The 230686-nt window shown below is 67.7% G+C and carries 209 protein-coding genes, 1 pseudogene and 1 riboswitch (1 of these 211 cut by a window edge); of the genes and pseudogenes, 92 read left to right on the forward strand and 118 right to left on the reverse strand.

Annotated features, from left to right (window positions below; genetic code table 11):
- Positions 1-144: 144 nt before the first annotated feature.
- From ACFWPH_RS00995 to ACFWPH_RS01020, 6 genes are all read right to left on the reverse strand, one after another.
- Positions 145-879 carry a hypothetical protein gene (locus ACFWPH_RS00995; RefSeq protein ID WP_378747379.1) on the reverse strand — a complete coding sequence of 245 codons (735 nt, stop codon included), beginning with the start codon at positions 877-879 and terminating at the stop codon, positions 145-147.
- A gap of 72 nt (positions 880-951) precedes the next feature.
- Positions 952-2205, reverse strand: a complete 1254-nt coding sequence (locus ACFWPH_RS01000) for an ABC transporter substrate-binding protein (RefSeq protein ID WP_378747381.1) — start codon at positions 2203-2205, stop codon at positions 952-954.
- Complete coding sequence (locus ACFWPH_RS01005; protein WP_378747382.1) at positions 2195-3253, reverse strand: branched-chain amino acid ABC transporter permease; 1059 nt, start codon at positions 3251-3253, stop codon at positions 2195-2197. The genes ACFWPH_RS01000 and ACFWPH_RS01005 overlap by 11 nt, the downstream gene beginning before the upstream one ends.
- A complete protein-coding gene (locus ACFWPH_RS01010) occupies positions 3250-4137 on the reverse strand; it encodes a branched-chain amino acid ABC transporter permease (protein ID WP_378747383.1) in 888 nt (295 codons plus the stop codon). The genes ACFWPH_RS01005 and ACFWPH_RS01010 overlap by 4 nt, the downstream gene beginning before the upstream one ends.
- The gene (locus ACFWPH_RS01015) at positions 4134-4943 is read right to left on the reverse strand and encodes an ABC transporter ATP-binding protein (RefSeq protein WP_378747384.1); all 810 of its coding nucleotides are present in this window, start codon (positions 4941-4943) and stop codon (positions 4134-4136) included. The genes ACFWPH_RS01010 and ACFWPH_RS01015 overlap by 4 nt, the downstream gene beginning before the upstream one ends.
- Before the next feature lie 65 nt (positions 4944-5008).
- Positions 5009-5767, reverse strand: coding sequence for an ABC transporter ATP-binding protein (locus tag ACFWPH_RS01020; RefSeq protein WP_378747385.1), 759 nt, complete (start codon positions 5765-5767; stop codon positions 5009-5011).
- 857 nt (positions 5768-6624) lie between these two features.
- Here ACFWPH_RS01020 and ACFWPH_RS01025 point away from each other — a divergent pair.
- From ACFWPH_RS01025 to erm, 6 genes are all read left to right on the forward strand, one after another.
- The gene (locus tag ACFWPH_RS01025) at positions 6625-7296 is read left to right on the forward strand and encodes a PucR family transcriptional regulator (RefSeq protein WP_378748201.1); all 672 of its coding nucleotides are present in this window, start codon (positions 6625-6627) and stop codon (positions 7294-7296) included.
- 180 nt (positions 7297-7476) lie between these two features.
- Positions 7477-8727 (forward strand): cytochrome P450, encoded by a 1251-nt coding sequence (locus ACFWPH_RS01030; RefSeq protein WP_378747386.1) that lies wholly within the window; start codon positions 7477-7479, stop codon positions 8725-8727.
- Between the two features lie 386 nt (positions 8728-9113).
- Positions 9114-11564, forward strand: a complete 2451-nt coding sequence (locus tag ACFWPH_RS01035; RefSeq protein ID WP_378747388.1) for a serine/threonine-protein kinase — start codon at positions 9114-9116, stop codon at positions 11562-11564.
- A gap of 54 nt (positions 11565-11618) precedes the next feature.
- Positions 11619-14105, forward strand: a complete 2487-nt coding sequence (locus ACFWPH_RS01040) for a hypothetical protein (protein WP_378747389.1) — start codon at positions 11619-11621, stop codon at positions 14103-14105.
- A 398-nt stretch (positions 14106-14503) separates the two neighbouring features.
- Positions 14504-16057, forward strand: a complete 1554-nt coding sequence (locus tag ACFWPH_RS01045) for an MFS transporter (RefSeq protein ID WP_378747390.1) — start codon at positions 14504-14506, stop codon at positions 16055-16057.
- Positions 16058-16602: 545 nt separating this feature from the next.
- A complete protein-coding gene (erm, locus tag ACFWPH_RS01050; protein ID WP_378747391.1) occupies positions 16603-17445 on the forward strand; it encodes a 23S ribosomal RNA methyltransferase Erm in 843 nt (280 codons plus the stop codon).
- 67 nt (positions 17446-17512) lie between these two features.
- Here erm and thpD read toward each other — a convergent pair whose 3' ends face one another.
- From thpD to ACFWPH_RS01105, 11 genes are all read right to left on the reverse strand, one after another.
- Positions 17513-18382, reverse strand: coding sequence for an ectoine hydroxylase (thpD, locus tag ACFWPH_RS01055; RefSeq protein WP_378747392.1), 870 nt, complete (start codon positions 18380-18382; stop codon positions 17513-17515).
- A gap of 18 nt (positions 18383-18400) precedes the next feature.
- Entirely contained in the window at positions 18401-18796 is a 396-nt protein-coding gene (locus tag ACFWPH_RS01060; RefSeq protein WP_068036500.1) for an ectoine synthase, read from the reverse strand.
- Between the two features lie 14 nt (positions 18797-18810).
- A complete protein-coding gene (ectB, locus tag ACFWPH_RS01065; RefSeq protein ID WP_378747394.1) occupies positions 18811-20070 on the reverse strand; it encodes a diaminobutyrate--2-oxoglutarate transaminase in 1260 nt (419 codons plus the stop codon).
- Positions 20070-20705, reverse strand: coding sequence for a diaminobutyrate acetyltransferase (ectA, locus tag ACFWPH_RS01070; protein WP_378747395.1), 636 nt, complete (start codon positions 20703-20705; stop codon positions 20070-20072). The genes ectB and ectA overlap by 1 nt, the downstream gene beginning before the upstream one ends.
- A gap of 72 nt (positions 20706-20777) precedes the next feature.
- The gene (locus ACFWPH_RS01075) at positions 20778-21872 is read right to left on the reverse strand and encodes a sensor histidine kinase (RefSeq protein ID WP_378747396.1); all 1095 of its coding nucleotides are present in this window, start codon (positions 21870-21872) and stop codon (positions 20778-20780) included.
- Positions 21873-21875: 3 nt separating this feature from the next.
- Positions 21876-22589, reverse strand: a complete 714-nt coding sequence (locus ACFWPH_RS01080; RefSeq protein WP_378747397.1) for a response regulator transcription factor — start codon at positions 22587-22589, stop codon at positions 21876-21878.
- A 160-nt stretch (positions 22590-22749) separates the two neighbouring features.
- Positions 22750-23055 carry a hypothetical protein gene (locus ACFWPH_RS01085; protein WP_378747398.1) on the reverse strand — a complete coding sequence of 102 codons (306 nt, stop codon included), beginning with the start codon at positions 23053-23055 and terminating at the stop codon, positions 22750-22752.
- A 212-nt stretch (positions 23056-23267) separates the two neighbouring features.
- Positions 23268-24377 carry a PP2C family protein-serine/threonine phosphatase gene (locus tag ACFWPH_RS01090; RefSeq protein WP_378747399.1) on the reverse strand — a complete coding sequence of 370 codons (1110 nt, stop codon included), beginning with the start codon at positions 24375-24377 and terminating at the stop codon, positions 23268-23270.
- Between the two features lie 133 nt (positions 24378-24510).
- On the reverse strand, positions 24511-25884 hold the full coding sequence (locus ACFWPH_RS01095; protein WP_378747400.1) for an FAD-dependent oxidoreductase: 1374 nt from the start codon (positions 25882-25884) through the stop codon (positions 24511-24513).
- A gap of 108 nt (positions 25885-25992) precedes the next feature.
- On the reverse strand, positions 25993-27528 hold the full coding sequence (locus tag ACFWPH_RS01100; RefSeq protein WP_378747401.1) for a flavin-containing monooxygenase: 1536 nt from the start codon (positions 27526-27528) through the stop codon (positions 25993-25995).
- A gap of 227 nt (positions 27529-27755) precedes the next feature.
- Positions 27756-28637 (reverse strand): TIGR03621 family F420-dependent LLM class oxidoreductase, encoded by an 882-nt coding sequence (locus ACFWPH_RS01105; protein ID WP_378747402.1) that lies wholly within the window; start codon positions 28635-28637, stop codon positions 27756-27758.
- 122 nt (positions 28638-28759) lie between these two features.
- Between ACFWPH_RS01105 and ACFWPH_RS01110 the strand changes: the two genes are divergently transcribed.
- The 6 genes from ACFWPH_RS01110 to ACFWPH_RS01135 all read left to right on the forward strand — a co-directional run bounded on the left by ACFWPH_RS01110 (position 28760) and on the right by ACFWPH_RS01135 (position 33720).
- Positions 28760-29068: a hypothetical protein gene (locus tag ACFWPH_RS01110; protein WP_378747403.1), complete on the forward strand. Its 309-nt coding sequence runs from the start codon at positions 28760-28762 to the stop codon at positions 29066-29068.
- Between the two features lie 309 nt (positions 29069-29377).
- Complete coding sequence (locus tag ACFWPH_RS01115; RefSeq protein WP_378747404.1) at positions 29378-29770, forward strand: DUF779 domain-containing protein; 393 nt, start codon at positions 29378-29380, stop codon at positions 29768-29770.
- A gap of 192 nt (positions 29771-29962) precedes the next feature.
- Positions 29963-32308 carry a nitrate- and nitrite sensing domain-containing protein gene (locus tag ACFWPH_RS01120; RefSeq protein WP_378747405.1) on the forward strand — a complete coding sequence of 782 codons (2346 nt, stop codon included), beginning with the start codon at positions 29963-29965 and terminating at the stop codon, positions 32306-32308.
- Positions 32309-32728, forward strand: a complete 420-nt coding sequence (locus ACFWPH_RS01125; protein ID WP_033241832.1) for a roadblock/LC7 domain-containing protein — start codon at positions 32309-32311, stop codon at positions 32726-32728. It begins immediately after the preceding gene.
- Positions 32729-32744: 16 nt separating this feature from the next.
- Positions 32745-33119 carry a DUF742 domain-containing protein gene (locus ACFWPH_RS01130; RefSeq protein WP_033241831.1) on the forward strand — a complete coding sequence of 125 codons (375 nt, stop codon included), beginning with the start codon at positions 32745-32747 and terminating at the stop codon, positions 33117-33119.
- Positions 33100-33720: an ATP/GTP-binding protein gene (locus ACFWPH_RS01135; RefSeq protein WP_051157594.1), complete on the forward strand. Its 621-nt coding sequence runs from the start codon at positions 33100-33102 to the stop codon at positions 33718-33720. The genes ACFWPH_RS01130 and ACFWPH_RS01135 overlap by 20 nt, the downstream gene beginning before the upstream one ends.
- A 110-nt stretch (positions 33721-33830) precedes the next feature.
- Here ACFWPH_RS01135 and ACFWPH_RS01140 read toward each other — a convergent pair whose 3' ends face one another.
- A complete protein-coding gene (locus ACFWPH_RS01140) occupies positions 33831-34235 on the reverse strand; it encodes an NUDIX domain-containing protein (RefSeq protein ID WP_378747406.1) in 405 nt (134 codons plus the stop codon).
- A 159-nt stretch (positions 34236-34394) separates the two neighbouring features.
- On the opposite strand from ACFWPH_RS01140, the gene ACFWPH_RS01145 reads away from it, so the two are divergent.
- From ACFWPH_RS01145 to ACFWPH_RS01220, 16 genes are all read left to right on the forward strand, one after another.
- Positions 34395-34730 (forward strand): hypothetical protein, encoded by a 336-nt coding sequence (locus tag ACFWPH_RS01145; protein ID WP_378748202.1) that lies wholly within the window; start codon positions 34395-34397, stop codon positions 34728-34730.
- A gap of 355 nt (positions 34731-35085) precedes the next feature.
- Complete coding sequence (locus ACFWPH_RS01150) at positions 35086-35466, forward strand: NADH-quinone oxidoreductase subunit A (protein WP_378747407.1); 381 nt, start codon at positions 35086-35088, stop codon at positions 35464-35466.
- Positions 35467-35536: 70 nt separating this feature from the next.
- A complete protein-coding gene (locus tag ACFWPH_RS01155) occupies positions 35537-36091 on the forward strand; it encodes an NADH-quinone oxidoreductase subunit B family protein (RefSeq protein ID WP_062978395.1) in 555 nt (184 codons plus the stop codon).
- Positions 36088-36813, forward strand: coding sequence for an NADH-quinone oxidoreductase subunit C (locus ACFWPH_RS01160; RefSeq protein WP_378747408.1), 726 nt, complete (start codon positions 36088-36090; stop codon positions 36811-36813). The genes ACFWPH_RS01155 and ACFWPH_RS01160 overlap by 4 nt, the downstream gene beginning before the upstream one ends.
- Positions 36813-38195, forward strand: coding sequence for an NADH-quinone oxidoreductase subunit D (locus ACFWPH_RS01165; RefSeq protein WP_378747409.1), 1383 nt, complete (start codon positions 36813-36815; stop codon positions 38193-38195). Before ACFWPH_RS01160 ends, ACFWPH_RS01165 begins: the two co-directional genes overlap by 1 nt.
- Positions 38192-38911, forward strand: coding sequence for an NADH-quinone oxidoreductase subunit NuoE (nuoE, locus tag ACFWPH_RS01170; RefSeq protein WP_378747411.1), 720 nt, complete (start codon positions 38192-38194; stop codon positions 38909-38911). The genes ACFWPH_RS01165 and nuoE overlap by 4 nt, the downstream gene beginning before the upstream one ends.
- Positions 38908-40236 carry an NADH-quinone oxidoreductase subunit NuoF gene (nuoF, locus tag ACFWPH_RS01175; protein ID WP_378747412.1) on the forward strand — a complete coding sequence of 443 codons (1329 nt, stop codon included), beginning with the start codon at positions 38908-38910 and terminating at the stop codon, positions 40234-40236. The genes nuoE and nuoF overlap by 4 nt, the downstream gene beginning before the upstream one ends.
- The gene (locus ACFWPH_RS01180) at positions 40233-42707 is read left to right on the forward strand and encodes an NADH-quinone oxidoreductase subunit G (protein WP_378747413.1); all 2475 of its coding nucleotides are present in this window, start codon (positions 40233-40235) and stop codon (positions 42705-42707) included. Before nuoF ends, ACFWPH_RS01180 begins: the two co-directional genes overlap by 4 nt.
- Complete coding sequence (nuoH, locus tag ACFWPH_RS01185; protein WP_378747415.1) at positions 42700-44511, forward strand: NADH-quinone oxidoreductase subunit NuoH; 1812 nt, start codon at positions 42700-42702, stop codon at positions 44509-44511. The genes ACFWPH_RS01180 and nuoH overlap by 8 nt, the downstream gene beginning before the upstream one ends.
- The gene (locus tag ACFWPH_RS01190) at positions 44508-45404 is read left to right on the forward strand and encodes an NADH-quinone oxidoreductase subunit J (protein ID WP_378747417.1); all 897 of its coding nucleotides are present in this window, start codon (positions 44508-44510) and stop codon (positions 45402-45404) included. Before nuoH ends, ACFWPH_RS01190 begins: the two co-directional genes overlap by 4 nt.
- Positions 45401-45700: an NADH-quinone oxidoreductase subunit NuoK gene (nuoK, locus tag ACFWPH_RS01195; RefSeq protein ID WP_033241823.1), complete on the forward strand. Its 300-nt coding sequence runs from the start codon at positions 45401-45403 to the stop codon at positions 45698-45700. Before ACFWPH_RS01190 ends, nuoK begins: the two co-directional genes overlap by 4 nt.
- Position 45701: 1 nt before the next feature.
- Positions 45702-47588: an NADH-quinone oxidoreductase subunit L gene (gene nuoL / locus ACFWPH_RS01200; protein ID WP_378747418.1), complete on the forward strand. Its 1887-nt coding sequence runs from the start codon at positions 45702-45704 to the stop codon at positions 47586-47588.
- Entirely contained in the window at positions 47585-49207 is a 1623-nt protein-coding gene (locus ACFWPH_RS01205) for an NADH-quinone oxidoreductase subunit M (RefSeq protein ID WP_378747419.1), read from the forward strand. Before nuoL ends, ACFWPH_RS01205 begins: the two co-directional genes overlap by 4 nt.
- The gene (gene nuoN, locus ACFWPH_RS01210; protein ID WP_378747420.1) at positions 49197-50819 is read left to right on the forward strand and encodes an NADH-quinone oxidoreductase subunit NuoN; all 1623 of its coding nucleotides are present in this window, start codon (positions 49197-49199) and stop codon (positions 50817-50819) included. Before ACFWPH_RS01205 ends, nuoN begins: the two co-directional genes overlap by 11 nt.
- A gap of 137 nt (positions 50820-50956) precedes the next feature.
- On the forward strand, positions 50957-51307 hold the full coding sequence (locus ACFWPH_RS01215) for a hypothetical protein (protein WP_378747422.1): 351 nt from the start codon (positions 50957-50959) through the stop codon (positions 51305-51307).
- Between the two features lie 78 nt (positions 51308-51385).
- Positions 51386-52465, forward strand: a complete 1080-nt coding sequence (locus tag ACFWPH_RS01220; protein ID WP_378747423.1) for a phosphotransferase — start codon at positions 51386-51388, stop codon at positions 52463-52465.
- A 28-nt stretch (positions 52466-52493) separates the two neighbouring features.
- Here ACFWPH_RS01220 and ACFWPH_RS01225 read toward each other — a convergent pair whose 3' ends face one another.
- On the reverse strand, positions 52494-53699 hold the full coding sequence (locus tag ACFWPH_RS01225; protein ID WP_378747424.1) for a PucR family transcriptional regulator: 1206 nt from the start codon (positions 53697-53699) through the stop codon (positions 52494-52496).
- A gap of 167 nt (positions 53700-53866) precedes the next feature.
- Between ACFWPH_RS01225 and ACFWPH_RS01230 the strand changes: the two genes are divergently transcribed.
- Together ACFWPH_RS01230 and ACFWPH_RS01235 are read left to right on the forward strand one after the other, a co-directional pair.
- Positions 53867-55582: an aldehyde dehydrogenase family protein gene (locus tag ACFWPH_RS01230; RefSeq protein WP_378747425.1), complete on the forward strand. Its 1716-nt coding sequence runs from the start codon at positions 53867-53869 to the stop codon at positions 55580-55582.
- Positions 55583-55602: 20 nt separating this feature from the next.
- The gene (locus ACFWPH_RS01235; protein WP_378747427.1) at positions 55603-57201 is read left to right on the forward strand and encodes a GMC family oxidoreductase; all 1599 of its coding nucleotides are present in this window, start codon (positions 55603-55605) and stop codon (positions 57199-57201) included.
- A 9-nt stretch (positions 57202-57210) separates the two neighbouring features.
- Here the strand turns inward: ACFWPH_RS01235 and ACFWPH_RS01240 are convergent, their stop codons facing one another.
- Together ACFWPH_RS01240 and ACFWPH_RS01245 are read right to left on the reverse strand one after the other, a co-directional pair.
- Positions 57211-58308, reverse strand: a complete 1098-nt coding sequence (locus ACFWPH_RS01240; protein ID WP_378747428.1) for a DUF4185 domain-containing protein — start codon at positions 58306-58308, stop codon at positions 57211-57213.
- A 700-nt stretch (positions 58309-59008) separates the two neighbouring features.
- Positions 59009-59710: a class I SAM-dependent methyltransferase gene (locus tag ACFWPH_RS01245; RefSeq protein ID WP_378747429.1), complete on the reverse strand. Its 702-nt coding sequence runs from the start codon at positions 59708-59710 to the stop codon at positions 59009-59011.
- 470 nt (positions 59711-60180) lie between these two features.
- On the opposite strand from ACFWPH_RS01245, the gene ACFWPH_RS01250 reads away from it, so the two are divergent.
- Positions 60181-60930 carry an MHYT domain-containing protein gene (locus ACFWPH_RS01250; RefSeq protein ID WP_378747431.1) on the forward strand — a complete coding sequence of 250 codons (750 nt, stop codon included), beginning with the start codon at positions 60181-60183 and terminating at the stop codon, positions 60928-60930.
- A gap of 16 nt (positions 60931-60946) precedes the next feature.
- On the opposite strand, the gene ACFWPH_RS01255 is transcribed toward ACFWPH_RS01250, so the two are convergent.
- From ACFWPH_RS01255 to ACFWPH_RS01280, 6 genes and pseudogenes are all read right to left on the reverse strand, one after another.
- Positions 60947-61435: a DUF1269 domain-containing protein gene (locus ACFWPH_RS01255; protein WP_378747432.1), complete on the reverse strand. Its 489-nt coding sequence runs from the start codon at positions 61433-61435 to the stop codon at positions 60947-60949.
- Between the two features lie 33 nt (positions 61436-61468).
- A complete protein-coding gene (locus ACFWPH_RS01260; protein ID WP_378747433.1) occupies positions 61469-61807 on the reverse strand; it encodes an SHOCT domain-containing protein in 339 nt (112 codons plus the stop codon).
- A gap of 10 nt (positions 61808-61817) precedes the next feature.
- Positions 61818-62246 carry a DUF6325 family protein gene (locus ACFWPH_RS01265; RefSeq protein ID WP_378747435.1) on the reverse strand — a complete coding sequence of 143 codons (429 nt, stop codon included), beginning with the start codon at positions 62244-62246 and terminating at the stop codon, positions 61818-61820.
- 104 nt (positions 62247-62350) lie between these two features.
- A complete protein-coding gene (locus ACFWPH_RS01270) occupies positions 62351-62764 on the reverse strand; it encodes a hypothetical protein (RefSeq protein ID WP_378747436.1) in 414 nt (137 codons plus the stop codon).
- A gap of 88 nt (positions 62765-62852) precedes the next feature.
- Positions 62853-63723, reverse strand: a pseudogene (locus ACFWPH_RS01275) (DUF389 domain-containing protein).
- A gap of 201 nt (positions 63724-63924) precedes the next feature.
- Positions 63925-65601 carry a SulP family inorganic anion transporter gene (locus ACFWPH_RS01280; RefSeq protein WP_378747437.1) on the reverse strand — a complete coding sequence of 559 codons (1677 nt, stop codon included), beginning with the start codon at positions 65599-65601 and terminating at the stop codon, positions 63925-63927.
- A gap of 531 nt (positions 65602-66132) precedes the next feature.
- Here ACFWPH_RS01280 and ACFWPH_RS01285 point away from each other — a divergent pair.
- Positions 66133-66366, forward strand: a complete 234-nt coding sequence (locus ACFWPH_RS01285) for a hypothetical protein (RefSeq protein WP_280416170.1) — start codon at positions 66133-66135, stop codon at positions 66364-66366.
- A gap of 41 nt (positions 66367-66407) precedes the next feature.
- Here ACFWPH_RS01285 and ACFWPH_RS01290 read toward each other — a convergent pair whose 3' ends face one another.
- Entirely contained in the window at positions 66408-67259 is an 852-nt protein-coding gene (locus ACFWPH_RS01290; RefSeq protein ID WP_378747438.1) for a hypothetical protein, read from the reverse strand.
- A 112-nt stretch (positions 67260-67371) separates the two neighbouring features.
- Between ACFWPH_RS01290 and ACFWPH_RS01295 the strand changes: the two genes are divergently transcribed.
- Positions 67372-68331 carry a phosphatase PAP2 family protein gene (locus ACFWPH_RS01295; protein ID WP_280463123.1) on the forward strand — a complete coding sequence of 320 codons (960 nt, stop codon included), beginning with the start codon at positions 67372-67374 and terminating at the stop codon, positions 68329-68331.
- A gap of 13 nt (positions 68332-68344) precedes the next feature.
- Here ACFWPH_RS01295 and ACFWPH_RS01300 read toward each other — a convergent pair whose 3' ends face one another.
- Both ACFWPH_RS01300 and ACFWPH_RS01305 read right to left on the reverse strand, forming a co-directional pair.
- Positions 68345-68938 carry a TetR family transcriptional regulator gene (locus ACFWPH_RS01300; RefSeq protein ID WP_378747440.1) on the reverse strand — a complete coding sequence of 198 codons (594 nt, stop codon included), beginning with the start codon at positions 68936-68938 and terminating at the stop codon, positions 68345-68347.
- 101 nt (positions 68939-69039) lie between these two features.
- Positions 69040-70587, reverse strand: coding sequence for an acyl-CoA carboxylase subunit beta (locus tag ACFWPH_RS01305; RefSeq protein WP_378747441.1), 1548 nt, complete (start codon positions 70585-70587; stop codon positions 69040-69042).
- Positions 70588-70697: 110 nt separating this feature from the next.
- Here ACFWPH_RS01305 and ACFWPH_RS01310 point away from each other — a divergent pair, with 110 nt between their 5' ends.
- Positions 70698-72371, forward strand: coding sequence for a hypothetical protein (locus tag ACFWPH_RS01310; RefSeq protein ID WP_378747443.1), 1674 nt, complete (start codon positions 70698-70700; stop codon positions 72369-72371).
- Positions 72372-72454: 83 nt separating this feature from the next.
- On the opposite strand, the gene ACFWPH_RS01315 is transcribed toward ACFWPH_RS01310, so the two are convergent.
- The 4 genes from ACFWPH_RS01315 to ACFWPH_RS01330 all read right to left on the reverse strand — a co-directional run bounded on the left by ACFWPH_RS01315 (position 72455) and on the right by ACFWPH_RS01330 (position 77419).
- A complete protein-coding gene (locus ACFWPH_RS01315) occupies positions 72455-73954 on the reverse strand; it encodes an ABC transporter ATP-binding protein (RefSeq protein ID WP_378747444.1) in 1500 nt (499 codons plus the stop codon).
- The gene (locus ACFWPH_RS01320) at positions 73947-74822 is read right to left on the reverse strand and encodes an ABC transporter permease (protein ID WP_378747445.1); all 876 of its coding nucleotides are present in this window, start codon (positions 74820-74822) and stop codon (positions 73947-73949) included. The genes ACFWPH_RS01315 and ACFWPH_RS01320 overlap by 8 nt, the downstream gene beginning before the upstream one ends.
- Positions 74819-75790, reverse strand: a complete 972-nt coding sequence (locus tag ACFWPH_RS01325; protein WP_378747446.1) for an ABC transporter permease — start codon at positions 75788-75790, stop codon at positions 74819-74821. Before ACFWPH_RS01325 ends, ACFWPH_RS01320 begins: the two co-directional genes overlap by 4 nt.
- 102 nt (positions 75791-75892) lie before the next feature.
- Positions 75893-77419, reverse strand: coding sequence for an ABC transporter substrate-binding protein (locus tag ACFWPH_RS01330; protein WP_378747448.1), 1527 nt, complete (start codon positions 77417-77419; stop codon positions 75893-75895).
- A 105-nt stretch (positions 77420-77524) separates the two neighbouring features.
- Positions 77525-77663: riboswitch (cobalamin riboswitch) on the reverse strand.
- Positions 77664-77898: 235 nt separating this feature from the next.
- Between ACFWPH_RS01330 and ACFWPH_RS01335 the strand changes: the two genes are divergently transcribed.
- The gene (locus tag ACFWPH_RS01335; protein ID WP_378747449.1) at positions 77899-78876 is read left to right on the forward strand and encodes a glycosyltransferase family 9 protein; all 978 of its coding nucleotides are present in this window, start codon (positions 77899-77901) and stop codon (positions 78874-78876) included.
- Between the two features lie 27 nt (positions 78877-78903).
- On the opposite strand, the gene ACFWPH_RS01340 is transcribed toward ACFWPH_RS01335, so the two are convergent.
- Positions 78904-79221, reverse strand: a complete 318-nt coding sequence (locus ACFWPH_RS01340; protein WP_033241799.1) for a helix-turn-helix transcriptional regulator — start codon at positions 79219-79221, stop codon at positions 78904-78906.
- A gap of 187 nt (positions 79222-79408) precedes the next feature.
- Between ACFWPH_RS01340 and ACFWPH_RS01345 the strand changes: the two genes are divergently transcribed.
- Complete coding sequence (locus tag ACFWPH_RS01345) at positions 79409-80122, forward strand: M23 family metallopeptidase (RefSeq protein ID WP_378747450.1); 714 nt, start codon at positions 79409-79411, stop codon at positions 80120-80122.
- A gap of 231 nt (positions 80123-80353) precedes the next feature.
- On the opposite strand, the gene ACFWPH_RS01350 is transcribed toward ACFWPH_RS01345, so the two are convergent.
- Positions 80354-80677 (reverse strand): hypothetical protein, encoded by a 324-nt coding sequence (locus tag ACFWPH_RS01350; RefSeq protein ID WP_062978423.1) that lies wholly within the window; start codon positions 80675-80677, stop codon positions 80354-80356.
- Positions 80678-81103: 426 nt separating this feature from the next.
- Between ACFWPH_RS01350 and ACFWPH_RS01355 the strand changes: the two genes are divergently transcribed.
- The gene (locus ACFWPH_RS01355) at positions 81104-81439 is read left to right on the forward strand and encodes an RNA polymerase-binding protein RbpA (protein ID WP_033241797.1); all 336 of its coding nucleotides are present in this window, start codon (positions 81104-81106) and stop codon (positions 81437-81439) included.
- A 123-nt stretch (positions 81440-81562) separates the two neighbouring features.
- Here the strand turns inward: ACFWPH_RS01355 and ACFWPH_RS01360 are convergent, their stop codons facing one another.
- The 5 genes from ACFWPH_RS01360 to ACFWPH_RS01380 all read right to left on the reverse strand — a co-directional run bounded on the left by ACFWPH_RS01360 (position 81563) and on the right by ACFWPH_RS01380 (position 101589).
- Entirely contained in the window at positions 81563-82345 is a 783-nt protein-coding gene (locus ACFWPH_RS01360; RefSeq protein ID WP_378748203.1) for an ABC transporter permease, read from the reverse strand.
- A gap of 122 nt (positions 82346-82467) precedes the next feature.
- Positions 82468-83457, reverse strand: coding sequence for an ATP-binding cassette domain-containing protein (locus ACFWPH_RS01365; protein ID WP_280415657.1), 990 nt, complete (start codon positions 83455-83457; stop codon positions 82468-82470).
- A 57-nt stretch (positions 83458-83514) separates the two neighbouring features.
- Positions 83515-97014 (reverse strand): amino acid adenylation domain-containing protein, encoded by a 13500-nt coding sequence (locus tag ACFWPH_RS01370; protein ID WP_378747452.1) that lies wholly within the window; start codon positions 97012-97014, stop codon positions 83515-83517.
- Positions 97015-97388: 374 nt separating this feature from the next.
- Positions 97389-98966 (reverse strand): apolipoprotein N-acyltransferase, encoded by a 1578-nt coding sequence (gene lnt / locus ACFWPH_RS01375; RefSeq protein WP_378748205.1) that lies wholly within the window; start codon positions 98964-98966, stop codon positions 97389-97391.
- Positions 98967-99990: 1024 nt separating this feature from the next.
- Entirely contained in the window at positions 99991-101589 is a 1599-nt protein-coding gene (locus tag ACFWPH_RS01380) for an amidohydrolase (RefSeq protein WP_378747453.1), read from the reverse strand.
- 85 nt (positions 101590-101674) lie between these two features.
- Here ACFWPH_RS01380 and ACFWPH_RS01385 point away from each other — a divergent pair, with 85 nt between their 5' ends.
- The gene (locus ACFWPH_RS01385; RefSeq protein WP_378747454.1) at positions 101675-102073 is read left to right on the forward strand and encodes a PPOX class F420-dependent oxidoreductase; all 399 of its coding nucleotides are present in this window, start codon (positions 101675-101677) and stop codon (positions 102071-102073) included.
- A 235-nt stretch (positions 102074-102308) separates the two neighbouring features.
- Here the strand turns inward: ACFWPH_RS01385 and ACFWPH_RS01390 are convergent, their stop codons facing one another.
- A complete protein-coding gene (locus ACFWPH_RS01390; protein WP_378747455.1) occupies positions 102309-103058 on the reverse strand; it encodes a glyoxalase in 750 nt (249 codons plus the stop codon).
- A 100-nt stretch (positions 103059-103158) separates the two neighbouring features.
- On the opposite strand from ACFWPH_RS01390, the gene ACFWPH_RS01395 reads away from it, so the two are divergent.
- Complete coding sequence (locus ACFWPH_RS01395) at positions 103159-103731, forward strand: PadR family transcriptional regulator (RefSeq protein ID WP_378747456.1); 573 nt, start codon at positions 103159-103161, stop codon at positions 103729-103731.
- A 216-nt stretch (positions 103732-103947) separates the two neighbouring features.
- Here the strand turns inward: ACFWPH_RS01395 and ACFWPH_RS01400 are convergent, their stop codons facing one another.
- The 3 genes from ACFWPH_RS01400 to ACFWPH_RS01410 form a co-directional block, all read right to left on the reverse strand.
- Positions 103948-104469, reverse strand: coding sequence for an FxsA family protein (locus ACFWPH_RS01400; protein WP_378748206.1), 522 nt, complete (start codon positions 104467-104469; stop codon positions 103948-103950).
- 140 nt (positions 104470-104609) lie between these two features.
- On the reverse strand, positions 104610-105269 hold the full coding sequence (locus ACFWPH_RS01405; RefSeq protein ID WP_378747457.1) for a response regulator: 660 nt from the start codon (positions 105267-105269) through the stop codon (positions 104610-104612).
- A 27-nt stretch (positions 105270-105296) separates the two neighbouring features.
- Positions 105297-106466, reverse strand: coding sequence for a sensor histidine kinase (locus ACFWPH_RS01410; protein WP_378747459.1), 1170 nt, complete (start codon positions 106464-106466; stop codon positions 105297-105299).
- A 141-nt stretch (positions 106467-106607) separates the two neighbouring features.
- On the opposite strand from ACFWPH_RS01410, the gene ACFWPH_RS01415 reads away from it, so the two are divergent.
- Positions 106608-107378 carry a TSUP family transporter gene (locus ACFWPH_RS01415; RefSeq protein WP_378747460.1) on the forward strand — a complete coding sequence of 257 codons (771 nt, stop codon included), beginning with the start codon at positions 106608-106610 and terminating at the stop codon, positions 107376-107378.
- 19 nt (positions 107379-107397) lie between these two features.
- Here ACFWPH_RS01415 and ACFWPH_RS01420 read toward each other — a convergent pair whose 3' ends face one another.
- Entirely contained in the window at positions 107398-108264 is an 867-nt protein-coding gene (locus ACFWPH_RS01420; RefSeq protein WP_378747461.1) for an SDR family NAD(P)-dependent oxidoreductase, read from the reverse strand.
- 108 nt (positions 108265-108372) lie between these two features.
- Here ACFWPH_RS01420 and ACFWPH_RS01425 point away from each other — a divergent pair, with 108 nt between their 5' ends.
- The 4 genes from ACFWPH_RS01425 (at position 108373) to ACFWPH_RS01440 (ending at position 112276) form a co-directional block, all read left to right on the forward strand.
- Positions 108373-108969 carry a TetR/AcrR family transcriptional regulator gene (locus ACFWPH_RS01425; RefSeq protein ID WP_378747462.1) on the forward strand — a complete coding sequence of 199 codons (597 nt, stop codon included), beginning with the start codon at positions 108373-108375 and terminating at the stop codon, positions 108967-108969.
- 211 nt (positions 108970-109180) lie between these two features.
- On the forward strand, positions 109181-109273 hold the full coding sequence (locus ACFWPH_RS01430; RefSeq protein ID WP_378747463.1) for a sigma factor: 93 nt from the start codon (positions 109181-109183) through the stop codon (positions 109271-109273).
- Between the two features lie 55 nt (positions 109274-109328).
- On the forward strand, positions 109329-110879 hold the full coding sequence (locus ACFWPH_RS01435; RefSeq protein ID WP_378748207.1) for a TldD/PmbA family protein: 1551 nt from the start codon (positions 109329-109331) through the stop codon (positions 110877-110879).
- Entirely contained in the window at positions 110876-112276 is a 1401-nt protein-coding gene (locus ACFWPH_RS01440) for a metallopeptidase TldD-related protein (RefSeq protein ID WP_378747464.1), read from the forward strand. The genes ACFWPH_RS01435 and ACFWPH_RS01440 overlap by 4 nt, the downstream gene beginning before the upstream one ends.
- A 312-nt stretch (positions 112277-112588) precedes the next feature.
- Here the strand turns inward: ACFWPH_RS01440 and map are convergent, their stop codons facing one another.
- On the reverse strand, positions 112589-113356 hold the full coding sequence (gene map / locus ACFWPH_RS01445) for a type I methionyl aminopeptidase (RefSeq protein ID WP_378747465.1): 768 nt from the start codon (positions 113354-113356) through the stop codon (positions 112589-112591).
- Between the two features lie 75 nt (positions 113357-113431).
- Here map and ACFWPH_RS01450 point away from each other — a divergent pair, with 75 nt between their 5' ends.
- The gene (locus tag ACFWPH_RS01450; RefSeq protein ID WP_378747466.1) at positions 113432-113695 is read left to right on the forward strand and encodes a helix-turn-helix transcriptional regulator; all 264 of its coding nucleotides are present in this window, start codon (positions 113432-113434) and stop codon (positions 113693-113695) included.
- A 70-nt stretch (positions 113696-113765) separates the two neighbouring features.
- Here the strand turns inward: ACFWPH_RS01450 and ACFWPH_RS01455 are convergent, their stop codons facing one another.
- Positions 113766-114701: a helix-turn-helix domain-containing protein gene (locus ACFWPH_RS01455; RefSeq protein WP_378747467.1), complete on the reverse strand. Its 936-nt coding sequence runs from the start codon at positions 114699-114701 to the stop codon at positions 113766-113768.
- Between the two features lie 71 nt (positions 114702-114772).
- Between ACFWPH_RS01455 and ACFWPH_RS01460 the strand changes: the two genes are divergently transcribed.
- Positions 114773-115108 carry a cupin domain-containing protein gene (locus ACFWPH_RS01460; protein ID WP_378747469.1) on the forward strand — a complete coding sequence of 112 codons (336 nt, stop codon included), beginning with the start codon at positions 114773-114775 and terminating at the stop codon, positions 115106-115108.
- A 69-nt stretch (positions 115109-115177) separates the two neighbouring features.
- Here ACFWPH_RS01460 and ACFWPH_RS01465 read toward each other — a convergent pair whose 3' ends face one another.
- From ACFWPH_RS01465 to ACFWPH_RS01475, 3 genes are all read right to left on the reverse strand, one after another.
- Positions 115178-115975, reverse strand: a complete 798-nt coding sequence (locus ACFWPH_RS01465) for a polysaccharide deacetylase family protein (protein WP_378747470.1) — start codon at positions 115973-115975, stop codon at positions 115178-115180.
- Between the two features lie 155 nt (positions 115976-116130).
- Positions 116131-117090, reverse strand: a complete 960-nt coding sequence (locus ACFWPH_RS01470; RefSeq protein WP_378747472.1) for an endonuclease/exonuclease/phosphatase family protein — start codon at positions 117088-117090, stop codon at positions 116131-116133.
- A gap of 173 nt (positions 117091-117263) precedes the next feature.
- Positions 117264-117824, reverse strand: a complete 561-nt coding sequence (locus ACFWPH_RS01475) for a TetR/AcrR family transcriptional regulator (RefSeq protein ID WP_378747473.1) — start codon at positions 117822-117824, stop codon at positions 117264-117266.
- A gap of 81 nt (positions 117825-117905) precedes the next feature.
- Between ACFWPH_RS01475 and ACFWPH_RS01480 the strand changes: the two genes are divergently transcribed.
- Positions 117906-118736, forward strand: coding sequence for an SDR family NAD(P)-dependent oxidoreductase (locus tag ACFWPH_RS01480; RefSeq protein ID WP_378747474.1), 831 nt, complete (start codon positions 117906-117908; stop codon positions 118734-118736).
- Positions 118737-118840: 104 nt separating this feature from the next.
- On the opposite strand, the gene ACFWPH_RS01485 is transcribed toward ACFWPH_RS01480, so the two are convergent.
- Positions 118841-120298 (reverse strand): MFS transporter, encoded by a 1458-nt coding sequence (locus ACFWPH_RS01485; protein WP_378747476.1) that lies wholly within the window; start codon positions 120296-120298, stop codon positions 118841-118843.
- A 54-nt stretch (positions 120299-120352) separates the two neighbouring features.
- On the opposite strand from ACFWPH_RS01485, the gene ACFWPH_RS01490 reads away from it, so the two are divergent.
- The 4 genes from ACFWPH_RS01490 to ACFWPH_RS01505 all read left to right on the forward strand — a co-directional run bounded on the left by ACFWPH_RS01490 (position 120353) and on the right by ACFWPH_RS01505 (position 123254).
- The gene (locus ACFWPH_RS01490; RefSeq protein WP_378747477.1) at positions 120353-121105 is read left to right on the forward strand and encodes a TetR/AcrR family transcriptional regulator; all 753 of its coding nucleotides are present in this window, start codon (positions 120353-120355) and stop codon (positions 121103-121105) included.
- Between the two features lie 34 nt (positions 121106-121139).
- The gene (locus ACFWPH_RS01495; RefSeq protein ID WP_378747479.1) at positions 121140-121892 is read left to right on the forward strand and encodes a nucleotidyltransferase domain-containing protein; all 753 of its coding nucleotides are present in this window, start codon (positions 121140-121142) and stop codon (positions 121890-121892) included.
- A gap of 123 nt (positions 121893-122015) precedes the next feature.
- Complete coding sequence (locus tag ACFWPH_RS01500) at positions 122016-122504, forward strand: hypothetical protein (RefSeq protein WP_378747480.1); 489 nt, start codon at positions 122016-122018, stop codon at positions 122502-122504.
- Positions 122505-122762: 258 nt separating this feature from the next.
- Positions 122763-123254 (forward strand): hypothetical protein, encoded by a 492-nt coding sequence (locus ACFWPH_RS01505; RefSeq protein ID WP_378747481.1) that lies wholly within the window; start codon positions 122763-122765, stop codon positions 123252-123254.
- A gap of 46 nt (positions 123255-123300) precedes the next feature.
- Here the strand turns inward: ACFWPH_RS01505 and cobN are convergent, their stop codons facing one another.
- Complete coding sequence (cobN, locus tag ACFWPH_RS01510) at positions 123301-126930, reverse strand: cobaltochelatase subunit CobN (RefSeq protein WP_378747482.1); 3630 nt, start codon at positions 126928-126930, stop codon at positions 123301-123303.
- 832 nt (positions 126931-127762) lie between these two features.
- On the opposite strand from cobN, the gene ACFWPH_RS01515 reads away from it, so the two are divergent.
- Positions 127763-128788, forward strand: coding sequence for an alpha/beta hydrolase (locus ACFWPH_RS01515; RefSeq protein WP_378747484.1), 1026 nt, complete (start codon positions 127763-127765; stop codon positions 128786-128788).
- Here the strand turns inward: ACFWPH_RS01515 and ACFWPH_RS01520 are convergent.
- The gene (locus ACFWPH_RS01520; RefSeq protein WP_378747485.1) at positions 128716-130269 is read right to left on the reverse strand and encodes a wax ester/triacylglycerol synthase family O-acyltransferase; all 1554 of its coding nucleotides are present in this window, start codon (positions 130267-130269) and stop codon (positions 128716-128718) included. The two genes, ACFWPH_RS01515 and ACFWPH_RS01520, sit on opposite strands and share 73 nt — an antisense overlap.
- Before the next feature lie 528 nt (positions 130270-130797).
- Between ACFWPH_RS01520 and cobG the strand changes: the two genes are divergently transcribed.
- Positions 130798-131979, forward strand: a complete 1182-nt coding sequence (cobG, locus tag ACFWPH_RS01525) for a precorrin-3B synthase (RefSeq protein ID WP_378747486.1) — start codon at positions 130798-130800, stop codon at positions 131977-131979.
- 204 nt (positions 131980-132183) lie between these two features.
- Here the strand turns inward: cobG and ACFWPH_RS01530 are convergent, their stop codons facing one another.
- Positions 132184-133035, reverse strand: a complete 852-nt coding sequence (locus ACFWPH_RS01530; protein WP_378747487.1) for an oxygenase MpaB family protein — start codon at positions 133033-133035, stop codon at positions 132184-132186.
- A 233-nt stretch (positions 133036-133268) separates the two neighbouring features.
- Between ACFWPH_RS01530 and ACFWPH_RS01535 the strand changes: the two genes are divergently transcribed.
- The gene (locus ACFWPH_RS01535; protein WP_378747488.1) at positions 133269-134396 is read left to right on the forward strand and encodes an NDMA-dependent alcohol dehydrogenase; all 1128 of its coding nucleotides are present in this window, start codon (positions 133269-133271) and stop codon (positions 134394-134396) included.
- Between the two features lie 19 nt (positions 134397-134415).
- Here ACFWPH_RS01535 and ACFWPH_RS01540 read toward each other — a convergent pair whose 3' ends face one another.
- The 3 genes from ACFWPH_RS01540 to ACFWPH_RS01550 form a co-directional block, all read right to left on the reverse strand.
- Positions 134416-134841 (reverse strand): nitroreductase family deazaflavin-dependent oxidoreductase, encoded by a 426-nt coding sequence (locus tag ACFWPH_RS01540; RefSeq protein ID WP_378747489.1) that lies wholly within the window; start codon positions 134839-134841, stop codon positions 134416-134418.
- A gap of 85 nt (positions 134842-134926) precedes the next feature.
- On the reverse strand, positions 134927-135538 hold the full coding sequence (locus ACFWPH_RS01545; protein WP_378747490.1) for a lipocalin family protein: 612 nt from the start codon (positions 135536-135538) through the stop codon (positions 134927-134929).
- A gap of 113 nt (positions 135539-135651) precedes the next feature.
- Positions 135652-136308 (reverse strand): CatB-related O-acetyltransferase, encoded by a 657-nt coding sequence (locus tag ACFWPH_RS01550; protein WP_378747491.1) that lies wholly within the window; start codon positions 136306-136308, stop codon positions 135652-135654.
- 252 nt (positions 136309-136560) lie between these two features.
- Between ACFWPH_RS01550 and ACFWPH_RS01555 the strand changes: the two genes are divergently transcribed.
- The 3 genes from ACFWPH_RS01555 to ACFWPH_RS01565 are packed head-to-tail and all read left to right on the forward strand — an operon-like array spanning position 136561 to position 139536.
- The gene (locus ACFWPH_RS01555) at positions 136561-137196 is read left to right on the forward strand and encodes a precorrin-8X methylmutase (protein ID WP_378747492.1); all 636 of its coding nucleotides are present in this window, start codon (positions 136561-136563) and stop codon (positions 137194-137196) included.
- On the forward strand, positions 137193-138950 hold the full coding sequence (locus ACFWPH_RS01560) for a precorrin-2 C(20)-methyltransferase (protein WP_378747493.1): 1758 nt from the start codon (positions 137193-137195) through the stop codon (positions 138948-138950). The genes ACFWPH_RS01555 and ACFWPH_RS01560 overlap by 4 nt, the downstream gene beginning before the upstream one ends.
- A gap of 55 nt (positions 138951-139005) precedes the next feature.
- The gene (locus ACFWPH_RS01565) at positions 139006-139536 is read left to right on the forward strand and encodes a PadR family transcriptional regulator (RefSeq protein WP_378747494.1); all 531 of its coding nucleotides are present in this window, start codon (positions 139006-139008) and stop codon (positions 139534-139536) included.
- 62 nt (positions 139537-139598) lie between these two features.
- Here the strand turns inward: ACFWPH_RS01565 and ACFWPH_RS01570 are convergent, their stop codons facing one another.
- The 4 genes from ACFWPH_RS01570 to ACFWPH_RS01585 all read right to left on the reverse strand — a co-directional run bounded on the left by ACFWPH_RS01570 (position 139599) and on the right by ACFWPH_RS01585 (position 143247).
- Positions 139599-140369 carry a cobalt-precorrin-6A reductase gene (locus ACFWPH_RS01570; RefSeq protein ID WP_378748209.1) on the reverse strand — a complete coding sequence of 257 codons (771 nt, stop codon included), beginning with the start codon at positions 140367-140369 and terminating at the stop codon, positions 139599-139601.
- Positions 140366-140989, reverse strand: a complete 624-nt coding sequence (locus tag ACFWPH_RS01575) for a hypothetical protein (RefSeq protein WP_378747495.1) — start codon at positions 140987-140989, stop codon at positions 140366-140368. The genes ACFWPH_RS01570 and ACFWPH_RS01575 overlap by 4 nt, the downstream gene beginning before the upstream one ends.
- Positions 140990-141101: 112 nt before the next feature.
- Positions 141102-142349 carry a precorrin-6y C5,15-methyltransferase (decarboxylating) subunit CbiE gene (gene cbiE / locus ACFWPH_RS01580; RefSeq protein ID WP_378747496.1) on the reverse strand — a complete coding sequence of 416 codons (1248 nt, stop codon included), beginning with the start codon at positions 142347-142349 and terminating at the stop codon, positions 141102-141104.
- A 133-nt stretch (positions 142350-142482) separates the two neighbouring features.
- Positions 142483-143247 (reverse strand): SDR family NAD(P)-dependent oxidoreductase, encoded by a 765-nt coding sequence (locus ACFWPH_RS01585; RefSeq protein WP_378747497.1) that lies wholly within the window; start codon positions 143245-143247, stop codon positions 142483-142485.
- A gap of 83 nt (positions 143248-143330) precedes the next feature.
- On the opposite strand from ACFWPH_RS01585, the gene ACFWPH_RS01590 reads away from it, so the two are divergent.
- On the forward strand, positions 143331-143735 hold the full coding sequence (locus ACFWPH_RS01590; protein WP_280462677.1) for a PPOX class F420-dependent oxidoreductase: 405 nt from the start codon (positions 143331-143333) through the stop codon (positions 143733-143735).
- A 223-nt stretch (positions 143736-143958) separates the two neighbouring features.
- Here ACFWPH_RS01590 and ACFWPH_RS01595 read toward each other — a convergent pair whose 3' ends face one another.
- Positions 143959-145092: a M24 family metallopeptidase gene (locus tag ACFWPH_RS01595; protein WP_378747498.1), complete on the reverse strand. Its 1134-nt coding sequence runs from the start codon at positions 145090-145092 to the stop codon at positions 143959-143961.
- Between the two features lie 71 nt (positions 145093-145163).
- On the opposite strand from ACFWPH_RS01595, the gene ACFWPH_RS01600 reads away from it, so the two are divergent.
- On the forward strand, positions 145164-146132 hold the full coding sequence (locus tag ACFWPH_RS01600) for a 5'-3' exonuclease H3TH domain-containing protein (protein ID WP_378747499.1): 969 nt from the start codon (positions 145164-145166) through the stop codon (positions 146130-146132).
- Between the two features lie 530 nt (positions 146133-146662).
- Here ACFWPH_RS01600 and ACFWPH_RS01605 read toward each other — a convergent pair.
- From ACFWPH_RS01605 to dop, 11 genes are all read right to left on the reverse strand, one after another.
- Positions 146663-147535 (reverse strand): DUF4333 domain-containing protein, encoded by an 873-nt coding sequence (locus tag ACFWPH_RS01605; protein ID WP_378747500.1) that lies wholly within the window; start codon positions 147533-147535, stop codon positions 146663-146665.
- A 190-nt stretch (positions 147536-147725) separates the two neighbouring features.
- Positions 147726-150425: a DEAD/DEAH box helicase gene (locus tag ACFWPH_RS01610; protein WP_378747501.1), complete on the reverse strand. Its 2700-nt coding sequence runs from the start codon at positions 150423-150425 to the stop codon at positions 147726-147728.
- 78 nt (positions 150426-150503) lie between these two features.
- Complete coding sequence (tatC, locus tag ACFWPH_RS01615) at positions 150504-151472, reverse strand: twin-arginine translocase subunit TatC (RefSeq protein WP_378747502.1); 969 nt, start codon at positions 151470-151472, stop codon at positions 150504-150506.
- 168 nt (positions 151473-151640) lie between these two features.
- Positions 151641-151895, reverse strand: a complete 255-nt coding sequence (gene tatA / locus ACFWPH_RS01620; protein ID WP_280416142.1) for a Sec-independent protein translocase subunit TatA — start codon at positions 151893-151895, stop codon at positions 151641-151643.
- Positions 151896-152061: 166 nt separating this feature from the next.
- Entirely contained in the window at positions 152062-153030 is a 969-nt protein-coding gene (locus tag ACFWPH_RS01625; RefSeq protein ID WP_280460621.1) for a YafY family protein, read from the reverse strand.
- Positions 153027-154022 carry a helix-turn-helix transcriptional regulator gene (locus tag ACFWPH_RS01630; RefSeq protein WP_378747503.1) on the reverse strand — a complete coding sequence of 332 codons (996 nt, stop codon included), beginning with the start codon at positions 154020-154022 and terminating at the stop codon, positions 153027-153029. The genes ACFWPH_RS01625 and ACFWPH_RS01630 overlap by 4 nt, the downstream gene beginning before the upstream one ends.
- A 53-nt stretch (positions 154023-154075) precedes the next feature.
- Complete coding sequence (gene pafA / locus ACFWPH_RS01635) at positions 154076-155434, reverse strand: Pup--protein ligase (RefSeq protein WP_033241763.1); 1359 nt, start codon at positions 155432-155434, stop codon at positions 154076-154078.
- A gap of 410 nt (positions 155435-155844) precedes the next feature.
- A complete protein-coding gene (prcA, locus tag ACFWPH_RS01640) occupies positions 155845-156582 on the reverse strand; it encodes a proteasome subunit alpha (protein ID WP_378747504.1) in 738 nt (245 codons plus the stop codon).
- Positions 156579-157451, reverse strand: coding sequence for a proteasome subunit beta (prcB, locus tag ACFWPH_RS01645; RefSeq protein ID WP_378747505.1), 873 nt, complete (start codon positions 157449-157451; stop codon positions 156579-156581). Before prcB ends, prcA begins: the two co-directional genes overlap by 4 nt.
- Entirely contained in the window at positions 157448-157642 is a 195-nt protein-coding gene (locus ACFWPH_RS01650; RefSeq protein ID WP_030521323.1) for a ubiquitin-like protein Pup, read from the reverse strand. Before ACFWPH_RS01650 ends, prcB begins: the two co-directional genes overlap by 4 nt.
- A 166-nt stretch (positions 157643-157808) precedes the next feature.
- A complete protein-coding gene (gene dop, locus ACFWPH_RS01655) occupies positions 157809-159308 on the reverse strand; it encodes a depupylase/deamidase Dop (protein WP_280413756.1) in 1500 nt (499 codons plus the stop codon).
- Positions 159309-159434: 126 nt separating this feature from the next.
- On the opposite strand from dop, the gene ACFWPH_RS01660 reads away from it, so the two are divergent.
- From ACFWPH_RS01660 to ACFWPH_RS01685, 6 genes are all read left to right on the forward strand, one after another.
- Positions 159435-160619 carry a DUF418 domain-containing protein gene (locus ACFWPH_RS01660; protein WP_378747506.1) on the forward strand — a complete coding sequence of 395 codons (1185 nt, stop codon included), beginning with the start codon at positions 159435-159437 and terminating at the stop codon, positions 160617-160619.
- A gap of 65 nt (positions 160620-160684) precedes the next feature.
- Entirely contained in the window at positions 160685-161293 is a 609-nt protein-coding gene (locus tag ACFWPH_RS01665; protein WP_378747507.1) for a TetR family transcriptional regulator, read from the forward strand.
- Between the two features lie 233 nt (positions 161294-161526).
- Entirely contained in the window at positions 161527-163116 is a 1590-nt protein-coding gene (locus ACFWPH_RS01670) for an FAD-dependent monooxygenase (RefSeq protein ID WP_378747508.1), read from the forward strand.
- Between the two features lie 470 nt (positions 163117-163586).
- Positions 163587-164918 (forward strand): DUF3533 domain-containing protein, encoded by a 1332-nt coding sequence (locus ACFWPH_RS01675; RefSeq protein WP_378747509.1) that lies wholly within the window; start codon positions 163587-163589, stop codon positions 164916-164918.
- A gap of 117 nt (positions 164919-165035) precedes the next feature.
- Positions 165036-165959 carry a helix-turn-helix domain-containing protein gene (locus tag ACFWPH_RS01680; protein ID WP_378747510.1) on the forward strand — a complete coding sequence of 308 codons (924 nt, stop codon included), beginning with the start codon at positions 165036-165038 and terminating at the stop codon, positions 165957-165959.
- A 1-nt stretch (position 165960) separates the two neighbouring features.
- Complete coding sequence (locus tag ACFWPH_RS01685) at positions 165961-166566, forward strand: dihydrofolate reductase family protein (RefSeq protein WP_378747511.1); 606 nt, start codon at positions 165961-165963, stop codon at positions 166564-166566.
- A gap of 24 nt (positions 166567-166590) precedes the next feature.
- Here ACFWPH_RS01685 and ACFWPH_RS01690 read toward each other — a convergent pair whose 3' ends face one another.
- The 5 genes from ACFWPH_RS01690 to arc all read right to left on the reverse strand — a co-directional run bounded on the left by ACFWPH_RS01690 (position 166591) and on the right by arc (position 171771).
- Positions 166591-167268: a TIGR00266 family protein gene (locus ACFWPH_RS01690; RefSeq protein ID WP_033241754.1), complete on the reverse strand. Its 678-nt coding sequence runs from the start codon at positions 167266-167268 to the stop codon at positions 166591-166593.
- Positions 167269-167376: 108 nt separating this feature from the next.
- On the reverse strand, positions 167377-167688 hold the full coding sequence (locus ACFWPH_RS01695) for a hypothetical protein (protein WP_378747512.1): 312 nt from the start codon (positions 167686-167688) through the stop codon (positions 167377-167379).
- A gap of 132 nt (positions 167689-167820) precedes the next feature.
- Positions 167821-168189 carry an arsenate reductase family protein gene (locus ACFWPH_RS01700; RefSeq protein WP_378747513.1) on the reverse strand — a complete coding sequence of 123 codons (369 nt, stop codon included), beginning with the start codon at positions 168187-168189 and terminating at the stop codon, positions 167821-167823.
- Positions 168190-168268: 79 nt separating this feature from the next.
- Positions 168269-169807, reverse strand: a complete 1539-nt coding sequence (locus tag ACFWPH_RS01705; protein ID WP_378747514.1) for an ArnT family glycosyltransferase — start codon at positions 169805-169807, stop codon at positions 168269-168271.
- A gap of 203 nt (positions 169808-170010) precedes the next feature.
- A complete protein-coding gene (gene arc / locus ACFWPH_RS01710; RefSeq protein ID WP_378747515.1) occupies positions 170011-171771 on the reverse strand; it encodes a proteasome ATPase in 1761 nt (586 codons plus the stop codon).
- A gap of 180 nt (positions 171772-171951) precedes the next feature.
- Here arc and ACFWPH_RS01715 point away from each other — a divergent pair, with 180 nt between their 5' ends.
- Complete coding sequence (locus ACFWPH_RS01715) at positions 171952-172494, forward strand: nuclear transport factor 2 family protein (RefSeq protein ID WP_378747516.1); 543 nt, start codon at positions 171952-171954, stop codon at positions 172492-172494.
- Between the two features lie 68 nt (positions 172495-172562).
- Here the strand turns inward: ACFWPH_RS01715 and ACFWPH_RS01720 are convergent, their stop codons facing one another.
- Positions 172563-173396, reverse strand: a complete 834-nt coding sequence (locus ACFWPH_RS01720) for a tRNA (adenine-N1)-methyltransferase (RefSeq protein ID WP_280413743.1) — start codon at positions 173394-173396, stop codon at positions 172563-172565.
- Positions 173397-173467: 71 nt separating this feature from the next.
- Between ACFWPH_RS01720 and ACFWPH_RS01725 the strand changes: the two genes are divergently transcribed.
- Positions 173468-174364, forward strand: coding sequence for a RecB family exonuclease (locus ACFWPH_RS01725; RefSeq protein ID WP_378747517.1), 897 nt, complete (start codon positions 173468-173470; stop codon positions 174362-174364).
- A gap of 355 nt (positions 174365-174719) precedes the next feature.
- Here the strand turns inward: ACFWPH_RS01725 and hisG are convergent, their stop codons facing one another.
- On the reverse strand, positions 174720-175571 hold the full coding sequence (gene hisG / locus ACFWPH_RS01730) for an ATP phosphoribosyltransferase (RefSeq protein WP_378747518.1): 852 nt from the start codon (positions 175569-175571) through the stop codon (positions 174720-174722).
- 40 nt (positions 175572-175611) lie between these two features.
- The gene (locus tag ACFWPH_RS01735; RefSeq protein ID WP_280413708.1) at positions 175612-175875 is read right to left on the reverse strand and encodes a phosphoribosyl-ATP diphosphatase; all 264 of its coding nucleotides are present in this window, start codon (positions 175873-175875) and stop codon (positions 175612-175614) included.
- A 172-nt stretch (positions 175876-176047) separates the two neighbouring features.
- Between ACFWPH_RS01735 and ACFWPH_RS01740 the strand changes: the two genes are divergently transcribed.
- A complete protein-coding gene (locus tag ACFWPH_RS01740) occupies positions 176048-176698 on the forward strand; it encodes a TetR/AcrR family transcriptional regulator (protein WP_378747519.1) in 651 nt (216 codons plus the stop codon).
- A 384-nt stretch (positions 176699-177082) separates the two neighbouring features.
- Here ACFWPH_RS01740 and ACFWPH_RS01745 read toward each other — a convergent pair whose 3' ends face one another.
- The 7 genes from ACFWPH_RS01745 to metH all read right to left on the reverse strand — a co-directional run bounded on the left by ACFWPH_RS01745 (position 177083) and on the right by metH (position 187793).
- Entirely contained in the window at positions 177083-177328 is a 246-nt protein-coding gene (locus ACFWPH_RS01745) for a hypothetical protein (RefSeq protein WP_378747520.1), read from the reverse strand.
- Between the two features lie 269 nt (positions 177329-177597).
- Complete coding sequence (locus ACFWPH_RS01750; RefSeq protein ID WP_378747521.1) at positions 177598-179412, reverse strand: choline/carnitine O-acyltransferase; 1815 nt, start codon at positions 179410-179412, stop codon at positions 177598-177600.
- A gap of 71 nt (positions 179413-179483) precedes the next feature.
- The gene (locus tag ACFWPH_RS01755) at positions 179484-180287 is read right to left on the reverse strand and encodes a class I SAM-dependent methyltransferase (protein WP_378747522.1); all 804 of its coding nucleotides are present in this window, start codon (positions 180285-180287) and stop codon (positions 179484-179486) included.
- Positions 180288-180334: 47 nt separating this feature from the next.
- A complete protein-coding gene (locus ACFWPH_RS01760) occupies positions 180335-181195 on the reverse strand; it encodes an arpA protein (RefSeq protein ID WP_378747523.1) in 861 nt (286 codons plus the stop codon).
- Positions 181196-181464: 269 nt separating this feature from the next.
- A complete protein-coding gene (locus ACFWPH_RS01765) occupies positions 181465-182157 on the reverse strand; it encodes an HAD family hydrolase (RefSeq protein WP_378747524.1) in 693 nt (230 codons plus the stop codon).
- A gap of 118 nt (positions 182158-182275) precedes the next feature.
- Positions 182276-183877, reverse strand: coding sequence for a serine/threonine-protein kinase (locus ACFWPH_RS01770; RefSeq protein ID WP_378747525.1), 1602 nt, complete (start codon positions 183875-183877; stop codon positions 182276-182278).
- A gap of 319 nt (positions 183878-184196) precedes the next feature.
- On the reverse strand, positions 184197-187793 hold the full coding sequence (gene metH / locus ACFWPH_RS01775; RefSeq protein ID WP_378747526.1) for a methionine synthase: 3597 nt from the start codon (positions 187791-187793) through the stop codon (positions 184197-184199).
- Positions 187794-188049: 256 nt separating this feature from the next.
- Here metH and ACFWPH_RS01780 point away from each other — a divergent pair, with 256 nt between their 5' ends.
- The gene (locus ACFWPH_RS01780; RefSeq protein ID WP_280415331.1) at positions 188050-188937 is read left to right on the forward strand and encodes a PAC2 family protein; all 888 of its coding nucleotides are present in this window, start codon (positions 188050-188052) and stop codon (positions 188935-188937) included.
- 30 nt (positions 188938-188967) lie between these two features.
- Here ACFWPH_RS01780 and ACFWPH_RS01785 read toward each other — a convergent pair whose 3' ends face one another.
- Complete coding sequence (locus tag ACFWPH_RS01785) at positions 188968-189273, reverse strand: hypothetical protein (RefSeq protein WP_033242355.1); 306 nt, start codon at positions 189271-189273, stop codon at positions 188968-188970.
- A 212-nt stretch (positions 189274-189485) separates the two neighbouring features.
- Here ACFWPH_RS01785 and ACFWPH_RS01790 point away from each other — a divergent pair, with 212 nt between their 5' ends.
- A complete protein-coding gene (locus ACFWPH_RS01790) occupies positions 189486-190718 on the forward strand; it encodes an XRE family transcriptional regulator (RefSeq protein ID WP_378747527.1) in 1233 nt (410 codons plus the stop codon).
- 38 nt (positions 190719-190756) lie between these two features.
- On the opposite strand, the gene ACFWPH_RS01795 is transcribed toward ACFWPH_RS01790, so the two are convergent.
- Together ACFWPH_RS01795 and ACFWPH_RS01800 are read right to left on the reverse strand one after the other, a co-directional pair.
- Positions 190757-191278 (reverse strand): M15 family metallopeptidase, encoded by a 522-nt coding sequence (locus ACFWPH_RS01795; RefSeq protein ID WP_378747528.1) that lies wholly within the window; start codon positions 191276-191278, stop codon positions 190757-190759.
- Between the two features lie 204 nt (positions 191279-191482).
- Entirely contained in the window at positions 191483-191818 is a 336-nt protein-coding gene (locus ACFWPH_RS01800) for a hypothetical protein (RefSeq protein ID WP_378747529.1), read from the reverse strand.
- A 503-nt stretch (positions 191819-192321) separates the two neighbouring features.
- Here ACFWPH_RS01800 and ACFWPH_RS01805 point away from each other — a divergent pair.
- The 3 genes from ACFWPH_RS01805 (at position 192322) to ACFWPH_RS01815 (ending at position 194093) form a co-directional block, all read left to right on the forward strand.
- On the forward strand, positions 192322-193212 hold the full coding sequence (locus ACFWPH_RS01805) for a helix-turn-helix domain-containing protein (RefSeq protein ID WP_378747530.1): 891 nt from the start codon (positions 192322-192324) through the stop codon (positions 193210-193212).
- A complete protein-coding gene (locus ACFWPH_RS01810) occupies positions 193199-193408 on the forward strand; it encodes a DUF397 domain-containing protein (protein WP_378747531.1) in 210 nt (69 codons plus the stop codon). The genes ACFWPH_RS01805 and ACFWPH_RS01810 overlap by 14 nt, the downstream gene beginning before the upstream one ends.
- Positions 193409-193472: 64 nt before the next feature.
- Positions 193473-194093, forward strand: a complete 621-nt coding sequence (locus ACFWPH_RS01815) for a nucleotidyltransferase domain-containing protein (RefSeq protein ID WP_378747532.1) — start codon at positions 193473-193475, stop codon at positions 194091-194093.
- 43 nt (positions 194094-194136) lie between these two features.
- Here ACFWPH_RS01815 and ACFWPH_RS01820 read toward each other — a convergent pair whose 3' ends face one another.
- Positions 194137-194478 carry an SDR family oxidoreductase gene (locus tag ACFWPH_RS01820; RefSeq protein WP_378747533.1) on the reverse strand — a complete coding sequence of 114 codons (342 nt, stop codon included), beginning with the start codon at positions 194476-194478 and terminating at the stop codon, positions 194137-194139.
- 88 nt (positions 194479-194566) lie between these two features.
- Here ACFWPH_RS01820 and ACFWPH_RS01825 point away from each other — a divergent pair, with 88 nt between their 5' ends.
- Both ACFWPH_RS01825 and ACFWPH_RS01830 read left to right on the forward strand, forming a co-directional pair.
- A complete protein-coding gene (locus ACFWPH_RS01825) occupies positions 194567-195217 on the forward strand; it encodes a TetR/AcrR family transcriptional regulator (protein ID WP_378747534.1) in 651 nt (216 codons plus the stop codon).
- Positions 195214-196491 carry a DUF418 domain-containing protein gene (locus tag ACFWPH_RS01830; RefSeq protein ID WP_378747535.1) on the forward strand — a complete coding sequence of 426 codons (1278 nt, stop codon included), beginning with the start codon at positions 195214-195216 and terminating at the stop codon, positions 196489-196491. Before ACFWPH_RS01825 ends, ACFWPH_RS01830 begins: the two co-directional genes overlap by 4 nt.
- 49 nt (positions 196492-196540) lie before the next feature.
- Here ACFWPH_RS01830 and ACFWPH_RS01835 read toward each other — a convergent pair whose 3' ends face one another.
- Together ACFWPH_RS01835 and ACFWPH_RS01840 are read right to left on the reverse strand one after the other, a co-directional pair.
- Entirely contained in the window at positions 196541-197113 is a 573-nt protein-coding gene (locus tag ACFWPH_RS01835; protein WP_378747536.1) for a TetR/AcrR family transcriptional regulator, read from the reverse strand.
- Entirely contained in the window at positions 197113-197532 is a 420-nt protein-coding gene (locus ACFWPH_RS01840) for a VOC family protein (protein ID WP_378747537.1), read from the reverse strand. Before ACFWPH_RS01840 ends, ACFWPH_RS01835 begins: the two co-directional genes overlap by 1 nt.
- Positions 197533-197661: 129 nt before the next feature.
- Between ACFWPH_RS01840 and ACFWPH_RS01845 the strand changes: the two genes are divergently transcribed.
- The 4 genes from ACFWPH_RS01845 (at position 197662) to ACFWPH_RS01860 (ending at position 200671) form a co-directional block, all read left to right on the forward strand.
- Positions 197662-198606, forward strand: a complete 945-nt coding sequence (locus ACFWPH_RS01845) for a hypothetical protein (protein WP_378747539.1) — start codon at positions 197662-197664, stop codon at positions 198604-198606.
- Between the two features lie 87 nt (positions 198607-198693).
- Complete coding sequence (locus ACFWPH_RS01850; protein ID WP_378747540.1) at positions 198694-199605, forward strand: NAD-dependent epimerase/dehydratase family protein; 912 nt, start codon at positions 198694-198696, stop codon at positions 199603-199605.
- A gap of 59 nt (positions 199606-199664) precedes the next feature.
- Positions 199665-200174, forward strand: a complete 510-nt coding sequence (locus ACFWPH_RS01855; protein WP_378747541.1) for an NUDIX hydrolase — start codon at positions 199665-199667, stop codon at positions 200172-200174.
- Between the two features lie 38 nt (positions 200175-200212).
- A complete protein-coding gene (locus ACFWPH_RS01860; RefSeq protein ID WP_378747543.1) occupies positions 200213-200671 on the forward strand; it encodes a dihydrofolate reductase in 459 nt (152 codons plus the stop codon).
- Here the strand turns inward: ACFWPH_RS01860 and ACFWPH_RS01865 are convergent.
- On the reverse strand, positions 200649-201251 hold the full coding sequence (locus ACFWPH_RS01865; protein WP_378747544.1) for a GNAT family N-acetyltransferase: 603 nt from the start codon (positions 201249-201251) through the stop codon (positions 200649-200651). The two genes, ACFWPH_RS01860 and ACFWPH_RS01865, sit on opposite strands and share 23 nt — an antisense overlap.
- 161 nt (positions 201252-201412) lie before the next feature.
- Between ACFWPH_RS01865 and ACFWPH_RS01870 the strand changes: the two genes are divergently transcribed.
- Entirely contained in the window at positions 201413-201790 is a 378-nt protein-coding gene (locus tag ACFWPH_RS01870; protein ID WP_378747546.1) for a VOC family protein, read from the forward strand.
- Positions 201791-201847: 57 nt separating this feature from the next.
- Here ACFWPH_RS01870 and ACFWPH_RS01875 read toward each other — a convergent pair whose 3' ends face one another.
- The 10 genes from ACFWPH_RS01875 to ACFWPH_RS01920 all read right to left on the reverse strand — a co-directional run bounded on the left by ACFWPH_RS01875 (position 201848) and on the right by ACFWPH_RS01920 (position 210748).
- A complete protein-coding gene (locus ACFWPH_RS01875; RefSeq protein WP_378747547.1) occupies positions 201848-202705 on the reverse strand; it encodes an endonuclease/exonuclease/phosphatase family protein in 858 nt (285 codons plus the stop codon).
- A 185-nt stretch (positions 202706-202890) separates the two neighbouring features.
- Positions 202891-203289 carry a hypothetical protein gene (locus ACFWPH_RS01880; RefSeq protein ID WP_378747548.1) on the reverse strand — a complete coding sequence of 133 codons (399 nt, stop codon included), beginning with the start codon at positions 203287-203289 and terminating at the stop codon, positions 202891-202893.
- Complete coding sequence (locus ACFWPH_RS01885; protein WP_378747549.1) at positions 203286-204065, reverse strand: SDR family oxidoreductase; 780 nt, start codon at positions 204063-204065, stop codon at positions 203286-203288. The genes ACFWPH_RS01880 and ACFWPH_RS01885 overlap by 4 nt, the downstream gene beginning before the upstream one ends.
- Positions 204066-204106: 41 nt before the next feature.
- Entirely contained in the window at positions 204107-205042 is a 936-nt protein-coding gene (sigJ, locus tag ACFWPH_RS01890; RefSeq protein ID WP_378747550.1) for an RNA polymerase sigma factor SigJ, read from the reverse strand.
- Between the two features lie 42 nt (positions 205043-205084).
- A complete protein-coding gene (locus ACFWPH_RS01895) occupies positions 205085-206518 on the reverse strand; it encodes an FAD-binding protein (protein WP_378747551.1) in 1434 nt (477 codons plus the stop codon).
- A 92-nt stretch (positions 206519-206610) separates the two neighbouring features.
- Positions 206611-207870: a KasA/KasB family beta-ketoacyl-ACP synthase gene (locus ACFWPH_RS01900; protein ID WP_378747553.1), complete on the reverse strand. Its 1260-nt coding sequence runs from the start codon at positions 207868-207870 to the stop codon at positions 206611-206613.
- A 122-nt stretch (positions 207871-207992) separates the two neighbouring features.
- Positions 207993-208799: a MerR family transcriptional regulator gene (locus ACFWPH_RS01905; protein WP_378747554.1), complete on the reverse strand. Its 807-nt coding sequence runs from the start codon at positions 208797-208799 to the stop codon at positions 207993-207995.
- Between the two features lie 11 nt (positions 208800-208810).
- Entirely contained in the window at positions 208811-209809 is a 999-nt protein-coding gene (locus ACFWPH_RS01910; protein ID WP_378747556.1) for a M56 family metallopeptidase, read from the reverse strand.
- Complete coding sequence (locus ACFWPH_RS01915; protein ID WP_280415357.1) at positions 209806-210192, reverse strand: BlaI/MecI/CopY family transcriptional regulator; 387 nt, start codon at positions 210190-210192, stop codon at positions 209806-209808. The genes ACFWPH_RS01910 and ACFWPH_RS01915 overlap by 4 nt, the downstream gene beginning before the upstream one ends.
- 10 nt (positions 210193-210202) lie before the next feature.
- A complete protein-coding gene (locus ACFWPH_RS01920; RefSeq protein ID WP_378747557.1) occupies positions 210203-210748 on the reverse strand; it encodes a hypothetical protein in 546 nt (181 codons plus the stop codon).
- A 236-nt stretch (positions 210749-210984) separates the two neighbouring features.
- Between ACFWPH_RS01920 and ACFWPH_RS01925 the strand changes: the two genes are divergently transcribed.
- The 5 genes from ACFWPH_RS01925 (at position 210985) to ACFWPH_RS01945 (ending at position 215469) form a co-directional block, all read left to right on the forward strand.
- Complete coding sequence (locus ACFWPH_RS01925; RefSeq protein ID WP_378747558.1) at positions 210985-211596, forward strand: DsbA family protein; 612 nt, start codon at positions 210985-210987, stop codon at positions 211594-211596.
- Positions 211596-212423, forward strand: coding sequence for a cytochrome c biogenesis CcdA family protein (locus ACFWPH_RS01930; RefSeq protein WP_378747559.1), 828 nt, complete (start codon positions 211596-211598; stop codon positions 212421-212423). Before ACFWPH_RS01925 ends, ACFWPH_RS01930 begins: the two co-directional genes overlap by 1 nt.
- Before the next feature lie 72 nt (positions 212424-212495).
- Positions 212496-213089 carry a TetR/AcrR family transcriptional regulator gene (locus ACFWPH_RS01935; protein WP_378747561.1) on the forward strand — a complete coding sequence of 198 codons (594 nt, stop codon included), beginning with the start codon at positions 212496-212498 and terminating at the stop codon, positions 213087-213089.
- Between the two features lie 37 nt (positions 213090-213126).
- Positions 213127-214803: a 3-oxosteroid 1-dehydrogenase gene (gene kstD, locus ACFWPH_RS01940; RefSeq protein ID WP_378747562.1), complete on the forward strand. Its 1677-nt coding sequence runs from the start codon at positions 213127-213129 to the stop codon at positions 214801-214803.
- Between the two features lie 126 nt (positions 214804-214929).
- Positions 214930-215469 carry a DUF402 domain-containing protein gene (locus ACFWPH_RS01945; RefSeq protein WP_378747563.1) on the forward strand — a complete coding sequence of 180 codons (540 nt, stop codon included), beginning with the start codon at positions 214930-214932 and terminating at the stop codon, positions 215467-215469.
- 6 nt (positions 215470-215475) lie between these two features.
- Here the strand turns inward: ACFWPH_RS01945 and ACFWPH_RS01950 are convergent, their stop codons facing one another.
- The 4 genes from ACFWPH_RS01950 to ACFWPH_RS01965 all read right to left on the reverse strand — a co-directional run bounded on the left by ACFWPH_RS01950 (position 215476) and on the right by ACFWPH_RS01965 (position 219248).
- A complete protein-coding gene (locus tag ACFWPH_RS01950; RefSeq protein WP_378747565.1) occupies positions 215476-215811 on the reverse strand; it encodes a YnfA family protein in 336 nt (111 codons plus the stop codon).
- A 108-nt stretch (positions 215812-215919) separates the two neighbouring features.
- Positions 215920-217128 carry an aminoglycoside phosphotransferase family protein gene (locus ACFWPH_RS01955; protein ID WP_378747566.1) on the reverse strand — a complete coding sequence of 403 codons (1209 nt, stop codon included), beginning with the start codon at positions 217126-217128 and terminating at the stop codon, positions 215920-215922.
- Between the two features lie 383 nt (positions 217129-217511).
- Positions 217512-218387, reverse strand: a complete 876-nt coding sequence (locus tag ACFWPH_RS01960) for a hypothetical protein (RefSeq protein ID WP_378747568.1) — start codon at positions 218385-218387, stop codon at positions 217512-217514.
- A gap of 102 nt (positions 218388-218489) precedes the next feature.
- Entirely contained in the window at positions 218490-219248 is a 759-nt protein-coding gene (locus ACFWPH_RS01965; protein WP_378747569.1) for a hypothetical protein, read from the reverse strand.
- A gap of 398 nt (positions 219249-219646) precedes the next feature.
- Between ACFWPH_RS01965 and ACFWPH_RS01970 the strand changes: the two genes are divergently transcribed.
- On the forward strand, positions 219647-220504 hold the full coding sequence (locus tag ACFWPH_RS01970; protein WP_378747570.1) for an SAM-dependent methyltransferase: 858 nt from the start codon (positions 219647-219649) through the stop codon (positions 220502-220504).
- A gap of 39 nt (positions 220505-220543) precedes the next feature.
- Here ACFWPH_RS01970 and ACFWPH_RS01975 read toward each other — a convergent pair whose 3' ends face one another.
- Positions 220544-221050, reverse strand: a complete 507-nt coding sequence (locus ACFWPH_RS01975; RefSeq protein ID WP_378747571.1) for a nitroreductase/quinone reductase family protein — start codon at positions 221048-221050, stop codon at positions 220544-220546.
- Positions 221051-221217: 167 nt separating this feature from the next.
- Here ACFWPH_RS01975 and ACFWPH_RS01980 point away from each other — a divergent pair, with 167 nt between their 5' ends.
- The gene (locus ACFWPH_RS01980) at positions 221218-221487 is read left to right on the forward strand and encodes a metal-sensitive transcriptional regulator (protein WP_378747573.1); all 270 of its coding nucleotides are present in this window, start codon (positions 221218-221220) and stop codon (positions 221485-221487) included.
- 53 nt (positions 221488-221540) lie between these two features.
- A complete protein-coding gene (locus ACFWPH_RS01985; protein WP_062980158.1) occupies positions 221541-221942 on the forward strand; it encodes a DUF302 domain-containing protein in 402 nt (133 codons plus the stop codon).
- Positions 221943-221951: 9 nt separating this feature from the next.
- Here the strand turns inward: ACFWPH_RS01985 and ACFWPH_RS01990 are convergent, their stop codons facing one another.
- Positions 221952-222254, reverse strand: a complete 303-nt coding sequence (locus ACFWPH_RS01990; RefSeq protein WP_378747574.1) for a hypothetical protein — start codon at positions 222252-222254, stop codon at positions 221952-221954.
- 293 nt (positions 222255-222547) lie between these two features.
- Between ACFWPH_RS01990 and ACFWPH_RS01995 the strand changes: the two genes are divergently transcribed.
- The gene (locus ACFWPH_RS01995) at positions 222548-222748 is read left to right on the forward strand and encodes a hypothetical protein (RefSeq protein ID WP_378747575.1); all 201 of its coding nucleotides are present in this window, start codon (positions 222548-222550) and stop codon (positions 222746-222748) included.
- Here ACFWPH_RS01995 and ACFWPH_RS02000 read toward each other — a convergent pair.
- The 3 genes from ACFWPH_RS02000 to ACFWPH_RS02010 form a co-directional block, all read right to left on the reverse strand.
- Positions 222731-223744, reverse strand: coding sequence for a MerR family transcriptional regulator (locus ACFWPH_RS02000; RefSeq protein WP_378747577.1), 1014 nt, complete (start codon positions 223742-223744; stop codon positions 222731-222733). The two genes, ACFWPH_RS01995 and ACFWPH_RS02000, sit on opposite strands and share 18 nt — an antisense overlap.
- Positions 223738-224421: a HEAT repeat domain-containing protein gene (locus ACFWPH_RS02005; RefSeq protein WP_378747578.1), complete on the reverse strand. Its 684-nt coding sequence runs from the start codon at positions 224419-224421 to the stop codon at positions 223738-223740. The genes ACFWPH_RS02000 and ACFWPH_RS02005 overlap by 7 nt, the downstream gene beginning before the upstream one ends.
- 394 nt (positions 224422-224815) lie before the next feature.
- Positions 224816-225697, reverse strand: a complete 882-nt coding sequence (locus ACFWPH_RS02010; RefSeq protein ID WP_378747579.1) for an alpha/beta fold hydrolase — start codon at positions 225695-225697, stop codon at positions 224816-224818.
- A gap of 256 nt (positions 225698-225953) precedes the next feature.
- On the opposite strand from ACFWPH_RS02010, the gene ACFWPH_RS02015 reads away from it, so the two are divergent.
- The 3 genes from ACFWPH_RS02015 to ACFWPH_RS02025 are packed head-to-tail and all read left to right on the forward strand — an operon-like array spanning position 225954 to position 228146.
- Entirely contained in the window at positions 225954-226853 is a 900-nt protein-coding gene (locus ACFWPH_RS02015; protein ID WP_378747580.1) for an alpha/beta hydrolase, read from the forward strand.
- A gap of 4 nt (positions 226854-226857) precedes the next feature.
- Positions 226858-227490 carry a DUF1028 domain-containing protein gene (locus ACFWPH_RS02020; RefSeq protein ID WP_378747582.1) on the forward strand — a complete coding sequence of 211 codons (633 nt, stop codon included), beginning with the start codon at positions 226858-226860 and terminating at the stop codon, positions 227488-227490.
- Positions 227487-228146, forward strand: coding sequence for a hypothetical protein (locus ACFWPH_RS02025; RefSeq protein ID WP_378747583.1), 660 nt, complete (start codon positions 227487-227489; stop codon positions 228144-228146). The genes ACFWPH_RS02020 and ACFWPH_RS02025 overlap by 4 nt, the downstream gene beginning before the upstream one ends.
- A 96-nt stretch (positions 228147-228242) precedes the next feature.
- Here ACFWPH_RS02025 and ACFWPH_RS02030 read toward each other — a convergent pair whose 3' ends face one another.
- The 3 genes in view from ACFWPH_RS02030 to ACFWPH_RS02040 are tightly spaced (each overlapping or abutting the next) and all read right to left on the reverse strand, a layout consistent with a single transcriptional unit that may run on beyond the window.
- Positions 228243-229679: an ABC transporter ATP-binding protein gene (locus ACFWPH_RS02030; RefSeq protein WP_378747584.1), complete on the reverse strand. Its 1437-nt coding sequence runs from the start codon at positions 229677-229679 to the stop codon at positions 228243-228245.
- Positions 229676-230509 (reverse strand): ABC transporter permease subunit, encoded by an 834-nt coding sequence (locus tag ACFWPH_RS02035; protein ID WP_378747585.1) that lies wholly within the window; start codon positions 230507-230509, stop codon positions 229676-229678. The genes ACFWPH_RS02030 and ACFWPH_RS02035 overlap by 4 nt, the downstream gene beginning before the upstream one ends.
- Positions 230506-230686, reverse strand: the 3' end of a protein-coding gene (locus ACFWPH_RS02040) for an ABC transporter permease (RefSeq protein WP_378747586.1). Its footprint extends 761 nt past the window's final position; the window shows 181 of its 942 coding nt (coding positions 762-942); its start codon lies off the right edge, out of view; its stop codon occupies positions 230506-230508. The genes ACFWPH_RS02035 and ACFWPH_RS02040 overlap by 4 nt, the downstream gene beginning before the upstream one ends.

The raw sequence follows: 230686 nt of genomic DNA on the forward strand, positions 1-230686 counted from the left end.
AGGGGGGGGGGGGGGGGTTTTTTGGGGAGGAAGGAGGTAGTGGGGGGAGGGGGGGGGGGTGGGGGGGGGGGGGGAGGGGGGGGGGGGGGGGGGAGAGGGGGGGGGGGGGGGGGTGGACGGGGCCGGGCAGCGCGCACGGTTCGTTTACGGTGTCGTCGGCCGGCACGCCGGATGCTCCGGCGGGCACGGGGACAGGATGGTCGAGAAGTACTGGAAGGCCGCGAAAACAGCGACCGGGCCGCCGATCAGGAACGCGCCGATGATGCCTCCGGCGGCACCCAGCGTCGCGGCACCGGCGACGCAGCCGCCGATGGTGGCGCCGACGAACGGGACCAGCAGCAGGGCGATGGGGCTGGATACCAGTGCACCGGTCGCGGCGCCGAGCACACAGCCCAGGCCGCCGCCGATCACCGCGCCGACCGCGCCGGCGATCGCCGCGCTCATCGTCGCCCGCTGGGCGAATACACCCAGGGCCTGCATATCGCGGGGCGTGAACTGTTCGGCCACTTCCTGGGCCGCCTGCTCGGGGGTGACCACGGGTGCGCTCACCGGCGCGACCGGCACTCCGCCCGCGCGCTGCGGGGTGAGTACCGCGGTGCCACCGTCGATCTTCGCGGTGATGGGGTAGGCGATATTGTCCTTGCGATAGGTGAGCGGCACCGTGGTGAGCAGCGTGTCGTCGATGGCCTGCAGGATGAGCTGGTCACCCGCCACCTGCCATTTTCCGTTCGTTTCGACCACGGCGCTGTCGCCGGAGTGCGTGATCTCGTAGGTGAGTTCGCGCGGTGCGGGCGCGGGTTGCGCGGAGGCCGGGGCGGCGGTGGCGCCGAGAGCCGCTACCGCGAGAGCCGCGGTGGCGACGCTGGTTCGGAGTTTCATGGTTGTGTCCTCATCGGTTGATATCGAGGCGGCCGTCGGCGCCGGAATGCGCCGCGGACGTTTTCGGTGCGGTTACCGGCCGGAAGTGTCGACCAGGTCGCCGGCGAGCACCCAGCGGTCTCCCTGGAAACGCTGGATCTGCATGGCTTCCATCGGATAGCCGTCACCTGCGCCGGTCTGCAAGGTGATACCGGGCAGCAGCAGATCGATTTCGACACCGTCGAGCGAGCGCATCGCATCGCGCAGGCCTTCACGGGTTTTGCAGTCCGCCGCGTCGAAGGTTTTGTGGAAGCTCTGCGCCATCGCCCAGCCGACCAGGGTGTATCCGTCGGACGGATCGGCGCCGGGAACGTACTGGGCGAGTTTGTCGCGGTAGAGCTGCATCCCGGGGTCGTCGGTCCACTGCGGATCGGCCGGGTCCTTCACGAAGACCGAGGTGACGACGTTCTGCACATTCTCGAACCCGACCGGCTCGAGCACGCTCATCGTGCTGGAAACCTGGGTGAGGATGTGCAGCGGATTCCATTCGGCATTGCGTGCGTCCGCCGCCAGCGTTTGCGCGGCGAATTTCGGGGTGGCGAAGTTCAGCAGCACATCGGCTTTCGAGTTGGCCAGGTTGCGCAACTGGGGGTCGACCGTAGGGTCGGTGACCTCGTAACTCTGTTCGGCGATCACCCGTACCCCGCTGCCCGCGGTGGCCTCGGTGAAACTGGCCAGCAGGTCCTTGCCGAAATCGTCGTTCTGGTACAGGACCGCGACGGTGGCATCCGGTTTCTGCTCGGTGACGTACCGGGCGAACACCTGGCCTTCGGCGTGGTAGCTGGGCTGCCAGCCGATGGTCCACGGATGTCCGTCGCCGACACCCCACTGGGTCGCCCCACCGGCGACGAAGATCTGCGGTACCTCGCGCTGGTTCAGGTAGTCCCAGACCGCCGCCGATGTGGGGGTGCCGAGCGTGGACAGGACGGCGAACACCTGATCCTGTTCGACCAGCCGCCGTGTCTCCTCCACGGTTTTCGGGGGCTGATAGCCGTCGTCGCGCAGCAGGTATTCGACCTTGCGGCCGCCGATACCGCCCTGTTCGTTGTTCACGTATTCGAAGTAGGCCTGCATCCCCTTCGGAAGTTCGGCGTAGGCGGAGGCCGGGCCCGACAGCGGGAATACGCCGCCGAGTTTCATCGTGCTGTCGGTGAGTCCGGTCGTCTGCTGACCTTGGCAGTCGCCGGAGGCCGTATTGCCCGTGGCGTCGTCGCGACCCCCGCAGCCGGCGACGGCGACGACGACCGCGGTGGCGGCGAGCGCCGCCTGTATCGCTCTAGTGCGCATCGGTTCTTCCTTTCCGGGCCCGGTGTCCGAGCCAGTGCGCCGCCCGGCCGACGAGTCCGGCCAATCCATTCGGCGCGAGGTACATGACCGCGATGATGAGGAGCCCGAACACGACCCCCGGCGCGGCTTGGTTGAGGTCCTGGGCGACGGTCGGCACGTACATGACGAACAGGCCGCCCAGCAGCGGGCCCCACTGTCCGCCGAGTCCGCCGACGACGAGTCCGGCCAGCAGGGTTATGGAGAAGGTGAGCGTGAAGGAGTCCGGGGACACGTATCCGATCACCCAGATGTAGACGCAACCGGCAGCCCCGGCGAACATGGCGCCCCAGGCGAATGCCAGGGTTTTGTAGAACGCCGGCCGCACGCCGGTGACCTCGGCGGCGATCTCGTTGTCCCGCACCGCGTGCAGTGCCCGCCCGACCCGCGACCGCAGCAGCCCGGCGACCAGCAGATAGCTCACCGCCGTAACCGCGAGAACCAGGAAATACAACCACTGGTCCTCGGCCAGCCCGGCCCATGCCGGTGGCTGTGGTTTGTCCAGGGTCAGGCCCATGGAGCCGCCGGTCACCGATTCGAAACGTTTCAGCAGCGGTACCAGGAATATCGCGATGGCCAGGGTGACCAGTGCGAGATAGAGCCCCCGTAACCGCAGTGCCGGGATACCCAGGCCGATTCCGAGGACGAACGTGACCGCCGCCGCGACCGGCAGGGTCACCGGGTAGGGCGCTTCCCAGCGGTCCATCATGACCGCCGTGGTGTAGGCGCCCACCGCGAAGAACGCGCCGTGCCCGAGCGATATCTGCCCGGTATGTCCCACCAGCAGGTTCAGCCCGAGCAGGGCGACCGCGTAGATCATCGCCAGCGACAGCTGGAAGGTGTGGAAGGGCGCCAGTTCGAACGGCGCCCAGCAGGCCACGACCAGTAATACAGCCACCGCCGCCCACGACCGGTCGATCCGCCGGAAGCAGGGTCGCGGCCGGACCGGTTCGGCTGCGGGAGGGCGTTTTTCCGGGGCCATCGTGGTGTCCGGGATTCCCATATCGCTCATACCCTTTCCACCGCCGGCGTGCCGAACAGGCCCTGCGGCCGGAGCAGCAGTACCCCGAGGATGATCACCAGTGGCACACCGATCTTCAGTTCGGTGCCGATGACGTCGAGATAGGCCCCGGCCAGGGTTTCCGCGACCCCGACGATCAGCCCCCCGGCCACCGCACCACCGGGACTGTCGAAACCGCCCAGGGTGGCCGCCGCGAAGGCGTAGATGAGAACCCCGCCCATCATGTTGGGTTCGAGGAACAGCAGCGGCGCCGACAGCACACCGGAGACCGCGCCGACGGCGGCGGCCAGTCCCCAGCCGAGCGCGAGCACGGTGCCGACACCGATACCCACCAGCCGCGCCGACTGCGGGTTGGCGGCCACCGCGCGCATCGCCAACCCTGTCCGGGTGTAGCGGAACAGTGCGTACAGCAGCGCCATCACCACCGCGACCACGGCGAGAATGCCCAGATTGCCGTACCCGGCGGTGACCCCACCCGCCCGTAACGCGCCTTCCGGGAAGGGGTTCGGGAAACTCTTCAGCCGATACGACCAGATCCAGCCTGCGGCCGCGTTCACGAAGAAGAACAATCCGACGGTGACGATGACCAGCGTGAGTTCCGGAGCCCCCTCGACCGGCCGGATCACGATCCGTTCGATCAGCATGCCGCCGGCGAACGAGATCGCGAGGGTTACCGGGAGTGCCAGCCAGAAAGGTGTCCCGCTCTGCACCAGCTGCCAGGCCAGGAACGCCGAGAACATGGCCAGCTCGCCCTGGGCGAAGTTGACGATTCCGGTGAACCGGTAGATGAGAACCAGGGCGAGGGCCATACCGGCGTAGAGGGCCCCGGCGCTGAGGCCTTCGATGATCTGCTGCGCGAATCCGGTCACGGTCACACCCGGTATCCGAGGTAGGAACGGGCGACCTGTTCGTCGGCGGCGATATCGGCCGCCGAACCGGACAGGACGATCCGCCCGCTTTCCAGCAGATATGCCCGGTGCGCGGTGCGCAGCGCCAGCTGAGCGTTCTGCTCGACGACGATCACGGTGGTGTGTTCCTCCGAGTTGATGGATTGCACGATGCGGAAGAGTTCCCGGGTGACCATCGGCGCGAGGCCCAGTGAAGGTTCGTCCAGGAGCAGCAGCCGCGGTCGGGACATGAGTGCCCGGCCGAGTGCCAGCATCTGCTGTTCACCACCGGAGAGCCGGCCTGCCTTTTCGTGCAGTTTGTCGCGCAGGACCGGGAAGTAGTCGTAGACGCGGCGCAGGTCGTTATCGAGACCGGCTCGGGCGCGACGGGGTCCCGCGCTACCGTCACCTGTTCCGCGACCACGGCCGAATCCGCTACTTCCGCTTCCGCGGCGAAGTCGGGCACTGCCGCGGGAGTAGGCGCCCAGGCGGAGGTTCTCTTCGACGGTCAGCGGCGCGAAGGTGCCGCGCCCCTCTGGAACATGTGCAACCCCCGTCCGGGCGATCTTCTCCGGCGCGCGCCCGCCGATTTCGGATCCCGCCAGGGTTACCGTTCCGCGCACCCGGACCAGACCGCTCAGCGCCCGCAGCAGAGTGGTCTTACCGGCGCCGTTGGGACCGAGCACCGCGCATATCTCGCCGGCGGCTACGGAGATATCGATCCCGTGCAGCACCTCGCCGGTGCCGTACCCCGCCGTGAGTCCGGTTACGGCGAGCAGGGGCTCACTGCTCATGACACGTCCTTTCGAAACATTCACCGGCCCATGGCCTCCCGCGCCGACGGTCGCAGGCGCGGCGATCATGCCGCCGTTCCCAGGTAGGCCTCGATCACGGCAGGGTCGCGCTGGACCTCGGCGGGCGTCCCCTCGGCGATGACCCGGCCGAATTCGAGGCAGACCACGCGATCGCACAGGCCCATGACGAAGCCCATATGGTGTTCGACCACCACCACGGTCAGATCGAAATCCACTCGCAGGCCGGCGAGCAGCTCCGCGAATTCGCCGACTTCCCCGTGACTGAGCCCGTTGACCGGTTCGTCGAGCAGCAGCAGGCGGGGTCCGGCGGCCAGGGCGCGCGCCAGTTCGATCCGTTTCAACGTGCCGAACGGCAGACCGGTGGCCGGGTGGTCGGCAATATCGGCCAGGTCGAGGCGTTCGAGCAAGCCATCGACCTGGGTGCGCAGCCGGCGTTCCTCGGCGCGCACCGGCGGTAGGAACAGGCTTGCCGCGAGGAATCCGGCGCGCGCCCGGTGGTGGGCGCCGGCGAGTACGTTGTCCCGGACGGACATACGGGTGAACAGGCCAAGGTTCTGGAAGGTCCGCGCGATGCCGAGCCGGGCCATGAGATCGGGCCGGACCGTCAGCAGATCGGTTCCGAGGTAGCGCAGTGCGCCGGCGGTGGGGGCGCAGCGCCTGGTCAGGCAGTTGAACAGCGTGGTCTTACCGGCCCCGTTGGGGCCGATGAGACCGGTCATTTCGCCGGATGCCACGGCGAATCCGACATCGTCGAGGGCCGTGATACCGCCGAATCGAACGGTCAGGCCGGATATCTCGAGCATGTATCCTCCGGGTCGCGTGGTCGCGGTCGAAAAGTTGTGGGGCAGCGCACAGTCCGTCGTACCGGCTATGGGTCAGGTCAGCGTAAGAGCGGTATGAATGAAACACATCAGCCCATGCGTCCCAATTATCGGCACTGCATTTGTCCTCTGAGCACAAGTGAGCAGGGCATAATTTGAGACATATGCGGACGAATGTTGACATTCCTGGCGAGCGCGTGGACCATCCGACTATGCCTGCTGGATCACAACCGCTTGCCGCGTCGCTTCCCGAACCGGTACGGCTCGCGCGCACCCGGATCGCCGGCGTCGCCTACGACCGCGCCGAGGAGATCGCCGAGCAGGGCAGCACCGCCATCCTCGCCCAGGTCCCCGGCTACGGCGGCCGCGACAGCGAATTCCGCGCCGACGTCCACGACCAGGTGTCCCGTCTGTGCCGCACCGGACTGGGCGCACTACTGAACCACCGACGGGTCACCCCGGCGGAACTCACCCATACCCGCCGGGCGGCGGTGCGGCGCGCCCGGTCCGGACTCCCACTGGCCGACTACATCACCGCATTCCGGCTCGGCCAGCAGACCTTCTGGAAGAACCTGGTCGCACACGCGGGCGATACACCCACCGCCCGGGAGGCGACACTGTCACTGGTACTGCCGCTCACCCGGTACTGCGATCTGATCAGCACCGAGGCCACGCAGGCGTACCTGGATTTCCAGCAGCATCAATCGGCCGAAGCCGGTCGCGACGAGCACGATCTCGTCGAAGCATTGCTCGCCGGCGCGCTTCCCGAGCGTGGACCACTCCCGGCGGCCGCGGCCGCCCACGGCATCGGCCCTGCGCACGGGGAACGCCTCGTCGTCATCGCTGCCGCCGTCCTCGACCGCGGCGAACGCAGCGCACATCCCGAAATCGCAGCGCCACATATTGTTTCGTCGGCGCTGGCACGCACCGGGGTCAACGGGCACCGTACCCTGGCCGTCGTCCGTGATACCGATATCGTCGCCGTCGCCGGGCTCGGCCGCGCCACCGCCGGCGCGCTCTGCACCCGGCTACGGCGTACCCGCGACACCCTCCTCGCGGAGGGCATCACCACCGCATTCGGGATCAGCACGGTGATCACCGGTATCGAACAACTCCCCCGCGGCCGGCAGGAAGCGCACACGGCACTGGACCTGCTACCCGACAGCGGTGGCGTGCTGGCGCTACCCGAACTCACCCCGTTCCGCTATCTGGTCCTCAGTTCGGACGATACCGCGCGCAGCCTCGTCGACCCGCGCATCGCCCGCGCCCTCGCCGACGACCAGGCCAAGGGCGGGGTACTCGCCGAGACCATCCGGGCCTTCATCGCCGCCGATACGAATCTGCGCGAAGCGGCGGACGCCCTGCGTATCCACCACAACACCGCCAAATACCGGCTGCGCCGGATCCAGCAACTGACCGGCCGCAATATCCGCACCGTCACCGATCTCGTCGAGCTCCTGGTCGCACTCGAACTCCGGCAGGCACCGGCCGCGGTGCGACGCGAACGCTGATCTGCCACGGCGTATCCGGCGGCGACCCGCAGCGCGACAGGGTCCCGCACAGCTACCTCGCGCGTGGGTATTATTTCCGGCCGTACGCGAAACGTGTACCGGCCGAGCCTTTTCGAGCAGGTAGTTCCGGCCGCTCCGGACTGCGCCCGGAATCCCGGCGCACAACCGCAGGGGGTATCAGTGACAGGGCAGTCCCGGCCGGCGTCCACGCGACGTCGCGGTAGCACCGTCACACCGGCGGATTCCACCGGTTCCCGAATCCCGCTCTACTCTCGCGAATTCGCGACCGACCCGCGCGGTTTCTACCAGTGGATGCGCCGGCGTTTCGGCACGCTGGCCCCGGTCGACCTCGCACCCGGGGTGCCCGCCACCCTCGTGGTGGACGACCGGACAGCACAGCGAATCCTCGACGACCCCGGCCATTTCCCGTCCGACCCTCGCGCCTGGCAGCAGAAGGCCCCGGCAGGATTGCCGATCGTGCCGATGATGCAGTGGCGGCCGAATCCGCTACGCACACACGGCCCGGACCACGACCGCTACCGTGCCGCCACCGTGGACGCGCTGGCCGGCGTGGACCCGAATTCGCTGCGTACCACCATTTCGCGCATCGCAATGGATCTGATCAATCAATTCTGCGCCGAGGGCGCCGCCGATCTGCTCGACCGGTATGTGGTGCCGCTGGTGTTCCGGACCATGGACGATATCCTCGGCTGCCCGCCCGAACTCGGTGATCTACTGTCTCGCGCATTGACCGAAATGATCGAGGGCGCCGCCGACGACGGCGCCGAGCCCCGAATCCAGCGGTTGCTCGCGGAGCTGATCGCCGGTAAACGCGCCGAACCCGGCGACGATGTCACCAGCCGCCTGATCCGCCACCCGGCGAACCTGTCCGACGAGGAGCTCGTTCACCAACTGCTGGGCCTGTACTGGACCGGAATCGAACCGCCACGCAATCTCATCGCCAATACGCTGCTACTGATCCTCACCGATCCCCGGTTCACCAGCGATCACACCGGGTTCGCGCCCCCGGCCCGGGACGCACTCGACGAGGTGCTGGCGAGCGACCCGCCGCTGGCGAATCACAGCATCAGTTATCCACCGTTTCCCGTGTTGGTCGACGATGTCCTGCTACCCGCGGATCAGCCCGTACTCATCGGCGCGGCTGCCTGCCATGGCCGAGCCGACCGGTCGGGTAACCCCGAGGACCAGAACCTCGCCTGGGGCCGCGGACCGCACGCGTGCCCGGCGCATGCCCGGACGATTTCCCGTCTGCTCGCCGAGGAGGCAGTCGATCAGCTACTCGACGCGCTACCCGATCTGAGTCCCGCGTTCGACCCGGATCGGACGATCTGGCGACCGGGTCCGTTCCATCGCGCGCTCATCGCGCTCCCGGTGCGCTTCCCGCCCGCACCGGGAATGCCGCTGGGCTGATCCCCGCCGCGGGCGCACCCGGTCCCGGCGATGTGACACCGGCCCCTTAACACCGGGCGCCCCGCCGGCGATTATCCCGGTGTACGTGCTCGTCGATCCCGCTAGGGAGGCTACCCATGGTTACTCCGGCCGTTGTCCCGTCCAACCCCGTTCAGGGTCTGATCATGGAACTGAGCCGGCTGTTGTGCAGCCTGTCGTCGGGCGAAGGCTGCATGATCATCATGTAGACGGCCGGGCCGGGATCGTGTGGTGTAGGCTGGCGCAATCGCCTTTCGGCAACTTTCCCGCATCCCCAATTTACCTGTAACCGCTAGTTACAGATACTTGCGCGGTTCCTCCTGGGCGTTCCACCTGTTCCCGGCCCCGCCCGGCGTTACCATGCGCAGATGGGGCAACCCGCCACACCACGCGCGGACACCCTCGGGCGATTGCACGGCGATCAGCTCGCGGAGACCCTGCGCCGATTCGCCGCAGCGTGGCAGGATTCGCCCCCACCTCCCGATCTCTCCCGGTACCTACCCGAGTCCACCGCACTCCGGCGGGTGGCACTCATCGAGCTGATCAAGATCGACCTCGTTCACCGCCCGCGATACACCGGGCAGGACAAACGCCTCGCCGATTATGTGGCCGAGATCCCGGAACTGGGTGATCGGCCGCTGCCCCCGGATCTCGTCTACGAGGAATACCACCAGCGGCGCCGCGCCGGCCGTCCGGTCGACCCCGGCGAATACACGGCCGAGTACCCGGATCAGGCCGCGGAGCTGTCCGAACTCCTGGCCACCGGCGAGTACCGGAGCACACAGTTCGGGAGCGCAACCGGCGAAAAGCCGGCGACCGTGGACGATATCGAGGCAGGTAGCCGCATCGACGATTTCGATCTGCTCACCGTGCTCGGCCGCGGCGCCTTCGCCCGGGTCTTCCTGGCCCGGCAGCGCACCATGCAGCGCCTGGTCGCGGTGAAGATCTCCGCCGATTCCGGCACCGAACCGCAGACGCTCGCCCAACTCGACCACGACTACATCGTGCGGGTCTTCGACCGCCATATCCTGCCCCGACCACGACTGCGACTCCTGTACATGCAGTACATCCCCGGCGGGACCCTGCTGACCGTACTCGGCAGAGTCCGCGATACCCCGCCGGCCGACCGCACCGGCGCGCTACTGCTCGACGCGATCGACGAGGTCCTCGACGACAAAGGCGAGCTCCGCCCCGCCGAATCGGCTGCCCGCACCGAGATCTCCGCGCTGACCTGGCCGGAGACCGTGGCCTGGCTGGGTACCCGGCTTGCCCGGGCCTTGGATCACGCGGACCGGGCCGGGGTACTGCATCGCGATGTCAAACCGGCGAACGTCCTGCTCACCGCCGAAGGGGTGCCGAAGCTCGCCGATTTCAACATCAGCTTCGGGGCGAATGTGGCGGGGTCCAGCCCGGTGGCGTACTTCGGCGGCTCCCTCGCCTATATGTCGCCCGAACAACTCGCCGTCATCCACCCCGCCCTCCCGGGCACCGCCGCCGATCTGGATACCCGCAGCGATCTCTACGCACTCGCGGTCGTGCTGTGGGAACTGCTCACCGGGCGCCGGCCCTTCGATGACACCGCCACTGCCACCGATCCCGCCACAGACCGGCCGGAAACCGGCGCCGACGAGGCCGCGGCGAGACCCGTCCGGCATTCACCGGATCCGGCCGCCCCCGACGACACGGCCGCCGCACCACCACCCGCACCCACGGGCACTGCGACCGCCGAGTCGCCCCCGCAGCCGGCACCCGGCGATCGGACAACCCTCGAAGCCATGCTGTCACTGCGCCGACGCGGCGCCCGGGCTCTCCCCTACCGCGATCTTCCCGCCGATTGTCCCGCCGCCCTGCGCCGCACGCTGGTGCGAGCCCTCGATCCGGACCCGGCCCGGCGCTGGACCCACGGAGCCGATATGGCACGGCAACTGCAGATCTGCCTGGACCCCCGCGCACGAGATCTGGTGGACCCACCGCAGGGCAGCCTGCGGCGCCGTGCCCGCGCCCTGCTGCACCCGATCATGTTCCTGTCCATCGCCGTACCGAACGCGCTCGCCATCTGGTACAGCTACTATCACAATCGAGTCCTCATCATCGACGACCTGGATACCGGGGCGCACGAGATCTTCCAGCGGGTCGCGCCGATCACCTACGGTCTCGCATTCCTGGCCGGTTTCATCGTCACCACCGTGCTCACCGCACATCTGGGTGCGGTACTGCGCGGCCTCCGCCGCGGCGGAAGTGGCCGGGACAGCCGCAGTTACGACAACGCCACGCTGGCCCGGGCCCGCCGCGACACCCTGTTGCTGAGCAGTCGTACCGTGCTGGCCTGTTTCCTGCTCTGGGCGATCACCGGAATCGCCGTCCCGATCACGGTGCAGGCGTCCGGTAGCACGCTGGGTGCGGCGGCCTCGGCACATTTCTTCGGGACCCAGATCATCTGTGGCGCGATGGCCATGGCGTATCCGTATTTCCTGGTCGGCAGCTATGCGGTGCGGTCGCTGTATCCGGCGTTCCTACCGCTGGGTGGTGCGTTCGGCAGCGATGTGGATCAGTTGCGCGCACTGGATCGGCGCAGTACCTATTTCCTGCTGCTCGCCGCGGCGGTCCCGCTACTCGGTGCGGCCGGTGCGACCTTCCTGCCGGCCGCCGATCTCGCTGAGGTGCGACCGGCATTGCGGGTGCTGTTGCTGGGCAGCGCGCTCGCTTTCGCGGCGGCGTATCTGCTGTTCCGGACGCTCGAACGCGATATCGCCGCACTCGAACGCGTGGTCACCCACGGAATCGCCCCACACGCCACGGATTCGGCGAGTACGGTATAGCCACCGCATTGCTGCGGGGTGAATCGAAGCGGTGGGAAAGGCGGGGCACAGGATATGCATGATCCGGGATCGCCGGGTATCGGATTCGTTCCATCGCAGGCCGATAGGTCCGCACCGGTATCGGGTGCCGGTCAGCTGCCCAGGTATCTACGCGGCGGATATCGCGATGCCACACCGTTGCTGACGGGCACCGCACGGCCCTCTTCCGGGCCGCGGCACAGCGCAGAACCGGCACCGCAGCGCCGCACGCTCGCCGCGCGCTATCGCAGCGCCGATCCGATCGACCTCGACGGCGCCACGGTATACCCCATGTACAGCGAACAGTTGCCGACTCCGGCATCGGCACTGACCATGACCCTGCTCTCGGCGACACCGCCGGCCGGGTTGTCCGCCGTCGGTATCGGCCTGTCGGTGATCGACGGGTATATCGACCTCGATGACCGCCACCTGGCCGGAGTCGATATCTGGCGCGACGCACTGGAACGCGGCATCACCTTCGACTTGGCCGCGGACTCGCCGGACGCCCTGTTCGCGCTCACGCCGGTGTGGTCGGATGCCGCGGGAGAACCCCAATCGTGGTCGGGTAACTACGGAATCGTCGTCGAGCGTACGGAAACGGGCCGGACCGTCCTGTGGTGCAGTATGGGCGAAGGTCCACCGCATTTCGCCGATCTGGTGATCGAGGTGCGCAGTACTCCGCTGGACCCACACCCACACCTGTTCATGTCCGGGGCCATCCCCACCGTCTCCACGGCCACGCCCCCGGAACGCCGGAGCAACCGGCACCATTGGGTGGAACCCGATGATCCCGACTCGGACGATCTCGACCACGACCCGTGGGCAGCACATTACGAACCCGCCTCGGACGACTCGGCGACGGCGCCGGCTGCCGACGAATCCCCGATAGAGCCGACTGCAGTCGAACTTCTGACGACCTCCGCCGTGGACGACTCCGCCGCGGCAGCAGTCACCGACGACTCCGCGACGGAATCCACCACACCCGAGTCGGCGCCGGCACCGGTCGTACACGAACCCGAGCGCAAGCCCACCGCAGCAGGTTCCGAAGCCGAAACCACAACGTCGACGCCCACAATGTCGATGCCCGCTGTGTCGACGTCCAGCGCAGCCGCCCCTGCAGCCACACCCACCGTCTCGGCGCACATCTCAAACGAACCGCTGCCCACACCCACCGCGCCGGCACACACCACAATCGGCTTTCTGCCTGTACTTACCGCAGCAGAGCACAACACAGGTGGTGCTCTGCCCGAACTCACCGCGTCGACACACACCACAACCGACCCGCTGCCCACACCCACCGCGCCGGAGCACACCACATTCGGCCTGCCGGCCGTACCGGCTGTCTCGGCTCCCGCCACTACCAACCCTCCGGCCGCACCCACGGTGTCGACACCCACTACAGGCGACTTCACGTCCGCACCTATGTCGCCCGACGCCCTGACAGCGACCACAACCCGTAACTCCGCGACCACACCGGGAACCCCCGACTCGCTGACGGCACCCCCAGACAGCGACCACTCGGTCACGCCGACAATCGAGACCGTCGCGCCGGCCCGCCGTTCCCCGGCAGTCCACACCGGTGCCGACTGGGTGACGACACCCCCCGGACCCGATTCGCCGGCCGGATCCGTTGTCGGCGAAACTGCGTGGGCAGCCGGCGCAGCGGATTCGGTGACCGGATCCGCGAAGGACGATGCCGAGATACAGGGATACCCCTGCAGTTTCGCCGATATCCAACTGGCCGCCCCAACATACGTGGACGCACCGGACCACACCGGTGACATGGAGGCCACGGCGCCGCACCGTGCGCTGGTGGACGATTTCACCGGCTACGACGACCCGCTCACCGGAACAGCGGCAGGCCACCACTTCTCGGACGGCGCGGATCCTCATCCGGACACCGGGCGGGGCGGATGGGCCGAGAACCCGGAACTGACAGGACTCGTCCCGATCATCCGCGATGCCGGATTCACCGACTACGGCCCCGAACCGCCCCGCCAGGCAACAACCGATTCCACCGCGAGCACCGCCCTGTACTGCACACCACTCCTCTCCGGAGACCAAGCGGTCACGGAATTCGCAGTGCGCGACGATCATTCGCTCGTCGACACCCTCGCCGACGATTCGCTCGCTCCGGTACCGCCCGCTGACCAGCCGTATACGGACGACGCGATCGACCCGGCTCGCCTCCATTCGCTCGGCGCGGTGGCGCACGCCCAGGGTGACGACGACCGCGCGCACCTCCTGTGGACCCGCGCCGCGCGGGCCGGGCACCTCGGAGCCATCTTCGACCTCGGCGCGCTGTCACTGCATCGGAACGATCCGCGCGCCGCGGAGCGGTGGTGGCGGGCCGCGGCCGGCCGGCGGATGATCCCCGCCATGGCCGAACTCGCGGTACTCCTGGAACAACGCGGTGCCGTTGCGGAGGCTCATATGTGGCGTACCCAGGCAGTCGCCGAAGAGGTGATCGCCACCGCGACCCGCCGCCCGGCTGCCGGCGAAACACTCACCGGCATGCGCTGAGGGGGCACGGGATCGTGGCGGCCCGAAAACCAGTTGAACGGGCGGCCTGGTTCCGGCGACGATATCGCGACCACCACGGATACGTCCGCCAAATGTGTTGCCGGCCGTTCGGTGCACGGCGGTCCGGCACCGGTTTCGCCGACGACAGGACCGCTGTCGCGGCCGATATCGACAGCAGGGTTCCGCGGTCGGCCCGGCCACTCGGAACCGGATCTTGCGTACCGGGATCCGGCTGAGCGCGCTGTCGTTCAACGGCCGATCGCCCAGCCGGCGCCGCGGTTGCCGTGCGACTAGACGCGTCAGCAGTTCCGATGAGTTTCGGGCGCGGCGGCGGTCCAAGGTGGTGATATGTCCGCGGTCGCCACTTGACCTAAACCATTGTCGAGGTTGTTGAGTTCATGAGTATGGAAGCCCCGAATGGACCTGCCGATGCGACCGGCACCCGCCTCGACCTCGCCGACCCCACCGTCCGGACTTTCGCTCAGCTGCTGATGAACGTGCTGCTCGTATCGTTCATCAACTTCACGATCTGGTTCGGTATCACGTTCTTCGTCTACCTGGAGACCCGCTCCGTTTTCGCGACCGGGATGATCGCCGGGATCTTCCTGGTCGCGATGGCCGGCACCGGCGTGTGGTTCGGCAGTATCATCGACCACCACCGGAAGAAGTCGGTGATGCAGGCTTCCGCGCTGGTGTCCCTCGCGATATATGCGATCGCACTCGCGTTCTACCTGGTCACCCCGGCCGAGGCATGGCGCGATCCGGCCGGTGTCCGCCTGTGGGTGCTCATCGTGCTGGTGATGGCAGGCGTAATCGCCGGTGGTCTGCGCACGATCGCGCTGCCGACCGTGGTCACCGCCATGTTCGACCCCCGTATCCGGGATCGCGCCAACGGCTTGGTCGGCACGACGACCGGGATATCGCAGCTGGCGACATCGGTGGCCAGTGCGCTGCTCGTCGGCTGGAACGGAATGCTCGGCGTGCTGGTGATGGCCGTCGTCGTCCTCACCGGCGCCATCCTGCACCTGCAACGTCTCACTCTCCCGGACGCGCTGTCCCGTGCCGCCGCCGCGGGCGAACCCAAACGAGTCGACCTGAGCGGGACGGTGCGGATCATCCGTGGAATTCCGGGCATGATCCCGCTGATCGCCTTCACGGCGTTGAACAACCTCCTGTTCGGTGGGTTGATGGCGCTGATGGACCCGTACGCCTTGTCGATGATGTCGGTGCAGGCCTGGGGCATCATCTGGGGCGCGCTCAGCGCGGTGATGATCGCCGGCGGCCTGCTCGTGGCCAGGACCGGCACCTCGTCGAATCCGGTGCGGTTGATCCTGCTGATCAACCTGGCGCTGTGGGCGGTGATGCTGGTGTTCCCGCTCCGGGATTCGGTATTGCTGCTGGTGGGCGGCATGGCAGTGTTCATGGTGCTGATGCCGTTCGCGGAGGCCGCGGAACAGACTGTGCTGCAGAAGGTCGTCCCGTACGAACGGCAGGGCCGGGTCTTCGGTTTCGCGCAGAGTGTGGAACAGGCAGCCTCCCCGCTGACCGCCTTCCTGATCAGCCCGCTGGCGCAGTTCTTCTTCATCCCGTTCATGACCGACGGGTCGGGTGCCCGCTGGATCGGCGGCTGGTTCGGCACCGGCGAAGCCCGCGGTATGGCGCTGGTGTTCGTCCTGCTCGGTGTCCTCGGCCTGCTGTTCACCGGTTACGCCCTCGGCAGCAAGCATTACCGCTACCTGAGCCGCAGCTACCGCGCGGGCGGTCCGATTGTGCAGAATCCGGCAGCCGGCCTGGAGAAGACAGATCCGGCTATCGCGAACCCCGATGACGTCACGGTCGGCGATACCCCCTTTGCCGACCTGACCGCGCACGATCTCGATGCCGAATTCACCGGACTGATACCGGACCAACCATGCGACGCGACGGAATGCGAACCCGCGGAGGTGCGATGAGCAGGCGGATACACTCGACGACCCGCCACTCACGCCGAGCAGAAGCATTTCGAACTGGGAGCTCCCCGATATGATCGACCGGTACGGTAGCCGACGCCGGATCGAGCCGGGCGGCGAGCTCGTCGGCACCGAGACGCAGCGAGACCGGCCCGCAAAAGGGAACCACGCCTCCGACCCGTCGCGTCCGCACCGAACTACGACGCCGACCGCAGATTCCCTTTTCGTATCCGCCCGAAATCCGTTGGACGGGCCTCCACGAGCCGTCTTAGAGTGAGCGGTATGGGAACTTTGTGCACCAGCGGAGTGTGCGCGGGCGCGTACTACCTCCGCCTGCGCACGGCAGCTCGGACTCTGCCGGCGCACCTCGCACTCCGCTGACACCGCCGGGCCGTCTCCCTGACGGGACCTCCCGGCCGTAATCGATACCGGTCCACCCGGCCGGTATCTCGTCGCGATCATCCGGCGCTTCGGCGCCGCGCACAGCACCGGCATGGGTCCGGGCGAATCAGCGCACCTCGATTCGGCCCACTCCTCCGGAGGATCCCATGTCCCGCCCGACCGCACGCCCGCATACCCGTATACCCGCGACTCGCAAAAGGCTGTCACAGAATTTCCTGACCGAACCCGCCACCGCCCGCCGCATCGTAGCGGCCGCCGGCATAGGCCGATCCGAACTCGTCCTGGAGATCGGGCCCGGCGACGGTATGCTCACCCGCCACCTCGTCCGATATGCGGGACGGGTGGTCGCCTATGAGAAGGATCCGCACTATGCCCGCCGGCTCTCCGTAAGGTACGCCGGAAACCACCGAATCCAGGTGATGAACAACGATTTCCGCTTCGCCGAACCGCCGGCACAGCCGTTCGCCGTCGTCGGCAATATCCCGTTCGGTGCGAGCACGGATATTCTGCGCTGGTGCCTGGCTGCGCCTCGGCTCACCGCGGCCACGCTGCTCACCCAATACGAATTCGCCCGGAAATACAGCGGCGATTACGGACGGTGGACGAAATCGACCGTTATCCACTGGCCGGATTGGATACCGGCCCTGGGCGAACGGATCGACCGCAGTGCATTCTTCCCGGTGCCCCGGGTCGACGGCGCGATACTGCGCATTGTGCGCCGCCCGGTCCCGCTGTTACCGGCCGGTGCCCGCGGTGATTTCCGCCGAATGGTGGAACTGGGATTCTCGGGAATCGGCGGTTCACTTGCCGCCTCACTCCGGCAGGCGCATTCGGCCCGAGCGGTGAGCCGGGCCTGCGCGGCGGCCGGGATCGCGACCGACCTACCGGTGGGGCTGGTTCCACCGGCAGCATGGCTCACCCTGTACCACCGGTTGCCCGAGACCGCATCGCCGCGAAACGGCCGTCCGGCACCCCGGCGCCGCCGCTGACCCCGGACACGACAACGGGGACGAACCCTGCGGGATTCGTCCCCGTCGCCATGGGCAACTGTCCCTCCTACACCGCCGTGAAGTCGCGACTCGCAATATATGCCGGTCGGCGCGCCGGTGCCGCGAACGGCTCTTCCAGAGTGTTCTCCACACTGTTGAACACGAGGAAGATATTCGACCGCGGGAACGGCGTGATGTTGTTCGCCGACGCGTGCATGATATTCGAATCGAACAGCAGCGCCGACCCGGCCGGGCCGGTGAACTGCTCGATCCAGTACTTATAGGCCAGTTCGGTGATATCGGCCTGACTCGGTACCCCGATCTCCTGCTCACGCAGTGATTCACGGTAGTTGTCCGCCGGTGTTTCGCCCTGGCAGGGGACGAAAGTGCGATGCGATCCGGGCATCACCATCAGACTGCCGTTGTACGGGTAGTTATCCGTCAACGCAATGGACAGACTCACCGCCCGTGGCGTGGGCATTCCGTCTTCGGCGTGCCAGGTCTCGAAATCGGAATGCCAGTAGAAGCCGGTACCGAATCCTGGAAGGTAATTGACCCGGCTCTGGTGGATGTACACATCCGAACCCAGAACCTGCCGGGCCAGATCCACAACCCGGGATTCGCGCACCAGCTCCTTCACCGCCGGGCTCAGCATGTGCACATCGAATACCGAGCGCACCTGCTGCGACGTCTTCTCCACGATGAGCCGGTCGTCACCCCGCAAACCCGGATCGTTTGCCAACCTATCGATTTCGGCAGCGAATTCGGCCACCTCTTCGGGGCTGAGCAAACGATCCAGAATCGCGTAACCGTCGGTATCGAACGCAGCCAGCTCCGCGTTACCGATCCGGCCCCACACCGTCGCGTCGTGTCGCTCTTGTAGCGGCAACCGCTCGGCGGTTCTGGTCGGATAGCGATCGATCCGATTGTCAACCAACGTCGTTCGTCCTTCCTCTCAGTCGGCCGGAACGGCGATCAACGGATAAACGCCGTTCTCGTCGTGCACCTCCTGCCCCGTGACAGGAGGATTGAACACGCACAGCATCCGCATCCGTGTCCGTGTCCGCACCTCGTGCTTCTCGTGCCCGTCGAGCAGATACATCGTGCCCGGGGCGAGATCGTAGGTGCGGTCGTTGGTCAGGTCGGTGAGAGTGCCTTCACCCTCGACCAGCCAGACCGCTTCCACATGGTTCTGATAGTGGAAGACGTGGGTGGTGCCGGCCTCGATGGTGGTCTCGTGGAACGAGAACCCCACACCATCACCGCCCAGCACGATCCGTTTGCTACGCCAATCCTCCGCACCGACATCGCGGTGGGTGCCGGTGATCTCGTCGGTGGTGCGCACGATCATTTCTGTAGTTCCTCTCAGCTGCAGACGGTCTCGACGGCATCGCCCAGGATGCGCAAACCGTGGTCCAGTTCGTCGTCGGCGATGGTCAGCGGCGGCAGCAGTTTCACAACTTCGTCCGATGCCCCGGAGGTCTCGGCCAGCAGGCCACGTTCGAACGCGACCTGGCAGACTTTCCCGGCCTGCGAGGCGTCGTCGAAGACCAGGCCGTGCACCAAACCGCGGCCCCGAGTCGAGATTCCCGGTGCGGCCGCGGCGATATCGTTCAACGCCGCGGCCACCCGCTTACCCTTGGTGCCGGTGGACTTCTCCAATACATCATCGGACCAATAATGCTCGAGCGCCACCTGCGCGGTCACGAAGGATGGATTGTTACCCCGGAAGGTGCCGTTGTGTTCGCCCGGTGACCACACATCGTGCTCCGGCTTGAACAGCACCAGCGCCATCGGCAGGCCGTAACCGCCGATCGACTTGGACAGGGTCACGATATCGGGGGTGATCCCGGCCGCTTCGAATGAGAAGAACGGGCCGGTGCGACCGCAGCCCATCTGCACATCGTCGACGATGAGCAGGATGCCGCGGGCGGAGCACAGTGAGGCCAGATGCCGCAGCCATTCGGCGCGGGCCAGGTTCACTCCGCCCTCACCCTGCACGGTTTCCACGATCACGGCGGCCGGGCGGTCCAGACCGGAGGACGAATCGTCGAGTACCCGCTCCATCCACTGGAAGTCCGCGGTGGTGCCGTCGAAGTAGCCGTCGTAGGGCATCGGTGTCGCATGGTGGAGCGGAACACCGGCACCGGCGCGCTTCATCGCGTTACCGGTCACCGACAGCGCGCCCAGCGTCATCCCGTGGAATGCGTTGGTGAAGCTGAGGATGCTCTGGCGACCGGTCACCTTGCGGGCCAGCTTCAGCGCCGCTTCCACCGCGTTGGCGCCGGTCGGGCCGGGGAACTGCACCTTGTAGTCCAGGCCGCGCGGCGCCAGCAGGGTATCGCGGACGGTCTCCAGGAGTTTGCGCTTGGCGACAGTGGACATGTCCAGACCGTGGGTGACACCGTCACCGGCCAGGTAGTCGATCAGCGCCGTCTTCAGCAGGGGGTTGTTGTGGCCGTAGTTCAGCGCGCCCGCTCCGGCGAAGAAATCGAGGAAATCCCGGCCGTTCTCGTCGCGGAGCCAGGCACCCTGGGCGGTCTCGAACACCGCGGGCCAGGAGCGGCAGTAGCCGCGGACGTTGGATTCCAGGTCGTCGAAGATCGTCGTTTCAGGGGTAATCATCAGTGATCCCTTTCGTTTTTACGGGCGATCGGGGAGATGGTGTAGAGGTCCTCGGCGGCGTGACTGTCCGGGAACACATCCGGTTCGAACAGAACGCTGCGCACCATTTCGGCGCCGCGGCGGCGAGCCAGCGAGGCGAACATGGCGATCGAGGCGGGATTATCGGGGGACACGGTGGTCTCCAGCGCGTTTACGGCACCGCCGGCCGGATGGTCCGGCGCGGTGACGGTGGCGACCAACCAGTCCAGCATGGCGACCCCGGTTCCGCGGCCACGCTGGTCGGCGTCCACAGCGACCTGCCAGACGAACAGGGTGCCGGGCGCATCGGGTCTCAGGTAGCCGGTGACGAAGCCGACGACACGGCCGTCGCTTTCGGCGACCACCGAGCTGGCGGCGAAATCTCGGCACCACAAAAGATAGGAATAGCTCGAATTGACGTCCAGGACCTGCGACTCGTCGGCGATCTGCCACAATCGCGCGGCGTCCGTGATCCGCGGTGCGCGCAAGCTCACGCCGGTACTGGCGGGCTCCGCATCGGTCGCGGCGGACGAGGTGGTCGAGCCGGTGCCGGTCGAACCGGCGGTCTGCGTGCCGGCCGAGCCGGCAATCTGCGTGGACTCAGTGTGTAAAGACATACAACTCCGATGTCTGCTTGCAGTACTTTCCCAGGCTTACGAATCAACTTTGAGGTGGCCTGGTCGAGTTCTTTACGATTGTGTTACAGGCTGATGACGCCCCTCTCGATCGATGGCAGGGAGCCGGATGACGAATCGGGCGCCCCCTCCGGGGCGTTCCGTACATTCGACCCGGCCACGGTGAGTGGCCACGGTCTCGGCGACGAGCGCCAGACCGATTCCGGTGCCACCAGTGGTGGACCGGCGGCTGTTTCGGGAAGTCGCAAAACGTTCGAAAATTCGGTCGCGGTCGGCCGGTGCTACCCCGGCACCGGCGTCGTCGATCTCGATGACGGCCTCCGCGCCGTCGCGGCGCACTGTCACCGCCACCGCGCCCCCGCCGTGCCGGTCGGCATTCTTCAGCACATTCAGCAGGGCGCGCTCGAGTTCCAGTTTACGGCCCAGAACCGTGACGGGCTCGGCGACTGTGAGCAGTTCGGCAGGCCGGTGACTGTTGCGCAACGTGTGTACCAGCAGGTCTCCCACCGAAACGGGATCCACGTCACCGTGATGCATACCCGCCTCCACTCGCGCCAGAGCGAGGAGATCGTCGAGCAGCCGGCGCAGGTGTTCCACCTCCGCGCTCACCAGGTCCAAGGCCTGCCGAGAACGCGGGGGAAGTTCCGCACGCGAGCGTTCCAGCACACCCACCGCGGTGGTGAGGGTGGTCATCGGGGTGCGCAGTTCATGGCTCACATCGCCGAAGAGCCGGTGTTCGCGATCGATCCGGCGTTGCAGCGAATCGACCATCCGGTTGAAGGAGGCGACCGTGCTGGCGAGATCCTGATCGGTGCTGTCCGGCAGCCGGGTGCCCAGTTCACCGGAGGCGATGAGCGCGGCCGCCTCGGCGACGTCGCGTAGTGGTTTGAGCATGCGCCGGCTCACCCCGACCCCGACCGCGGCGCCGACCAGCGCCGCGGCGACGGCACAGCCCACCAGCAGTGCCGGACGGTGATGCAGCCGCTCGCTGAAGGTGCGGCTCTCATCGCTGACCACAGCGAACACCGCCAAGACCAGGACCAGCGCCATCAGACCGGAGGACGCCGCGAACGCGGTCGTCACCCGGCTGCGCAGGCTCCAGCGCCCCGGATCGCGTTCGACCCGGGCCGCATTCGTTGTGCCGACCATCGATCAGCGCTGCACGTCCAGCCGGTAACCGAGGCCACGGACGGTGACCACGATCTGCGGATCGGAGGGGTCGCGCTCGATTTTGGTGCGCAACCTGCGCATATGGACATCCACGATGCGCTCGTCACCGAAGAATCCCCGGTCCCAGACGCGCTCCAGCAGTACATCGCGGCTCAGGACCCGGCCGGGGGCATCTGCCAGTTCGCACAACAGCCGGAATTCGGTGATGGTGAGGTTGATCTCCTCGTCGCCGCGGCGCACCGCGCCACCTTCGGGCGAGAGGATCAGGGGATTGGCGGGATCGGCGTCCAGGACGACCTCGATCGGCGCCGTCTCGCGTTCCACCGACAGGCGGGCGCGGCGCCGCAGGGCGCGCATCCGCGCGGTGATCTCCTTGATCTCGAACGGTTTGGTGACGAAATCATCGGCGCCGGCCTCGAGGGCGGCCACCACATCGTGAGTATCGTCACGCGCGCTCACCACGATGATCGGCACGTCGTGATCGCGGCGGATCTCCCGGATACAGGTGAATCCGTCCATTCCGCCGAGCATCAGATCGACGATCATGACATCGGGCACGCCGATCGTCCGCAGATGGGTGAGCGCGGCCTCGGCTTCCTCGGCCTCGGCGACGTCGTAGCCTTCGTCCTCCATGGCCAGGCGTAAAGCACCTCTGACCCGGTCGTCGTCTTCCACGATCATCAGGTTCGCGCTCAATTTTCAATCCCTTGCAGACGCACGTGGCGTGCCGCGGCGCGGGTTTCGCATCCCCAAACCGACGCGACAGCCCGCTACTCAGTTTACTCGAGCAACCTTCCGGTTATACGAGTAGCCGCAATGCCTGCGAAGTAAACCCCCCAAGTGAAATGACTCACTGTCAGATGTTGCGCGCATGCTCCAAACGGAAGAAGTTGCTCGGAGTGCCGTCGGCGCGGAGTTCCTGGTAACGGAAGCTCAGTTTGCGTGCGTCGAAGGTGGCGAACCAGTCGGTCCAGCTGACCGGCTGGAGGACCGCGCCACCGTAGTGCGGGAAGTCCAGGCGCAGAACTCCCACCTCGCCGTTGTACTGACTGCCGGGCGTCGTCGCCGGATCAGCACCGCGCCGCTGGGCCCACTGGCGGATGACCTCATGATTCGTGGTGACCATGGTTGTTCCGGGAGCGGCGGAAAGGCCACCCTTCATGACGAACCTCCTTGCGGTAGGTGCGTACGTGCTCACCGTGCGACCCTCGGTGGTCACACCGGCTTTCCGGACTTGTACCCGACTTCGCACTCTTGCAAACACAGCGGACAGGCAAATGTCCTGTGTGTCCGCACCGTCACCCCGGCGACCGGCGATCCCCGCCCCAGCGAACCCTCGGGTTTGCCGAAGATTCGCCGCGATCGGAAAAACGGTCACCTGCCACCGGAAATCGGGGCCAGAGCCACCGTGATGTTATCGCTGCCCCCACAGACAACCGCGTAGTCGACGAGCGCCCGCGCGCCGTCGCTCGTCGGCATCCCGAGTGCGCGTTGCGAAAGCTCGACCGGACGGGGCAAATAGTTCCACAGGCCGTCGGTGCACAACAGCAGCGAACCGGGACCGTCCACGTAGTAGGACCGGATACTGTCGCCCGACCAGGGCTGCTGTCCGGCGTCCGCGCCCAGCCAGCGCATCAGGGTATGGGCCCGCGGATCGGCCATGGCAGCCTGCTCGTCCATCGCGCCCGCTTCGATCAGCGTCTGCGCCCACGAATCGTCCACCGTCAGCTTCTGCGGGCCGGTGAGCGGACCGGGATGACCCGGCCGCGCCGGCTGCTCGGAAACCCGGTCCCCGGCCGCCAGCCAGTAGGCGCGGCTGTCGCCGATATTCGACACGGTGACCGATATCCTGCCGTCGGCCTCGGTGCGCACGATCGCCGAAACATAGGTACACGACGGAGCGTCCCCGTCCGGCCCCACCAGATTGCGCACCGACTCGGACGCAGCCGCCATTCCCGCGGCCGTGGCCTCCTCGGCCGTTCGGTCCTCGGCGAGGGCGGCGAGGCAGGCATCCACACCGGTACGGACGGCGGTCCCGGAGGCGGCCTGCGGATCCGGCGACGACGACACACCGTCGCATACCACCAGGACAAGAGTTTCGGGTTGCCCGCTGTCGTCCGGCACAACCGCCGCGGCCACGGCATCTTCGTTACGCGCATGCACGATTCCGCGGTCGGTGACCAGCGCGGCCACCCCGAGATCGGCCTCGAACCGATCCTGAAGCCGATGCGGATGGTCGCAGACGGGGCAGCGCGGGCCGCGGCCCTGGGTCCCGCAGTGCACGCAGACCACTTCCGCCAGACCGTCGTCCGGCAGCGCCACCCGGTGGATCCCCGGCGTAACCGCCTGGCGCGGAACGGTCCGTTCCGCGGCCGCGGCCCGGCGGCGGGTGTCCAAGGTATCGCGCACCGCCGGCATGGGTTCGGTCACCGCGTCGAGAATATCGCCGGGTTCGGTGCCCCCGCCGTTCGTCTCCGAGTTCATCCGGCCACCACACTGTCGAGTAGTTCCCGGCGCCCCCCGACCCGGATACCGCGAGTCCGCACACCGCCCCCCTTCATTCGACCCGTTCCGTTCTGACGATCGACGATAGTACGCGGTGACCGGGCGGACGCGTTCATCCGCGCTCCCCAACCGCGCGAACGGCTTTGCGGGCCGCCACCAGCACCGGATCCCAGACCGGCGAGAACGGCGGGGCATACCCCAGATCGAGTGCGGTCATCTGTATCACGGTCATTCCCGCGGTCAGTGCGACCGCCGCGATATCGACCCGCTTACCGGCGCCTTCCCGGCCCACGATCTGCACACCGAGCAGGCGGCCGGTGAGACGTTCGGCCAGCATCTTGACCGTCATCGGCGCCGGGTCCGGGTAATAACCGGCTCGGCTGGTGGATTCGATCGTCGTGGTGACGTATTGCAGGCCGGCGGTCCGGGCGTCCTTCTCCCGTAATCCGGTGCGCGCCACCTCGAGATCGCACACCTTGCTGACCGCGGTACCGACCACCCCGGGAAAGGTCGCATAACCGCCACCGATATTGGCGCCGATGATCTGGCCGTGCTTGTTGGCGTGGGTGCCCAGGGGAATATGGCGGCGCATCCCGGAGACGAGGTCGAGCACCTCCACGCAATCGCCGCCGGCCCAGATATTTTCGTGCCCCAGAACCCGCATTGCGGTATCGGTCAGGATCCCACCGTGCCCGCCGATGGGTAATCCGGCCGCGCGGGCCAACCCGGTCTCCGGAGCGACCCCGATCCCGAGCACCACCACATCCGCGGGGTACTCGCTGCTGCCGGCGACCACGGCGCGGGCCCGGCCGTCGGCACCGGTCCGGATCCCGGTCACCTCCCGATCGCCGGCCACCACGATGCCCAGCCCGCCCAGCGCCTCGCGAACCAGGGCGCCCATATCGGGGTCCAGCGTCGCCATCGGCTCGGCACCGCGGTGCACGACGGTGACCTCGAAACCGCGGCGGATCAGGGCCTCCGCCATCTCGACTCCGATATACCCCGCACCGACCACCACTGCGCGGCGACCGCTGGTGGCGGCCAGCGCCGCGATGAGGGCTTCGCCGTCGTCCAGTGTTTGCACCCCGTGCACACCGGGCGCATCGATACCGGGCAGCGGCGGACGGATGGGCCGGGCGCCGGTCGCGAGGACGAGTTGGTCATAGCCGGTCCAGGTTTCGGCACCGGTCGCCAGATCACGGGTACGCACCCGGCCGCCCGCGATATCGAGTTCGACGACCTCGCTGCGCAACCGCACATCGATCGCCCGCGCCCGGTGCTCGTCGGGTGTGCGCGCGATCAACTGGTCCCGGTCGCGGACCTGCCCGCCGACCCAGTACGGGATCCCACAGGCGGAATACGAGGTGAAATGCCCGCGTTCGAACACCACGATCTCGAGGTCACCGGCTTCTCGGTACCGGCGCGCCTGGGAAGCCACCGACATACCGGCCGCGTCACCGCCGACGATCACCAACCGCTCGGTCATACGATCAACCTACCCAGTCGGCCGTGTTTCCCGCGGCGCCACCGGCGGCCGTGGCTCCCCACACCACCGGCCGGCAGGCAGACCTCGGTACCGGCCGCCACGCTGGCTTCAGGCGGTGCGGGAGCCGATCAGCGGGAGCCGGTCCATGGCGGTGCGGGCGCGGGAACCGGTGGTCGACCGGCCGTTGCTGTCGGTGAAGGTCAGGATGCCATCCTCGATCGGGCTCTTACGCAGGTAGGCGCGGTCCCGGAAATAGCTGTTGACCACCTTCCACGGTCCGCCGGTGCCCTGTCGGGGCATCACCGCGTCGCCGCGCTGGATATAGCCGGAACTGAGCGCACCACCCATCACCGAGACTTCGGAGCGGTCGCCCTCGCGCGCGTTCACCAGGAACCGCGTGTAGCCGCGGTCCCGCATCCGGTTGAGCACCTTGCAGAAGTATTCCGCGGCGAGGTCGGCCTTCAGGGTCCACGAGGCGTTGGTGTAGCCGAGGACCATCAGCGCGTTCGGTACACCGTCGAGCAGCGAACCCTTGTACATGACCCGCTCCCGTGTCACCACCGGTTCCCCGTCGACTTCCAGGGTGGCGCCGCCCAGGATCTGGATGGTCAGGCCGGTGGCGGTGACGACGATATCGGCGTCGATCTCCGTGCCCGAGGTGAGGCGTATCCCGTTCTCGGTGAAGGTGTCGATGGTGTCGGTGACGATGGACGCCTGTCCGCGGCGCAGGGCTTTGAACAGGTCGCCGTCGGGTACCACGCACAGCCGCTGGTCCCAGGGCGCGTAGTCCGGGCTGAAATGCCGCATATCGATACCCGGTCCGACCGCCATCCGGACCCAGTTCAGGAACATTTTCCGGGCCAGGGCAGGTTGTTTGCGCGAGAGCTGATAGCTGGCCTGCTGGACGGCGATATTGCGTGCGCGACCGACCTGGTAGGTGAGGCCGGCCGGGGATTTGACCTTCGTGAGGCCGATCGCGACCGGATCGTCGGCCGGGATAGAGGCGATATAGGTGGGCGAACGCTGCAGCATCGTCACATGGCCGGCTTCGGCAACCATCGACGGCACCAGTGTGATGGCGGTGGCCCCGCTGCCGATCACCACGACTTTCTTGCCCCGGTAGTCGAGATCCTCCGGCCAGTGCTGGGTGTGGACGATCTGCCCGGTGAAGTTCTCTTCGCCGGGGAACGACGGCCGGTAGCCCTTGTCGTAGTCGTAGTAGCCGGTACAGCCGACCAGGAAGCCGGCGGTCCACAGTTCCTCGGCGCCGGTCGCTTCCGCTACGACCCGGACGGTCCACTGGTTGTCCGCGCTGGACCAGCTCGCGGAAATCACCTTCCGGCCGAAGTGGATATGCGGCGTGACCCCGTACTCGTCGGCGGTCTCCTCGAGATAGCGGCGGATAGCAGCGCCGTCGGCGAGCATCTTGGTGCCGCGCCAGGGCCGGAAACCGTAGCCGAAGGAGTACATATCGGAATCCGATCGGATCCCGGGGTAGCGGAACAGGTCCCAGGTTCCGCCGATGGCGGTCCGCCGTTCCAGGATCGCGTAGCTGCGCCCGGTGTTCTCCTTCTCCAGGTGACAGGCCACATCTATACCGGACAGACCGGCTCCGATGATCAGTACGTCGACATGCCGCGTCATTGCGTTCCTCGTCTGTTCGTGCCGGGTTCGTCGTCGATCATGACAGACGCACCTTTTACCTGTAACCGAGAGTAGCCGATATCAGTGGCGGTACCGGCAAGCCCCGTACATCGGGTCGAGAACTCCGCTGATTCCCCCGCCGCGACCTCGACCGACGTGATATTTACCTCAATTTTCCCTTCTCCTTATAAAGGGGTCGCCACCGGTACCGCAACGCCCCTCTCCGATCACCGGCATTCGGCGATGACCGGGGCGAAAGTCTCCAGGTCGGGTTCGAGCACGGTGATATAGCCGAACCCGAACCGGTCCCGGTTGACCCGCAACCGATCGGCGATCTCGCGGGGACTGCCCAGCAGCACCGTGGGCAACTCGTCCACCGCGGCCAGCACCTCGGGCTCCACTGCCGAACCGAACCTGTCGAGGAATTCGGCGCGCCGCCCGGCGGGCACCACCGACTGGACCAGGATGTTCAACTCCACCTCCGCGGCACGCTCCCCCAGCGCCGCGCGGACGAACCGCACGCGCTCATCGATTTCCCCCGGGCCGGCCAGCCGCAGCGGGCCCGCGCCCGTGGTCGCGGCCCCGGTCAACGCGACAACCGACGCGTAACGGGCGGCGAGCGTGAGCATCCGATCACCCCAGCCGCCGATCAGCAACGGCGGGCCGCCCGGCCGCATGGGCTGCGGTTCGTAGCCGGGATCCGCGAACAGGTCGTGCAAAGTCCGCACGGTCTGCTCGAGATACGCCACCCGGCTCGCACCGGTACCGAACGGGATACCGGCGGTTTCGAATTCGTCGCGCACGTACCCCGCGCCCAGACCCAGTTCCAGCCGTCCTTCGACGAACCGATCGGTCCCGGCGATCTCCCGGGCCAGCAACGCCGGGTTGTAGAAGGGCGCGTTCAGGACGAACGTGTTCAGGCGTACCCGTTCGGTGTTCTCGGCCGCCAGTACCAGCGCCGGAAACGGCGGCGCCATGCCCAGATGATCGGCTACGCCGATCACGTCGTACCCCAGTTCCTCGGCCCGGCGGCATTTGCGTACCCAGTCGTGGCGCGAATCCGGCACGACCATGTTGACGCCGAACCGGAATTCCCTCGGTGAGCTCATACCTTCTGCATACCCCGCGCGGGTTCACCGCGCCCCCTCCGCACCGGCGAGTCGGCAGACATAGGGTGGGTACACGTCCCGGGCAGGCGCGGCGCCGGTCCGAGCCACCAGGAGGATTGCCGATGAACGCCACGAAAGCCCGGTCCGGTCTGTTGATCGCGGCCGCCGCGCTCGCCTTGTCCGGGTGCACCGAGATCGAGCAGGCGCTGAACAAGGGCGGCGACACACCCTGCCGCGAGTACATCGCGCAGGACCAGGAAACCAAACGCGTCACCATCACCAAGTTCCTCGAGGAACAGCACGGTCAGGCGCCGACCGGTACGAATGTGGACCTGTCCATGGCCGCCGTCGACGGCCTGTGCACCGTCCAGGCCAATGCCGATACTCCCATCGAGCGGGCCGATCTGGCCGGCATCTTCATCCGGAAATAGCCGGCTACCGCGCCTTACCACGCCGGCGCCGGAGGATCGGGCGGCGGGCCACTCGCGCGCAACCATTTGCCCCATACCACAAGCATTTTCGCCGGACCACCCACGTCCCCTCGCCCCGGAAAACGGGATACGCAAGAATGTGTTCGCAAAAGTGCTGGCGAAGTAGCGATCCGGATACCGGGCAGCGGCGAGCCGGAATCGGTGCGCCCGGCCGGTGCCGGCGCCGGAGACTAGGTGCAAGGAGCGCGCAATGTTTCATCGGATCGGATCGGTAGCGCCGCGGTGCCGCGGTGTGGCGCGGAGTTCCTGATGGCGTATCGCAGCGACCGGGTGGCGGTAACCGACAGGGCCCGCAACGCGTTACGCGAATTGATCGAGCAGCACGGCCCCATCCTGCTCTACCTGCCCCACCACGATACGGGCGAACCGGCGCCGACCTGGCTGCCCATCCGCGATTTCCGGGCGGCCGAGGGCGATACCCTCTTCGGCCGGCTGGCCTGGCATACCGAACTGTGGATGAGCGAGCAGGCGTACACGTATTTCGAACGCGACCACCTGACCGTGGACGTCCCCACCGATACCGGGCCACCGCCGGACGGTGCCGAAGCCACCGCGGATACCGCGGTTTTCCTGCTGCGCGCCCGCCGGCTCAGCGCCGCCGAGGCCGCCGCTTTCGAGACCCGCAAACGTAACCGGGGCTGAATCGCCCGATCATCGCCTCCTCCGGGCGGGCGAGAATCCCGCCCGCCCGGACGGCCCTCGGCAGCCGCTGCCACACCCCTATCCCGGGGCAGGATCACGCGGTCTACACCGCTGCCGGTCGCGAGGTCGAAGGGAGTCCTGTTCAATGGGATCCGATGTGCCGGAAGCGGGTCGAAAGGTTACTTTGTGGCGATGTTCAGAGCGAGGCTCGGTGTCCGCGCCCGGATCCTGGCGATCGCGCTCATCCCGAGTTTGACCCTGTTGGTGGTCGGTGTGGGCGCGACCGGCTATCTGATCGACCAAGGCCAGCACGACCGCCAGGTGACCGAGGCGATGCGGGCGGCCTCCGGCCCTACCCGCACGGTGTACGAGATCGTTCAGAACGAACGCCGGCTCACGCTTGCCTACCTCGCCGGTGATTCCGCCGCGGCCGATGCGCTGGCCGCCGTACGACCCGACAGTGAACAGGCGCTGCGCGGCCTCCTCGACGCCTCCCAGGAGCTGCGCAACCTGCAACCCGACCAGATCACCGACGATGTCGGCTCGTTCGCCACGCTCATCCAGCAGCTGGGCAATATCCGGGGTGCCGTCGACAGCCGCGCGGTCTCCGCGGGGGATGCCTACACCTTCTACGCGCGCCTGCTCGACGCTCTCGCGGTCGGCGCGCAGATCTCGCAGTCCTTCGCGCCGGACGCGCATTCGGCCACCCAGCTCACTCTCGCCACCCGCATCATGCACATGCTCGAGGCCACCTCCCGCAGTCATGCACTGGCCGGAGCGGCACTGCGGTCCGGCAAGCCGGTGGCCCTGCCCGAGGAATACATCCAGCAGACCGGCTTCTACCACACCGAAACCGCGCTGCTGGCCCGCGAGCTCGCCCCGGAGCTCGGTGAACGGCTGAACACTCTGCTCAGCAGCCCGCAGTGGCAGCTGCTGACCCGCACCGAGAACACCCTCATTGCCCGCAGCCTCCCGAGCGCCGACGACGACTCCTCTGGTCTGCCGCCCGCCCAGTTCGCCGCGTGGCAGGACGCGGCCGACCATCTCGATCACGAGATGCTCGAACTCTGGGACGAGCAGAACCTGGTCATGCAGCAGGCCTCGCTGGACGCCGCGGCCCGCACCACGACGCAATCCCTGCTGATCGGGCTCGCCGTCCTGGTGATCTCCGCGGCGGCGTTCGGTATCTCCCTGGTGCTGGCCAACCGGTTCATCCACCGCCTGGTGCGGTTGCGCGACCATACGCTGGCCCTGGCCGACGAACGACTGCCGGATATGCTCGACCGGCTCCGCGCCGGGGAGGACGTCGATGATGCCGCGGCCGCCGCGAAACTCGATTTCGGTCACGACGAACTCGGTGCGGTGGCCACCGCGTTCGAGCATGCGCACGCGGTGGCCGTCACGGCCGCCGTCACCGAGGCCCGCAACCGGGAGGGCGTCAAATCGATCTTCCTGAATATCGCGCACCGCAGCCAGATCGTGGTGCACAAACAGCTCGAGATCCTCGACGAGGCCGAACGGCGCGAAGAAGATCCGGCGATGCTGGACGTCTTGTTCAAACTCGACCATCTCGCCACCCGCGAACGCCGTAATGCGGAGAACCTCATCGTGCTCGGCGGCGGGAAACCGGGCCGCCAGTGGCGCACCCCCGTACCGCTGGTCGATCTGGTGCGCAGCGCCGTCGGGGAAACCCAGGACTATCCACGGGTACGCCTGGCCCGGCTGCCCGAATTGCGGGTGGCGGGTAGCGCGGTCGGCGACCTCATCCATCTGCTCGCCGAACTCGTCGACAACGCGACCTCGTTCTCACCGCCGCAGTCGCGGGTCCAGGTGACGGGGTCGGTCATCGGCAAGGGGGTGGCCGTCGAGATCACCGATCAGGGTATGGGGATCCCCGCCGACACCCGCGACCGGCTCAACGAGATCCTGGAGAGCCCGCCCGATTTCGAGGTCGCCTCACTGCAGCGGGATTCGCGGCTGGGGATCTTCGTGGTCGCGCAGCTGGCCCACCGGCACGGTATCTCGGTACGTCTGTGGGAATCGGAGTACGGCGGTGTCCGTGCGGTCGTGATCATCCCGTCCGCCCTGCTCACCGACCCCGCGGAGGAAACCGCGCCGCTGACGGGGTTGACGCGACCGCCCGCCCCGGTCCCGCCGCCGGCACCCGAGGAACGCGCCGAAACCCCGGCGGCCACCCTCGTAGAGGACCGCCCGCGGCCCGCCGCCCGCCCCGATTCTGCGCCTGCGGATGCCGCGGCAGCGGAAACCGGCGCGACCACCGCCGAACCGGAGGTACTGCCCGACGGTCGTCCGGCTTTACCACGCCGCACCAGGCAGGCTAAAGTCGCACCGCGACCGGAAGATTCGGGCGCCCAGCAGGCCGCAACGGCGCGGCCGCGCTCGGCCGAACAAGCCCGAGATCTGATGGCGGCGATCGAGAACGGTACCCGGCAGGGCCGCAGGCCCCTGCCCGCCACGGATTCCGGCGCCGCGAACCCGGCGCCGGACGGCGCATCCCCGGATGAACAGGAAGGCTAAGTGTCAACTTCCACTCAAGGTGACCTGAACTGGCTGCTCGACGATCTCGTCGAGCGACTCGCGGGGGTCCGGCTGGCGGTCGTACTGTCCACCGACGGAATGCTGCTCGGCCACTCCTCGAAAATGGACCGCACCGAAGCAGAGCATTTCGCGGCGATGTCGTCGACCCTGCACGGGCTGGCCCGTAGCGCGGGCGCACGTTTCGAGGGCGGTAACGTCCGGCAGGCGGTGATCGAACTCGATCGGGCCGTCCTGTTCGTGACCTCCGCCGGCGATAACGCCTGTATCGCGGTCCAGGCCGCCGCGGACGCGAACCTCGGCATGGTGGCCTACGAGATGAACCTGACCGTACAGCGCGTCGGTACCCATCTCTCGACCAGTTCCCGCAGCGGAACCGGGGACCGACCACAGCAACCGTGAGAACAGCGATACGGCGATGACCGGTACACGGGATTCCTGGTTCGACGACGATGCCGGACCGCTGGTGCGGCCGTATGCGATCACCCGGGGCCGGACCGTCGGTGCCGGACACGATCTGGATATGCTCACCATCGTGGTCAGAGCTCGCGGAGCCCCGCCACTACGTCGTACCGAACCCGAATATCTCGATATCGTGCAGTTGTGCACGGAACCACAGACAGTGGCGGAGGTGGCAGCCGCCTTGAAACTGCCGCTGGCGGTGACCAAGATTCTCGTCGGAGATCTGATCGGTGACAGCCATCTGATCTTCCGGACTCCGGTGCAGATGGAGTCCGGACCCGGCGACTTCAACATATTGCGAGCGGTACTGGATGGAATCCGAAAAATTTGACCCTGCCCGGATCGACCCCGCGGCGCCGGCCCTGGCCGCGTCGGTCAAGGTCCTCATCGCCGGCGGCTTCGGCGTCGGTAAAACCACCATGGTGGCCTCGATCAGTGAGATTCCGCCGCTGCGGACCGAGGAGATGATCACCGAACTCAGTACCGGGATCGATGATCTGTCGGGTGTCGAATCCAAGACCACCACGACGGTGGCGCTGGACTTCGGCCGGATCACCATCGACAAGGATCTGGTGCTGTACCTGTTCGGCACGCCCGGTCAGGACCGTTTCTGGTTCCTGTGGGACGAATTGGCGCGGGGCGCGCTGGGTGCGGTGGTCCTGGCCGATACGCGCCGGCTCGGGAACTCTTTCGCCGCCATCGACTACTTCGAACGCCGCGGGCTGCCGTTCCTCGTGGCGGTCAACTGTTTCGACGGGGCACCGCGCTACACCGTGGACGAGGTCCGCGACGCCCTCGATCTCGACGGCTCGATGCCGGTGATGCTCTGCGATGCCCGTGATCGGGTATCGGCGAAGAATGTGCTGCTCAGCTTGATCGAGTATCTGATCGATCGGGCCACCCGGCCCGATCTGACAGCCAATCCCGGGTGATCCGCCGGCGGAGCCGCTCACCGGCTCCGCCCGAGCGCGTCGGGCCCGGAGGCGGTAGCGCAGCGTCACCACGCCGGTCGGCGCTCAGGCGCAACAGACACAGCACATACTCAGCGCAAGGTGCCCGCCTCGTGCAGTTCGTCGAACAGCAGCTGGTCCACCGGCGGTACATGCGGTCGGTCGGCGTAGCCGAACCAGGCGATTTCGGCGATTTCGCTGCTCGCGGTCAGCCGTCCCCGGTAGTCGGCGCGGTAGCAGCTCATCCGTACCCGGGCCGTACCGTCGACAGCCTCGTAGACGCCCACCGGTTCGACGGTTTCGGCGACCAGCGCGACGGTGAGCTCTTCGGCGATCTCGCGCACCAGGGTCTGTTCATCGGATTCGCCCGCTTCGCGCTTTCCGCCCGGTATGTAGAAGATCTCCTTACCCGCCGGGCGGGCACACAGAATCCGCCCGTCCACGATCAGCACCCAGGCAACCGTATCGATGAGCTCGCCGACCAATTCGTCCGTCACGCCGGCAGCTTAGACCAGCGCCGCGCGCGGACCATCTCGGCCAAGCTGCCCCCAACCGCGCGGTCGCGGACGTACCATGCGAACGTGGCCGATGCGAATCCTCCCGCCGTGCTGCGGGTCCTGGTCTACAGCAACGACGCCGACACCCGGAGTCAGGTGATGGTGGCGCTCGGGCGCCGCCCGCATCCGGACCTACCCCCGCTCGAGTACCTCGAGGTCGCCACCGCCCCGGTCGTACTGGAACGAATGGATGCCGGCGCGGCCGACCTCGCCGTTCTGGACGGTGAATCCGCACCGGTCGGCGGGATGGGTCTGGCCAAACAGCTCAAGGACGAGCTCGCCGAATGCCCGCCGCTGATCGTGCTCACCGGCCGTGCGGACGATGCGTGGCTGGCGAATTGGTCCCGCGCCGAGGCGGTCGCGTCCCATCCGATCGACCCACTGCGGCTCACCGAGCTCGTGGTCGACCTACTGCGCCGCCGTCCAGCCGCCTGAGCGCGTCAGCCCCGAAGGCGGTAGCGGAGCGTAACCACGTAGGGCCCGCGCTCAGGCACAACAGACACAGCCTTGGCCGATTAGGTTCATTCGCTCATAAATCTCAGTCCCGAATTCGATCAAACGGGTCCGTAAATCCTCCTTCTTCCTGCCGCGACAGTTGTAGGCTGTGCTGTAGCTCACATGAGCGCGGGAGATGAAATAACCCGCGACGCCGAAATCTGCCCCCAGCCCATTCTCGATTTCGGGGACGATCCGGCGGCGCGGGCCGTACCCATCGACCGCCCGGCCCCGTTCGCGGGCCCCGGGGCACAACCGCCGGGGCCCGGAGTTCGCAAGGAGGGGAAGCGCAGTCGTGAATACCGAACTGCCGATATTGATCCTCGGCGCGGTTGCCGCCGCGTTCGCGATCATCTCGGTCCTGATCGCCGGCCTCATCGGCCCGAAACGCTATAACCGCGCGAAACTACAAGCCTACGAATGCGGTATCGAACCGACCCCGCACGCGGTGGCCGGGGGCGCGGGAAGCACAACCGGACAACGATTTCCGGTGAAGTACTACCTCACCGCGATGCTTTTCATCATTTTCGATATCGAGATCGTGTTCCTCTACCCGTGGGCGGTCCATATCGATGCGCTCGGGGTGTTCGGCCTTGTCGCGATGGCACTGTTCATCGTCAACGTCTCGGTCGCCTACGCCTACGAATGGCGGCGCGGCGGCCTCGGCTGGGACTGAGCCGCGAACCTCCGATCAGCCGCGGCCCGCGTTCCGGCGCGGGCCCATAGCCCCCAGGGAGTAGTCGGATATGGGTTTGGAAGAGAAATTGCCCAGCGGTTTCGTACTCAGCACGGTCGAGGCCATGGCGGGGTACATGCGCAAGGGGTCGCTGTGGCCGGCCACGTTCGGCCTGGCCTGCTGCGCCATCGAGATGATGGCGACGGGGGGCGGCCGATTCGATTCGGCCCGTTTCGGTATGGAGGTTTTCCGGGCCTCGCCGCGGCAGGCCGATCTGATGATCGTCGCGGGGCGGGTCAGCCAAAAAATGGCGCCGGTGCTGCGACAGGTCTACGACCAGATGACCGAGCCGAAATGGGTACTGGCCATGGGCGTTTGCGCGTCCTCGGGCGGAATGTTCAACAACTACGCGATCGTGCAGGGCGTGGACCATGTGGTCCCGGTCGATATCTACCTGCCGGGCTGCCCCCCGCGACCGGAAATGCTGCTCAACGCGATCATCGCGCTGCACGACAAGATCCAGCACACCCCGATGGGGGTGAATCGCGCCGAAGCGATCCGGGCGGCGGAGCAGGCCGCCCTCGCCGCGACCCCGACGATCCGGATGGAGGGTTTGCTGCGATGAGCACCGACCGCCCCGAATCCACCGACAGCCGAGCCGTCGAACCGGAACAGCCCATCGGGCCCCACGACGAAGTGATCGGCCGCCGCCGCGGCATGTTCGGTATCTCCGGCAGCGGCGACACCTCCGGGTATGGGCGCCTCGTACACGAGATCGCCCTGCCGGGCGGCACTCCCCCACCCTATGGGGGCTATTTCGATACGATCGTCGACCTGCTGCGCACCGCACTGAACACCGGCGCCGGGTTCGATGCGGCAATCGAAAAAGTGGTCGTGGACCGCGACGAACTCACCCTGCATGTGCGCCGCGACCATCTGGTGGCGGTGGCGCTGGCGTTACGCGACGACCCCGCCCTGCGTTTCGAACTATGCCTCGGAGTGAGCGGCGTGCACTACCCCGACGAGGCGGGCCGCGAACTGCACGCTGTCTACCACCTGAACTCGATCACGCACGGCCGGCGGCTGCGCCTCGAGGTGGCGGCGCCCGATGCGGACCCGCATATTCCCTCGCTGTACCGCGTGTACCCGACATGCGACTGGCACGAACGGGAAACCTACGACTTCTTCGGTATCCGGTTCGACGGGCATCCCTCGCTGACCCGGATCACCATGCCCGACGACTGGCGCGGTCACCCACAGCGCAAGGACTACCCGCTCGGCGGGATACCGGTCGAATACAAGGGCGCGCGCATTCCGCCGCCCGATGAGCGGAGGGCCTACAGCTGATGAGTGAAATCGATATCCGGCCCGGTGTTTCCGGCGGGCCGGACCACGACGACTCCGGTATCGGTACCACCCCGGCCGCGCCGGGCACGGATCCCGAACAGTCGGTGGTGACGGTCGCAGGCCAGGATTGGGACGATGTCGCCGATGCGCTCCGCGGCGCCGGCGAGGAACGCATCGTCGTCAATATGGGACCGCAGCATCCGTCCACGCACGGCGTGCTGCGGCTCATCCTGGAGATCGAGGGCGAAACCGTGGTGGAGGCCCGCTGCGGAATCGGCTACCTGCACACCGGGATCGAGAAGAATCTGGAATTCCGGAACTGGGCCCAAGGCGTCACCTTCGTCACCCGGATGGACTATCTGTCCCCGTTCTACAACGAGACCGCCTTCTGCCTGGGCGTGGAACGCCTGCTCGGGATCACCGACGATATTCCCGAGCGCGCCACTGTGATCCGGGTGCTGCTCATGGAACTCAACCGCATCTCCTCACATCTGGTGGCGCTCGCCACGGGAGGTATGGAGCTCGGTGCGCTCACCCCGATGCTGTTCGGTTTCCGGGAGCGGGAACTGATCCTGGATGTTTTCGAGGCCATCACCGGCCTGCGGATGAATCACGCCTATATCCGGCCCGGCGGTATCGCCCAGGACCTCCCCGACGACGGGGTCACGAAGGTGCGGGAACTGCTGGAGCTCATGCCGAAACGGCTCCGCGATATGGAACATCTGCTCACCCATAATCCGATCTTCAAGGCCCGCACCGAGGGCATCGGCTACCTCGACCTCACCGGATGTATCGCCCTCGGTGTCACCGGACCGGTGCTGCGGTCCACCGGGCTCCCGCACGATCTGCGCAAGGCCATGCCCTACTGCGGATACGAGAACTACGAATTCGATATCCCCACCACCGATACCTGCGACTGCTACGCCCGCTACCTCATCCGGATCGAGGAGATGAAGGAATCGCTGAAGATCGCGGAACAGTGCCTGGACCGGCTGCGTCCCGGCCCGGTCATGGTCTCGGACAAGAAGATCGCCTGGCCGGCAGACCTCACCCTCGGCGAAGACGGACTCGGCAACTCACCTCGGCATATCGGCAAGATCATGGGCACCTCCATGGAGGGGCTCATCCACCATTTCAAACTGGTCACCGAGGGCATCCGGGTGCCGCCGGGACAGGTCTACGCGGCGGTGGAATCGCCGCGCGGGGAACTGGGGGTGCATATGGTCAGTGACGGCGGTACCCGGCCGTATCGCGTGCACTATCGCGATCCGTCCTTCACCAACCTGCAAGCCGTGGCGGCGATGTGCGAGGGCGGCATGGTCGCCGATGTGATCGCCGCCGTGGCCAGTATCGACCCGGTGATGGGCGGGGTGGACCGATGACCGAGATCCTGCTGCGCCTGAGCACGCGGCCGCAACCCTATCCGGACGAGGTCCGGGCCCGGCTGGAACCGGAGGCGAAAGAGATCGTCGGCCGGTACCCGCAACCGCGTTCGGCCCTGCTGCCGCTGCTGCACCTGGTGCAGTCGGAAGAGGGCTTCGTGAGCAGCACCGGTATCGATTTCTGTGCCGAACTGCTGGGCCTGACCGGCGCCGAGGTGACGGCGGTGGCCACCTTCTACTCCATGTACCGGCGCACTCCCACCGGTGATTACCACGTCGGTGTCTGCACGAATACGCTGTGCGCGGTTCTCGGCGGCGACGCCATCCTCGCCACACTGCGTGAGCATCTGGGTATCGCGCACGGCGAAACCACCGCGGACGGCAAGATCACCCTCGAGCACATCGAATGCAATGCCGCCTGCGATTACGCGCCGGTCGTCATGGTGAACTGGGAATTCTTCGACAACCGGACACCCGAATCGGCGAAGACCCTGGTCGATGATCTCCGCGACGGGCAACCGGTCCGGCCGACCCGGGGAGCGCCGCTGTGCACCTTCCGCGAGACCGCACGCGTACTGGCCGGATTCCCCGATACCCGCCCCGGCGTGCTGGACGGTGATCCGGGCGGTCCGACGCTGGCGGGTCTGGATATCGCGCGCGAGCAGGGGATGCGTGCCCCCGAGGTCCCGGAGACCGGTGAGGACGGTGCGCGATGACCTTGACTCCGGTGCTGAGCAGGTATTGGAATCTGCCGAACTCCTGGACGCTCGACACCTACCGCGCGCACCAGGGGTACGAGGCGCTGCCGATCGCGTTCGCCATGGCGCCCGACGAGGTCATCGCCACGGTCAAGGACGCCGGGCTGCGCGGCCGCGGCGGAGCCGGCTTCCCCACCGGGATGAAATGGGGTTTCATCCCGCAGGACCCGGAACCCGACGGCACAGTGAAACCGCACTATCTGGTGGTCAACGCCGACGAATCCGAGCCGGGCACCTGCAAGGACATACCCTTGATGCTCGCGTCCCCGCATTCGCTGATCGAAGGTGTGATCATCGCGGCCTACGCCATCCGGGCCGCGCATGCGTTCATCTATGTGCGCGGTGAGGTGGTGCCGGTGCTGCGCCGGTTGCAGGCCGCCGTCGCCGAGGCCTACGCCGCCGGGCTGCTGGGCACCGACATCCTGGGGTCGGGATACGATCTCGAACTCACCGTCCACGCGGGCGCCGGCGCCTATATCTGTGGTGAGGAAACCGCGCTCCTGGATTCGCTGGAGGGCCGCCGCGGCCAGCCCCGGCTGCGGCCGCCGTTTCCCGCCGTCGCCGGGCTCTACGCCAGTCCGACGGTCGTCAACAATGTCGAATCCATCGCCAGCGTGCCGCCGATTCTCCGGAACGGGCCGAGCTGGTTCCGTGCCATGGGCACCGAGAAATCGCCGGGTTTCACGCTGTACTCGTTGTCCGGGCACGTCACCCGGCCGGGTCAGTACGAAGCGCCCCTCGGGGTGACGCTGCGGGAACTGCTCGGCTACGCGGGTGGCGTCCGAGCAGGCCATCAGCTGAAGTTCTGGACCCCGGGCGGATCATCGACCCCGCTGTTCACCGCCGAACATCTCGACGTACCACTGGATTACGAAAATGTGACGGCGCACGGGTCGATGCTGGGCACCAAAGCGCTGCAGATCTTCGACGACACCACATGTGTGGTCCGGGCCGTCCTGCGCTGGACGGAGTTCTACGCGCACGAATCGTGCGGGAAATGCACGCCGTGCCGGGAGGGCACCTACTGGCTGGTGCAGCTGCTCACCCGGCTCGAAGCCGGCCTCGGCACCCCGGCCGATCTGGACAAACTCCTGGATATCGCCGACACCATCAACGGTAAATCGTTCTGCGCGCTCGGCGACGGCGCCGCCAGCCCGATCGTGTCCTCCATGAAGTACTTCCGCGACGAATACATCGCCCATCTGGAACGAGGTGGCTGCCCTTTCGACCCAGCACGCGCCACCGCCTGGGCCCCGACCGCGGCCGGAGAGGTAATCCGATGACAGCTACCGTCCGTTCCGATTCCGCCGATCTGCAGCCCGCCGACCTGGTCACCCTCACCATCGACGGCACCACGGTGAGCGTCCCGGCCGGAACGCTGCTCATCCGCGCCGCCGAGCTGATCGGGGTCCAGATTCCGCGATTCTGCGACCATCCGCTGCTCGCGCCCGTGGGCGCATGCCGGCAATGCCTGGTGGAAGTGGAGGGTCAGCGCAAACCGGTGGCCTCGTGCACCATGGCGGTCACCGAGGGCATGGTGGCCCGCACCCAGTTGAGTTCGCCGGCCGCGGAGAAGGCGCAGCAAGGTGTGATGGAACTGCTGCTGATCAACCATCCGCTGGACTGCCCGGTCTGCGATAAGGGCGGCGAATGCCCGCTGCAGAACCAGGCGATGTCGACCGGGCGTACCGAATCCCGGTTCGAAGGCGTCAAACGCACTTTCCCCAAACCGATTCCGCTGTCGAGTGCGGTACTGCTGGACCGGGAACGCTGTGTGCTGTGCGCGCGCTGCACCCGTTTCTCCCAGCAGATCGCCGGGGATCCGTTCATCGAACTACTCGATCGCGGCGCGCTGCAGCAGGTCGGCACCGCCGAGCACGCGCCACTCGACTCGTATTTCTCCGGGAACACCGTGCAGATCTGCCCGGTCGGTGCGCTCACCGGGACCAGTTACCGGTTCCGGGCCCGGCCCTTCGACCTGGTGTCCAGTCCCAGTGTCTGCGAACACTGCGCCTCGGGATGCGCGCAGCGCACCGATCACCGGCGCGGGAAGGTGATGCGCCGGTTGGCCGGTGACGACCCGCAGGTCAACGAGGAGTGGAACTGCGACAAGGGCCGGTGGGCTTTCGCCTACGCCACCGAACGGGACCGGATCACCACACCGCTGCTCCGTGGTCCCGACGGTGAACTGGCGCCCTGTTCGTGGTCGGAGGCCCTGGCCGCCGCTGCGCGTGGGCTGCGCGCCGGAGTGGGGAATGCGGCGGTACTGCCGGGTGGACGGGTCACCGAGGAGGAGGCCTACGCCTACGCGAAGTTCGCCCGGATGGTCCTGGGCACCAACGATCTCGATTTCCGCGCCCGCGCCCATTCCGCTGAGGAGGCCGAGTTCCTCGGTGCATGGGTCGCCGGCCGTCCCGACTCCGTCACCTACGACAGTCTCGACACCGCACCGGTGGTGCTGCTCGCGGATTTCGAACCCGAGGAGGAATCGCCCATCGTGTACCTGCGGCTGCGTAAGCAGGCGCGCACCCGGGCGCTGCCCATCTACTCCGTCGCTCCGTACGCCTCCCGCGGTCTGGAACGGATGTCGGGCATCCTGCTACCGACGGTGCCGGGTGCCGAAGCGCAGGCCCTCGCCGCTCTCGGCGGGCCCGCGCCCTCGGCCGAATCCGAGCAGGCTTCGGCAGACCTGGCGCGGCTGCTGCGCGAGCCCGGCGCAGTGATCCTGGCCGGCGAACGATTGGCCGCGGTCCCCGGGGCATTGTCGGCAGCGATCCGGCTGGCCGCCGATACCGGCGCCGCGCTCGCGTGGGTGCCGCGCCGGGCGGGCGAACGCGGCGCGGTGGAAGCGGGTGCGCTGCCGGGGCTGCTCCCGGGCGGCCGGCCCGTCACCGACCCCGAGGCCCGGCGTCAGGTCTGCCAGGTCTGGGACGTCGACGAATTACCGGCCGGGCCGGGGCGTGATATCGGCATGATCCTCGACGGCACCAGCCGGGTCGGCACCCTCGTCGTCGGCGGTGTCGAACTCGCCGACCTGCCCGATCCGGCCGCGGCCCGGGCCACGCTCGCCGGGGCGGATTTCGTGATCTCCCTGGAACAACGGCACAGTGAAGTGACCGCGTACGCCGATGTGGTGTTCCCGGTGGCGACGGCGATGGAGAAATCCGGTACCTACCGCACCTGGGAGGGCCGCCCGCGGCCGTTCGCCGCGGCGCTGACCGACAGCACGGTGCGCCGTACCGCGGCGCCGATGTCGGACCAGCGGGTACTGCACAGCCTCGCCGCGGAGATCGGTATACCGCTGGGCCTGCCCGATACCGCCGCCGCCCGCGCCGAACTCGACCGGCTCACCGGCTGGTCCGGAGCCACCACCGCTGCGCCCGCCTATCCGGTCGGCCGGGTGAGCACACCCCCGGCCGGGTCAGCGGTCCTGGCCGGCTGGCGGATGCTGCTCGACCGCGGCCGGCTCCAGGACGGTGAGCCGAATCTCGCGGGTATCGCCCGGGCACCGGTCGCCCGGATATCGGCGGCCACCGCCGCGGAAGCGGGCGTTGCCGACGGTGACCCGGTCACGGTCGGCACCGAAAAGGGCTCGGTCACTCTGCCGTCGGTGGTGACGCCCATGCCCGACAGGGTGGTGTGGCTGCCGATGAATTCACCCGGCTGCTCGGTGCATACCGATCTGGGCGCCGGACCGGGCAGCGTCGTCACGGTACGGCGCGCCGAACGGACGGAGGCATCCGACCATGACTGACCTGTCCCTTTTCGGCCTCGACCCGCTGTGGCTGGTCGCCGCCAAAGCCGTCGCCATTTTCGTGTTCCTGCTGCTGACCGTCCTGTTCGGGGTGCTGGTGGAACGCAAGGTCGTCGCCTGGATGCAGATGCGGGTGGGGCCGAACCGGGTCGGCCCCAAGGGTCTGCTGCAGAGCGCGGCCGACGGGGTGAAGATGGCGTTCAAGGAAGACATCGTCCCCGCGATCGTCGATAAGCCGATTTTCGTTCTCGCCCCGATCATCTCGGTGATCGCCGCCGTGATGGCCTTCGCGGTGATCCCGTTCGGGCCGGAGGTGTCGATCCTCGGGAACCCCACCGCACTCCAGCTCACCGACCTGCCCGTGGGTGTGCTCTACATCCTGGCGATCACCTCGATCGGGGTGTACGGAATCGTGCTGGCCGGCTGGGCCTCCGGTTCGACCTACCCGCTGCTGGGCGGCCTGCGCTCCACCGCCCAGGTGATCTCCTACGAGATCGCCATGGCGCTGTGTTTCGCGGCCGTGTTCCTGCTCGGCGGCACCATGGCGACCTCCGGCATCATCGCCGCCCAGCAGCCCACCTGGTATGTGTTCCTGCTGCTGCCGTCGTTCCTGATCTACTGCGTCTCCATGGTCGGCGAGACCAACCGCGCACCGTTCGACCTGCCCGAAGCCGAAGGCGAACTCGTCGGCGGTTTCCACACCGAGTACTCGTCACTGAAGTTCGCGATGTTCATGCTCGCCGAATACGTGAACATGGCGACGGTGTCCGCGCTGGCGACCACCCTGTTCCTGGGCGGCTGGCGTGCCCCGTTCCCGATCAATCTCTGGGAGGGCGCGAATTCGGGCTGGTGGCCGCTGCTCTGGTTCACCGCCAAGGTGTGGATGTTCCTGTTCGTCTTCATCTGGTTGCGCGGCACCCTGCCGCGACTGCGCTACGACCAGTTCATGAACCTCGGCTGGAAGCTGCTGATCCCGGCCTCGCTGGTGTGGGTGATGGTCGTGGCCACCGCCCGCGTTCTCGAGCTGGAAGGTTATGCGGCGGCCACGCCGATCCTGGTGATCGCCGGCCTGCTGGTGACTGCGCTGCTGGTCGGGTTGTTCCTGCGCGCCGGCCGCGTCCCCACCCCGGCTCCGGAGTTCCCGCCGGACGAGGAGATCGCCGCCACCACCGCGGGACAGCCGAGCGGTTCCGAGGTCTTCCTCGGCTTCCCGACCCCGCCGCTTCCCGAGCGGACCTCCACCATCACCTCCTCGCCCGGGCTCCTCGAACCGCTGGCCGGTTTCGCGGTCACCTTCGCCACCATGTTCAAGAAGCCCAATACCGAGTTCTACCCCGAGGAAAAGGTCCCCACCGCGCCGCGATATCACGGCCGGCACCAGCTCAATCGGCATCCGGACGGGCTGGAGAAATGCATCGGCTGCGAATTGTGCGCCTGGGCCTGCCCGGCCGACGCCATCTACGTCGAGGGCGCCGACAACACCGAAGAGGAACGCTTCTCCCCCGGTGAACGCTACGGCCAGGTGTATCAGATCAACTACCTGCGCTGTATCGGCTGCGGCCTGTGCATCGAGGCCTGCCCCACCCGGGCGCTCACGATGACCAACGACTACGAGCTCACCGACGACAACCGGGCCGACCTCATCTACGAGAAGGACCGGCTCCTCGCGCCCCTGGCACCGGATATGCAGGCCCCGCCACACCCCATGCAGCCGGGCAGCACGGAGGCCGATTACTACCTCGGCCGGGTACACGGCGATACGGAGCGCCCCGTCGCCGGCGCGGGACAAGGAGGCACCCGATGAGCCCCGCAACCGCGTTCGTGGCAGCCGCCCCCCTCACCGAGACGGGAACCGGCGAGGCCGTCCAGTTCTGGATCCTGGCACCGCTGGCGGTACTCGGTGCGCTGGGTATGGTTTTCGCGGCCAAGGCCGTACATTCGGCGATCTGCCTGGCCGCCACCATGATCAGCCTGGCGGTTTTCTACATCGCCCAGGATGCATTGTTCCTCGGTGTCGTCCAAATCGTCGTGTACACCGGCGCCGTCATGATGCTTTTCCTGTTCGTCCTCATGCTGGTGGGGGTGGACTCCGCGGAATCCCTGCGGGAAACCCTGCGCGGGCAACGTATTGCTGCCGCCGTGGTGGGGATCGGCTTCGGTATCCTGCTCTGCACCGGGATCGCGCACGGTATCCGGCGTTCCGATATCACCTTCCCCGCCACCGGTTTCCCCGGTCAGGACGCGATCGGCGCACTCGCCGAGTTGATCTTCGTGCGGTATGTGTGGGCGTTCGAGCTCACCGGAGCCCTGCTCATCGCCGCCACCATCGGCGCCATGCTGCTGGCGCACCGGGAACAGTTCGTCCCCACACTCGGCCAGCGCGAACTGTCCCGGCAGCGGTTCCGCGTTCCCGGGCACCGGCCCACACCGCTGCCGACGCCCGGTTTCTACGCCCGGCACAACGCCGTGGATATCCCCGCCCGGCTCCCGGACGGATCCTTCGAGGAACTGTCGGTCTCCACCATCCTGCGGCATCGCCGCACGCGGGCACTCACCGATGCGGCGATCCTGTCGGTCGGTGCACCGACCGCGGAACGTCCCGCCGGCGATACCGCGCCGCCCGGTACCGGAGAAACCCCGGCGCCCGGCGCCGGGCATCCCACAGCTCGCCCGGCCGACGAGGAAGGTACCCGGTGAATCCCGAGAACTATCTGTTCCTGTCCGCGCTGTTGTTCACCATCGGCGCCGCGGGAGTGTTGTTGCGCAGCAACGCCATCATCGTGTTCATGTGCATCGAGCTGATGCTCAACGCGGTCAATCTCGCGTTCGTGACCTTCGCCCGGATGCACGCGAACCTCGACGGTCAGGTCTTCGCCTTCTTCACGATGGTGGTCGCCGCGGCCGAGGTCGTGGTGGGACTGGCCATCATCATCACCATTTTCCGCGCCCGCCGCTCGACCTCGGTCGACGACGCCAACCTGCTGAAGTTCTGATATGGATACCGCAACGCTGTGGCTGCTGCCCGCCCTGCCCCTCGCCGGTGCCGCCGTACTTCTGCTCACGGGCCGTCGCGCCGATAGTTGGGGTCATTTGCTCGCGACTTTCGCCGCGCTGGCTTCTTTCGCCGTCGCGATCGTGGCCTTCGTGGGAATGCTGGGCCGCGCCGATCCGGACCGCGCGGTGTCGGCGGATCTGTTCAGCTGGGTTCCGGTGGCCGGGCTACAGGTCGATTTCGGGCTGGCCCTGGACCAGTTGTCGATCTGTTTCGCCCTGCTCATCACCGGCGTCGGCTCGCTGATCCATATCTATTCGGTCGGCTATATGAACGACGACCCCGGGCGCCGGCGCTTCTTCGCCTATCTCAACCTGTTCCTCGCGGCCATGCTGCTGCTGGTACTGGCGAACAACTACCTCGTGCTGTACCTGGGCTGGGAGGGTGTCGGTCTCGCCTCCTACCTGCTGATCGGGTTCTGGTACCACAAGCCGACCGCGGCGACGGCGGCCAAGAAGGCGTTCGTGGTGAACCGGGTCGGTGATATGGGGCTGGCGCTGGCCATGATGGTCATGTTCGCCACCTTCGGCTCGGTGGATTTCGACGCGGTCTTCGGGTCCGCGTCCGCCGCGAGCGACGCCACCCTCACCGCGATCGGGTTGCTCCTGCTGCTGGCGGCCTGTGGTAAATCCGCCCAGGTACCCCTGCAGTCCTGGCTCGGGGACGCGATGGAGGGCCCCACGCCGGTATCGGCGCTCATCCACGCCGCCACCATGGTCACCGCCGGGGTGTACCTGATCGCCCGCTCCAATCCGATCTACAACCTCGCGCCCAGCGCCCAGGCCGCGGTGGTGCTGGTCGGTGCGGTGACCCTGCTCTTCGGCGCGATCATCGGCTGCGCCAAGGACGACATCAAGAAGGCGCTCGCCGCGTCGACCATGAGCCAGATCGGCTATATGGTGCTGGCCGTCGGCCTCGGCCCCGCCGGTTACGCGGTGGCCATCATGCATCTGCTGACCCACGGCTTCTTCAAGGCCGGCCTGTTCCTGGGTGCCGGGTCGGTCATGCACGCCATGGACGACGAAACCGATATGCGCCGCTACGGCGGTCTGCGCACGCTGCTGCCGATCACCTACATCACCTTCGGGCTGGGGTATCTCGCGATCATCGGCGTACCACCGTTCGCCGGGTTCTTCTCCAAGGACCGCATCATCGAGGCCGCGTTCGCCGCCGAGGGGGTCGCGGGACCGATTCTGGGCACCGTCACCTTGATCGGCGCCGGACTCACCGCCTTCTACATGACCCGGGTCATGCTGCTCACCTTCTTCGGGGAGCGCCGCTGGAAACCCGATACCCACCCGCACGAATCCCCCGGTGTGATGACCGGACCGATGATCCTGCTGGCGCTCGGTTCCGTCGGCGCCGGTGCGGTTTTCGTCTGGGGATCGTCGCTGCAGAACTGGCTGGCCCCGGTCGTCGGCGAACACCACGGCGAACCTGCGCTGCCGGTGCCCGTGATCACCGGGCTCGCGCTCGGGGTGGTCGCGGTCGGTATCGGGCTCGCCTACCGGCAGTACGGTCGCGCGAAGGTGCCCGACACCGCACCGGCCGCGGTCTCCGCATTGACCGTGGCCGCCCGCCGTGACCTCTACGGGGACGCGGTCAACGAGGCGGCGTTCATGCGGCCCGGCCGGCACCTCACGCGGGCACTGGTTTACCTCGACAACCGCGGTATCGACGGACTGGTCAACGGTTGCGCCGCCCTCATCGGCGGACTGTCCGCGCGGGCCCGCCGAGTACAGACCGGATTCGTCCGTTCGTATGCCCTGTCCATGTTCACCGGCGCGGCCCTGGTGGCCGCCGCCCTGCTGGCCGTAAGGATCTGGTGAGCGCCGTGCCCTGGTTGACCGTGCTCTGGCTGCTCCCCGTGGTGGGCGCGGCAGTTGTGCTCCTGCTGCCCGCCGGCCGATCGAACCCGGCCCGCTGGACCGGACTGGTGTTCGCGGTGGCGACCCTGGCCGTGGCGCTCGGCGTCGCCATGGCCTTCCAGCCGGGCGGGGAACAGTTCCAATTCGTCGAATCCCACACCTGGATACCGGCGTTCGGCGCGGGCTATACCCTCGGCGTCGACGGAATCGCGCTGGTGCTCACGCTGCTCACCGCCGGACTGGTGCCGCTGTTGATCATCGCGGGCTGGCACGACGACCGCGAGGTGGGTTCCGGGAAACGCGCCGCGCATATCTATATCGCCCTCACCCTGCTGGTCGAGGGCATGGTGCTGGTCTCCTTCCTCGCCCTCGACATCCTGCTGTTCTATGTGTTCTTCGAGGCCATGCTCATTCCGATGTATTTCCTCATCGGCGGGTTCGGGCCCCGCACCGACAGCGCGCCCGCCCGGCAGCAGCGCTCGCGGGCCGCGGTGAAATTCCTGCTGTACAACCTGCTCGGCGGGTTGATCATGCTGGCGGCGGTGATCGGTCTCTACGTTCTCACCGTCCAGCAGGGTCTCGGCGCCGACGGGGCGGGCACGTTCGATCTGCGCACGGTGGTGGCGGCCGCGAATGCCGGCGAGCTCGGCGCCGGGCCGGCAGTGCTCAACGCCCTGTTCCTCGGGTTCATGTTCGCGTTCGCGGTGAAGGCGCCGCTGTGGCCGCTGCACACCTGGCTGCCGGATGCCGCGGTCTCCGCGACACCGGCCAGCGCGGTGCTGATGATGGCTGTGGTGGACAAGGTCGGGACCTTCGGCATGCTGCGCTACTGCCTGCTGTTGTTCCCGGCCGCCTCGGATACCTACGCCCCCTTGGTGATCGCCCTCGCCGTGATCGGCATCCTCTACGGTGCGCTCCTGGCCATCGGGCAGACCGATGTGATGCGGCTGATCGCCTACACATCGATCTCCCATTTCGGTTTCATCGTGCTCGGTATCTTCGCGATGACCAGCCAGAGCCAGACCGGCGCGACCCTGTACATGGTGAACCACGGTATTTCCACGGCGGCGTTGTTCCTGGTGGCCGGGTTCCTGGTGTCGCGCCGGGGCAGCCGGCTCATCGCCGATTACGGCGGAGTGCAGAAGGTGGCGCCGATACTGGCCGGGACGTTCTTCGTCGCCGGCCTGGCCACGCTGTCGCTCCCCGGCCTCGCACCGTTCGTCAGTGAGTTCCTGGTGCTCATCGGCACATTCAGCCGCTACCAGGTGGCCGCGATCCTCGCCACCGGGGCACTGGTGCTGGCCGCGATCTATGTGCTGTGGCTCTACCAGCGAATGATGACCGGGCCGGTGGCCAAGGGCAACGAGGGGATCCGCGATCTGGTGCCCCGGGAACTGGTCGTGGTGGTGCCGCTGGTCGGCGCCCTGATCTTCCTCGGGGTGTATCCGAAGCCGGTCCTCGATTTCATCGATCCGGCGGTGCATCAGACCCTCACCACCATCGGCAGTGTCGATCCCCCACCGCCGGTCCCGGTCCAACCGGAGGCGGCGAATACCGGAGGTGTGCCCCATGAGCGCTGATCCACGCGGCAGTGAGATCCTGGCCGCCTCGATACCCGCGCCGAGTATCGAATACCACGCACTGTCGCCGATTCTGATCGTCTTCGGAGCAGCCGTGCTGGGCGTTCTCGTGGACGCGTTCCTGCCGCGCTCGCGCCGGTATCCCACCCAGGTGGCGCTCACCCTCACCGCGCTGGTCGCTGCGTTGATCGCGGTCGTTCTCCTGTCCGGAACCAGGATGACCGCCGTCGCCGATGCGGTCGCCATCGACGGAGTGACACTGTTCCTGCAGGGCACGCTGCTGGTCGTGGGGATTCTGGCGGTGCTCTTCGTCGCCGAACGTGGACCGCTACCCCGGCCGCGGTCCGGCCCCGGTACCTGGAGTCGCGCGGCCGCCGTCCCCGACTACGGAATGGACGCGTTCACCCCGCAGGCGTCCGCGGTGCCCGGCAGCGGCGCCGAACGGTCCGCGGCGACAGCGGGTGTCACACCGACCGAGGTGTTCCCGCTTCTGCTCCTGGCCCTCGGCGGGTTGCTGCTGTTCCCGGCCGCGAACGATCTGCTCACGATGTTCGTTGCGCTCGAGGTGCTGTCGCTGCCGCTGTACCTGTTGTGCGGGCTGGCGCGCCGGCGACGGCTGCTCTCACAGGAAGCAGCGTTGAAATACTTCCTGCTCGGGGCGTTCTCATCAGCGTTCTTCCTGTACGGGGTGGCGCTGCTCTACGGCCAGGCCGGCACCGTCCGGCTCACCGGTATCGCCGAGGCGCTCGCGGCCGAATCCGGTTCACCCACGCTCGCGCTGCTCGGTATCGCCATGCTGGCGGTGGGTCTGCTGTTCAAGATCGGTGCGGTCCCGTTCCAGGCCTGGGTGCCCGATGTGTACCAGGGTGCGCCCACGCCGATCACCGCCTTTATGGCGGCGGCGACGAAGATCGCGGCGATCGGCGCCCTGCTGCGGGTGCTGCAGGTGGGAGTTGCCGAAATCGCCGACGACTGGCGGCCGGTGCTGGCCGCGGTCGCGGTGGCCACGATGGTGGTCGGTGCGGTGCTGGCGATCACCCAGACCGATATGAAACGTATGCTCGCGTATTCCTCGATCGCGCATACCGGTTTCCTGCTGACCGCGCTGGTCGCGGCGAACGACCGCGGGATCTCGTCGACGCTGTTCTATCTGTTCGTCTACGGATTGGGCACGCTCGGTGCGTTCGCGATCGTGAGCATGGTGCGCGAATCCGACGGCACCGAAGCCACCGTACTCTCGCGCTGGGCCGGTCTCGGCCGGCGCGCACCGTGGCTAGCGACGATGTTCGCCCTGCTCCTGCTGTCGTTCGCCGGGATCCCGGTCACGGCCGGGTTCGTCGCCAAGTTCGCGGTGTTCCAGGCGGCGGCCGCCGGTGATGCCGGGTTCCTCGTGATCGTGGGCGTGCTGGCGAGCGCGGTGGCCGCGTTCTTCTATATCCGCGTGATCGTGCTGATGTTCTTCACCGACCCGCCGGCCGATGCACCGGTCGTGGTCAGGCCACCGGCCACCATGGCGTCGATCGTGGTCGCCGCGGCCGCCACTTTGGTGCTGGGCATTGCGCCACAACCGTTGCTGGACATGGCCGGTCGCGCCGCGGAGTTCGTCGGCTGATCCGGCAGCGGGTGCGATATCGATCCGTCTTGCGCGCCGAGTCGATGGAAGGGCGGGTGCATACGGCCGGCCGGAGTCGACAGCTATTTACGACTCTATGTAGTAGCCGGCTCGGGGATCGAGTAGCGTTCCGTTGCATGGAACTCGTCTACAACGTTGTGGTCGTCACCCATCTGCTCGGGATGGCGGCCGTGGTCGGCGGATACGCCGCCGGGCGCCCCGGGGTCAACGAGGTGATGGTCTGGGGCGCACGGGCCCAGCTGATCACCGGTGTGATCCTGGTCGGGCTCGCCGAATCGGTGTCCTCGCTGGACAAAGACCTGAACATGATGAAGATCGGGATCAAACTGGTGATCTCGGTACTGGTGGCCGCGTTCGCGGAGATGGCGCGGGCCGATGCGAAACGCGGCAAGGATGCGGCCTGGATGCCGGATGCGGCAGGCGGACTCGCGATCGTCAATGTTCTGATCGCGGCACTGTGGACCTGATTCCGACTGTGCGGTAACACCAACAGTAATATCTTCGAACGTCGGGTGCGGCGGCCGGTCGCGCGGTAACGTTCGGCCATGGCGGATCCCCCGGACCTCGCGGTCGTCTCGCATCCGGCCGGCCTCACGAATGCCTGGCTGACGGCCGTGCTGGACGTCGCCGTTCTCGGCTTTTCGTATGAGCGCATCGGCACCGGACAGGTCAGCGATTGCTATCGAATCGCCGTCCACTACGCACCGGGCGCGGCCGGGCCCGCGTCGGTGATCCTGAAAGTCGCCTCGGCAGACCCGACCAGCCGGCAGACCGGGGCGGCGATGGGGTTGTACGACAGCGAGGTCCGCTTCTACCGCGAGCTGGTACCGCACCTGAGCCCGGGCCCCGTTCCTCGTTGCTATCACGCCGCCATCGACGCCGGGTCCGGCGCCTTCGATCTCGTACTCGAAGATGCGGTGCCCGCGGTGGCCGGTGACGAGATCCGTGGCGCCACCGTGGAACAGGCGCTGCGCGCGGTGACCGAGCTCGCCCGGCTGCATACCCTCGCCGCGGCGCGGCCGTCGCTGACCGAGGCCGACTGGCTCGAACGCGGGTCCCTGTTGAACGCCGAACTGCTGGCACAGCTGTATACGCTGTTCCTCGCGCGGTACCGCGAATACCTGACGGGCCCACAGCGTTCGGTATGCGATTCACTGGTCACCGGGTTCGACCACTACCTCGAGCTGATGAGTACGGAGCAGCGTGGTCTCGTGCACGGTGACTATCGCCTGGACAATATGTTGTTCGGGGCGACGGAGGCGGCACGCTCACTGACGGTCGTGGATTGGCAGGGGGTGATGGTCGCACCCGCACTCACCGATCTGGCTTATTTCCTGGGCGGTGCCTTGCCCGCAGAACTCCGCCGGGCACACTACGACGAACTCCTACAGGCCTATCATGCGGCGCTGGGCCCGCAACCGGCGCGCACCCCGGAGCAGATCCGGGAAGCGGTACGCCGGCAGAGTTTCATGGGCGTGATCATGTCCATCGCCGCCTCGGTTGTGGTGGAGCGCACCGATCGCGGCGACGAACTGTTCCTGACCACCCTGGCCCGGCACTGCGACCATATCCTCGATATCGGCGCATTGAACCTGCTGATCGCCACCGGCGAGAACGCGGACTGATCACCCGGGCGGCGAGCGCTCCTGCGGTTCAGGATTCCCGGCCGGTCCCGGCACTCAGCAGCGACCAGGCTTCCAGCGCCAGGTACAGCTCGGCGGACTGGCGCGGATCGGTGGTGTCGCGGCCGGTGAGATCGCGGATCTTCCGCAGCCGGTAACGCACCGTATTGCGGTGGCAGTGCATGGTTTCGGCGACCGCCGCGGCCGACCCCCCGCAGCGGTACCAGGCGTCGAGGGCCGCGATCAGGTCGTCACGTTCGGGACCCGGCAATTCAAGGACCGGCCCCAGGATCTGCGCCGCCGCCCGGCGGCCGGCCTCGGGCACGGCGATGAGCAGGTGACCGACGGGTTCCGCACCGAAGCGGACCGCACCGGCCACGCCGGTGCGTACGGAGCGTGCGGCCAGCCGCGCCTCGGCGAGCCCCGCGGGAATGGCCTGCGATGCCCAGAACACGGTGCTGATCCCGACCCGGTCGGCGACGACCGAGGATATCGTCGCGGCCGCACGGTCGATCGCGGCCGGGGAGGCCGCGGACAGCAACCCGATATACGCGTCGATCTGCGCATCCCAGACCGACCTGATGCCGAGGCCGTCCAATGCCGCGGAAAGCTTTGCCGGTAACGGCGCGGTGGGTTCGGTATCGATCGCGACGACGGCGAACGCGCCCCGTTCCGGAAATCCCAGCGTCCGCAGGACGTCGAGAACCCTGGCCGGGTTCCCGGAATGGTCGTCGAACAGGGTCCGGATGAGCCGGCTCTGGATCTGGGCGTCCGAATGCGCGAGCAGGACCTCGGTATCGCGGTAGGCCTCGACTGCGGCGTCGGAGTACAGGTCGATGAGTTCCCACAGATGCGTGGCCAGATCGTGCAGCCGCGGATCGCCGGGTCCGTTCGATCGCGCGGTCAGTTCTTCCCAGATGAGCCGGCCGCCGAGCCGGTAGGCGTGCAACAGGGCCGCGATCGGGACGCCCTGTTCGGCCTTCAGGCGCCCGGCCGCACGGGCCGGCTGCAACCGGAACGGGTGCGTACCGGCCAGGGCACCGATCACCGAGGCCAGGTTTTCCCGGCAGGTATGCGCCAACTGATCCTCGGTGAGCAGTCCGGCCTCTCCATAGGAAGGATCGGCCGCGGCGATGCGGCCCACGAGGATATCGGTCAACACCTCGATGGCATCCGACAGCCGGCCGGCCAATGCCGATGCTTCGGGCGCGGGTGTCACGGGTGCAGGCGTGGTCATAGGTGGCAGTGTACGCAGGAGGAGTGACTTAGGCCACGCCGACATTGTGCACAGGCACAATTATGGAGGGCAAGGTCCGCAACATCGACACATACCCTTCAGTCGTGAGCACAGTCACACTCGTCGGTGTCCGGATAACCGCGCGATTCTCATCAACGGAGTGCACCGTGCAGACAGAACAGCCCGCCGCGGCCGATACCGTTATCGACGCCGCCGTCTCCGACCTTGCCGTGGGCGAGCAGAAATGGTCGCGGCTACCACTGGCCGGCAGACGCGCCCTACTCGACCGGGTCCGCGCGCTCACGGGGCAGCATGCCCAGGAATGGGTCGGCGCCGCCGTGCGGATCAAAGGCCTGGATACCTCGTCACCGCTGGTGGGCGAAGAGTGGATATCCGGACCCTATGCGTTCGCGGGCGCTCTCGCCGCCGTCTCGCGCACTCTCGAATCGCTGGAGCAGGGCGTGAGCCCGCTCGCGAAGGCGAAGTTCGGCGCCGCTGGTAATCAGGTAGCCGTACAGGTGCTGCCCACGGGCCTGTACGACGAACTGCTGCTGAGCGGATTCAGCGCCGAGATCTGGCTGCAGCGGGGCGTCAGCTCGGCCGCGGCCAAGGCCAATGCCGGCCTCGCCCAGCTCGATCCGGCCCGCACGCACGGTATCGGCGCGGTCCTCGGCGCCGGCAATATCACATCGATTGCGCCGCTGGACACCGTGTACGAGCTCATCGCGCACAATCGGGTGGTCGCGCTGAAACTGAACCCGATCACCGATCCGCTGCTGCCGGTCTTCGAAAAGATCTTCGCTCCGCTGATCGACCTCGGGGTGGTGCGGATACTCACCGGGGGCGCCGATATCGGCGGGCGCCTGATCGCCCACGAGAAGGTCGCCCACGTCCATATGACCGGTAGCGCCGTTACTCATGACGCGATCGTCTGGGGTACCGGCCCCGACGCCGAGGCCCGCAAGTCCGCCGGAACACCGCTGCTGGACAAGCCGATCAGCAGTGAACTCGGCGGTGTCTCGCCGACGATCGTGCTGCCCGGCCGGTGGAGTTCGGCCGATCTGCAGTTCCAGGCCGAACATATCGCGACCCAGCGGCTGCACAACGGCGGCTACAACTGTGTGGCGGCGCAGGCGGTGATCGTCTCCGCTGATTGGCCGCAGAAGGACGAATTCCTGAAGGCTCTGGCCGCAGCCCTGGACCGGGCACCGGCCCGCCGTGCCTACTACCCCGGCAGCGACGACCGCGTGGCCGGGGCGCGCAGCACCTACCCCGATGCCCGGCGGCTGGGCGCACAGGGTGAACGCACACTGGTGACCGGGCTCGATCCGGCCGCCGCGGAGACGCTGTTCTCGACCGAATATTTCGCCCCGGTTCTCGGCGTGGTGGAACTGCCCGGTACCGGCGCCGCTTTCGCCGACGCCGCGGCGGATGCCGCCAACGAGCGGTTCACCGGAACGCTCGGTGTGAATATCGTGGCGCATCCGGACACCATCACGGCACTGGGCACCGAGTTCGACGCGCTGATCGAACAGCTGCGCTACGGCACCGTCGCGGTGAACGCGTGGACGGCGGTGGGTTACCTGACCCCGACCGCGAGCTGGGGCGCCTACCCCGGCCATACCCTCGACGATGTCCAGAGCGGTATCGGTGTCGTGCACAACGCGTGGTTGATCGACCGGATCGAACGCACCGTCGTCCGGGGCCCGTTCCGGCCCGCGCCGCGTTCGCTGCTGAACCGGGAATGGGCGCTGACCCCGAAACCGCCGTGGTTCGTCACCAACCGGACCGCCGCGCAGACCGGCCGCCTGCTCACCGCCTTCGCCGTCGAACCGCGCTGGTCGCGGCTGCCTGCCATTTTCGCCTCCGCCCTGCGCGGCTGACCCACGACTGGAGCACACCGATGAAAGCAGATACGGCGCTGCCGTCCACCGCCGACTACGTCGTTGTCGGCACCGGTTCGGCCGGTGCGGTGCTCGCGGCCCGGCTGAGCGAGAATCCGGGCAACCAGGTCGTCGCGCTCGAGGCCGGTCCGGAGGACTCCAACCGGTTCGCCCATATCCCGGCCGCGTTCTCCAAACTCTTCGGGGGCGAATGCGATTGGGGCTACCTGACCACCCCGCAACCTGAGCTGGGCAACCGCCAGATCCTGTATCCACGCGGGAAGCTCCTCGGCGGCTCGTCGTCGATGAACGCCATGATGTGGGTGCGCGGGTTCGCCGCCGACTACGACGAGTGGGCCGCCGCGGCCGGTGATGCCTGGTCGTTCGCCCATATCGTCGAGTATTTCAAGAAGATCGAGGCCGTGGAGGGTGCGTCCGAACCCGACGAGGGCCGGACCGGGCCGCTGGCGGTCTCACACCAGCGCACCGCGAATCCGTGGACGGGGAAATTCCTGGCGGCCGCCGAACTCGCCGGTTTCAAGAACGAGCGGGCCAATACCGCGCAGCCGGAAGGCTTCTCCCAGACGATGGTCAACCAGAAACGCGGGGCGCGGTGGAGTACCGCCGACGCGTATCTGAAACCGGCGCGGCGCCGGCCGAATCTGACCGTGGTCACCGAGGCGCACGCGAACCGGGTCCTCTTCGAGGGCACCCGCGCCGCCGGCGTCGAATATCGAAAAGGCAATCGCGTTTTCACCGTCCGGGCCCGGAAAGAGGTCGTGCTCTGCGGTGGCGCGATCAACACCCCGCAATTACTGATGCTCTCCGGTATCGGTGACGAACAGCAGTTGCGGGCGCATAATATTCCGGTGCTGCAACATATTCGGGATGTAGGCCGCAATATGAGCGATCACTTGGTTTCGCTCATCGGTTTCGGTGTCGATTCCGGGACTCTCTTCGATGCGGAGAAACCGCGCCAGTTGCTCGATTATCTGCTGCGGCGCCGGGGATTGCTCACCTCGAATGTCGGCGAGGCCTATGGCTTTGTGCGCAGCCGGCCCGACCTCGAATTGCCCGACCTCGAACTCATTTTCGGGCCCGCGCCGTTTTTCGACGAGGGGATCGGTGTGGCCCCGGGCCATGCCGTCGCGCTCGGCCCGATTCTGCTACGCCCGCGCAGCCGCGGAACGGTCACCCTCACCGGCGCCGACCCTGCCGCCAAGGCCCTCGTGGACCCGAAGTACCTGTCCGACATCGAGGGCGCCGATCGTGCCGCCATGCTCGAGGGTCTGCGGATCGCGCACCGGATCGCCCGCACCACACCGCTGGGTCCCGAACTCGGCCCGTTCCTGCAGCCCAAACGGGAGCGCGAAACCCTCGACGAAACCCTCGAAGAGGCGCTGACCTGGCATTCCCACACCCTGTACCACCCGGTGGGCACGTGCCGGATGGGTAGCGATTCCGGCAGTGTGGTGACGCCCGACCTGAGGGTGCGCGGCGTCGAGGGGCTACGGGTGGCCGACGCTTCGGTGATGCCGGCGATCATCCGCGGCCATACGCACGCACCCGCGGTGGTGATCGGCGAGAAGGCGGCCGATCTGCTGGCAACCACCCGCTGAATCCGCCGTTCAGGCCGATAGACCCGTCCACTGCGTGGCGGTGTACGGGCCGGATCCGGCGATACCGGTCCACCGGCTGATCACCGCGGTCAGATTGTCGGGCGAGGGTGACCCGGGGTGCAGATACCCGCCGTAGAGGTTCGGCAGTTGCGGACGATCCGCATGCGCCGGCGAGGCCGTGACGTCGTGCACGACCTGCGTTTTCGCGGCAGACCACAGCGCGTCCGGACGCGGCGCGGTACGGGTGCGCACGCTCAGGTCGGTGCAGTCGAAGTACGCCATCACATAGACCGGGCCGATACGTTTGACGGAGAATTCGCCCAGGTTGTTACCGGGGCCGAAGATCGGGGTCGGAGCCTGCCGGGCGGCGGGATACCAGCCCCATTCTCCGTCGACGTGGGCCCAGTTCTGCTGGGCGGCGAAATCGCCGTGGAAGAAGTCGGCGGGGTCGTAGCGGAAGAGCTGGATACAGCCGCGGTCGTGGCGGAAGTGGTGGCTGCCGTTCCATGGTTTGGCGAAGATGTACAGGTAGCCGTCGGGGTCGATACCGGCAAAAGTCCACATACCGTAAGGGTTCCCGTTGATCCCGAGCGCGGCGCCGTGCCAGTGGTGCGGGAAGTCCTGCCAGGTGACACCGTAGTCGTCGGAGTAGGCGATCCCGGAGAACGCCGAGCCGTCGGTATCCGAGTTCGGCGGAACCCAGGTGTGCACGGAGGTGTACTGGACGAAGGTGCGGCCACCGAATTCGATGGCGTCGTTAGGTATACGCGAGACCTCCGTGACACCGAATCCGTTGTCCGCGTGGTGCCGGTAACCGAACAACTGCCCGGCCGGTCGATCTCCCGGCAGGGGGCGGCTGAATTCGATGGGGCGGGCACCGGACGGGTCGAAGTCGTCCTCGATCAGGATCAGCGGGGAACCGAGGTAGTCACCGGATTGCCCCGGCCCCCGCCAGCAGTCGCCCCAGAGATAACCCCAGGTGCCGTCGTGGGCGCGGCGATAGGGGATACACAGGTCGCCGGACCCGAGCCCGCATCTGCTCGCCGAGTCGGCGGGGTCGTCACACAGCGGGGTGCCGCTTCGAGCAATATCGTCGATTCCGGACATCTCCCCCAGGGTAGCCGGTACTGCCGCCGGCCGAATATCCGACGGCCCCAATCATATTGACACCGGCGTTTACGCAAGCTTTTTCGACAGATATAAGAACAGCCCGCCGGATTTCAGTTCCGGCGGGCCGTTCCTGCAGGTCTACCTGCGTACACGAGCCACTTGTCACTCGGCGGAGAAGCTCGTCAGATCGCCGAATCCGCTGAAAATGCTCCCGAACGCACCCAGCAGAGTCCCGAGGTTTCCCAGGTCGACAGAACCCATTTCCTTCTCCAATCAATCATCCAACCGGCGACGCCCTGTGCGTCGCTCACATTGGTAGTGCCGTAATTAGAACGTACCCGATCCGTTTTGCAAACGTGATACGAAACCGAGGTTAATAGAAATCAAATTCGAGCGCGGCCAGAATTCGATGCGTGGAATTACACGAGTGTATTACATCGAATTATCCTGCGCGAGCGAATTACTCGTATAATTACGGAAATAACGGACATTTCCGAATTCTGTCGGCGCTCGGGCCTACCCACGGCAGGCGACTGCGGGCACCTACAGCTTCCACATCGGAAGGTGGCGAACCCGGCTGTTCAACCGGAGTCGGTCGCCGCAACCCCACCGGCGCCGCTCGCGGTGCCCGCTCCAGAACCTCGAAGCACCCGAGTTGCCCGGCCCACGACCCGGGCCGGGCACTACATGAGCCGGATCAACCCAGATGCGCCGAGAGCAGCCAGGCGGGAACCGATTTGCGGCCGTGCGGTTCGTCGCGCATGGCCTCCAGCCGGAAGATCGGGTTGCCCGTCGGCGCCTCCAGTGCGGCAGCGGGGATCTTGCCGTGGATCCGCGCCGGTTCGATCTCGTCGACCACCCAGTACCTCGCGACCGCCGTTCGCAGCTCGTCGGCGGAAACCGGCGCCGGTCCCGGCCCCGAGGCCTCGGGGAAGGCGGCGCGGTCGAAGACCAGCGCGAAGTAGGAGGCGCCCGGCGCAGCAGCCCGGGCGATCGAACGCAGGTAGCCGTCCCGCGCCTCGACCGGTATCGAATGGAACAGGGTGCTGTCGGCGACGGTACCGAACCGGCCGTCGTAGCCGGTGAACGAGGTGATATCCGCAACCTCGAAGGTGGCATTGCCCAGTCCGCGGCGGCGGGCTTCGGCGCGGGCCGAGGCGATCGCGGTCGGCGCGAGGTCCAGCCCGACGGTGGTGTAGCCGCGGGCGGCGAGGTCCAGCGAGATCGCACCCTCGCCGCATCCGGCGTCGAGGATTTCGCCGTGGAACCGCCCCTGTTCGATGAGCGCGGCGAGCGCGGGTTGCGGTTCGCCGATACTCCACGGCGGTGCGGCGCCCTGCCCGAACGGCCCGCCGGTGCGGTAGATGTCCTCGAATTCGAATTCGCCCGAAGTAGTCATGCCCAATGACTATCAGTCGGGCCCACCGGTGTACATGTAACCGTTCGGCGATATCCGCCGATACCCATTGACGGGCGCTCACCGGGAACCCGTCAGTTGTGCGGCTTCGACACGGTTCGCGCACGCCTGGTTATGCCATGGCTACCGCAGGTGTCGACTCGCCCGGCCCATTCCGGTTTCGGATCACCCGGACTCCGCGTCACTCGAGAAGTCTCCGACGGACAGACCCGAAGAGGCACGAAACATCCTACGACTAGCGGGGTTTCGCCACAATCGGTTGACACTCCGATAGACATCCCCATGTTCCGGCTACCCCATACAGAGAATGCAATATTGCGTATTCACAGTGCACAAACAGCAGATGTGACACATAACACCGCGAATCGGCAAATAATCAGCACACCACTCCGAACACGCTGTCGTACTGTCTATCTCACACAACAGGACCGGGATTTCCGGCGGAAAATTGGATGGACATGCTTCACCTGGAACACTTCGCGCTGGGCTGGCTCACGCCGGCGCTGGCGTATTTTCTCTCGGCCACCGGCTGCGCCATCGGACTCCAGTGCACCAAACAGGCTCGCCGGGGGCGGCGCCGGCTCGGCTGGCTGACCATGGCCTCGATCGCCATCGGAGGGACCGGTATCTGGGTCATGCATTTCGTTGCGATGCTCGGCTTTTCGATCGACGGCGCCCAGATCCGCTTCGACGTCCCGCTCACCGTACTCAGTGCGGCCCTCGCGATCGGGGTCGTCGGCGTCGGCCTCTACCTGGTGAGCACCCCCGGTTCGGGACTCGCCATCCTGCTCACCGGCGGGGTGATCACCGGCCTGGGCATCGGTGCCATGCACTACACGGGTATGGCGGCGATGCAAACCGACGCCCAGATCGAATACGACCCACTCCGTATCGCCCTCTCCCTGCTGATTGCCATGGGCGCGGCCACCGTCACCCTGTGGTTCAGCCTGCGCTCCTGGGGTGCGGTCTCCACGGTGGGTGCGGCACTGGTGATGGCCGCGGGCGTGGCGACCATGCACTACACCGGTATGTCCGCCATGCACGCCCATGCCGCGACCCACTCCACGGAACCCGAGGGCGCCGAGGCGCTGGAAGTACTCGGCCCGCTGATCGGCGCGATCAGTGTCGTCACCGTCGGGCTCCTCATCGGCATCAGTATGACGCTGACCGATCCACATCGACGGTCGGCACCGGAGCGCTGAGGGCGCGGCACCGGATTCACTCGGCGAACGCCCGGCGCAAATTCTGCTCCTGCTCATGCGAGAGGTTGGTGGATACCAGTTCCGGGCTCTGCCCGTGGAATTCGTCCCGGACCCGATCCATCACGGCATCCGAGCTCAGGACGAACAGCGCCGAAGTGCCCGGCGTGATCCGGGTGGTCACTTCCTTGATGAACTTGTCGTCGATACCGACATCCGCCAGCGCCCCGGCCAACGCGCCCACCCCGGCGCCGACAGCGGCCCCGATCAACGGGACGAAGAACGCGATCCCGAACAGCAGCCCCCAGAACACACCACCCAGTGCACCCGGCCCGGCGAGGCTACGCAGCTGCCGTGTTTTCGGCTTACCGGCCTCCGGTGGCCAGCTCACGACGGCGGCATCGTGCAGCGTGATGAGCCGGCGGCGGCGCAGATCCTGCAGCGTGGCGACAGCGGTGTCGGCTCCGGTCTCGGTCGGGAACTTCCATACGGTCAATGTTCCGGCCACAGCAGCCTCCTCACTTCCACCGCGGTACAGCCCTCAGCCGAGCAATTGCCGTTTCGCCGCGGCGAATTCGTCGTCGGAGAGCACACCCGAGGCGTGGAGTTCACCGAGTCTGTGCAGTTTGTCGACCAGGTCCGCCGATTCCGCGGCCGCGGGCGCCGGGGCGGGCCGGGCGTACGGATCCGGTTGACCGTACTGCTGCGGAGGTGGCGGCGGCGCCTGTTGCGCGGCGTAGGCCTGGCTCTCCGCCGCCCGCCGCTGCGCGTGCCGGTCGACCGCATTCGCTGTCGCGCGGGCGGTACCCGCCACAACGGCGGTGCGGGCCACCGTGCCGAGCAGCCCCGGCCGGCCGATACGTCCTGCACGGAACACCATGGGATTCTCCTTATCGAGTGGCCGCCGACAATGCCGCCGTCACGGCATCGCGGGGTATCTGCACGTGCAGCGCGACCTCGCCACCGGCACCGCGTACCGTGCCGGCCAGCTTGCGGGCCCAGGTCTCCTCGTAGGCGATGACGACCGCGGACGTTCCGGGTTCCATCGCGGCCCGCACGACGTCGAGGTCCTCGTCGCTGACCAGGCCGCGGGAATCCACGGTGAGCCCGTCGAGCCCGATATCGGTGAGCGATTCGTCCACTTCTACCTGGCCCAGGTTGCCTTTTTCGTCCATCGCCAGATAGACGAGGTCGAGGACCGTGACATAGCCGCGGTCCACCACCTCGGCCAGTGCGGAGGTCACCGACCGGTCGATCCGTGCGCCGGGGAAGGAGAGAACGACCAATTCGACCGGGCCGAGATCCGATGTGTAGGTCATGGCGTCATGGTGGCGCCCCGGCCACCGCAGGCGCATCACCCGCCGCGGATGAGGTCGCCCGGCCGGGCGGCGGATCTCGTGTACCCGGGTCGCCCGGCCCCGGCTCATCGCCGGTCCGGGGTCCAGGTGGTCACGGCCCAGATCACCACGATGTCGAGGGCTATCACGAGAATCGACCACCACGGGTAGTACGGGAGCCACAGGAAGTTCCCGACGATGGACAGGGCCGCCAGGAATACCGCGGTGACCCGCGCCCACACCGCCCCGGCCAGCAGGCCGACGGCCGCGATCACGATGAGTGCGCCCACCACGATATGCACCCATCCCCAGGTCGTGGTGTCCAGCTGGTACAGGTAATCCGGTCCTTCGGCGAAAAGGTCGTCGGCGGCGACGGCGGAACCGCCGGCGAAAATGGACAGCACCCCCACCGTCAGCAGCAGTACCGCGACCCCCAGCGAGGTCACGGCGGCCACACCCTGTGAGACCGGGTTGCGCGACGAACCTGTCGTATGCGTCATGAGTCCTCCTCGTCCGATTCCCCGGGAACAGATATGCCGTATCCGCGACGGCGGCCGCGTCACCCGGGGCGGATGAAGTCGCCGGCCCTCAGTTCGCGATCCGGCTGCCGACCGTATGCACGAGCACGACATCGGGATGCCAGGGCACCAGATCGTGCACCGACCGTTCGAGGCGGTCGGTAGGGGGTAGTTCGCCCGGCGACAGCACCTGGATCGTCGCGGTATCCGATTGCAGACTCACATCGGTGACCTGCGCGCCGGGCACATCCGCCAGCCAGTTCCGGGTCGCGTCGGCGATCTGGTCGGCCCACAGCGAGGACAGCGAATTCACCACCATCGGGACGGCCACCACGATCAGGCCGGCCGCCGATACCGCGTACGCACGTCCGCGCCGCCGGGCGCTCGCCCCGGCTTCGGCCGGATACCCGGTGATCACCAGTACGACGGTGGCGGTGATGACCATGGCGACCATACGCGATCGCCACCCCGGGCAGCACATCACCGACATCGCGCCGGATGATCGCCACCACGCCCACCAGCCCGGTGGCCAGCGCCGCGGTGAGATCCATCAGTTTCGGTGATGTACGGCCGATCACCTGCGAGTTCGACAACACATTCGTCGGGTTCGGCAGTACCTGCGCGAACAGGAAACCCACGAGAACGACCAGGACGATCCCGGCCAGAACGAGCAGCAGGCTGCGGGCGACGAGTTCTCCGCGGCCGGTGGCGATACCGAGACCCACGCCGAGGATCGGCACCGACAGCGGGGCGACGATCATCGCGCCGATCACGGTCGCGGTCGAATCGCCGACCACCCCGGACGCGGCGATGATGCCGGACAGGGTCAGCATGATCCAGAAAGCGGAACGCTTCGTGGTCGTTTCGCCGATGCCCAGGTCGAGCCGGTCGGTGAGCTCGTCGAGCGTGCGGCGTCGGCTTGCCGGGACCAGTAGGGACATGGGCGTGACCTCGATCCGGTTCGCGCGGCACACGAGCGGCGTCGTATCCGGCCGCCCGCCTGCTCGGCTGTCCGTCGATAGTGCCCAGCGGTCCGCGGAACAGCCTCATCCACGAAGGGTGAAACCAGCGCGCGACCACCCGGCGGCGACGAGCAGCAGCAGGGCGTCCACCGCTGCCACGGTGGCCGGCGCGCGGATCGGTCACGTGTCCGGTTCGTGCACCCGGATCCTGGCCTGGGCGTAGGCGGCCAGGGTCGACTCGCCGATGGTCGGGGTCGCGGGGAAGAATTCGACCCGGACACCTTGGCGGTCCAGCAGATTGTCGGTCCAGCGCTCCCGGATCCGCGGATCCACTCCGCTGAGATACAGGGCACCACCGGCATTTTCGAGCCGGCGCACATAGTCACCGACCACGGCGAGGAAGGTTGCGCTGGCCGACGTTCGGCCGCGCAGCCGCAGGATGACCACCGGACCGTGCGTACCGGTGGGGTCGGGCAGGTTGGCCTGCAACGTGCGGGCACCGGCGTAGAAAAGACTGCCGTACACATCGAGGATGACGATCTCGTGATCGTCGAGGCGGATGGGTGCGGGCACCTCCACGAGATGGCCGTTGTCGACCCGCAGCCGCACGACCCGCAGATCGAGTGCCTCCCGGTTCAGTTGCAGGATCAGCGACAGCGCCACCCCGATCCCCACCGCCGCGCTCACCGGAAGCAGCAGCGTGGCCAGGAAGGTCGCGGCGAGCGCTATCCGGGAGGTCGAACCGCTGCTCCAGATCGCCGACAGCCCACCAGGTTCCAGCGCACCGGCCGCCGCCACGATCAGGATCGCCGCCAGTGTCGGCATCGGAACCTTGCCGACCAGTGGGGCAAAGGCAACCAGAATCCCCAGCAGCCAGGCACCGGACAGGATGGCGCCCCAGCGGGTGTGGGCGCCGGCGGTGGTATTGAGCGCCGTCTGCCCCAGCGAGCCCCCGACCGGCATACCGCGGAACAATGCGGCCGCGATATTGCCGACACCCTGAGCCGCGAAGTCGCGGTTCGGGTCGGACGGCGACCCGTCCCGGTTCGGGACCGCCTGGGCCACCCCGGCGCCCTGCACCAGCACGATCACGGCGACCGCCGCGGCACCGCCGAGCAGTGACGGGGTCAGCGCGGCCGGATCCGGGATACGCGGAAGCGGAAACCCGCTCGGAATCGCGCCCACGTCCGATACCCGGGTCACCGAACCCCAGCCCAGGGCGACCATCAGCACGGTGGGAAAGACGAGGGCGGCGAGTGGCGCGACCAATCGCCACCGGGTCCGGGCCAGGACGAGCAGCAGCCCGAGCGCGAACAACCCGACCACGAGGGAGGGGATATCGATATCACCCGGGTGGGTCAGTACATGTACGGCCTTCAACAGCGCGATCGACGACCCCGCCGACACCCCGGTCAGCTGCGCCAGCTGACCGAAAACGATATTCGCCGCGATCCCGGCCAGAAAGCCGGTCATCACGGAATGCGAAACGAACCGGGTGTAGCGGCCCAGCCGCAGCACTGCGGCCGCGATCATCACACAACCCGCGAACAAGGTCAGCAGGATGAGTGCGGCGGACCGCTGTTCGGGCGCAACCTCGGCCAACGCCGAACCCGCGGCCAGCGCCGACGCGCTGGTCGCAGTGACCACCATCAACCGGGTGCTGGTGGTGGAACCACCGAAGACGCGACCCGCCATACTCGCGTACAGCCCGTGCACGGGGCTCACACCGGCCAGCGCCCCCGCCGCCATCCCGTCCGGCACACTGGCCACCGCACCGGAGAGGCCCGCGAACACATCGGCACGCTGGATCCGCTCGCGTGGCAGTAATCCGCGCAGCCGCCGGAATACGGGCTTCATAGGCAATCCACCCCCGAGCCCGCCGGGCAGGGTGATGAATCGGTCCGGACCGGGGTCATCACATCCCCGGTGACCTCGAACCGGCGGGCCGCGGGACACGAATGGGATCGGCTGAGTCCTCGGCGCCGCCGAGGCCGGCGTCTCGGGTCGGGTCTGCGAGCCGCACGGCCCGAGTGCGCCGGGCATCGGCCATGGGTACACCAGTCCCCTCGCGAGCACTGAGCTCGGAGGCTCCGTGGGGGGTGGCGGCCGCCGTGGTCCCGGGCGCTGCGGATATCGATCCGGCACCGAGTGGGCCGCCGCCCGCCGACGCGGCCGGGCCCGCTGTTTCCCGACGTTGCATGTCGCCATCTTCGCGCTCCATCCGGCGTGGTCGCATCACCCGCCCGGGGTGATCAACCACGGTCGCGTCCACGCAGTCTTCGGCATGCCCACAGGGCGTGTTTGCCCGGCACCGCGCCGGGTACGGCCCCGATGACACCAGGCCGATGGCACGGTCCGTCGGCCGATAACGCCTGGGAGGTGTGGACGATGGCCATCTGCGTTACCTGCGGCAACGACTACGACAAGACATTCACTGTCAGCCGCGACGGACAGTCGTGGACATTCGACAGTTTCGAATGTGCCGCGAGCGAACTCGCCCCGGTCTGCGCGCATTGCAGCTGCCGGGTACTCGGCCACGGTGTCGAGGCAGCGGAACAGATCTTCTGCTGTGCGCACTGTGCGCGCCGGGCCGGGCACGCGTCACTGGCCGATCACGCGTAGACCTGGCCGAGCAGGGGCCGGACCCCTGGCACCGGCAGCGCTCACTCCAACCGCCGCCGCGCCCGCTCCAGTTCGGTGGTCGCACTGCGGACCTCATGGCGGGCGGCACGCTCGGCCTGCCGGGCGAAACGCTGCTGTTCTTCGGCAGCGGCGAGGTCGGCGCGGAGTTCCGCGAGCCGCTCTTCGCTGCGCCGGAGGTCCTCGGCGGCCTGCCGGGCGTCGTGTTCGGCAGCTTCCAGTGCGCGTTGTGCCTGCCGTTCGGCGGCTCGTAACTCCTCCGCTCGGCGCTCCCGGCGTCGCGCCTCGTCGTCATCGGAACGCTTACCGCCCGCGCGTTTCGCGGATGTTTTACGCCCTCGGGGTTCGTTGTGCGCCTCGGCGGTATCTTCGTCCTCACGCACGACGGTGAGGTCCGGTCCCACGGGGCCGAACCCCGCGTAGTTCGCCGCCAACGCCAGCGTCGCCGTGCGGACCCGTTCGGCAATTTCGGGATCGGCGAGGGCGGCGGTCAGGGTCTCGCCGACCTGGCGGAGTACCGCATCGGTCACCTGTTGTCCGTGCTCGGCGGCGACCGTGCCGGCCCGGGCGGCGAGCGCGTCGACCACCTGCCGCCGCTGCGCGGTGAGCGACCGCAGTTGTTTTCCGGACAGTTCCCGCTGCGCGGTACGCAGATCCGCACCCAGCCGCAGCAGGGCTTCGACCTCGTCGGGAGCCGCGTGCACCAGCATGTTCACCGTCCACGCCGCCACCGTGGGTTTGCGCAGGGCCGCGATATCGGCGGCCAGTTCCTTGTCCCCTGCCTCCCGGGCGGCCCGCACCTGTTCGTTGCGCGCGGCCACGAATTCCGCGGGCGTTCGCCCGTACAGATCCGCGGCCACTTCGCCCAGGGTCATACCGCCCGAGCCTACTGCGCGCGGCGGCAGGGACGGCCCCGGCTCGGCGGTGGATGTCATTTCCCGGTGGCCGCTCGTTCACCCCGCGGCCGACTGATGGAAAACTGGTGAGATGGGTGCCCCCGCAATCGAGGCGCCGACCGGGCAGCGGCCGCGTTGGCTGCTGCGCAGCAGTGTGTGGTCGGCCTATCTGCTGGCATTGGCGGTTGTCACCGTCGTGTTCGGACTGCCGACCGACCGGATATACCAGGCGGTCTGGATCATCGTCGGTATCGCCGCGTTCAATCCGGATCGCCCGTGGCGTGAGCATGTGCGCACGCTGATCGATTGGGTTCCGCTCATCGCCGCGCTGGTGGTCTACGACCACACCCGCGGTATCGCCAACACCCTCGGGATGCCGGTGCGTGTCGAGGAATTGGTGACCGCGGAGAGCTGGTTGTTCGGCGGCACGATCCCGACCGTGTGGTTACAGGACCACCTGATCCACGAGGGTGCGCAACCGTGGTGGACCCTGTTCACGGGGATGGTCTACACCAGCCATTTCGTTCTTCCCTGGCTGATCGCCGCGATCTTCTACGTGCAGGCGCGGGAACGCTGGTCGAAGTACATGCGCCGGATCGTGCTGCTGTCCTACCTCGGGCTGCTGACCTATGTGCTGCTGCCCGCCGCTCCCCCGTGGTATGCGGCCCGCGAGGGCGTGCTCGGCGCCGAGGTCTACCGGGGAACCGGGTTCGGGTTCCATCTGGTATCGGTGGATGTCAGTGGGGACTGGCTTGCGGCGCAGGGGAATCCGGTGGCGGCCCTGCCGTCGTTGCACTCCGCCTTCGCCCTGCTGGTGACGGTTGCGCTGTGGCCGCTGGCCCGGAACTGGTGGTGGAAGATCCCGCTGGCGCTGTTCCCCTTGGCAATGGCGTTCACGCTGGTCTACGGGGGCGAGCACTATGTGGTCGATGTGCTGGCGGGCTGGGCGTATGTCGGGCTGACGATTCTGCTGGCCCGCGCCTGGGAACGACGGCGCAAACCGGCCGGACCACCTGCCGAGCCCGAGCCGGATGCGCAGCCGGCGCCGTAACCCCCGGCGGGCCCTATTCCCGTCCGGCCCACGGGGCCAGCAGCAGAGTGCAAGCCCGGCGCATATCGGCCGCGGCCTCCCCCGCCTCCAGTAGCCCAGCGGTGGCCCAGGTCATGATGCCGTACGCGGTTTGTTCCGCCAGCCGCGCGAGCTGGAGATCTCCGGCACCCGGGTCGGTGATACCGGCGACGGCAATGATGCGATCCCGCATCGTCACGTTGTCCGCGCCCGTCTCGGCCGAGCGCACGGCATTGGCCGATACCAGCATGGCGCGGCCGAGCCGGGGACGCCGGAGCAGCTCGACCACCGCACTCTCCAGGAAATCCGCCACAGCGCCCACCGGGTCACCGGGATGTCGCGGAGGCGCCGGCAGATTCTCGACTGCGGTCGCCAGTACCCCCCAATACAGATGATGTTTCGACGGGTAGTAGCGGTACAGTGTGCCGAGCGCGACCCCTGCGGCCGTCGCGATCTCCGACATCTGAACGCGTTCCAGACCCGATTCCGCACCGAGCCGGGCGGCCGCGCGCAGGATGGCGCGCCGACGTTCCTGCTGCCCGGTGGTGGACGGTTGCCCTGGCTCGCGGGGCTCCGCTATCCGTGGCACGGCCCACCTCCGATTCGAAAAACTAGAATTCACTCTAGCAGGCGGGAGGTTCCGGGTAGGACTGTGTCTCATCGAGCGGCACCGGCGCCACGACACGTTCGCTACAACGGCATGAGGTGATGTTTGCGCGGCCCGTGCCGGACGGATTTATCGCGGAGCAGGCGCAACGCCCGGCGGATCTCCAGCCGGGTCTGCGAGGGTTCGATCACCGCGTCGATATATCCGCGTTCGGCCGCGGTCCACGGCGTCGCCACGGTCGCGTTGTAGAAGTCGACCATCTGCTGCCGCAGTACAGGGCGCTCCTCGTCGGATGCGGCGGCGAGCTGCCGGCGCTGGGTGAGCCCCACGGCGGCCTCGGCGCCCATGACGGCGATCCGCGCGGTCGGCCAGGCGAGATTGATATCGCCGCCGAGTTGTTTACAGCCCATCACCGCGTAGCCGCCGCCGTAGGCCTTGCGCACCACCACGGTGACAATCGGGACGGTGGCCTCGACCACCGCGTAGAAGAACCGGCCACCGCGTTTGATCACGCCGATCTTCTCCTCCTCGACCCCGGGCAACACCCCCGGGGTGTCGACGACGAAGACGAGCGGAAGGTCGAACGCATTGCACAACCGGATGAAATGCGCCGCCTTATCCGAAGCGCGGGCATCGATCGCACCGCTGGACACCAGCGGCTGGTTGGCCACCACACCGACACTGCGGCCGTCGACCCGGGCGAAACCGGTGATCATATTGCGCGCCGTCGCATCGCCGACCTCGTGGAATTCGCCGTCGTCGAAGATCCGCAGCAGGACGTCGTACATATCGTAACCGGCGCGATCGGAATCCGGGACGATCGCATCGAGTGTGCGATCGGAATCGGTGAGCTCGGGTTCGAGGCCGGGGTTGATCAGCGGCGGCCGGTCGAAGCAATTGGACGGCATGAAGCTCAGGTAGTTGCGTACCCACGCGAACGCCGCTTCCTCGTCCACGGCGACATGGTGGATATTGCCGTTCTGAGCCTGGTTGTGGGCACTGCCGAGTTCTTCGAGTGTGATCTCTTCGCCGGTGGTCTCCCGGATGATGTCGGGGCCGGTGACGAACATATAGGCGGCTTCGGTCGCGACCAGCACATCGGTGTTGATCGGCGAGTAGACGGCACCGGCCGCGCATTTACCGAGCATCACCGAGACCTGCGGCACTACCCCGGACAGTCCCAACTGCCGTCGGCTCATGGCCGCATACCAGGCGAGCGAGGTAACTGCGTCCTGCACCCGGGCGCCCCCGGAATCGTTGATCGCTACGAACGGGCAGCCGACCTCGGCGGCGAGATCCATCGCCGCGGCCACCTTGCGGCCGAACATCTCGCCGACGGAACCGCCGAACACCGTCTGATCATGGGCGATGACCACGACGGGGCGGTCCTCGATCGTGCCGCGCCCGGTGACGACACCGTCGCCGTAGAGGCTGCCGGGATCACCGGGCTGGCGGACCAGTGCGCCGATCTCGACGAAGCTGCCCCTGTCGAGGAGCATATCGATACGCTCGCGGGGGCTGCGGATACCTTTGGCAGCGCGTTTGGCGACACCCGCCGGGCCGGCCGGTTCGCGCGCGACCGCCAGGTTCTCCCGTAGTTGTTTCAGTTTTCCCGCGGTTGTCGCCTCCACTGTGTACGCCCTTCGTCGTCTCGATCGAGCCCTCGATATCGGTATGCCGTGACGACCCTAGCTCCGATAGACGCGTTCACAGCGCTGTGCACCGCAATAGACTTTCCGGCATGTCGTCTACTGCAATACATCGCGTACCGGAACCGAGCTATCAGCAGCGCAGCGGCCGGGCGCTCGAAGAACGGACGAAAGCGATGATCGTGGCAGCGGCCGAGCAACTGATGACAGACCGTCTCGCCGAGACCGATACCGACGACGCGCTCGCCCATCTCACGACCGCCGATATCTGCGCCCAGGCCCGCGGCTACCTCCGGCGCGACGGCACCGAGGGGCCGATCCCGAAGGCCACGATGTGGAAACACTTCAAAACCGTCGAGGCCCTGGCCGCGGCGGTGGCCGACACCATGACCGCGGCCGACCGGCCGGTCCCCGACCAGATACTGCGGCTGGCCGCAGGCCGCACATCCACCCCGCCGCCAGGCGTGGATACCCGGCGACTGGAAGCGAGACTCGCGGGCCGCCACTACGACCTGGATCAACTGGCGGAACAATTCGACCGCGCCGCCGCCGCGGCCGACCACGCCGATATGCTCTACTGGGCCGCCGAACTCGCCGAACGTGGACTGCGCGAACGCCGCCGGGGCGACCACACCCAGGTCGCGAACGCCCGCGACTGGGCGCGGCGCGGACTGGCACTCGCCGATTCCGGCTCCCGCCTCGACTGCATGATGGGTATCCGCTGCGCACGGGCGGCGGCCGCGGCCGAGGCGGTACTGTCGCGGAATCTCGACTACGAACCCACCGGCCTCAGCCGCATCCGCACCATCAGGGAAAGTGAGCTCGAATTCGCCGAGGCACTCGGCTGGGACCTGCACCGCCTGCTGGCCCGATTCCATATCGATCACGCCCGTGCTCTCGCCGAGGAGGACCCGCGGCGCGAGATGCATTCCGTATACACCGTCGCCCGGGAACTCCCCGCGCTCTGCGCGCCGGGATCGGACCGCACGCACGAACCCCAGGATCGCCTCCAGGCCGGCGAACTGGCCGACATCATTGCCGCCTTGTGCCGGGTCGATATGGCCTACCGCCGTACTCCCGAGCACGGCGAGCAGTTCGCCGCACTGTTCGGCGACGGCGTGCAGTCACCGACCCGGGAGCTGCTGGCCTGCTTCACGGCCACCACCGGCGAGCGCCGGCGACACGAGGGTAATATCCGAGCGCTGCTACGCCTGACCGGATTCGTGCACCGTACCGGTCGCGCCCTCGATCCCCGGGCGGTGGCCACCGCCGTCGAGAACTACCGGCATGCTGCCGTGGACCTGCTGCGCACGGCCGAATTCGGCCCGTTACGAGATCTCTTGGTGGCGCAGTACCTGACCGCCAAGGCGCAGTCCCTCACCGCCGCGGAAGCGGAGACGAGCCCGGCCGGGCCGGCGCCCGGGTCGCTCGTGCACCCGCGACCCGAAGGCCTGATCCAGGCCGCCGTCCAGTTCTACGATCACGCCGCCCGGGTGACCAGTCCGCGCGGATCCGCCGGCGTCCTGCGCGCCCGGGCTGCGCAGGCCGGCGCCGAACTGCGGCAGTCGATTCCGGCTCCCGGGGATCCGCACACCGCAGCGACCGGAGTACTTGCCGGCGGCGAGTTCGACAGCATCGCGCGAGCCATCAACGATCTCGTGCTGATCATCATCAGCCGCCGCAACAGGTTCACCGATACCGAAGTCGCGCGATTGCTCGAACTGGTGGACCCGATGTACGACTACATCACCGCGGGCCGGAATTGAACCGAGAGCACAGCGAGCCGGGTGCGCGCAGTACCAGGAAGCGCGGCTCGGTGCGGGACGCGGGTCGCGCACCGAATCCGGTTTCACGGGTGTACTGCCGGCGGAACGCAGTGCGTGCTGTCCGCGTGGACGAGGCGGGCGAGGATTTCCGGGCCCGAGCTGCCGGTCAGCGTTGCCGGCGGGCCGATATCGGCGATCCGGCCGCCGTCCAGTACCGCGATCCGGTCGGCGCGGTCCAGCTGGCTGCGCAGGTCGTGGCTGATCCACAGGACCGCCGCATCAGTCGTCTGCCGGTATTCGTCCAGGTGGTCGAGGATCAGGCCGGCGGTGGGTTTGTCGAGCGCGGTGGTCACCTCGTCGCACAGCAGGATCCGGGGCCGGGCCAGCAGTGCCCGGGCGAGGGCGGCGCGTTGGAGCTGGCCACCGGAGAGTCCCGCGGGCAGGCGGGCCGCCTGGGCAGCGTCGATTCCGAGATCGGCCAGCAGCGCTGTCGCGGCGGACCGCGCCCGGACCCGCTCCAGCCCGCGCAGCCGGATCCCGGTGGCGGACACCTGATCCAGGATGTCGCGGTGCGGGTCGAAGGAGGCCGCGGATTCCTGCCAGACGTACTGGATCCGGGCGATCTGCTGCCGGGTCCGGCGGCGCAGCACCGGAAGCGCCTCGCCGTCCGCGCGGATATCGCCGGCGACCGGCCGGGTCAGGCCCGCGATACACCGGGCCAAGGTCGATTTACCCGCACCGGAGACACCGATCAGCCCCAGCATTTCACCGGGGTGCAGGTCCAGGTCGATATCTCGCAGAGTCGGTGTGTGCCGCGGGCCGGCCGCGAGGCCGCGGACCCGGAGGGCCGGTTCACCGCGCGCTTCCTGTCGCGGACCGGCCACTCGGGCTCGTCCGGCCGGCGAGGGCTCGGGTTCGACGAGCCGGCCGCCGCTGACGAAAAGTGTGCGGTCGCTGAGCTGCTCGGCCACGTAGGGGTCGTGGGTGACCAGCAGTACGGCCTTTCCCGCATATCGCAGATCCCGCAACGCGGTCAGCAGCGCGGCCCGGGCCGACGAGTCCAGCCCAACTGTGGGCTCGTCGACCACCAGCACCTCCGGCTCACACACCAGCACCTGCGCGAGCGCCAGCCGGGCCCGTTCACCGCCGGAGAATTCGAACGGGTATTTGCGCAGTATCCGGTCGCGGTCGCCGGTATCGATCGCGACGGTCGCCAATACCCGCGCGACCCGCTCGCCGCGTGCCGCCGCGCTCATCCGGCGGCCGCCTTCGCGCCGGTGTTGCCGCGCGACCGGTTCGCCGAGCGCCGCCCCGATCCGCCGGGCGGGATTCAGTGTGCCGGCCGCGTATTGCGGCAGGTAGCCGATCCGCAGGCCCGGTGCGCGGCGGATCTCACCGGATATATCGATTCCGGGCCGGTCCGCGCCCGCGACAGCCGCCGCGAGGGTGGTCTTACCGGCACCGGACGGCCCGAACAGGGTGAGGATCCGGCCCGGCTCGAGATCGACGTCGACGGCGCGCAGGATCGTGCTCGTACCCGCCCGGGCGTGGAGGTTGCGCACCGAGATCAAGGGTTCAGCCATCGCGGCCCACCCGGCGCAACCGTCGGCTGTGCGCCACCATGAGCAGTGCCGCGGGCCGGCGTTTGCGGGCGCCGCCGGCGGCGCGCGTGTACGGATCCGGCAGCAGATCGTCGACCAGCAGGTTCGTGCCCACCGCCAGCAGCACGATGAGCGCACCGGGCAACAGCACCGACCACGGCGCGATCATCAGCGCATCCTTGTTGGCCGCCACCGACACCGCCCAGTCGGTGGAGGTGGTGTCGAAACCCAGGCCGAGGAAGTTCGCGGACGCGAGGAAATAGACGGCGGCGGTGAAGCGGACACCCATATCGGCGGCGATGGGCCGGGCCATCGCGCGTACCGCGTACCGCCCGTACCGGTAGCGGCGGCTCTCGCCCTGCATCCGCAGCGCGTCCATGACCGGCCCGTGCACGACCCCTGCGGCCGCCATCCGGACGAACCGCGCGATGGGCGCCACCAGGGCGAGCCCGATGGCGCACGCGATCGCCACGGCCGATCCCTGGGTGCGCAGGGCGGCCACCATGATGAGCAGCAGTGCGGGCAGGCAGAGCAGAACATCCACCGGCCGCATGAGCAGATCGTCCAGCCACCGGCGCGGCGCGGCGGCCGCGGATACTCCGATGAGGAACCCGGTGAGGTAGGCCCCCAGGACGGTGAGCAGCCCGACGACCAGGAAGGTCTGCCCGCCGGTGAGTGCGGCGGCCAGGACATCGCGGCCCAGCCGGTCGGTGCCGAACGGTGACCACGGGGACGGCCCGAACGGCGCTGACGGGTCCTCCGGCGCGCCACGAGCGAGCACCGGACCGGCCACTGCGAACAGCAGGGGTACCGCGATGAACGCCGCGTACATGCACCGCCGGGCGGTCATATCCGCACCTGCGCCGCCGCCGGGTTCAGCCGGTATCCGGCCATATCTATCGCCGTGTTCACCACGACGGCGATCCCCCCGGTGATCGCGACGATCGCGAGGATCACCGGATCGTCCCGGTTTCCGATGGCGCCGATGAGTTCGGTGGCGATACCCGGTACGGCGAACACCGCTTCCACGATCAGCACCCCGGACAGCAGACCGTCACCGGTCCGGCCGAGTTCCTGCATCGCCGGGGCCAGCGCATTGGGCGCCATATGCCGGGCCAGCAGCGAGAACCGGGGAGTTCCGAGCCGCTGCGCCTGCGCGATATAGGGCTGGTTCACCACCTCGATCACGCCGGCGCGGACCAACCGGACCAGCGGCGCGGCGACCCGCGCGACCGTGACGACCAGCGGAAGTACCAGATATTCGGGCTGTTCCAGCAGGGTCGGCAGATCGGCGCCCAGGAAGGTCGCCGGCAGGAGGTCGAGCCGCACCGACAGCACCGCCACCAGCAAGACGGCGAGGACGAAATCGGGGATCGAATCCAGCCCGATACTGATCGAGGTGATCAGGCGGTCGGTTACCGAACCGGGGCGCAGGCCCGCCGCGAAACCCGCGGTGACCGCCACGGGGACGAGGACGAGCAACGCCAGCCCCGCGAGCAGCCCGGTGATCAGGAACGGGCCGGCGATCACCGATCCGACGCTCGCGCCGTTGGCATAGGAGGTGCCGAAGTCCCCGCGCACCGCATTGCCGAGCCATTCGAGAAATCTGGTCACCGGCGCGACATCGAGGCCGAGGAGGTGCCGGGCCTGCTCCTGCTGTGCGGCACTCAGGACGGTGTTGTTCTGCACATCGGCGGCATCGCCGGGCAGCAGCAGCGATAAAACGAAAACCAGCACGAGCAGCACGCCGAGCTGGCCCACGCCGATTCCGGCGCGGCGGACGAGCAACCGCCCGGCCGGGCGGGCTGCCGATATCACCGGCCGATCACCGGATCGCGACCACGACGCGCTCGTACGGAGCGTGGTCCGCTGCTGTCCACCGGGTGACCCGGTCCTCCGCACCCGGATCCGGGTTCGGCGTCATCGGGCACGCACCTGGTCGAAGCGGGCCCATTCGTGCGAGTTCGGTACGGCCGCCGGAAGGTCGGCGAACCGGTCACCGCCGGCACTGTTCCAGTTGGTGGTGCCGAAGAAGACGAAACCACCACGGTCGTGCAATATTTCGTGCATGGTCCGGTAGAGCGCCGCGCGGCCCTCCGGGCTCCGGGTGCCCTGGGCCCTGGCGTAGAGCCGGTCGAAGTCCGGATCGGACCATTTGGTCCGATTCTGCGGTGAGTGGCTCAGCAGGCGGGACGCGAAATGGTTGGGGATCGGCAACGGACCCGACTGCCCCATCGTGAGGTGTCCGGTCTCCAGTGCCTCGGTGTAGTAGGTGTCCTTCGAGCCCAGCACCACGTTCACCCGCACGCCGCAGGCGGCGGCGTGCTCGGCGAAGAGTCGTGCCGCCTCGACGAAGCCGTAGGCCACCGGCGCGGTGAACAGGTCGAACGAGAGGTCGCGCACGCCGGCGCGGCGGAGTAACCGGCCTACTTCGTCGGGGTCGTAATCGTGCTGCGGGAGGTCGGTGTAGTACTGGTAGCCCTTGCCGAAGACGTCGTTGCCGATTTCGCCCTGCCCTTCCAACGCCACCTTCAGCAGTTCGGCCCGGTCGACCATCCGCATCACCGCCCGGCGCACATCCGGGTTGTCGAACGGCGGGCGGTCGGTTTTCATGGCGAAGAAGTAGATACCGCTGTGCGGTGTGGAGACGAGCGTAGTCCCGGGCCGGCCTTCGAGGGTCCGGGCCGCCGAGGGGGTGAGGTTGTCGGCGTAGTCGATCTCCCTGCTCTGTACCGCGTTCACCCGGGCGTCGGCCTCGGCGCTGACGATCCGGAGTTCGCCGATCCCGGGGGCGCCGGCCCAGTAGTGCTCGTTGCGGGTGGCGGTGAACTGGCGCCCGGCGTCGAAGGATTCGAATACGAAGGGGCCGGTGCCCACCGGCCGGCGGAAATCGGTGGCACCGTCCTGCACGATCTTGGTCCCGTAGACCGAGAGGGCGATGAGGAACTCGAAAGACGGTTCCTTCAGCGCGATCTCGACGGTCCGGTCATCGACCGCCCGGCACCCGGACAGATCGACCCCATCCAGTGAGGACGCCGCGATGAAGGGGCGCTGAGGCGCGGGCCCGAGCACCCGGGACAGGGTGTAGAGCACATCGTTCGCGGTAAATTTCTTCCCGTCGTGCCACTGCGTATCGCGCAGTGCGATCCGCCAGCGGGTGCCGTCGGCGTTGGGTTCCCCCGATTCCGCCAGGCGCGGGATCGGTGCCATCGCCGAATCCACCTCGAACAACCCGTCGTACACCGCCTTCATCCGGGCTTCGTCGATGAACAGGGTGTTCACCCCCGGATCGATCCCCTCCCCCGCACCCGATCCTTGGAAGGCCGCGGTGAACGTCTCGGAGGCGGACCCGGCCCCCCTACCACACCCGGCGGCCAGCGCCCCCGCGGCCACCGCGCTGCCCAGTAGAAAGGTCCGGCGATTCCACTCCGGTGACCTACCACGCATATCCGACTCCCGTCGCGTCAAGGCAGTTCACGCGACACAGATATGCGAAACCGGCCGCGCACGGGCGGCTGGTTCGGCGCATCGATCAATACCCACGTGATCATGACCGTTCAGTACTTCATCCGCAGGTATCTGGCTTCGGTTCGCGCAGCGAACCTCACAGTTGCGGGACAGCCCCGGACTCGCACCGGTCTTCCCTGCGGACCGCGCCGACATTACCGAAGCGCAAGCCGCGGAACCATACCGCCGCCGCGGCCGGACCCTCCGGACCCCGCCCGCGAACCGGCCGGCACAGCGGCCGACCACGGCGGATCACCACATATTCTGTGAGCCACAACATGTGACCCAGGCCGCGATCGGCCAACGTTTGCCCACCGAGCCCACGGGTAGTCAACCAAGGGAATGCTCTCGTCGTGGTCCAGCCCTCGGGATGGTGCGGGGAGGGGGCGGAATGGGCAACAGGTGGCTAGGAGAGTCGGGTGTCGGTAGTTCTCGTGCTTCAGGCACGCGGTCTCGGTGAGCTGCTCACCGCTGTTCCGGCGTTGCGTGCCCTACGGCGGGCCCGGCGAAACGATCATCTCGTTCTCGCCACCCCGCATCGTCTGCGCCCGATGGTCGAACTGATCGCACTGGTGGACGAGATGGTGCCGATCGCCGACCCGCAGGGGTTGCGCTGGGACGGACCGCCACCCAAGCTCGCCATCAATCTGCACGGCGCCGAGGCCACGCCGATCGTGGAACTCGCCAAGACCGGCGCCGAACGTATCCTCACCTACCGCAATCCGGCGTTCCCGGAAATTCCCGGCCCGGACTGGCACGACGATCGGCATCCGATCGACCGCTGGTGCCATCTGCTGGAATTCGACGGGATCGGCGCCGACCGGCGCAATCTCGGGCTGGTACCGCCGGTGGCCACCACCAGCCACCGCGACAGTGTGGTCGTGCATATCGGTGCGGGCGCCACCGCGCGGCAGTGGCCGGCCGATCGCTTCGCCGCGGTGATCCGGCATCTGCTGGTACTGGGTCACGAGGTGGTCCTCACCGGCGACGAAGGTGATCGCGAGCGCGCCCACGGTATCGCTGCCCGGGCAGGGCTGGCCGGGCAGCGGGTGCTGGCCGGTAACCAGAATCTGATCGAACTGTCGGCCACTGTGGCCGAAGCCTCGGTGCTGCTGTGCGGCGATACCGGTGTCGCCCATCTCGCGACCGCGTTCGGGACCCGCACGGTGCAACTGTTCGGCCCCTCCTCCCCTGCGCAGAGCGGACCGCCCGGGCATCTCCTCAACCGGCACGAAGTGCTGTGGGCGGGCCGTACCGGTGACCGCGAGGGCACGACACCCGATCCCGGCCTGCTGCAGATCGGCGCCGCCGAGGTGATCGCGGCACTGGATCGGCAGCTGAGCAAGCGCCGCTCCGAGGCCGGGGTCACGGGTGCCTCGTACCGCCGGGTGGGCTGACCGGGTACGGCCCCGGGCCGCCCGGTCTCATACGCGGCCGCGCGCCTCGCTCACTGCGGCGGCATAGGCGGCGAGGGCGCTCGGCCAGAACTGTTCCAGGTAGTCGCGGGCGTCCCCGAGGCCACGCGGGTCGAGGGAGTAGAGCCGGCGGTTGCCGATCGGGCGCACCATCACCAGGCGCGCTTCGCGCAGTACGCGCAGATGCTGCGATACGGCCGAACTGCTGATCCCCACCTGTTTGGCCAACTCCCCCACCGAGCGCGGCCCAGAGGGCAACGCTTCGAATATCGCCCGCCGGGTGGGGTCGGCGAGGGCGATCAGCGGCGCAACTCTGTTAGCGACCACTCATACAGTGTCTCCATCGGGCAACCCCTCGGTCAAACCCCCGGCGGATGTCTCATTTGCGCAGCTCGACGCGGGAAATTTCGGGTTTCGTTACCGTACGGTTATAAGCGACCTGGGCTTATGCACCCAGGGTGACGGTAACCACATGCTTGCTGACTCGGCCTGCAAGTCCCCTAGCTTGTAACTCATGCCCGTGACCCTTCCGTTACCTCTCCGCAAGCTCACGGTGCCGTCGATCGGCCGTCGTCGCGTAACGACGCAGGTTGTCGCCACCACGACTGCGCTCTGTGCCGGTTTCGGTCTCCTCGCCGCAGGTGCCGATTCCGATAACGAAACGATCAAGAACGTGGCCGCCACCGCGCCCACACAGGCCGCCACCGACGCGCCTGCCGACGAGCAGCAGGCCCACTCCCATGATCCCGCGGTCTGGGACCCGAACAAGCCCGCTGCGGACAACCAGCCCGTCGCGTTCCCCTTCCCGCCTCCGCCGCCGCCCCGGCCCACCACTGTGCGTCCGGTCGATGCGGTCGTGAGCTCCGGTTTCGGGCCGCGCTGGGGTGCCAACCACTTCGGTATCGACTTCGCCGGTCAGCAGGGTGTGCCGATTCGTTCGGTCACCGACGGTGTGGTGATCGAGGCCGGCCCGGCCACCGGTTTCGGGCTGTGGGTACGCGTCCAGCAGGACGACGGCACCGTCGGCGTGTACGGCCATATGCAGGACATCCTGGCCCATGTCGGCCAGCCGGTGAAGGCCGGCGATGTGATCGCCACCGTCGGCAGCCGTGGTCAGTCCACCGGACCGCACCTGCACTACGAGGTGCATCAGCCGGGTGTCGGCAAGATCGACCCGATGCCGTGGTTCGCCGGGCGCGGCCTCGATGTCATGAACTTCCCGGGCTGACCCCCTTCCCGGCAGGCCGGAAAACTCCGGCCGCCCCATGATCTCCGGTCTTCGTCGGGTGATCGGATGCCTGCACCGGCCATTGCTGCTCTGTACTGCGGCAATGGCCGGTCTGGTGTTTCTGCACCCCGGCGGTAGCCGGTCTTTTCGCAGCGAATCCGCTGGCCGCCGTAATCGTTTCGATACGGCCAGATGCGGATCGGCCGACGGTCCGGGCCTTCGCAACCGGATTCAGCGCAACCGTTCGGCATCCCGGGCGAGTTCCACCAGCACCGCACTGAGACGGGCGAGCTCGTCGTTACCGGCGCCCTCGTCGATGGCGGTCGCCACATCCTCGGCCGCACAGCGCGCCGCGAACCAGCGGTCCGCGAGGGCGGTGGCCTCGGCGGCACTGAGCACCACCGAATCGGCGGGGATACCAGTGCCCTTCACATTGTTGCGGTGCTCATAGGCGCGCTGACGGCAGGACTGCCGGCAATACCGGCGCCGCCGTCCCGCTTCCGTATCAACGATTTCCCGACCACACCACAGACAGGACTGCAACCGGCGCGACATGACCCGACACCCTAATAGGCCTTCGCACAGCAGCACACACCGCACACCGCGCAGAGTTCTCGCGCCGACGCCGTACAATTACAAGGCTCTCCCGAACTGGGAACGGATCGACCCTCGCGAACGTTGACAAGAAACAGGGCGCAAGGCCGCAACCGGCACGAACCGCGGTTCGTGTGTGAGGGAACGGCTCGCAGACGTGACCCGAACGGTCGGCGGAAGGCAACGGCCGGCGACACGCGAACTCACGAGGTTCGCGTCAGCACAACCACAGGGGTCAACCCACCGGTTCGCCCCCGGGCGGGTTCCGGTGCACCGCAGCGGATACGCCGAGAGGTGTTTCCGATCCGGTCATCCGGAACCGAACATCCGGGAACCCGCGGACCTGCGCGCGGTAACGCGCCGACAACACAGAGAGGACCTGTACAGATGGCAGATCGCGTACTCCGGGGCAGCCGGCTCGGAGCGGTGAGCTACGAAACCGACCGCGACCATGATCTGGCTCCCCGCCGGATCGCCCGGTACCGGACCGACAATGGTGAAGAATTCGATGTTCCGTTCGCCGACGAGGCCGAGATCCCGCCGACCTGGCTGTGCAAGAACGGTCAGGAAGGTGTGCTACTCGAAGGCACCTCGCAGGAGGCCAAGAAGGTGAAGCCGCCGCGCACGCATTGGGACATGCTGCTGGAGCGGCGCAGTAAGGAAGAGCTCGAGGAGCTGCTGAAGGAGCGCCTGGAGCTGCTCAAGACCCGCCGCCGGGGCTGAGTCACAGCTCTTCGGGAGTCTTGGTCCGGGCGCATATCCCGGACACCGGCTGATAAGGCCGTACCCACCGGATGATCCGGTGGGTACGGCCTTTGTCGTTTTCGGCGCCGGCGCCCCGCGGGTTCAGCGGCTGGCCACCCGGCGGTAGCGCAGCAGTGCCAGCGGCATCGCGATCAGCAGGATCACCACCGAGCAGATCACGGCGTACTCGACACAGTGTTCGGCCGGCCATCCGGTCGGTGCCTCGAAGGTCGGCGGTGCACTGTTCTCGAACAACTTCCGGCCGGTGGCCGCGACGGCGGTGATCGGGTTCCATTCGGCGATGGTGCGCAGCGGCCCGGGCAGGGTCTCCGCGGAGATGAAGGCCGAGGAGATGAACGACAGCGGGAACAGCCAGATCAGGCCGGCGCTCTGCGCGACCTCCACATTCGGGGCGAGCAGGCCGGTGAGTGCGCCTACCCACGACATGGCGAACGCGAACAGCAGGATCACTCCGTAGGCCAGTGCGGCATCGGCCAGACTGCCCTCGATGCTCCAGCCGACAATGTATCCGCAGATGGTCATCACCAGCAGGCTCAGCACACTCACCACGAGATCCGACAGCGTCCGGCCCATCAGCACCGCCAGCCGCGACATGGGTAGCGCGCGCATCCGGTCGATGATGCCCTTCTCGAGGTCACCGGCCAGGCCGACGGTGGTGAACGCGGCACTGAACGCGACCGTCTGCGCCATGATCCCGGCGATCAGGAATTCCCGGTATTCACCGCCGCCGAGGGAGGCGCCGAATACGTAGGCGAACAGGAAGACGAACATCAGCGGCTGCACGGTGGCGGTGACCAGCAGGGTGGGCACCCGCATGATGGTGAGCAGGTTGCGGTGCGCGACGATCGCGCTGTCGCGAATGATCCGCATCCGGGGCTCGGCCGATTTCGGGATCCGGTGCGAGGCGGGCGCGTGTTCGGTATCCGCGGCGTCCTCCTCGGTCCGGGCGGTGGTTTCGGTTTTCTCGACCGCCACTTCTGCGGTGCTCACGACATGATCTCCTCGGGTACATCGCTGGTTTCCGGCTCGGTGTCCGGGGTCGCCGGGGTGCCGGTGAGGGACAGGAAAACGTCGTCGAGGCTGGGCCGGTGCACGCGGGCATCGACGGCCAGCACATCTGCGTCGTCGAGGCGGCGCAGTGCTTCGACCATGGTGCGGGAACCGTCGGCTACCACCACCGACACCTCGTCGACACTCGCCTCGTGCGCGGGTTCGCCGAGGCCGACATCGGCGAGTACCCGCAGCGCGGGCGCCGGATCCTGTCCGGGTGCCAGGGTGACGGTGAGGCGGTCCCCGCCGATCGAGGATTTGAGTTCGTCGGCCGAACCGCGGGCGATGACACGGCCTTTGTCGATCACCGTGATCTTGTCCGCCAGCCGGTCGGCTTCCTCCAGGTACTGGGTGGTCAGCAGGACGGTGGTGCCGTCGCGGACGAGATCACCGATCACCCGCCACATATCGGTGCGGGCCCGCGGATCCAGGCCGGTCGTCGGTTCGTCGAGAACCACCACCGGCGGGCGGGCGATCAGTGCGCCGGCCAGGTCGAGACGGCGGGTCATACCGCCGGAATAGGTTCCGGCGCGGCGGTCGGCCGCATCCTCGAGCCCGAACTGCGCCAGCAGTTCACGGGCCCGTTCGGTGGCGCTTTCGCGGCTCATACCGTAGAGCCGCGCGACCATACGCAGGTTCTCGTAACCGGTGAGGTTGGCGTCGACTGCCGCGTACTGACCGGACAATCCGATCAGGCGGCGGGCGGCGGCCGGATCGTGCAGCACATCGACCCCCGCGACCCGAACCGTTCCGGCGTTGGGCCGCAACAGCGTGGTCACGATACGGACGGTGGTGGTTTTACCGGCACCGTTGGGTCCGAGCAGACCCATCACGGTGCCGGTGGGTATTTCGAGATCGACATCGTCCAAAACGCGGACCCGGCCGTAGTTCTTCACCAGGCCGGTGATCTGTACCGCGGGCTTCACTGAGCGTTCTCCTTCGTTTCGGTACCGGGCTGGGGGCGCGAGCTCCTGCGCGCACGGTCAGGTGCGCAAGCGTGCGCGGAGGTGTTCGCGCAGTACGGGTCCGATCACCGCGAGGGTTTGCGCCGTGGTCATCTCCGCATGTGTGCATTCGATCTCGTGGGCTGTCACCGTGCCGGTGACGAATTCTTTCCACGCGCCGGGGTGCCGGTCGGGTGTCGCGCGGTTGACCGGGTCGGTGGCGGCGGCGAAGAACAGCAGGTCGCCGTCGAAGACGCCGGGCCGGAACCCGTTGGCCTGCACCGTGCCGTCGGCATAGCCGGCGTAGAGCCTTTCCAGATGTTCGAGGGTGAGCGCCGCGAACGGTCCCGGCCGTGAGCGCAGCATTTCGGCGGCCTCGGCCAGGGTCGGTTCCGCACCGTCGACGACCAGGTCACCGCCGAATTCGCCGAGTATCTCGGTAATGGTCGGCATCGCCTGTTCGGCCAGATCGTCGGAGAGGCGGTAGCTGTCCAGCATGGTCAGCGATTCGACTTCTTCGCCGTCGGCTTGCAGCCGCACGGCGATCTCGTGCGCGATGAGACCGCCCAGCGACCAGCCGAGCAACTGGTACGGCCCGTGCGGCTGCACCGACCGGATATGGGCCAGATAACGCTCCGCGACCTCGGCGATCGAGGAGAACCCGGGCTCGCCCGCCGCCTGGGGTGCCTGCAGTCCGTATACCGGCTGATCGGCGGCCAGTTCGGCGAGCAGCCCGGCGTAACACCAGGACAGCCCGATCGCGGGGTGGACGCAGAACAGCGGGGCGCGGCCCGATCCGGAATCGGGTCGCAGCGGCAGCAGCGGGGCGAGCGCGAGATCCATCGCATCGCTCGCGGTGCCGTCGCCGAGCCGCGCGGCCAGGGCGGCCGGGGTGGATTCGCCGAACAACAGTTGCATCGGCAGGTCGAATCCGGCCTCGCGGGCCTGCGCGACCACCTTCGTGGCGAGCAGCGAGTTACCGCCCAATTCGAAGAACCCGTCCGCGGTGCCGACACGCTCGACTTCGAGGACATCGGCGAAGATTTCGCACAGGGCGGCTTCGATGGGGTTGGCAGGCGCCCGGTATCCCTCGACGGCGGAGAACACCGGTTCTGGCAGGGCCGCACGGTCGAGTTTGCCCACCGGGGTCAGCGGCAGCCGGTCGATCAGCATGATCGACTGCGGGACCATGTAGTTGGGGACGAATTCGGACAGGTGCGCGGTCAGTTCGGCCGCGGTGGTATCCGGCGCGGCCTTCACATACGACACCAGCGCGGTGGCGCCCGCCGGAGTGCGATGCCCGGCGGTATGCGAGAACTCCACCGCCGGATGCCGGCTCAGCGCGGCATCGATTTCGCCGAGTTCGATCCGGAAGCCGCGGATCTTCACCTGGTGGTCGGTCCGGCCGACGTATTCGATATCGCCGGGGCCGCCGGCCGCGCCGGTCCGGATCCGGACCAGATCGCCGGTGCGGTACATCCGTTCGCCCGGCTTCCCGAAGGGGTTGGCGACGAACCGTTGCGCGGTGAGGCCGGGGCGGTCGTGGTAGCCGCGGGCCAGCGCGCCGCCCGCGAGATACAGCTCACCGGTGACGCCGAGCGGGGCCGGCCGCAGCCGGGAATCCAGCACCATCGCGGCCACCCCGCGGATCGGTTCCCCGATCGGGATCGGCCCCGCCGGTACCAGGGGCTGTGAGACCACGGTGACGATGGTGGTTTCGGTGGGACCGTAGACATTGTGCAGGTTACGGCCCGGCGCCCAGCGGGCCACGACCTCGGCGGGCAGCGCCTCACCGCCCACCAGCACATGCTGGAAATCGGTGATACCGGCCGGATCCACCGTGGCCAGGGCGGCCGTGGTGATGAACGCGTGGGTGATGCGTTCGGCGATCAGCACCCGTGCCAGTTCCGCTCCACCGACCACACCGGGCGGGGTCAGCACCAGGGTGGCACCGCCGCCGAGCGCGAACAGCAGATCCAGCATGGCGGCGTCGAAACTCGGTGTCGCGAAATGCAGAATACGGCTGTCGGGCCGGACGTCGAACCGCTGCGCGGTTTCCGCCGCGAAGTTCGACAGACCGCGATGGGTGACGACCACGCCCTTCGGCGTACCGGTGGATCCGGAGGTGTAGATGACGTAGGCCGGGTTGTCCATCCGCAGCGGGCCGTTTCGTTCCGCATCGGTGATCGGTGCGCTGGATGCGTCCAGAACCTCTTCCCGGAAATCGGGATCGTCGAGGGCCAGCCACTGGACCTCACCCACCAATTGCGGCCGGTACTCGGCGAGTGTGAGCCCCAGTGCGGCTCCCGAGTCGGTGAGCATATGGCTGATCCGGGCGGCCGGATAGCCGGGGTCGACCGGGACGAAGGCCGCGCCGGTCTTGGTCACCGCCAGTACCGTCGCCACCGATTCCACCGTGCGCGGAATACCAAGCGCCACCAGGGTTTCCGGGCCGACTCCGTACCCGACGAGGACCCGTGCGAGCCGGTTGCTCCAGCGATCGAGTGCGTCGTAGGTGACCTCCACGCCCGCCGCGGCCAGCGCGACGGCTCCCCGGTCGACCGAGGCCGCTGCCGCAAAGACCTCCGGCAGCGTGACCGGTTGGTCCGGATCGGCGCGGCGTACCGGTGCCAGCGCCGACCATTCCGCCGGTTCCAGCAATTCCAGATCGCCGATGATCACCGACGGGTCGGCCGCTATCGCGGCGAGCAGCCGGACCAGCCGGCGGCCGAGCCGAGCCGCGGTCGGCTCGTCGAACAGGTCCGCGCTGTAGTTCACCGCGACGGCGATACCGTCCGGCGACCGATCCTCGGCCCGGCATTCGGTGAGCGTGAACTGGAGATCGAACTTCGCGATACCGCCATCGATATCCATCGCCTCGATACTCAACCCCGGCAGTTCCAGTGCCCGCACCGGTTCGTCGCGGACCGACAGCATCACCTGGAACAGCGGATGATGCGATTGCGACCGCACCGGGTTCAGTACCTCGACGAGCCGTTCGAACGGCAACTCGGCGTGCGCGAAGGCATCGAGATCGGCCTCCCGCACCGTCTCGAGCAGTTCGGTGAACTGCCGGCCGGAATCGACCGGTGTCCGCAGCACCAGGGTGTTGACGAACATCCCGATCATCCGGTCGAGCTCGGGATGGCCGCGGCCCGCGACCGGGGAACCGACGGCGATATCGCCGGATCCGGTGAGGCGATGCAGCAGTACCGCCAGCGCGGCGTGCAGGACCATGAACACGCTCACGTTGTGGCGGGCCGCGAGGTCGCGCAGATCCCGGTGCGCGCGAGCGTCGAGCCGTTCCTCCACGGTGCCGCCGCGGTAGGACGGGACCGGCGGACGGGGCCGGTCGGCGGGTACGGCGAGGAGTTCGGGCAATCCGTCGAGCGCGTCGCGCCAGTACCCGAGCTGCCCGCTGATCACCGAGTTCGGATCATCCTCGGCGCCGAGCAGCTCCCGCTGCCACAGCGTGTAGTCGATGTACTGCAACTGCTCGGTATCGGGGCGTGGCTCGGCACCGAGCCGCACCGTCCGGTACGCCTCGGCCACACCGGCGGCGAGCGGTTCCAGCGACCAGCCGTCCATCGCGATGTGATGGACCACGAGGACCAGGATGTGATCGTCCGGGGCGACGACGAACAACCCTGCCCGCAAGGGGATCTGGGTGGACAGGTCGAATCCCGGTGCGATGAACCGCTCGATATCGGGACGCGGGTCGCCTTCGGTCGCCGGGGTCTGCAGGGCGACCGCGGCGCCGGGGAGATCACGGACCACCTGGGTGGGTTCCCCGTCGCTCTCCGGGAACACCGTGCGCAGGGTTTCGTGCTGCTCCTGCACCGTGTGCAGGGCGGTCGCCAGGGCTGTCCGGTCGAGCGGACCGCGCAATCGCAGCACCACCGGAACGTTGTAGGCGCCGGGGGTCGCCGCCGGATCGGAACCACCGAACCGGTTGAGGAACCACAGCCGCTGCTGGGCCGGGGACAGCGGAATCCGTGCAGGGCGTTCCCGGCGTTCCAGCGCGGGCCCACCCGCACCGGCGTTCTCGCCGTCCAGCCGGGCGGCCAGTTCGGCGACGGTGGGCGCGGTGAAGACCGAACGCACCGCCAGCCGCACCCCGGTGGCCGCTTCCAGGCGCCCCACCAGCTGGGTCGCCAGCAGCGAGTTGCCGCCGATCTCGAAGAAGTTATCGCCGGTGTCGGTGACGGGGGCATCCACCAGATCGCCCATCACCGACGCGACCAGGCGTTCGGTGGCGGTCTGCGGGGCCCGCCCGGCGGACCCGGTGGGCAGGGCCTGCGGTTCGGGCAGCGCGGCGATATCCAGCTTGCCGACCGGAGTCAGCGGGATCTCGTCCAGCAGGGTGAACGCGGTGGGCACCATATGCCGGGGCAGGCGCTGCGCCAGATATTCGCGCAACTCCTCGGGTTCGAGCCTGCGGTCGGCGTCGGCCGGGTGCACGTAGGCGACCAGCCGATCCACTCCGGCGACGCGGCGCACTTCGGTGTGGGCGAAATGCACCGCCGGATGGGCGGTGAGCGCGCCGGTGATCTCCCCGAGTTCGATCCGGAACCCGCGCATCTTCACCTGGTTGTCGCTGCGGCCCAGATAGCGCAGGTCCCCCTCGGTGGTCCAGCGGACCACATCGCCGGTGCGGTACATCCGGGCACCGGCGGGACCGTACGGGTCGGCGACGAAACGTCCCGCGGTCAGGCCGAACCGTTCGTGATAGCCCTGGGCCAGCCCGGGTCCACCGAGATACAGCTCGCCGGGAACACCGGTGGGAACAGGACGCAGGCGTTCGTCGAGGACCACCGCGCGCACCCCGCGGATCAGCGAGGCCAGGCCGGCGGGGCGGTCCGGCACCACCGGTGTCACCGACACCACCACGGTGGTTTCGGTGGGCCCGTAGGCGTTGAACATCCGCCGGCCCGGCGCCCAGCGCGCCACCAGTTCGGGGCCGACATGTTCGCCACCCACCATCAGGCCGCGCAGCCGCGGCAACGGCCACCGCTCCGGATCGATGGTGGCGAGGGCGGCCGGTGTGATGAAGGTGTGGGTCACCTCGGCGCGGGTCATGAGTTCGGCCAGTTCGTCGCCGCCGTACACCTCGGGCGGGACGATCACCATGGCGGCGCCGGGACCGACGGCGAGCAGCAGATCCAGGACCGCGGCATCGAAACTCGGCGACGAGAAATGCAGGGTCCGCGCGCCGGGGGTGATGGCCAGCCGGTCGCGGAATTCGTCGGCGAGATCGGCCAGCGAACCGTGGGTGGCGGTGACGCCCTTGGGTTTACCTGTGGATCCGGAGGTGTAGATCAGGTACGCCGGATCGGTGATCCGCACCGGGCGGACTCGGTCGGCATCGGTGACCGGATCGGCCGGAACACCGGTTTCGCGCCGCCCGGCGGGAGTATCGAGCAGCAGCCAATCGATATGGTCACCACCCGCGGCGCGCAGCGTGTCCGCATGCCCCGCGCGGCTGATACCGACGGTGCAACCGGAATCGGCGAGCATATGCGCGACCCGCTCGACGGGATAGTTCGGATCCACCGGAACGAACGCGGCCCCGGATTTGGCGATGGCCAGCATCGCGGTGACCGAATCCGCGGACCGGGTGAGCCCGAGCGCCACCCGGTCCCCCGCGCCCAGACCACGCCCGATCAGCGCCCGCGCCAGCCGGTTGGCCCGGCGGTCCAGTTCGGCGTAGGTGAGGACGGTGTCCTCGGCGTAGAGCGCCGGGCGCGCGCTGTGCGCGAGGACGGTCGAGGCGAACAGACCCGCCAGGGTGCGCGGGATACCGGGAACCGGGCCGCGGGCGGGACTGTAGGTAGCGCGCTCGGAATCGGTGCGCGTATCGATATCGCCCACCGCGATATCGGGTCGCGCGGCGACGGTGGCCAGAACGCGCAGGAACCGATCGGCCAGGGTACGCACCGTGGACTCGTCGAACAGTTCGTCGGCGTAGACGAATTCGAGTTCACCGGCGTCGAGATCACCTGCCCGAAGTTCGAGATCGAACTTGGCGCGGGCGATATCGAGCGCGGCCGCATCCACCGCGAGACCGGGCAGTTCCAGCGTCGGCACCGGGGTGTCCTGCACGGTCAGCGCGACCTGGAACAGCGGATGCCGGCCCGTGGCGCGCGGATCGTTGCCCAGGGCCGATACCACCTGTTCGAACGGGATATCGGCATGGGCCAGGGCGGCGAGCTCGGTATCCCGGTCGGCCCGCAGCAGATCGGTGAAGGACCGGGCCGGGTCGACATCGGAACGCAGCACCAGGGTGTTGACGAACATACCGACCAGCTCGTCGAGCCGCCGATCGGTACGCCCGGCGACCGGAGTGCCGATGGCGATATCGCGGCCGCCGGTCACCGAACGCAGCAGCACGGCGAGCGCCGACCGCAGCAGCATGAACGGGCTCACGCCCTGGGCGCGCGCCAGTTCCGCGAGCACCGGCCGCATCGGCCCCGGGATCGTGTACCGCACCGTCCCCGCGGTCTGCTGTGGTTCGGCCGGGCGAGGCCGGGTGTAGGGCAGGGGCAGTTCCTCGGGCAGTCCGGCGAGCTGTTCACGCCAGTAGCCGAGTTGCCGGGCGGCGAGGCTGTCCGGGTCGGTGGCGGCGCCGAGATGTTCGCGCTGCCAGAGTCCGAAATCGGCGTACTGCACCTCGAGCGGGCTCCACTCGGGCGCGGAGCCGGCACACCGGGCCTGGTAGGCGAGGGCGAGGTCGCGGGTGAGCGGTGCCAGCGACCAGCCGTCCGCGGCGATATGGTGCACCACGACACCGAGCCGGTACCGGTGCGCACCGGTGCGCAGCAGGATCGCGCGCAGCGGGGTGCCGGTGGTGAGGTCGAAACCGGTGGTCGCCGCTTCGTGCAGCGCCGCGGCGGCACCGGCCGGATCGGTATCACGGACTTCCAGCGCGGGAAGCGCCCACGTGACGGGCAGGATCCGTTGCTGGGCACCGTTTCCGTCGTCGGGATAGGCGGTGCGCAGGACCTCGTGCCGTTCGACGATATCGCTCAGGGCCGAACGCAACGCCGCCACCTCGAGGCCGCCATCGATATCGAGGACGAAAGCGATGTTGTAGGCGCTGGATTCGGGGGCGAAACGGTTCAGGAACCACAACCGCTGTTGTGGCAGCGACAACGGGATGCGGTCGGGGCGCGGATCCCGGGCGGTCAGCGGCACCCGGACCGTCACCGGAGTGCGGGTGACGTGTTCGGCCAGCGCCGCCACCGTCGGTGCCTCGAATACGGTCCGCACCGGCAGGTCCACACCGAATCGGTCGTACAGACCGCCCACCAGCCGGGTGGCCAGCAGCGAATTACCGCCGAGATCGAAGAAACCGTCCTCCACGCCGGTGACCTCCCGGCCCAGCACCTCGGCGAACACCTCGGCGACCCGCCGTTCGAGATCGGTGGCCGGCGGCCGGGAGTTCGCGGTCGCGCCGGCGAAGACCGGTTCCGGTAGCGCCTTCCGGTCGAGCTTGCCGGAGGGTGCGGTGGGGAATTCCGGCAGCACAGTGACGGCGTCGGGGACCATATAGCCGGGCAGCCGGCCGCGGACCGTGGCCCGCACCCCGTCCGGGTCGATGCCCGCGTCGGCGACGATATAGGCGGCGAGACGCTGCCGCCCCTGCGGATCCGTATGCACCACGGTCAGCGCGCGGCGCACCCCGGGATGGGTACGCAGGACATGGTCGATCTCGGACAGTTCGATCCGGAAACCACGCAGTTTCACCTGATCGTCCGCGCGCCCCAGGAACCGCAGCCGGCCGGACCGGTCGGCTACGACCAGGTCACCGGTACGGTACATGCGTTCGCCGCGGCGGCCGTACGGGTTGGCCGGGAACCGGGCGGCGGTGAGCGCGTGCCGGCCGTGATATCCGCGGGCCACGCCCGGCCCGGACAGGTACAGCTCACCGGGAGTGCCCGGCGGCACCGGCCGCAACCGGGAGTCGAGCACGAAAAGCCGCATACCCCGCACCGGATGGCCGAGCGGTACCGGCCGCCCGGGCCGCATGGGGCCGGACATGGTGGCGGCGACAGTGGCCTCGGACGGACCGTACATATTGTGCATGCGGTACCGGTCGGCCCAGGTGGCCACCAGTTCGGGCCCGCAGGCCTCACCGCCCACCATGACCGTTTGCAGCCGATCCAGACCGGCCGGGTCGACGGTGGCCAGCGCGGCGGGCGTGACGAACGCGTGGGTGATGCGTTCGACCTGCAGGAAGGTGGCGAGTTCGCTACCGCCGTAGATCTGCGGGGGTGCGATCACAACCGTCGCCCCGCAGGCGAAGCCGAGCAGCAGTTCCAGCACCGACGCGTCGAAACTGGGCGAGGAGAAATGCAATGTGCGCGCAGCCGGGGTGACGCCGAACAGGTAGCACTGCTCCGCGGCGAACGAGGCCAGCCCGCCGTGGGTGACGACCACGGCCTTCGGGGTGCCGGTGGATCCGGAGGTGTAGATCAGATAGGCGGGGTGGATGGTGCGCACCGGCCGGATCCGGTCCGCGTCGGTCACCGGCGCGGAGGACACTGCCGCGCACGCGGATTCCAGCGCCGGATCACCGAGCACCAGCCACTGCCGGACAGCGCCGGGACGCTCCGGCAGCACCTCGAGCTGATCCGGGCTCGTAACTCCCAGCAGCGCACCGGAATCGGTGAGCATATGCGCGATCCGGTCGCGCGGATATCCGGGATCGACCGGCACGTACGCCGCCCCGGTCTTGGCGACGGCCCAGATCGCGGTAATCGCGTCCAGACCACGCGGCAGTGCGAGCGCGACCACGGCTTCCGGGCCGGCCCCGTACGCGATCAGTAACCGGGCCAAGCGGTTCGCCCGCTCGTCCAGTTCCCGGTAGGTCGTATCGCGGGCGCGGAAACGCACCGCGATACCGTCCGGATCGCGGACCGCGGACCGGCCGAGAAGTTCGGCCAGTGACACCGGCGGTTCCGCCGGACCACCCGCCAGCGGTACGAGATTGCCGTATTCGCGCCGGTCCAGCACATCGATATCGCCGACCGGGCGGCGCGGTGCGGCCACCGCGGCATCCAGAACCGCGACGAACCGCCGGGCGATCGACTGCACGGTCCGCTCGTCGAAAACATCGGTGGCATAGCCGATTTCGGCGTGCAGCTCACCGCCGGAGTTGTCGTCGTGCACCTCGAGCTGGAGGTCGAATTTCGCGATCCCGGCATCCAGCGCCATGATCTCGGTCCGCAGCCCGGGCAGATTCAGCTCGATCTCACCGGCGTTGTCGTAGGACAGCATCACCTGGAACAGCGGATGGCGTGCGCCGGAACGTTCCGGATTCACCACCTCCACGAGCCGCTCGAACGGCACATCGGCGTTGGCGAAGGCATTGAGATCGGTTTCCCGCACGATATCGAGCATCCGGTCGAAATCACCGGCCGGGTCGACCTCGGTGCGCAGGACCAGGGTGTTGACGAACATCCCGACCAGCTCGTCCAGCGCGGGATCGCTGCGGCCCGCGATCGGGGTGCCGATGACGATATCGGTACTGCCGCAGAGCCGGGACAGCAGTGTGGCCAGTGCGGCATGCACCACCATGAACATGCTCGCACCGCGGCTGGCCGCCAGTTCCGCGGCCGCACTGCGGGTGCCGGCCGGGATGGTGAACGCGACCCGCCCGCCCTCGGTGGAGCGGTGCGCGGGACGCGGCCGGTCGAGCGGGAGGTCGAGCTGATCCGGCAGGCCGGCGAGTTCGGCGCGCCAATGGGTGATCTGCCGGCTCAGCGCGCTGGCCGGATCGGATTCCTCACCGAGCAACTCCCGCTGCCACAGCGCGAAATCGGCGTACTGCACGGGCAGCGGGGTCCAGCCGGGCGTCATGCCCGCGGCCCGGGCGGTGACCGCGACGGTGAGGTCGCGGACCAGCGGCGCCACCGACCAGCCGTCGCCGCAGATATGGTGCAGCACCAGGACCAGCACATGGCAATCGGTGTCGACGGCATACAGCGCGACCCGGAACGGGAACTCCGTACGCAGGTCGAACGGCCGCGTGACGAATTCGGCGGCGAGCTCGCGGACTCCGCCGGCCGCGACCTCCACCGGCTCGAGTGTCAGCGGTACCTCCGCGAGCGGATGCACCAGCTGCTGCGGGCCCTCCCCCGGATCGGGGAAGGTGGTGCGCAGGCTTTCGTGCCGCTCGAGCACATCACGCAGACCGGCGCGCAGCACATCGATATCGAGATTGCCGTCCAGCTGCACGGCCAGCGGCATGTTGTAGGCGGCGGCATGTTCGGCGAACCGGTTGAGGATCCACAGCCGCTGCTGCGCCGGGGAGAGCGGAATCCGCTCGGGGCGTGCCACCGGAACGAGTCGCGGGGAGGTGAGATCCGGTTCGTGCACGGTGAACCGGTCGGTGAGCGCAGCGATACTGCCGGCTTCGAACAGGTCGCGGATCGTGAGGGCGGTCCCCAGCGCAGTATTGATCCGCGCCACCGCCCGCGCGGCCACCAGCGAGTTTCCGCCCAGTTCGAAGAAGCCGTCCTCGATACCGACCTCGGGGACACCGAGCAGTTCGGCGAAGATCGCGGCCAGTACCTCTTCGACCTCCGTGCGCGGCGCGGTCCGCACCCGATCGCCGGTGGGCCCGGGCGCCGGCAGTGCGGACCGATCGATCTTGCCGTTGCTGTTGAGCGGTAGTTCGGGTAGCGGGGTCACCGTCGCGGGGACCATATATCCCGGAAGCGTGCGTGCCAGCCGGGCCCGCAGCTCCGCGGTATCGAGCGCCTCGTCACCGCGAACCACCACATAGGCGGCCAGCTGGTCGCCCGCCGGGGTCGCGTGGGCGATGCACACCGCGCGCGCGATCCGCTCGTCGGCCAGCAGTGCCGCCTCGATTTCGCCGAGTTCGATCCGCAGCCCGCGGATCTTCACCTGGAAATCGGTGCGGCCCAGATATTCCAGGACGCCGCGGCTCGTATTCCCGAGCTGCCAGCGCGCCAGATCGCCGGTCCGGTACATCCGCTCACCGGTATGGAACGGGTCGGCGACGAACCGTTCAGCGGTCAGGGGGGCCTGTCCGAGATATCCACGCGCCAGCTGCACACCGGACAGATACAGCTCGCCCACCGCACCGGGAGCTACCGGGCGCAGCGCATGGTCGAGCACATAGGTCCGGGTGTTCCACACCGGTGCACCGATCGGCACGGTCGCCGGATCCGGCGGGCACTCCCAATAGGTCACATCGACCGCGGCCTCGGTGGGGCCGTACAGGTTGTGCAGCTGCGGTACGGGCAGCGCCGCCCGGAAATCACGAACCGTGGCGGGCGGCAACGCTTCCCCGCTGCAGAAGACCCGCCGCAGCGTGACACAGTCGCCTACCTCGGTATCGGTGACGAAGACCGAGAGCATGGACGGTACGAAATGTGCCGTGGTGACCTGTTCTTCGCGGATGAGCCGGGCCAGATAGGCCGGATCGCGGTGGCCGTCGGCCCGGGCCACCACCAGCCGGGCTCCGGTCTGCAACGGCCAGAAGAACTCCCAGACCGAGACGTCGAAGGTCGCCGGGGTTTTCTGCAGCACCGCATCGGTGTGATCGAGCGGGTATTCGTGCTGCATCCAGCGCAACCGGTTCACGATCGCGCGGTGGGCGACGCCGACCCCCTTCGGGGTGCCGGTGGACCCGGAGGTGTAGAGCAGATACGCGAGGTGATCACCGCGCAGCGGTACGGAACGGTCGCTGTCGGTGACCGGCGCCGGGTCCCAGTCGGACAGGTCCACCGTATCGACGGTGATCGCCGCGATGGTGCCGGGCAGGGCGAGACCGTCGCGGGCGGCGGCCAGCAGGGCGACGGGCCGGGCCCGATGGACGATCTGTTCCAGCCGCTGGACCGGATGTTCGGGATCCAGCGGCAGATAGGCGGCGCCGGACTTGATCACGGCGTACATCGCGACCACCAGATCGAGGCTGCGGCGCAGGCACAGGGCCACCACCTGTTCCGGTCCCGCTCCTTGCGCGATCAGCAGGCGCGCCAGCCTGTTCGCGCGGGCGTCGAGTTCCCGGTAGGTGAGCGCCGTGCCCTCGAATCGCACGGCCTCGGCATCCGGGGTGCGCGCCGCGCGATCGGCGAAAATACTTGCCAGCGTGGCGGGTTCCACTTCGGTGGCGGTGTCGTTCCAGGTGTGCAGGACCTGGCGGTGCTCGGTCTCGGTGAGCGCGGTCAGCTCGCGCACGGGGGTGTCACGCGCACTGGTGAGGAAACGATCCAGGAAATCCAGGTAGCGCCGGCGATGGGCCGCGACTTCGGCCTCGCTGTAAAGCTGCGGATTGGCCTCGAAATCGAGATGAAGCCCGTCACCGTCGCTGTTGTAGAGGTTGACCGAAAGGTCCTCGACCGGCCCCGTCGCCAGAACGTGCACGGAAACGTCGAGGTCGGCGAACCGCAGCGGCCGGGCGAAGAGCATGATGTTGATCATCGGACCGAAGAACCCGCGGGTATCACGGTCGTATCCGCAATCGCGGCGGATATCGTCGTGCCGGTAGCGCTGATGGCGCAGCGCCCCGGTGATCTGGCCGCCCACGGCACGCACCACATCGTCGAGGGTGGTCGCGGGGCCGAACCGGATCCGCAGCGGCACCACATTCGATACGACTCCGGCCGAACGGCGCAGCGATACCGTGGTGCGCGCCGAAACCGGCAGGCTCAGCACCACATCGTTCTGCCCGGTCATCGCCCGCACATAGCAGGCCATCGCCGCGGCGAACAGCACCGGATTCGAGGAATCGCGTTGTTCGGCGGCGGCGGCGACCGCGGCCTCCGTCTCCTCGCTCAGGACACCTGTTGCCAGCCGCCGGCCCGCGATCGCCGTGGCCGGCGCGTTGGTCACGGTGGACAGGCTGACGACTTCGCCTGCCCCGTCGAGCACCTCTTTCCAGTACGCGCCGTCGGCGGCGCGGCGCTGCGAGTTCCGGTAGTCGATCTCGCCGGCGTACAGCTCGGCCAGCGGCGTCGCCCGCGAGACCGCCGGTTCGCGGGCCTCCGCGTAGGCGGTGTAGATCTCGGAGGTTCGGATCAGTGCGTTCATTGCGGCGTAGCCGTCGAGCACGATGTGGTGGACCCGGGAGTACCAGATGTAATCGCGTTCCCCGGTACGCAGAACGGCGTTGAAGACCAGCGGATCGCGGTCGATATCGATCGGTGTGCGGGTGTCGTCGTGCATCCAGCGCAGCGCCGCGGCATGCGGGTCGGGCTCGTCACGCAGGTCCAGCCGGGCCCAGCCGGGCCGCGACGTGGGGTCGACTACCTGATGCGGTACGCCGTCCACCTGCACGATGCGCTGCAGTACCACTTCGGTTTCCACGCCGAAGCGTTCGATCGCGTACAGCAGCAGGCCCGGGTCCAGATCACCGTGGAACTCCACATATTCGGCGATGATGAGAGGGATTTCCGGCTGAATCCGCTGGGCGTACCACATTGCGGTCTGCGCCGGTGTGAGAGGAAAGGGTTCGGCCGAAAGTTCTGCCGACGAACCGTTATCGACCCCGGTGGCCGACGATCTCATCAATCACTCCGTTCTACAGCTCGACACTCCCCGAACAGCCCACGGCCGGCCGATACCGGTCGTGGGTGTGATTCACGACTGGTTATTCGGAGCGTCACCTTGAATGGATTGGCAGTCGAAACCGAATGGTTACCTGGAGCCGGAACAGCCTTCGGACGACGATGTCCGAATTCCGGCGCAGTCCTACACTTCCAGGCGGAATTCCGCCTCACTTCTTACCCGGCGATCCGGGCGTTGCCTAGATACTACGCACTGCGAGCGGGTCTGTTTACCCTCTGCCGACAAAAAATAAACCGGTCACTTGCGGTTACTGCATCGACGGTCGGCGAAGATCCGGCAAACCTGCCGTCGTGGGCGGCGAACAGGTCCGGCGATCAGGTGCGAACGGCGGTTTCCAGCCCGTTCACACCTCGCCGATCCGCCCGCCGCCGGACCAGCGCGACCACCGCACCCGCCACTGTCACCAGTACGACAGCCAGTTCCGGCCACGGCCCGAGAGCTGTCGCCGGAGTGGTCGAGGTACGCAGCGGAACCTCCGCGACCAGCGCTTCCGGCACGAACAACGCGCTTTCCTGCCGGACGCTTCCGTCGGCGGCGATGATCGCGCTGACGCCCGAGGTCGCGGCGACGACCAGGGACCGCCCGTGCTCCACCGCCCGCACCCTGGACATCGCAAGTTGCTGGTAGGTCATTTCACTGTCACCGAAAGTCGCATTATTCGTCGGCACCGCCAGCAATTGCGCGCCGGACTGCAGCGAATCCCGGAAAGCCCGGTCGAAAGCAACCTCGTAACAGGTTGCTATCCCGATTTCCGTACCTGAAGCCCGAATTGTTCCGTCACCGTGACCCGGCACGAAGTAACCGGCCCGGTCCGCATAGTCGGAAAAGAGCCGGAAGAATCCGCGCATCGGCAGGTATTCGCCGAAAGGCTGTACTATTTTTTTGTCGTGCCGCTCCCCCGGCCCACCTTCTGCGGTCCAGACCATTACCGAATTCGTCGTGGTGCGATCGCCGTTCACCAGTACCGCGCCCACCAGAATCGGCGCCGAGATGCGGCGCGCGGCTTCGGAGATCAGCGCGGCCGCGTCGGGATTGCGCAACGGGTCGATATCCGAGGAGTTTTCGGGCCACACGACCACATCCGGGGCCGGAAACCGACCGGCCGCCACCTCATCGGCGAGCTGTTCGGTCCGCCGGACATGGTTGTCGAGGACCGCCCGGCGCTGGGCGTTGAAATCCAGGCCCAGGCGCGGCACGCTGCCCTGGATCGCCGCCACCGTCAGGGTGCTGTCCCCCGCCATCGGCGCCGGCAACGCGGCGCGCAGGCCGAGACCGGCCACGGGGAGCAGCAGGCAGGCCAGTGCGGCGGCGATCGGGGCCGCCCGGCGCCCGCGCGCCACCGCTTCGGATGTTCCATTCGGCTCATGGTCACCGAGGAGTTCGCGACGGACCGCCCATAGGACTGCCGCAGCGCACGTGCCGCTCAGCGCGACGGCGAAACTCACCAGCGGCGCCCCACCGAGCATCGCCAGCGGCAGAAACCATCCGTCGGCCTGACCGAATGCGAGGCGACCCCACGGGAACCCGCCGAACGGGAAACTCGACCTACCCCATTCCGTCGCGGTCCAGGCCAGCGCGACCCACACCGGCCATCCGGGCAACCGGCCCAGCAGCCGGGTCAGCACCCCGAACAACCCCACATACACCGCGCACGCGGTCGACAGCGCGATCCACGGCACCGGACCCACGTAGATGCCGGTCCACGGCAGCAACGGGAGGAAGAACCCGAGCCCGGCGAGGAAGCCGTACCCGAAACCGGACCGCAACCCGGTCCCGCTCCGCAGCACCAGCGTCAGCACCGCGATCCCCACAGGTGCCAGGAACCACCACGGCCGCGGCGGGAAGCTGCCGAACAGCAGCAGACCCGACACCACCGCGGCGAGCGAGCGCATCACCGCCGGATAGCGGCCGAGCCGGTCGGAGTACCGGCCCAGCCGCTCGGACCACCGGTTCGCTGTCCTGACACCCTGTTCCACACCTACATCCTGTCGTTCCCTCGATCCGGTGTCGTTCCCGCCCCACCACCTGGCGATCCACTGGGACGGCACCGGCGCGTGTCGGCGCCGCCGAGTGCTCCGCCCGAGATCATCGCGGCCCTCGTTGCGCCGGATGGACCGCGCGGTAGTTGGGCAGAGGCCGCCCTGGTTCCCGGGTCCCGTACTCGGCCGTGACCTCCTCGATCACCGCCATCAGCGCCGCGGGGCACATCCCGGCCGCCGTGGACGCCGAAATGGCTGCCCTCGTCGGGTTCGCGCTCGCTGCGCTGCGCCGCCCCGCGACTCGCGGCGTGCCCCGGCCTGGTTGTGGCTGCCGGTGTGCGCCGGCTATCGGCAGCGTGCGGTGATGGGGACCATGCGGCGCACCGGTCGGTATGTCCACCGAGCGCCGCACCGACCAGCGCGACCGGCAGTGTGCGGAGGATCCGTTGTTCCCGGATGACGCTGCCGGTGCGGGGCTGCTTTCGTCGAACGAGCGTGCCGGGCGCGCACCGGACTGCGGCCGAGATACGCAGTTCGACCGGCGGCGCGTGCAACCGGCGCCAACTCGTCGGTCGGCCTGGGTGAGCAGGCAAATGTGTAAGGTCTCTACCTCGCAACCGCGCTGCTCGGGCCGTCGAACACAGCGCAGCGACTTGCCGCCTCGCACCGTTCGCGCCGCACCCGGATGGCCGTACCGCTGATTGCCACGGCGCCACCGCCTTCCCCGGCCCCGGAGACTCGTCACCGAGACGACCGATCGGCCGGCGGAAGGCCGATCGGCTCAGCGCTGAGGTGGGTGCGTCCCGATCGGCGGACGACGCCGCGATCACTCGCACACTCGGCGCCGGCCCCGGAAACCGGCCGATCTCGCGGTTCCGGCGATCGGCTTCGGCGCTATGACGACGACGTCAGCGGAACACAGCCCTGTGCATCGCGGTCACCCCGGGTAAATCGTCGTGCCCTCGTGCACGGTCCGCAAGCAGCGGGGCAGGTCGGCGTCGGGGGTGAGCGGCGGCAGTCCGGGGACCCGGGAGCGTGGATCGGTGGACCAGCGCTGCACGGAATCCGCGGGTGCGGAGACCACGAGCTCATCGGCCTCCCAGACCGCGTACGAGGCGGGCGCACCGGGCACCAGCGTGCCGGCCACACCGTCACGAACTCCCCCGGCGCGCCACGCACCTCGTGTGGCCGCGGCGAAGGCGGCGCGGGGCGAGAGGCCGTGCCCGTGGGTGCGGTGATGCACGGCAGCCCGGATGGCGGCCCACGGGTCCAATGCCGTGACCGGCGCATCGGAGCCGATGGCCAGCGACACCCCGGCCGCGGCCATGGCGGCGAACGGGTTCAGCGCCGCCGCCCGGGTGACCCCCAGGCGTTCAGCATACATACTGTCGGTCCCACCCCATTCGCGATCGAACACGGGTTGCACGCTGGCGATGACGCCCCAGCGGGAAAGGGCTTCGATCTGCGCACTGTCGAGCAGTTCGGCGTGTTCGATGCGATGCCCGCGGGCCGCGACAGCGGGACCACCGAGGTCCGCGACGACCTGCCCGATCCCGGCGACGACCGCGTCCATGGCGGCATCGCCGATCGCATGGAACCCGGCCTGCACACCGGCTTCGGTGCAGGCGCGCACATGGTCGGCGATCTGCGCGGCATCGAGGTAGGAGACGCCGGTCCCGGGTGCGTCCGAGTAGGGGTCGCGTAACCACGCGGTATGCGAGCCCAGCGAACCGTCGACGAACAGGTCCCCGGCCAGACCGTGGGCGCCGAGATCGTGCAGCAGGTCCCGCGCCTCGCCGGCGGTGCGCACCGCCTGCCCCCAATACGCCCGCACCTGCACGCCGTGCTCGAAGGCGAGCAGTTCGCGCAGATCGGTTTCTCCTTCTATATCGGGGCCGGCGCATTCGTGCACCGCGACCACACCGCGTGCGGCCGCGATATCCAGTGCCGTCCGCCGCGCCGCATCCCGCTGCTCGCGGGTGAGCAGGGCCCGGGCTGCCGCCCGCACCAGATGGTGGGCGTCCGCGCGGACCGGTTCACCGGCCCGGTACCCGGCCACGTCCCGCAGCCCCGGGACCCTATCGAGCAGCGCCGAGGAAGCCACCGCCGAATGACCGTCGATCCGCGCCAGATACACCGGGCGACCGCGCGGCACGGCGGCATCTATATCGGCGACGGTCGGCGGGCGGCCTTCCGGCCAGCGCGTTTCATCCCAGCCGTCGGCCAGGATCACCCCGTCGGGCCGGGCCGCGGCGAACTTCGCCACCAGTTCCAGACATTGCGCCAGCGAGTTCGCTTCGGACAGATCGAGCCCCGACCGCTGCAGTCCGTACGCGGTGGTGTGCAGGTGTGGCTCGACGAATGCCGGGGTCACCAGCGCGCCGTCGAGGTCGATCACCTCGGCATCGGGGTGCAGGGCCCGCCCCACATGATCGGCGCCCAGCCACACCACTACCCCGTCGGTGACCGCGAGCGCCGTGGCATCGGGTGCGCTCGCACTGTAGATCCGACCTCCGACCAGCAGCTGCGTACTCACGGTGGACCAGTCTGCCGCACCCGCCCACGCACGCTGCGACCGGTTACGCCCCGCGTTCGGCTGTTCCGCCGATTACCCTGCGTACATGACCAATACGCTCGGTGCGGTCGGCACCGCCGACTATGTTCTGCTCACCACATTTCGCAAGGACGGCACTCCGGTACCGACTCCGCTGTGGGCAGTCGCCGAGGAAGGCAAGCTCTACGTCTGGACCGTCACCGATTCGTGGAAGGTCAAACGACTGCGCCGCAACGCCGAGGTCACGCTGCAGCCCTGTGATTACAAGGGAAAACCGCACGGCGAGGTGCGCCACGGCACCGGCCGCATCCTCGACGCGTCCGGCAGCGAGCATGTGCGCAAGTTGATCCGCCGCAAATACCGGTTCTCGGGTCCACTGGTCGTGCTGGGCAGCACCCTGCGCCGCGGGAAAACAGGCACGGTCGGCATCGAGCTGACCCTACGGACCGATTCGTCCGCCGAGTAGCCGACCAAGGCTCGACCAGGCACCGGTCCGGCCCCCGATCATGCCGCCTTTCGTCGCCGAAGCGGCGGGTCCGGGCACCCGATCGGCCTGGCCTTACCGTCGGACCATTTCGGCAGAACCCGCCGACCGACTTCGTCGGCTGCGACCGCCGCAGCCGGCTGTAGTGGACGAATTCGGCCCGGCGCCTCGACGTCTCGACGACCTCGAAGTGGCAGAAGTGAGGCACCCGCCTGTTCTACTCCGAAGGGCGCGTGTGTTCACCGTCCACCGGGCCCAGCCAGGCGGCGAGATCGTCGGCAGCGTCGAGCTCGGTGGCGAGTTCCGCTCGCTCGGACTCGGTCAGCGACAATGCCGCCAGGTCGGCGCGGCGTGCCTCGGCCTTTGCCGGGTTTTCCAGCGCCACAGCCAGTTCGGCGAGCGCCGCATAGGCCTGGGCCCGCTCGATCCTGCTCGCCTCGGCCCCGTGGCGGCGCAATCCGGCCTCGAGGGCTCGTTCCGCGGAATCGTCGTCCACCTTGTAATCCCGCAGGATTCGGGCGTTGTCGAGGACCTTCGCCAAACCGGACAGCTCGACCGAACCGCCGTATTCGACATCCTCGGGCGTTTCCACCTGGATATAGGTGATCCAGTTGTCGTCCGGGTCGATCGCGCTGAATCGGGTCTGCCCCGGCCGGAGCCGGGTGATGCGCGCGGCTCCTTTCGCAGGGATCTTCCCGTACCGCTTCCGTAGCGCAGCAGTGAAATCGCGGTGCCGGCCCGCCACATCGTCGACCATGATCAGGCATCCGGCTGTTTCCTGCGCCTGCCGTTCGTGACCGGTAACCGGTGCCGCGTAGTAGTGGATCTCGCAGTCGTGAGCGCGCAATGCTCCATAGCCGTAGGGCTTGTGCTGTTCGTGGGTGACCGTGTACCCGAGCGCGCGCCAGAACTCCAGGGTGCGAGCCAGATCGTGGGTGGACAGTACGGGGACCGCGGTATCGCCCATGAGAACCTCCAATAATCAAATTTGACTACCTGAATCTAGTGGCGACCTGCCTGGTCGTCAAATTTGACTACCGTACTGTTCCGGTGACGGAAGGAGTCCGATGTCGGCGGTACGGCTACTGGTCCTCGGAGTGACACGGCGGCAACAGCCGACCCACGGTTACGCGGTCCGCCGGGAACTGCTGTCCTGGCGCGCGGACACCTGGACCAACGTGCAGCCCGGCTCCATCTATCACGCCGTCAAACAGCTCACCCAAGAAGGCAAACTCCGCACCCTCGGCACCGAAGGCGGCAGCCGCGGCCCGGGTCGGACCCTGTTCGAGCTGACCCCCGAGGGCGAAACCGAATTCTACGAACGCCTCGACACCGCGCTCACCAGTGTGGATATGGAGGAACTCGGGGCCGGCATCGCGTTCATGGACGCACTCCCCCGTGCCCAGGTGGTCGCCAAGCTCGAAGAACAACGCACCCGCAGCGAAGCCGTCCGCAGAGACCTACTCGCCATGATCGCCGACTACCCCGGCCGCCACGAACCCCCGCACTTCCCCGACCTCTTGGAACTGTGGAGCGGAGTCTTCGACAACCTCACGGGTTGGACCTCGGGCGTCCTCGACCGGCTGGAACGCGGCGAGTATGTGCTGTCCGACGAGAAACACTCACCCACCGGCCCCTGAGCGCGCACAGACCGGTCCGGCGTGCGATCCCGCACCGCAGCGCAGGAGGATGGATGGAGCACCTGCGCCTACCAGGCAATTCCTGAGCCGGCAGCGGCGGCCATCGAATCGACGATGGCGAGAAGTGGAGTCCGGGACTATCACCGGAGCACCCCTGCTACCGGCCGCGGCCGCACGAAATCCAGGTAACGCGCTGCCAGGCCGGCACGGAACCGGTCAGCCGCGAGGGCCGGGGTCGAAACCGTCGGCGGAGACCACGCGCTTCTCCAGCGCGATCCCCGAGCGCGGGGGCTCGTCGGTGTACCACTCGTCCACGACGACGCCGTCGACGATATCGGCGTCCACAACCGTCACCGACTGCCGCGGCATGGTCGCGGCGAGCTTGGCGACCCGGCGGGCGGCCAGGGCGGCGAGTAACGGACGGAACAGCGCGCGGGTGGGCGGGAGCAGCATGAGCAAACCCACCACCGAGCTGACCAGGCCGGGGACGAACATGAGAACACTACCCAGTGCCACCAGCGCACCGTCGGCGACCGCGGCACCGGGGGTGATCTCCGCACGGGACGCGCGACGGAACTGTTCACCCACTCGCCGCCACTGGGAACCGAGCAGCAGCATGCCCGCGGCGGAACTGGCGATGAGCAGCAGGATCGCCGGGACCGCGCCGAGCCAGGAGACGGCGGCGGCGAAAACAGCGATCTCGACGACGAGATAGACGATGAAGCCGAGGGCAGGCAGGCGCGAGTCAGGCCCGGAGGCGGTAGCGGAGCGTGACCACGCAGGGCCCTCGCGCCTGCCGGATGGATACTGCATGGGCGAACCTTTCGGTCGGACTACTCGTACAACGCACGAGATGTCCGTTTTGCTCCCGGGGCCGATCAACCGCCGGGCCGGACCAGCCCGGTTTCGTAGGCCAGCACGACCGCCTGGACGCGGTCGCGTAGATCGAGTTTGGTCAGCACCCGGCCGACATGGGTTTTGACCGTCGCTTCGGACAGGAACAACCGGCCCGCGATCTCGGCGTTCGACCGGCCCGCGGCGATTTCTTCCAGCACTTCCCGTTCCCGCGCGGTGAGGACATCCAGCACGGAAGGATCGCGGGACGGGGCGGGTTGTTCGGCGATCAGGCGGTCGAGCAGGCGTTTGGTGACCTTCGGTGAAACCACCGCGTCCCCGGCCGCGACGCTGCGGATGGCGGAGATCAGGTCCTCGGGCGGGGTGTCCTTGAGCAGGAACCCGCTCGCCCCGGCGCGCAGCGCGCCCAAAGCGTGTTCGTCGAGGTCGAAGGTCGTCATCACCAGCACTCGGGTGCCGTGCCCGGCCTCCAGGATCCGGCCGGTGGCGGTGACACCGTCGACCACCGGCATCCGGACATCCATCAGCACGATATCGGGTTTCAGTTCGGCGGCCTGGCTGATGGCGGTGGCGCCGTTCTCGGCCTCGCCGACCACTTCCAGATCGGGGTGGGCGCCGAGCACCATCTTCAGGCCGACACGCATCAGTTCCTGGTCGTCGACGACGAGCACGGTAATCGGCACGGACACCAATGTAGTGGCGACAGCCCGTTATTCCGTATCCGGTGCGGCCAGCGGGATCCGGGCATACACCCGCCAGGCGCCCTCCGGCGTCCGGCCGGCTTCCAGGCTGCCGCCGAGCACCGCCATCCGTTCCCGCATACCGGCCAATCCCAGGCCGCTGCCCTGGATCCGGGCTTCCGGGTGCACCGGCACCCCACCGGAATCGGTGACCTCGATTTCGATATCGCCGGTGTGCCGGTGCACCCGGACCCACGCCTTCGGATGGGCACCGGCGTGCCGCAGGGTGTTGGTCAGCGCTTCCTGCACGATGCGGTGCACACCCAGTCCGACCTCGGGCGCGAGATCGTCCAGTTCACCGGACAGTTCCAGCTCGACGGCCAGGCCGGCGTCACGCATGAGCTGCGCCACTTTGGCCAGGCCCGCCGTCCCGTGCTGCGGCACCTGATCGGGTGCGTGTTCGGTGCGCAGCAACGCGACGGTGCGGCGCAGCTCACGCAGCGCCTCGCGCCCGGTGCCGGCAATGGTGACCAGGGCCTGTTCGGTCGTGTCCGGGGCGGTGCGCAGCGCATAGCGGGCGCCGTCGGCCTGGACGATCATCACGCTCACCGCGTGCGCGACCACATCGTGCAGCTCGCGGGCGATCCGGGTGCGCTCGGCCGAGACCGCATCGTGTGCGCGACGCTCCCGCTCGGATTCGGCGACGGCGTGCCGGGCCGCCACCTCGGCGTCGTAGGCGCGGCGGGCGCCCGCGAACTCGGCCAGCACCCAGCAGAAGGCGAAATAGATTCCGACGAACGCCAGATCGCTGAGTTTGAACCCGGTCACCACCGCCATCCCGTAGGCGGTATCGGCGACCAGTGCCAGCGCGTACCAGAAACCTTCGCGGCGCCCCACATACGCCACCAGCGTGTACAGCATGATCCCGTGCCCGAGCAGCGCGGCGTGCACGGTGGGGTCACCGACGATGAACCCGATGGTGCTGGTGCAGAACGACAGCACCATGAAGGTCACCGCCATCGCCCGCGGATAGACCCGCCGCAAGGCGATCGGCAAGGGGAGCAGCACCGAGAACACCAGGAACGCGACCGGATTCGCACTCTCGCGGGCGATCACCAGGTCGAAGATCAGCAGGAGCAGCGCGAGTGCGGAATCGGCGACGACAGGTTTGTCTCGAAGCCACAAACTGAATCGGCGCACGAGCCCAGCCTAGAGCCGGGACGCGGAAGGGCCGGGCCTGGTCCGAGCGCATTGCCGCTGACCCGGCTGTATATCCTCGCTTGTCGTGCGTTCACCGTCTCCGCTGGTCATTATCCTTTTTGCCACCGATAGTCCTTTCGCATGACGGACGTGACCGACTGGGTGGTGCTGCTGTCCGCGGCGACGGCAGCCGGCTGGGTCGATGCGGTGGTGGGTGGTGGGGGTCTGATCGTGCTGCCGACGTTGCTGCTGGTGGCGCCCGGGATCGCGCCGCAGACCGCGCTGGGGACCAATAAACTCGCCGCGGTGGCGGGTACTGCGACCGCGGCGGTCACCTTCGCCCGTAAGGTTCCGCTGCAATGGCGACTGCTGGTTCCGGCCGCGGCGCTGGCGGCGGTCACCGCGGCGGCGGGCGCGGCGGCGGTCTCCCTGATCGATCGCGATCTGTTCATCCCGATCGTGCTGGTGGTGCTGGTGGGCGTGGCGATTTTCGTCACGGCCCGGCCGTCGATCGGAATCACCTTGGCGACCCATCCGCCGTCTCGCCGCAAAGCGATACTGGTGATCGCGCTGGCCGCCGGGCTGATCGGCGCCTACGACGGCCTACTCGGCCCGGGCACGGGAACCTTTCTCATCATCACGTTCGCAACCCTGCTGGGTACCGAGTTCGTGCGGGCCGCCGCGATGGCCAAGGTGATCAACTGCGGGTCGAATATCGGTGCCCTGCTCTTCTTCGGGTTCACCGGCCACGTGCTGTGGGCGCTGGGTGCGGCCATGGCCGTGGCCAATATCGCGGGGGCGGTGGTGGGCTCGCGGATGGCGCTGGCGCGGGGTGCGGAATTCGTGCGGGTGGTGTTGCTGGTGGTCGTGGTGGCGATGGTGATCCGGCTGGGCTGGCAGCAGTTCGGCTGAGCCCCACATTCCCGGCCGGTCACACGGCGGCGGGGTCCGGCCGGCCCGCAACCTCCTGATGACCGTGGGACCCCGCTGCATCGGCGACCACCCCGGTCACCCGCTTCGCGATCCGGGCTACCAGGGTGCGCGGCCGCCGCGGCATCAGATGCGCGGCCGCGAAGTTCTGGCGGCCGGGAACGATATAGCCCTTGTTACGCGCCAGCGCCCGCAACGAGGCCTGCACGACCTCGCTCGCCGTGCCCATCGACCCGGTTACCGCGGCATCGCGGGTGCCGACCACGTCGAAGAATCCGGTTTCGGTGGGGCCGGGGCATACCGCGAGCACCTTGATACCGCGATCGCGGTATTCGCTCCACAACGCCAGACTGAAATTGAGCACGAACGCTTTGCCCGCGGCATAGGTCGCGAAGTACGGGGCGGGTTGTAAGGCCGCGGTGGACGCGATGTTGACCACTTCACCGTGTCCGCGCGCCACCATTCCCGGGATCAGCCGGTGAGTAAGCCCTTCCAGTGCCACGACATTGACCATCAGCTGACTATGGTCTGTTTCGGCGGCGATATCTTCGTACCGGCCCGCACTGCCGAAGCCGGCGTTGTTGACGAGCACGTCGATCGAGATACCTCGCGCGGCAAGTTCGGTTACGACCTGTTGGGCGGCCCCGGGTTCGGCCAGGTCCTGGACCACGACTTCCACCGCGACACCGTGGCGGCCGCGCAGTTCGGCGGCCAGCGATTCCAGGCGGTCCGCCGAGCGCGCGACCAGGACGAGATCGTCGCCCCGGGCAGCGAGCGCGGTGGCGAACTCGGCACCGATCCCCGAGGAGGCGCCGGTGACGAGCGCGGTTCCGGTCGATCGGTTGATATCGAACTCATTCGTTTTCATGAACTGGAAGGTAGCAGTTTTTCCGAGAACAGCAACTTTAATGTTGCAGTTAGGCGCCGAGCTGCTCCATCCATGTAAGCTATCGAGCAGTACGCCCGAGAGGAGCTCATGCATCCGCCCACCGCCGCGCGACCACTGCGCGCCGACGCCGAACGCACCGTGCGCACCATCCTCGACGCCGCCGAACGCGTGCTCGGCCGGAACCCGAACGCGACGTTGGAGCAGATCGCCGAGGCAGCCGGGGTCGCGCGAACCACCGTGCACCGCCGATTCGCCAGCCGCGACGACCTCATCCGGACCATGGCCATCGAAGCGTGGCGGCGGATGGACGCAGCCGTCGACGCTGCCCGCCCGCACACCGCCCCGCCGCTGGTGGCGCTGCACCAGGCCACCGCCAATGTCATCGCGATCAAACACGGTGCCGCCTATGCCCTGGACCGGGTGGGTCCTGCGGACGGCGAGGTCGCCGATATCCGGGCCGCGGTGTTCGGCAAATGCGATACCGCCCTGCGTCGTGCGCAAGCCGAGGGAATCGTCCCGGCCGATGCGGACCTGGACTGGGTTCGCCGTGTCTATCTGGCGCTCATCACCGAAACGGTCCACGGCGACAGCGAACCCGATACACCGGCCGACCCGGACACCCTCGCTCGCCGGGTGATCGACACCTTGCTCCACGGGGTAGCCGGCACGCCGAGGGACCGCTGACCCGTCGGCGGATTCCGATCCTCACTCCGAGCGTCGCATTGCCGGAGTAGCCATCTCCTGCCCGACCGGCCACTCGAGATCCCCGGCTGCGCTGCCGGTGACAGCGCAATCACCGGCTCCGGCGCGCTGCAGCCAGCCGGCCCCCGCAGTGGCCGCGGACGGACACCGGCGCCGATGATCCCGGTGCCGTTTTCGCTTCGGTTCGAATCCTTTGGCGTTCACGCAGCGTCTGTGCGCGTCGCCGGCCGATGCCGAGGACGCCGCGCAGGAGGCCTTGATCGCGTTGTATCGCACGATGATGTGACGATCGAGCAGTCGCCGGGAATGTTCCGCGGTTGGGTAAGTTGGTCGGGGTGAACATGGCGACGTCCACCGAACCCGGCGGGCACACTTCCGGGCACGATATCGATCCCGAATTCGCGGATCTACCGCTACGGAGTCTGGCCGATGCGGCGCTGTCCGCGGCCCGCGCGGCCGGTGCCGAGCACGCGGACCTGCGGGTGCACCGGCTGTGTACACAGTCGCTCCGGTTGCGGGACGGCCGGGTGGAGGCGTTGACCGATACCGTGGAACTGGGTTTCGCGGTACGGGTCATCGTCGACGGCACCTGGGGTTTCGCCTCGCATGCGGTCTTGACTCCGGAGACCGCCGCGGAGGTCGCGCGGTCCGCGGTGACCGTCGCGACGAGCCTGCGGGCGTTGAATCGGGAGCGGGTCGCCTTGGCGGACGAACCCCGCTACGACAATGCGCGCTGGGTGTCGGCCTACGAAATCGACCCCTTCGCGATCCCGTCCGCTGACAAAGTAGCCCTGCTGCAGGATTATTCGGGCCGTTTGTCCGCCGCCGACGGGGTCGATCACGTCACCGCGACCCTGTTGCAGGTGAAGGAACAGACCTACTACGCCGACACCGCGGGGTCGGCGATCATCCAGCAGCGGGTGCGCCTGCAACCCCAGCTGGAGGCGATCACGGTCGATACCGCGTCCGGTGCGTTCGAGACCATGCGGACGCTGGCGCCACCGGTCGGGCGCGGCTGGGAATACGTCACCGGCGCGGACGGTGTGTGGGATTGGAATACGGAGCTGAGCCGGATCCCGGAGTGGCTGGCCGAGAAGGTGAAGGCCCCGACCGTGACGCCCGGCCCGACCGACCTGGTGATCGACCCCACCAATCTCTGGCTCACGATTCACGAATCCATCGGGCACGCCACCGAATACGATCGCGCCATCGGCTATGAATCCGCTTATGCCGGCACCTCGTTCGCGACGCCCGATCTCCTCGGCACACTGCAGTACGGAACACCGGTCATGCATGTCACCGCCGACCGGGTGCAGCGCCACGGTCTGGCATCCGTCGGCTACGACGACGACGGGGTAGCCGGCCAGCGTTGGGATCTGGTGCGCGACGGCGTCCTGGTGGGGTATCAGCTCGATCGCGTGTTCGCCCCCCGCCTCGGCCTGGCGCGGTCCAACGGCTGTTCCTACGCCGATTCCCCGCATCATGTGCCGATCCAGCGGATGGCGAATGTGTCCCTGCAACCGGACCCGCAGCGCGACACCAGCACGCAGGAACTGATCTCGCGGGTCACCGACGGAATCTACATTGTGGGTGATAAGAGCTGGTCGATCGATATGCAGCGCTACAACTTCCAGTTCACCGGCCAGCGGTTCTTCCGGATCCGCAACGGCGAGCTGGACGGCCAGCTCCGCGATGTGGCCTACCAGGCCACCACCACGGATTTCTGGGGTTCGATGGAGGCGGTCGGCGGCCCGTCGACGTGGCAGCTGGGTGGCGCGTTCAACTGCGGTAAAGCGCAACCGGGGCAGGTGGCGGCCGTCAGTCACGGCTGCCCGTCGGTTCTGGTGCGGGGTGTGAATGTGCTCAATACGCGGACGGAGGCGGGGCAATGACGGCATTGACGGGTGCGGGGGTGTTACCCGCGAACGCGGTGGTCGAACGGGCGCTCGGGTTGTCCCGGGCCGACGAGGCGATGGTGATCGTCACCGACGAAGCCGAGGCGTCGCTGCGCTGGGCCGGTAATTCCATGACCACCAACGGCACTTCGGTGGCGCGGCGCTGGTCGGTGATCTCGGTACTGCGCGACGGCCCGCGGTCGGCGCGGGTGGGCAGTGTGGCCTCCACCAGCGTGGATCCCGCCGATATCGAGGCCGTGGTGCGGGCCAGCGAAGACGCCGCCGCGGCCGCCGAACCCGCCCGCGACGCCATGCCGCTGCTCGACGCGCAGGGTTCGGCCCCGGAGTGGGAGCAGCCGGGCGCCGGCACCGGTATCGAGGTGTTCTCCGGTCTGGCCGCCGATCTGGCCACCGGATTCGACGGCGCCGACCGGCTCTACGGTTTCGCGCATCATCAGGTGCACACCACCTGGCTCGGCACCTCCACCGGTATCCGCCGCCGCTACACCCAGCCCACGGGGTCGGTGGAGATCAACGGGAAGCGCGGCGACGGCGCGGATCTGGCCAGTGCCTGGGTGGGCGCCGGGACCACGGATTTCCGTGATGTGGACACTCCCGGCCTGCTCAGCGAACTGTCCCGGCGGCTCGACTGGTCGGCGCGGCGGGTGCAGCTGCCGGCGGGCCGATACGAAACCCTGCTGCCACCGTCGGCGGTCGCCGATCTGCTGATCTATATGTACTGGTCGATGGAGGGCCGCGGCGCGCACGAAGGCCATACGGCGTTCGCCGCCCCTGGGGGTACACGAATCGGGGAGAAACTCACCGATATCCCGTTGACCCTCACCTCCGACCCCGCCGCGCCCGGCCTCGAATGCCTGCCGTTCGTCGCCACGCAGGCGTCCTCGGAAACGGTGTCGGTCTTCGACAACGGGATGGCCGCGCAGCGCGCCGACTGGCTCCGCGACGGCGCAATCGCCGATCTGGTGTATCCGCGCGCCACCGCCGCCGACTACGCCACCTCCCCCACGGTCCCGGTGCAGAATCTGCTGCTCACCGGCGGTTCTTCGGCGAGCCTCGACGAGATGATCGCCCGCACCGAACGCGGTCTGCTGCTCACCACGCTCTGGTATATCCGCGAAGTCGACCCCACCACCCTGCTACTCACTGGACTCACCCGCGACGGGGTGTATCTGGTGGAGGACGGGCAGGTGACCGCGGCGGTGAACAATTTCCGCTTCAACGAAAGCCCGCTGGATCTACTGCGCCGGGCCACCGAAGCCGGGGCGACCGAGCAGACACTGCCCCGCGAATGGAAGGACTGGTTCACCCGGACGGCCATGCCACCACTGCGTATCCCGGATTTCCACATGTCCTCGGTGAGCCAGGCGACCTGAGTTCCTCGGATCGAGTCGCTCGACCTCGATCACGGCCGCTCCGTAGGTAATGACCGGCCGAGGGCAGCGGAGCGCTGACAGCGCCGCATCGCCCCGGTTTCCTCTCGTGCTGTGCAGACCTCCCCTCGAGCCGACCGGCGCCCCGGGGCGAACGAGCCGATCGACGTGATAGTCGGCCCGCGAGGTCGGTCCGGCGTTCCTGAGCGACCTGCTTCTGCGGTCATCGGCGTACCAATGACTCTGCCGGGGCCCACGGTCGCCGCGTCGGATCAATCGGCGATGGTGAGCACCTGCGACCGGACCGCGGCCGGCTCAGCTCGCCGTGGTGAGCACCTGGGGTCCGTCCGGGGTGATCGCGATGGTGTGTTCGGAATGCGCGGTGCGTGACCCATCGGCCGAGCGGATGGTCCAGCCGTCGGGGTCGGTGATGATCCGGTCGGTGGTTTTCGCGAACCACGGTTCGATCGCGATGGTCAGCCCGGGTTTCAGCGGGAATCCGCGGCCCGCCCGGCCGTGGTTGGCGACGTGCGGGTCCTCGTGCATGGTGCGCCCGAGTCCGTGACCACCGAATTCGGTGTTCACCGGGTAGCCGTGGGAGCGGGCGACGGCGGAGATCGCGGCCGAGATATCGCCGATCCGGTTACCTGGCTGCGCTGCTTCGATCGCGGCCGCGAGGGCCTCCTCGGTGGCTCTCACCAGGCGCTGATCCTCGGGGTCGGGTGTGCCGACGATAACGGTGGTGGCGGCGTCGGCCACCCACCCGTCGATACTCACCGCCAGATCCATGGTCAGCACATCGCCGTCGCGCAGTGCGTAGTCGAACGGCAACCCGTGCAGCACGGCATCGTTGACCGACAGGCACACCGTATTGCGGAACGGCCCGCGCCCGAACGACGGCGAATAGTCCCAGTAGCAGGATTGGGCGCCCCGTTCCCGGATCCGGTCCCGCACAATTCTTTCCAGCTCGAGGAGATTCACCCCGACCGCGGCCTTCGCACGCAGTTCGGCCAGGGTCTGTCCCACGAATTCCCCCGTCACCCGCATCTGCTCGATCTCCTCGGGCGTTTTCAGTTCCACCATCACAACCTCCATCGATCACCGGTATTTCAATACCAACCCTTGCGGTACTTTAATACCACTTCTAAGCTGAGGTCCATGGTCCGCCTCCCCCTGACCCCCGCCCAGATCGAAGCCGGCCGCCGCCTCGGCGTCCGGATCCGGACCGCCCGCGCCGATCGCGACCTCGGCGAGGTCGCCCGCGCCGCCGGCATCTCCCCGGAAACTCTGCGCAAAATCGAAACCGGCCGCCTGCCCTCCCCCAGTTTCGGCACGGTGGTCTCGCTGAGCCGGGCCCTGCAACTCCCGCTCGACGAGCTCGCCGGAATCTGGACCGCAGACAAACTCGCCGAATCCGCCTGACCGATTCCGGAACGGCGGCGGCACCGTATACCTGGCACCCGCGTCCGGGTGCACAGCATGCGAGGATTCCTCAGCCGATGCGGAATGCCCGCCGGTAGGCGCCGGGAGTGGTGCCTACCTGGGCGCGAAAGCGGCGGCGCAGGTTGACGGCCGAGGCAAGCCCGACACGGACAGCTATCGCCTCCACCGGGAGATCGGTTTCCTCCAGCAGTGTGCGAGCCTCCACCACCCGCCGCGCCAGCAGCCACGCGCCCGGGCTGGTACCCAGCCGGTCGGCGAAGCGCCGGGCCAGGGTTCGCTGCGAAACACTGAGATATGACGCCATATCACCGATCGACAGTGACGACCCGAGCCGTTCACCGGCCCATTCGAGGAGCCCGTCGAGCGCATCCCCGGGCGGTGGCGGCGGTGCGTACTGCGCCTGGCCACCCTCACGATGGGGCGGCATCACCATATGGCGTGCGAGAAGAGCGGCATGCGCGGCACCGTGGTCTTTCCGGACGAGGTGCAAACACAGGTCGATCCCCGCGCCGGCCCCCGCGCTGGTGGCGAGATCGCCGTGGTCGACGTAGAGCACATCCGGCTCCACTCGGATTCGCGGGAATTCGTGCGCGAGCTGCGCGGCCCGGGCCCAGTGCGTGGTGGCCGACCGGCCGTCCAGCAGCCCTGTACGGGCCAGCGCGAACACTCCGGAGCAGATCGTCACCAGCCGTGCCCCGCGGGCGTGCGCCCGCACCAGCGCGCGCCGCACCCGTGCGGTCAGCGGCGCCTCCACCGGGGACCAGCCGGGGATGAGCACGGTATCGGCATGGTCGAGCGCGCCCAGGCCCCGGTCCACCGATAGCGCATATCCGGCCGTCGTCGGCACCTGCCCGGGGAGTTCCGTACAGACCTCGAACTCGTAGTACTGCGGCACCCCCTCCCGGACGGTACCGAAAACTTCCACGGCGCAGCCGAGTTCGAACGTCGACTGCACCGGCCGCACCAAGGCCACCACACGATGCATGGCAGAAAAGTACCCCATAGTGTCACTCCGGACACTATCCGCGCTCCGACTCCCGCGGCACTGTGGACCCTATGCACTCCGAGATCCTCACCCAGCCCGGCTACACGTCATCGGCCGTGACCGATGCCCCGGCACGTGAACTGTTCCCCGGAATCCGGCAGCGACCACTGTGGCGCGGACCGTCCGGCGCCCACGCTCAGGTGCTGGAAATGGACCCCGGCACAACCTGGCCGCACCGCGATATCCACGAGCCCGGCCCCGAAGAGGTGTATGTGGTCGCGGGCACGTTCAACGACGGCGCCCGCGATTATCCGGCGGGCACTTTCCTGCATGCCCCTGCCGGATCGTGGCATGTACCGGCCACCACGACCGGCTGCACACTGTTCGTCTTCTACCCCGAGGGCTAGACCGCGACCACACCCCGGCCGCCCGTCACTTTCCCGCCCGTACCACCACTGCGCATTCCCTGAGTTCCCTCAGGCGACGGTGAGTACATCGTCGAGGGTCACCAGCGACAGATTGCGTTCTCGGATGATGTCCACCAGTTGCCCGTAGCAGCGGGTGACGGGCGCGAAGTTGGCGTGCCCGATGACGATCGTCTGCGGATTGAAGTATTTACGCGCGCATTCGACCAGATATTGCTCGGTGATGAGCCCGGAATCCGACAGCGACCCGTACCACATCACCGGCACCGTATAGCCGAGGTCGGCGGCGATCCGGTCCACGGTCGCATTGTGCCGGCCGAACGGCGGCCGATAGTAGGGGCTTCCGTCGATACCGAATGTGTTGCGCAGGAACAGTTTGCATCGGGACAGTTCGTCGGCCACCGCCGATTCGGACAGCGCGGTCAGATCGGCGTGATCCCAGGTGTGGTTGGCCAGCTGGATCTGCCCGGATTCCACCAGCGGACGCAATTCGTCGCGATGCGCTGTCCACGCCGGGTAATAGGCCGTAACGAAAAAGGTGAACCGCGCCCCGGTGTCCTTCGCGAACTCGACGTAGGCGCCGACGACCTCCTCGCTCGCACCGTCGTCCACGGTGAGCGCCATACAACTCCCCGGCCCCGGCAGCGCCGTAATGGTGGCGGGCGGTATGGCCGTTTTCGGCCCACCGGGCGGGGCCGGAAGCAACGCCGGGCGAACCGGCGCCTGCCCGGCCGCCTCCGGCGCATCCGGGATATCCGCGGCCGCGGGTTCACCCTGCGCCGCACTGCATCCGGTCAGCGCCATCGCCGTCCCCGCAGCCAGCATCGACAACATCGACCGCCTGTCCATCGCCACCCCGATCACATCGCAGCGCTACCGAGAAGACCTACTGACGTGCTGTTACGCGCTCGGCACTCTACCGGCGCAGGCAACGAATCCCGCGAATCGCCACGCAGGTGCGGCCGTTTGTGCGCGGCCGCTACCGGGGCACTTACCGAGGTCGCTCAGGCGGCAGACCGGGCCGACAGCCGGAGCCGGGCCAGCACGGCCCGATGGTCCGAACCGGGAATGGTGAAGGTTTCTATATGGTCGGTGGTTCCGTCCGCCACCAGGATGTGATCGATACCGATCACCGGGCCCCAGGATCGGTCATTCGGATAGGTGAGCATCCTGCCCGCGCCTGCCTGTTCGGCCGCGGCGGCGAAACGGCCGCTCACGAGCTTGCGGAAGGCGGCGTGATCGCTGGTGGCATTGAAATCTGCGCCGACGACCGCCGGGCCGTCGGTGGCCTCCAGAATGGTGGCGGCAGCAGCTAATTCCTTCAGCCACACCCTGTGGTCGATATTCGGCGGCAGCGGATGGAACGCGAAAATCCTGACCGGACCGAGGGTGGGATGGGTGAGCGTGGCGGACAGGTTGGCCATGACGAACTCCTGGTGGCGGACAGTATCCGACAGCGGTAACCGGCTGTAGATGCCGGTTCCGCCGCCGCCGAGGCCCGGGTCGAGGTAGTGGTACGGGAGCAGTGCGTCGATACCGGACTTCGTCAGTCTCGAAACCGAATCCGGGGTGAGTTCGTCGACCGTGAGGACATCGGCCCGCTGTTCCCGGACGGCCGTGACGACCGCGCCGGTATCGGCACCGCCGAACAGCAGATTCGTCTGCAAAACCGTCAGTTCGGTGCCGGTAGCGGCGTTGCTGTCCGGCACGTACAGCGGGACCTGCGTCCACAGCACACCGGTCAGCACGATTCCGGCCGCGACGGCGCTGCGCCAGCCTCGGGCGAACAGGAACAGCAGCAGCGCCGCCAATGCACCGAGCATCAGGTAGGTCGCCCCGGACGCGAGCAGGATGAGCTCGCGCCGTTGCCAGCCGCCCAGATAGAGCGCGATACCGGCCAGCGCGGCGAGCAGCGCACACCACCCCGCGCCGAGCAGTATCCGGCGGAACACCCCATGCCTCATACCGGTCAACTTATCCGCTGTGGTTGCGAAAACCTTTCCGCGGTCTTGCCCCCGTCTCAGCAGCCGGGGAACGGTCTCCACCGAATACGACCACGCCCGAAGTATCCATCCGAGGGGTCACGCCCGGAAGCACGGCGGCACGTGGGCCGGCCGGTGCGGCGAACTGCGGATGCTCACGTGGCGGCCAACCCACGCAGAACGAGATCGACATGGTGGGCGAGGGTTCGCGTATCCGACCCCGGGATCAGCTGGGCGATACGGATGAGTCCGAGAAGCTGATACGCGATATCGGTGGCAGTCACATCCGGGGCGAGGCTGTGATCGGTGCGCGCGCGGTGGACGGCCGTCCGGCCGATTTCGGTGAGATGCGCAAGGCAGCGTTCCAGGTCGGCGTTCGTCGGGGGCCCGGCGGCCAGTAGGTCGACCATCGCCTGACTTTCGAGGAGCTGCGTGGTTGTCACGGTGAAGAGCACCCGGAGGCCAGCCAGGGCGGACATCCCGTCCGGGAGCCCCACACCGGCGAACTGGTCGAGGTCGGTGGCGGTGACGGCCTGCATGAGGCTCTCACGGGTGGGGAAATGGCGGTAGAGGGTGCCGATACCGACGCCGGCCGCGGCGGCGATGGCGCGCATATCCACTGATATTCCGTTGTCCCGCAGCGCGTTACGTGCGGCGGTGAGGATTCTCTCGCGGTTCGCGACGGCATCACGCCGTTGTTTCCGATCCACTGCCACCACCCCACTATAGCTAACCGGAACATTTGTTCCGCTCGAGGTACGCTGATCCGGAACTGATGTTCCGGAAAGGTTGTGGATATGCGGACGATCGTGATCACCGGCGGTACGGACGGTATGGGGAGAGCACTCGCCCGGCACTACCTGGCCGCGGGCGACCGTGTCGTCGTCATCGGCCGTGATCGGGCCAAATTCGAGACATTGCTGGACGCAGCGGGGTCGCAAGCGATGCCGGACTCCGACGCGGTGCCGGCCGAGTTCATCGCGGCCGACCTGTCGTCGATCGCCGATATCCGCCGGGTGGTCGAGCAGGTGCGGCGGGAGCACGAACGTATCGACGCGCTGGTACTCGCGGCGTCGTTCATCCGGCAGCGGCGGCAGCTGACGAACGAGGGATACGAGGCATCGTGGGTGCTTTTCTTCGTGTCCAAGTACCTGTTCGTCACCGGGCTCGCCGACCGCCTCCGCGCGGCCGGGCGGCCGATCGTGGTGAATACGGCGGTACCCGGGGCCCGCGCCGATGCCATCGACTTCGACGACCCCGGCATGAGCCAGGGCTTCACCTTCGCCCGCTCCAATGCGCAGCAGCGGCGGGCCAACGAACTCCTGGGCCTGCTCGCCACCGCGGGCGATCCGCGCCTCGCCTACGTGACGTGGGGACCCAGCGGGCTGGTCAGAACCAGTTTCGCCGGCGAGGTGGGACCGGGAATGAAGATCACCGCCGCGATCCTGGGCACCATCGCGGGTAAACGTCCGGATGTCGCGGTGCGCCCGATCATCGACCTGATCGACAGCCCTGCCCCGGGCCGGGCCGCCTACCGTGGCACGAAGCCCGCCACACTCGTCAGGGGCGAGCACGACCGCGAAGACATCGCGCGACTCGCGCAGATGATCGAGCGCGACTTCCGGTAAGGCACAGCGTGCGCCGGGCGCGGGAACGCTCGGTGATCGTGGTCCCGGCCCGGTGGCAGTGGCCGGATAGCCGCGGAGGCGACGAGCCCGGCGGCCGGCCGGGGTCAGTCCGATACGGCCACCGGTTCACGATGATCGGCAGGCGCCGGACGCGAGCGCAGCAGGATCAGCCCCAGTAACGCGGCCGCGAGACTGAACCCGGCACTCACCCACGCGCCCACCGAGACCGCGTCGGTGAAAGCCGATTTCGCGACGTCGGCGTAGCCGAGTTCGAAGGCGGCGCCGATGGACTCCCGCGCTGCCGCCGGTGCCCCGGCCGGCATCCGGTCGGTGAACACACCCGCCAGCACACTGCCCAGGATCGCGATACTGAGCGCCATACCCACCTGCTGCAGTGTGTCGTTGAGCGCCGAGCCCACGCCCGCGTGCCGCAGCGGAATGGTGTTCATGATGGCGGTATAGGCGGACGGACCGGCCAGGCCGCCGCCGATACCCATGACCAGCATGCTCACCAGCACCCACAGATACCCGTCGCCGACGGCGAGGACGGTGAACGCCACGGCCATCACGGTCAGACCCGAGACGATGAGAGTTTTGTTCGGGAGGTTCTTGCCCAGGGTGGCACCGATACCGTTGAACACCGCACCGGCGAGCGCATAGGGCAGCAGCGCCAGGCCGGCCTTCATGGGCCCGTAGCCGAGGACGAATTGCAGGTACTGGGTGAGCATCAGCATCACCGCGCCCATCCCGAACACCATCAGCAGCACCGTGGCGCAGGTGCCGGTGAAATCCCGGTTGGCGAACAGGCCCAGCGGCAGCATCGGATGTTTCTGCCGCCGCTCCCACAGCACGAAGGCGACCGCCGACGCGATGGCGAGCGCCAGGCCCGCGATATTCCATTCCCGCTCGATGATCAGGTAGACCGTGGACCCCAGGGCGATCACCGACAGCACCACGCCCACCAGGTCGATGGGACGTTGTTCGCCGGTGGTTTCGGGCATGAGGACGAGGGCGGCCACGATGGCCAGTACGGCCACCGGGATATTGAGCAGGAACACCGATCCCCACCAGTAGCGCTCCAGTAGCAGGCCGCCCAGGACGGGGCCGGCGACAATACCGAGGATCGACACGGTGGACCAGGCGGCCAGGGCCATCCGGCGTTCGGTCTCGTCGAAGGTGGTCATCAGGATGGACAGCGTCGAGGGCATGAGCAGCGCCCCGCCGAGACCCATCACCGCGCGGGCGGCCACCAGCTGCCACGGTTCGGTCGCCACGACCGCCGCCAGCGACCCCACACCCAGCACGACCAGGCCGAGGATCAGCATCCGCCGGCGCCCGAACCGGTCCGAGAGGCTCCCGGCGGTGAGCAGCAGGCCGGCGAAGACCAGGACGTAGGAGTCGAGGATCCACTGGATATCGGCGGGGGTCGCGTCAAGCTCACGAATCAGTGAGGGGATCGCGATATTGAGCACGGTGCTGTCGATCATGAGCACCAGCAGGGATAGGCACAGCGCCGCGAGGATCAGCCACCGGCGCGGGTCTCGTACAGTGTTCGATTCCACTCGCACACTGTACGACCAGATCGAACGTTGTGCGAGCCAGGCTAGGATCGACTCGTGGCCGAGAAGTTCGACTCCGTATGGACCCGCGCACCCCGGCAGCCCCGGACCTCAGGTCTGACCAGGGATCAGATCGTGCAGGCAGCGATCGCGCTGCTGGACGAGGAAGGCCTCGAGGCGTTGAGCATGCGCAAACTCGGCGCGCGCCTCGGCGCAGGCGCCACCAGCCTGTACTGGCATGTGGCGAACAAGGACGAGCTGCTCGAGCTCGCACTCGACGAGTTCTGGGGTCTGGCCGGCGACGGCGGCGGGCTGGACCGGCCGGGCGACCTGCGCGAATCGCTCACCACCTACGCCTACAACCTGCGGGCCGTCCTGCTCGCCCACCCCTGGGCGGCCGCCCTCATCGGCCGGCTCCCGAGCTTCGGGCCCCGCGCATTCCGGCTCGGCGAACAACTGCGCCGGACATTTCACGAGGCCGGTTTCCGCGAGCTGGATGTGTATCTCGCGGGCGGCACGGTGAACAGTTACGTTCTCGGCCAGGTTGTTCCGGTAATCGCCATGCAGAAGGCGCATGCCGGCCCGGTCCGGGGCGCCGATTTGCTGGAAACCCTCGACGAACTGGCCGCGGACTATCCGGAAATGCGCGCCGACTACCACACCGTGATGCCCGAGAATTCGACGATCGGTCAGGCAGTCGGCTTCGACTTCGGGCTTATCTGCGTGCTGGACGGGCTGGAAAACCGGCTGCGTGCGCAACCGGACGTCGATACGGTGTCCCGCGAAGCCGACACCACCGGACCGGCGTGAGACTGTTCCGGACCGTCACCGCAGAAAGGATCCCGTGCGCACCGACGACGATTTCGTTGCCCACGTCGCCGACCGCCTGGCCGCCCTGCCCGGGGTCGTCGCCGTTTCGCTCGGCGGTTCCCGGGCCCAGGGCACCCACGGACCGGACAGCGACTGGGATTTCGCGCTCTACTATCGCGACCGTTTCGACCCGGCCGGCCTACGAGCCGTCGGCTGGCCCGGCGAGGTCTCCGATACCGGGGCCTGGGGCGGGGTCTTCAACGGCGGCGCCTGGCTGACGATCGACGGCCGCGCCGTCGATGTGCACTACCGCGATCTCACGGTGATCGAGCACGAACTCGCCGAAGCCGAACAGGGCCGATTCCGCTGGGAGCCGCTGGCGTTCCATCTGGCGGGCATTCCCAGTTACCTGGTGGTGGGCGAACTCGCCGTATCCCGAGTGTTACGGGGTGAACTGCCGAAACCCGCGTTTCCGGAGGCGATGCGGACGGTGGCGCCGCCGATCTGGCGGCGGCAGGCGGATCTCGGCCTGCGCTACGCCCGCTCCGCGCATGCACCGCACAGCCGCGTCACCGAAACCGCCGGCGTGCTGGCCACCGCGGCGATGCAGACGGCACATGCGATCCTGGCAGCCCGCGGCGAATGGGTGACCAACGAGAAACGCCTGCTCGAACGCGCCGGTCTGCGCGAGATGGACACGATCATCACTCGGTTGAGCCCGGACCCGGCGGTGCTGGCAGAGCAGATCGACACCGCACGGCAGATATTGGAAGCCGCCGGCGCGTAGGTCACGGTGCGGTCTCTCCAAGATCGAACATCACAGCTTCGGTACCAATGATCTCCCGGGTTGGGCACAGCGGCGTGTCGCCCCTAGGCTCGCGGAGGACCGAGACCCCGGAGAAGGATGAGGATGAAAAAGATCGTCGTGACCGCCGCCGCGGTCGTCCTGCCCCTCGTTTTCGCGGGTCCGGCCGTTTCCGAACCCACCCCGGTGGAGCCGGGACCGCCCGCCGCAGTACTCGCCGAACCGGCCGCAAGCGGCCCCCTGGGCACTACCTTCCCGATTCGTACGGGTGGCGATATGACGGTGACGGTGCGTCCGTCCGAGGCCGAGGCCGCGCCCCGCGCCGCGGGAGGTTCGGTACTCGTCTTCGATGTCGGCGCCGAACAGACCGCCGGTAAGCCCTATTTCCTGCCGACCCTGGACCTGCGGCTGATCACCACGAACGGCGATATGGTCTATCCGCTCACCGGTGTCCCCGGTGAATATCCCGGCGGGTTCGTGGAGCCGGGACAGCCGCGCAGCGGGCTGGTCGCCTTCGAGCTCACCGGGCAGCAGCCCAAGGAAATCGTTTTCGCCACCAACGACGATTTCGTCCAGGGCGCCTGGACCCTGTGACGGTCTGTCACGACGAGGCATCGTCAAGATCGAGTACTACGCCTTCGGCAAGATCACGGTCAGCGGGTTCGGTACCCGCCGGACCGGGCATACCCTCACTATAGGCCTGCGCACACGCGTATGAGCGATCATGCGTGAGCGTATGGCCTTGCGGTATCAGCGTTTCCAGGCGTCGCGGCGAGCCGGCCGGTTCGCGCGTCGGCCCGGAAACAAAGCAACCAGTGCCCGGTAGCGACCGAAACCGCCGAAGGATGCACCATGAGAAAGCTCATCGCCGCATTCGCAATCGCCCTCCCCGCCTTGTCCGGAGCCCCGGCCGTGGCCGCTCCCGACCCCGTCGAACCACCACCACCGCAGGTAGAGGTCCGCGCCGAGCAGCCCACCGAAGCGGTGCCGCTGGGGACGCCCATCCAGGTCCAGAGCGGGGGCCCTATGGCGATCACCGTGCGGGCAACCGAGCAGACCATGCCGCCCCGGATGAACGACGCGAGCGTAGTCGTGTACGAGGTCGACGTCGAAGCCCAGGGCGACATGGCCGCTATCGGCCCGTACGACCTGAACCTGGCCACCACCGGCGGCGAGAACCTCGGCGCGCTCTCCGATATCCCGGGTGGGCTGCAGTTCGGGGTGCTGGATCCCGGCGAAAGGCGGCGCGGGCTGGTCGCCTTCGAACTACCTGACGGACACGAACCCGTGGCGATAGTCTTCGCAACCAGTAACGGCTACATCCAGGGAACCTGGGCAGCGTAAGTCTGCGTCCAGCGGGGGCCGGCAGCCGCCGCAGGCCGGCCTGCGGCTACTCCAATTCGCCCTCGGCCTCGAGGTAGACCTGACGCAACCGGTCCAACGTTTCGGCTTCCGGCTCGGTCCACATCTTCCGTTCGGCGGCCTCGAGCAGGCGTTCGGCGATACCGTGCAGCGCCCACGGATTGGACTGCTCCATGAACTTGCGGTTCGTCTCGTCGAAAACGTAGCTTTCGGCGAGCTTCTCGTACATCCAGTCGGCGACCACATCGGTGGTGGCGTCGTAACCGAACAGGTAGTCCACCGTGGCCGCCATCTCGAACGCGCCCTTGTAACCGTGGCGGCGCATGGCCTCGAGCCAGCGGGGATTCACCACTCGAGCGCGGAACACCCGGGTCGTTTCCTCCGACAGGGTGCGGGTGCGCACCGAATCCGGGCGGGTGCTGTCACCGATATAGGCCTCGGGGTTCTTACCGGTCAGCGCCCGTACCGTCGCGACCATTCCGCCGTGGTACTGGAAATAGTCGTCGGAATCGGCAATATCGTGTTCGCGGGTATCGGTGTTCTTCGCGGCCACCGTGATCCGACGGTAGGCGGTGCGCATATCATCGGCCGCGGGAGCACCGTCGAGGTCGCGGCCGTAGGCGTAACCGCCCCAGGTGGTGTAGACCTGCGCGAGATCGTCGTCGGTACGCCAGCTCTTGGAATCGATGAGCTGCAGCAGGCCCGCGCCGTAAGTACCCGGTTTCGAACCGAAGATCCGGGTGGTGGCGCGGCGTTCGTCACCGTGCCCGGCCAGGTCCGAGAGCATATGGGCGCGCACATAGTTCGATTCCGCGGGTTCGTCGAGCGCGGCGACCAGGCGGACGGCGTCGTCGAGCAGAGCCAGCACGTGGGGAAAGGCATCGCGGAAGAAGCCGCTGATCCGCACGGTGACGTCGATTCGCGGCCGCCCCAGTTCCGCGAGGCCCACGACCTCGAGGGAGGTGACACGGCGGCTCGCCTCGTCCCATACCGGGCGCACCCCGAGCAGTGCCAGTACCTCGGCGATATCGTCGCCGGAGGTGCGCATCGCCGAGGTGCCCCAGACGGAAAGACCCACCGAACGCGGGTATTCTCCGTGATCGGCCAGGTAGCGCTCCAGCAGTGAATCCGCCATGGCCCGCCCGGTTTCCCAGGCCAGCCGCGACGGCACCGCCTTCGGGTCCACCGAATAGAAGTTGCGGCCGGTGGGCAGGACATTGATCAGCCCGCGCAGCGGCGAACCGCTGGGGCCGGCGGGAATGAAACCACCGTTGAGCGCGTGCAGGACACGGTCGATCTCGACCTCGGTCCCGCGCAGCCGGGGCACGACTTCCGTCGCGGCGAACCGCAGCACGGAAGCCACGGCCTCCCGGTCACCACCCGATTCACCGAAAAGGTTGCCGGAGAACCGTTCGACGAGTTCGTCCACCGCCCCGGATGACCATTGCGCGGCCTGCAGGGCCACCAGCAGTTCCCGGGCCCGCGATTCCACGGCATCGACCCGTTCCCGGGCTTCGTCGCCGGATTCGCTGAGCCCCAGTGCTTCCCGCAGGCCGGGCACCGACATCTCGCCGCCCCACAGCTGCCGGGCGCGCAACATGGCGAGTACCAGATCGACCTCGCTCGCCCCGGCCGGCGCGCGGCCCAGGATATGCAGGCCGTCGCGGATCTGCACATCCTTGATCTCGCACAGCCAGCCGTCGACGTGCAGCAGCATATCGTCGAAGACCTCTTCCTCCGGGCGTTCGGCCAGCCCGAGATCGTGGTCCATTTTCGCGGCCCGCATCAGGGTCCAGATCTGCTGCCGGATGGCGGGCAGTTTCGCCGGGTCGAGCGCGGAGATATTGGCATGCTCGTCGAGCAGTTGTTCGAGCCGGGAGATATCGCCGTAGCTCTCCGCCCGCGCCATCGGCGGGATCAGATGGTCCACCAGAGTGGCGTGCGCGCGGCGTTTGGCCTGTGTCCCCTCCCCCGGATCGTTCACCAGGAACGGGTAGATCAGCGGCAGGTCACCGAGCGCCGCGTCGGTACCGCACGCGGCCGACATCCCCAGTGTCTTACCCGGCAGCCATTCCAGGTTGCCGTGTTTACCGATATGCACCATCGCGTCGGCACCGAAACCGCCCGATTCGGTATCGGTGGACAGCCAGCGGTAGGCGGCGAGGTAGTGGTGGCTGGGCGGGAGGTCGGGGTCGTGGTAGATGGCCACCGGGTTCTCCCCGAACCCGCGCGGCGGCTGCACCATCAGCACGATATTGCCGAACCGCAGGGCCGCGATGACGATTTCGCCGCGCGGGTCGGCGGAGGTGTCCACATAGAGTTCGCCCGGCGGCGGACCCCACGCCGCCACCACGGCCTCGCGCAGTTCGGCGGGCAAGGTCTCGAACCACGCGGTGTACACCTGCGCGCCGATCCGGATGGGGTTGCCCTCCAACTGTTCGGCGGTGAGCCAGTCGGGGTCTTGGCCACCGGCGGCGATCAGGGCGTGCATGAGCGCATCGCCGTTGCCTTCCTCGAGGCCGGGGACCTCACCGGCCGCGCCGAGATCGTATCCGGCCGTGCGGAGCTCACCGAGCAGGGCGATGGCGCTGGCCGGGGTGTCCAGGCCGACGGCGTTGCCGATCCGGGCGTGTTTCGTCGGGTAGGCGGAGAGCATGAGCGCCAGCCGTTTCCGCTCGGCCGGGATGTAGCGCAGCCGGGCGTGCCGGACCGCGATCCCCGCGACCCGTGCGGCGCGTTCCGGATCGGGTACGTAGGTGGACAATCCGTCGGCGTCGAACTCCTTGAAGGAGAACGGCACGGTGATGATGCGCCCGTCGAATTCCGGCACCGCGACCTGCGTCGCGACATCCAGCGGGGACAGGCCGTCGTCGTTGGCTTCCCATTGGGCGCGGCCGCCGGTCAAGCACAGCCCCTGCAGGATCGGTACATCCAGTTCGGCGAGCGCGCCGATATCCCAGGCTTCGTCGTCGCCACCCGCCGAGGCCGTGGCCGGTTTGGTGCCACCCGCTGCCAGCACGGTGACCACCAGCGCGTCGGCTTGCCGGAGGGTGTCGAGCAGTTCCGGTTCCGCGGTGCGCAGCGAGGCACAGTAGATCGGCAGCGGTACCGCGCCGGCGTCCTCGATCGCGGTGCACAGGGCATCGATATAGCCGGTGTTTCCCGCCAGATGCTGGGCGCGGTAATAGACGACGCCGACCGTCGGTTTCCCCGCCGGCTCCGGACCCCGCGCGTCGCGTTCCAGCCGGCCCCAGCTGGGCAGCTGTACCGGCGGTTCGAATCCGTGCCCGGTGAGCAGGACGGTGTCGGACAGGAAGTTGTGCAACTGCCGCAGGTTCTGCGGGCCACCGGCCGCCAGATAGTTGTGGGCATCGGAGGCCACCCCCACCGGGACGGTGGAGCATTCCATGAGTTCGGCGTCGGGCGCCATCTCCCCGCCCAGGGCCACGACGGGAAGTCCGCTGTCGCGCAGCGCGGCCAGTCCGTCCTCCCAGGCTCGTTTGCCGCCGAGAATGCGCACGATCACCAGTTCCGCGCCGTCGAGGAGGCCGGGCAGATCGTCCACCAGCAGGCGGGCCGGGTTTCCCCACCGGTAGTCGGCGCCGCTCGCGCGTGCGCTGAGCAGATCGGTATCGGAGGTGGACAGCAGCAGAATCACAAGGGTGACCTTCCTGGGGTGACGCGCCCGTCGGGGTTCGGTGTGCTCGCCGGAGAGGGTCTGGCTGTGTCAGTGGCGCGACCGCACCGGAGTTCCACCGGTTTCCTCGTCACCCGTCGAGCGCTCGCATGGTATCGCGACGGCCGGCTCGGCCCATCGGCACACCGGACAGGGTGAGCTCATGGTCGAGCCGGGTGCCGGCGGCGGTTCCCGGAACTCGGTAGCCCAGACAGCCGGTAGTCGAGTTGCCCAAAGATAGCTGGCCATCGGGCAGATGAATTTAGAGGAATTCGTTGCGGGAAAATTGGACGCTTGCTATGTTGCCTGGGTCACCATCGGCCGCACCGGCCGTGACCGCCCTCACGGCGTGCAGTCCACGACGGAGAGGGCGCTTCAACCCTCCGAAGGAGATTCACCATGGGTTCGTTGAGCGATATGCTCACGGCACTGATTCCGGCTCTCGGATCGGCCGTGGCGGGCGACGGTCTCTTCGAAGTGTTCCTGGGTTCACTCGAAGCCATCATCGCATAATTCGCGACTGAGCAAACCATTCATTCATCGGAATTCCGGCCGGAATTCCGAACTCCAGTGATACAAGGAGAAACACGTGGGATCCCTCTTTGAAATTCTGGGCATGGGCACCGCCAGCGCCGGCGGGCTCGGCACCAACCTGGTGAACGCCCTGATCACCCTGAGCGGTGGCACGCCCGCCCCTGGCAAGTAGATCCGGGACCAGACGAGGGGTCCATCCGATACGACGGATGGACCCCTCCGCCATGAGCCATGGCGTACCCCTTGTATTCCGAGCCGGCCAATACCCCCTGAGGCGCATATGAATTCACTCCTGCGGGGCCCTCGGCGGGCGCTTGTTCTGCTCGCCTCGGCTGCCCTCCTCACACTCGGCACCGCGGCTACCACGACCGCCGATCCCGACGCGTCCATCGTCTCCCGCACGCCGGGCGCCGGGCGTTCTCTCGATATCACGGTGCACTCCCCCGCCATGCAGCGCGATATCGCCCTGCAGGTGCTCCGCCCGGCCGATACCCGGACGCCCGCGCCCACCCTCTATCTGCTCAACGGTGCAGGTGGCGGCGAGGACGCCGCGAGCTGGTCCGCACAAACCGATGTGGCCGGCTTTTTCGCGGACAAACATGTGAATGTCGTGATTCCGCTGGAAGGCGCCTTCAGTTATTACACCGACTGGCAGCAGCCCGATGCCGGGCTGGCGGAAAACCTCGGGAACAACGGCCGCAATATGTGGGCGACCTTCCTCACCGAGGAGCTACCACCGGTTGTCGACGCCGCATTCGGCACCACCGGCGCCAATGCCATCGCCGGTATCTCCATGGCCGCTACCTCGGTTCTCGACCTCACCATCCGCGCGCCCGAGCTGTATCGCGCCGCGGCCGCCTACAGCGGCTGCGCGATGACCAGCGATCCGCTGGGACAGGCCTTCGTCACGCTGGTCGTCAGCCTCGGCGGCGCCGACTCCGAGAACATGTGGGGCCCGGTCGGTGGTCCGGGCTGGCAGGAACACGATCCCTACCTGCAGGCGCACCGGCTCCCCGATATCCCGATGTACATCTCCAGCGGCAGCGGGCTACCCGGCCGCCATGACACGGCGACGAGCCCGCGGCTGCACGGGGACCAGAAGATGCTGTGGAACCAGCTGCTGGTCGGCGGCGGGATCGAGGCCGCGGCCGATTACTGCACCCGCGCACTCCAGCAGCGCACCCACGAGCTGGGCCGCACCGATATCGTCTTCGATCTGCGACCGTCCGGTACTCATTCCTGGGGGTACTGGGAGGACGATCTGCATCGTTCCTGGCCGTTGCTGGGCGCGGCGCTGGGTGCCTGATTCCGGATCGGCGGGGCGCCGTCCGGAACCGGCATCCCTCCTCGGTCGAGGGCGTCGACCAGGTCGCGGAACGACTGCACCAGCAGTTCCCGGTAACGCTCGGGGTCGGGCATCATCGCCGAATCCACATGGAAGGTGATCACCAGTTCGTCGCCCTGCGAGGTGACGAGATGCCGCAGGCCGTCGCCGTCCAGTACCGGCAGCACACCGAACGCGCGGAGCAGCGGTGCACCACGGAAGGTCAAACCGTCGCCGGTCGGCGGAACATTGCTGATCGTGGTGTTGCTCAGCGGTATCGACTCGGCTCCGGCGAACGATCGCTGGGCCCGGGCCCAGCCGGCCAGCCGCAACAGCCAGGCCGGCGAGGTCTCCACCCGGGCGGCGTACCGCAGAACCGCCGGATCGATGTTGCGGTGACGTTCCCGGCGCACCGATTCCCGGATCGCCGCCAGTCTCGCCGAGGGATCGGTGATGCCGGTGTGCAGATCGACGGCCATCTGACTGAGCCGGTTCACCGAATCCCATTCCGCGATACCGCGCATCGAGATCGGCACCATGGCGGCCAGCGAATCCGGCGGAGTTTCCTGCTTCTCGCCGAGGTAGGCGGCCAGCGCTCCGGATACCACGGTCAACATCACATCGTTGACCGTCGTACGCTCCGGACAGCGGGCACACGCGGCTTTGACCTCGGACAACGCCAGTGTCACCTGATCGACCGTACGGCCGGGACCGGCCGCGCGATTGAACCGGGTGGCGGGCCGGATGGGCAGCGGCTCGTCCAGTAGCCCGGCCGCGACCCGGGCACGCACCTCCGTCCGGGTCACGGCGGCGCGGCGCAGGCCGGCCGCGAAACAGCCCAGGCGGTAGGGAAACAGCAGTGCGGCACGTACCCCCGCCACCGCCGGCCGCCAGGGCGCGCCGCCCGGCACGGCCGGGGCCATGCGCCCGCTGAACAGTTGCGCTTCGAGCTCCCGGGTCGCCACCCCGTCACCGGCGCTGTGGTGGAACTTCAGCACCAGTATCGTCGTCGGCCCGGGCGCGCCCGGTACCCCGTGGACTCGATCGAAGAAATGGAACTTCCACGGCGGACGGTCGAGGTCCACGCGTGCCACGGTTATCTCACCGAGCCGGGCCCGGACCGTATCCCAGTCCGCACCGGCCGGTTCGACATGCACATGTTCGGCGATATCGACGGCCGGGTCGGGAACCCAATAGGGCAGGTCCAGGTCGAACGGCACCCGGCGCAGCCTGCGCCGGAACAGCGGCGCGAGCCCTGCCCGCTCCTGTGCCCAGCGCACTGCCGCGGCGGTATCGAGCAATTCCGCACCGCGGCAATCGAATACGTAGGCCGCGACGATCGTGGAGGGATGCCGGTCGGTTTCGTCGTAGTAGAAGACGGCATCACGCGGCGCCAACCGTTCCGTTACCGCTGCGGTTTTCGCCCTGGCCGCGCCGACCCCGCTGTCCATTCCTGCGCTCATACCCGTTCCTACGGACCGATTTCGTGGTGGAAAAGAATGCCTGCGGAAAGCAGGCAGACCGATCGACACTATCGCGATCCCCGGCCGAGTGAGGCGGAACAGAAATATTCTGGAGCAGCAAGATTTCAGAACGGGGAAACGGTAGGCAACAGGCCACTACCGCGCGGGTCGGAATTCCCGCGGGAATCTCCTTTTCCGATCCCGGTTTCAGGACCGAACAGGGGCGGATCAATCCGCCCGCAGACCCGCCTCCGCCCCCGGCCATACGTCTTCGGCACACCCGGTAAGAAGGCGGCGCAAACACGGGCCGGCCTCACCGGCGGCCGGTGCCGCCGGAGCCCGGGGAGTGTCCGGGACACTGCGACAGGGACCGACAGGATAGTTGCTGAGTATTAGCTATTATTCGGCCGTGCGAGGGTCTCTGCTCCACTGGAGCCGATCTGTCCGGCACCTCACTCCGAAGAAGGCGGCCGGACGGTGGTGGTGACCGCCGGACACTCCGCGCCGACCTCGTATCCTGGTCCGGATATGTCACGTACCACCGCCGATTCCTGCCCAGGCGTCCTCCGGCTACACGAGGCCGCCGACGGACCGCTCGCCCGGGTCCGCGTACCCGGCGGCCGCCTGACACCCGCACAGGTTCAGGCACTGGCCGAGGCGGCGAACCGGCTCGGCGACGGAAATATCGAACTGACCTCCCGCGGCAATGTGCAGCTCCGGCAAGTACGCGACGCCGGCGCACTCGCGGACCTCCTGGACAGCGCAGGACTGCTGCCGAGCCGGACCCATGAGCGGGTCCGCAATATCATCGCCTCCCCGCTGTCCGGGCGTATCGGCCCGCACCCCGATATCCGGCCACTGGTAAGTGCGCTCGATGCCCGCCTGCTCGCCTCCCCGCGATTGGCCGGCCTCCCCGGCCGAGTGCTGTTCACGGTGGACGACGGCCGCGGCGATGTGAGCAGCCTGCGGCCCGATATCGGGATACACGGTCTCGGCGACGACCGTTTCGCACTGTTGCTCGCCGGGCGGGACAGCGGCGTCCGAGTCTCGGCCGTCCAAGCGGTCGAGACTCTGCTGGCCGCCGCGCACGGCTTCCTGGAACTCGGGACCGGCCAGTGGCGCCTCCAGGAGATCGAGGACGGCGCCGAACGACTCACCGCCCGGATGGGCCTGTCCCCCGGCACCGAACGTCTCGAACTCCCCGAGGTGGCCGGCCCGCCGATCGGCTGGCTCCCGCAGGACGACGGACTGGTCACACTCGGCGCCGGTGTGCGCCTGGGTTCCCTGCCCGCCCGCACTGCCGAATTCCTGGCCGCGATCGAACGCCCGATCCTGCTCACCCCGTGGCGCAGCCTGGCGATCACCGATCTCGGCGAAGGGCCGGCCGAACAGGTGGTCCGGGTTCTGGCGCCGATGGGGCTGGTCTTCGACGCCGACTCGCCGTGGCTGCGGATCACCGCCTGCGCGGGGCGGCCGGGCTGCGCGAAATCGCATACCGATATCCGCGCCGATGTCACGGCCGCAGTCGAAGCGGGTCGCACCACCGCCCCCCGGACCACCGAAGGCGATGCTGTTCCTGCCGCGGCGATCGTCACGGCCGGCCGGCAACACTGGTCCGGTTGCGACCGGCACTGCGGGCGACCGACCGGGCCGATCACCGAGGTAACGGCCGGCCCGGGCGGTTATCGGGTCGTCTCTCCCATCGACTGAAACCGCTTCTGTCTGCCGAGGAACGATCACTCGCCGACCAGGGTCAATTCCTCGGCCCAGACCGGTCACCTCCCGCGGAGGTCAACGCCGGCGCAGTGGTCATGCTCTTCGATAGGGCGGAACCGGACTGCCGTGCTTATCCGGCGGCGAGGCCCGGTGAGCCTGCCGGCCGCACCGCGCACCTTTCCGCACCCTCGAATGACCTCAGGCCTTGCGAACCCGTTCGATTCCGGCGTAGGCGCGCGGCGCGTAGCGCAGGCGCTCCGGGAACAGCGGCCAGACGGTGCGCACCGTTGTCGCGAAGAGGCCGAAGAGTTTCTGATCGAGCGGACCCCAGCGCAGGTCGAGAATTTCGCGGGCCCGCTCGGGCATGAGCGCATTGGCCAGCCACACATTGAACGCCATGACCGGCCGCCATATCACCGACCACACCGGTTCCGGGATACCGGGCATGGCGGGGATCCGGACACTGCCGAGGCGGAGCGCGAAATCGGTGGTCGCATTGGATTCCAGCACCTCGTCGATGGTGCGGTTCCAATACTCCTCGAACTCGGCGTAATTCGAGACCAGCACTCGGTCGGACAAACCGTACATCCGCCACCAGGTGACCCCTTCGGCGATCAACTGGTCCTTCTCCGCAGAGGTCAGCGGGGTGCCGAAATGCTCGTTGAGGGCGAGGGTGAGTTCGACGAATGTGGCGTGGGTCCACCAGTACACGTCCGGGTTCAGCGCGTGGTAGCGCTCGCCACGGGAATCGGTGCCCTTCAACGGGCGGTGGTAGTCGCGCACGCGACCGGCCTGCGCTTCGGCATCGGCGTCGTAGATCATGCCCTGGATCTGCGGGAGGGAACGGATCAGGCGGTCCCAGGGGTCGGCGAAGAAGTTCGAATGGTCCTGGAGCGCGGCCCCGACCGCCGGATGCATGTTCTGCAGGATGCCGGTGCGGCCGAGGAACAGCATGTTCCGCAGGTCTCCGGCGTATTTCCAGGTCAGCGAACCGGGCCCGATCGGTGCGCCGGCCGGGGCGGACGTGACGGCGGTGTCCGGAGCACCCATGGCCCGATCTCCTTCTCCTCGAGGTGAAGCTATGAGATGGATATTAGTTCACCATCTCAACCTCTCGGCGCTTCGGGTGCCGGAGTACACCGCACTCGACGAATAGCCACCCCGCCGGAGCGAGTTTGTCGTATCGTTGTCCGGACTCTTGTCCATACAGTTGTTCATGTGAGTTCGGAGCCCATCGCCCGGGTGCGTGGCGGGCCCCGGGGCGCTGAGAAAGCGAGTAAACGATGAAGACCAAAGGCGCTCTCATCTGGGAATTCAACCAGCCGTGGCAGATCGAGGAGATCGAAATCGGCGACCCGCGTAAACACGAGGTCAAAGTCCAACTCGAGGCCGCGGGGATGTGCCATTCCGACCACCATCTGGTCACCGGCGGTATCCCGATGATGGGTTTCCCGGTCCTCGGCGGTCACGAGGGCGCGGGCAAGGTCATCGAGGTCGGCGAGGCGGTCGAGGACCTCGCGGTGGGCGATCACGTGGTGCTGTCCTTCATCCCGTCCTGCGGGAAATGCCCGTCGTGTCAGGCCGGGTTGCGCAACCTCTGCGATCTGGGCGCGCTACTGCTCGCGGGCACCTCGGTGACCGACGGATCGTTCCGAATCCAGGCCCGCGGCCAGGACGTCTACCCGATGGCCCTGCTGGGCACCTTCTCCCCGTACATGGTGGTGCACGAGAGCTCGGTCGTGAAGATCGATCCATCGATCCCGTTCGAGGTGGCCTGCCTCGTGGGCTGTGGTGTCACCACCGGCTACGGGTCGGCGGTGCGCACCGCCGATATCCGGCCCGGCGACGATGTCGCGATCATCGGCCTGGGCGGGGTGGGCATCTCGGCGCTGCAGGGCGCCGTCCACGCCGGCGCCCGATACATCTTCGCGGTCGACCCGGTGCCGTGGAAGCGCGAGCAGGCGCTGAAATTCGGTGCGACCCACGCCTACGCCACCATCGAGGAAGCCACCGCCGCGTGCGCGGAGATCACCTGGGGCGGTATGGCCAAGAAGGTGATCGTCACCGTCGGCGAGGTACACGGCGAGGAGGTCGACAGCTGGATGGGGATCACCGCCAAGGCAGGCACCTGCGTACTCACCGCCATGGGCAGCCTCACCGAGAACCAGGCCACCCTGAACCTGTCCATGCTCTCGCTACTGCAGAAGAACCTGCAGGGCACCATCTTCGGCGGCGGCAACCCGCACTACGACATCCCGCATCTGCTGTCGATGTACCAGGTGGGCAAACTGAACCTCGACGATATGGTCACCCGGCAGTACCGGCTCGAGGACATCAACGAGGGCTATCAGGACATGCTCGCCGGACGCAATATCCGCGGCATCATCCGCTACACCGACGCCGACCGGTGAACACGGCGCCTGCCGGGCGTTACGCGCGCCGCAGGGCGAGCACCGGAATCGTACGGATGCCGCGGGCCTTCTCCTCGTATTCGCCGAAACCCGGGTAGCGGCGGGCCTGTTCGGCGTAGATCCGGTCCCGTTCCGCACCCGATACCTCGGTGACGGTGACCGGATAGGTCTCGGTACCGCGCTCCACCGTGGCCTGTCCGGCGGCGGTGAGGTTGTAGTACCAGTCGGGATTGGTGGGAGCACCGGCCTTACTGGCGAATACATAGATGAGGTCGCCGGGAACCTGCTCGTCGGGCAGGTACATCGTCGGCGCCACGGATTCGCGCCCGCTTTTGCGGCCACGGTGATGCACCAGCAGCATCGGCGCACCCTCGAAAGGCCCGCCGACGCGCCCCTCGTTCGCCCGGAATTCCTCGATGATCTGCGTGTTCCAGTTGTCAGCCATACAGAGGATTATGCCGTCGGCCACCCCGCCACGCCCGGCGTCGCAGACGTGTGGCGCGGATACCCGCCGCGGCGCGTCGGGTATCTCAGCGCAGGCACAGCGGAGCGATATCGGGGATGCCGCCGGTGGTCGGTGACGTGAGGTAGAAGCACGGGCTCTGCCCGGCCGCTTCGATCGCGGTGCGCACCTGCCGCCAGGCCGGGGCCGGCAGCGCCGCCTCGCGCGCCAGCACGAAACCGGAGAGCCGGCTCGGGTCGGTGACCACCGCCCAGGAGTAGTCGGGCGCGAGTGCGGTGACGATGTAGTTGGGCGGCCCGTCGATCGAGTCCTGACCGGGCACATCCGGGAAACTCACGTGCAGTTGCGCCCGCGTGACGGGATCGGTGACCTTCGCGGTGCCCCGGATCTCGTTGGTACCGCCCGTCCAGGTGGTGCACCGGTTGTGCACCGCGATATTGCCCTGCGGATCCTGCGTGTACTCGGCACGGGTATCGCGAGCACATTCCAAATTGAAAGGCTGCGGGATAGCCGCGAGCTGATTCCAGGTACCGAGATAGCGGTCCAGGTCCAGGGCGGGTACGGGCGCCGGGCCGGTGGGCGGCGGCTGCGCAACGGCGACGCCGGCGATGAGCGCGCCCGCGGCGGCGGATGCGGAGATGAAGCCGAGAATGCGATGAACTGCGCGATACCTGGTCACGGTGGCTCCTCGGGGATCGGCGGATGAACCCATCCTACGGAGCCTCGAGCTGCGATGATCCGGCCGGCGCTTCGTGTCGGTCGGCGAATGAACTGCGGCCGGGGCCGCGCGGTTCACGCGGTTCCGAGCGACTCCGCCACGGCCGGCAGATCGGCCGGAGTACCACCCATGATGAGGGCCGCGTGCTCGGTGATCACCTCGATCGGCCAGTCCCACCACCGGATCCGCAGCAGCGTTTCGACCTCGTCCGGTGTGAAGCGGGTGCGGATGGGACGGGCGGGATTACCCGCGACGATCGCATACGGTTCGACATCCTTGGTCACCACCGAATGCGCGGCGACCACGGCGCCGTCACCGATCCGCACCCCGGGCATGATCGTGGCCGACCGGCCGATCCACACATCGTTGCCGATCACCGTATCGGGCAGCGGATCGATGGCGGTGAAGACCTCGAGGGTGTTCTCCATCCATGTACCGCCGAACATCGTGAACGGGTAGGTGGACGGGCCGACCATGGGATGGTTGCCCCCGGGCATCAGGAAGGTCGCGCGGGGCGCGATCGCGGTGAACCGGCCGATCACCAGCCGTTGCGGGCCGTAGTTGTAGAGGACATTGCCTTCCTGGAACGGCACCCCACTGCACTCGTCGTCGAAGTAGGTGAACGCCCCCACCTCGATGAACGGGGAGTCGACCTGATTCGCCAGGAACACCACATTCGTCAGGTCCGGACGCGTGGACGGATGCAACTGCATCGGATCGGGCGCGGCCAATGCTTCCTCCCATTTCGCACCGACGCCGGCGCCGCGAGCGCCGGCCGACCGTGCCGACTCTACGGAGCGGAGCCGATGGCCCGCCGACCCCACCCATGAACCGCGACGTGGACGGGCATCCGGGCATGATCGGAGTGATACGGGGCATTTCCGCGTCCGCGGTCACCGCACCCCGGGGGAAGGTGCGGGCGCGGGCGCCGTTTCAGGCGCCCGCACCTGCCCGGCCGGCGCGGCCCCGCATAAGGTGTGCCCATGTCCGACACACGCACCGGCTATCTCACCGACGCGGGCGAGATCTATCGCCGATCGTTCTCGATCATCCGCTCCGAAGCCGATCTCGATCGGTTTCCCGCGGATATCGCGCAGGTGGTGGTGCGGATGATCCACGGGTGCGGCCAGGTCGATCTGGCGCGCGATATCGGGTTCACGCCCGGTGTGGTGGCGGCGGCGCGGCGCGCTCTGCGGGGCGGCGCGCCCATCCTGTGCGACGCGAATATGGTGGCGTCCGGCGTCACCCGCACCCGGTTACCCGCCGACAACGAGGTGCTGTGCCTGCTGCGTGACCCGCGGGTCCCCGATCTCGCGGCCCGGCTCGGCACCACCCGCTCGGCGGCCGCGCTGGAATTGTGGCGCGACCGCCTCGAGGGTGCCGTGGTGGCCATCGGAAACGCGCCGACCGCGCTGTTCCACCTGCTGGACATGGTCGCGGCCGGCGGCCCCGCACCTGCTGCGGTACTGGGCATCCCGGTGGGCTTCGTCGGCGCCGCCGAATCCAAGGAAGCCCTCACGGAGAGCTCGGGCCTGGAATATCTGACGGTCCGCGGCCGGCGTGGTGGTAGCGCGATCACCGCCTCGGCCCTGAACGCGATCGCGAGCGAAGAGGAATGACCGTGCGGACCGGAAAACTCTGGGGTGTCGGACTGGGTCCCGGGGACCCGGAACTGGTGACGGTGAAGGCGGCGCGGATCATCGCCGAAGCCGATGTGATCGCGTTCCACAGCGCCCGCCACGGCCGCAGTATCTCGCGTGGGATCGCGGAACCGTATATGCGGCCGGGTCAGCTCGAAGAGCATCTGATCTATCCGGTGACCACCGAGACCACCGACCATCCGGGCGGCTACCAGGGCGCCATCGACGAGTTCTACGCCGCGGCCGCCGAGCGGCTGGGCGCGCATCTGGCGGCGGGCCGGTCGGTGGCATTGCTGGCCGCCGGGGATCCGCTGTTCTACAGCTCCTATATGCATATGCACCGGCGGCTGGCCGACCGGTTCGAAGCGGAGATCATTCCGGGTATCACCTCGGTGAGCGCGGCGACAGCGGCCCTGGGCACGCCGCTCGTGGAGGGCGAACAGGTGCTCACCGTGCTCCCCGGCACCATGGCCCCCGAGGAACTCACTCGCCGGCTCGCCGCCGGCGATGCGGCCGCGATCATGAAACTCGGCCGCACCTACCCGGCCGTCCGCAAGGCGCTCGCCGACTCGGGGCGGCTCGACCGCGCCTACTACGTGGAACGGGCCAGCACCGGCCGCGAACGCGTCCTGGCCGCCGGTGATGTCGACGAATCACAGGTTCCCTATTTCGCGATCACCATCGTGCCGGGACCGGAACCGACGACCGTATTGCCGGTGGGCAAACGTCCCGGGGCGATATCCTCGGACGAATCCGACACGGCCCACGGCCTGCACTCGGCCGGCTCAGGAGTCGCGATCGCAGAACCGGCCACCGCCCCCGGCGCCGACGGCGACCTGCCGGCTCGGGACGGAGATCGCGGTGCCGCGTCACGCGATGACGGCGAGTGGACCACGGCGACAAGCGGCCTCGGCCCGAGCTCCGCACTCGAAGCCCACGACTCGCGCCGCGAACCGGGCCCTGGGGGAACGGTGCAATCCCGAACGGGCACGGGTGAAGTCGTCGTCGTCGGACTCGGCCCGGGTGATACCGCCTGGACCACCCCGGAGGTCACCGCCGCGCTCGCCGCCGCAACCGATCTCGTCGGCTACACCACCTACATCGACCGGGTCCCGATGCGCACCGGTCAGCGCCGTCACGCCAGCGATAACCGGGTCGAATCCGAACGCGCCGCCATGGCTCTGGACCTCGCCGCTCGCGGCGGGCGGGTGGTCGTGGTGTCCTCCGGCGATCCCGGGGTGTTCGCCATGGCGGCCGCGGTGCTCGAGGAATCCGCCGGCCCGCAATGGGCGGGGGTGCCGGTGCGGGTACTGCCGGGCGTCACGGCGGCGAATGCGGTGGCCAGCCGGGTGGGTGCACCACTGGGCCACGATTACGCGACCATCTCGCTGTCGGACCGCCTGAAACCGTGGGAGGTGGTGGCGCGACGACTGGCGGCCGTCGCCGCCGCCGATATGGCGATCGCGGTCTACAACCCGGCGTCGAGTAAGCGCACCTGGCAGGTCGGGGCGATGAAGGACATCCTGCTCGAACACCGCGCGCCGGACACCCCGGTGGTCCTCGGCCGCGATGTCGGAGGTCCGCAGGAATCGGTGCGGGTGGTGCCGCTCGGCGAGCTCGATCCCGCCGAGGTCGATATGCGCACCCTGCTGATCATCGGCGCCTCCACCACTGCCGTGGTCGGCGGCGACGACGCGCCGCGGGTTTTCACCGCACGGCGATATCACGGCTGACACCCCGATCCGATAGCATTCCACTATGGAATAACGTCGGGAAAGGGGTTACGTGGTGAACGGCAATCGGAAGCGGCCATTGAACTCCACGGCCGCCTCGTTGCTGGGTTTCCTGCACGAGGGACCGATGTCCGGGTGGGATCTGGTGACCCTCGCGCAGGAGCGGATCGGCGATTTCTGGACCATCACCCAAAGCCAGGTCTACCGGGAATTGGCCACCATGGACGCGGCGGGTCTGGTGGTGAAGGGGGAAACCGGCGCCCGGGAGCGCACCCCGTATCGGATCACCGAGGCCGGGCGCGCGGAGTTCGCCGAATGGATCGCCCGCGATCCGAGTGCGGAGACCATCCGATTCCCGCTGCTGCTCACTCTGCATTTCGGTGGCCATCTGGACCGCGCACATCTGGCCGCCATCATCGACAACAGTCGAAAGGTGCATCGAGAGCGGCTGGACCACTACCGGGCCGAGTCGGCGCGGACCATGCCCCCGTACGCGCGGGCCACCTTGGAGTTCGGGATCGGTTACGAGCGTGCCGTTCTGGAGTGGTTCGACCGACTACCGGAAATCTTGGGCCCCGAGACCTAGCGATCGCATTCCGGCACCGGCGTCCCGCCGTTCAAGCCTGCCGCCTCCCGCACGAACCGGGTTCATCTGCGCTCGGACGACCGGTTATCTTGCGCGGCAGCATAATCGGTCACCCATTCACGCGCAGCACCGACAGACGCGACCTCGATGAGCCCGGTCGGTGCCGGCGGCCGGTCGACCATCACCACGGGAATACCCGATTCCCGGGCCGCGACGAGTTTGGCCGCGGTCGCCGCGCCGCCGCTGTCCTTGGTGACCAGCACCTCGATACGTTGTTCCGCCAGCAACGCGCTTTCCGACTCCACTGTGAAAGGGCCCCGAGCCAGCAGGATCTCGTGGCGGGGCGGCAGTGCGGCGTCGGGTGGGTCGATGGCGCGGATCAGGTACCACGGACGGGTGTATCCGGCGAAAGCACCGACCCCCTGCCGGCCGATGGTGAGCAGGATCCGGTCGCCGGTATCCGCGGAAACTCGGGCGGCCGCGGCAAGGTCCGGGACTCGCAACCAGTGGTCGCCGGGACCGGCGGTCCAGCCCGGGCGGTTCAGCCGGATCATGGGCAGACCCAGCTCCGTGCTCGCCTGCGCGGCATGCGCGGTCATGGTCGCGGCGAACGGATGGGTGGCGTCGATGATCAGCTCTATCGCGTTGTCCGTCAACCAGTTCCGCAGTCCCTCGACACCGCCGAAGCCGCCGACCCGAACGGTCCCGCCGGGACGCACCGGGTCGGATACGCGACCGGCGAGCGAGGACACGATCTCGAGTCCTGGCTCGCCGGCCAGTGCGTGGGCCAGTTCCCGGGCCTCCCCGGTGCCGCCCAGTAGCAGGATTCTCAGGGCTGCCCGCTGAAGTAGGCCATCGCCGAATCCAGCAGCGGCGGCCCACCGGCCACCGCGAGCCCGATACCGGCGCCGATGATGGCGCCCGGGAGCAGTCCGATTCCCAGGAACAGGAAGCCGATTCCCGCACCGATGGCCGCGCCCACGGCCGCACCCAGCGAGGCGTCCTGCAGTTCGTTCATGAACCACTGCTGGGCACCGATGAATTGGGCCTGCGCCGGCGCACCCGCCACGGGGGTTGCCTGCGGGGTGAGGGTCAGCCGGCTGCTGTCCTCGTCGATGGTGGCGGCGACGGCGACCACCTGGCCACCGGTCTGCCGGCTCAGCGGAATGCTGGTGAGGCGTTCCCCGGCGGCATTGGTCAGCACTACCGCATTGTTGGCGGCATCGAGACTGAACGCGCCCCCGGAAACCGTGGTGACCAGCGATTTACCGGCCTCGGCCAGGGCCAGGGTGTAATCGACGCCGCCGTCGTGACCGGTGACCTCCGGTACCGCGTTCGCCTGCTGTTCGACGGCTGGTGCCGCGGGAGCAGGAGCGGCGTAGCCGGTGCCGGCGGCGATCCCGGTGGCCGCGGCCGCCATGATCGCGGTGGCGGCGAATCTCTTGTATTTCACTCGTGTTCTCCGACGTTGCGCGCGAGCCCGATGACCCACGCTCGGAACGCACACCGACACTACTCCCGCTGTCCGATTCGTCCATTCGAACGGCACAGTCACCAGCAGCGGCCTATCCCCCTTTCACGACCGACCACTGTGTCACCGGTAGCTGCGGACGCCAGGTCGTGAAACGACCCAACGGCTCGCCGCGGTAGATCTGGAACCGGCGCAGTTCCCCGCCGTACTCCCCGGTCCACGAGATCAGCAGTGCTTCCGATTCCGCCGTGACCGCATTGGCCACGAGCCGCCCACCCGCGGGCAGCCGCGACCAGCATCGCTCGAACAGTTGCGGCGTGGTGAGGCCGCCCCCGAGGAAGATCGCGTCGGGCACGCCCGGTACCGCATCACCGGTGAGCTCGGCCACCGCCTCTCCGCGCACCTCGATATCGGGAACGCCCAGCGCGCGGGCATTCCCGGCGATCTGCTCGCGGCGCCGGTCCAGGATTTCGAATGTCACCGCCCGGCAGGACGGATGCGTGCGGCACCATTCGATGGCGATACTGCCGGACCCGCCGCCGATATCCCACAGGGTCTCTCCCGGACCCGGCTCGAGCGCGGCGAGGGTCAATGCCCGGATTTCCGATTTGGTGAGCTGACCGTCGCCGGTATACGCGGAATCGGGCAGTCCCGGTTGCCGGGTGCGACGCGGATGTCCGGGTTCGCCGGTCACCGCGATCGCGACAATATTGAGCGGGTCACCGGGGACTTCCCGCCAGTCCGCGGCCAGATCCGAGACGATCCGTTCGGCCGGGCCACCCAGTTGCTCCAGCAACGTCACACGGGAGGGCCCGAATCCGTGGGAACGCAACAGTTCCACGATCTCGGCGGGCGTCCCGGCATCCGCGCTGAGGACGAGGACACGCCGGCCGTCGATCAGTTCCGGAAGCACCCGTCGGACCGGCCGGCCGACCGCGCTCACGATGCCGACCTCGGGAAGCGGCCAGCCGAGCCGGGCGCAGGCCAGCGAGGCCGACGACGGCTGGGGCAGTACCCGCAGCGATTCGGGGCCGAGCAACCGCGCCAGCGTCGTGCCGATGCCGTAGAACATGGGGTCGCCGCTGGCGAGTATCCCGAGCCGGGTACCGCGCAGATCCGTCAGCAGACCCGGTAGCGCCGGCACCAGCGGTGAGGGCCAAGGCCGGCGATCGGCGGTGATCTCGGCCGGCAGCAGGGCAAGCTGCCGGTCCGAAGCCAGCAACACCGTGCGTTCCCGCAACGCCTCACGCGACGTCTCCGAGAGCCCCGCCCAGCCGTCGGCGCCGATGCCGACCACCGGAATACGTGGCCCGGCCCACCGGATCGCCGGGGCGGCGTTCATACCGTGCCTCCCGGAGTTGCTCCGGCAGTGTCACGTCCTCGCGGAGCCGATATGGATTGCTCCGGGCAGACGACGGGACGTAAGCCGCACCCGGTGGTGGAAGGATCGTGGGGCCAAAGGGCGGTGCACCCCCTCACCGCGGCAGCCGCCGCCAGACTGCCTGGGGCAGCAGGCGCATTCCGAAAAATACGGGGCGCAGAATCCCGGGTATCCACACTTGGCCCGCCCGGCGGCCCAGCGCACCCACGACCGCGTCCGCCACCTGGTCGGGCGTGCTGGAGAACGGCGCCGGACTCATCCCCTCGGTCATCCGGCCGATCACGAAACCTGGGCGGGCGAGCAGCAGATGCACCCCGCTACCGTGCAGTGCATCGGCCAGACCGCTGGCGAAACCGTCCAGCCCGGCCTTGGCCGACCCGTAGACGTAATTCGCCCGCCGGACCCGCACCCCCGCCACCGAACCGAAAACGACGAGATGTCCGCTGCGCTGGGCGCGGAACTCGTTGGCCAGCACGGTGAGGACGCTGAGCTGGGCGGTGTAATCGGTATGCACCACGGCCAGCGCGTGGCCGGGGTCCGCCTCGGCCAGGGCCTGATCACCCAGTACACCGAACGCCAGGACCGCGACACCGACCGGGCCGTAATCGGCGACGATCTTGGCCAGCAACGCCGGATGGCTCGCGGTGTCGGCGGCATCGAATTCGACCGGATGAACCGCCGTCGCACCGGCCGCCGTGAGCGCCGCCGTTTCGGTGTGTAGTTCCTCGCACCGGCGCGCGGCCAGGACCACGGCCCGGCCGGGAGCCAGCCGCAGCGCGACCTGCAGACCGATTTCGCTGCGTCCGCCCAGCACCAGCACTGTGCCCGGGTCGATCCCTCGTCTACGACGCACAACCATGCGCTCAGTCTGTCATCCGGGGCCGGTCACGACCCGCACCGGGAGACCCGAGTCCGGTCCATGTCACCCGCTACGGTCCTGGTATGGCAACCCATACCGTCGAATTGTCACCCGCCGCCGTCGAGTTCCTCACCGAACGGCATCTGGCCACTCTCACCACCCTGCGGGCGGACGGCACCCCGCATGTGGTGCCGGTGGGCTTCACCTGGGACGGTGCCGCCGGGCTGGTCCGCGTGATCACCAACGGCAGCTCGGTGAAGGCCCGGAACGTACGGCGGTCGGGTTACGCCTCGGTCGGCCAGGTCGACGGCCGGCGCTGGCTCACCCTGGAGGGTCCGGCCACGGTTCTGGACGAACCGGCGCAGGTCCGGGAAGCCGAACGCCGCTACGCCGAGCGTTATCGCACGCCGCGGGAGAACCCGGCCCGCGTGGTCCTCGCGATCGAAGTCCGCCGGGTGCTGTGCGGAATCGCCTTGCGGACCGCCTGAAACGACGCATCTCGGCAGGAACGCCCCAGTCGGTGGAGGCAGCCGCACCCGGATTCCGAGCCGTTTCGCGCCACCTGCCGATTCCTCATCCGAGCGCTCCGGCGGAGTGCAGTCATCGCGGGTACGACGGTGGGCGTCCGTCGGCTCGCGGTAATACCACAGCATCGAACTGGGCGACCGGCTGCCGCCGAGTGGCGGGTGTGCCCCTCGGCCCGGGCGACCGTCAGGCGGGCAGGACGGTGAGTCCGTGCGGCTGCTGGTTCATCGGGACGCAACCGTCCTCGGTGACCACCACGATGTCCTCGATCCGGGCGCCCCATTCACCGGGGAAATAGATCCCCGGTTCGATACTGAAAGCCATACCGGCGCGCAGCTCCAGATCGTTGCCCGCGACGATATAGGGCTCCTCGTGCACCGACAGACCGATCCCGTGCCCGGTGCGGTGGACGAACGCCGCCCCGAGCCCGGCGGCCTCCAGCGGATCGCGGGCCGCCGCGTCCACCGCCGCGGCCCGCACCCCCGGGCGGACCGCAGCGACGGCAGCCGCCTGCGCCCGTTCCAGTTCGGCGCAGCGGGCGGCGATCTCGGGATCCGGTTTGCCGAGGACGTAGGTGCGGGTGGAATCGGAGTAGTAGCCGGGTTCCACCGGACCGCCGATATCGATGACCACCACATCACCGGCCTCGATTCGCCGGTCCGACACCTCGTGGTGCGGTATGGCGCCGTTGGGCCCGCTGCCGACGATGACGAATTCGGCGCCGGTATGCCCCTCGGCCACGATCGCGTCGGTGATGTCCTTACCGACCTCGGCCTCGGTGCGCCCCACCTGCAGGAATTCGCCCATCCGGGCATGGACGCGGTCGATGGCGGCACCGGCGCGGCGCAGCGCCTCGATTTCGGCGTCGTCCTTGATCATGCGCAGTTCCCGCAGCACCGGGGTCGCCGAAACGGGCAATCCGCTAAAACTGTGCGCCAGCGGCAGCAGATGCAGCGCGGGCATGGCATCGGCGACCGCCACCCGCGACCCGATATGCAGTGCCGACTGCACCAGGTCGTAGGGGTTCACACCGTCCACCCAGTCCAGGACCCGCAGTCCCAGCTCGTCCACCGCTGACTCCTGCAGCCCGGCGACCTCCAGTTTCGGCACGACCACCGAGGGGGTTGCCTTATCGGAGGTGATCACCAGGCAGGTGAGCCGCTCGAACGATTGCGCGGACGATCCGATGAGATACCGCAGGTCGGGGCCGGGAGTGATGAGCAGCGCGTCCAGATGCGCTTCGCGGATCAGCTGTACCGCCCGCTCCAGCCGCTGCTCGTAGATTTCCGCCGCGAACCGTGACTCCGTGTGCGCGCTCATGATCTCGAACTTACCCGGTGTCCGGGGGCGGTACACCGGATCCGTCGGTGGGGCCCGGTAGATTCCGGCGGGTGACTACGACCGAATCCGCACCGCGTCCACTGCTGCTGCTGGACGGAGCGAGTCTGTGGTTCCGGGCTTTCCACGCCATCCCGGACAAGATCACCGCACCGGACGGCAGATCGGTGAACGCCCTGCGCGGATTCACCGATATGGTGGCCGCTCTCATCACCCGGCATCGCCCGGCTCGCCTGGTGGTCTGCCTGGATCTGGATTGGCGCCCGCAGTTCCGGGTGGATCTGGTGCCGACCTACAAAACGCACCGCCTGGATACCTCCGCCGGCGCCGAACCGGGCGCCGAAGTGGTACCGGACCGGTTGACACCGCAGGTCGAGATGATTCTGGAGGTGCTGGCCGCCGCCGGTATCGCCACCGGCGGCGCAGCCGGTCTCGAGGCCGATGATGTGCTCGGCACCCTGGCCTCCACCGAACGCACCGATCCGGTGGTCGTGGTCAGCGGCGACCGCGATCTGCTGCAACTCGTACGCGATACACCCGCACCGCCGGTCCGGGTGCTCTATGCCGGTCGCGGGCTGGCCAAGGCCGAACTCTTCGGCCCCGCCGAGATAGCGGCCAAATACGGCGTCCCGCTGGAGAACGCCGGCCCCGCCTATGCCGATATGGCCACATTGCGTGGTGACTCGTCCGATGGACTGCCCGGTGCGCCGGGAATCGGCGAGAAAACCGCCGCCACCCTGATCAGCCGGTTCGGTTCACTCGAGGCGCTACGCGCCGCCGTGGACGATCCCGGCGCCGAACTCGCCCAGGGTGTCCGCGCCAAACTCCGCGCCGCTGCCGACTATCTCGACGCCGCGGCCCCGGTGGTGCGGGTGGTCCGCGACGCGGATGTGATCCTGTCCCGCCCCGATATCCTGCACCCCATCCCGGCCGACGCGGAGGCGCTGCAGGAGCTGGCCACCACCTACAACGCCGAAAGCCCCGTCAAACGTCTGATCGCGGCCCTCGCCACCTGCGCCTGACCGGTCCACTACCGGGCGCCGGGAAAGGTCCGGGTGCCCTGGCCGGGCGGAGATATCCGTCGATCGGTACGGGGGCCAGGTCTCCGCGGCCCACAGCCGTCCGCGATATCCCCGTGTCGGGATGGACCGCGAGCCGGCGGAAATCGAGCCGATCACGACGGTTTGCGAGCACTCCTGGAGCACTATCCACCGACCCCACCGGAGTACCACCGCGATCACGTTGAGTGGCAGAGCAAGGCTGGTGCTGTATTCCAGCGGTCGCGTGGACCTCGTCGAGGTACGGTCAGTTCGCTCTGGTCCGATCTCAGCGCGATCACCGACATCCTGTTAGATGCACATATCGTCATATGGAGATTGCTTCCTGTGCACCAGCGGCACGGGGGTCGGCAGGTCCGGAGTCGAGTCCGACAAGGCCGGAAAGAGTTCGGCCCGTCCCTGCTGTAGCGCTCGACGCCATGCAGCGAAGCCGCAAGCGTCGAACGCCATCAGCAGGGACGGGCCGAAAACCGCGGCGCCGCAACCGGAGGCAATCAGCTCGGCCGGCCGACCTCGTAGGTCCCGTCTTCCTTGGTGATCTTGATATTGACGGTCTTGTCTTCGCCACCGACCTTCAGATCACAGGTGAACGTCGCGTCCACCGCGACCTCCTGTCCCGCCGGGCACCGGACATCCTTGACGTCCTCGATTCCGTAGGACTCCTCGAGCACCTTCGCCACCCCGGTCTGCACCGCGGCCTGATCGAGTTCGTCCTTGGCGGTCAGCATCAGGATCGCGACCACCACAGCGGCCACGACCACCACACCGAGCAGCACGAGCCCGACGATCATGCCGGTTTTCTTACCGCCCCCGCCGGTGGGTTGCTGCTGCGCGCCCCACTGCTGCTGGCCCGGCTGCCCCCATTGCCCGGATTGGGCCTGCGGCTGCGGCTGCTGACCCCACTGCTGTTGCTGCTGATTCGGGTCGCCCCACTGCTGCTGCGGCTGGTTCGGGTCCCCCCACTGCTGCTGCGCCTGCTGTGGCTGCTGGGGCTGGTTCGGATCCCCCCATTGCTGCTGCGCCTGCTGTGGCTGCTGGGGCTGGTTCGGATCCCCCCACTGCTGTGGCGGCGGCTGCTGACCCCACTGCTGCTGAGTCGGATCGCTCCACGGCTGAGGCTGCTGCGGCTGGGGTTGCGGCTGGCTCCACTGCTGTGGCTGCGGCTGCCACTGCTGACCGCTCTGGTCACCACTGCCCCATTGCTGGGTGGCCTGCGCCTGCTGGGGATCGTTCGGGGGCTGTGCGGGTGGCTGGTTCCCCCACTGCGGCGCTGCGCCGGGCGGCTGCTGCCCACCCCAGACCTGGGTGGGATCGTTACGTCCCTCCCCGGGTCCCGGGGCGTCGTTCGGTCCGTACGGCCCACTCATCTGGTTGCCTCCACTCGCATCGTCAAACACACGGTAGCCCCCCGCGTGCGGTTGAAATCAAATCACAATCGATGGTCTCACGCTGTTTCTACTGTGGCATGAGCGAGGCCGACGATCGCCTCTCGCATCCGGATGCGGAGGCCGCAGCGAAGGCGGAGGTATCGCACTACCGCCTCCGGGCCTGACTCTCTCATGCCGCGTCCACGGCGACGACACCGCGCCGGATCGCCCGTACGGCCTTGGCTGCGGTGGCCGCGACCTCGGTATCGTCTGCGGTGCTGTGGATCTGGTCGAGCAGATCGATCACCTGGCGGCACCAGCGCACGAAATCGCCGGCCGATAACGGCGTGCCCTGATCCCCACCGGCCAGCATGGCGTCCACGAGGGCATCGCCGCGGGCCCATTTGTAGATTCCGTCGACGAAACCGAGATCGGGTTCGCGGGTCGGCGCGAGCCGGTGCTCGGATTCGTCGGTACGCAGCCGCGACCACTGGGCGATGGTATCGGCCACCGCCCGGCGGATCGGTGCGGTCGGTCCCGTGGCCCCGAGATAGCCGCCCTCACTGCGGGATTCGAATACCAGAATCGAGACGACGGCCGCCAGTTCGGCCGGCCCCAGACCGCGCCACAGCCCCTGGCGCAGACATTCGGCCACCAGCAGATCGCTTTCGGCGTAGATCCGGGCCAGCCGCCGCCCATCCGCGGTGACCTCGCCGTCGTGCACGAATCCGCGCTCCTCCAGCAGGCCGACGATCCGGTCGAAGGTGCGGGCCAGCGAATTCGTGGTCGCCGCGACCTTCTGCCGCATGGCCTCGGTTTCCCGGCGCACCCGGTTGTAGCGCTCCCCTACCCGGGCCAGCTGTTCGCGATCGGGCCGCGAATGCGCGGGGTGGGCGCGCAGGGTGCGCCGCAATGTCGCCAGTTCCGGATCGTCCGCACCGCGGGCGCGTTTGTCGCGGCGGCCACGGCTGGGCGCGGTGATCCCGGTACTGCGCAACGCCGACGCCAGATCGCGGCGGGTGCGGGCCGTGCGATGGTCGACCCGGCGCGGTAACCGCATCCGGCCCAGCGGTTCGGCGGGCACCGGGAAATCGGCGACCGATACCCGTCCCGCCCATTTGTCCTCGGTGAGCACCAGCGGACGCGGATCGCCCGGTGTGGCATCGGGTTCCAGGATCACCGCCAGACCGGCGCGGCGGCCGGCACCGATGGCGACCACATCACCGCGCCGCAATTCGGTCAGTGCCGCGACCCCGGCGGTACGCCGGTCGCTGCGGGTCTGCTGGTTCAGCTGCCGTTCTCGCTGTTTGATCCGTTCCCGCAGGCCGAAGTATTCGAGGAAATCCCCCTCCTCGCCACCGAGTTGCGCGGCGAGTTTGCGGAGCTGGCCAACATTCCGCTCGATCCCGCGGACCAGGCCCACCACCGAACGATCGGCCTGGAACTGCGCGAACGACCGCTCCAGCAGCATCCGCGCCTCATCGGACCCCAGCCGGTCGATCAGGTTGATCGACATGTTGTAGCCGGGTTTGAAGGAACTGCGCAGCGGATAGGTGCGGGTGGAGGCCAGCCCGGCCACCGCACTCGTATCGACCTCGGGTTGCCAGAGCACCACCGCATGCCCCTCGACATCGATACCGCGGCGGCCCGCGCGGCCGGTGAGCTGCGTGTACTCCCCCGGCGTCAGCTCGGCATGTGTTTCGCCGTTGAATTTGACCAGCCGCTCCAGCACGACTGTGCGCGCGGGCATATTGATCCCCAGGGCGAGGGTTTCAGTGGCGAACACCGCCCGCACCAGCCCTTTGACGAACAACTCCTCGACCGTATGCCGGAATGCGGGCAGCATCCCGGCGTGATGCGAGGCCAGCCCCCGGTGCAGCGCCTCACGCCATTCCCAGTAACCGAGCACTTCCAGATCCGCGCGCGGCAGCTCGCCGGTGTGTTTATCGATGATCGCGTCCACGACTTCCGGGTCGGCCGCGCCACTCAGGTTCAGCCCCGAGCGCAGGCACTGTGCCAGCGCGCCGTCGCATCCGGCCCGGCTGAAGATGAAGGTGATGGCGGGGAGCAGCCCTTCCTCGTCGAGCCGGGCCAGCACATCGGGCCTGGGCATCGGGCGGAAGAAGCGGCGCGGGCCACCTCGGCCGCGGGGTCCACCCCAGCCCTCCATCCGGTCGGCGGCCTCACGCTGTTTGATGTAGCGGACCAGATCGGAATCGACGAGAACGCGCTGATCGGAGGATTCGCTGTCGAACAGATCGAACATCCGGCGTCCGACCATCACGTGCTGCCACAGCGGCACCGGCCGGGTCTCGTCCACGACTACCGCGGTATCGCCGCGCACGGTTTCCATCCAGGCACCGAACTCCTCGGCATTGGACACCGTCGCGGACAAGCTCACGAGCCGTACCTCGGCCGGTAGGTGCAGGATCACTTCTTCCCAGACCGCGCCGCGGAACCGGTCGGCCAGGTAGTGCACCTCGTCCATCACCACATACGACAGCGCCCGCAGGGCGTCCGACGACGCGTAGATCATATTGCGCAGTACCTCGGTGGTCATCACGACCACCTGCGCGTCGGGGTTGATGGACTGATCGCCGGTGAGCAGCCCTACCCGGCCCCGGCCGTACCGTTCGGTCAGATCGGCGAACTTCTGGTTCGACAATGCCTTGATGGGCGTGGTGTAGAAACATTTACCGCCGGAGGCCAGCGCCAGATGGACCGCGAATTCCCCGACCACCGTTTTCCCGGCCCCGGTGGGCGCGCACACCAGCACCCCGTGGCCGTTTTCCAGGGCGGTACAGGCTTGGCGCTGAAACGGGTCCAGCTCGAATGTCAGCTCGGCGGCGAACCGGGACAGTTCGGCGGTCAGCGACGCGTTCGGTGTCACGTGTCCGAGACTAATGGAGGATTACGACACCGGTCGCGCCGATAAATCCGCTGATCGTCTCCGGCGACGCCGGACGGCTCAGAGTGTGTCCGAATAGTCCGGTGCCGACCCCTCGGCCGGTCCGGGTGCGCGTACCGGGTCCGTCGCGGTGATCGGGGCCGCCGGGTCGACCGGGGAGGGCGCTCCGATCCGCGATGCCTGCTCGTCGTCGAGGGCACCCAGCTCCTGTTCGGCGCGTTTGGCGCGCCGCCTGTCGTTGACCCGCGCGAATTGCACCGCCACCTCGAACAGCACGGTCAGGGCCAGGGCCAGGGCCAGCATCGAGAACGGATCCTGCGGGGTCACAATGGCCGCGAAGACGAACAGGCCGAAGATGATGCCGCGGCGCCACGCCTTCAACCGCTCGTAGGTGAGGATCCCGATCAGGTTGAGCCCGATGATGAGCAGTGGTGTTTCGAAACTGACCCCGAAAATGATCAGCAGCTGGATGATGAAGCCGAAGTACTGGGTACCGCTCAGCGCGGTGATCTGCACATTGTCGCCGATGCTGAGCAGGAAACTCAGGGCGTGCGCGATCACCCAGTAGGCCAGGACCGCGCCGACCACGAACAGTACCGACCCCGAGGCCACGAAGCCGATCCCGTATTTACGTTCCTTCGGGTACAGACCCGGCGTGATGAACGCCCACAGCTGATAAAGCCAGACCGGGCAGGCCAGCACCACCCCGGCCGTCATACCGACCTTCAACCGCAGCATGAACTGCTCGAACGGCCCGGTCGCCAGCAGCCGGCACTCCCCGTCCGGGGACAAGGCGGCCCGCGCCGAATCGGGCAGATCGCAATAAGGGCCGCGCAGGATCTCGCCGAGGCTCTCCATCCCGAGAAACGAATTCGCGTACCACAGGAAACCCAGGACCGTGGTGACGAGGATGGCCGCGATAGAGATCAGCAGCCGGGTGCGCAGCTCCCGGAGATGCTCGACCAGCGACATCGTGCCGTCGGGATTCGTGCGCCGTTTGCTGCGCCGGGGGTCGAACGGAATTCGCATATGTGTGGATGCCTCGTATCAGCGTGCCTCGCTCCGCTCGGCCTGCGGCACTGTACCCACCCCGGCGCTCACCTGCGCGGGGTGGGAATCGGTGCCCGGTCGGCAGCGCCGGGTGGACAGCCGTCGCAACCGGGCCCGGGGCGAGCCCGGGCCCACGCCGGACGGGCCTCAGAGCGTTTTCGACTCGCTCCGGGTCTCGGTGGCCGACGCGTTCGTGTCCCGGCCCGAAGGCAGTTCCGGAGCGGGGGTGGCGACACCGGTGCTCGCGGACTTGCTGTCGTTGTGCATCTCGCTCACCTCGCTCTTGAAGATCCGCAGCGACCGGCCGAGCCCGCGAGCCGCCTCGGGCATCCGCTTCGCGCCGAAGAACACCAAGAACACCGCCGCGACGATCACCCAGTGCCAGATGCTCATAGAGCCCATCATTGTGGAAACCTCCCAAGACTGTGGTCTCTCTGATGCTACCTGCCGTAATGCCGGCACCGAACCGGAGCGGGGGCACTCGTAGGCATGTCACAGCCGTTGTCAACCGCTGTTCACCGTCGCGCCGCTTCCGCGGCACCCTCGCGGGTGGGCGGAGCAGGCCGGTTCAGGCCGGTTCGTCCAGTCCGGCGCCGTGATACGCCGCCAGCGCGGCCTCGGAGCGGTCCCGGACCGCCGCCACCAGTTCCGGCGGGCTCAGCACCGTCACCCCGGAACCGAACCCGAGGACGAGCCGCGCCATCCAGTCCAGCGTGGCGAACCGCATCGTCGCCTCCAGGCTCCCGTCCGGGTGCACCGCCATCCGGTGCATCGGATATTGATCCAGCACCCAGCCGTAATCGGGAGCGATCAGCAACCGGGCCAGCGGGACCGCCGGATCGTCCTGGAACAGGTCCAGACCCGCATCGGTGGCCCGCGCCTCCTGCGGCGGTTGCGACGGTTCGGCGAGTTCCCCGGCCGATTCGATCCGATCGAACCGGAACAGGCGCACCCCCTCCGCTTCCCGGCACCAGCCCTGCAGGTAGCTGTTGTCGTCCACCGCGACGATACGAATGGGATCCACCACCCGCGTCGACACCACGTCCCGGCTGGCCGAGTAGTACTCGAGCCGCAGCGCCCGGCCCGCCGCGACCGCGGAACGCACGGTGGTGACCGCCGGGGCCTCCTCGGGCGGCCCGACCGAGGTCGCAGCCGGCGCACCCCCGGAAATCGCCGCCTCGAGTTTCGCGATCGCCGCATGGGCCGCGGTCGGATCCACCATGCCGGGCAGATCGACGATCGACCGCAGCGCCACCAGCACCGCGGTGGCCTCGATGGATGTCAGGCGCAGCGGACGCTCGATACCGGCGGTGAAGGTGACCTGCACGCTCTCCTCGGAGAACGACAGATCGATCAGATCGCCGGGCCCATAGCCAGGCAGACCGCACATCCACAGCTGATTCAGATCCGCCATGAGCTGTTTGGTGGTGACCCCCAGATCCGCGGCCGCCTCCGCGGCACTGATACCGGGGTTGGCCACGAAATACGGCACCATGTTCAGCAGGCGCGACAGCCGCGCCGACAACCGGGTACTCACAGCGCCACCTCGGTCCGGTCGAATACCGAACGCAAGCGCGCGACCACATCCGCACGCAGGTCCGCGGGTTCCAGCACCAGCGCATCCGACCCCAGGCCGGTGATCAGGCGGGCCAGCCAATGCTGTGACCGGATCGGCACCTCCAGCACACTGCCCGGCCGGCCACCGACGCTGCGATTGCCGACGACCTCACCGATCCGGCGCAGATCCCGGCCGCGCCCCTGCGCCACCCAGATCGTCGCGGAACCGGTGACCGGCGCGGTCCCGGTCACCTGCGCGACGATCCCCCGCAGATCGGTTCCGGCCGGCGCCTTCACCGCGTTACGCGGCCCGTACGGGGTGATTTCCTCGCCGATACGGGACAACCGGAAAGTTCGCACCGCGTCGCGATCGCGGTCGTGCCCCACCAGATACCAGCGGCCCCGCAGGGTGACCACACCCCACGGTTCGACATCACGCATCAGATACGGCGCGTTACTGGCCCCGCGATGCTCGAACCGCACCGCCTGACCGGCATCGATGGCCGCCAGCAACTTGCCCAGCACCGGTTCGGACCCCCGGGTCCGCGCCGGCACCGCGGGAATCGCGGCGAACGCGGTATCGGTTTCCACATGGATCCCGGCGGCCCGCAATTTCAGCAACGCACCGGCCGCCGCCGACGCCAGCTCCGGGGACTCCCACATCTGCAGCGCCACCGCCACCGCGGCCGATTCCTCACTGCTCAGATCGATATCGGGTAGCTCATACGCATCCCGGTTGATCCGGTACCCCTCCACCGTCGAGAACCGGCCCGAGGCACCCACCTCCAACGGGATGCCCAGATCACGGAGCTCGTTCTTGTCCCGCTCGAACATCCGGCTGAACGCCTCGTCGCTGGCGCACTCCTCGTACCCCGCGACACTCTCCCGGATCCGCTCCGCAGTCAGGAACTGCCGGGTCGACAGTAGCGCGATGACCAGATTCATCAGGCGCTCGACCTTGGATATCGCCACCCGACACAGCGTAATGCAGGGTTCGTACGCGATGCCTTCGACGCCGCGAAAACCTACATGGAGGCGATGAGGCGATCCACGCGTTCGTCGACCGAACGGAACGGGTCCTTGCACAGCACGGTGCGCTGGGCCTGATCGTTCAGCTTGAGGTGTACCCAGTCGACGGTGAAATCGCGCCCCGCCGCCTGGGCGGCGGTGATGAAATCGCCGCGCAACTTGGCGCGCGTCGTCTGCGGTGGGGTGTCCACGGCGGCATCGACCGCATCGTCCTCGGTGATCCGTTTCGCCAGCCCCTTACGCTGCAGCAGATCGAACACGCCGCGACCACGTTTGATGTCGTGATAGGCGAGGTCCAGCTGGGCGATCTTCGGGTCGGACAACTCCATCCCGTACCGCTCCTGGTAACGCTGGAACAACTTCCGTTTGATCACCCAGTCGATCTCGGTATCGACCTTGGCGAAATCCTGGGACTCCACCGCATCCAAGGTCCGCCCCCACAGATCCACGACCTGGTCGACCTGCGGATCCCGCTCCCGGTTGCGCAGATGCTCCACGGCGCGGGCGTAGTACTCGCGCTGGATATCGAGCGCGCTGGCCTGCCGCCCACCGGCCAGCCGCACCGGACGGCGACCGGTCAGATCGTGGCTGACCTCGCGGATGGCGCGAATCGGATTGTCGAGCGCGAAATCGCGGAACGACACACCGGCCTCGATCATCTCCAGCACCAGCGCGGCCGTACCGACCTTCAGCATGGTGGTGGTCTCGGCCATATTCGAATCGCCCACGATCACATGCAGGCGCCGGTACTTCTCGGCATCGGCATGCGGCTCATCCCGGGTATTGATGATCGGCCGCGACCGAGTGGTCGCCGACGAGACTCCCTCCCAGATGTGCTCGGCCCGCTGCGATAGGCAGTACGTGGCCGCCTTCGGGGTCTGCAACACCTTCCCGGCGCCGCAGATCAACTGCCGCGTCACCAGGAACGGCAACAGGACATCGGAGATCCGCGAGAACTCACCGGCCCGCACGACCAGGAAGTTCTCATGGCAACCGTAGGAGTTGCCGGCCGAATCGGTGTTGTTCTTGAACAGGTAGATATCGCCGCCGATCCCCTCCTCCGCGAGGCGCTGCTCGGCATCGATGAGCAGTTCCTCCAGCACCCGCTCCCCGGCCCGGTCATGAGTGACCAACTGGACCAGGCTGTCGCATTCGGCGGTGGCGTACTCCGGATGCGAACCGACGTCGAGGTAGAGCCGGGCGCCGTTCCGGAGGAACACATTGGAACTACGCCCCCATGACACCACCCGGCGGAACAGATACCGGGCCACTTCGTCGGGGCTGAGCCTGCGGTGTCCGTGGAAGGTGCACGTCACACCGAATTCGGTCTCGATCCCCAAGATTCGTCGCTGCACACTATCGAGATTACAGCGCGGAATGATTCCTGCGGGTGAGTGCGAAAAACGTAATGATATTGGAGGTGTCTGTGTTTTCGGCGCCGACTCCGTCGGCGCGGGTTTTGGCCCCCCTTGGCCAAAACCTTCAAGGGCCTCGCTGAACTCGGCGCCACCGCTGGTTGCGCCGGGGTTGTGCTGAACTCGACAACCACCGCCGGCTGCGCCAAGGGGTTGGTATGGGCCTGTCAGGGCTCGCTTGGACCGGTGGGTGTGATTTCGGCGCGGTGATCGCCTCGGGTTCCTGATGAGTCTCTCGGCGCCGCCGTGGGTGCACAGGGGATCGCAAGATGCACGGGCCCCGGGCACCGCGCAGGCCACGCCACCGGGCCGCATCCGGTCCGATGCGTCTCGGTGGCATGGGCTACCGGCTATTTTTCTCCGTTGTCCGGCGCCTCGCCGCTCGGCGGGGAGAGCAGACGCTCGAGTGCGGCCTTGCTGATCCGGCGGAATGCCCGCCGCGGCCGGGCGTGTTCCAGGGTGGCCACCTCGAGGGAGTCGACGCCGAGCGTACGCTTCTCCTTGTCCGGTCCCTCGGTCACCTGCAGGGCCTCGACCGCGACCCGGATCGCGCCCGACAGGTCCAGGCCCGGCCGGTAGGACTCCTTCAGGGCAGTGACGATGGGTTCGGTCGTACCGCCCATCACCACATAGTCGCGTTCGTCGACGATCGAGCCGTCGAAGGTGATGCGGTAGAGCACCGATTCCGGTTCCTGCCCGGGGTAGCTCACCTCGGCGACGCAGATCTCCACCTCGAAGGGTTTGAGCTGGTCGGTGAAGATCGACCCGAGAGTCTGCGCGTAGGCATTGGCCAGTGCCCGGCCGGTGACATCGCGCCGGTCGTACTGGTAGCCCCGCAGATCGGCCTGCAGGATGCCGCCGCGGCGCAGGCTCTCGAATTCGTTGTACTTGCCGACCGCCGCGAACCCGGTGCGGTCGTACAGTTCGCTCACCTTGTGCAGGGTGGCCGACGGGTTCTCCGCCACGAACACCACACCTTCGGCGTAGGAGAGCACGACAACACTGCGACCCCGGCCGATCCCTTTACGCGCGAGCTCGGTCTTATCGCGCATAATCTGCTCGGCGGACGCATACAGCGGCATGGTCATGCCCGTGCGCTCCCTTCTTCGGCGGCCTGGCGGTCGGCGGCGATACCGCGAGCGATCTCCTCGAGCCGGGATTCGGTCACCTCGACCGCCCCCTCCTCATCGATGAGGATCGCCGTCGGATAGATACCGCGCAGCAGATCGGGCCCGCCGGTGGCGGTGTCGTCGTCCGACGCGTCGACGAGGGATTCGACCGCGATCCGCAATGCTCGATCGGCGTCGATTCCCTTGGCGTACAGCTTCTTCAACGATGTTCTGGCGAACATCGAACCGGAGCCGACGGCGGTGAAACCGAACCGCTCCTCACTGCGCCCACCGACCACGTCGTAGGAGACGATGCGCCCGGCCCGGTCCGGATCCGTGGCCTGCGGGTCGAAACCGACCAGCAGTGGTACCACGGCCAGGCCCTGCATAGCCGCCGGGAGGTTGTCGCGCACCATCTTCGACAGCTTGTTGGCCTTGCCGTCGAAGGTGAGCGAAACACCCTCGATCTTCTCGTAGTGTTCGAGTTCCACCGCGAACAACCGCACCAGTTCGATGGCCATACCCACGGTTCCGGCGATACCGGTGGCCGAGAAGGTATCGGTGATGTGGACCTTCTCCACATCACGGCCGGCCAGCAGGTTGCCCTGGGTGGAGCGCCGGTCGCCGGCGATCAGCACACCACCGCGGTAGGACACCGCGACCACGGTCGTACCGTGCGGTGCGATATCTCCCGCGGCACCGCCGCCGGAGTTCCCGGCGGCGGTGGGCTGACCCAGCGTGTCGAATCTGTTGCTGGGCAGCAGATCCGGCGCGTGCTGGCGCAAATGTTCGGAAAAGGATGACAGGGCGTACCCCAGATGGAGACGCAAGGGGTCACCTGCGGTCACTGGCCACCTTTCTGCACGTAGGCGCGAACGAAGTCTTCGGCGTTCTCTTCGAGCACATCGTCGATCTCGTCGAGCAGGTCGTCGGTGTCCTCCGCCAGCTTCTCGCGCCGCTCCTGACCGGCGGCGTCTACGCCGTCGACGCCTTCGTCATCGTCGCCGCCCCCGGCGCGTTTGGTCTGCTCTTGTGCCATCGCAGCCGACCTCCTCTGTTTCCACCGACCGGCGCTCGCTCGCACCGGACGAATCGTGAGCAGCCTCATGTGCTCGTTCTTCAACACTACCCAGCCGGGCCGACACGTAGTCGGATTACGCCCCACCTCGAAGCCGGAAACCCCGCGTGCCGGCCGGACCCGGCGGTCAGGCGGTGAGCTTCTGCACCAGGTCAGCAGCGGTATCGACGCCGTCGAGCAGATCGCCCACATGGGCTTTGGTCCCACGCCGGGGTTCGAGGGTGGGGATCCGCACGAGCGAATCGCCGCCCAGATCGAAGATCACCGAGTCCCAGCTCGCCGCCGCGATATCGGCACCGAAACGACGCAGGCATTCACCGCGGAAATAGGCCCGAGTATCGGTCGGGGGCTTGGTCATGGCGTCGAGCACCTGCTGTTCGGTGACCAGCCGTTTCATCGAGCCGCGGGCCACGAGCCGGTTGTACAGCCCCTTGTCGAGGCGGACATCGGAATACTGCAGATCCATCAGATGCAGTTTGGGGGCGGCCCAGCCCAGACCCTCCCGGCTGCGCATACCCTCCAGCAGGCGCAGTTTGGCCGGCCAGTCGAGCAGGTCGGCGCACTCCATCGGATCGCGTTCGAGCTTGTCCAGGATCATCGACCAGTTGTCGAGGATATCGCGTACGCGCGGGTCGTCGTTGCCCTGTTCCTCGACGAATTTGGCGACGCGTTCGTGGTAGAGCCGCTGGATCGCCAGTCCGGTGAGTTCGCGGCCGTCGGCCAGGGCGACCTTCGCCTGCAGGGTGGGATCGTGGCTGATCGTGTGCACCGCGGTGACCGGGCGGGCCAGTTGCATATCGGAGAGGTCCGCGCCGGATTCGATCAGGTCGAGCACGAGTGCGGTGGTGCCGACCTTCAGGTATGTCGACATCTCGGCCAGGTTGGCGTCGCCGATGATGACGTGCAACCGGCGGTACTTGTCGGCGTCGGCGTGTGGTTCGTCGCGGGTGTTGATGATGCCGCGTTTGAGGGTGGTCTCCAAGCCGACCTCGACCTCGATGTAGTCCGACCGCTGCGATAGCTGGAACCCCGCGTTGTCCCCGGACTGCCCCATGCCGACCCGTCCGGATCCGCAGATCACCTGACGGGAGACGAAGAACGGGGTGAGGCCGAGAATGACCGCGTTGAACGGAGTCTCCCGGCTCATCAGGTAGTTCTCGTGGGTGCCGTAGGAGGCACCCTTACCGTCGACGTTGTTCTTGTACAACTGCATCCGCGGCGCACCGGGCACACTGGAGGCATGCCGGGCGGCGGCTTCCATCACCCGCTCGCCGGCCTTGTCCCAGATCACCGCGTCCATGGGGTCGGTGACCTCGGGGGCGGAGTATTCGGGGTGGGCGTGGTCGACGTAGAGCCGGGCACCGTTGGTCAGGATCATATTCGCCGCCCCGACCTCGTCGGCGTCGATCACCGGCGCGGGGCCGTTCATCCGGCTCAGATCGAAACCGCGGGCGTCGCGCAGCGGTGATTCCACCTCGTAGTCCCACCGGGTGCGCTTGGCGCGGGGCACCCCCTCGGCCGCGGCGTAGGCCAGTACCGCCTGGGTAGAGGTGAGGATCGGGTTGGCCGACGGTTCGGTCGGTGTGGAAATCCCGTACTCGACCTCGATACCGATGATGCGCTGCATGCTATCGAGCGTAGGCGACGATTCGCGTTCGGCAGGCGATCGGCGCCCGGCCCGCTCCGGCGAATCATCCCCGGAGTCGTACTTATGGCGGATGCCGGATGGGGTTGCTGCGCCCATGCTCGGGATATGACCAGTACCGCAGCCGATTCCGTGCCGACCGGAGCACCGCCGCGCCCCGCTCGGCTGGTGGCGCTCGATGTGCTGCGCGGTATCGCCATTCTCGGCACCCTCGGCACCAATATCTGGATTCTCACCGACCCGGAGGGCACGGTCGGGTACCTGAACCGACTCGTCACGGCCCCCGAGGATGGCTGGATGTGGGCGGAGAAAGTGCTGCAGCAACTCGTCCAGGGGAAGTTCCTGGGGCTGCTCACCGTGATGTTCGGGATCGGGCTGGCCATCCAGCAGGCCTCGGCCCGGCGAAGTGGCCGGCGCTGGCCCGGTAAGTATCCGTGGCGGGCGGCGCTGCTGTTCCTCGACGGTTTGCTCAATTTCCTTCTGATCGCGGAGTTCGACGTGCTGATGGGGTATGCGGTGACCGCCCTGATCGTCGCGTTCCTGCTCGCCCGCAGTCCCCGCGCCCAGGGGCGATGGCTGATCGGCATGCTGTGCCTGCACCTCACGTTGATCGCGCTGTACGCCCTGAGTCTCATCGTGGCCGGGTCCACGGACGGTTCCGGGGCCGAACCGCTGTCCCCCAATCCCTACGCCGACGGGTCGTTCTGGGATCTGGTGCTGTTCCGGGTCGAGAACGCCGGCCTGTTCCGGTTCGAGGCGGTGCTGATCCTGCCGCTGTCGATCGCGCTGTTCCTCCTCGGCGCCCGGCTGTTCCACGCGGGTGTCTTCGTTCCCGGCGGTGCACGGTTGCGCCGTCGGCTGCTGGTGCTCGGTTTCGGCGTTGCCGCGCCGGTCGACCTGCTGCTCGGCGTGTTCGGCGGCGGTGACTGGGTGCTGGTGACCCGGTACGCGGTCGCGCCGCTGGTATCGCTGGCGATCCTGGCCCTGGTCGCCGAGTTCTACGTGCGCCGGCGCGCGACGGGATTCACCGGCCGGAGGTTGTCGGAGATCGGCCGCGCCGCGCTCAGCTGCTACATCCTGCAGAACCTGGTGGCCGCGATCATCTGCTACGGCTGGGGCTTCGGGCTGGCCGCGCGGTTCGCGCCGGACGCCCGGGTTGCGTTCACCGTGGCCACCTATCTGGTGGTGGTCCTGGTGATCGCGCTGTTCGCGCATTTCTGGCTGCGCCGGTTCGAGCGTGGGCCGGTGGAATGGCTCTGGCATGCCGGTTACCGGCGGCTCGCCGGGTCATAACCGTGGCCTAAAATTGCCCACCAGGAAACATTGCCTGATGGGCAATTTTATGGGAGGCTAGAGGCATGGGCGACGAACCACACCCGGGCCTGCGGGAGCGAAAGAAACGCGATACCCGCAAGGCACTCAGCGATGCCGCACTGGAGCTGATGTTCGAGCGAGGCATCGACAATGTGGTCCGGGAGGACATCGCCGACCGCGCCGGAGTATCCGTACGCACCTTCAACAACTACTTCGCCGGAAAATTCGAAGCACTGGCCTACCGGCACATAGAGCGCCTGCGCCGCAGCGCCGCCCTGCTCCTCACCCGCCCGGCCGGCGAACCGCTGTGGACCGCGCTGACCGAGGCTCTCGTCGAACCCCTGCGCGAAGACGGTGCCGGGGGTCCGCCGACACCCGCGATGCTCGCCGAAACCCGCAAACTGCGGGCCGCACCCGATATGCAGGCCGCCGCGGCGAAAGCGCTCGGTGACGAGCTCATCGTCGCGATCGCGCAGCGCACCGGCACCGAACCCACCGACCTGTACCCCAGACTGGTCGCGGCCACGGTCAACGCCGCCTACCTGATCGCGCTCGACACCTACTCGCATTCCGACCCGCCGACCCCGGTCACGACCGTCTTGCGCAAGGTCCTGACGCAACTGTCCCGGGGGCTCCCGGCACCTTCCGACTGACCTTCCCGGACGCCCCGCACCGGGACCGATCCCACCGGCCTGTACCCGGCACCGGCGAAGACCGGCGTCGATGCCGGTCGGCCGCGCTCGATACGGCCTGCTCACCCACACCCCCATTCACCCCACACGCATGCCCTCGCACACGCCGACGAGTGGCAGGCGCGTTCCCTGCTGCCCACATTTCGACGCTCGGACCGAGCGGCGAAGTCTTGAACCGAAAAGGAAGTCCGCGCATGTCCGAAAACAGAATCCACGAACCCGAGCACGACGTGATCATCGCCGGCGCCGGCCCGAACGGACTGATGCTGGCCTGTGAACTCGCCCTCGGCGGGATCCGCCCGGTCGTCCTCGACCCGCTGCCCGGGCCGAGCGACGAGCCCAAGGCCAACGGGCTCGTCGGCCAGGTGGTGCGGCTCCTCGATATGCGCGGGCTGTACCCGGGTTTCGCCGCGGAACTCGCGCGTCTCGGCTTTCCTGCGGAACCCGGGACTCCGGAGCCCGCGCCACGCTACATCTTCGCCGGGATGGCGCTGGAACTCGCGGAGGTACCGGACAACCCGCTGTACGGACTCCCCGTCCCGCAGCCGGTTCTGGTGCGGCTGCTCGCCGCCCGCGCCCGCGAACTCGGCGCCGATATCCGGTGGGGCCACAGCCTCGGCGATTTCGCAGAATCGGACGGGGCGGTCACGGCGACGGTAACTCGTTCCGGCGGTGGTAGTTACCAGGCCACAGCGCGGATCCTGGTCGCGGCGGACGGGGGCCGCAGCCCGGTCCGCAAAAAGCTCGGGATCGGCTTCTCCGGGATCACCGCCGGCAACCACATCGGCCGGCTGGGCCACGCCGAGATCCCGGCCGAACTCCGCACGCCCGACGGAGGGCTCGAGATCCCCGGCGCCGGATACTTCCATTTCGGGCACAACAGGATCGAAAGCGGCGGTATGTTCGTTTTCGCCGAATTGGTCCCTGGTAAACCGCTGGTGAGCGTGCACGAACACAATGCCGCGCCGGTCGCGCCGGAGACCCCGATGACTTTCGACGAGCTGCGGGACAGCGTTCGCCGCGTCCTCGGTGCGGACCTGCCGATGCGACCGCCGGCAGGCCCGGGTCCACATGCGTTGCGGCGCATCGTCGACCAGAACACCCGCCTGGCCGATCACTACCGGAAGGGCCGGGTCCTGCTGCTCGGCGATGCGGCCCACGTCCATTCGGCCATCGGCGGCCCCGGCCTGAACCTGGGTTTGCAGGATGCCGTCAATCTGGGCTGGAAACTGGCCGCATACCTGCGCGGAACGGCACCGGACGAGCTGCTCGACACCTACGAGAGCGAACGGCGTCCGGTCGCCGAACGTGTCATCATGCACAGCCTCTCGCAGACAGCGCTGCTGGCACCCGGCCCGGAAGTGACCGCGCTGCGCGAACTGTTCGCCGAGTTGCTCGGGATACCGCAGGTAGCCGGGCATATCGGGCATCTGCTCGCCGGCTCCGATGTGCGCTACGGCGTAGGCGACAACCACCCGCTCGCGGGTCGGCTGGTCCCCGATCTCGCCCTGGAAACCGCGGACGGCACGCGGCGGGTCGCCGATCTGCTGCACAACGCCCGCCCGCTGCTGCTGGATCTCGGAGCCGGGGTCGCCGCGGCCGCCGGAGACCGGGACGGCCTCACAGTGGTGACCGCCACCAGCTCCGATACCGACGCCACCGCCCTGCTGATCCGGCCCGACGGCTATATCGCGTGGGCCACAGATGATTCCACCACAGGTCTGCGGGCGGCCCTCGACCGCTGGCTCGGTCCGACACAACCGGCTCCTCCGCACATCGCTTGACGACACCGGGTCCCGGCCGATCACCAGCGGGCGGGCCCCGAACAGGACCGAGCACCCCGCGGCCGACCGGATTCCTGCGGACGGAGGCGGATTGCGGGTCCGCCGCCTACCTGCCGGCGTGGATGCCCGACAACAAGCAGCCGGACGGGGATCGGCGCGTCAGCGGTTCCCGGAGGCGCGTGCACAAGCCTCGGGCATCGGCGACGAGCTCGGATCAGGTGCAGCCGGCGCACCGGTATTCGGGGTCCACGCGGCGGTCCTGGGTATCCAGACCGCTGTTCTGCACCGCGTGGCCGGGCTCGCACCCGGCCCGCGGGGGTGAATTCGCGCACGCCGGGCCGCTGTCGAGTTGTCCGACACACTGCGGCGTTCCGGCTGTACTTGCCGCCCGGCTGCCACGATGATCCTGATCGGATACCGGCCGGCCGCACCCCCCGCGGACGGCCGCCCTGATCCGGAGGGAGTACGGGATGCAGCCGAACGGCACCGCCGGCGAATCGGAGACCGGCACCGAGGTCGCGGCGCGGGCGGTCGCCGGACCGACCCGGCGCCGAACCGCCGTGCGGGCGTGGCTGGGCCCCATTCTGGTGATCACCGCGCTGATGGGCCTGCTGTCGACCATGTACCTGGGCTATGTGATCGACCCGGAGAAGAATCTGCACAAGTTCCCGATCGCGCTGGTGAATCAGGACGACGGTGAAATACGCGACGGCACACCGATCAATATCGGTGGCCAGATCACCGGCGCACTCACCGAACAGATTCCGGCGGACAAGATCGACCTGCGGGTGACCGGTATTGCGGAGGCCCAGCGGCTGCTCGGCAACGGTGAGGTCTACGGCGCGATCGTGCTGCCCAGTGATCTGTCGAAGCGACTGTCCATCCTCGGCGCCGGCTCGGTGGTCCCCGGCGATATCGACCGTCCGGCGATCACCGTGATCACCAACCCACGCACCGGCACCTACGCCACCCAGATCCTGCACATCGTGACCGATCAAGCCCTGACGCAGGTCGACGCGGAGGTCGGTAAGCAGCTCACCGCGACGGTCGAAGCCGAACTGGGTTCCGCACCGGCCGGTGGTACCGAGATCAGCGGCGCCGCCCGCCTCGTCCTGGCCGACCCGATCGAGGTGATCACCGAGCCCTACCGCCCACTGCCCGACGGTACCGGGCAGGGATTGTCCGCGTTCTTCTACACGCTGCTGGTAGTCCTGGCCGGGTTCACCGGCGCCATGATCGTGCACACCATGGTCGATTCGGCGCTCGGTTTCATCCCCACGGAGTACGGTCCCTGGTTCGTCCACCATCCCACCGCGCCACATTCGCGGCTCCGCACGCTGCTGCTGAAATGGGGGGTGATCGCGGTGACCGCGCCGATTGTCTCCGGAGTTTTCCTCGGTATCGGACACCTGCTGAATATGCCGATCACCCACGGCCCCGCGCTGTTCCTGTTCAGCACGCTGGCGATCGTGGCGGTCGGGGTGACCGCGCTTTCGGTGCTGGCGACGTTCGGCTCGGCCGGGCTGCTGATCAATCTGGTGCTGTTCATCGTTCTCGGCCTGCCCTCCGCCGGCGCCACCATCCCGCTGGAGGCGACCCCGCGGTATATGGCGTGGCTGGCGGCCTTCGAGCCGATGCACCAGATCTATCTCGGTGTCCGGGCGATTCTGTACTTCGACCTCGGCAACGGACTCGCGCGCGGGGTCTGGATGAGTCTGGCCGGATTGGCGATAGGGCTTGTCCTGGGCGCGGTCACCACCTTCGTCTACGACCGGAACGGCCTGGAACGGCGCAGCCGCTGAGCGGCGGCAGTGTCACAGCGCTGAGCGGCAGCAGTGTCACAGCGCTGAGGGGATGCCGCGCGACACTGCGCAATATCGGTCAAGCGGATCGGTGTGCCGAGCCGACAGACTCTATCCGTGACCACCCGACGTGACCGACTGCGCGAACTACTGGATGCCGTTCTCGACGAGGACAACACCACCCTCGGCCGGATGGCCGCGGGCGTCTACTCCTCGCCGTTCCATTTCGCCCGGCAGTTCAGCCGGGGCACCGGCGAATCACCGGTGAGCCTGCGGCGTCGCGTACTGCTGGAACGGGCCTGCTGGCAGCTCGGCGCGGGCGCCACCGTGACCGAGGTGGCCTTCGCCGCCGGCTACGACACCGTGGAGGGGTTCAGCCGGGCGTTCACCCGCGCATTCGGTCATCCACCGAGCGCGACCCCGCCGCCGGCCGGGCGGGCACCCCGCTGGCTGCCCGCGGCGAACGGGATCCATTTCCATCCCCCCATGTCGCTGTGGGTCGAAGGGGAACCGAAAGGACGGTCCGATATGGATCCGACCGCACTGTTGCTGCACCACGATCTCGACGACACCCGGCTGCTGTTGAAAGCGGCGACCGGGTTGAGCGAGGAACAGTATCGGTGTTCCCGCGCCGGCGCGGCGACCGTACTGCCGTGGGACGGGCCGGAGGAGTCGGTCGCCGCGGTATTGGACCATCTGATCCGGACGAAGGAATCGTGGCTCGCCTCGATCGACGGCGCCGATACACCCGACCACGGCGGCGACGATATCCCCACGCTGCTGGCCCGGCTCGACGATGTAGGCCCGCGCTGGCTGGACACGGTCCGCGAGATCGATCGGCGCGGCGGCTGGGGCGACACCCTGATCGACGCACTGTGCGATCCGCCGGAGAGTTTCCTGCTCGGCAGCGTCATCGCCCATGTGCTCACCTACTCCGCGTATCGCCGCCAGCAGGTGCGGTACTGGATTCGCGGGGACGCACCGGCCGACGATGCCGTCGGCTGGGGCGATCCGATCGAATGGCTACGAAAGCGAGACTGATTTGACCACCCTGCCCACCTCTGCGCGCACCGTCTACAACACGGCGAGCAGCCTGGACGGCTATATCGCCACCCCGGATCACTCACTGGACTGGTTGCTGTCGCGCGAAGCCGACGAATCCGGGCCCATGGGTTTCACCGACTTCCTCGCCGGAGTGGGTGCGATCGTTATGGGCGCCAACACCTACCAATGGATCCTCGACCACGAGGGCGCGGAGCCATGGCCCTACGACGTACCGTCCTGGGTGTGCACCCACCGTGACTTCCCGGCCCGCACCGACGCCGATATCCGTTTCACCCGTGCGGATATTCCCGAGTTGCACAAGGTGATGACCGAGGTGGCGGGCGGTAAGAACCTCTGGGTCGTCGGCGGCGGCGAACTCGCGGGCGCCTTCGCCGACCACGGCCTACTGGACGAGATCATCGTCTCCATCGCCCCGGTAACCCTGGGCGCCGGCGCCCCACTGCTGACCCGCGAACTGGAATTGCGAGTCATCGAGGTAGCGGCCAATGGCGAATTCGCCTGCGCCCGTTATGAGCTGGTCCGTGCACCGACCGAAGCAACCGGGCGCGGAGACGGGGATCAGGGCGAGCGCGCTGCCCGGTAGATCCCGTAGGCCCCTTGCGCCCTGCTAGCCGGCGGAAACGGACGCCGTCCAGGAGGCGAAGGCCCGCGGATTGCGGGTTTGCAGCAGCACCCGGCCGGGGCCGGTGAAATCGAAGACCAGTCCCTCCCCCGATTTCAGCGATTGCAGCGAGCGCCCGGAAACCGCGCGGCGGATGGTGAACTGCATCGCGAGGTCGTAGGCAACCACATGCCCGGTATCGATGCTGACCTGCTCGCCGGGCGCCAGATCGAATGCGTCGATGGCACCGAACACGCCGACCACCACCTCCCCCTGGCCCTCCGCGCGGAGCCCGAAGCCACCTTCACCCCCGAAGAGGTTCGCGAAACCGCCCCACTGACTCTCCACCCGCACCCCGGCCGAATGCGCGATCCAGCCGCCGCGGCTGATGAAGTACGGGCGGTCCGCGGTGATCGGCAGCGCGAGCATGTCACCGGGCAGCGAGGGGGCCACATCCACCCAGCCGCCGTTCGCGGGTGCGGTGAAGGTGGAGACGAAGAACGATTCGCCCGAGAGCACCGAACGTTTGATCCCTGCCAGGATGCCGCCCTCGGCCTTGGCTTCCAGCGTCACTCCGGCCGAATGCGCCACCATGGCGCCGCTTTCCACCCGCACCGGCTCCCCGCCCGCCAGCACACAACGCGCCACGGTGGACGAGGGGTTGTGCCGCAGTTCAACTTTCATGAGCCGACACTACCGCCCCGTGTGACACCGGCCGATGTTCGGTACGAGGGCGCCCCTGAGTGGTCACGCACCGCGTTCACCGAGGTCGGCGCCCGATCCGGCCGACGCTCAGTGGACGATCACTTCCCAGCGCTGCAGGGAGAACGGCAGATCACAGCTCGTCCACGACTGCTGCGCGCCGAACGCCGGATTACCCCACCGTTCGTAGCTGCTGAACCAGTTCCACCAGGCCCAGCAGGTCACCCTGACCTGATGCCGGACCGGTCCGCCGCACTGCGAGTACGCGGCGGTACCGGCGACCGGGTTCACCGAGCAGAACGGGTCCGGCTGCGCCCCGGCTGTTCCTGCGCCGAGCAGCGCACCGGCCCCGAGCAGTATCACCGCCGAGGCCGAGACGAGAGTTTTCTCGAGGACCGACATGACTACCTCCCACCGCGTGGAGCAAGCGGTCGCGCGATCCACGCTGATCCGATCAGGCCCGAAGACCACTTCCTATGTGGTTTAGATCACACAGGAACGGACCGGCGTTACACCCTGGCAAACCAGTGCGGACTACTCCAGCAACCGCAGAGCATCCTCGTCGCGGGCCACGACCGCACGCCCGTCGGCGGTGACCACGATCGGGCGCTGGATCAACCGGGGATGTTCGGCGAGGGCGGCGATCCAGCGCTCCCGGTCCGCGGCGGTACGGCCCCAGCCGGATATACCGAGTTCCTTGGCGATGTCCTCCCCGGTCCGGGTGATCTCCCAGGGTTCGGCGCCGAGCCGGTCCAGGACGGCCCGCAGCTCCTCCGCGCTCGGCGGATCGTCGAGGTACCGGCGCACCGAATACGCCGCGCCGGCCGCGTCCAGATGCGCGAGCGCCGCCCGGCTCTTGGTGCAGCGGGGATTGTGCCAGATCTCGGTTTCCGGAGTACTCATACCGGGAGCGTAACCGCCACGTACCACGCGACCTGTGCGTCCGCCGGATCCTCGCGGGCCGGGCCGGAGCGTCCGGCGGTCACATATGCATCCATTCCGGCCATACGCGCGACCACGCGACCCGCGGCTCAGCGCATTTCCACACCGTGACGTCCTTGGTGTTGTCGAGGAAACCGAGCCGCGTATCGACCCGGCCCAGCGGCTCCAGTACGGCGAACTGTGCCCGCAGCCGGTCGGTATCGCCGCCCACGCAGACCATGGTGGTCGCGGTGTCCGGCGGCGCGCCGAAGTAGCCGAATCCGCGGGCGGGGCTGTGGACGGGCGGTAGCCGGTCGCCCGCCAGCTGGTCGAGCGCTCCCGCCTGCCAGTAGCTGCCGGTGATCACGGCAGATTTCTCCCGTTCGCGAGGTGGTAGTGATTCGTAGGCCGCGACCACGCCGGCGGCCAGTTCCGGCCAGCCGAATTCACCGTAGAGACCGATCTGCATCGCGGCCGCGGCCTCGCTCTCCGGCGCCGGAATATCGGCGGCCGGCCGCCACGGCGTGGAATCCAGGACCACCAGCACGGAGACGGCGGTCAGCACTGCCCCGGACCCGAGGAGCAGGCGCCGGCGCAGCGGCGACGATGCCCGGCGAACCAGCTCCGTGGCCGCCACTGCGCCCGCCGCGAACATCGCGGCGTACATGCCGGCCACGTAGTACATCCGGCCGCCGGTGACCATGAATATCACGACGAGCAGCACCGTGACGACCCCCAGGAAGCGGTACGGCCGCAGCCCCGGGTGCCGCAGCAGGGCCCAGACCCCGTAGCACAGCAGGACCGCGCCGAGCACCCCCGCGATCAACACCGCCAAGGGAATGAACCCCACCATGCCACCTGTGTACTGCTGTTCCCGGCGCACCGCGGCGGTCAGGGCGAGCTGCGGCCAGTCGTGCTCGGCCTGCCACACCAGTGCCGGCACGGAAACGAGCACGACACTCATCCCGCCCACCCAGAGCAGCGGCCGACGGAGCAGCTCACGGGGGCCGGCAACGAGCACAGCGGCGGCCAGCGCCAGCCAGAAGAACGGAACGAGCCATTTGACCTGCATATCGATGGCCGTCACGGCGGCAGCGGCCAGCAGCAGCCCGTCACGCCTGGTCCGTACCCAGCGCACGACCAGCCAGGTGATCAGCACCCACAGAGCCGTGTCGAGAGCATTGGTGGACAGATTCTTCGCCTGCAGCAGCAGAAACGGCGAGGTGGCGTAGGCGACGGCGGTGAGGACTTGGGCGCCGCGTCCGCCACCGAATTCGCGGGCGATCTGCGCGCTCACCACAACAGCGAGGACGGCGAGCACGATCGCCGGTAACCGCAGCGCCACCAGAGAGCCCGGCGCGAGTCCGTCCATCAGCCATGCGAGGAAGGGAAGTACCGGGCCCTGATCGGCATACCCGAAAGACAATCGCCGACCGGCCGCCAGGAAGTACAGTTCGTCGCCGAAATAGCCGTAGCGGGTCGCCGAGAACAACAGCACGAGCGCCGATACGGCGCCCACACCGAGCACCGGGGCCGTGGCGAATGCGGGCAGGGCCGCAGCCTCGTGACGGGGCGGATCTGCCATGCGGGTGGTGGTCACGGGATCTCCTGGGGTGTGAATCCGACCCTCGGAACATATCCGCGCCACAACGTCCCTGCCGTCCCCCTTCCGGACGACCCCGGGTCGGGGATCAGAAGTCGCGATATCCACCCACAGGACTATCGGCCGGGGTACCGGACCGATTGGGCCACACGCGGATCAGGGCCGCGCCCCCTGGGAGCGCGGCCCTGACGGCAGTGCCTTTACAGGTACTGGCCGGTGTTGGATTCGGTATCGATCGCCCGGCTGGCGCTGGCGTTCTTACCGGTGACCAGCGTGCGGATATAAACGATCCGTTCGCCCTTCTTCCCCGAGATACGGGCCCAGTCATCGGGATTCGTGGTGTTGGGCAGGTCCTCGTTCTCGGAGAACTCGTCCACGATCGAATCGTAGAGATGCTGGATCCGCAGACCCGGATTTCCGGTGTCCAGAACCGATTTGATGGCGTACTTCTTGGACCGGTCCACGATGTTCTGGATCATGGCGCCGGAGTTGAAGTCCTTGAAGTACAGGACTTCCTTGTCACCGTTGGCGTAGGTGACCTCCAGGAAGCGATTGTCCTCGCTCTCGGCGTACATCCGGTCCACCACCCGCTCGATCATCGCGCGGATGCAGGCCACCTTGTCGCCGTTGAACTCGGCCAGATCGTCGGCGTGCAGCGGCAGGAACTCGGTGAGGTACTTCGAGAAGATGTCCTGCGCCGATTCGGCATCCGGGCGCTCGATCTTGATCTTCACGTCCAGGCGGCCGGGCCGCAGGATCGCGGGATCGATCATATCCTCGCGGTTGGAGGCGCCGATGACGATGACGTTCTCCAGCCCTTCCACACCATCGATCTCACTGAGCAACTGCGGCACCACGGTGGTCTCCACATCGGAGGAGACACCGGACCCGCGAGTCCGGAAGATCGAATCCATCTCGTCGAAGAACACGATCACCGGGGTGCCCTCGGAGGCCTTCTCCCGCGCCCGCTGGAAGATGATCCGGATATGGCGCTCGGTTTCACCGACGAACTTGTTCAGCAGTTCGGGGCCCTTGATGTTCAGGAAGTAGGACTTCGCTTCCTTGGCATCCTCGCCTCGCGCCTCGGCGATCTTCTTGGCCAGCGAATTGGCCACCGCCTTGGCGATCAGCGTTTTACCGCAGCCCGGCGGACCGTAGAGCAGGACGCCCTTGGGCGGCCGCAATGCGTACTCGCGGAACAGGTCCTTGTGCAGGAACGGCAGCTCCACGGCATCGCGGATCTGCTCGATCTGCCGGCCCAGACCGCCGATATCGTTGTAGCCGACATCGGGCACCTCTTCGAGGACCAGATCCTCGACCTCGGCCTTGGGGATGCGCTCGAAGGCGAACCCGGCCTTGGTATCGACCAGCAGGGAATCCCCCGGCCGCAGCTTGCGGATCGGGGAATCCGGGTCGTCCAGATCGTCGGCCTCGGCGAGATTGGACAGCGGCCCGGACAGCCACACCACCCGCTCTTCGTCGGCATGCCCGACGACCAGGGCGCGGCGGCCCCCGTCGAGGACTTCGCGCAGGGTGCCGATCTCACCGATGGAATCGAACGTGCCCGCCTCCACGACCGTCAGCGCCTCGTTCAGCCGGACGGTCTGGCCGTAGGCGAGGGTGGACGTGTCGATGTTCGGCGAGCACGTCAGGCGCATCTTGCGGCCGGAGGTGAACACGTCGACGGTCTGATCCTCGTAGACACCGATCAGAATCCCGTAACCGCTGGGCGGCTGACCGAGCCGGTCGACCTCCTCACGCAACGCGACGAGTTGCTGCCGCGCTTCCTTCAGGGTATCCATCAGCTTGGTGTTGCGAATGGTCAGCGAATCGATACGGGCTTCCAATTCCCGTGAGCGATCCGGTGAGTCGGCGAGTTGCCTCCGGAGTGCAGCCGCTTCGGCGCGTACTGCCTCGAGTTCTCTCCAGGCCGCCGAATCCGAATTCTCGATGGGGCTCATGTGCTGCTCCTCCCAGTCCCGGTCTATCAACGCTACCGGGCGCGACCCGTTTGCGCTGTCCGACATGATTTCGTGGTGATCACATCTGGCCCGCGACCATCATGCTGGTCAGACCATGTTAGCCTGCCCTAACCCTCGATCGGTGGGGTTCCCCACCGACTAGCCGAAAGGTTGCCAGCTATGCACCTTCCCGCACGGACATTGCGGCTGTCCCGCGTCGCGGCGGCGACGGCCGCGGCCGGCGCACTGGCGCTGGGACTGACTGCCTGCGGATCCGACGACGACACCGGCACCACTGCAACCTCCAGCGTCGCGGTCACCACCAGCGCGTCGGCGCAGGACCACGGCGACGACCCCGAGCACGGCGATTCCGCGGACGCACCCACCGCGCAGAGCCTACAGTCCATCCTCGAACAGATCACAAATCCGGACGTCACCGTGGACGAGAAGGTGAACCTCATCGTCGACGGCGAGAACCGGCGCGAGCAGCTGGAGCAGCTCAACGCCGCCCTGCAGAACTACCGCGGGCTCAGCTACACGGTCGCCGATATCACCGTGGACGGCGATACGGCCACCGGCCAGACCACCATCACCAGCCCGCGGGGCGGCAGCGCGCCGCCCACGCCGGTCACCTGGGAGGAGGACGACGGCACCTGGAAGTTGTCCGACGACGGAGCCTGCCTGCTGTTCGGCTTCGCACAGCTTCCCTGCGCACCGGCGTAACCACGACAACGAGGCGGGCCGCGGTGGACCTTCCCCCGCGGCCCGCGTCCGCACCGCCCCGGTACCGCTCAGCCCTTGGACGGGCGCCGCTGCGGCTTCGGGGTGACCACACCTTCGGCCAGCCGCCGAGCGCTCACCAGGAAGGCCGTATGGCCTTGCATCCGGTGCTCGGGCCGCACCGCCAGACCCACCACGTGCCAGCCGCGCACCATCGACTCCCACGACCGCGGTTCGGTCCAGCACTGCTGTTCGCGTAGCGCTTCCACGATCCGCGACAGCTGCGTCACCGTCGCGACGTAGACCATCAGCACCCCACCGGGCACCAGGGCCTGTGATACGGCCGGCAGGGCGTCCCACGGGGCCAGCATGTCCAGGATCACCCGGTCCACCGGGTCCCCCGCATAGTCGGCCACATCGGCGACGGTCAGCTCCCAGTTCGCCGGCCGCTCCCCGAAGAAGCGTTCCACGTTCCGGACGGCGTGCTCGGCGTGGTCCTCCCGGATCTCATAGGACACCACCGACCCCTCGGGTCCCGCGGCACGCAGCAACGAGCAGGTCAGCGCACCGGAACCGGCACCCGCCTCGAGCACCCGGGCGCCCGGGAAGATATCCCCCTCGTGCACGATCTGGGCGGCGTCCTTCGGGTAGATCACCGCCGCACCGCGCGGCATGGACATCACATAGTCGGTGAGCAGCGGACGCAGAGCCAGGTACGGGGTGCCGTTGTTGGAGTGGGCGAGCGTGCCCTCCTCGGCGCCGATCAGGTCGTCGTGGGCGATGGCGCCACGGTGGGTGTGGAACTGCTTTCCCGGCTCCAGCAGCACCGTGTACAGCCTGCCCTTGGCGTCGGTCAGCTGCACCCGGTCGCCGACGACGAATGGCCCGGTCCGTCTGGCCGTCATGAATCTCCGTTCCCGCGATGTCCGCGTATTCGCGCGGCACCGTGTCGGTGCCGACGGATAGCCTGCCAGGTATGTCAGCGCCCCCGAGCACACCCCCGGCGAGTCCCGATCCCGAGGCGCCGCCCCGGCCCGCCCGGCCCGCGCTGTCGCCCTCGCGCGCAGCCGATTTCAAACAATGCCCGCTCAAGTATCGGCTGCGGGCGATCGACCGGATCCCCGAGCCACCCACCCGGCAGGCGGTACGCGGCACCGTGGTGCACGCGGTGCTCGAGGATCTGTACGCCCTACCGGCCGCCGAGCGCGAACCCGAACGGGCGACAGCGCTGGCGGGTCCCGCGTGGGAGCGCGTGGTCGCGGCCGAACCGGAGGCGGCGCGGCTGGTCGCCGGCGAGGACGAGTTGGAGAGGTTCCTCGGCGAGGTCCGCACGCTCGTGCGCGCCTATTACCGCCTGGAGGATCCGCGCCGCTTCGAACCGCAATCCTGTGAGACCCGGCTCGAGGTCGAGCTCGCCGACGGCGCCCCGCTGCGCGGTTTCGTGGACCGGATCGATGTGGCGCCCACCGGGGAACTGCGGGTGGTGGATTACAAGACCGGCCGGGTTCCGGGCCCGAATCAGGAGACACGGGCCCTTTTCCAGCTCAAGTTCTACGGCCTGATGCTGCTCCGCCTGCGCGGTGTGGTCCCGGCTCAGTTGCGCCTGGTGTATCTCGCCGGCGCGCAGCTGCTCACCTACACGCCGGAGGAAGAGGAACTCCTCCGCTTCGAACGCACCCTCATGGCCCTGTGGGAAGCAGTGTCCACAGCCGCCGACACCGGAGATTTTCCGCCGAATCCGGGTTGGCTGTGTGATTACTGCGCCTACAAAAAACTTTGCCCGGCGTTCGACGGAACCCCGCCCCCGTATCCCGGCCGGCCCGCCGACGGCGAATCCGCCGCCGAGACCTTCGCCGAATCGGTATCGGACTGAGTCCTTTCGGTGCCGCCGCCTACCCGAAAAGGGCACCCCGCCGGTTGGCGCCGCGTTCAGCGAGGCATCCGATGACATAGGCAGGCGTCCGAACACATGCCGACACCGACGTAACCAACGGCTGCCACTGCCGTTCGACGGCCAAGACACCAGCGTTGGGTGCCCCATCATCACTGCCTAACGCACCAGCGATACCGCCGAGTCCAGCGAGGCCCTTAAAGGTTTCGGCCCGTCCCTGCTGTCAGTGCTCGATGCGATGCGGCGCAGCCGCGAGTGTCGAGTGCTGACAGCAGGGACCAAGGGGGCCGAAACCCGCGCCGCCGAAGGCGGCGCCAAAAAACTCAGCGCCGAAAACTCAAAAGGCCCGGCAGGAGCGGATATCGGTGGCGAGGATGGCGCGGGCGCCGAGATCGGCCAGGCGGTCCATCAGTTCGTTGCCCTGTTTGCGGGGTACCAGGGCGCGGACGGCCACCCAGCCCTCGTCGGCCAGGGGTGCCACGGTCGGCGATTCCAGGCCGGGGGTGATCTGCGCGGCGCGTTCGAGCAGGCCTTTCGGGCAGTCGTAGTCCAGCATCAGGTACTGCTGGGCGAACACCACACCCTTGACCCGGGCAATCAGCTGGTTACGTGCCCGGTTCTCCCGATCGGCTTCGGCCTGTTCGATGAGAACCGCTTCGGAATCGCACAGCGATTCCCCGAATGCCACCAGGTTGTGCTGGCGCAGGGTGCGCCCGGAGCCCACCACATCGGCGATGGCGTCGGCGACGCCGAGCTGGATCGAGATCTCGACCGCGCCGTCGAGCCGGATCACTTCCGCCTCGATTCCGTGGCGGGCCAGGTCGGCGAGCACCAGGTTCGGATAGGAGGTGGCGATCCGTTTGTCCTGCAGGTCCTGCACCGTCCAGTCGCGTCCCTGCGGGGCGGCGTAGCGGAAGGTGGAGCCGCCGAAGCCGAGCGAGAGACGTTCCGATACCGGCGCACCGGAGTCCAGGGCGAGGTCGCGGCCGGTGATGCCGAGATCCAGTTCCCCGGATCCGACGTAGATGGCGATGTCCTTGGGCCGCAGGAAGAAGAATTCCACCTGGTTGGCGGGGTCGAGGACGGTGAGGTCACGCGAATCGGTGCGTTTGCGGTAACCGGCCTCGGTGAGGATGGCGACGGCGGATTCGGAGAGCGCACCTTTGTTGGGTACTGCGACGCGCAGCATGATGGCGGGTCCTTTCGGTTTCGGGGAACGGTCGGGGCGTCTACAGATGTCGGTAGACATCCTCCAGCCGCAGCCCGCGGCCCACCATCAGGACCTGCACCCAGTACAGGAGCTGCGATATCTCCTCGGCGAGCGCGTCGTCGCCTTCGTGTTCGGCGGCCAGCCACACCTCGCCGGCCTCCTCCAGCACCTTCTTGCCCTGGGTATGGACGCCCGCGTCCAGTGCGGCGACGGTACCCGACCCGGCGGGACGGGTGGCTGCGCGATCCTGGAGCTCGGCGAACAGGGCCTCGAAAGTCTTCACGGCAGGTCATTGTTTCAGACCACCCCCGCGCCCTTGTCCCCGACTGCACACCGCTGTGCCGTAGCACTCATCCGGCCGGTTCCGGAGCTGTCGCGCCCCGGGCGGGACCGCCACCGCCGGGCCGGACCCACGTCATCGGTACTGTGATGATCCGAGGAGGTGGTCACCGATTATGGACGAGAACATGGCACAGGCCCGGCAGGAGCGCCGGCACATGATCGTGGCCGCTGCGTCCGGTTTGTTCGCCGCCTGCGGCTACCGAGCGGCGAGTATGGACGAGATCGCCTGCCGGGCGGGGGTCAGCAAACCGGTCCTGTACAACTCCTTCAGCAGCAAGCTGGAGCTCTACCTGGCGGTTCTGCACGAGGCGCTGCGGGTGCTGGGTGACACGCTCGCGGAGGCGCTGGCACCGGCCCAGGGCATGCGATCGATCGTTTCGGCGACGGTGGCCGCGATATTCGATTTCGCCGACACCCATCCACGTAGCGCCACACTGCTGGCGGGTGCCGCGGTGGTCGACGAGCCGTCGGCGCAGCGGGTGGCCCATCAGGCGACGACGATCTGCACCGACACCCTCCTGCAGGCACTGGCCCCGTATCCGCCGGCACAGGCCGAACGGGGCTGGCTGATCACGGCGGAGGTGGTCGCGATCGCTCAGTCGTGTGCGCGGCACTGGGTCCTCACCGGCAAGCCGCTCCCCCGGCACGAGGCCGTCGCCACGACCGCGGGCCTGTGCTGGACCGGCCTGTCCGGTGTCCAGCAGGCGCCGAAGAGCCCGGAGCCCACCGAGACGAGTGCGCCGGCCTCCGACGCGCGCATGTAAAGCACCGGCAGGTGCTGGAAACCCCGCGGCCGGCGAGCCAGTTGGTCCGGAACCGCACCGAGACCCGTTCACCGTCACGGCCCACGCCCGAACGAGACCACACCGGTCAGCGCAACCGCACAGCTCGCATAGCGATCGGCCCGGCCGGACCATGCACCGACCCTTGTCCCAGCTCCGCGTTGGTACGACCTCGCTGGTCGGCTCTGCCCCCCGGTTCCACAACCGGACCCGGCCACGCCGACCAGCAGCAGAGCCTGGCAACCCGCTTCATCGGACTACCTCGCGCTGCTCGACACGAAGCACACGGACGGGGCGGGGCCCGGTGGAATCACCGGGCCCCGCGAAGGCATACAGGGCTGCTGCCCTGCGGTTGCCCGGTGTGCACTACATCTGCCGAACCTGCTGGCGCATCTGGTGCATCTGCAGTTCCCACTGCATTGCGCGGTCCTGGGCCCGGGTGGACTGTTCCTCGGCCTGCTGGGCGAGGTAGGCAGCCTGGTCGGCCTGGTCCTGCGCCGACTGCTGCCTCGGGATCGCTACGGTCGGCGCGCCCCCGGCGGTCAGCACGATCCCCGCGATCGCCAATATCCCTGCGGTCAGCTCGATCGCCGCGGTCCGCGCGCTCCCCACAGTCGGCACGATCCCCGCGATCGGGGCGACCGGGACGGCCCCTGCGACCGATGCGATGGACAACCGTGGACCCGCTACCGAGAGCCGGGTAACGTCCGGATGCCCCAGACGGCAGTACCGTCCGGGGCATTCGCGAGCGCCCCCGGCGGCTCGGCCGGCACGCGGGTGCCGGCCGGAATCGTTGGCCCGGCCGCCGCAGAGCCACCGCAGTGGCATGTTGCTCGTCGGGCTACGGGTGCCTGCCGACGGACTGTGTGCCGACCGTGGCTCTACTGCGCGGCGAGCAACTCCTCCAGTTCGGCGACCGCGGTGCGGAGGTGGTCGGCGAAGGTGTGCATCTCGCCGGCCACCGCGGCCGGGGTGGCCAGGTAGAGGTTCCACCGGTCCGGCAGCAGGACGTAGGCGATGCCGATGCATTTCGGGCTGGTGGAGCCGAATCCGAAGTACCGGATGTTCACCGACGGCGCCGAACTGGTGCTGAGGTAGTCGTCGCGCATGATCGTCCAGCCGGGGCTGTCGTACAGCGGGAGGGGATCGGTGACGCCGAGTTCGGCGCCGCGGCGCCGCTGGATCCATTCGAGTTCCCACAGATGCTGTTCCGGTGCTTCACCGGACTGGCACTGTTTGGCCCGGGCGACATGGGCGCCCGCGGCGGCGCGGGCCGCGGCGAGTTTTGCGGCGGTATCGGCGGCGGGATCCTGCATGGTGTCGACGAAGGCGACCATTTCCGGGGTGATCACGCGCATCGCCTCGGTGCGGCCGTTGCGGTACTGCCGGGTCGCGATGGATTCGTAGGTGGCTCCGGTGAGACCTTTGCTGCGGCGATGGGCCAGCTGATAGCTCAGCTGGGCGAAGGCGTCCGGCGAGATACCGAGCTGTTTGGCGCGGGCCGTTCCGAAATCGTCGAAGGACACGGTGGTGGTGGCATTGTCGGCGGCGTACTGCGCGAAGGCGGCACCGGCGGCGGTCACCGCGGCGCGCTGTTCGTCGGTCAGCCGGAATTCGATCTGCTCGATCGGGGGCAGCCCCTGGTCCCGTGCCCCGGATCGTTCCGCATGCCCGGTGACCGGTGTTTCCAGCAGGGCGTCGACGAAGGACAGCACCGTTGTACCGTCCAGCCCGCAGTGCTCGATATTGATTCCGGCCTGACCGTCGGCGAACACGATGAACGACACCGATTTGTCGAACCAGCGGTTGGCGCTGTCACCGTGCAAGAGGGTGTCACCGGCGTGCAGTTCGTCGCGGGGTGCGAAATCTTCGAGGCAGACGCAGAACAGCGCGGTTTCGATCGTCTCGAGCGCGGCGGCGTTGTGCGGATCGGTGAGCAGTTCGGCGCGGGCGTGCGCCCAGTCGGCCCGGGCCGCGGTGGTCAGATGTCCCACCGAGGTCCCGGCGGGCGCGGGTTCGGTCGCGGATTTCAGGATGGTGCACAGACCGCCGAGCAGATCCTCGAAAGCGTACGGGGCGCCGTCTGCGCCGAGCACATCCAGCCGGAACATGTTGCCGCGGTGCAGGACGAGGATATGGCGGGCGCCGGACGGACCCGGCCACTCCTCGCTGTAGGGCACACGCACGGTGTCCTGTTCGGCGCCGGGGATCCGGGTTTCGGAGAACAGGTATTTGTTCTGCCACATCGACAATCGCTGCCCACGCTGGGTGACCGGCGGGATCTCCTCCCGGTCCAGGGCCAGTTTGTAGTCGACAGCGGCCGCGACCAGCGCCGCGGCCCGGTCCGCCTGACCCGCCGCGGTGGAGGCGGCCAGCGCGGTATCGTCGCGGAACAGGAAGAAGAAGTTGGCGTTCAACGCGATCCGGTCGCGCCGGCCCAGGTAGCGGGACGGCCAGAACCGGTCCAGCCAGCTGCCGACGCCGGGGGTTTCGTCGTATTCACGCAGGGCCGCGTGCAGGGTCCGGCCGGCGCCGCCGGGACGCAGCAGATCCGCCACGGCGTCCTCGGTGGCCGCCAGTTCCTCGGCGGTCAGCAGGGGTGTACACCACTGCACGAAGCGGGCGCAGCTGTCCTCCAGGGTCGGCAGCGGGACCCTGGGCAGTTGGTCTTCGGCGGCAAAGGTGCGTTCGGTCAAGTCGTCTCTCCGGTTCGGGTCGGTGCTGCTCGACGGTCGGGCTGTTCCCGGTATCGCACGATTTCGGTGTACTACGAAACCGGCCGGGACACATAAAGATTGGCATACAGCCGGCCTTCGGACTCCAGGCCGGTGGGGTCGATACCGTTGGTGGTGAGGGTGTCCAGTACCTGCTCGCGTTCGGCGTCGGAGGCGAATCGGCGCTGGGCGAACTCGCCCGGCATCCGCCGGGTCCGATAGCCCAGGGCGTCCAGTTCCGCCTCGATCGGTCCGAAACCGTACATGCGCAAGACGAAGTGTGCCATCCAGGGGCGGCGGTCCGGGGCGGCGGTCGCTATCCGGACGAGTGTCTTCTCGGTGACATAGCCGATACAGCCGGTGGAGATCACCAGATCGGCCGTGGCGAGGATCGCGCGTTGTTCGTCGGTGGGGTCGGCGGCCTCGAGGTCGGCGTGGACGACGCTGTCCAGCAGCCCGGCCGCCCGGGCATAGTCCAGGGCGGGTGCGGAGGCGTCCATTCCGATGAACCGGACCCCGGGCAGGGCGGTGGCGTTGCGGACACGGTCCCGGTCGCGGGCGATGAGATCACCGGTGCCGAGCACCGATTCGGTGTAGGAGCCGGCCAGCTCGGCGAGGCTCATATCCAGGCGGAGCAGGGCGGCGTTCACACCGTAGGAACATCCGATGTCCAGCACGGCCGGGGCGGTTCCCGCCACGGCCTGATACTCCGCTATCTGCTCGCGCAGATACGGTTTCGCCAGTTCCGGTATCCGATAGCCCAGTTCGGACATGCGCGCGTAGTAGTCGCGGGGGTCGGGCCGAGAGTAGATATCGTCGAAGGAAGCTTTCCCGGTGGTGTGCAACGGCACTGGCACGTTGTGTTCCTCTCGGTAGGGCGGTACCCACTCGATCGGGTCCCTGATCAATCCAGCAGCCGGTCACCACGGACGGCATCGGCCGCCGCGTGATGATCCGGCAGCACCCGTCCGAAGAGCTGGCGGGTGCGTTCCACGGTGCCGATGACACCGGGGCGGTCACTGTAGGCGAAGATCGCCGTATGCCGAGGGGTCGCGCCCTGCACCGGCGACACCCGGTGCAGTGAGAACCTTCCCTGGAAAAGCTGCAGGTCGCCGGGGCGCAGCTCCAGCCGCCGGACGAGACCGTCGCCGCTGCCGGTGAGCACGGCGTGCACATCGAGGAGGTTCTCGGTGTGCGGGGAACGGATATTCGGGCAGTACTCGAACACACCCCCGGACTCCGGTGCCGCCGTGAGCATGCTGACGGTGAATTCGTTGGTGTCGAAATGCCAGGGATGCGAGTTGCCCGGGGCCACCACGTTCAGGACGAGACCGGCCAGCGGGTCGGCGAATTCGTGCAACTGTGGCCGGCCGAAGCAGGCGGCGAGAAATCGCTGGAATTCGGTGCCGGTGTACAGCTGGTGGATCAGTGCGCCGGCCGGGATCCGGTCGCGCGGGACGAAGGCGTTACCGCGTTCGAAGATGATCCGGCCCGGATGGTCCGCGGGCAGTTCGGTATCGAGCGGAATGTTGTAGGCGTTCACCTGTTCGGTGCGGTAGTAGGCGTGCGGAGCCATCTGCTCCCCCTGCTCCGCCAGCAGGGCGTGCAGCTCCGGCCGGATGAACTCGCGCAGTACGGTGCAGCCGTCCTCCGCGAGATCGGCCCGCGCGGCCGCGACCGCGGCATACCAGCCCGGCGTATCGGGCTCCGCGAGCGGGTAGCGGGAAGTATCGACGATCTCGTCCAAGGTCACCGTGGCGGCCATAGCGATATTGTTGCCGCCGGGCGGCCGACACGCCCGGCGAATGCGCGAGATGCCTGGTGAGCCCGGTCACGGACCATCCGGTTTTGTTGATCCGCAACACCATTGGCCGCGCAACGTTGTCGTTCCGCACCGTTTACCGACGCACCCCGCTGGAAACCTCGCCTCCGAGGCCGGCCGTTACGCGGCCCGTCCGGTCGCTACCGGGGAGCATCGGCGAGCCGCAGCAGCGAGCTCCCGCGCCCGCGAAACACGGGCTTCCGGAGGCAGCGTCAGCAGCTCTGGGATTCGGCGAACTGGAGGCGCGTCCGCAAGCACAGTTCCAGATCGTCACGGGTCAACCCGATGAGGGTGTCACGATGCGTGCGGGCCGGGTCGAGAGGTACCGGGACCTCGCAGGGCACCACCAGGACCGCGCAGCCCGCCGCCGTGGCGGCCGCCACCCCGGTGACCGAATCCTCGACGGCCACGCAGTCGCGGGCATCCAGGCCGAGTAGTTGCGCGGCACGCAGGTAAACGGCCGGGTCGGGTTTCCCGTGCGGCACCTCGTCGCCACAGACCGAGACGTCGAATCGGTCCCGGCCCAGCGTTTCCAGGGCCAGCTCGGTGAGCGACCGTTTCGTGTTGGTCACCAGAGCACAGGGCAGACCGGCCTCCCGCACCATATCCAGCGCTTCCACCGCGCCCGGCCGCCACGGGATCGGACCGGTCATGAGTTCGGCGACCCGCTGCTCCAAGAACCGACCGGCCGCGTCGACGGCCTCGGGATGCGGGTCGACCCCCAGTTCGGTGAACATGATCCGCAGCGCATTCGCTCCCGACGCCCCGATCAGCGCGTGCCGGATCTCCTGCGTCATCTCCCGGCCGAGTTCCCGCGCCAGCTCACGGACGCCGATATCCCACAGCTTCTCCGAATCGAGCAGCGTGCCGTCCATATCCCACAGGACACCGGCCGGCTGGGCCATACGTTCGGACCTTTCGTCATGGTGGATCGGGACGGCACCGAGCCGCGCAGCACGATCGGAAGCCTGGGGCCGACGGTAGCCCGGCCGGGTAAGCGGCAGCAAACCCGGCCGGTCGCGGTCACAATACTTGTGAGTCGGTGATGACCAGCTGTCCGCCGTTGGGCGCGACCCGGAACGACCGGCTCTCCGACTGCACCGAACCGTCGCGCATCGTGTAGGTGACGGTCGCGACCGCGCTGCCGTCACCGGATCGGCTGACCGAGCCGATACCGACCGCGCTGATGGTCGACCAGAAGCCCTGGTAGTCGGCGTAACCACCGGCGACGGCCTGATATTCGGGCGCGAGCTGCGACCATGCGGCGGCCGTGTTGCCGGGCAGCAGCCCGTAATAGCCGCGGACGAACTGTTCCACGCGAGCGGCCGAGGGCGGGCCCGTTTCGGTGGTGGCCGTCGTGGTCGTCGAGGCAGCGGTGGTGGTCGCAGCGCTGGACTCCGCCTCCGGTTCACCGGTCTGCTCCGGTGTGTCCACCTGGCTGGTTTCGGGCCCGGCGGCGGTGGTGTTGTCGTCCCCGCCGGTGACATCGGCGAGAACCAAACCCACCACGACCACCAGGAGCAGCGCCGCGGCACCCGCCAGCACGGCGGTCCGGGACCGCACGCCCGAACCACGTTGGGCGGCAGGGCCGGTGGGTGCGGGCGCGGCGGGTGTGGGCGCCGATCCCGCAGCCGGCGGGGCCCCGGCCCCCCGGAAGGCCGGCGCGGGGGCGGGCCCCGCAGCAGGTGGGGGCGTCTCGGCGGGGCCCGGCTCCGGATCGGGCCGGTCGAGTGTGGCCGTGGCGGCGAGCGTGGACGGGAGGACCTTCGTCGTGGCGGACGGCGCGGTATCGACCGGTTCCGGCGCCCGCCCGGCGGCCACTTCTTCCAGCATGACCCGCGCCTCGTCCATGGTGGGGCGGTTGGCGACCTCGGTCGCCAGCAGCCGCATCACCACCGGGCCCAGCGCGCCCGCCCCTTCGGGCGGTTCGACCTGTCCGCCGGCGACCGCGTGCAGCACGGCCAGGGGATTGTCCCCGTCGCCGAAAGGCGGGCGGCCGGTGATCGCGTGGTAGAGCGTGGATCCCAGCGCGAAGACGTCCGAGGACGGTATCGGCTGTTCACCGCGGGCGACCTCGGGGGCGAGGTAGGCCGGGGTGCCCGCCAGGAATCCGGTCGCGGTGACGGTGACATCGCCGGTGGCGCGCGAGATTCCGAAATCGGTGATCTTCACCGTACCGTCGTCGCCGACCAGCAGGTTCGCCGGTTTCACATCCCGGTGCACGATTCCGGCGTCGTGCGCGGCGGCGAGCGCGGCCGCGGCCTGCGCGCCGAGTTCGGCGACCTTCAGCGGTGCGAGCGTGCCGTCGAGGTTCAGCCGGTTGGCCAGGCTGGGCGCGTTCATGTATTCCATGACCAGCCACGGCTGCCCGTCCTCGTCGGCGACGTCGAACACCGAGATGGCGTTGGGGTGGTGCAGGCGCGCGGCGATCCGGCCTTCGCGCAGTGCGCGTTTACGCGCCTCCGCGGTCTGCTGTTCGGTCAGGTTCGGGCCGAGCAGCACCTGTTTCACCGCGACGGTGCGCTGCAGCCGGATATCGAGCGCCCGCCACACCACTCCCATGGCACCGGTGCCGATGGGATCGGTGAGCCGATAACGTCCGGCTATCAGCCGATCCTTGCTCATCTGAAGTCGTGGCCCCTTCTGCTTGCCGCCGAGTCGTCCAGCACTCCGCGCGTCACAGGCGGTTGCCTACGGTTCCGCGTCGACCCGGCGCGTGCAACGCACCCGAACGGCTTTGTCCGGATTTCTGGTTCCGCGGGAACCTCGGCGGAAATTCCCGGAAATCGTACGCTCCGGCCCCCCGAACCCCTGCGGGCAGTACGGGATTTCGGACCCGATCGCGCACCGGTCACCTGCGGTTTCCGCGGGTAGCCCCGACAGTAGGCGCAGTAGTGACACGTAAAAGTGACCACAATCACATCAGTCGGGTGTTTAGCCCGGCTCAGGCATTGAAGTACTTCGCCTCCGGATGCAGCAGCACGAACGCATCGGTGGACTGTTCGGGATGCAGCTGCAACTCCTCCGACAACGTGACACCGAGCCGCCCGGCGTCGAGCAGGTCCACCAGCTTGGCGCGATCCTCCAGCTCCGGGCAGGCGCCGTAGCCGAACGAGTAGCGGGCACCGCGGTAACCCAGTTTGAAGTACTCGGTCACATCCGCCGGATCGGATTCGGCGATGGCGTGCCCGTCGAGAGTGAGTTCCTCGCGGATCCGGCGATGCCAGTATTCGGCGAGCGCCTCGGTGAGCTGGACGCCGATTCCGTGCACCTCCAGGTAGTCCCGGTAGTTGTCGGCGGCGAACAGTTCGTTCGCGAAATCGGCGATCGGCTGCCCCATGGTGACGAGCTGGAACGGCAGCACATCGACCTGTCCGGTCTCGCGGGCGTGCTCGCGGGAGCGGATGAAATCGGACACGCACAGGAACCGGTCGCGCTGCTGGCGCGGGAAGGTGAAGCGGTACCGCTGCGGTGCATCGGGTTCCGGTTCGGTGAGCACGACCACGTCGTCACCCTCGGACACCGCCGGGAAGTACCCGTACACCACCGCCGCATGCTGCAGGACGCCTTCGGTGCTGAGCCGGTCCAGCCAGGCCCGCAGCCGCGGCCGGCCGTCGGATTCCACGAGTTCCTCGTAGCTGGGTCCTTCACCGCCGCGTTGCCCCCGCAGACCCCACTGGCCGAGGAACAGGGCCCGTTCGTCCAGCAGGCCCGAATATTCGTGGACCGGTAGTCCTTTCACCACACGGGTGCCCCAGAACGGCGGAACCGGTACGGGGACATCGGCGGCCACATCGGACCGTTCCGGCACCACGATCGGCGTTTCGGCGGCCCGCCGCTCCTCGGCGATCCGCCGCGAACGTTCGTGGCGGGCTTTCCGTTCGGCGGCCTTGCGCCGCCGCTCCTCCGCCTCCGGGCTGTCCGGATCGGGCCCGTCCCCGCGTTTGACGGCCATGATCTCGTCCATCAACCGCAGACCTTCGAAGGCATCGCGTGCGTAGTGCACATCGCCCTCGTAGACATCGGTGAGATCGTTCTCCACATAGGAACGGGTGAGCGCGGCGCCACCGAGCAGCACCGGGAACTGGTCGGCCACTCCCCTGCTGTTGAGTTCCTGCAGGTTCTCCTTCATCACCACAGTGGATTTCACCAGCAGGCCCGACATTCCGATCACATCGGCCTTCTTGTCCACCGCGGCGTCGAGAATGCTGGCGATGGGCTGTTTGATCCCGAGGTTCACCACCTCGTAGCCGTTGTTGGACAGGATGATGTCGACCAGGTTCTTGCCGATATCGTGCACATCGCCCTTGACGGTGGCCAGCACCACGCGGCCCTTACCGCTGTCGTCGGTGGCCTCCATATGCGGCTCCAGATGCGCCACGGCCGCCTTCATCACCTCGGCCGACTGCAGCACGAACGGCAGCTGCATCTGTCCCGACCCGAACAGTTCGCCGACGGTTTTCATCCCCGAGAGCAGGGTTTCGTTGATGATCTTCAGCGGCGGCACCTCGCGCATCGCCTCGTCGAGATCGGCGTCCATCCCGGCACGTTCACCGTCGACGATGCGCCGCTCGAGACGTTCGAACAGTGGCAGCGCGGCCAGTTCGTCGGCGCGCGAGGCCCGCGAATCGGCCGTCGACACACCTTCGAACAGTTGCATGAGCTTCTGCAGCGGGTCATAGCCCTCGCGGCGCCGGTCGTAGACCAGGTCGAGGGCGGTTTCGCGCTGCTCGTCGGGGATCCGGCTCATCGGCAGGATCTTGGAGGCGTGCACGATGGCGCTGTCCAGGCCGGCCTGCACGCATTCGTGCATGAACACCGAGTTCAGGACCTGGCGCGCGGCGGGGTTCAGGCCGAAGGAGATATTCGACAGACCCAGCGTGGTCTGCACGCCGGGGTGACGGCGTTTGAGTTCACGGATGGCCTCGATCGTTTCCAGGCCGTCACGCCGCGATTCCTCCTGCCCGGTGCCGAGGGTGAAGGTCAGGGTATCGATGATGATATCGCCGACCTGCAGCCCCCAGTTGCCGGTGATATCGGCGATCAGCCGTTCGGCGATGGCGACCTTGTGCTCGGCGGTCCGCGCCTGCCCTTCCTCGTCGATGGTCAGCGCGACCACCGCGGCGCCGTGTTCGGCGACCAGGCTCATGATCTGGTGGAACCGGGAGTCCGGTCCGTCGCCGTCCTCGTAGTTCACCGAGTTCACCGCGCAGCGCCCGCCGAGGTGCTCGAGCCCGGTTTGCAGTACGGGCGGCTCGGTGGAGTCGAGCATGATCGGCAGGGTGGAGGCGGTGGCCAGCCGGGAGGCCAGTTCCGACATATCGGCGCTACCGTCGCGACCGACGTAGTCGATGCAGAGGTCGAGCAGATGGGCGCCGTCGCGGGTCTGGTCCTTGGCGATATCGAGGCATTTGCCCCAGTCCTGGGCCAGCATGGCCTCCCGGAACGCCTTCGACCCGTTCGCGTTGGTGCGCTCGCCGATCATGAGCACGCTGGCGTCCTGTTCGAACGGCACCGCGGTGTACATGCTGGAAATGCTCGGTTCCGGCTGCGGCGTCCGGCGCTGCCCGATCGGCGGCAGCGTGGTTTCCACCTCGCGGACGGCTTCGGCGACCTGCCGGATGTGCTCGGGGGTGGTGCCGCAGCAGCCGCCGACCAGGGCCAGGCCGTAGTCGGCGACGAAACCGCGCAGCGCCGCAGCCAGCTCCTCGGGGGTCAGCGGGTACTCGGCGCCGTTGGCCCCGAGCACCGGCAGACCGGCGTTGGGCATCACGGACACGGGAATCCGGGCGTGCTGCGAGAGGAAGCGCAGATGTTCGCTCATCTCGTCCGGGCCGGTCGCGCAGTTGAGCCCGATCAGATCGATACCCAGCGGCTCGAGCGCGGTGAGCGCCGCCCCGATCTCGCTGCCGACCAGCATGGTGCCGGTGGTCTCGACCGTGACGTGGGTGATGATCGGAATACGGCGTCCGGCCCGTTCCATGGCCCGGCGGGTGCCGTTGATCGCCGCCTTGACCTGCAGCAGGTCCTGGCAGGTTTCGATGAGTACCGCATCGGCGCCGCCGTCGAGCATGCCGAGCGCGGCCTCGACGTAGGCGTCGCGCAGGCTCGCATAGGGGGCGTGACCGAGGGTCGGCAGTTTGGTGCCGGGGCCCATCGAGCCGAGGACGTAACGAGGCGTCCCGTCGGCGCCGGGACCCATTTCGTCGGCGACCTCACGGGCCAGCCGGGTGCCCTTCTCGGACAGATCCCGGATCCGGTCCGCGATATCGTAGTCGGCGAGGTTGGGCAGGTTGCAGCCGAAAGTATTGGTTTCCACGGCGTCGGCGCCGGCCTCGAAATAGGCGCGGTGGATATCGCGCAGCACCTCGGGACGGGTGTCGTTGAGGATTTCGTTGCATCCTTCGAGGCCGCGGAAATCGTCGAGTGTGAGATCCACGGCCTGCAACATCGTGCCCATCGCCCCGTCACCGATCACGACACGGCGGCTGAGCGTGTCGAGCAAGGTGGTATCGAACTCGGCGGGGCGGGAGACAGACATGGATTCCAGAGTAGTGGGCGGCTCCGCGACGCTGTTCGCCTAGTTCACACCTGTGGGGGCGGCCACAGCCGGGACCGGCGCACCCGGGCCGTCCGGCGCCCCGCCGAGCCGTAGCCCCGCACCCGGCACGAGACCCACGAGCCGGCGGTCACCGGCGCCTCCCACCACCACCGTGCGGGCCCGGCGACCGGCCGCGACAGGCGCGGGGGGACCGATACTGCGCGCCGGTCACGACCAGCACCGTAGGCTGACTGGGGTGAGCTCGAGTGAATCTCCGGTGGATCGGGAACTGCCCGCGTTGCGTGACCCGGTGCTCGTTGCCGCCTTCGAAGGCTGGAACGACGCTGGTGACGCGGCCAGCGGCGCCGTCGAGCACCTGGAGTTGATCTGGGATGCGCGCCCGCTGGCCGAACTCGATTCCGAGGACTACTACGACTATCAGGTGAACCGGCCGATGGTCCGGCAGGTGGAGGGTGTCACCCGCGAGATCGTCTGGCCGGCGACGGTGCTGTCGGTGTGTTCCCCGCCCGGTAGCGACCGCGATGTGGTCCTGCTGCGCGGTATCGAACCCAATATGCGGTGGCGCCGGTTCTGCGCGGACCTCCTGGAGCTCATCGATCAGCTCGGTGTCGAGACGGTGGTCATCCTCGGGGCGCTGCTGGCCGATACCCCGCATACCCGGCCGGTGCCGGTGACGGGTTCGGCCTACAGCAAAGAGGCGGCCGAACGGTTCGGTCTGGAACAGACCCGCTACGAGGGCCCGACCGGGATCACCGGCGTGCTGCAGGACCAGTGCGTGAAGGCCGGCATCCCGGCGGTGTCCTTCTGGGCGGCAGTTCCGCATTATGTCTCGCAGCCGCCGAACCCGAAGGCCACGATCGCGCTACTGCACCGGGTGGAGGATGTCCTCGATATCGAGGTGCCGTTGCGGGAGCTGCCGCAGCAGGCCGAGGAGTGGGAGTCGACGGTGAACGAGATGACCGTCGCCGACGAGGAGATCGCCGAGTACGTGCATTCCCTCGAGGAACGCGGTGACGCCGCGATCGATGTGAACGAGGTCATGGCCAAGATCGACGGTGATGCCATCGCGGCCGAATTCGAGAAGTATCTGCGCCGGCGGGGGCCCGGCGGCTTCGGACGCTGAGGGGGTACGCCGAGCCGCCGGACCGCCGGTTCAGCTCGCCACCGACCAGATGCGGGCGGCGGCGTCGTTGGCCAGTTTCGCGATCAGCAGTTCGCGTGGAATGGTCTGGCCGGTGAGGTGATCGAGCGAGGGCACCACCACGTGGTGGGCATCCGCCCGTTGGAGTTCCCGGGTCAGTTCGGCGAATGCCGTTCCGTCACCCGCATGTGATTCGTGGAAAGTCGCGGCGAAGCATAATCCGTGGGCATCGGCCAGCTCACGTAGCGCGGCCTCCATATCGTCGCCGTCGCCCGCGGCCAGATCGTCGCGTAAATACCCATATACCAACGCTTCCACCCGAACCTCCTGAATCCTTCCCCGCACGAGACGGGGAACCATTTCCTGCTCCGGGATCTCCTCCCGCGTTCGCGGGGGTGTTGCTTGAACCGGCACGGAGCCGGTTCGATTCGAGCATGACCGACGGGGAACGCATGCAGAAGAGGTCATGCGGGGGACATCTTCATGCCCTATGGGGTCCACGAAAAGTTTGCTGGTGCAATACTGGCGGCGTGACTGCTGCTGAAGATCGTCCGCTGTGGGCCATCCGGATGCGCTCGGAACGCGATGCGCGTGGGTGGTCACAGGCCGAGGCGGTACGCGCGCTACGCGCCAAATCGTCCCAGAATCTACCGACCGACAGCACCCTGCTACGTAACTGGCGGCGTTGGGAATCGGGCGAATCCCGCCCCGACGATTTCTACGCTCCCCTCATCGCCGCCGCCTTCGACACCGTCGCCGCGGCGTTCTTCCCCAAGGCCCGCCCGAGCCGCGACGACGAATTGCTCACCGCGACGGGTATGGACACGCTCGAATTCATGGGACGGCTACGGATGTCCGATGTTTCGACCGCCACCCTCGACGCCGTCCGGATCACCGCCGAACGGTTATGCCGCGACTATGCCTCCACCGATGCCCACCAACTGCACCGTGAAGCATCGGGCTGGCTGCGGCGGATCGCGGCCCTGCTCGACAGCCGGCTGACGCTGGCCCAGCACAAGGAAGTCCTCGAGCTGGCGGGGTGGGTCGCGCTACTGCTCGGCTGCCTCGAATACGATCTCGGCCGCCGCGGCGGCGCCGAGGCCACCCGGCGAGCCGCGCGGTCCCTGGGACTGGAATCCGGGAACATCGAAATAATCGGGTGGAGTTCAGAACTGGCGGCCTGGTTCGCGCTGACCCAGGGCAACAACCGCGGGGTCATCCAGGCCGTCGATTCGGTACCGCCGGAATGCGCCGACAGCGGCGTCGGCGTCCAGCTCGCCGCCCAGCGCGCCAAAGCCTGGGCCCGCCTCGGTGACCGCAGCGCGGTGGATGCGGCACTGGCGCAGGGACGTATGCTGCTGGACCGGCTCGGCCACCCCGAGGACCTGGAGAACCATTTCGTCGTCGACCCCCAGAAGTTCGATTTCTATGCCATGGACTGCTGCCGGGTGGTCGGCGACGATGCTCGGGCCGAACGATTCGCCCGTGCCGTCCTGGCCGACTCCACCACCCTGGACGGCACGGTCCGCAACCCGATGCGGGTCGCCGAAGCCCACCTCACCCTGGCAATGGTCGCCGCCCGCGGCCGCGATCTCGAACTGGCGGTTTCGGAGGGGCGGCAAGCCTTCGAATCCAAACGCCGGTCGCTGCCCTCACTGTTGTGTATCGGCGGCGAGGTCGGGCGGGAATTGATGGCACATTTCCCCGACGATCCTCGAACTCAGGAGTACCTGGACGAACTCCGCGCAGTATCCGGCACCTGATCTGTTCCGTGGGCGCACGCCCGGCGCGGATTCACACTTCAGCGGTGGGCGGCGTCGGGCACCCGGGGCGGACAGGCCGTCCCCGGGATCGTGACCAGCTCGAAATGCCACCATTCGTTGTCGAACGTGCGGCACAGCCCCCACCGATTGCCGTTGGCCTCCAGCCAGGCGGCACCGTCGCGCGGCGCGATATCGACGGCCCGGCCGGTGACATGCGTGGACTCTTCCGGCGGCAGCACCCAGCGGCGCGCCTCCTCCGGCGTGCCGTAGGTACGCAGCCCGTCCTCCCACATCGCCTGCTGTTCGCCCGGGCTCCGATAGCCGGAATTGATCCACATCGGCACGCCCGCGGCATGCGCTTCCCGCTCGGCCATGGTGTAGGCGAGCGCCAGCAACGGATCGAGCCCCTCGGTCCCCGCCGCCGCGGTCTCCGTCAGCGGCGGGACCGGGAACGGTGAAGCGGCGGCCTCGCCGCCACCGAAGGCGAGGGCACCGGCAGCTACCGCCGATATCGCCACCGCGGCGGCACGACCAGCTTTTGCCGACAGAGGAAAGGGCATGCGGATGATCTTATCGACCGCTTCCTCCCCTGACCGGCTACGTTACCGATGAGCTGCACAGATGTGATTCCGCCCAAAGCCACCCACACGGACGGTCGCTGCCACCCTGGCCGGGAACTACGCCCGGTTCAGGGTGCTTGGTCGGGCCACCACAGGGCGATGGTGAGACCGAGTAGACCGAGCACGAGCTGCACCAGTGCCACGTCAGCCATTCCTCTGCTGCTCGTGTTCGTCCGGATTCCCGACCCAACGGTGGCCGCGCGGGTACAGGCGCATCGGGGTGATGAGTCCGGCGTTATCGGTGACGAGGTGGCGGATCGCATCGATGTGCTCGAAGCCCGGGACGACTACGGCGGCCGCACCGTGCTCCCCCGCGTGCCGGGCCAACGCCAGCGCGGCAACTTTCGGACCTGCATCCGTGAACACGGTGAACACGAGCCGATAGCCGTGTCTTTCCGCCAGCGCGTACAAGTCGACCACGGATACCGGGACGTCGCGCCGGACCAGCGCGACTGCCTTGGGACGCTCATCGATGGTCACGCGAGTCCTCCGAGTCCGCGCACCAGCGACGCACGGCCGCTGCGATGCCTTCCAATCGCTCGACCGGCGGAAGCACCGCCCCAGGTCCTTCCGGGATCCCGAAAGATCCGCGAACCCGCTTGGGTAGCAGCCCCGGTCGGGCCCCGATCGATCGGCCATGCTCCTGAAACCCGTTGACAGACATGAGTAGTCCCCTGCTCCTGGAATAGGATTGGCAAGCACCCGGCGCAGGGTCCAGCACGGCATCAGCGACCAAACTGTGATTGCTGGACCGCCAGTTCGCGGCGCTCCTGGCGTTGAACTGGTGTCTCCCAGTGGTTCTGGGAGGTGGCCTGCGCCGGGTGCGCCATCAGTAGACAGGTGCGACAGCGGTTTTGGAACCTTCCGAAGCTCAAATTTCTGAGAAAGTCCGCAACATTCCAGTTTTCGTATTCGGTGCATTCCAGTACGAGGCACACTGCATTCCAGTGCGGGATGCGGATGCCCGCACAAAGGGGAGAGGGATGACAGATAGGGAGAAGACAGACAGCACTTTCGCGCGACGGATGCTCGGTAGGCAGCTACGGCACCTGCGCGAGACTTCAGGCGTCAGCGTACAAACAGCCCGGCAGGCAATCGGGGTCGGACATCAGACCCTGTGGCGCTTGGAGACCGGGCAGTCGACCCGGATCTCGGCCTTGCAGGTGCGGGAGCTGTGCCGTATCTACAAGGCCACCCAGGAGGTTACGGACGTTCTATTGGAACTTTTGGGGGGACTCTCGTACAAGTCGTGGTGGCACGCGTATCGCGAAGCGGTTCCGAAGGATTTCGATCTGTATCTGGGGCTGGAGATCGCGGCCGGCCGGTTCATGAGTTACGCGCCCACCTTGTTGCCAGGCCTGGTGCAAACTCAGCCCTACCGCCGCGCAATGGCCTGGTCGGGGAACCCGGGGATGTCGAGCATCGAGGTCGAGCAGCGTATCGAGATCGCAGCCCGTAGACAATCGCGGCTACGCGACGATCCCGACCTACAGTTGGACCTCCTGGTGAGCGAAGCAGCCCTCCATCACCGGATCGGAGGTGGAGCCGTCATGGCCGAGCAACTTCGGTACCTGGCCGAGGTCAGCCGCCTACCGAATGTATCCCTCCGGACCGTGCCGTTCGGCACCACCCACGTCGGATTGGAGGTCGGGCTGTTCGTGCTGCTGGAATTCCCTGAGCAGCACAACACGTGGACGGCAGAACCGCCGGTTGTGTACGTTCAGGGCTATACCAGCGACCAATACCTGGAGCGTCCGGAAGAGATAGCCCGATATCGGGATGCCGCTTCTCGCATCAAGCAATCGGCGTTGGGCGAGCACGAAACCAGAGACTTGGTTCTGAAGATCGCGAAGGAGCACGATGAACAGCGCTGACCTATCTGCTGCACGGTGGTTCAAGAGCAGCCGCAGCGCGAGCAACAAGGAGTGCGTCGAGACGGCACACCTGGACAAAGGTTTCGTCGGCGTTCGCGACTCCAAGAATCCGGCCGGCCCGGCCTTGGTCTTCGCGCCTGGTGAATGGGACGCCTTCCTCTCCGGCACCAAGTCCGGCGAGTTCGACCGAGCCTGACTCCCCACAGACAAGGAACCCCCTCCCGAACGGAGGGGGTTCCTTGCAAAGGAGGCCGTAGGAGATGACCGGACGTTCGTTGTCCGCCGAGGAATGCGACCGGCGCTGGCGAGGCTGGACCCCGGCCGAAGCCGCCGGACAGCTGTCGAGCGCTCCGCCGTGCTGGTACGTCACCGGCGGGTGGGCGCTGGATCTGTTCGTCGGCGGTCTCGGGCGCGAGCATTCCGACCTCGAAATCGGTGTGCCCAGCAGTCGATTCGCCGATATCGCGAACGCCCTCCCAGGCTATGAATGGGACGTCGTCGGCGACGGGTACATCTGGCCGTTTCCCGAGGAAGCCGATGATCAGCACCAAACCTGGCTGCGCGATCCGGCGACCGGGCTGTATCACCTCGATGTATTCCGCGAACCACACCGAGGTGATACATGGGTGTGCCGCCGCGATACCTCGATCACCCTGCCCTACGACGAGCTGATCCTCCACACCGCCGACGGCATCCCCTATGTGATCCCCGAAGCCGTCCTTGTGTTCAAGGCGAAAGCCCGCCGAGCCAAAGACGAGACGGACTTCCTGCGCGCCCTCCCGGCAATGGACCGGTTTCGGCAGTCCCGGCTGTCCGAGTGGCTTGCCCGCGTGCACCCCGGACATCCTTGGCTGGAAACACTTTCAGCGCACAGCTCCTGACCGGCGCTCACGCGACCCGGAGTCGGCATCACACCCGGCGGAATCAGGAGCCGAATCCACCGTCGGTGTCCAGGCCGGCGCCGGTGATATAGGCGGCGTCGGGACCTGCGAGATACGAGACGAAAGCGCCGGCCTCGGCCGAGGTGCCGAACCGGTCCGTTGCCATCACCCCTAGCAGGTTCGCGACGTTGGGCCCGTCGGCGGGGTTGGCGTCGGTGTCCACCGGGCCGGGCTGGACGTTGTTGACGGTGATTCCGCGCGGCGCCAGTTCACGCGCAAGACCACGGGTGAGACTCGCCAGGGCACCTTTGGTCGCGGGACAGAGCTGCGACTCGCCAAAACCGCTGCGGTCGCGATGATCGAACGCTCCCTCGGGTGCTGACACGCCGCGCACCCTTTCCTGAATCGATGCCGTAAACAGCCATAAACAAAGGCCATTGCCCGACTGCTGGCCGGCCGTCTAAAATCTGACCATGCGGCCAGAAAACAGTACGACCGGCCAGATTCGTCGCCCCTCACTCATCGAAGAGGTCCGGCGCCGACAGATTCTCGAAAGCGCCGTCACCGTGTTCGCCGAACTCGGGTACGCGAAAGCATCCCTCTCCCGGATCGCCGAACGGGCCGGTATCAGCAAGGGTGTGATCTCCTATCACTTCGCCGGCAAGGACGAACTGATGGAGCGGCTCGTCGAACACGTCTACGCAGAGATCACCGAGTTCGTGGTGCCGCGAGTCACCGCGGAAGAGACGGTGCTGCGCCGGATCGGCGAACGCATCCGGGCCGTCGCCGACTATGTGCGCACCAACCCCGCCGAACTGCGTGCGCTGACCGAGGTGCTCCACAATCTCCTCGACGAGAACGGGCGCCCGGTCTACGGCGACCAATTCAACGAATCCATCTACCAGGGTTTGGAAGCCGAGTTCCGTACCGGCCAGGCATCCGGGGAACTACGCCCGTTCGATACCCGCGTCATGGCCGTCACGGTGCAGGCCGGGATCGACGCGATGATCGCCTACTGGCATTCCTACCCCGAACACGACCTCGCAGCACACGCCGAGGAACTGGCGGATCTCATCACGCACGCGATCACCGCGAGCCCGACCACATCCGAGGTGCAGTCATGACAACCGACCAGGCGACGGCACGCGGTCCCGCACCGCTGGGCGGAAGCGAACGGATCCCGGGACCGGATCTCGCCCGCGGATTCATGCTGCTCCTGATCGTGCTGGCCAATTCGGCCTACTACCTGTACGGCGGGCAGCGTTCGGCGTCCGGGGCACATCCCGTGGACGGTTCGGCACTCGACACCGTGGTGCAGGGCATTCTCATCACCACTGTCGATCTGCGGGTCTACCCGATGTTCGCGTTCCTGTTCGGTTACGGCCTGGTGATGATCGCCCGGCGGCAGGAGCAGCGCGGGCTGTCCGAAAAACACGTCCGGTCGGTGATTCAGCGCCGGAACCTGTGGCTCATCGTGTTCGGCGCGGTGCACGCCCTACTGCTGTGGGGCGGCGACATACTCGGCGCGTACGGCCTCACCGGCCTCGTTCTGGTGTGGCTGTTCCTGCGCCGCTCCGATCGCACACTGCTGGTCTGGGCCGGGATCGGCACCGCCCTCGTCACCCTGGTGGCGGCCCTGTCCACGCTCGGGGCGGTGGCTGTGCTGGCCGGCGAAGACACCGGAGGCGAATTCGACCCGGGATTCGCGAACGCGGCGTATGCCAGCATTTCGGCGGAGAATTTCTGGGATGCCGCCGTCGCGCGGATGACGATGTGGCCGGTCCAGATCACTTTCGTACAGGGCCTGCTCGGGCTGGTTGTCCCCGTATCGATCCTGCTCGGATTCTGGGCCGCGCGCCATCGGGTATTGGAGCGGCCGCAGGAACACCGCCGGCTGCTGTGGGTGACCGCGACCGCCGGGATCGGCATCGGCTGGGGCTTCGGGCTCGTCCACGCGCTCGCCCACACCGGGGTGATCAGCGGTATGGAACCGGCGATGGCGGCATTGCTGGCACCACAGATGGCCACCGGTCTGCTGTGCGGCCTCGGCTATGTCGCGGTGTTCGGGCTAATCGGCGAGCGCCTGGCCGGTCGCCCGCTCGGACCGATCGCGCACGCGGTGACCGCGGTGGGTAAACGTTCGATGACCTGCTACCTGGCCCAGTCGGTGCTGTGCGCGCCACTGCTGGCGGCCTGGGGCCTCGGGCTCGGCGCCGAACTCGGCAGTGCGAGTATGGCCGCGTTCGCCATCGGCGTCTGGATCATCACGATCGCCTACGCTCTCTTGCTCGAACGGCGAGCAAGCCCGGGACCTGCCGAAAACCTGTTGCGCCGACTCGTTTACGGCCAGGTCGAGAAAACGCCCGGCCCGCCCGCGGCCGGCACACCCGCAAGCTGACCCGGCAGGATGCCGTGGTCACCACAGAGCCGAACCGCGCGCGCCAGGGCTACGGATTACGCCGAATAGCCGCCAATACCGCGTCCACCGACTGCTCGGCCAGCTCGTCCGGCAGCGGCAGATGCCGGAACAGGGCGCGGAAATAGATCGGCGCGGCCACCGCATCGAGTACGAATCCGATATCGATATCCGGCTCGACCTCACCACGATCGATCGCCGATTCCAGCGCACGGGCCGTCGTGTCCCGACGTGGACCGAACACGCTGGACCACAGCTGTTCACGAAGTTCCGGGTCGGCGTCGAGGTCGGCCACCAGCGCCGGCAGCACCCGCCCCAGCGAGGTATCACGCACTGCCACCACCAGTTCCCGCATCGAGGCGACGAGATCCGCGCGGAGATCACCGGTATCCGCCGTCGGTTCGAGCCCGAGCAGATCAGCGACGATATCCACCACCAGGTGGCGTTTGGACGGCCATCGCCGATAGATCGCCGGGCGATGAACACCCGATTCGGTAGCGACCCGGCCGATGGTCATCCGCGCATACCCCTCGGCGTCGAGCACGGCGCGCGCCGCCGCCAGCACGGCTGTATCGATCCGCTCGTCCCGGGCCCGGCCCGCCATCAGAACACCGGCCGCGGCACGAGAACCACCTGCCAGCCGTCCGGATCCGGGAACGCGATCGCCCCGTTTTCCGCCCAATACGGATTCTCGGTCGCGACCGGTTCGACCCCGGACTCCCCCAGCCGCTCCACCGCTTCGTACATGCGAGCTTCTGAGGAGAAATACAGCACGAGCAGGTTCTCCTTGCTCGGCGCGTCCCCCGGACTGCCGTCGGCGTGGGTGGTGAATTCGAGGTGATAATCCGTGCCCGGAAGCCCTAGCATCACACCGTCGTAACCCGCGTGGTTCTCGAACCGGTAGAGCTCGTTCAAGCCGAGCCCGTCCACATAGAACCGGGTCACCTCCTCGAGGCGATCGGTCGGACGGGCGAATCTGACCTGCACTACATCGAGGGAATCGGGCCAATCGTCGATGGTCACCTCATTACAGTACGATACGTACCGTAATTATTCGAGAGTACATTTCAGCGACGCGCCGAACGAGCAAACACGCCGGTATTCGAACACACTTTCTACTGTTACTCGCGGTATCTCCGATAGCTTGCCCGCATGGTCGGCTCCGCACACGAGGCGATGCACCGCCTCTTCCAAGACAACCCTGGGGTATTCGCCCGAGCTTTCCGAGTCCTCGGACTACCCTTCGACGATCCCGCCGAAGTCGCAGTCCTCACCAACGACCTCACCGAGATCCGCCCGCTGGAGCGCAGGGTCGACACCCTGCTGCGCATCACCACCGTGCGGGAAGGCCCGTTCTTGCTGTTGGTCGAAGCCCAGAACAAACCGGATCCGGACAAACCGAGCGCCTGGGCCTACTACCTGGCGCATCTGCACGAGAAGTACCGGCTGCCCGTCGTGCTGCTCGTCGTCTGCCGCGATACCAGGACAGCCGATTGGGCCATCCAACCGATCACCATCGGCCTGCCGCAGTGGACCAGTATCATCGTGCGCCCACTCGTCCTCGGCCCGCACAACGTCCCCGTCGTGACCGATCCCGCCGTCGCGGCCGCCGACATCCCCCTGGCTGTGCTGTCGGCGATCACCCACGCCAAGGACCGCAGTATTGATGCGATACTGAAAACACTCGCCGACGCCCTGCACGAACTCGAAGACGAGGAAGATCTCCACGTCTTCGCCGAACTCACCGAACTCGGCCTCGGCGCGACCCGAGCCGCGAAAACCTGGAGCAAACTGATGAGCGTGGATCTGTCGTTCTACCGTTCGCGTACATCCCAGCGCCTGCGCGCGGAAGGACGCGCCGAGGGCCGGGTCGAAGGGCGCGCCGAGGGCCGATTCGAAGGACGCGTCGAAGGCAGAGTCGAGGGCCGTGTCGAGGAGGTCATCGGCAAAACCCTGCGACTGTTGGAAGCCCGCGGGATCGATATTCCCGAATCGGCCCGGGAACATATGGAGGCCTGCACGGACCTCGACGTTCTCGACCGCTGGTTCGACCGCGCCATCACTGCCGCCGATATCGACGAGGTCCTCGCCGAGTAGCCCCGCGGCGACACTCCGCGGGCACCACCGACCGGCAAGCATCTTCCGCCTCCGCAATACCGACGAGCCTGAAGGAGCGCCCGAGCGATGAAGGTTTTCGTCACCGGCGCCACTGGGGCGCTGGGCTGCCACGCCGTTCCGGCCTTGATCGGTGCCGGTCATACGGTCACCGGACTCGCCCGCAATGCAGCGAAAGCGGCAGCACTCCGCGCGCAGGGAGCCGAGCCGGTCACCGTCTCGCTTTTCGACCGTGACCGGTTGGCCGAAGCATTTGCCGGCCACGACGCCGTAGCCAATCTCGCTACCGCGCTACCGCCCTCGTCGAAGTTCCTCGACAGCCGCGCGTGGGCGGAGAATACGCGGGTCCGAACGGAAGGGTCGGCGGCAGTGGTGGCTGCCGCCGGCGCCGCGGGAATCGATCGGCTGATACAGGAGTCGGTCTGCATGATCTACCGCGACCGAGCCGACCAGTGGATCGACGAGCAGTGGCCCACCGATGATTTTCCGCTGGCGCGCACCAACCATGCCGCGGAAGCGAATACGCAGCGGTTCATCGATGCGGGCGGAACCGGCGTCGTCCTGCGGTTCGGGCTGTTCTACGGTCCCGAATCCGTGCACAGTAGAGAATTCCTGACCATGGCCCGCAGCGGTATCGCCCCGATGTTCGGGCGAGGTGACAGCTTCGTATCCTCCATCCACCTCGCCGACGCGGGCGCGGCCGTCGCGGCCGCCCTCGAAGTCCCGGCCGGTGTCTACAACGTGGTCGACGACCACCCGATCACCAAGTCCCGGTACGCCGACGCGATCGCTCATACCGCCGGCCGCACCCACTACCTCCGCGCACCCGGCCGCCTCGCGGCACTCCTGGGCGCCCGCACCACCTCCTTGACCCGGTCGCTGCGCGTCAGCAACGCGAAATTCCGGGAGGCAACCCCGTGGTCCCCCTCATTCCCGAGTGCCACCGACGGCTGGGCAGCCTTCGCAACCCACACCCGGTAGGGCAAGCCCACTGGTCGGGAGCGGCGAAGGCCCCGGAACAAGACAGAAGCGAGTGTGGCGTGGGCGAGTTGGTCGAGCGAGTCGATGAGCGCGATCAGGTGCTGGCCGTGGTGGAACGGACCGCAGCTATCCGGGCGCACTGGCTGCATCGCGTCGCCACGACCGTGTGCCGCGATAGGGCGAACAGGATTCTGCTACACCGCAGGCCGGTAACCGACGCGCTGTTTCCGGGCCACTACAACTGGCTGATAGGCGGCGCCGTGGCAGTCGGCGAGGCCTACGAGCAAGCTGCCGCCCGCGAACTCGCCGAGGAACTCGGTATCACCGGCCGCCCGCGGTTCCTGTTCAAATTCCTGTGCCGGGGCGCGGTCGCGCCCTATTGGCTGGGACTGCACGAAACCGTCATCAGCAGCGAAATCATCCCAGACCCCGCCGAGATCGCCTGGCACGAGTGGGTTCCGGATACGCAGCTACCCGATCTGATCCGTCACCGCCGGTTCGTGCCCGACAGCATCGAAGCGTTCAGCCGCTACACAACCCGAGGTCCGGCACCGAACGTGCGCCGGTGAACCCTCGCTGCCGGGTGAGGCATGATGAAGCAGTGGTTATGACCCTCGTCGCCGCAGTGGCCCGCAACGGAGTGATCGGCCGCGACGGGGACCTTGCCTGGCGTGACCGGGAGGACCTGCAGCGGGTCAAGCGACTCACGATGGGGAAAACACTGATCATGGGGCGGCGCACATTCGAATCCGTCGGCCGGCCCTTGCCCGGGCGGACAACGATAGTGGTGACGCGCCGGAATGCCTGGTCTCGGGACGGTGTGACCGCCGCCGGGTCCATCGATGAAGCAATCGCCGCGGCCGGCGGCGAGGAGATCGTCTGTTTCGGCGGCGGCGAGATATACACTCAGCTCATCGACGAGGCCGACCGCCTGGAAATCACCGAAATCGAAACCAGTCTCGACGGCGATGTCTACTTCCCGCCGATCGACCGCAACCGCTGGCAGGAAACCGAACGCATACAGCGCGACGGGTACAGCTGGGTCAGCTACCTTCGACGGTCTTGATGGTGGCAGGCGAGTGTCGCGGCGAGGTGAGTCGTCGCTCGAAAAGCGCGACACCATACGCATATCCGGCGAGAGCTCGGCGTCCCACCCTTCGGAATCCGAGACCGCGGTAGTAGTCACACAGCCGGGGGTTGTTCTCGACGCAATCCAATCTCAGCACCGACGCACCGGAGGAAGCGGCGGTGCACGCGGCCCATTCGAGCATGACGCGACCGATGCCCTGCCCAGCATGTTTCCGGTCGATGACCAGGGAGTGTGCGTAGCCGGCGGGGACGCCGTCGTCACCCCAGATCGACGGGTCGGTCCACACAAGCCGGAAAGCACCAACGATCGGCGGACGCCCGCGCCGTCGGGCTACGTGGTACTCGCCGGCCGCGACCTCGTCATGGAATCGCCGGACAGGAATCGTTCGCCGAGGCCACTGGTCGATCCCACAGGAATGCAGCCAGTCCTCCGCCGCATGCCGCAGCGCGACGATCTCATCGATATCGCCGGAGCGAGCAACACCGATTTCGAGCATGAGGCACTCCTGCACTTTTCGCGGCGAAGCACCCAGGCGGTCGATGCTTGCTGTGCTCATGCTCCCTGGTGGTAGTCCACCCGACGCCAGTCGCGATAGCCCACACCCAGGCTATCGCCCCACCGACCGGCTTTACCTGTAGCCAGCAGTCGAGTTGGACTGTGGTAACCATGGCAGGTACGTGCCCCGGCACATGGCTGGGGCGATGAGCAGGGGGAGCTATGACTGCGATAGCCAGATTCGGTGCAGTGTCACTCGATAGCCGGGATCCGCACCGGTTAGGGCAGTTCTATCGAGTGCTGTTGGATTTCGAAGTCCGGTACGAATCGGACGAACTGGTCGTTCTCCAGGGCCAAGGGGTAATGCTGACGATCGAACTCGTGGAAAACCACCGACCGCCGGACTGGCCCGGCGACGAGGTCCCCAAGCAAATGCATCTCGATCTCTTCGTCGACGATCTCGATACGGCGGAGCGAGCAGCGATCGAATGTGGCGCAGTCAAGGCCGGCTATCAACCTGCACCAGATCGTTGGCGGGTGCTGACCGACCCCTCGGGTCACCCCTTCTGCCTCACAGTCCCACCGGGCGCAGCGCAGTGAGCCATCCGGCAGCGATCTCCGCTATGCCCTCTTCAACCACATGGTGAACAGCGTGGATCAACCCCAGGTGCCGGGGAGACGCGGCGGAACCTCGAGTTCGGCGATCACGCCGTAGTGGTCACTCGCTTGAACGCCGTCCACGCCCGCAACACCGAAGCGTTCGGCGGACCGGGCTTGGAGGGTCGGGCCGAAACTTGCGCCGCGGACCATTACGTAGTCGATGCGCCGCCCCGGCGCCGAGAACATGTCGCCCGCAGCCACGAGCGGATTTTGTGGCGTGAAGGTGTGTCCCGGATCGCCGGGATGAACCGCCTCCCAGACATCGTGATAGCAGACACTGATGCCCGACAACGACTGGCGACCGGTCAGGAAACGGATGCCGGCGGAGTCCGGGGCCGCATCGAAATCTCCCAGCAAGATGACGTGCTCCTCCGGGGAAGGAATCTCACTTCGGATGAAGCGTGCAGCCTGGACCGCTTGGAGTTCGCGCTCGTGTTCATAGTCGAAGGGAAAGACCGGCTTGTGGTGGGCGAAGTACACCGGGCCCAGCGGTGCCGGTGCGAGAACTTCGGCGAGCACCACCGCCGACCACGGGGCGGCTGCGGCCCGGTCGGTTACGCCCAACCTGTGTTCACGGATCTCGCCGAACGGCCAACGGCTTGCCAGGACCAATCCGATGCCGTCCGGAGTGGTGTGTGAATGCCATGCGGCATGCCATCCGGGACCGAGGAGGTCATGCAATGCCTCGTCGCGATCAGGGCCGGCGTCCACTTCCTGAAGAGCAATGATGTCCGGGCGCGCTTCTTCGATCTGAGCGGCAATTGCTCGCCGCCGGGCAGGCCAGTCGGCGAGCAGAGGCGTGAGGACATTGAACGTTGCTACGCGGATCTGCTGCACAGAGGTGGGACTGGTCACCTCGACATGATCGCAGGTGGGCATCTGACCGCCCACCCCTCGCGCGCGCATATGGACACAGCTGCCCGCAGAACATGTTGTGGGCCGGCACTTCACTCGTTGACCCACACCTCGGACCCGGCACCCGCGTTCGAACGGTCCTGGTTGACCGAGAACACAGGAACACTTGGAGGCCTGCCCGTCGGCTATCCGGTGCGTTGCTTTCGGGTGCTGAGCAGGAGTAACGCGGCCGGTAATGCGATAGCGCCTGCGAGCGCGACCATCAGTAGCGCACCCGTTGCCGGAGCAAGGTGGTCGAGCATGGTCCAGTGCACCAGGAAGTGCGGAACCGACCAGGTCAGATACATGACCAGGGCAGTTCGAACCGCCCACCGGCCGCCGTGGACCGTCGCCGCGCCGAGGACCACCGCGCTGGCCAGCGTCATGGCGCCGTAATCACGCATCAGATGCTCGTTGTAGGCCATGCCCATGCCGACCACGGCCAATGCGAAGAACCGGGCGGGAAAGAACAACGCCCAGATGCCGACGACGATCTGAACGGCGGCGAGGAACCCGACGCCTGCGCGGATCCCGGCCCACATCACCGGTCTCCTGCACTGATCCGGCGCCCGCCGAGGAATTCGTCGAACGTGATGCGCCCGACCGCGCGGTCCGGGGTGAGATGGTTGCCCGCACGGTAGTCGCGGAACACCTTGCCCGGCAACCGAACCGGACACACCAGGCGTCGGCGCCCGACCATCCGGTGGTAGGTACGGGCCAGTTCGGCCAGGTCACGCACTTGCGGCCCACCCAGATCCGGTACCCGGTTCACGGCCGGGCCTGCGACGATCGTGACGAGGCGGTCCGCCACCTCGGTCACGTCGATCGGCTGCACACACATCCCGGCCGGCACGATCGTGACAGGCGATACGCGCTGCGCATCGCAGATCGCCGTGACCAGGTCGTGGAACTGTGTGGTGCGCAGGATCGTCCACGGCAGGCCCGACTCCTCGACCAGGTGTTCGCATGCGAGCTTGGCCCGGTAGTAGCCGAACTCGACGTTTTCGATCCCGACGATGGAGACATACACGAGGTGCGGGGCGCCGGCTGCCCGCGCGGCCTCGATCAGATTGCCGGTGGCGGCCACGTCGCCTTTACCGTTGGTCGTCGCCAAATGCACGATCGTATCGACACCGGCGACCGCATCGGCCGGTCCGCCGCGCGTGCGCAGATCGCCGGTCACCCACTCCTGCGCTGCCGGTTCCCGGGTCGTCCGGGTGAGCACCCGCACCCGGTGCCCGGCATCGAGCAGCCGGGGTACCAGCGCGCGACCCAGCCGCCCGGTGCCCCCGGTGACCAGTACTGTCTTCGATTCCGCCATAACTCCTCCGTGGTCGGCGAGATTCTTCTCGGCATACACCACTAGGAACCGGGCAGCCCTTCGGAATGTGACAGCCCGTCCAGCTGCCGGCCGGCGAACCGGAGCTTGTCCGGGTTGACGATGATCCGGATATCCGTGAGCCGGCCGTCCACGATCTCCGGTACGAATACCCCGATCAGGGTCGCGGAGAACCGGGCGATACCGGCCGGTGCACCGTTCACCTCATGAATGGACACGGTGAGACCGGCACCCGAGCGGACGGTGACCGACGCCAGGTATCGCGCGACCTTCGCCGCACCGCGAACCGGGCGCCGCGCCACTCCCGGGGCGCCGTTACCGTCCGCGACGGATATCGCATCCTCGGCCAGCATCAGCTCCAAGGCGGCCAGGTCGCCGCCCTGCGCCGCGTCGAGGAACCGCTCGACCAACTCCCGGTGTCCGCGGATATCGCCGGTACCGGGACGTTGCCCGGTACCGGCGAGCCGGTTGCGCGCCCGATGATGCAATTGCCGGCAGTTCGAGTCCGACAGCTCGAGCACCGCGGCCACCTCACTGTGGCTGTACCCGAACGCTTCGCGAAGCACGAATACCGCGCGCTCGGCCGGGGTGAGCCGCTCGGCGAGCAGCAGGAACCCCAGCGACACGGTGTCGCGCTGCTCGGCGGTCGCCAGCGGATCGAGTACACCGTCACCGGTCAGCACCGGTTCCGGCAGCCAGGGACCGATATAGGTCTCCCGCCGATACCGGGCCGACCCCAGCAGGTTCAGGCAGAGATTCGTCGCAACCTTCACGAGCCACGCATCCGGCTTCGCGACCGCGCCCGGCTCGACGCGCTGCCAACGCAGGAAGGTGTCCTGCACGATATCTTCCGCGTCCGCGGCGGACCCGAGCATCCGATACGCCAACCCGAACAACCGCCCGCGTTGCCGCTCGAAGTCGTCGACAGTCCCCTGCGCCACCACCTCAGTCTTCCGCACCGCGCATCCAGCGAAGGACCGAGGTGGCCCGGCCCCGCCGAGTCACCGCAAGCTACGGCCCCTGGCCTCCCTGCGATCCGGGGAGGGCTGGTCGTCGATCAGTTGCAGGCGGCGTGCCAGATCGGAGACGAAAACGCGCCCCGGGTCCACCTCGTCGCGGATCCGACGCCATTCTCCGAGTCGTGGATACATGGCCCGCACCATCTCCGGTGTCGTGCGTGAATCCTTCGCGAAGTACAGGCGTCCCCCTGCCTCGAGTACCTGCTGGTCGAGTTCGGTGCAGAAATCGCCGAGCCCGGGAGTGAGGGGAAAGTCGAGGCTGAGCATGAACCCCGGATGCGGCCAGGACAGCGGCGCCGGATTCCCCGGACCCATGCGCTTGAACACGTTGAGAAACGACCGGTGCCCGGAATGGGCGATCGCCCGCACCGCGTCCGCCAGCTGCTGTTCGGCGCCGAAGGGCATCGAGAACTGGTACTGCAGGAAACCGCGGCGCCCGTAGGCGCGGTTCCATTCCCCGAGCATGTCCAGGGGGTGATAGAACTGGGTCAGATTCTGGATCCGGCCGCGCGCCCGTTTCGGGTACACCCGGTAGGCGGCTTCGGCGGCTGCGCGGATCGTGAACTTGTTGACCATGCCGTTCGGGAAAACGTCCGGAACGGTCAACAGTTGCGGTGCATCGAATCTCAGCGGATCCCGTCGCAGTTTGGCCGGCAACTGGTCGAGGGTGGCGAGTGATCCCCGGCTGAACCCGGCACGACCCAGCCGGGAATCGGTACTGATCGTGTCCGGGACCGACATCGAGTACTCGTACCCGTCATCGGAGCCGCCGGTGAGCAATTCCATCGTCTCGTCCAGCGTGCTGGTGCGATCGTTGTCGACAATGAAGTATGCAGTCTCGGTGTGCTTCATTCGCACGCGCGCCCGCACCACGATGCCGGTCAACCCCATTCCGCCGACAGTCGCCCAGAACAACGCGGAGTCAGCGCCCTCGGGTGTGAGCGTTCGCAATGATCCGTCGGCGGTGAGCATATCGATCGACAGCACGTGATTGCCGAAACTGCCGTGCGAGTGATGATTTTTCCCGTGGATATCGGCACCGATCGCCCCGCCGACCGTGACCTGCCGGGTTCCGGGCAGCACCGGAACCCAGAGCCCGTGCGGCAATACGGCGCGCATCAGCGCGTCCAGGCTGACGCCGGCATCGACATCGACGACACCGCTGCCGGGGTCGATATGGTGGATCCGATCGAAGGCCGTCATATCGACGACCACACCGCCGCTGTTCTGCGCCGGATCACCGTAGCTGCGCCCGAGGCCCCGGGCGATCACACCACGTGGCCCGGCCTCCCTGACAGTCTTGGCGACCAGGTCGATATCGGACGCCGACACCACCTGCGCCACCGATGGCGCGGTCCGCGCCCACCCGGTCAGCCACCGCTGCTCGAGCCTTGATCCCCCATGCACCGTTGTCATTCCGCCACGTTAGCGCCCGCAGCCATGTTCTGCGCCGGCAGCGCGATCACCAGCGGATCACCGCGAGAAGGACATTCGGAGGCGTAGAGGCTTCATTTCCGGCCGAAGGCGAGGGCGACGTTGTGCCCACCGAACCCGAACGAATTGTTGATCGCGTAGTCGATTCGACCGCGGCGGGGCGCGCCGGTGACGATATCGAGGTCGATCGCGGGGTCCTGGTGGTCCAGGTTCAGGGTCGGTGGGATGACCTCGTCGCGGAGGGTGAGAACCGTCAGTACCGATTCCAGTGCGCCGGCGGCTCCGATCGAATGGCCCAGCGCCGATTTCGGCGCGTACACCGCGGGATGGGTGCCGATGGCCTGGTTGATCGCGGATGCTTCGGCGGTATCGCCGATCGGGGTCGCGGTGGCGTGCGCGTTGACATGGGTGATGTCTTGTTCGGTCAGGCCCGCGGTCTGTATCGCACGGGTGATCGCGCGCGCCGCGCCGGCGCCCTGGGGGTCGGGCGCGACGAGATGGAAACCGTCGGAGGTGATTCCGGCACCGAGCAAACGGGCGAGGACGGTGGCGCCGCGGGCTCGGGCGTGTTCCTCGGTTTCGAGGATCAGCAGGGCGCCCGCTTCACCGAAGACGAAACCGTCGCGGTCGGCGTCGAAGGGACGCGAGGCCCCTTCCGGGTCGTCGTTGCGGGTACTCATTGCCCGCATCATCGTGAACGCCGCGATCGGCACGGGATCGATATAGCCTTCGACACCGCCGGCGACCACCATATCGGCGTCACCCATCGCGATCATCTGCCAGGCGCGCGCGATCGCTTCGGAACCGGACGAGCACGCCGACACCGGGGTCACCACACCGGCGCGGGCCTGGAGTTCGAGGCCGACCACGGCGGCCGGGCCGTTGGGCATCATCATCTGGACCGCCAGTGGCGAAACCCGCCGGTACCCGCCACTTTCGAGAGTGTCACGCGATTCCACGACGGCATCACCACCGCCCTGACCGGTGCCGATCGCCACCGCGAGCCGCTCCCGGTCTACCTCCGGGCTACCCGCGTTCCGCCATATTTCCCGCCCGAGCACCGTGGCCAGACGTTCCACATAGGCCAGACGCCGCAACTCCACCCGGGTCAGATGCGTTTCCGGCCGGACCTTCAACGGCCCGCCGATCCGCACCGGGAGGTCGTGTTCCCGGACCCAGCTCTCCTCCAGGCGCCCGATGCCGGAGGCCCCTTCCAGTAGGCCGGTCCAGGTCGCGTCGATATCTCCGGCGAGCGAGGTCGAGGCCGCCACCGCTGTGACGACGATATCGGGGAACCTCCCGTCCACCGCGAACGGATTACGAACCTGCACCATGCGCCTCCCTGCTCAGCCGGTAATCGGCTATCGACCCTCTGGTTGTCCCCTCGACTACGTGAGCATTCCATCGAAACCCCCGGCGCGGACGATAATCTCCAGATGCGCTGTGGGTTTCCGGGCTACTGCCAGGTTGCGGAATCGGGGTCGATGCCGTGCGCGCGGGCGGCGGCGTCGACGATGCGGCGGAACCAGGTGGCGAGGCCGGCGCGGATCCCGTCGTAGTGGGCGGCGAAGCCCGGATCGTCTTCGTACATGCGGCCCAGGCAGACCTGCCTCTGCCTGCTGAGGGGAAAGTACGCGGCACTGAACACTTCGCGGTGCCGCTCGACGAGCTGATTCGCTTCCGGACTGCCGGGGTCGACACCCGCGTCCATCGCGTCGGCGAACGCGCGGTCGAGGGCGGTGATGGTGTCGGCGACGGCCTGCCATTGTTCCGGATTCCGGGCCGCCGAGCGTTCGGCGTATTGCTGCCATTGCGCGGTATCGCCGTAGCGTTCCCGGGCTCGGGCCGGCCAGTCCGGGTTCCATCGGGGCCCGAAGACCTCGGCCTGCTGGTCGGCGGTGAGGAGTGGGCCGCGCTCGTGGGCTTCGATCATCCGGTCGAGGCCGGCGCCGAGCCGCTGGAGGCGGTCGATACGGTCGGCGACCTGGGCTCGCTGGGTGCGCAACGCTTCGGTCACATCGGCGTCCGGGTCGTCCATGATGCCCTGGATCCGGTCCAAACCGAGACCGAGTTCTCGGTAGACGACGATGCGGTGCAGGCGTTCGAGGTCGTGCGCCGTGTACAGCCGGTACCCGGCGGCCGTACGCAGCGAGGGCCGCGCCAGGCCGATCTCATCCCAGTGGTGCAGCGCGCGGACCGTCACACCCAGCCGTGTCGCGGCCTGACCGACGGTCAGACCGTCGGCGTGGTCGGTGTCGGTCATGCCTGCCATTCTCAAAACCCCGTGGCACACCCGGACAGCACGACATATAGATAGGGCCCATGGACGGCCACCACCACCACGGCGAATACGAGCAGCTGTATGCCCAGCGTCGACGCCGGCAGCACTGCCGAACGGGCCCGGCTGGGCGATACCAGGTGGCCGATCCGGTCGGGTCCCGCGGCATGGAGCAGTAGACCCGCAAGAGGTGTACCCGGAGCCGCGGTGAGGTGGCTTCCGGGCGTACCGAGTTTGAGCAGCGCGCTGGCCAATGCCGGCGTGCCCGCGTGGTCGCGGGCCGCGTTGTCCGCCGCGATCTCGAGATAGTGCGGGATCGCAGCGGCGATCGCCGATACCAACGGCACCCAGCGCAACGGCCAGGTCAGCGCACCGAGCAGCGTCAGGATCAGATGGTGGTGCTGGCGCAGGTGGGCGCTTTCGTGCTCGAGGACCGCCGCGAGTTCGTCGGACTCCAGCGAGGCATACAGTCCGTCGGAGACGACGATCCCGCCGTACCGGCGCGGCAGTGAGAACGCCACCGGCCGTGGATCGTCGACCACCAGAACGCGATATCCGCCGAGGTACGCCGTGCGGGCCCGGTCCGCGAGCGCCTGCGCGGCCGACCGGGTGGCGCGGTGGCGGCGCAGCCACCGCGGTATCCCCAGCCCCAGCACGGCGACCAACGCGAACGCCGGTAGCAGCAGAAGCATCACGACGGGAATCGCCGTGTCCACGGTGGTCGGGGCGAACGGGCTGGCGGCATCCAGGCACTGCCGGCACGCTTCGGCGAACGGCGCGGGAAGCACACTCGGACCGGTGACCATCCACGCCGCCATCAGGCTCAGTGACGCGACCGCGAGGACCCACAGCAGCAGACTGCCGGTGAGGACGAGTACGGCTGTCCGGGGTACCCGCGTCAGCGCCGGTGCGGCGGCACGGACGAGCCCGGGCCCGCCCACCGAGGACGCGGCCAGTACGAGCGCCAGAACGGCCGGCACTACCAGTGCGCTCATCCGCTGCGCCCGCTCTTGTCGAGGTAGTCGCGGAGCAGTTGCAGGTCACGCTGATCGATATCGTCGATGAAATGCAGGATCGACGCCATCGGGTCGTTGCTGGTGGACAGCGCCTGTTTCATGAGCTGGGCGGCGTGTTTCTCCCGGGTGTGGCGCGGCGCGTAGCGCACGGACCGGCCTTCCCGTTCGGGGGTGACGAGTTGTTTGCGTTCGAGGTTGGTCAGCACGGTGGCGATGGTGGTGTAGGCGAGGTCACCGCCGAGCCGGGTGATCACCTGCCGGATCGTGGCGGCTCCGTGATCCCACAGCACGTCCATCACCTGTTGTTCGAGGGCCCCCAGCCGCACCGGCTCGGACTGCTGATCGCGCTTCTTCCCGGACACCATGACCTCCCTACCGTACTGCAGGCACCGGGCATACGACCTGGCCCTGGAGGCGCCGCACAACGGCGACCGCGGACAGCACGAGCGCGGTCGCGGCCAGAACCGGCTGGGCGGGCGCGAACCAGGTGAGGGCGCCGGTGTAGCCGAGGGCGAGTAGCGCGATCTTGTTGCAGACCGGGCAGCCGACCGCGAACCAGGCCAGCACCGCGGCGAATCCGCCGAGCCGGGCACTGCGCCGGTCCGAACCGTCGCCGGCTGCCGCCGGTTCGCCGGACCGGGAAGTCGCTGTGGCGCCCGGGCGCACATAGGTGGCGAACAAGATCCCGGTGAGAGCGGACGTGACAATCCACACCGGGTAGTTCCACGGCTCGGGCGGTATCTCCCGCCCGAAGACCGGGTTCGGAATCAGGACGGTGACGAGACCGACCACCACACCGACCACCCCGGCCGCCGTCGCGGCCAGGCCCACCTGCCGAGGACTCCACGCAACCAAGGCCTGCGCCGCGAGACCCAGCGACGCTTTCCGGCGACTCACCCACTGTTCGATCCGACTCACAGTTTTACTATGCCGGATAGTCGACTATCTTGCATAGTCGACTATCCGAGATAGTCGAGGCGCCCACCGCCCGACCACCCGATGCCGGTGTAGCGCGCCGGGCGGCAGCGCCCTCCCGACCAGTAAGGAGCACGACGATTTCCTCGCAGGACACTCCCACTCGCTCACTTCCATGGAAGGCCATCGCGCTCGGCGCGATAGCCGTCGCACTGTTGTCCGTCGGCGCCGCGATCAGTATGAGCACCGGCAACGATCGATCCCCGGCCGCGTCGCCGGCCACCGGAGGAAACAGCGCCCTGCTGGACCTGGCGCGCCGCGACGACAACGACCCGTTCGCCATCGGCGCCGTCGACGCCCCGGTCGTCGTCATCGAATACGCCGATTTCACGTGCCCCTACTGCAGCGCCTTCGCGGTCAACACCCTCCCGGCGCTGCTCGCGGAGTATGTCGAGGCCGGTCACGTTCGTATCGAATGGCGCGATACCCCCATCCTCACCGACTACTCGGTCGAAACGGCGATCGCCGGACGAGCAGCGGCGGAACAGGACCTGTTCTGGGAATTCTCACGAGAGCTGTTCGCGCACACCTATTCCGGATCCAAGGATTACCAGCGCGAAACCCTGATCGGCATCGCAGGCAAGGTCGCGGGTCTCGATACCGCAGCGTTCACCGCCGCATTGGACGATCCCGCACTGGCGGCAGCCGTGGACCAGGAGGCCGACGACTCCCGGAATCTCGGGGTATCGGGAACGCCCACCTTCGTCGTGGGCGACCAGATACTGCAAGGCGCGCAGCCCGTCGACGCTTTCCGGCAGGTCATCGACGCACAGCTCGAGGAAGTGGGCTGATGGATATCGGCTACGCCGGTGCCTTCCTCGGCGGCATACTCAGCCTCCTGTCACCGTGTTCGGTCATGCTGCTGCCCGCGTTCTTCGCCTATGCGTTCTCCGACCCCGCCACGCTCGTCGCGCGCACCGGGGTCTTCTACCTCGGACTGATCACCAGCCTCGTACCGCTGGGCGTTTTCGCCGGCACCGTCGGGGCGTTTCTCAACGAGAACCGCAGTCTGCTGCTCACCCTCGTCGCCTGCGTGGTGATCCTGTTCGGTGTCATCCAGCTGGCAGGGATCCCGATTCCGGGTTTGTCCCGCACTTCCCGGCCGGGCGGCGACGCCGGCCGCGCCTGGACCGTCTACGTTCTCGGCACGGCATACGGGGTCGCGGGCGTCTGCACCGGCCCCATTCTCGGGTCCGTCCTGATGATCGCCGCGGTCGGCGCGAGCCCCGCCTACGGGGCGATCCTGCTCGCGGTCTACGCGGCCGGGATGGCTCTACCGCTGCTGGTGCTCGCCCTGGTGTGGAAGCGATGGTCGACCGGACTCCGCGCCGCGCTCACACCACGGGAACTCACGGTCGGCCGCTGGACGAACAGCTGGCACGCGATCATCTCCGGCCTGTTGTCCACCGCCCTCGGCGTTCTCCTGCTGTTCGTGGCCCGCGATCCGGAAGCGGGCGGCATCCTCTCCATCGCCGACCAGTACCGGATCGAGACGGGTGTGGCCGAACTCGGCGGGCAGGTGTCGAACGTCTTCGTGCTGGTCCCGTGCCTGGGAATCGGCGCAGCGGCGTGGTGGCTCCGGCGTCGCACACATCGCAGAAAGAAACTGCCTTCTTGACAGTTACTGTCGTATAGGTAGATACTTCCGTTAGACAGTTCCACCAGTGGACTGATCAACAGGAGGTGCGCGGTGTCCTTGCGGGAGCGTCAGCGGCGGCAGGTTCGCGCGGAAATCCAGAGCGCGGCATTCACGTTGTTCGCGCGCTCCGGATTCGATGCGGTGACCACAGAACAGATCGCCGCGGCCGCAGGGGTATCCCCAAGCACATACTTCCGGCATGTGCGCAGCAAAGAGGACCTCCTCCTCGACCCGGTGCGGGAAGGCGGCGCGGGAATCGCGGCCCTGCTCGAGGGCCGGCCGGAGGACGAGCCCGCCGATATCGCACTCGCACAATCCATCCTCGCCCGTTCCAGCGCCCTCGCCACAGACGAAGTCGAACAGTGGCGGGCAGCGTTCGCCACCGCACCACACCTGCTCGACCGGGTCGCCCTGGTTCCGGCAGACCATCGAAAGCGACTGGTGGAGTTGGCAGCCCGGCGGATGGGCACCGATCCGGCGACCGACAGCAGTCCCGGCCTGCTGGTGCACCTCATGCTCGCAGCTGCCGAGTTCGGGTACCTGCAGTGGTTGCGCAGCACCAGAAATCACTCGGCATCCCTACCGGTCTGCGTCGAGGCGGCAGTCGCCGCGGTCCTCGACGACCGGTGGCGGAAACGTCGCTGACGCTCATCGCCCACGATTCGAAGCAGAGAAGGCTCCCATGAAGCAGGACACCGTGATTCCGGATTCGGTCGACGTCGTGATCGTCGGGTCGGGAGCGGCGGGTATGACCGCGGCGATCACCGCGGCCCGGCACGGCCTGTCCGCGGTGGTGGTGGAGAAAGCGAGCCGATGGGGCGGTTCCACCGCCCGCTCCGGCGGCGGCGTCTGGATTCCCGGCAATCCGGTACTCCGTCGCGAGGCGCCCGCCGACGATATCGACGCCGCCCGCGCCTACCTCACCGCCATCATCGGCGACGGGGTCGCACCGGAGATGATCGACACCTATATCGACCGCGGTGCGGAGGCATTCGAGTTCCTCGCCCGGCACGCACCGCTGGCAATGCGCTGGGTCCCCGGATACAGCGACTACTATCCCGAGGCCCCGGGCGGACGGTCGCACGGGCGGTCGGTCGAACCGGACCCCTTCGATGCCCGCACACTCGGTGCCGAACTCGCCACCATGGAACCCGACTACTCCAAGGCACCGCGTAATTTCGTGCTGACCCAGTCCGATTTCCGGCAGATCCATCTCGGGCTGCGCAATCCACGGGCGCCGTTCCGCGCGGCCCGGATCGGGGCACGCTGGGCCGCGGGCCGCCTACGCGGGCGGCATCTGCTCGCGCGCGGTCAGGCCTTGAGCGCCATGCTGCGCGTCGGCATGCGCGATTCCGGTGTTCCGCTGCTGCTGGACACCGCGTTGATGGAACTCCGGACGACCGGCGAACGGGTCACCGGTGTCGTGATCCGGCGCGAGGGCACCGACCACGCAATGACCGCACGACACGGAGTGATCCTGGCCTGCGGCGGTTTCGAAAAAAACGACACCATGCGCAAGCAGTACCAGCGTGCACCGATCGGCACCGAATGGACCGTCGGCGCGGCAGCCAACACCGGCGACGGTATTCGCGCGGGCCAGGCCGTCGGCGCGGCCACCGCATTCATGGACGACGCCTGGTGGGGGCCCTCGATCCCGCTCCCCCGCATGCCCTGGTTCTGCCTGGCCGAACGAAACCTGCCCGGCAGTCTCATCGTGAACGACCGTGGTGTGCGGTTCATGAACGAATCACTGCCCTATGTCGAGGCCACGCACCGCATGTACGGCGGGGAATACGGGCAGGGCGACGGCCCCGGCACCAACATCCCGGCCTGGCTCATCTTCGACCAGCGCTACCGCAACCGGTACCTCTTCGCCGGCCTGCCACCCCGGCAACCACTGCCGCGGCGCTGGTTCGACACCGGCGTACTCTCCCGCGCAGATACGGTCAGCGAACTCGCGGACAAAATCGGGGTCCCGGCGGACCATCTCGCCGCCACGGTCGCCCGGTTCAATACCTTCGCCCGCTCCGGTACCGACGAGGATTTCGGCCGCGGCACCAGTGCCTATGACCGCTACTACGGGGACCCACGCCAACGCCCGAACCCGAACCTGGGTGCCTTGGAAACCGGCCCCTTCTACGCCGCGCGACTCGTCCCCGGCGACCTCGGCACCAAAGGTGGTCTGGTCACCGATATCGACGCCCGTGTTCAACGGGACGACGGCACCGTCATCCCCGGCCTCTACGCCGCCGGAAACACCAGTGCACCCGTCATGGGTCACACCTATGCCGGCCCCGGAGCCACCATCGGCCCGGCCATCGTTTTCGGCTATCTGGCCGCGCTCCACGCCGCCGGCTAGCACCATCGAGGGCGTCGGCCCCGATTACGATCCACGCGAACGCGCCGGGAAAATGCGCGCCGGAACACCGGAGGGCTGACTCTTTCGCCGGCCTCAGGGGCGCGGATGAAAGCTAACCTGGCAACCATGTGCAGATTCGTGGTCGGGTCCACGGTGCAGCGGCGCGAAGTTCTGCACGGTCAGGTGTGGATGACGATGCCGGTGCAAGTCGTCGCGGACGACGAGGTGCTTGCTGTCTGGATCGACGACGGCACTCCCTTCACTTTTGTGCCACATCCGTTCGGTCCGCATCCGTGGTCGCGAAACGACCGGTGGACCGGCAGCAGTGTGCTGCAGCTGTATCGCCCCGGCGACGCCTATTCGGTGTGGGCGTTCTTCCGGCACGGCCGGTTCGATCACTGGTACATCAATTTCGAAATGCCCTACCGCCGGGGCGACGGCTTCTTCGATACCGACGATCACGGGCTCGATATCGTCGCCCGAGACGGTACGTGGCAGTGGAAGGACCGCGAGGATGTCGCGGAACAGGTTGCCTGTGGTCGCCTCACACCCGGCGAGGCCGATGCGGTGTGGCGGGAGGCCGAACGCGTCGCGTCTGCCCTGGACAACGGCAACTGCTGGTGGATTCCGCGTTGGCGGAACTGGAAACCCGCACACCGCGAGTGACGTCGTTCAGGCGGGCCGGGGTGCGTACATGATGACGGCGACTCCGATGAGGCAGATCGTGGCGCCGGCGACGTCCCACCGGTCGGGGCGGAAACCGTCGAGCGCCATACCCCACAGCAGTGATCCCGCGACGAACACACCACCGTAGGCGGCGAGGATACGGCCGAAGTGGGCGTCCGGTTGAAGAGTGGCGACGAAACCGTAGAGGCCGAGTGCGATCACACCGGCCCCGATCCAGGCCCAGCCGCGGTGTTCGCGCACACCCTGCCAAACCAGCCACGCCCCGCCGATTTCCGCGACAGCAGCCAGGACGAACAACAAGATGGAACGCAGCACGGTCATGAGCGGAGCCTAGACATCGTGGCTGCCGGGCCGGCATTGCCGGGACGCGATTTCGATCTTCCGGTCTCCCGCGCGGCGCTCGTGGGTGCCGGTCCGGCTCGTGCACGCTTATTCGGCCCACCCGCGGAGTATCGTGCGTAGTTCGTCTTTCGGGATATCGGGCCAGGGCTCGGGGTTGCGGGAGAAGCGTGTGTCATACCAGTCGACCCAGCCTTCGAGGCGGTCCGGGTCTTCGGATATGAAGCGCGGCGCGGTCTCTGTGGTCATCGTTATTCCGCGCCAGTCTTCCATCGTGCGGTACATGTCGAGTACCGGTCCACTGTCGACCGAAGTGGCTGAAGGTGGCATCCGGTCGAGCCACATGCCGGTGGCCTGGGCGTGGGTTGCCTCATCGATGTTTGCCCCCATGCGCTGGAGGAAGAAGTTCGCGTTGTACAGCGGGTCGCCCGGGCCGGCGGTCTCCCAGTCGAAGATCCACAGTTTTCTGTGGTCGTCGAGTCGGAGGTTGGATGGATACAGGTCGTTGTGGGCGAAGACAGTGGGCTCGCCGGAGCGGCCGAGGTCGGGCTCGACATAGTCCGACAGCGGGCCGATTCCGAGTTGGTCCAGTCTGGCGTGCCGCTCTGGTGGCAGGTGGCGATAGGCGTCGTCGGCGTGCTGGATCATCTGCTGCTGCCACTGAGGTATATCGAGGTTCATTCCCGGTGGCAGGGAGCGGGCGGACATCAACTGGACCTGATCGAGGAGATCGGGCAGCCAGTTCATCATCTCGGGATCATTGAAGCCCCGTGTTTCTCCGGGCACGTACTGCATGATCGTGAACGGCTGTCCGGTCGATCGGTCCGTCCCGGAGTAGAGGATCCTGGGGGTTCGCACACCGCACTCGCGCGCGTAAGTAATGGCTGTGTTCTCCGCCATCCATTTCTTCAGCATGGTCACCCGCGGCTGATCCAGCCCTCGCCTGACCACTGCGGGGCCCGCGCTGCTATCGACAATGTTGACCCGGTTCCCGGTTCCCGCAGCATCCGGCTCCAGGTTCCGGACTTGTTCATACAGATTGCGGGCCTCTCCAGCCGATATTTCGGACCGGACGCGACAGACCGGACCTGCTGCGCCGGAATCATGGTTTCCGTGCCCAGCGCTGAGCCTGTCGAGTTCGGCTGCGGACTGCTCCTGGGTACGGGTCGTCCGGTCGAGGCCGTACCGAATGCCGTCCGGGAATTGTCGATGCGCTGCACTGACTCGCGGGGCGGCTTTGGCGGCCATGGTTTCAGCGAGGCGTTTGGCTGCCTCCAGGCGACACCGAGACCGGTGCATCCGGCCTACGCCGGCGCGGAGGACCGACGGTCGCCGACTCGAGCGTTGTGGTTGCTCCTCCGCAGACCGCGCCGGTGAGGCGGAAAACAATTCGAGAGGGCTGGTCAATCCACGATGCGCCGGACTCGATCAGCTTCTCTCAACTCCTCAGACATTGTCGGCACCCGCCCACGAAGGGCCTCCAACCGGAAAGAGGGCCTCGGCGCCTACCGTCGGGTCTACGCGGCGGAACGAAAGTAACTTTAATGCGGCAAATCTCGTGCCGATGAGCAAAGTTCCCAGCGGCAGTAACAGCAGATAGCGGCGGTGCAGTGCCTTCGCGAGAGAAACGAGCCCGAATCCGCCTGAAGGCCCTGTCCCGTGATGGCGGAGATATGGACCGATTACTTCTGTTTCAGTCCGTCCAGAGTCCGCCGGGCCTGGTCTCGGGCGATCATCCCGAGTTCGTCCGCGTTCGGCACGGGCTCGCCGTGTTGGCGCAGGATGGGGACCCGCACTCGCAGCGAGACATTGTCGTCCTGCACGCCCACGATGTAGTCGAATCCGGTGGTGTGGCTGGTGTCCGAGGTCGAGGTGTGCCAGTAGCCCTGGGATCCGATTCCGGTGACCTCGCCAAAATTCACACCGGGCCCGGCGGTGTCCTGTTGTTTCCATTCGTCATAGGCCGGCGCGGCTCCGCGGGCGGTGAACTCGACCTGGAGGTCGATGGCGGCTTGATTCCAGTGGACGCCGTCACCGGACTGGCTTCTGTAGGAGAATTGACACGCCAGCCGGCCGGGGTCGTCGTCGCTCGGCGGAGTTTCGTGATGGTAGGGCGCTTGATCCGGAGTGGACGACCACTTGTGCAACGGAGTGGGGTCGACCAGATCGCACGCATTGGCGACCCCGTTCATCGAGTACATTCCCGGCGATGCTGCCGGGAGCGGTGTAGTGGTGGGGGTACTGGACCTCGCCGGGGTGCTGGAGGACGCCGCGACCGCGGCGGGCCGAGGTTCACTGCCCCCACCGGCGATGACGACGCCGATCACCACCCCCGCGGCCAGCACTACCACCAACCCGACGACACCGGCAGCGATCAGGCCTGCGTTACCTGGGCCGGTCGGTGCAGGTATGAACTGCGGCTGCTGGTATCCCTGTCCGGGCCGGCCGTGCCCGGTGACGGGGTGTGTCCCGTCGCCCTTCGAGAAATATGGTCGCTGCGCAGGGGGTTGGGCGCTGCCTGCGAGTGGTTGGTCGGGTCCGTGTCGAGGGTCTGTCATCTCTTGCGGCCCTTCGATTCCTCGGCGTTCTCCCGCCGACCTTCCTTGCCGCGCCATCCTACTGTGCCGTCGGCCGCGTAGTTCCTCAACAGTCTGATCTTTCTAGTTTTGCCGCAGTCCATCCAGTACCGTGCGGGCCTGAGCCCTGGCAACCGAATCGAGCTCGTCGCGGCCCACCGCCGGGGAATCCTTCTCCAGAGAGAGTTCGATCCGGACCCGCACCGCGACACCACCGTCCAATACGCACAGCCCGTAGTCGGCGTCGACGATGCCACCGAAGTTATCGGCCTCGAATTGCCAATAGCCCCGGGTACCGATTCCGGTGAACTTCCCGGACGTCACCTCCGAACCGGTATCGGCGAGTTCGGCGGCCGTGCGTATGCAATGGTCGTACTTTCGCGCGGCCGAACCGTCCATAACGTCGGCCCACACCCTCATCGTGGCGGTGTTCATGGGAAATTCGTCGCGGGTCGAATTGTCGTAGTAGAAACTGCACCGCAGGTTTCCGAAGTCCCCGGACGACCGAGTCAGCTCATCGACAGGATCGAGACCCGGCGTGGACGCCCACCTTGTCAACGGCGTGGGATCGACCAGATCGCACGCATTGGTGACCGCCTTCATCGAGTAGATGGCAGGTTCCGGGATGGCGGTGGGGACACTGTCGTCATTTCGGCCGCCCAGTATCACACCGGCCACCACGCCGATCACCAGCACCACCACGGCCGCCCCGGCAGCACCGACGAGGATCAGCCACGAGGGGCCGCGTCCGGCCGGCTGCGGCGGGTACGCCGGCGGCGGAAGCTGCTCCTGCGGCCAGTGCCCTTGTGGCTGATCACCGGATCCGTGCGGAGAAACTGTCATCCGGCAAACCCCTCCCGTCTCGGACGGGCGGCCCCGACCGGTCATAGACTCCGATCCGGATCCTAGTTGCGCTCATCTGATCACGTTGGTCGCCGGCCGAACCGGGAACTCATCGCTGTCGTGCACGACGTAAATAGATGTGGCCCGCCATGCCAGTGGCCCCGTGATGCCGGGCCACGAACCGGACACCTCCTCGGTCTGCCGGAGCTCCCGCCCGCTACGATTCCGGCTATGAGTTCCTAGGCTGATTCCATCCTTGCGGCCCGCGCGCCACGGCAGTAGCGCGCCGAGTGTGCGCTGTCCCGTTCTGGTACTCGTCCCGCCGCCGGTCCCGCGCTTCCATCCCGGATTCGCGCAGGTCGATAGGCGAATTGCGGACAATCGACCCTACGAACCGAATGCTGGTGAAATCCATGTTCGACGAACTGTCGGAGCTCAACGCCCGTCCCGCCCTTTTCTCCACGGTGACCACCCCCGAACTGTGGACCGACCCCCATATCTCCGAGAGGATGCTCGCCGCGCATCTCGATCCCGACCTCGACCTGTCCTCCTACCGCGCCGAGTTCATCGAGCGGGCGGTCACCTTCATCACCGGCTACTTCGAACTCGGCCCTGGAAAGCGGCTGGCGGACTTCGGATGCGGGCCCGGCCTCTACGCGAACCGGCTGGCCGCCACCGGCTGCGCAGTCACCGGTCTGGATTTCTCCTCCCGCTCGGTCGAGTACGCACGAGCGGCGGCCGCGAAGTCGGGCGTCGACGCGAGGTACCTGCACCAGGACTACCTCAGCTACCGCGATACCGAACGCTACGACGTCATCATCATGATCATGCGCGACTACAGCGCGATGGTCCCCGACGCACGCCGCCGGTTGCTCCGCGTAGTTCGGCAGCACCTGGCTCCCGGCGGGGCATTCCTGTTCGATGTCGACGCCGTACCCGCCTTCGACGCTGTCGAGGAGAAGGCCGTGTACAGCCCCTCGCTGATGGACGGGTTCTGGTCTGCCCGACCGTACTTCGGTTTCCTGAACACCTTCCGCTATGAAACCGAGCGAGTGTCTCTCGACAAGTACGAGATCGTCGAGGAGACACAGACGAAAAAGTACTTCAACTGGATCCAGTTCTTCACGCCCGAACAACTCACCGCGGAGTTGGGCGAGGCCGGACTCGCTCTTGTCGAGATAACCGGTGACGTCGCCGGAGCTTCCTACCACCCCGCGGCACCACAGTTCGCTGCCGTTTCCGAGGTCTCGCGCTGAACCGTGGGCGGCAGGTAGTTTCTCCCTGACGCCGAGCGCTCAGCCCGCGAGGGTCAGCACGACCAGCGGCATGGGGCGGTCGATCTTGGACTGGAAGTCGGCCAGCAAGGGGTTGTTGGCCAGTACCCAGCCCGCGAACTCGTCGTAGTCCGCGCCTTCGAGCACCTTGCCGGTCGCCTGGTGGGTCTTGTCCCGGAGTTCGATGGTGACCTGGGGATTCGCCTTGATGTTGTACCACCAGGCCGGGTACTTGTCTTCGATGAACGAGCTCACGTACATGGTTTCACCCCGGTACAGGGGGCCCAGCGGTGTGGTGTGCCGCTTGCCGCTCTTGGCTCCCGTGGTAGTGAGCAGGATGAGGTCGCCGCCGGCGTAAGCACCGCCCACCTTGCCCGAGTTCTCCCGGAATTCCTTGATCACGTCATCGTTCCAGTTGGCGATGCCGCCCTCCTGGTCCCAGGACTGGTTCCACGGCGCGTTCGGATCGTTGTAGTCGGTGATATCGGCCTGCTCCGGCTGACCCGCACTCGTTTCGATTTCGCTCACGATTCGAGTGTGCCGCGAATTCAGGCCAGTTTTTGTCCTGAATCGGCGAGAGTGCCGGTCACTTGCGGTTTCCGACGGCCCTCAATCGGCCGGAGTGCTCGGCGACACCTTCCCCAAGATACCCCCAGGGGTATTGTCGGTGGTGAGTTCCAGGAAAGGACAACGCGATGGTCGGCAACGAAGAGACGATTGGCCAGGTGCTCAACCGGCTGCGCCGGGCACACGGGCAGCTCGCCGGGGTGATCTCGATGATCGAACAGGGTCGTGACTGCAAGGATGTCGTCACGCAGCTCGCCGCGGTATCCCGGGCGCTGGACCGCGCCGGGTTCAAGATCATCGCTACCGGCCTGCGCGAATGTATGACCGAGGAGGCAGAGAACGGCTCCGAGCCGATGACCGAGGCCGAACTGGAGAAGCTCTTTCTCGCCCTCGCCTGATCGGTGCGCTGCCGCCCGCCCCCGCGCCCGAAAACGAACAGAAAGGACATACCGTGAACATCGCACTGTCGACGACCCTGCACACCGGCTTCGACGAGGCCGTCGAAAGGACCCGCACCGCACTGTCCGAACAGGGCTTCGGGGTGCTGACCGAGATCGATATGCAGGCCACCCTGAAGGCCAAACTCGGCGAGGAGATGGAGGAGTACCTGATCCTCGGCGCCTGCAACCCGCCGCTGGCGCATCGAGCCGTGGGTGTGGACCGGCGGATCGGGCTGCTGTTGCCGTGCAATGTGGTGGTCCGCCGCGACCCCACCGCCGCCGATACCGTCATCGTCGAGGCGATGAATCCCGACATCATGGTCGAGGTCACCGCCGAACCCGCGCTGAATCCCGTCGCCGCCGAGGCGGCGACGAAACTCCGTGCCGCTATCGACTCCCTCGGCGCGAACTGACTTCTCGCATTACGCGGGCGTCCGGTCCGGGGCGACGATGGTGCCGCAGTCGAGCCCACCGTGACTGTAGGTGGGCACGACGGGCCATCGGCGTTTCCACGGCGCGCATTCCGAGGACGGGATGATCTGCCGCCAGCGCGGGTCGCGGGGCGAGGGCGAGGCCAGGGTTTTCTCCTTGACCATCGAATCGTACTGGTCGAGCGAGTTTTCCAGGGTGTTGCCGTTGAGGACGACCTCGCGGCCGTAGAACGCCGCTTGCTGTTTCACTCCGGGAACGGTGGACAGTTCGGGCTGCCAGCTGTCCGCGGCCATCCCGCTTTCCGAGGAGACCCCGATGCCGTCGGGAGTGTGCCCGCGGCGCGGATTCGCCCTCGATCACCTCGGGGCGCGGTAGCGGGTGGCGGCCTCGCGGATTTGCGGCGAGGCGTTCCCCGCGGGGCCAGATATCTTGCACGCCGTCGAATTCGGAATCGTGCGCACCCGATCGGTCCCGCGGTTTTCGGTTCCGGTGGTCATTGTTCGTCTCCTGGGGCACGTCGTGACCAGTGAAACCACACCCGCCACTCCCCCGCCGCAGCTGGCGCCCGTGCTGAACCTGCACGACGATGCCGGTCGCGCGGGTGACGTATGTACTGGCCCGCCTGATCGCCATGCAGGGCTATCGGATCCGGCCGCTGAACGATCCTGGTATCCGCGCGCTCGCATTGCTCGCCACCGCGGTCGGCCGGCTGCCGCGACTGCCCGGCGTCGCATGCTCGGTCACCGAACTGGGCGCGGTCGACCGCGACTCACGAATCCGCGGCTGACCGTTCCTCGACCGCCTGCACGAGTGCCGACGCGAGCAGTGCGACAGCCCGTTCGTCGTCATGGGCCAATTGCCGAAGGAGATTCAGTGCGAGAGTTCCCGGCATCTCGGCGAGCGCCTGGGTCAGCCGCGTCCGGACCGCGGGATCGGCCGGGTGCGCGGCGAATTCGGCGGCCAGCGCGGTCATGATCCGGTCGGCCCATACCGCGTCCGCGGCCAAACTGCCCAGAAGTTCGGCCGCCTCGACATCGTTCGGGCCCTCGACGACTGTGCGAATGAGCTGCGGTACGGCCGTGGTCACTCCCCGCGCACCGAGCGCGAGAGCCGCATACCGGCGGACCGCCGGGTCTTGATCCGTGAGCGCCTCGGTCAGCACCGGAGTGGCCTCGGGTAGCTCGGCGAGCGCGTGGATCGCACGCCGGCGGATATCGGCGTCGCCCGAGCGCAGACCCGATGCGAGACCATCCACCGCATCCCCCTCGGCTCGGGCGAGGGCCCAGCGCAGCGAACCGGCGACGTTCGGATCGGATTCGGCGAGAACTGCGGCAGCCAGCAGTTCGGCGGGCGGCGGCACATCCTCGGGCGGAGCCAGGATCGCCTGCTGGCGTCGCGCGGCATACGGCGACCCGAGTCCGTGCAGGAGTTCGACGATACGCAGGACGTCCTGCCAGCCGGTGGGGCCGGCGGCATCGACGGTGCGCAGCCGGTCGAGGAGCTCCTGCTCCCGGTTCAGTCGTTCGCCGGTCTTCCGGATCAGGTCGCCGACCAGCGCAGACGGGGTGAAACCGGGATCGTCGATGGCCCGTCCGATCTCACGCAGCGACAATCCCAGCGACCGCAGACCCTCCACATGGAAGATCCGCCGGATGTCCTCGGGCGAGTATTCGCGGTAGCCGCCCACGGTGCGGCCGGTGGGGCGCACGAGCCCGAGGGAGTCGTAATGCCGGAGCATCCGGGTGCTCACCCCCGAGCGTCGTGCGACCTCACCGATCAGCATGCGGCCTCCTCGCCGTCCGGTCCGAGCGCCACCACCCGCCGGGCAGCGTCGACGGCGAGGTCGAAACCGGCGTCCGGATCACGCAGGAGGCGCTGTGTGGCGTTCGCATGTGCCCGCACCGCCGGATTTTGCGCGACCGCCGCGGCGTCGAGTACGGGTTCGGCCGGCTCACCGAGCGCGACGAAGGCCCGGCTGAGACTGAGCTGGACTTCTCGATCGCCGCGGCCCAATTGTGTGGCCAGTTCCCCGGCCAGCGCGCCCTTCTCCTGCTCCGGCGCCAGTACGACGGCGGCGCGCCAGGCACTCCGCGCGACCTCGTCGTCGGGGTCACGCAGCAATGAGCGCGTGATCGCGGGCCAGACGGCGCGGTCACCGATCTTCGACAACGTATGCAGGGCCTGACTGCGCGCCTGTGCACACTCGGAAGTGAGCTCCGCGCGGAGTTTCGGAAGCGTGGTCTGCGCCGGAAGCCGGGTCAACGCCCAGGTGAGCATGTCACGTACGAAGAAATCCGGTTCGACCGCGCACCGCTGCACCAGCGCGTCGACGAGTTCCGGCGCGGGATCGGTGCCCGCGGCCAGCGCCGCCTGCAGCCGCGTCGACGAGTCCGGGGCGGCCAATGCGCCGAGCAGCCGTGTGTGTCCAGAGTTCCTGTGTGTCGTATTGATGGGTACCACCTCCGACAGCCAGTCAAGACCTTGTCACAGTGAGAAGGTCAAGTACAGGAACCCTCGAGGCGGCAGGCAATGCGGCGTCACCGCGGTCCCCGCTCCCCCAGAAGCAACTATCCGGCAAGGGACAGCTGCCGTCGGCGTGACACTGGGCTCGTGTACCAGCTGATGCCGATATCGAAACCGAACATGACGGCGAGCCACCTGAGGAACAGGTCGATACCCACACCGATATCGAGGCCGAAGGAACGGAAGAGGCCGCCTTGTCCGGCATGGAGTCACCCCTCCGCATCAACGAGTGCGACTGTCACCTGCAGCGGGCAGCAGCGCCGTCAGCGCCACAGCGGCGCCCCCGCGATATCGAGCCGGGACGGCGCGTCCGGCCACGTACTCCACACCGTCACTTCCGGATTCGATCGTGCTTATCGGCGAATTCCAGAAAGCAAGGGATCACCACCTCCTGGTTCGCCCACAGCAGGTCGTGCCCGATATTCGGATAGATCTCCACATCGACCGACGGGATCTGCCTCCGGGCGCGGGCCGCCCCGATTTCGGGATCGTTGACCACCGTTTCGGCGCCGAACAGCACCAGCACCGGGACGGCGATGGCCGCCAGTTCCGCGTCGGTGAGCAACCGATCCCACGGCATCCCCGTCCGGAACTTCAAGCTCGCCATCACCATCGCGAATTCCTCGTCGGTGTGCTCCACACGAGGCGTGAGCCAGGCGTTGAGCTTGCGCATACGTTCGGGAGTCGGGCGCATACCGGCGACGAGAAATTTGAACAAGAGACTCCACTTCGGCTTGGCGAAGGTGGCGCCGCCGGGCTCGAACATGGTGAGACTCGACAAGCGATCGGAGTAGTGGATGCCGACCATGGCGGACAGCCACGCGCCGAGAGAATTTCCGGCGAGGTGAACTCGGTCCTCGCCGAGTCCGTCGAGTGTCTCGACCACCCACTTCGCCACATCGGCACCGTCCCGCACGGGTGCGGTCTGCACACAGCGCCCCGGCCAGCCGATGACATCCGGCGTGTATACCACCCGGTCCCGGGCGAAGTCCTCGATGAACCGGTGCCACACCAGGCCGTTGCCCATGATGCCGGGAAGCAGAAACACCGGTTCCCCCTTGCCGGTTCCGGATTTGCGCACACGCGTCGTCCCGAACGACGTTTCGACGTCGAGGACCGTCGAGGGAACCGGCCACCGCTGTGCCCATGCGTCGTACACGCGCAGATATTCGACCTTTGCATCGTCGCTGGTGAATCGTCCGATCTTCGGCATGGATATCCCCTATCAATCTACGAATAACTATTGCTGATCGTAGCATACATACTACAAACAGAGGCAGGTTGACGCTAGGTTGACGAACCAGTCCGACCAGACATGCACGTTTCGACCGACTCACGACAGACTCGAACCGAGCAAGAAGAGCGGGGTCGCACAGTGTCGGAGCGGGCACCCGAAGCATTTGCAAGGTTGACCGAGGTTCCGGACGGGTAAGAAAGCGTTGTCTACCGCTTCTCACCCTGGGGGATACGTGCCCGATACCGCACGACGTTCGGAAACCACCACCGCCACACCGACCTTCGTTTTCGTGCACGGCCTGACCTGCAACAGCTTCTATTGGACACCTGTGGTTCGCGAACTGGCCCTGCTCGGCCACCGGAGTCTGGCGGTCGACCTCCCCGGCCACGGCTTGGACGCACCGTTTCCGCTGTCGTATCAGGCGCCGCAGGACCTCGCCGCATTCACCGCCGCGGATTCACCATTGGCCGGAATAACGGTGGAGGACAATGTCGCCCATGTGGTCGATGTGGTGCAGCAGGTACAGCGGCACGGCCCGGTAGTCCTGATCGGGCACAGCCTCGGCGGGGTCACGATCGGTATGGTCGCCAACAAGATCCCCGAGGCGATCCACCGGCTGGTCTACCTCTCCGCGTTCTGTCCTTCCACGCCCGAAGCCCCCAGCGCCATGGCCTTGGCGCAAACCCCCGAAGCAGCCGAGGACATTCCGGCCGCGAACCCGGACCATTCTCTGTTCCTCGGGTTGGACGCGGTCCCTCCGGGCATCATCCGCTTCAACTTGCGTTCGGCCGATATCGAAGCGCTCGAAAATTTCCGGATGCTCAACATGCCCGAGGCGACCCTCGAACAGACATTGGCCATCCTGAACTTCGGTATGCAGCACGAGGACGGCGCCCGCACCCAGTTCGCCGATACCCGCGTCCAGCCCGAGACCTGGGGCCGCGTACCCCGCAGCTACATCCGTCTCACCCAGGACAATGTCCCCTCCCCTGCCCTGGTCACAAAGATGATCGCCGACGCCGACCGCCTCACTCCCGGCAACCCGTTCGGCGTGCACACCCTGGACGCCGGGCACGGCGGTGTGGTGCTGCGGGCGCGCGAACTGGCGGCCCTCCTCGACCAACTGGTCTGAACCGATGACGTTCTCCATCGTCGCGTGTGATCCGAGGACCGGCTCCTGGGGTGTGGGAGTGGCCTCGAAATACCTCGCTGCCGGATCGATGGTGCCGGCCGCCCAGGCAGACGTCGGCGCCCTCGCCACGCAGGCCTACACCAACGCATCGTTCCGGCCACTGGGTCTGTCGGCCCTGCGCAACGGGCGTAGCGCCGATGAGACGCTCGATTCTCTGCTGTCCGGGGACTCCGGCCGTGCGGCCCGGCAGATCGGCATCGTCGACGGCCGTGGCGGGTCGGCCCTCTGGACGGGCAGTGACTGCAGTCCCTACGCGGGCGGCACCCGAGGAGACGGCTACGCGGTTCTGGGTAACCTATTGACCGGCCAGGAAGTCATCGCAGCCATGGCGGATACCTGGACCGGCGGCGATCCGGAACGGCCACTGGCGCATCGCCTCCGGGAGGTTCTACAGGCGGGAGAAACGGCCGGCGGGGATCGGCGCGGTAGGCAGTCCGCCGCAATCCTGGTCGCCCGGCGCGGTTCGGACTATATCCTGGGCTCGGACATCGAGATCGATCTCCGGGTGGATGACCACGACTTTCCACTGACGGAACTGGGCCGTCTCCTCGATCTACGTTATGAGGCACCGCCGTGACCGCTTCGCATGAAAGCCGCCTACGCCGTATCCGCGTCCGGTGGCGTCTCCTCGGCCTGCCGTTGCGGCTGGCGATCCAGACCGCAGCGGTCACCACTCTCGGTTTGGCGATCTTCGCCATCCTGCAGACCACCGACGCTATCGACGCGACGGCCGCTTCTCTGCTGGTAGCGGTGGTTTTCGGGAGCGCCACGGTGCTTCAGCACCGGCAGGCACAACGCCGCCAGTACACCGTGGAACTCATCGCCGCTTTCCAGACGACAGACCATCTGGCGGCGGCCGATACGTGGATGGCCAACCAGATTGCCAACGACCTACCGATCACGGCGGATGTCTGCCTCGCCGACGAGCCCCGGGTCATCGCGATGCTCGACTATTACGAGTTCCTCGCGGTGCTGGCCGAGCAGGGCCTGATCGATGTGCCGCTGGTCCGTAATCTGCGCGGCGGCACCATGTCCCGGTGCTTCCTGATCTGCCGGGATTATATCGAGGACCGCCGCGCCCGGGTGGGGCCGGAGCTCTATCAGGGCCTGGAGTTCTTCACCGAAGCGACCCGGACACCGGCCGTAGTCGGTCCAGGGCAGGACGCACCGGCCCCGATCGCGTTCGTCCGCTTCCCCGGCTCCGAGGGAGTGCCGAATTCCGGAACAGGCTGAGGCACGCACGATCCCGGTCACCCTGCGCCGAATCGCACCGCGCAGCCAGAGGAGGCGATGGTAGGAACCGACTCCGGGCTTCCGGCATTGCGGGGATCAAGCGAGCAGGGCTCGCGTCTGTGGGGCAGTGGGCTCGGCGAGGACAGCGGCGGTGTTCCCGGCTTCGACCACCCGGCCGCCGGCGAGGACGAGTATCCGGTGACAGTGTCCGGCCACCACCGACATATCGTGACTGATCACAACAACGCTGATCCCGCGGTCGGCGCGGACACGGTCGATCACCCCCATGATCGCGGCGGCTGTATCGGCGTCGAGGGCGGAGGTGATCTCGTCGCAGATCAGTACCTCGGGCGCGGCGGCCAGCGCCCGGGCGATCGCCACCCGTTGCCGCTGGCCGCCCGACAGCTCGTCCGGGTAGCGGTGCAACATCGCGGGGTCCAGTTCCACCTGCTGCAGCAGTGTTGCCGCGCGGCCGCCCACTTCGCGCGACCGCGTTCCGCTCAGCCGCAATGGACGGGACAGCGTCTGTAACACAGTGTGTTTCGGGTTCAGTGTGGACAGCGGGTTCTGGGGTATGAGCTGGATACGCCGGCGGGAACGGCGTGCGGCTCCGATCCCCAATCGGCGGCCGTTCACCTCGAGTCGCCCCGACGCCTGGGTATGAAGGCCCGCGAGTACCCGCGCCACCGTTGTCTTCCCGGCTCCCGATGGTCCGATTAGCGCGACCGATTCGCCGGCGCCGACGGTGAGGTCGACCGATTCCAGCAGGATGCGCCTGCCTGCGCGCGCAGATATCGCTTCCGCACGCAGCGCACTCTCGTCCATGACCGGGCCCGGGCCCGTGGTTGCGGGCAACTGGCCGAGCAACGCCGCCCGGGGCTCGCCCAGACAGATCACCTCGTCGGCGAGCCGATGCAGGGTCGCGGTGTCGTGGCCGGATACCAGTACGGCGACCTTCTCCTCGGCGGCCAGCGATCGCAGCAGGGCCGCGATATCGGTGCGCAGTTGTTCGTGCAGTCCGGCGAGCGGTTCGTCGACGACGAGCACGGCGGCTCCGCGGACGAGCGCCGACGCAAGCGCGACCCGACGCTGTTCGCCGCCGGACAGTTCCCCGGGCCGGCTGCGCAGCATATGTTGCGGCAACCCGACCCGTTCGAGCGCCGCAGCTGGTTCGGCGGGAGCGGACCGTCCCGCCGCCTCGGCGAGGAGTGCACGGATACGCATGGCCGGGTTCAGCGCGGCGCCCGGATCCTGGCCGACATAGGCCAGGTGCGCGCGGCGGAAGGTCTGCAACGCCGCACGTTCGAGGGCGAAGATGTCCTGTCCGCTGATATGAACCGAACCGCTCACCCGTGTGGTGCCTGCGGCCAGATGACCGAGCACAGCCCGCATCAGGGTCGTTTTCCCGGCGCCGGACGGTCCGGTGATCGCCGTGATCGTGCCCGGCTCCACCCGCAACGACGTGGGCACCAGTAGTTCGGCGCCGGTACGTGTACGGATCGAGAGTTCCTCGACCACGACACCCGTGGTCATACGCTGCGCCTCCCCCGCCCGAAGGCCGCTACGGCACTGTTCACACTCACCGCGAGCAATCCGATCGCCAGGCTCGGGGCCAAGACGGCGGCCGGATTGAGCAGGATTCCGGAGGCGTTCTCGCGGACCATGACCGCCCAGTTCGCATCGCCGAGCGTGGTCGGCAACTGCAGGAACGCGGCGGTGCTCACCAGATACATCGCCTCCACGAAACGCAGACCCAGCTGGGTGAGCAGCGTTTCCCGCAGGTTCGGCAGCAATTCCCGGACCACGAGATACGCCGCGCCCTCCCCGCGACCCCGAGCCGCCTCGATGAAACCGGAGGCCGCTACCCCGGTGGCCGCGGCCGCGAAAACACGCGCGGTATACGGCGTTCCGGCGACAACGCAGATGATCACGAGACCTGCCGCACCGGATTCCGGCCAGGAGAGCATGAACAGCAGCATCGCGAGCATCGGCGGTAGGAGCATGCCCAGGTCCGCGGCCCGCTCGATCCACGCACCCACCCGCGGATACAGTGCGGCGACAGAACCGAGCACCGCCGCGCATCCGGTCACCAGCAGTGCGATGATCACGGCGACCAGCAACAGCCCCCATCCGCCGTGCAGTAGCTGGCTGAATACATCGTGGCCGAGCCGGTCACCGCCCAGCCATGCCTCCCCGCTCGGTTCCGCGAAGGTTATACCGACCGGATGGTCGACGGCGCGGGGCGCGAGCATCGGCCCGAGTATCGCGACGACCAGCACCACGACGGCGGTCAGCGCGGGCAACCCGAGCCGCAGCGATGCGGTGGCGGGCCGGAGCCGGCGAGCGGTGATCGGCAGGGTCACGGCCGGCCTCGGTTCGACCAGGCCCGCACGGCATCGGCCACGAGCAGAACGCCCATGATCGTCGTCCCGGTGACGGCAACGACGGCCGCGACCAGCGCCGTATCGCGATCCGATACGGAACCGGCGACCATGGCGCCCATACCCGGATAGTTGAAGATCGTCTCCACGACCAGCGCC

It is taken from the genome of Nocardia sp. NPDC058499 (assembly GCF_042719915.1).
In the GTDB taxonomy this organism is placed as follows: domain Bacteria; phylum Actinomycetota; class Actinomycetes; order Mycobacteriales; family Mycobacteriaceae; genus Nocardia.

Coding starts and splice junctions, on each gene's coding strand:
- ACFWPH_RS00995 (WP_378747379.1), bottom strand. CDS start 879: ATGAAACTCCGAACCAGCGTCGCCACCGCGGCTCTCGCGGTAGCGGCT.
- ACFWPH_RS01000 (WP_378747381.1), bottom strand. CDS start 2,205: ATGCGCACTAGAGCGATACAGGCGGCGCTCGCCGCCACCGCGGTCGTC.
- ACFWPH_RS01005 (WP_378747382.1), bottom strand. CDS start 3,253: ATGAGCGATATGGGAATCCCGGACACCACGATGGCCCCGGAAAAACGC.
- ACFWPH_RS01015 (WP_378747384.1), bottom strand. CDS start 4,943: ATGAGCAGTGAGCCCCTGCTCGCCGTAACCGGACTCACGGCGGGGTAC.
- ACFWPH_RS01020 (WP_378747385.1), bottom strand. CDS start 5,767: ATGCTCGAGATATCCGGCCTGACCGTTCGATTCGGCGGTATCACGGCC.
- ACFWPH_RS01035 (WP_378747388.1), top strand. CDS start 9,114: ATGGGGCAACCCGCCACACCACGCGCGGACACCCTCGGGCGATTGCAC.
- ACFWPH_RS01040 (WP_378747389.1), top strand. CDS start 11,619: ATGCATGATCCGGGATCGCCGGGTATCGGATTCGTTCCATCGCAGGCC.
- ACFWPH_RS01045 (WP_378747390.1), top strand. CDS start 14,504: ATGAGTATGGAAGCCCCGAATGGACCTGCCGATGCGACCGGCACCCGC.
- erm (WP_378747391.1), top strand. CDS start 16,603: ATGTCCCGCCCGACCGCACGCCCGCATACCCGTATACCCGCGACTCGC.
- ACFWPH_RS01060 (WP_068036500.1), bottom strand. CDS start 18,796: ATGATCGTGCGCACCACCGACGAGATCACCGGCACCCACCGCGATGTC.
- ectB (WP_378747394.1), bottom strand. CDS start 20,070: ATGATTACCCCTGAAACGACGATCTTCGACGACCTGGAATCCAACGTC.
- ectA (WP_378747395.1), bottom strand. CDS start 20,705: ATGTCTTTACACACTGAGTCCACGCAGATTGCCGGCTCGGCCGGCACG.
- ACFWPH_RS01075 (WP_378747396.1), bottom strand. CDS start 21,872: ATGGTCGGCACAACGAATGCGGCCCGGGTCGAACGCGATCCGGGGCGC.
- ACFWPH_RS01085 (WP_378747398.1), bottom strand. CDS start 23,055: ATGAAGGGTGGCCTTTCCGCCGCTCCCGGAACAACCATGGTCACCACG.
- ACFWPH_RS01090 (WP_378747399.1), bottom strand. CDS start 24,377: ATGAACTCGGAGACGAACGGCGGGGGCACCGAACCCGGCGATATTCTC.
- ACFWPH_RS01095 (WP_378747400.1), bottom strand. CDS start 25,884: ATGACCGAGCGGTTGGTGATCGTCGGCGGTGACGCGGCCGGTATGTCG.
- ACFWPH_RS01100 (WP_378747401.1), bottom strand. CDS start 27,528: ATGACGCGGCATGTCGACGTACTGATCATCGGAGCCGGTCTGTCCGGT.
- ACFWPH_RS01105 (WP_378747402.1), bottom strand. CDS start 28,637: ATGAGCTCACCGAGGGAATTCCGGTTCGGCGTCAACATGGTCGTGCCG.
- ACFWPH_RS01110 (WP_378747403.1), top strand. CDS start 28,760: ATGAACGCCACGAAAGCCCGGTCCGGTCTGTTGATCGCGGCCGCCGCG.
- ACFWPH_RS01115 (WP_378747404.1), top strand. CDS start 29,378: ATGGCGTATCGCAGCGACCGGGTGGCGGTAACCGACAGGGCCCGCAAC.
- ACFWPH_RS01120 (WP_378747405.1), top strand. CDS start 29,963: ATGTTCAGAGCGAGGCTCGGTGTCCGCGCCCGGATCCTGGCGATCGCG.
- ACFWPH_RS01130 (WP_033241831.1), top strand. CDS start 32,745: ATGACCGGTACACGGGATTCCTGGTTCGACGACGATGCCGGACCGCTG.
- ACFWPH_RS01135 (WP_051157594.1), top strand. CDS start 33,100: ATGGAATCCGAAAAATTTGACCCTGCCCGGATCGACCCCGCGGCGCCG.
- ACFWPH_RS01145 (WP_378748202.1), top strand. CDS start 34,395: ATGGTGGCGCTCGGGCGCCGCCCGCATCCGGACCTACCCCCGCTCGAG.
- ACFWPH_RS01155 (WP_062978395.1), top strand. CDS start 35,537: ATGGGTTTGGAAGAGAAATTGCCCAGCGGTTTCGTACTCAGCACGGTC.
- ACFWPH_RS01160 (WP_378747408.1), top strand. CDS start 36,088: ATGAGCACCGACCGCCCCGAATCCACCGACAGCCGAGCCGTCGAACCG.
- ACFWPH_RS01165 (WP_378747409.1), top strand. CDS start 36,813: ATGAGTGAAATCGATATCCGGCCCGGTGTTTCCGGCGGGCCGGACCAC.
- nuoE (WP_378747411.1), top strand. CDS start 38,192: ATGACCGAGATCCTGCTGCGCCTGAGCACGCGGCCGCAACCCTATCCG.
- nuoF (WP_378747412.1), top strand. CDS start 38,908: ATGACCTTGACTCCGGTGCTGAGCAGGTATTGGAATCTGCCGAACTCC.
- ACFWPH_RS01180 (WP_378747413.1), top strand. CDS start 40,233: ATGACAGCTACCGTCCGTTCCGATTCCGCCGATCTGCAGCCCGCCGAC.
- nuoH (WP_378747415.1), top strand. CDS start 42,700: ATGACTGACCTGTCCCTTTTCGGCCTCGACCCGCTGTGGCTGGTCGCC.
- ACFWPH_RS01190 (WP_378747417.1), top strand. CDS start 44,508: ATGAGCCCCGCAACCGCGTTCGTGGCAGCCGCCCCCCTCACCGAGACG.
- nuoL (WP_378747418.1), top strand. CDS start 45,702: ATGGATACCGCAACGCTGTGGCTGCTGCCCGCCCTGCCCCTCGCCGGT.
- nuoN (WP_378747420.1), top strand. CDS start 49,197: ATGAGCGCTGATCCACGCGGCAGTGAGATCCTGGCCGCCTCGATACCC.
- ACFWPH_RS01215 (WP_378747422.1), top strand. CDS start 50,957: ATGGAACTCGTCTACAACGTTGTGGTCGTCACCCATCTGCTCGGGATG.
- ACFWPH_RS01220 (WP_378747423.1), top strand. CDS start 51,386: ATGGCGGATCCCCCGGACCTCGCGGTCGTCTCGCATCCGGCCGGCCTC.
- ACFWPH_RS01225 (WP_378747424.1), bottom strand. CDS start 53,699: ATGACCACGCCTGCACCCGTGACACCCGCGCCCGAAGCATCGGCATTG.
- ACFWPH_RS01235 (WP_378747427.1), top strand. CDS start 55,603: ATGAAAGCAGATACGGCGCTGCCGTCCACCGCCGACTACGTCGTTGTC.
- ACFWPH_RS01240 (WP_378747428.1), bottom strand. CDS start 58,308: ATGTCCGGAATCGACGATATTGCTCGAAGCGGCACCCCGCTGTGTGAC.
- ACFWPH_RS01245 (WP_378747429.1), bottom strand. CDS start 59,710: ATGACTACTTCGGGCGAATTCGAATTCGAGGACATCTACCGCACCGGC.
- ACFWPH_RS01250 (WP_378747431.1), top strand. CDS start 60,181: ATGGACATGCTTCACCTGGAACACTTCGCGCTGGGCTGGCTCACGCCG.
- ACFWPH_RS01260 (WP_378747433.1), bottom strand. CDS start 61,807: ATGGTGTTCCGTGCAGGACGTATCGGCCGGCCGGGGCTGCTCGGCACG.
- ACFWPH_RS01265 (WP_378747435.1), bottom strand. CDS start 62,246: ATGACCTACACATCGGATCTCGGCCCGGTCGAATTGGTCGTTCTCTCC.
- ACFWPH_RS01270 (WP_378747436.1), bottom strand. CDS start 62,764: ATGACGCATACGACAGGTTCGTCGCGCAACCCGGTCTCACAGGGTGTG.
- ACFWPH_RS01280 (WP_378747437.1), bottom strand. CDS start 65,601: ATGAAGCCCGTATTCCGGCGGCTGCGCGGATTACTGCCACGCGAGCGG.
- ACFWPH_RS01285 (WP_280416170.1), top strand. CDS start 66,133: ATGGCCATCTGCGTTACCTGCGGCAACGACTACGACAAGACATTCACT.
- ACFWPH_RS01290 (WP_378747438.1), bottom strand. CDS start 67,259: ATGACCCTGGGCGAAGTGGCCGCGGATCTGTACGGGCGAACGCCCGCG.
- ACFWPH_RS01295 (WP_280463123.1), top strand. CDS start 67,372: ATGGGTGCCCCCGCAATCGAGGCGCCGACCGGGCAGCGGCCGCGTTGG.
- ACFWPH_RS01310 (WP_378747443.1), top strand. CDS start 70,698: ATGTCGTCTACTGCAATACATCGCGTACCGGAACCGAGCTATCAGCAG.
- ACFWPH_RS01315 (WP_378747444.1), bottom strand. CDS start 73,954: ATGGCTGAACCCTTGATCTCGGTGCGCAACCTCCACGCCCGGGCGGGT.
- ACFWPH_RS01320 (WP_378747445.1), bottom strand. CDS start 74,822: ATGACCGCCCGGCGGTGCATGTACGCGGCGTTCATCGCGGTACCCCTG.
- ACFWPH_RS01330 (WP_378747448.1), bottom strand. CDS start 77,419: ATGCGTGGTAGGTCACCGGAGTGGAATCGCCGGACCTTTCTACTGGGC.
- ACFWPH_RS01345 (WP_378747450.1), top strand. CDS start 79,409: ATGCCCGTGACCCTTCCGTTACCTCTCCGCAAGCTCACGGTGCCGTCG.
- ACFWPH_RS01350 (WP_062978423.1), bottom strand. CDS start 80,677: ATGTCGCGCCGGTTGCAGTCCTGTCTGTGGTGTGGTCGGGAAATCGTT.
- ACFWPH_RS01355 (WP_033241797.1), top strand. CDS start 81,104: ATGGCAGATCGCGTACTCCGGGGCAGCCGGCTCGGAGCGGTGAGCTAC.
- ACFWPH_RS01370 (WP_378747452.1), bottom strand. CDS start 97,014: ATGAGATCGTCGGCCACCGGGGTCGATAACGGTTCGTCGGCAGAACTT.
- lnt (WP_378748205.1), bottom strand. CDS start 98,966: ATGCGCTCGCTCGCCGCGGTGGTGTCGGGTCTGCTGCTGTTCGGCAGC.
- ACFWPH_RS01385 (WP_378747454.1), top strand. CDS start 101,675: ATGACCAATACGCTCGGTGCGGTCGGCACCGCCGACTATGTTCTGCTC.
- ACFWPH_RS01390 (WP_378747455.1), bottom strand. CDS start 103,058: ATGGGCGATACCGCGGTCCCCGTACTGTCCACCCACGATCTGGCTCGC.
- ACFWPH_RS01395 (WP_378747456.1), top strand. CDS start 103,159: ATGTCGGCGGTACGGCTACTGGTCCTCGGAGTGACACGGCGGCAACAG.
- ACFWPH_RS01415 (WP_378747460.1), top strand. CDS start 106,608: ATGACGGACGTGACCGACTGGGTGGTGCTGCTGTCCGCGGCGACGGCA.
- ACFWPH_RS01420 (WP_378747461.1), bottom strand. CDS start 108,264: ATGAAAACGAATGAGTTCGATATCAACCGATCGACCGGAACCGCGCTC.
- ACFWPH_RS01425 (WP_378747462.1), top strand. CDS start 108,373: ATGCATCCGCCCACCGCCGCGCGACCACTGCGCGCCGACGCCGAACGC.
- ACFWPH_RS01435 (WP_378748207.1), top strand. CDS start 109,329: ATGGCGACGTCCACCGAACCCGGCGGGCACACTTCCGGGCACGATATC.
- ACFWPH_RS01440 (WP_378747464.1), top strand. CDS start 110,876: ATGACGGCATTGACGGGTGCGGGGGTGTTACCCGCGAACGCGGTGGTC.
- map (WP_378747465.1), bottom strand. CDS start 113,356: ATGGTGGAACTGAAAACGCCCGAGGAGATCGAGCAGATGCGGGTGACG.
- ACFWPH_RS01450 (WP_378747466.1), top strand. CDS start 113,432: ATGGTCCGCCTCCCCCTGACCCCCGCCCAGATCGAAGCCGGCCGCCGC.
- ACFWPH_RS01455 (WP_378747467.1), bottom strand. CDS start 114,701: ATGCATCGTGTGGTGGCCTTGGTGCGGCCGGTGCAGTCGACGTTCGAA.
- ACFWPH_RS01460 (WP_378747469.1), top strand. CDS start 114,773: ATGCACTCCGAGATCCTCACCCAGCCCGGCTACACGTCATCGGCCGTG.
- ACFWPH_RS01465 (WP_378747470.1), bottom strand. CDS start 115,975: ATGGACAGGCGGTCGATGTTGTCGATGCTGGCTGCGGGGACGGCGATG.
- ACFWPH_RS01470 (WP_378747472.1), bottom strand. CDS start 117,090: ATGAGGCATGGGGTGTTCCGCCGGATACTGCTCGGCGCGGGGTGGTGT.
- ACFWPH_RS01480 (WP_378747474.1), top strand. CDS start 117,906: ATGCGGACGATCGTGATCACCGGCGGTACGGACGGTATGGGGAGAGCA.
- ACFWPH_RS01500 (WP_378747480.1), top strand. CDS start 122,016: ATGAAAAAGATCGTCGTGACCGCCGCCGCGGTCGTCCTGCCCCTCGTT.
- ACFWPH_RS01505 (WP_378747481.1), top strand. CDS start 122,763: ATGAGAAAGCTCATCGCCGCATTCGCAATCGCCCTCCCCGCCTTGTCC.
- ACFWPH_RS01515 (WP_378747484.1), top strand. CDS start 127,763: ATGAATTCACTCCTGCGGGGCCCTCGGCGGGCGCTTGTTCTGCTCGCC.
- ACFWPH_RS01520 (WP_378747485.1), bottom strand. CDS start 130,269: ATGAGCGCAGGAATGGACAGCGGGGTCGGCGCGGCCAGGGCGAAAACC.
- cobG (WP_378747486.1), top strand. CDS start 130,798: ATGTCACGTACCACCGCCGATTCCTGCCCAGGCGTCCTCCGGCTACAC.
- ACFWPH_RS01530 (WP_378747487.1), bottom strand. CDS start 133,035: ATGGGTGCTCCGGACACCGCCGTCACGTCCGCCCCGGCCGGCGCACCG.
- ACFWPH_RS01535 (WP_378747488.1), top strand. CDS start 133,269: ATGAAGACCAAAGGCGCTCTCATCTGGGAATTCAACCAGCCGTGGCAG.
- ACFWPH_RS01540 (WP_378747489.1), bottom strand. CDS start 134,841: ATGGCTGACAACTGGAACACGCAGATCATCGAGGAATTCCGGGCGAAC.
- ACFWPH_RS01555 (WP_378747492.1), top strand. CDS start 136,561: ATGTCCGACACACGCACCGGCTATCTCACCGACGCGGGCGAGATCTAT.
- ACFWPH_RS01560 (WP_378747493.1), top strand. CDS start 137,193: ATGACCGTGCGGACCGGAAAACTCTGGGGTGTCGGACTGGGTCCCGGG.
- cbiE (WP_378747496.1), bottom strand. CDS start 142,349: ATGAACGCCGCCCCGGCGATCCGGTGGGCCGGGCCACGTATTCCGGTG.
- ACFWPH_RS01585 (WP_378747497.1), bottom strand. CDS start 143,247: ATGGTTGTGCGTCGTAGACGAGGGATCGACCCGGGCACAGTGCTGGTG.
- ACFWPH_RS01590 (WP_280462677.1), top strand. CDS start 143,331: ATGGCAACCCATACCGTCGAATTGTCACCCGCCGCCGTCGAGTTCCTC.
- ACFWPH_RS01595 (WP_378747498.1), bottom strand. CDS start 145,092: ATGAGCGCGCACACGGAGTCACGGTTCGCGGCGGAAATCTACGAGCAG.
- ACFWPH_RS01605 (WP_378747500.1), bottom strand. CDS start 147,535: ATGAGTGGGCCGTACGGACCGAACGACGCCCCGGGACCCGGGGAGGGA.
- tatC (WP_378747502.1), bottom strand. CDS start 151,472: ATGCGAATTCCGTTCGACCCCCGGCGCAGCAAACGGCGCACGAATCCC.
- tatA (WP_280416142.1), bottom strand. CDS start 151,895: ATGGGCTCTATGAGCATCTGGCACTGGGTGATCGTCGCGGCGGTGTTC.
- prcA (WP_378747504.1), bottom strand. CDS start 156,582: ATGACCATGCCGCTGTATGCGTCCGCCGAGCAGATTATGCGCGATAAG.
- ACFWPH_RS01650 (WP_030521323.1), bottom strand. CDS start 157,642: ATGGCACAAGAGCAGACCAAACGCGCCGGGGGCGGCGACGATGACGAA.
- dop (WP_280413756.1), bottom strand. CDS start 159,308: ATGCAGCGCATCATCGGTATCGAGGTCGAGTACGGGATTTCCACACCG.
- ACFWPH_RS01660 (WP_378747506.1), top strand. CDS start 159,435: ATGACCAGTACCGCAGCCGATTCCGTGCCGACCGGAGCACCGCCGCGC.
- ACFWPH_RS01665 (WP_378747507.1), top strand. CDS start 160,685: ATGGGCGACGAACCACACCCGGGCCTGCGGGAGCGAAAGAAACGCGAT.
- ACFWPH_RS01670 (WP_378747508.1), top strand. CDS start 161,527: ATGTCCGAAAACAGAATCCACGAACCCGAGCACGACGTGATCATCGCC.
- ACFWPH_RS01675 (WP_378747509.1), top strand. CDS start 163,587: ATGCAGCCGAACGGCACCGCCGGCGAATCGGAGACCGGCACCGAGGTC.
- ACFWPH_RS01690 (WP_033241754.1), bottom strand. CDS start 167,268: ATGAAAGTTGAACTGCGGCACAACCCCTCGTCCACCGTGGCGCGTTGT.
- ACFWPH_RS01695 (WP_378747512.1), bottom strand. CDS start 167,688: ATGTCGGTCCTCGAGAAAACTCTCGTCTCGGCCTCGGCGGTGATACTG.
- ACFWPH_RS01700 (WP_378747513.1), bottom strand. CDS start 168,189: ATGAGTACTCCGGAAACCGAGATCTGGCACAATCCCCGCTGCACCAAG.
- arc (WP_378747515.1), bottom strand. CDS start 171,771: ATGAGCCCCATCGAGAATTCGGATTCGGCGGCCTGGAGAGAACTCGAG.
- ACFWPH_RS01715 (WP_378747516.1), top strand. CDS start 171,952: ATGCACCTTCCCGCACGGACATTGCGGCTGTCCCGCGTCGCGGCGGCG.
- ACFWPH_RS01720 (WP_280413743.1), bottom strand. CDS start 173,396: ATGACGGCCAGACGGACCGGGCCATTCGTCGTCGGCGACCGGGTGCAG.
- ACFWPH_RS01725 (WP_378747517.1), top strand. CDS start 173,468: ATGTCAGCGCCCCCGAGCACACCCCCGGCGAGTCCCGATCCCGAGGCG.
- hisG (WP_378747518.1), bottom strand. CDS start 175,571: ATGCTGCGCGTCGCAGTACCCAACAAAGGTGCGCTCTCCGAATCCGCC.
- ACFWPH_RS01740 (WP_378747519.1), top strand. CDS start 176,048: ATGGACGAGAACATGGCACAGGCCCGGCAGGAGCGCCGGCACATGATC.
- ACFWPH_RS01760 (WP_378747523.1), bottom strand. CDS start 181,195: ATGGCCGCCACGGTGACCTTGGACGAGATCGTCGATACTTCCCGCTAC.
- ACFWPH_RS01765 (WP_378747524.1), bottom strand. CDS start 182,157: ATGGCCCAGCCGGCCGGTGTCCTGTGGGATATGGACGGCACGCTGCTC.
- ACFWPH_RS01770 (WP_378747525.1), bottom strand. CDS start 183,877: ATGAGCAAGGATCGGCTGATAGCCGGACGTTATCGGCTCACCGATCCC.
- metH (WP_378747526.1), bottom strand. CDS start 187,793: ATGTCTGTCTCCCGCCCCGCCGAGTTCGATACCACCTTGCTCGACACG.
- ACFWPH_RS01795 (WP_378747528.1), bottom strand. CDS start 191,278: ATGCCCTTTCCTCTGTCGGCAAAAGCTGGTCGTGCCGCCGCGGTGGCG.
- ACFWPH_RS01805 (WP_378747530.1), top strand. CDS start 192,322: ATGACAGATAGGGAGAAGACAGACAGCACTTTCGCGCGACGGATGCTC.
- ACFWPH_RS01810 (WP_378747531.1), top strand. CDS start 193,199: ATGAACAGCGCTGACCTATCTGCTGCACGGTGGTTCAAGAGCAGCCGC.
- ACFWPH_RS01815 (WP_378747532.1), top strand. CDS start 193,473: ATGACCGGACGTTCGTTGTCCGCCGAGGAATGCGACCGGCGCTGGCGA.
- ACFWPH_RS01825 (WP_378747534.1), top strand. CDS start 194,567: ATGCGGCCAGAAAACAGTACGACCGGCCAGATTCGTCGCCCCTCACTC.
- ACFWPH_RS01830 (WP_378747535.1), top strand. CDS start 195,214: ATGACAACCGACCAGGCGACGGCACGCGGTCCCGCACCGCTGGGCGGA.
- ACFWPH_RS01835 (WP_378747536.1), bottom strand. CDS start 197,113: ATGGCGGGCCGGGCCCGGGACGAGCGGATCGATACAGCCGTGCTGGCG.
- ACFWPH_RS01845 (WP_378747539.1), top strand. CDS start 197,662: ATGGTCGGCTCCGCACACGAGGCGATGCACCGCCTCTTCCAAGACAAC.
- ACFWPH_RS01850 (WP_378747540.1), top strand. CDS start 198,694: ATGAAGGTTTTCGTCACCGGCGCCACTGGGGCGCTGGGCTGCCACGCC.
- ACFWPH_RS01860 (WP_378747543.1), top strand. CDS start 200,213: ATGACCCTCGTCGCCGCAGTGGCCCGCAACGGAGTGATCGGCCGCGAC.
- ACFWPH_RS01865 (WP_378747544.1), bottom strand. CDS start 201,251: ATGAGCACAGCAAGCATCGACCGCCTGGGTGCTTCGCCGCGAAAAGTG.
- ACFWPH_RS01870 (WP_378747546.1), top strand. CDS start 201,413: ATGACTGCGATAGCCAGATTCGGTGCAGTGTCACTCGATAGCCGGGAT.
- ACFWPH_RS01885 (WP_378747549.1), bottom strand. CDS start 204,065: ATGGCGGAATCGAAGACAGTACTGGTCACCGGGGGCACCGGGCGGCTG.
- ACFWPH_RS01895 (WP_378747551.1), bottom strand. CDS start 206,518: ATGACAACGGTGCATGGGGGATCAAGGCTCGAGCAGCGGTGGCTGACC.
- ACFWPH_RS01900 (WP_378747553.1), bottom strand. CDS start 207,870: ATGGTGCAGGTTCGTAATCCGTTCGCGGTGGACGGGAGGTTCCCCGAT.
- ACFWPH_RS01905 (WP_378747554.1), bottom strand. CDS start 208,799: ATGACCGACACCGACCACGCCGACGGTCTGACCGTCGGTCAGGCCGCG.
- ACFWPH_RS01910 (WP_378747556.1), bottom strand. CDS start 209,809: ATGAGCGCACTGGTAGTGCCGGCCGTTCTGGCGCTCGTACTGGCCGCG.
- ACFWPH_RS01925 (WP_378747558.1), top strand. CDS start 210,985: ATGAGCACCGGCAACGATCGATCCCCGGCCGCGTCGCCGGCCACCGGA.
- ACFWPH_RS01930 (WP_378747559.1), top strand. CDS start 211,596: ATGGATATCGGCTACGCCGGTGCCTTCCTCGGCGGCATACTCAGCCTC.
- kstD (WP_378747562.1), top strand. CDS start 213,127: ATGAAGCAGGACACCGTGATTCCGGATTCGGTCGACGTCGTGATCGTC.
- ACFWPH_RS01945 (WP_378747563.1), top strand. CDS start 214,930: ATGTGCAGATTCGTGGTCGGGTCCACGGTGCAGCGGCGCGAAGTTCTG.
- ACFWPH_RS01950 (WP_378747565.1), bottom strand. CDS start 215,811: ATGACCGTGCTGCGTTCCATCTTGTTGTTCGTCCTGGCTGCTGTCGCG.
- ACFWPH_RS01955 (WP_378747566.1), bottom strand. CDS start 217,128: ATGCACCGGTCTCGGTGTCGCCTGGAGGCAGCCAAACGCCTCGCTGAA.
- ACFWPH_RS01960 (WP_378747568.1), bottom strand. CDS start 218,387: ATGACAGACCCTCGACACGGACCCGACCAACCACTCGCAGGCAGCGCC.
- ACFWPH_RS01965 (WP_378747569.1), bottom strand. CDS start 219,248: ATGACAGTTTCTCCGCACGGATCCGGTGATCAGCCACAAGGGCACTGG.
- ACFWPH_RS01970 (WP_378747570.1), top strand. CDS start 219,647: ATGCTGGTGAAATCCATGTTCGACGAACTGTCGGAGCTCAACGCCCGT.
- ACFWPH_RS01980 (WP_378747573.1), top strand. CDS start 221,218: ATGGTCGGCAACGAAGAGACGATTGGCCAGGTGCTCAACCGGCTGCGC.
- ACFWPH_RS01990 (WP_378747574.1), bottom strand. CDS start 222,254: ATGGCCGCGGACAGCTGGCAGCCCGAACTGTCCACCGTTCCCGGAGTG.
- ACFWPH_RS01995 (WP_378747575.1), top strand. CDS start 222,548: ATGCCGGTCGCGCGGGTGACGTATGTACTGGCCCGCCTGATCGCCATG.
- ACFWPH_RS02000 (WP_378747577.1), bottom strand. CDS start 223,744: ATGCTGATCGGTGAGGTCGCACGACGCTCGGGGGTGAGCACCCGGATG.
- ACFWPH_RS02010 (WP_378747579.1), bottom strand. CDS start 225,697: ATGCCGAAGATCGGACGATTCACCAGCGACGATGCAAAGGTCGAATAT.
- ACFWPH_RS02020 (WP_378747582.1), top strand. CDS start 226,858: ATGACGTTCTCCATCGTCGCGTGTGATCCGAGGACCGGCTCCTGGGGT.
- ACFWPH_RS02030 (WP_378747584.1), bottom strand. CDS start 229,679: ATGACCACGGGTGTCGTGGTCGAGGAACTCTCGATCCGTACACGTACC.